General features: G+C 72.4%; 204 protein-coding genes and 1 pseudogene (2 of these 205 running past the window's edge). 87 read left to right on the plus strand and 118 right to left on the minus strand.

The genetic code is table 11. The features are described from left to right. The 3 genes in view from ACIA3K_RS01405 to ACIA3K_RS01415 are tightly spaced (at most 45 nt apart) and all read left to right on the plus strand, a layout consistent with a single transcriptional unit that may run on beyond the window. Positions 1–281, plus strand: partial view of a hypothetical protein gene (locus ACIA3K_RS01405; protein WP_396798329.1) — the 3' end only. Its footprint begins 652 nt before the window's first position; 281 of the gene's 933 nt are visible here — the last part of the coding sequence; the start codon falls outside the window, past its left edge; the stop codon is at positions 279–281. Next, positions 278–736 carry a hypothetical protein gene (locus tag ACIA3K_RS01410; RefSeq protein ID WP_396798331.1) on the plus strand — a complete coding sequence of 153 codons (459 nt, stop codon included), beginning with the start codon at positions 278–280 and terminating at the stop codon, positions 734–736. Before ACIA3K_RS01405 ends, ACIA3K_RS01410 begins: the two co-directional genes overlap by 4 nt. A gap of 45 nt (positions 737–781) precedes the next feature. Further along, positions 782–1,552: a hypothetical protein gene (locus ACIA3K_RS01415; protein WP_396798333.1), complete on the plus strand. Its 771-nt coding sequence runs from the start codon at positions 782–784 to the stop codon at positions 1,550–1,552. A 39-nt stretch (positions 1,553–1,591) separates the two neighbouring features. On the opposite strand, the gene ACIA3K_RS01420 is transcribed toward ACIA3K_RS01415, so the two are convergent. From ACIA3K_RS01420 to ACIA3K_RS01445, 6 genes are read right to left on the minus strand one after another with little or no spacing between them, the layout of a single operon-like run. After that, on the minus strand, positions 1,592–2,446 hold the full coding sequence (locus tag ACIA3K_RS01420) for a PmoA family protein (protein ID WP_396798335.1): 855 nt from the start codon (positions 2,444–2,446) through the stop codon (positions 1,592–1,594). Further along, complete coding sequence (locus ACIA3K_RS01425; protein ID WP_396798337.1) at positions 2,443–3,072, minus strand: hypothetical protein; 630 nt, start codon at positions 3,070–3,072, stop codon at positions 2,443–2,445. The genes ACIA3K_RS01420 and ACIA3K_RS01425 overlap by 4 nt, the downstream gene beginning before the upstream one ends. Next, entirely contained in the window at positions 3,056–3,937 is an 882-nt protein-coding gene (locus ACIA3K_RS01430) for a carbohydrate ABC transporter permease (RefSeq protein ID WP_355051221.1), read from the minus strand. The genes ACIA3K_RS01425 and ACIA3K_RS01430 overlap by 17 nt, the downstream gene beginning before the upstream one ends. Then, positions 3,937–4,920, minus strand: a complete 984-nt coding sequence (locus ACIA3K_RS01435; protein WP_396798339.1) for a carbohydrate ABC transporter permease — start codon at positions 4,918–4,920, stop codon at positions 3,937–3,939. The genes ACIA3K_RS01430 and ACIA3K_RS01435 overlap by 1 nt, the downstream gene beginning before the upstream one ends. Positions 4,921–4,952: 32 nt before the next feature. Further along, positions 4,953–6,296 (minus strand): ABC transporter substrate-binding protein, encoded by a 1,344-nt coding sequence (locus tag ACIA3K_RS01440; protein WP_396798341.1) that lies wholly within the window; start codon positions 6,294–6,296, stop codon positions 4,953–4,955. 19 nt (positions 6,297–6,315) lie between these two features. Then, positions 6,316–7,446: a LacI family DNA-binding transcriptional regulator gene (locus tag ACIA3K_RS01445; protein WP_396798343.1), complete on the minus strand. Its 1,131-nt coding sequence runs from the start codon at positions 7,444–7,446 to the stop codon at positions 6,316–6,318. 240 nt (positions 7,447–7,686) lie between these two features. On the opposite strand from ACIA3K_RS01445, the gene ACIA3K_RS01450 reads away from it, so the two are divergent. The 7 genes from ACIA3K_RS01450 (at position 7,687) to ACIA3K_RS01480 (ending at position 16,612) form a co-directional block, all read left to right on the plus strand. Beyond that, on the plus strand, positions 7,687–9,015 hold the full coding sequence (locus ACIA3K_RS01450) for a Gfo/Idh/MocA family protein (protein ID WP_396798344.1): 1,329 nt from the start codon (positions 7,687–7,689) through the stop codon (positions 9,013–9,015). A 20-nt stretch (positions 9,016–9,035) separates the two neighbouring features. After that, on the plus strand, positions 9,036–10,469 hold the full coding sequence (gene uxaC, locus ACIA3K_RS01455; protein WP_396798346.1) for a glucuronate isomerase: 1,434 nt from the start codon (positions 9,036–9,038) through the stop codon (positions 10,467–10,469). Further along, positions 10,466–11,770, plus strand: coding sequence for an enolase C-terminal domain-like protein (locus ACIA3K_RS01460; RefSeq protein WP_396798347.1), 1,305 nt, complete (start codon positions 10,466–10,468; stop codon positions 11,768–11,770). Before uxaC ends, ACIA3K_RS01460 begins: the two co-directional genes overlap by 4 nt. Further along, on the plus strand, positions 11,761–13,254 hold the full coding sequence (locus ACIA3K_RS01465; protein WP_396798348.1) for a mannitol dehydrogenase family protein: 1,494 nt from the start codon (positions 11,761–11,763) through the stop codon (positions 13,252–13,254). The genes ACIA3K_RS01460 and ACIA3K_RS01465 overlap by 10 nt, the downstream gene beginning before the upstream one ends. After that, the gene (locus ACIA3K_RS01470; protein ID WP_396798349.1) at positions 13,251–14,450 is read left to right on the plus strand and encodes a Gfo/Idh/MocA family protein; all 1,200 of its coding nucleotides are present in this window, start codon (positions 13,251–13,253) and stop codon (positions 14,448–14,450) included. Before ACIA3K_RS01465 ends, ACIA3K_RS01470 begins: the two co-directional genes overlap by 4 nt. Before the next feature lie 13 nt (positions 14,451–14,463). Further along, entirely contained in the window at positions 14,464–15,804 is a 1,341-nt protein-coding gene (locus ACIA3K_RS01475; protein WP_396798351.1) for a polysaccharide lyase family 1 protein, read from the plus strand. An 82-nt stretch (positions 15,805–15,886) separates the two neighbouring features. Further along, entirely contained in the window at positions 15,887–16,612 is a 726-nt protein-coding gene (locus tag ACIA3K_RS01480; RefSeq protein WP_396798352.1) for an HD domain-containing protein, read from the plus strand. 260 nt (positions 16,613–16,872) lie between these two features. Here the strand turns inward: ACIA3K_RS01480 and ACIA3K_RS01485 are convergent, their stop codons facing one another. The 17 genes from ACIA3K_RS01485 to ACIA3K_RS01565 form a co-directional block, all read right to left on the minus strand. Continuing rightward, positions 16,873–17,652 (minus strand): BTAD domain-containing putative transcriptional regulator, encoded by a 780-nt coding sequence (locus ACIA3K_RS01485; RefSeq protein ID WP_396798353.1) that lies wholly within the window; start codon positions 17,650–17,652, stop codon positions 16,873–16,875. A 137-nt stretch (positions 17,653–17,789) separates the two neighbouring features. Then, positions 17,790–18,917: a hypothetical protein gene (locus tag ACIA3K_RS01490; RefSeq protein WP_396798355.1), complete on the minus strand. Its 1,128-nt coding sequence runs from the start codon at positions 18,915–18,917 to the stop codon at positions 17,790–17,792. A gap of 13 nt (positions 18,918–18,930) precedes the next feature. Then, the gene (locus ACIA3K_RS01495; RefSeq protein WP_396798356.1) at positions 18,931–21,276 is read right to left on the minus strand and encodes a hypothetical protein; all 2,346 of its coding nucleotides are present in this window, start codon (positions 21,274–21,276) and stop codon (positions 18,931–18,933) included. An 11-nt stretch (positions 21,277–21,287) separates the two neighbouring features. Then, complete coding sequence (locus tag ACIA3K_RS01500; RefSeq protein ID WP_396798358.1) at positions 21,288–22,724, minus strand: baseplate J/gp47 family protein; 1,437 nt, start codon at positions 22,722–22,724, stop codon at positions 21,288–21,290. Then, complete coding sequence (locus ACIA3K_RS01505) at positions 22,717–23,220, minus strand: hypothetical protein (RefSeq protein ID WP_396798359.1); 504 nt, start codon at positions 23,218–23,220, stop codon at positions 22,717–22,719. Before ACIA3K_RS01505 ends, ACIA3K_RS01500 begins: the two co-directional genes overlap by 8 nt. Position 23,221: 1 nt before the next feature. Further along, on the minus strand, positions 23,222–23,545 hold the full coding sequence (locus ACIA3K_RS01510; RefSeq protein WP_396798361.1) for a hypothetical protein: 324 nt from the start codon (positions 23,543–23,545) through the stop codon (positions 23,222–23,224). Positions 23,546–23,555: 10 nt separating this feature from the next. Further along, positions 23,556–25,583: a hypothetical protein gene (locus ACIA3K_RS01515; RefSeq protein WP_396798363.1), complete on the minus strand. Its 2,028-nt coding sequence runs from the start codon at positions 25,581–25,583 to the stop codon at positions 23,556–23,558. Further along, positions 25,580–26,227, minus strand: coding sequence for a hypothetical protein (locus ACIA3K_RS01520; protein WP_396798364.1), 648 nt, complete (start codon positions 26,225–26,227; stop codon positions 25,580–25,582). Before ACIA3K_RS01520 ends, ACIA3K_RS01515 begins: the two co-directional genes overlap by 4 nt. Then, complete coding sequence (locus ACIA3K_RS01525; protein WP_053659787.1) at positions 26,227–26,727, minus strand: hypothetical protein; 501 nt, start codon at positions 26,725–26,727, stop codon at positions 26,227–26,229. Before ACIA3K_RS01525 ends, ACIA3K_RS01520 begins: the two co-directional genes overlap by 1 nt. A gap of 2 nt (positions 26,728–26,729) precedes the next feature. Beyond that, complete coding sequence (locus tag ACIA3K_RS01530) at positions 26,730–28,205, minus strand: hypothetical protein (RefSeq protein ID WP_396798365.1); 1,476 nt, start codon at positions 28,203–28,205, stop codon at positions 26,730–26,732. Next, a complete protein-coding gene (locus ACIA3K_RS01535) occupies positions 28,202–31,426 on the minus strand; it encodes a hypothetical protein (RefSeq protein WP_396798366.1) in 3,225 nt (1,074 codons plus the stop codon). Before ACIA3K_RS01535 ends, ACIA3K_RS01530 begins: the two co-directional genes overlap by 4 nt. A 2-nt stretch (positions 31,427–31,428) precedes the next feature. Beyond that, positions 31,429–31,683 (minus strand): hypothetical protein, encoded by a 255-nt coding sequence (locus ACIA3K_RS01540; RefSeq protein ID WP_355051243.1) that lies wholly within the window; start codon positions 31,681–31,683, stop codon positions 31,429–31,431. 28 nt (positions 31,684–31,711) lie between these two features. Beyond that, positions 31,712–32,140 carry a hypothetical protein gene (locus tag ACIA3K_RS01545; protein ID WP_355051244.1) on the minus strand — a complete coding sequence of 143 codons (429 nt, stop codon included), beginning with the start codon at positions 32,138–32,140 and terminating at the stop codon, positions 31,712–31,714. Between the two features lie 16 nt (positions 32,141–32,156). Further along, positions 32,157–33,326: a hypothetical protein gene (locus ACIA3K_RS01550; protein ID WP_396798369.1), complete on the minus strand. Its 1,170-nt coding sequence runs from the start codon at positions 33,324–33,326 to the stop codon at positions 32,157–32,159. 35 nt (positions 33,327–33,361) lie between these two features. Next, entirely contained in the window at positions 33,362–34,303 is a 942-nt protein-coding gene (locus ACIA3K_RS01555) for a hypothetical protein (protein WP_396798370.1), read from the minus strand. A 151-nt stretch (positions 34,304–34,454) separates the two neighbouring features. Beyond that, complete coding sequence (locus ACIA3K_RS01560) at positions 34,455–34,757, minus strand: barstar family protein (RefSeq protein WP_396798372.1); 303 nt, start codon at positions 34,755–34,757, stop codon at positions 34,455–34,457. Positions 34,758–34,793: 36 nt separating this feature from the next. Then, positions 34,794–35,231 carry a ribonuclease domain-containing protein gene (locus ACIA3K_RS01565; RefSeq protein WP_355051269.1) on the minus strand — a complete coding sequence of 146 codons (438 nt, stop codon included), beginning with the start codon at positions 35,229–35,231 and terminating at the stop codon, positions 34,794–34,796. Between the two features lie 242 nt (positions 35,232–35,473). On the opposite strand from ACIA3K_RS01565, the gene ACIA3K_RS01570 reads away from it, so the two are divergent. The 3 genes from ACIA3K_RS01570 (at position 35,474) to ACIA3K_RS01580 (ending at position 37,296) form a co-directional block, all read left to right on the plus strand. After that, complete coding sequence (locus ACIA3K_RS01570) at positions 35,474–36,247, plus strand: hypothetical protein (protein ID WP_396798373.1); 774 nt, start codon at positions 35,474–35,476, stop codon at positions 36,245–36,247. A gap of 62 nt (positions 36,248–36,309) precedes the next feature. Further along, complete coding sequence (locus tag ACIA3K_RS01575) at positions 36,310–36,813, plus strand: hypothetical protein (protein ID WP_396798376.1); 504 nt, start codon at positions 36,310–36,312, stop codon at positions 36,811–36,813. Between the two features lie 129 nt (positions 36,814–36,942). Beyond that, on the plus strand, positions 36,943–37,296 hold the full coding sequence (locus tag ACIA3K_RS01580) for a hypothetical protein (RefSeq protein WP_396798378.1): 354 nt from the start codon (positions 36,943–36,945) through the stop codon (positions 37,294–37,296). Between the two features lie 104 nt (positions 37,297–37,400). Here ACIA3K_RS01580 and ACIA3K_RS01585 read toward each other — a convergent pair whose 3' ends face one another. Further along, the gene (locus ACIA3K_RS01585) at positions 37,401–38,345 is read right to left on the minus strand and encodes a DUF559 domain-containing protein (RefSeq protein WP_396798380.1); all 945 of its coding nucleotides are present in this window, start codon (positions 38,343–38,345) and stop codon (positions 37,401–37,403) included. A 241-nt stretch (positions 38,346–38,586) separates the two neighbouring features. Between ACIA3K_RS01585 and ACIA3K_RS01590 the strand changes: the two genes are divergently transcribed. The 3 genes from ACIA3K_RS01590 to ACIA3K_RS01600 all read left to right on the plus strand — a co-directional run bounded on the left by ACIA3K_RS01590 (position 38,587) and on the right by ACIA3K_RS01600 (position 41,678). Then, entirely contained in the window at positions 38,587–39,750 is a 1,164-nt protein-coding gene (locus ACIA3K_RS01590) for a M20/M25/M40 family metallo-hydrolase (protein WP_396798382.1), read from the plus strand. Positions 39,751–39,797: 47 nt separating this feature from the next. Then, positions 39,798–40,949, plus strand: a complete 1,152-nt coding sequence (locus ACIA3K_RS01595; protein WP_396798384.1) for a glutamate--cysteine ligase — start codon at positions 39,798–39,800, stop codon at positions 40,947–40,949. A gap of 129 nt (positions 40,950–41,078) precedes the next feature. Further along, positions 41,079–41,678: a nitroreductase family protein gene (locus ACIA3K_RS01600; RefSeq protein ID WP_396798793.1), complete on the plus strand. Its 600-nt coding sequence runs from the start codon at positions 41,079–41,081 to the stop codon at positions 41,676–41,678. On the opposite strand, the gene ACIA3K_RS01605 is transcribed toward ACIA3K_RS01600, so the two are convergent. Then, entirely contained in the window at positions 41,662–43,206 is a 1,545-nt protein-coding gene (locus ACIA3K_RS01605; protein WP_396798385.1) for an NAD(P)-binding domain-containing protein, read from the minus strand. The two genes, ACIA3K_RS01600 and ACIA3K_RS01605, sit on opposite strands and share 17 nt — an antisense overlap. 207 nt (positions 43,207–43,413) lie before the next feature. Then, entirely contained in the window at positions 43,414–44,604 is a 1,191-nt protein-coding gene (locus tag ACIA3K_RS01610) for a Fic family protein (protein WP_396798387.1), read from the minus strand. A 421-nt stretch (positions 44,605–45,025) separates the two neighbouring features. Between ACIA3K_RS01610 and ACIA3K_RS01615 the strand changes: the two genes are divergently transcribed. Next, positions 45,026–47,737: a COR domain-containing protein gene (locus ACIA3K_RS01615; protein ID WP_396798388.1), complete on the plus strand. Its 2,712-nt coding sequence runs from the start codon at positions 45,026–45,028 to the stop codon at positions 47,735–47,737. A gap of 8 nt (positions 47,738–47,745) precedes the next feature. On the opposite strand, the gene ACIA3K_RS01620 is transcribed toward ACIA3K_RS01615, so the two are convergent. Next, the gene (locus ACIA3K_RS01620; protein ID WP_396798389.1) at positions 47,746–48,690 is read right to left on the minus strand and encodes an endonuclease domain-containing protein; all 945 of its coding nucleotides are present in this window, start codon (positions 48,688–48,690) and stop codon (positions 47,746–47,748) included. 189 nt (positions 48,691–48,879) lie between these two features. Further along, positions 48,880–50,658 (minus strand): ABC transporter ATP-binding protein, encoded by a 1,779-nt coding sequence (locus ACIA3K_RS01625; RefSeq protein WP_396798795.1) that lies wholly within the window; start codon positions 50,656–50,658, stop codon positions 48,880–48,882. Positions 50,659–50,751: 93 nt separating this feature from the next. Between ACIA3K_RS01625 and ACIA3K_RS01630 the strand changes: the two genes are divergently transcribed. After that, complete coding sequence (locus tag ACIA3K_RS01630) at positions 50,752–51,180, plus strand: MarR family winged helix-turn-helix transcriptional regulator (RefSeq protein WP_396798391.1); 429 nt, start codon at positions 50,752–50,754, stop codon at positions 51,178–51,180. 145 nt (positions 51,181–51,325) lie between these two features. Beyond that, positions 51,326–53,110: an N-acetylglutaminylglutamine amidotransferase gene (locus tag ACIA3K_RS01635; RefSeq protein WP_396798393.1), complete on the plus strand. Its 1,785-nt coding sequence runs from the start codon at positions 51,326–51,328 to the stop codon at positions 53,108–53,110. 15 nt (positions 53,111–53,125) lie between these two features. Here ACIA3K_RS01635 and ACIA3K_RS01640 read toward each other — a convergent pair whose 3' ends face one another. The 3 genes from ACIA3K_RS01640 to ACIA3K_RS01650 all read right to left on the minus strand — a co-directional run bounded on the left by ACIA3K_RS01640 (position 53,126) and on the right by ACIA3K_RS01650 (position 55,914). Continuing rightward, the gene (locus tag ACIA3K_RS01640; protein ID WP_396798395.1) at positions 53,126–54,259 is read right to left on the minus strand and encodes a glutamate--cysteine ligase; all 1,134 of its coding nucleotides are present in this window, start codon (positions 54,257–54,259) and stop codon (positions 53,126–53,128) included. A 90-nt stretch (positions 54,260–54,349) separates the two neighbouring features. Further along, entirely contained in the window at positions 54,350–55,558 is a 1,209-nt protein-coding gene (locus ACIA3K_RS01645) for an RNA polymerase sigma factor (protein ID WP_396798397.1), read from the minus strand. A gap of 2 nt (positions 55,559–55,560) precedes the next feature. Then, positions 55,561–55,914 (minus strand): YciI family protein, encoded by a 354-nt coding sequence (locus tag ACIA3K_RS01650; protein WP_396798399.1) that lies wholly within the window; start codon positions 55,912–55,914, stop codon positions 55,561–55,563. A 266-nt stretch (positions 55,915–56,180) separates the two neighbouring features. Between ACIA3K_RS01650 and fxsA the strand changes: the two genes are divergently transcribed. Genes fxsA through ACIA3K_RS01665 form a run of 3 tightly spaced genes read left to right on the plus strand, consistent with a single transcriptional unit; the run spans position 56,181 to position 59,280 of the window. Beyond that, entirely contained in the window at positions 56,181–56,372 is a 192-nt protein-coding gene (fxsA, locus tag ACIA3K_RS01655) for an FxSxx-COOH cyclophane-containing RiPP peptide (protein WP_396798400.1), read from the plus strand. 2 nt (positions 56,373–56,374) lie between these two features. After that, on the plus strand, positions 56,375–57,586 hold the full coding sequence (locus ACIA3K_RS01660) for an FxsB family cyclophane-forming radical SAM/SPASM peptide maturase (RefSeq protein WP_396798402.1): 1,212 nt from the start codon (positions 56,375–56,377) through the stop codon (positions 57,584–57,586). Next, positions 57,583–59,280 carry an aKG-HExxH-type peptide beta-hydroxylase gene (locus ACIA3K_RS01665; protein ID WP_396798404.1) on the plus strand — a complete coding sequence of 566 codons (1,698 nt, stop codon included), beginning with the start codon at positions 57,583–57,585 and terminating at the stop codon, positions 59,278–59,280. Before ACIA3K_RS01660 ends, ACIA3K_RS01665 begins: the two co-directional genes overlap by 4 nt. Before the next feature lie 295 nt (positions 59,281–59,575). Here the strand turns inward: ACIA3K_RS01665 and fxsT are convergent, their stop codons facing one another. From fxsT to ACIA3K_RS01685, 4 genes are all read right to left on the minus strand, one after another. Continuing rightward, positions 59,576–63,487, minus strand: coding sequence for an FxSxx-COOH system tetratricopeptide repeat protein (fxsT, locus tag ACIA3K_RS01670; RefSeq protein WP_396798406.1), 3,912 nt, complete (start codon positions 63,485–63,487; stop codon positions 59,576–59,578). 12 nt (positions 63,488–63,499) lie between these two features. Continuing rightward, positions 63,500–64,741 carry a TIR-like protein FxsC gene (locus tag ACIA3K_RS01675; protein WP_396798408.1) on the minus strand — a complete coding sequence of 414 codons (1,242 nt, stop codon included), beginning with the start codon at positions 64,739–64,741 and terminating at the stop codon, positions 63,500–63,502. A 257-nt stretch (positions 64,742–64,998) separates the two neighbouring features. Further along, a complete protein-coding gene (locus tag ACIA3K_RS01680; RefSeq protein WP_396798410.1) occupies positions 64,999–67,638 on the minus strand; it encodes a discoidin domain-containing protein in 2,640 nt (879 codons plus the stop codon). A gap of 220 nt (positions 67,639–67,858) precedes the next feature. Beyond that, a complete protein-coding gene (locus ACIA3K_RS01685; RefSeq protein WP_396798412.1) occupies positions 67,859–69,061 on the minus strand; it encodes an ROK family protein in 1,203 nt (400 codons plus the stop codon). 237 nt (positions 69,062–69,298) lie between these two features. Here ACIA3K_RS01685 and ACIA3K_RS01690 point away from each other — a divergent pair, with 237 nt between their 5' ends. The 10 genes from ACIA3K_RS01690 to ACIA3K_RS01735 all read left to right on the plus strand — a co-directional run bounded on the left by ACIA3K_RS01690 (position 69,299) and on the right by ACIA3K_RS01735 (position 79,229). Continuing rightward, positions 69,299–70,597 carry a sugar ABC transporter substrate-binding protein gene (locus ACIA3K_RS01690; protein WP_355049669.1) on the plus strand — a complete coding sequence of 433 codons (1,299 nt, stop codon included), beginning with the start codon at positions 69,299–69,301 and terminating at the stop codon, positions 70,595–70,597. Between the two features lie 70 nt (positions 70,598–70,667). Continuing rightward, positions 70,668–71,660, plus strand: a complete 993-nt coding sequence (locus tag ACIA3K_RS01695) for a sugar ABC transporter permease (protein ID WP_357118090.1) — start codon at positions 70,668–70,670, stop codon at positions 71,658–71,660. Further along, the gene (locus ACIA3K_RS01700) at positions 71,653–72,492 is read left to right on the plus strand and encodes a carbohydrate ABC transporter permease (protein WP_396798413.1); all 840 of its coding nucleotides are present in this window, start codon (positions 71,653–71,655) and stop codon (positions 72,490–72,492) included. The genes ACIA3K_RS01695 and ACIA3K_RS01700 overlap by 8 nt, the downstream gene beginning before the upstream one ends. 29 nt (positions 72,493–72,521) lie before the next feature. Further along, complete coding sequence (locus ACIA3K_RS01705; protein WP_396798414.1) at positions 72,522–73,886, plus strand: GH1 family beta-glucosidase; 1,365 nt, start codon at positions 72,522–72,524, stop codon at positions 73,884–73,886. Positions 73,887–74,088: 202 nt separating this feature from the next. Then, positions 74,089–74,586, plus strand: a complete 498-nt coding sequence (locus ACIA3K_RS01710; RefSeq protein ID WP_396798797.1) for a 2Fe-2S iron-sulfur cluster-binding protein — start codon at positions 74,089–74,091, stop codon at positions 74,584–74,586. Beyond that, positions 74,583–75,566 carry an FAD binding domain-containing protein gene (locus tag ACIA3K_RS01715; RefSeq protein WP_396798415.1) on the plus strand — a complete coding sequence of 328 codons (984 nt, stop codon included), beginning with the start codon at positions 74,583–74,585 and terminating at the stop codon, positions 75,564–75,566. The genes ACIA3K_RS01710 and ACIA3K_RS01715 overlap by 4 nt, the downstream gene beginning before the upstream one ends. Next, the gene (locus ACIA3K_RS01720; protein WP_396798416.1) at positions 75,563–77,653 is read left to right on the plus strand and encodes a xanthine dehydrogenase family protein molybdopterin-binding subunit; all 2,091 of its coding nucleotides are present in this window, start codon (positions 75,563–75,565) and stop codon (positions 77,651–77,653) included. The genes ACIA3K_RS01715 and ACIA3K_RS01720 overlap by 4 nt, the downstream gene beginning before the upstream one ends. 28 nt (positions 77,654–77,681) lie before the next feature. Beyond that, entirely contained in the window at positions 77,682–78,047 is a 366-nt protein-coding gene (locus ACIA3K_RS01725) for an ArsR/SmtB family transcription factor (protein WP_396798418.1), read from the plus strand. Then, positions 78,047–78,685 carry an SRPBCC family protein gene (locus ACIA3K_RS01730; protein WP_396798420.1) on the plus strand — a complete coding sequence of 213 codons (639 nt, stop codon included), beginning with the start codon at positions 78,047–78,049 and terminating at the stop codon, positions 78,683–78,685. The genes ACIA3K_RS01725 and ACIA3K_RS01730 overlap by 1 nt, the downstream gene beginning before the upstream one ends. 28 nt (positions 78,686–78,713) lie before the next feature. Further along, complete coding sequence (locus ACIA3K_RS01735; protein ID WP_396798422.1) at positions 78,714–79,229, plus strand: NUDIX domain-containing protein; 516 nt, start codon at positions 78,714–78,716, stop codon at positions 79,227–79,229. Positions 79,230–79,560: 331 nt separating this feature from the next. On the opposite strand, the gene ACIA3K_RS01740 is transcribed toward ACIA3K_RS01735, so the two are convergent. The 3 genes from ACIA3K_RS01740 to ACIA3K_RS01750 all read right to left on the minus strand — a co-directional run bounded on the left by ACIA3K_RS01740 (position 79,561) and on the right by ACIA3K_RS01750 (position 84,692). Beyond that, positions 79,561–81,504 (minus strand): ABC transporter ATP-binding protein, encoded by a 1,944-nt coding sequence (locus ACIA3K_RS01740; RefSeq protein WP_396798798.1) that lies wholly within the window; start codon positions 81,502–81,504, stop codon positions 79,561–79,563. Positions 81,505–81,597: 93 nt separating this feature from the next. Further along, positions 81,598–83,037, minus strand: coding sequence for an ATP-binding protein (locus ACIA3K_RS01745; protein ID WP_396798424.1), 1,440 nt, complete (start codon positions 83,035–83,037; stop codon positions 81,598–81,600). After that, positions 83,034–84,692 carry an FAD-dependent oxidoreductase gene (locus ACIA3K_RS01750; RefSeq protein ID WP_396798426.1) on the minus strand — a complete coding sequence of 553 codons (1,659 nt, stop codon included), beginning with the start codon at positions 84,690–84,692 and terminating at the stop codon, positions 83,034–83,036. The genes ACIA3K_RS01745 and ACIA3K_RS01750 overlap by 4 nt, the downstream gene beginning before the upstream one ends. A 146-nt stretch (positions 84,693–84,838) precedes the next feature. Between ACIA3K_RS01750 and ACIA3K_RS01755 the strand changes: the two genes are divergently transcribed. Beyond that, positions 84,839–87,091, plus strand: coding sequence for a hypothetical protein (locus tag ACIA3K_RS01755; RefSeq protein WP_396798427.1), 2,253 nt, complete (start codon positions 84,839–84,841; stop codon positions 87,089–87,091). A gap of 25 nt (positions 87,092–87,116) precedes the next feature. Beyond that, the gene (smpB, locus tag ACIA3K_RS01760; protein ID WP_396798429.1) at positions 87,117–87,611 is read left to right on the plus strand and encodes an SsrA-binding protein SmpB; all 495 of its coding nucleotides are present in this window, start codon (positions 87,117–87,119) and stop codon (positions 87,609–87,611) included. 1 nt (position 87,612) lies between these two features. Here smpB and ACIA3K_RS01765 read toward each other — a convergent pair whose 3' ends face one another. Then, positions 87,613–88,479, minus strand: coding sequence for an aldo/keto reductase family oxidoreductase (locus ACIA3K_RS01765; protein ID WP_396798430.1), 867 nt, complete (start codon positions 88,477–88,479; stop codon positions 87,613–87,615). A 141-nt stretch (positions 88,480–88,620) separates the two neighbouring features. On the opposite strand from ACIA3K_RS01765, the gene ACIA3K_RS01770 reads away from it, so the two are divergent. The 5 genes from ACIA3K_RS01770 to ACIA3K_RS01790 all read left to right on the plus strand — a co-directional run bounded on the left by ACIA3K_RS01770 (position 88,621) and on the right by ACIA3K_RS01790 (position 92,312). Beyond that, positions 88,621–89,061 (plus strand): winged helix-turn-helix transcriptional regulator, encoded by a 441-nt coding sequence (locus ACIA3K_RS01770; protein WP_396798432.1) that lies wholly within the window; start codon positions 88,621–88,623, stop codon positions 89,059–89,061. Positions 89,062–89,159: 98 nt separating this feature from the next. Further along, positions 89,160–89,585, plus strand: a complete 426-nt coding sequence (locus tag ACIA3K_RS01775) for a TOBE domain-containing protein (protein ID WP_355049684.1) — start codon at positions 89,160–89,162, stop codon at positions 89,583–89,585. After that, positions 89,582–90,376: a molybdate ABC transporter substrate-binding protein gene (modA, locus tag ACIA3K_RS01780; protein WP_396798435.1), complete on the plus strand. Its 795-nt coding sequence runs from the start codon at positions 89,582–89,584 to the stop codon at positions 90,374–90,376. The genes ACIA3K_RS01775 and modA overlap by 4 nt, the downstream gene beginning before the upstream one ends. Continuing rightward, a complete protein-coding gene (gene modB, locus ACIA3K_RS01785; RefSeq protein WP_396798437.1) occupies positions 90,373–91,188 on the plus strand; it encodes a molybdate ABC transporter permease subunit in 816 nt (271 codons plus the stop codon). The genes modA and modB overlap by 4 nt, the downstream gene beginning before the upstream one ends. A 26-nt stretch (positions 91,189–91,214) precedes the next feature. Further along, a complete protein-coding gene (locus ACIA3K_RS01790) occupies positions 91,215–92,312 on the plus strand; it encodes an ABC transporter ATP-binding protein (RefSeq protein ID WP_396798800.1) in 1,098 nt (365 codons plus the stop codon). A 176-nt stretch (positions 92,313–92,488) separates the two neighbouring features. Here ACIA3K_RS01790 and ACIA3K_RS01795 read toward each other — a convergent pair whose 3' ends face one another. From ACIA3K_RS01795 to ACIA3K_RS01810, 4 genes are all read right to left on the minus strand, one after another. After that, a complete protein-coding gene (locus ACIA3K_RS01795; protein WP_355049688.1) occupies positions 92,489–92,902 on the minus strand; it encodes a type II toxin-antitoxin system prevent-host-death family antitoxin in 414 nt (137 codons plus the stop codon). A 42-nt stretch (positions 92,903–92,944) separates the two neighbouring features. Next, the gene (locus ACIA3K_RS01800) at positions 92,945–93,514 is read right to left on the minus strand and encodes a GNAT family N-acetyltransferase (RefSeq protein WP_396798439.1); all 570 of its coding nucleotides are present in this window, start codon (positions 93,512–93,514) and stop codon (positions 92,945–92,947) included. 65 nt (positions 93,515–93,579) lie between these two features. Next, entirely contained in the window at positions 93,580–94,020 is a 441-nt protein-coding gene (locus ACIA3K_RS01805; protein WP_396798441.1) for a hypothetical protein, read from the minus strand. Between the two features lie 33 nt (positions 94,021–94,053). After that, positions 94,054–95,271, minus strand: a complete 1,218-nt coding sequence (locus ACIA3K_RS01810) for a hypothetical protein (protein ID WP_396798443.1) — start codon at positions 95,269–95,271, stop codon at positions 94,054–94,056. A gap of 156 nt (positions 95,272–95,427) precedes the next feature. On the opposite strand from ACIA3K_RS01810, the gene ACIA3K_RS01815 reads away from it, so the two are divergent. Then, positions 95,428–96,987, plus strand: coding sequence for an NAD(P)/FAD-dependent oxidoreductase (locus ACIA3K_RS01815; protein WP_396798444.1), 1,560 nt, complete (start codon positions 95,428–95,430; stop codon positions 96,985–96,987). A gap of 31 nt (positions 96,988–97,018) precedes the next feature. Here the strand turns inward: ACIA3K_RS01815 and ACIA3K_RS01820 are convergent, their stop codons facing one another. Both ACIA3K_RS01820 and ACIA3K_RS01825 read right to left on the minus strand, forming a co-directional pair. Further along, positions 97,019–97,144 carry a hypothetical protein gene (locus ACIA3K_RS01820; protein ID WP_396798446.1) on the minus strand — a complete coding sequence of 42 codons (126 nt, stop codon included), beginning with the start codon at positions 97,142–97,144 and terminating at the stop codon, positions 97,019–97,021. Between the two features lie 71 nt (positions 97,145–97,215). Continuing rightward, positions 97,216–98,136, minus strand: coding sequence for an RNA polymerase subunit sigma-70 (locus tag ACIA3K_RS01825; protein ID WP_396798448.1), 921 nt, complete (start codon positions 98,134–98,136; stop codon positions 97,216–97,218). A 135-nt stretch (positions 98,137–98,271) separates the two neighbouring features. Between ACIA3K_RS01825 and ACIA3K_RS01830 the strand changes: the two genes are divergently transcribed. After that, entirely contained in the window at positions 98,272–98,979 is a 708-nt protein-coding gene (locus ACIA3K_RS01830; protein WP_396798450.1) for a DUF899 family protein, read from the plus strand. Positions 98,980–99,039: 60 nt separating this feature from the next. On the opposite strand, the gene ACIA3K_RS01835 is transcribed toward ACIA3K_RS01830, so the two are convergent. From ACIA3K_RS01835 to ACIA3K_RS01850, 4 genes are all read right to left on the minus strand, one after another. Continuing rightward, a complete protein-coding gene (locus ACIA3K_RS01835) occupies positions 99,040–100,296 on the minus strand; it encodes a cellulose binding domain-containing protein (protein ID WP_396798452.1) in 1,257 nt (418 codons plus the stop codon). A gap of 35 nt (positions 100,297–100,331) precedes the next feature. Then, positions 100,332–101,768, minus strand: a complete 1,437-nt coding sequence (locus ACIA3K_RS01840; RefSeq protein ID WP_396798454.1) for a cellulose binding domain-containing protein — start codon at positions 101,766–101,768, stop codon at positions 100,332–100,334. Then, complete coding sequence (locus tag ACIA3K_RS01845) at positions 101,765–102,793, minus strand: pectinesterase family protein (RefSeq protein WP_396798455.1); 1,029 nt, start codon at positions 102,791–102,793, stop codon at positions 101,765–101,767. Before ACIA3K_RS01845 ends, ACIA3K_RS01840 begins: the two co-directional genes overlap by 4 nt. Before the next feature lie 140 nt (positions 102,794–102,933). Beyond that, positions 102,934–104,181 (minus strand): MFS transporter, encoded by a 1,248-nt coding sequence (locus tag ACIA3K_RS01850; RefSeq protein WP_396798457.1) that lies wholly within the window; start codon positions 104,179–104,181, stop codon positions 102,934–102,936. 118 nt (positions 104,182–104,299) lie between these two features. Here ACIA3K_RS01850 and ACIA3K_RS01855 point away from each other — a divergent pair, with 118 nt between their 5' ends. From ACIA3K_RS01855 to ACIA3K_RS01890, 8 genes are all read left to right on the plus strand, one after another. Then, positions 104,300–105,238, plus strand: coding sequence for a LysR family transcriptional regulator (locus ACIA3K_RS01855; protein WP_396798459.1), 939 nt, complete (start codon positions 104,300–104,302; stop codon positions 105,236–105,238). A gap of 177 nt (positions 105,239–105,415) precedes the next feature. After that, on the plus strand, positions 105,416–105,802 hold the full coding sequence (locus tag ACIA3K_RS01860) for a YciI family protein (protein WP_396798462.1): 387 nt from the start codon (positions 105,416–105,418) through the stop codon (positions 105,800–105,802). Beyond that, positions 105,802–107,139, plus strand: coding sequence for an RNA polymerase sigma factor (locus ACIA3K_RS01865; protein ID WP_396798464.1), 1,338 nt, complete (start codon positions 105,802–105,804; stop codon positions 107,137–107,139). The genes ACIA3K_RS01860 and ACIA3K_RS01865 overlap by 1 nt, the downstream gene beginning before the upstream one ends. A 64-nt stretch (positions 107,140–107,203) precedes the next feature. Continuing rightward, on the plus strand, positions 107,204–108,100 hold the full coding sequence (locus tag ACIA3K_RS01870; protein ID WP_396798466.1) for a maleylpyruvate isomerase N-terminal domain-containing protein: 897 nt from the start codon (positions 107,204–107,206) through the stop codon (positions 108,098–108,100). A gap of 133 nt (positions 108,101–108,233) precedes the next feature. Next, entirely contained in the window at positions 108,234–109,190 is a 957-nt protein-coding gene (locus ACIA3K_RS01875) for a PaaX family transcriptional regulator C-terminal domain-containing protein (protein WP_396798468.1), read from the plus strand. A gap of 198 nt (positions 109,191–109,388) precedes the next feature. After that, the gene (locus tag ACIA3K_RS01880; protein ID WP_396798470.1) at positions 109,389–110,636 is read left to right on the plus strand and encodes a cellulose binding domain-containing protein; all 1,248 of its coding nucleotides are present in this window, start codon (positions 109,389–109,391) and stop codon (positions 110,634–110,636) included. A 74-nt stretch (positions 110,637–110,710) separates the two neighbouring features. Then, complete coding sequence (locus ACIA3K_RS01885; protein ID WP_396798802.1) at positions 110,711–111,364, plus strand: GNAT family N-acetyltransferase; 654 nt, start codon at positions 110,711–110,713, stop codon at positions 111,362–111,364. Positions 111,365–111,741: 377 nt separating this feature from the next. Beyond that, the gene (locus tag ACIA3K_RS01890; RefSeq protein ID WP_396798472.1) at positions 111,742–112,116 is read left to right on the plus strand and encodes a VOC family protein; all 375 of its coding nucleotides are present in this window, start codon (positions 111,742–111,744) and stop codon (positions 112,114–112,116) included. A gap of 61 nt (positions 112,117–112,177) precedes the next feature. Here ACIA3K_RS01890 and ACIA3K_RS01895 read toward each other — a convergent pair whose 3' ends face one another. The 6 genes from ACIA3K_RS01895 to ACIA3K_RS01920 are packed head-to-tail and all read right to left on the minus strand — an operon-like array spanning position 112,178 to position 117,236. Beyond that, on the minus strand, positions 112,178–112,408 hold the full coding sequence (locus tag ACIA3K_RS01895) for a DUF1905 domain-containing protein (protein ID WP_396798473.1): 231 nt from the start codon (positions 112,406–112,408) through the stop codon (positions 112,178–112,180). Next, the gene (locus ACIA3K_RS01900) at positions 112,405–113,283 is read right to left on the minus strand and encodes a hypothetical protein (RefSeq protein ID WP_396798474.1); all 879 of its coding nucleotides are present in this window, start codon (positions 113,281–113,283) and stop codon (positions 112,405–112,407) included. Before ACIA3K_RS01900 ends, ACIA3K_RS01895 begins: the two co-directional genes overlap by 4 nt. A 23-nt stretch (positions 113,284–113,306) precedes the next feature. After that, positions 113,307–113,957 carry a response regulator gene (locus ACIA3K_RS01905; protein WP_396798475.1) on the minus strand — a complete coding sequence of 217 codons (651 nt, stop codon included), beginning with the start codon at positions 113,955–113,957 and terminating at the stop codon, positions 113,307–113,309. Next, entirely contained in the window at positions 113,948–115,165 is a 1,218-nt protein-coding gene (locus ACIA3K_RS01910) for a sensor histidine kinase (RefSeq protein WP_396798476.1), read from the minus strand. Before ACIA3K_RS01910 ends, ACIA3K_RS01905 begins: the two co-directional genes overlap by 10 nt. Continuing rightward, the gene (locus tag ACIA3K_RS01915; protein WP_396798478.1) at positions 115,162–116,502 is read right to left on the minus strand and encodes an FtsX-like permease family protein; all 1,341 of its coding nucleotides are present in this window, start codon (positions 116,500–116,502) and stop codon (positions 115,162–115,164) included. The genes ACIA3K_RS01910 and ACIA3K_RS01915 overlap by 4 nt, the downstream gene beginning before the upstream one ends. Then, entirely contained in the window at positions 116,499–117,236 is a 738-nt protein-coding gene (locus tag ACIA3K_RS01920; RefSeq protein ID WP_396798480.1) for an ABC transporter ATP-binding protein, read from the minus strand. Before ACIA3K_RS01920 ends, ACIA3K_RS01915 begins: the two co-directional genes overlap by 4 nt. Before the next feature lie 209 nt (positions 117,237–117,445). Between ACIA3K_RS01920 and ACIA3K_RS01925 the strand changes: the two genes are divergently transcribed. Together ACIA3K_RS01925 and ACIA3K_RS01930 are read left to right on the plus strand one after the other, a co-directional pair. Beyond that, entirely contained in the window at positions 117,446–120,910 is a 3,465-nt protein-coding gene (locus ACIA3K_RS01925; protein ID WP_396798482.1) for a ThuA domain-containing protein, read from the plus strand. An 83-nt stretch (positions 120,911–120,993) separates the two neighbouring features. Next, on the plus strand, positions 120,994–121,116 hold the full coding sequence (locus ACIA3K_RS01930) for a hypothetical protein (RefSeq protein WP_396798484.1): 123 nt from the start codon (positions 120,994–120,996) through the stop codon (positions 121,114–121,116). A 58-nt stretch (positions 121,117–121,174) separates the two neighbouring features. Here ACIA3K_RS01930 and ACIA3K_RS01935 read toward each other — a convergent pair whose 3' ends face one another. Then, positions 121,175–121,702 carry a hypothetical protein gene (locus tag ACIA3K_RS01935; RefSeq protein ID WP_396798486.1) on the minus strand — a complete coding sequence of 176 codons (528 nt, stop codon included), beginning with the start codon at positions 121,700–121,702 and terminating at the stop codon, positions 121,175–121,177. Positions 121,703–121,813: 111 nt separating this feature from the next. Between ACIA3K_RS01935 and ACIA3K_RS01940 the strand changes: the two genes are divergently transcribed. Together ACIA3K_RS01940 and ACIA3K_RS01945 are read left to right on the plus strand one after the other, a co-directional pair. Beyond that, a complete protein-coding gene (locus ACIA3K_RS01940) occupies positions 121,814–123,373 on the plus strand; it encodes an acetolactate synthase large subunit (RefSeq protein ID WP_396798487.1) in 1,560 nt (519 codons plus the stop codon). 109 nt (positions 123,374–123,482) lie between these two features. Next, the gene (locus tag ACIA3K_RS01945) at positions 123,483–124,244 is read left to right on the plus strand and encodes a hypothetical protein (protein ID WP_396798489.1); all 762 of its coding nucleotides are present in this window, start codon (positions 123,483–123,485) and stop codon (positions 124,242–124,244) included. A gap of 49 nt (positions 124,245–124,293) precedes the next feature. Here the strand turns inward: ACIA3K_RS01945 and ACIA3K_RS01950 are convergent, their stop codons facing one another. The 10 genes from ACIA3K_RS01950 to ACIA3K_RS01995 all read right to left on the minus strand — a co-directional run bounded on the left by ACIA3K_RS01950 (position 124,294) and on the right by ACIA3K_RS01995 (position 136,276). Continuing rightward, the gene (locus tag ACIA3K_RS01950; protein WP_396798490.1) at positions 124,294–127,368 is read right to left on the minus strand and encodes a S8 family serine peptidase; all 3,075 of its coding nucleotides are present in this window, start codon (positions 127,366–127,368) and stop codon (positions 124,294–124,296) included. Positions 127,369–127,560: 192 nt separating this feature from the next. Then, positions 127,561–128,205 carry a hypothetical protein gene (locus ACIA3K_RS01955; RefSeq protein ID WP_396798491.1) on the minus strand — a complete coding sequence of 215 codons (645 nt, stop codon included), beginning with the start codon at positions 128,203–128,205 and terminating at the stop codon, positions 127,561–127,563. Between the two features lie 4 nt (positions 128,206–128,209). Next, positions 128,210–129,181, minus strand: coding sequence for an acyltransferase domain-containing protein (locus tag ACIA3K_RS01960; protein WP_396798493.1), 972 nt, complete (start codon positions 129,179–129,181; stop codon positions 128,210–128,212). 47 nt (positions 129,182–129,228) lie between these two features. Continuing rightward, the gene (locus tag ACIA3K_RS01965) at positions 129,229–130,032 is read right to left on the minus strand and encodes a sugar phosphate isomerase/epimerase family protein (protein WP_396798494.1); all 804 of its coding nucleotides are present in this window, start codon (positions 130,030–130,032) and stop codon (positions 129,229–129,231) included. 116 nt (positions 130,033–130,148) lie between these two features. Then, positions 130,149–131,303 (minus strand): dihydrodipicolinate synthase family protein, encoded by a 1,155-nt coding sequence (locus ACIA3K_RS01970; protein ID WP_396798496.1) that lies wholly within the window; start codon positions 131,301–131,303, stop codon positions 130,149–130,151. Then, on the minus strand, positions 131,300–132,451 hold the full coding sequence (locus ACIA3K_RS01975) for a Gfo/Idh/MocA family protein (RefSeq protein ID WP_396798498.1): 1,152 nt from the start codon (positions 132,449–132,451) through the stop codon (positions 131,300–131,302). Before ACIA3K_RS01975 ends, ACIA3K_RS01970 begins: the two co-directional genes overlap by 4 nt. A gap of 27 nt (positions 132,452–132,478) precedes the next feature. Continuing rightward, positions 132,479–133,234: an ABC transporter ATP-binding protein gene (locus ACIA3K_RS01980; RefSeq protein ID WP_396798803.1), complete on the minus strand. Its 756-nt coding sequence runs from the start codon at positions 133,232–133,234 to the stop codon at positions 132,479–132,481. A 43-nt stretch (positions 133,235–133,277) separates the two neighbouring features. Further along, entirely contained in the window at positions 133,278–134,282 is a 1,005-nt protein-coding gene (locus ACIA3K_RS01985) for an ABC transporter substrate-binding protein (protein WP_396798500.1), read from the minus strand. Between the two features lie 23 nt (positions 134,283–134,305). Then, positions 134,306–135,295 (minus strand): ABC transporter permease, encoded by a 990-nt coding sequence (locus ACIA3K_RS01990; RefSeq protein ID WP_396798502.1) that lies wholly within the window; start codon positions 135,293–135,295, stop codon positions 134,306–134,308. A 264-nt stretch (positions 135,296–135,559) separates the two neighbouring features. Then, entirely contained in the window at positions 135,560–136,276 is a 717-nt protein-coding gene (locus ACIA3K_RS01995; protein WP_396798503.1) for a cupin domain-containing protein, read from the minus strand. Between the two features lie 93 nt (positions 136,277–136,369). Here ACIA3K_RS01995 and ACIA3K_RS02000 point away from each other — a divergent pair, with 93 nt between their 5' ends. Then, positions 136,370–137,437, plus strand: a complete 1,068-nt coding sequence (locus ACIA3K_RS02000) for a LacI family DNA-binding transcriptional regulator (RefSeq protein WP_396798504.1) — start codon at positions 136,370–136,372, stop codon at positions 137,435–137,437. A 53-nt stretch (positions 137,438–137,490) separates the two neighbouring features. Continuing rightward, positions 137,491–137,976, plus strand: a complete 486-nt coding sequence (locus ACIA3K_RS02005) for a GNAT family N-acetyltransferase (RefSeq protein WP_396798505.1) — start codon at positions 137,491–137,493, stop codon at positions 137,974–137,976. A gap of 19 nt (positions 137,977–137,995) precedes the next feature. On the opposite strand, the gene ACIA3K_RS02010 is transcribed toward ACIA3K_RS02005, so the two are convergent. Next, positions 137,996–139,285, minus strand: a complete 1,290-nt coding sequence (locus tag ACIA3K_RS02010; RefSeq protein ID WP_396798506.1) for an MFS transporter — start codon at positions 139,283–139,285, stop codon at positions 137,996–137,998. A gap of 93 nt (positions 139,286–139,378) precedes the next feature. Beyond that, positions 139,379–139,939, minus strand: coding sequence for an NADPH-dependent FMN reductase (locus ACIA3K_RS02015; RefSeq protein ID WP_396798508.1), 561 nt, complete (start codon positions 139,937–139,939; stop codon positions 139,379–139,381). 136 nt (positions 139,940–140,075) lie between these two features. Here ACIA3K_RS02015 and ACIA3K_RS02020 point away from each other — a divergent pair, with 136 nt between their 5' ends. Then, complete coding sequence (locus ACIA3K_RS02020) at positions 140,076–140,540, plus strand: MarR family winged helix-turn-helix transcriptional regulator (RefSeq protein ID WP_396798509.1); 465 nt, start codon at positions 140,076–140,078, stop codon at positions 140,538–140,540. 3 nt (positions 140,541–140,543) lie between these two features. Here the strand turns inward: ACIA3K_RS02020 and ACIA3K_RS02025 are convergent, their stop codons facing one another. The 3 genes from ACIA3K_RS02025 to ACIA3K_RS02035 form a co-directional block, all read right to left on the minus strand. Continuing rightward, positions 140,544–140,873, minus strand: coding sequence for a winged helix-turn-helix domain-containing protein (locus tag ACIA3K_RS02025; RefSeq protein WP_396798510.1), 330 nt, complete (start codon positions 140,871–140,873; stop codon positions 140,544–140,546). Further along, the gene (locus ACIA3K_RS02030) at positions 140,870–141,604 is read right to left on the minus strand and encodes a hypothetical protein (RefSeq protein WP_396798512.1); all 735 of its coding nucleotides are present in this window, start codon (positions 141,602–141,604) and stop codon (positions 140,870–140,872) included. Before ACIA3K_RS02030 ends, ACIA3K_RS02025 begins: the two co-directional genes overlap by 4 nt. 141 nt (positions 141,605–141,745) lie before the next feature. Beyond that, on the minus strand, positions 141,746–144,079 hold the full coding sequence (locus ACIA3K_RS02035) for a beta-L-arabinofuranosidase domain-containing protein (RefSeq protein WP_396798513.1): 2,334 nt from the start codon (positions 144,077–144,079) through the stop codon (positions 141,746–141,748). A 321-nt stretch (positions 144,080–144,400) separates the two neighbouring features. Between ACIA3K_RS02035 and ACIA3K_RS02040 the strand changes: the two genes are divergently transcribed. Then, positions 144,401–145,450 carry a S66 peptidase family protein gene (locus ACIA3K_RS02040; protein WP_396798515.1) on the plus strand — a complete coding sequence of 350 codons (1,050 nt, stop codon included), beginning with the start codon at positions 144,401–144,403 and terminating at the stop codon, positions 145,448–145,450. A 50-nt stretch (positions 145,451–145,500) separates the two neighbouring features. Here the strand turns inward: ACIA3K_RS02040 and ACIA3K_RS02045 are convergent, their stop codons facing one another. From ACIA3K_RS02045 to ACIA3K_RS02070, 6 genes are all read right to left on the minus strand, one after another. Then, the gene (locus ACIA3K_RS02045; RefSeq protein WP_396798805.1) at positions 145,501–147,240 is read right to left on the minus strand and encodes an IucA/IucC family protein; all 1,740 of its coding nucleotides are present in this window, start codon (positions 147,238–147,240) and stop codon (positions 145,501–145,503) included. A 101-nt stretch (positions 147,241–147,341) separates the two neighbouring features. After that, the gene (locus tag ACIA3K_RS02050; RefSeq protein WP_396798516.1) at positions 147,342–147,935 is read right to left on the minus strand and encodes a GNAT family N-acetyltransferase; all 594 of its coding nucleotides are present in this window, start codon (positions 147,933–147,935) and stop codon (positions 147,342–147,344) included. After that, a complete protein-coding gene (locus ACIA3K_RS02055; protein ID WP_396798517.1) occupies positions 147,932–149,209 on the minus strand; it encodes a lysine N(6)-hydroxylase/L-ornithine N(5)-oxygenase family protein in 1,278 nt (425 codons plus the stop codon). Before ACIA3K_RS02055 ends, ACIA3K_RS02050 begins: the two co-directional genes overlap by 4 nt. Before the next feature lie 26 nt (positions 149,210–149,235). After that, positions 149,236–150,807 carry a pyridoxal phosphate-dependent decarboxylase family protein gene (locus ACIA3K_RS02060; protein ID WP_396798518.1) on the minus strand — a complete coding sequence of 524 codons (1,572 nt, stop codon included), beginning with the start codon at positions 150,805–150,807 and terminating at the stop codon, positions 149,236–149,238. A gap of 95 nt (positions 150,808–150,902) precedes the next feature. Then, the gene (locus ACIA3K_RS02065) at positions 150,903–151,760 is read right to left on the minus strand and encodes a siderophore-interacting protein (protein ID WP_396798519.1); all 858 of its coding nucleotides are present in this window, start codon (positions 151,758–151,760) and stop codon (positions 150,903–150,905) included. Positions 151,761–151,764: 4 nt separating this feature from the next. Continuing rightward, entirely contained in the window at positions 151,765–152,799 is a 1,035-nt protein-coding gene (locus ACIA3K_RS02070) for an ABC transporter substrate-binding protein (RefSeq protein WP_396798520.1), read from the minus strand. Between the two features lie 228 nt (positions 152,800–153,027). On the opposite strand from ACIA3K_RS02070, the gene ACIA3K_RS02075 reads away from it, so the two are divergent. The 5 genes from ACIA3K_RS02075 to ACIA3K_RS02095 are packed head-to-tail and all read left to right on the plus strand — an operon-like array spanning position 153,028 to position 158,487. After that, a complete protein-coding gene (locus ACIA3K_RS02075; protein ID WP_396798807.1) occupies positions 153,028–153,978 on the plus strand; it encodes a FecCD family ABC transporter permease in 951 nt (316 codons plus the stop codon). 43 nt (positions 153,979–154,021) lie between these two features. After that, positions 154,022–155,050, plus strand: a complete 1,029-nt coding sequence (locus ACIA3K_RS02080; RefSeq protein WP_396798521.1) for a FecCD family ABC transporter permease — start codon at positions 154,022–154,024, stop codon at positions 155,048–155,050. A gap of 23 nt (positions 155,051–155,073) precedes the next feature. Beyond that, complete coding sequence (locus ACIA3K_RS02085; protein WP_396798522.1) at positions 155,074–155,877, plus strand: ABC transporter ATP-binding protein; 804 nt, start codon at positions 155,074–155,076, stop codon at positions 155,875–155,877. Then, on the plus strand, positions 155,874–157,928 hold the full coding sequence (locus tag ACIA3K_RS02090; protein WP_396798524.1) for a penicillin acylase family protein: 2,055 nt from the start codon (positions 155,874–155,876) through the stop codon (positions 157,926–157,928). The genes ACIA3K_RS02085 and ACIA3K_RS02090 overlap by 4 nt, the downstream gene beginning before the upstream one ends. Further along, entirely contained in the window at positions 157,918–158,487 is a 570-nt protein-coding gene (locus tag ACIA3K_RS02095; protein WP_396798525.1) for a GNAT family N-acetyltransferase, read from the plus strand. The genes ACIA3K_RS02090 and ACIA3K_RS02095 overlap by 11 nt, the downstream gene beginning before the upstream one ends. Before the next feature lie 64 nt (positions 158,488–158,551). On the opposite strand, the gene ACIA3K_RS02100 is transcribed toward ACIA3K_RS02095, so the two are convergent. The 5 genes from ACIA3K_RS02100 to ACIA3K_RS02120 form a co-directional block, all read right to left on the minus strand. Next, positions 158,552–162,268: a S8 family serine peptidase gene (locus tag ACIA3K_RS02100; RefSeq protein ID WP_396798527.1), complete on the minus strand. Its 3,717-nt coding sequence runs from the start codon at positions 162,266–162,268 to the stop codon at positions 158,552–158,554. Positions 162,269–162,483: 215 nt separating this feature from the next. Then, the gene (locus tag ACIA3K_RS02105) at positions 162,484–163,092 is read right to left on the minus strand and encodes a bifunctional 4-hydroxy-2-oxoglutarate aldolase/2-dehydro-3-deoxy-phosphogluconate aldolase (RefSeq protein ID WP_396798530.1); all 609 of its coding nucleotides are present in this window, start codon (positions 163,090–163,092) and stop codon (positions 162,484–162,486) included. Beyond that, positions 163,089–163,832 carry an IclR family transcriptional regulator gene (locus ACIA3K_RS02110; protein ID WP_396798532.1) on the minus strand — a complete coding sequence of 248 codons (744 nt, stop codon included), beginning with the start codon at positions 163,830–163,832 and terminating at the stop codon, positions 163,089–163,091. The genes ACIA3K_RS02105 and ACIA3K_RS02110 overlap by 4 nt, the downstream gene beginning before the upstream one ends. Positions 163,833–163,835: 3 nt before the next feature. Beyond that, positions 163,836–164,852: a sugar kinase gene (locus tag ACIA3K_RS02115; RefSeq protein ID WP_396798534.1), complete on the minus strand. Its 1,017-nt coding sequence runs from the start codon at positions 164,850–164,852 to the stop codon at positions 163,836–163,838. 94 nt (positions 164,853–164,946) lie between these two features. Then, complete coding sequence (locus tag ACIA3K_RS02120) at positions 164,947–165,798, minus strand: S1 family peptidase (protein ID WP_396798536.1); 852 nt, start codon at positions 165,796–165,798, stop codon at positions 164,947–164,949. 170 nt (positions 165,799–165,968) lie between these two features. On the opposite strand from ACIA3K_RS02120, the gene ACIA3K_RS02125 reads away from it, so the two are divergent. Continuing rightward, positions 165,969–167,156, plus strand: a complete 1,188-nt coding sequence (locus ACIA3K_RS02125) for a low temperature requirement protein A (RefSeq protein ID WP_396798538.1) — start codon at positions 165,969–165,971, stop codon at positions 167,154–167,156. A 12-nt stretch (positions 167,157–167,168) separates the two neighbouring features. Here the strand turns inward: ACIA3K_RS02125 and ACIA3K_RS02130 are convergent, their stop codons facing one another. The 3 genes from ACIA3K_RS02130 to ACIA3K_RS02140 all read right to left on the minus strand — a co-directional run bounded on the left by ACIA3K_RS02130 (position 167,169) and on the right by ACIA3K_RS02140 (position 171,112). Next, positions 167,169–167,741: a nucleosidase gene (locus ACIA3K_RS02130; RefSeq protein WP_396798539.1), complete on the minus strand. Its 573-nt coding sequence runs from the start codon at positions 167,739–167,741 to the stop codon at positions 167,169–167,171. 68 nt (positions 167,742–167,809) lie between these two features. Beyond that, positions 167,810–170,533: an Hsp70 family protein gene (locus ACIA3K_RS02135; protein ID WP_396798541.1), complete on the minus strand. Its 2,724-nt coding sequence runs from the start codon at positions 170,531–170,533 to the stop codon at positions 167,810–167,812. A 102-nt stretch (positions 170,534–170,635) separates the two neighbouring features. Further along, the gene (locus ACIA3K_RS02140) at positions 170,636–171,112 is read right to left on the minus strand and encodes a hypothetical protein (RefSeq protein WP_396798543.1); all 477 of its coding nucleotides are present in this window, start codon (positions 171,110–171,112) and stop codon (positions 170,636–170,638) included. Positions 171,113–171,251: 139 nt separating this feature from the next. On the opposite strand from ACIA3K_RS02140, the gene ACIA3K_RS02145 reads away from it, so the two are divergent. From ACIA3K_RS02145 to ACIA3K_RS02155, 3 genes are all read left to right on the plus strand, one after another. Then, positions 171,252–172,208: an ArsR/SmtB family transcription factor gene (locus tag ACIA3K_RS02145; protein ID WP_396798544.1), complete on the plus strand. Its 957-nt coding sequence runs from the start codon at positions 171,252–171,254 to the stop codon at positions 172,206–172,208. Between the two features lie 107 nt (positions 172,209–172,315). Next, the gene (locus ACIA3K_RS02150; protein ID WP_396798545.1) at positions 172,316–173,008 is read left to right on the plus strand and encodes a response regulator transcription factor; all 693 of its coding nucleotides are present in this window, start codon (positions 172,316–172,318) and stop codon (positions 173,006–173,008) included. Further along, a complete protein-coding gene (locus tag ACIA3K_RS02155) occupies positions 173,001–174,014 on the plus strand; it encodes a sensor histidine kinase (RefSeq protein WP_396798547.1) in 1,014 nt (337 codons plus the stop codon). The genes ACIA3K_RS02150 and ACIA3K_RS02155 overlap by 8 nt, the downstream gene beginning before the upstream one ends. 11 nt (positions 174,015–174,025) lie before the next feature. Here the strand turns inward: ACIA3K_RS02155 and ACIA3K_RS02160 are convergent, their stop codons facing one another. From ACIA3K_RS02160 to ACIA3K_RS02170, 3 genes are all read right to left on the minus strand, one after another. Beyond that, positions 174,026–174,634 carry a class I SAM-dependent methyltransferase gene (locus tag ACIA3K_RS02160; protein WP_396798808.1) on the minus strand — a complete coding sequence of 203 codons (609 nt, stop codon included), beginning with the start codon at positions 174,632–174,634 and terminating at the stop codon, positions 174,026–174,028. A gap of 122 nt (positions 174,635–174,756) precedes the next feature. Further along, entirely contained in the window at positions 174,757–175,437 is a 681-nt protein-coding gene (locus tag ACIA3K_RS02165) for a DUF2064 domain-containing protein (protein WP_396798549.1), read from the minus strand. After that, positions 175,434–176,108, minus strand: a complete 675-nt coding sequence (locus ACIA3K_RS02170; RefSeq protein ID WP_396798550.1) for a glycosyltransferase family 2 protein — start codon at positions 176,106–176,108, stop codon at positions 175,434–175,436. The genes ACIA3K_RS02165 and ACIA3K_RS02170 overlap by 4 nt, the downstream gene beginning before the upstream one ends. A gap of 145 nt (positions 176,109–176,253) precedes the next feature. On the opposite strand from ACIA3K_RS02170, the gene ACIA3K_RS02175 reads away from it, so the two are divergent. Further along, a complete protein-coding gene (locus ACIA3K_RS02175) occupies positions 176,254–177,642 on the plus strand; it encodes a hypothetical protein (RefSeq protein WP_396798551.1) in 1,389 nt (462 codons plus the stop codon). Between the two features lie 132 nt (positions 177,643–177,774). Here the strand turns inward: ACIA3K_RS02175 and ACIA3K_RS02180 are convergent, their stop codons facing one another. After that, complete coding sequence (locus ACIA3K_RS02180) at positions 177,775–178,839, minus strand: NAD-dependent epimerase/dehydratase family protein (protein ID WP_396798552.1); 1,065 nt, start codon at positions 178,837–178,839, stop codon at positions 177,775–177,777. Between the two features lie 225 nt (positions 178,840–179,064). On the opposite strand from ACIA3K_RS02180, the gene ACIA3K_RS02185 reads away from it, so the two are divergent. Both ACIA3K_RS02185 and ACIA3K_RS02190 read left to right on the plus strand, forming a co-directional pair. Then, positions 179,065–180,432: a molybdopterin-dependent oxidoreductase gene (locus ACIA3K_RS02185; RefSeq protein WP_396798553.1), complete on the plus strand. Its 1,368-nt coding sequence runs from the start codon at positions 179,065–179,067 to the stop codon at positions 180,430–180,432. Next, positions 180,425–180,928: a hypothetical protein gene (locus tag ACIA3K_RS02190; protein ID WP_396798554.1), complete on the plus strand. Its 504-nt coding sequence runs from the start codon at positions 180,425–180,427 to the stop codon at positions 180,926–180,928. The genes ACIA3K_RS02185 and ACIA3K_RS02190 overlap by 8 nt, the downstream gene beginning before the upstream one ends. Here ACIA3K_RS02190 and ACIA3K_RS02195 read toward each other — a convergent pair. From ACIA3K_RS02195 to ACIA3K_RS02225, 7 genes are all read right to left on the minus strand, one after another. Beyond that, positions 180,895–181,602 (minus strand): RibD family protein, encoded by a 708-nt coding sequence (locus ACIA3K_RS02195; RefSeq protein ID WP_396798555.1) that lies wholly within the window; start codon positions 181,600–181,602, stop codon positions 180,895–180,897. The two genes, ACIA3K_RS02190 and ACIA3K_RS02195, sit on opposite strands and share 34 nt — an antisense overlap. Beyond that, positions 181,599–182,330, minus strand: a complete 732-nt coding sequence (ribA, locus tag ACIA3K_RS02200) for a GTP cyclohydrolase II (protein WP_396798556.1) — start codon at positions 182,328–182,330, stop codon at positions 181,599–181,601. The genes ACIA3K_RS02195 and ribA overlap by 4 nt, the downstream gene beginning before the upstream one ends. Before the next feature lie 58 nt (positions 182,331–182,388). Continuing rightward, positions 182,389–183,327 carry a lysylphosphatidylglycerol synthase transmembrane domain-containing protein gene (locus ACIA3K_RS02205; RefSeq protein ID WP_396798810.1) on the minus strand — a complete coding sequence of 313 codons (939 nt, stop codon included), beginning with the start codon at positions 183,325–183,327 and terminating at the stop codon, positions 182,389–182,391. Between the two features lie 63 nt (positions 183,328–183,390). Further along, on the minus strand, positions 183,391–184,215 hold the full coding sequence (locus tag ACIA3K_RS02210) for a class I SAM-dependent methyltransferase (protein ID WP_396798557.1): 825 nt from the start codon (positions 184,213–184,215) through the stop codon (positions 183,391–183,393). Continuing rightward, positions 184,212–185,300, minus strand: coding sequence for a glycosyltransferase family 4 protein (locus ACIA3K_RS02215; RefSeq protein ID WP_396798558.1), 1,089 nt, complete (start codon positions 185,298–185,300; stop codon positions 184,212–184,214). Before ACIA3K_RS02215 ends, ACIA3K_RS02210 begins: the two co-directional genes overlap by 4 nt. Then, the gene (locus ACIA3K_RS02220) at positions 185,297–185,695 is read right to left on the minus strand and encodes a 6-carboxytetrahydropterin synthase (protein WP_357169592.1); all 399 of its coding nucleotides are present in this window, start codon (positions 185,693–185,695) and stop codon (positions 185,297–185,299) included. Before ACIA3K_RS02220 ends, ACIA3K_RS02215 begins: the two co-directional genes overlap by 4 nt. A 2-nt stretch (positions 185,696–185,697) precedes the next feature. Continuing rightward, entirely contained in the window at positions 185,698–186,681 is a 984-nt protein-coding gene (locus ACIA3K_RS02225) for a zinc-binding alcohol dehydrogenase (RefSeq protein ID WP_396798560.1), read from the minus strand. Between the two features lie 92 nt (positions 186,682–186,773). Here ACIA3K_RS02225 and ACIA3K_RS02230 point away from each other — a divergent pair, with 92 nt between their 5' ends. From ACIA3K_RS02230 to ACIA3K_RS02245, 4 genes and pseudogenes are all read left to right on the plus strand, one after another. Then, positions 186,774–187,577: a CDP-alcohol phosphatidyltransferase family protein gene (locus ACIA3K_RS02230; RefSeq protein WP_396798562.1), complete on the plus strand. Its 804-nt coding sequence runs from the start codon at positions 186,774–186,776 to the stop codon at positions 187,575–187,577. Continuing rightward, complete coding sequence (locus tag ACIA3K_RS02235) at positions 187,574–189,316, plus strand: sulfatase-like hydrolase/transferase (RefSeq protein WP_396798563.1); 1,743 nt, start codon at positions 187,574–187,576, stop codon at positions 189,314–189,316. The genes ACIA3K_RS02230 and ACIA3K_RS02235 overlap by 4 nt, the downstream gene beginning before the upstream one ends. 139 nt (positions 189,317–189,455) lie before the next feature. Next, positions 189,456–190,491: pseudogene (locus tag ACIA3K_RS02240) on the plus strand (choice-of-anchor A family protein); the annotation flags it as partial. Positions 190,492–192,683: 2,192 nt separating this feature from the next. After that, the gene (locus tag ACIA3K_RS02245; RefSeq protein WP_396798811.1) at positions 192,684–194,234 is read left to right on the plus strand and encodes a hypothetical protein; all 1,551 of its coding nucleotides are present in this window, start codon (positions 192,684–192,686) and stop codon (positions 194,232–194,234) included. A gap of 122 nt (positions 194,235–194,356) precedes the next feature. Here the strand turns inward: ACIA3K_RS02245 and ACIA3K_RS02250 are convergent, their stop codons facing one another. Continuing rightward, complete coding sequence (locus ACIA3K_RS02250; RefSeq protein WP_396798564.1) at positions 194,357–194,944, minus strand: helix-turn-helix domain-containing protein; 588 nt, start codon at positions 194,942–194,944, stop codon at positions 194,357–194,359. Between the two features lie 73 nt (positions 194,945–195,017). Here ACIA3K_RS02250 and ACIA3K_RS02255 point away from each other — a divergent pair, with 73 nt between their 5' ends. The 4 genes from ACIA3K_RS02255 (at position 195,018) to ACIA3K_RS02270 (ending at position 200,906) form a co-directional block, all read left to right on the plus strand. Continuing rightward, positions 195,018–196,580, plus strand: a complete 1,563-nt coding sequence (locus ACIA3K_RS02255; RefSeq protein ID WP_396798566.1) for an FAD-dependent oxidoreductase — start codon at positions 195,018–195,020, stop codon at positions 196,578–196,580. Between the two features lie 195 nt (positions 196,581–196,775). Further along, positions 196,776–198,467 (plus strand): hypothetical protein, encoded by a 1,692-nt coding sequence (locus ACIA3K_RS02260; RefSeq protein WP_396798568.1) that lies wholly within the window; start codon positions 196,776–196,778, stop codon positions 198,465–198,467. 120 nt (positions 198,468–198,587) lie between these two features. Continuing rightward, a complete protein-coding gene (locus tag ACIA3K_RS02265; RefSeq protein ID WP_396798569.1) occupies positions 198,588–199,349 on the plus strand; it encodes a methyltransferase domain-containing protein in 762 nt (253 codons plus the stop codon). A gap of 162 nt (positions 199,350–199,511) precedes the next feature. Beyond that, a complete protein-coding gene (locus tag ACIA3K_RS02270) occupies positions 199,512–200,906 on the plus strand; it encodes a dihydrolipoyl dehydrogenase family protein (RefSeq protein WP_396798570.1) in 1,395 nt (464 codons plus the stop codon). A gap of 7 nt (positions 200,907–200,913) precedes the next feature. Here the strand turns inward: ACIA3K_RS02270 and ACIA3K_RS02275 are convergent, their stop codons facing one another. Genes ACIA3K_RS02275 through ACIA3K_RS02285 form a run of 3 tightly spaced genes read right to left on the minus strand, consistent with a single transcriptional unit; the run spans position 200,914 to position 203,540 of the window. After that, positions 200,914–201,681, minus strand: a complete 768-nt coding sequence (locus ACIA3K_RS02275) for a nucleotidyltransferase domain-containing protein (protein WP_396798572.1) — start codon at positions 201,679–201,681, stop codon at positions 200,914–200,916. A 20-nt stretch (positions 201,682–201,701) separates the two neighbouring features. Further along, positions 201,702–203,057: a hypothetical protein gene (locus tag ACIA3K_RS02280; RefSeq protein WP_396798573.1), complete on the minus strand. Its 1,356-nt coding sequence runs from the start codon at positions 203,055–203,057 to the stop codon at positions 201,702–201,704. A 6-nt stretch (positions 203,058–203,063) separates the two neighbouring features. Then, positions 203,064–203,540, minus strand: coding sequence for a hypothetical protein (locus tag ACIA3K_RS02285; protein ID WP_396798575.1), 477 nt, complete (start codon positions 203,538–203,540; stop codon positions 203,064–203,066). A gap of 124 nt (positions 203,541–203,664) precedes the next feature. Between ACIA3K_RS02285 and ACIA3K_RS02290 the strand changes: the two genes are divergently transcribed. Further along, positions 203,665–204,480 carry a copper resistance protein CopC gene (locus ACIA3K_RS02290; RefSeq protein ID WP_396798576.1) on the plus strand — a complete coding sequence of 272 codons (816 nt, stop codon included), beginning with the start codon at positions 203,665–203,667 and terminating at the stop codon, positions 204,478–204,480. A 262-nt stretch (positions 204,481–204,742) separates the two neighbouring features. Then, on the plus strand, positions 204,743–207,148 hold the full coding sequence (locus ACIA3K_RS02295) for an RICIN domain-containing protein (RefSeq protein ID WP_396798578.1): 2,406 nt from the start codon (positions 204,743–204,745) through the stop codon (positions 207,146–207,148). 75 nt (positions 207,149–207,223) lie between these two features. Here ACIA3K_RS02295 and ACIA3K_RS02300 read toward each other — a convergent pair whose 3' ends face one another. Both ACIA3K_RS02300 and ACIA3K_RS02305 read right to left on the minus strand, forming a co-directional pair. Next, a complete protein-coding gene (locus ACIA3K_RS02300; RefSeq protein WP_396798813.1) occupies positions 207,224–208,186 on the minus strand; it encodes a hypothetical protein in 963 nt (320 codons plus the stop codon). Positions 208,187–208,347: 161 nt separating this feature from the next. Next, a complete protein-coding gene (locus tag ACIA3K_RS02305) occupies positions 208,348–208,734 on the minus strand; it encodes a DUF2267 domain-containing protein (protein WP_396798579.1) in 387 nt (128 codons plus the stop codon). Between the two features lie 186 nt (positions 208,735–208,920). Between ACIA3K_RS02305 and ACIA3K_RS02310 the strand changes: the two genes are divergently transcribed. From ACIA3K_RS02310 to ACIA3K_RS02325, 4 genes are all read left to right on the plus strand, one after another. After that, the gene (locus tag ACIA3K_RS02310; RefSeq protein ID WP_396798581.1) at positions 208,921–209,253 is read left to right on the plus strand and encodes a nuclear transport factor 2 family protein; all 333 of its coding nucleotides are present in this window, start codon (positions 208,921–208,923) and stop codon (positions 209,251–209,253) included. Between the two features lie 32 nt (positions 209,254–209,285). Then, on the plus strand, positions 209,286–210,122 hold the full coding sequence (locus ACIA3K_RS02315) for an SDR family NAD(P)-dependent oxidoreductase (protein WP_396798582.1): 837 nt from the start codon (positions 209,286–209,288) through the stop codon (positions 210,120–210,122). 129 nt (positions 210,123–210,251) lie between these two features. Beyond that, complete coding sequence (locus ACIA3K_RS02320; RefSeq protein WP_396798583.1) at positions 210,252–210,584, plus strand: STAS domain-containing protein; 333 nt, start codon at positions 210,252–210,254, stop codon at positions 210,582–210,584. After that, a complete protein-coding gene (locus ACIA3K_RS02325) occupies positions 210,584–210,997 on the plus strand; it encodes an ATP-binding protein (RefSeq protein ID WP_396798584.1) in 414 nt (137 codons plus the stop codon). Before ACIA3K_RS02320 ends, ACIA3K_RS02325 begins: the two co-directional genes overlap by 1 nt. 12 nt (positions 210,998–211,009) lie before the next feature. On the opposite strand, the gene ACIA3K_RS02330 is transcribed toward ACIA3K_RS02325, so the two are convergent. Together ACIA3K_RS02330 and ACIA3K_RS02335 are read right to left on the minus strand one after the other, a co-directional pair. Continuing rightward, entirely contained in the window at positions 211,010–212,551 is a 1,542-nt protein-coding gene (locus tag ACIA3K_RS02330) for a PP2C family protein-serine/threonine phosphatase (protein ID WP_396798586.1), read from the minus strand. Between the two features lie 32 nt (positions 212,552–212,583). Continuing rightward, positions 212,584–213,330 (minus strand): alpha/beta hydrolase, encoded by a 747-nt coding sequence (locus ACIA3K_RS02335; protein ID WP_396798589.1) that lies wholly within the window; start codon positions 213,328–213,330, stop codon positions 212,584–212,586. A gap of 182 nt (positions 213,331–213,512) precedes the next feature. Here ACIA3K_RS02335 and ACIA3K_RS02340 point away from each other — a divergent pair, with 182 nt between their 5' ends. After that, a complete protein-coding gene (locus tag ACIA3K_RS02340; RefSeq protein ID WP_396798591.1) occupies positions 213,513–213,890 on the plus strand; it encodes a nuclear transport factor 2 family protein in 378 nt (125 codons plus the stop codon). 7 nt (positions 213,891–213,897) lie between these two features. Here the strand turns inward: ACIA3K_RS02340 and ACIA3K_RS02345 are convergent, their stop codons facing one another. From ACIA3K_RS02345 to ACIA3K_RS02375, 7 genes are all read right to left on the minus strand, one after another. Next, positions 213,898–214,368, minus strand: coding sequence for a molybdenum cofactor biosysynthesis protein (locus tag ACIA3K_RS02345; protein WP_396798593.1), 471 nt, complete (start codon positions 214,366–214,368; stop codon positions 213,898–213,900). A gap of 52 nt (positions 214,369–214,420) precedes the next feature. Beyond that, a complete protein-coding gene (urtE, locus tag ACIA3K_RS02350; RefSeq protein WP_396798595.1) occupies positions 214,421–215,116 on the minus strand; it encodes an urea ABC transporter ATP-binding subunit UrtE in 696 nt (231 codons plus the stop codon). Continuing rightward, positions 215,113–215,889, minus strand: a complete 777-nt coding sequence (gene urtD, locus ACIA3K_RS02355) for an urea ABC transporter ATP-binding protein UrtD (protein WP_396798597.1) — start codon at positions 215,887–215,889, stop codon at positions 215,113–215,115. The genes urtE and urtD overlap by 4 nt, the downstream gene beginning before the upstream one ends. Further along, on the minus strand, positions 215,886–217,073 hold the full coding sequence (gene urtC, locus ACIA3K_RS02360) for an urea ABC transporter permease subunit UrtC (protein WP_396798599.1): 1,188 nt from the start codon (positions 217,071–217,073) through the stop codon (positions 215,886–215,888). Before urtC ends, urtD begins: the two co-directional genes overlap by 4 nt. Beyond that, the gene (gene urtB / locus ACIA3K_RS02365) at positions 217,070–217,957 is read right to left on the minus strand and encodes an urea ABC transporter permease subunit UrtB (RefSeq protein ID WP_396798602.1); all 888 of its coding nucleotides are present in this window, start codon (positions 217,955–217,957) and stop codon (positions 217,070–217,072) included. Before urtB ends, urtC begins: the two co-directional genes overlap by 4 nt. 76 nt (positions 217,958–218,033) lie before the next feature. Then, positions 218,034–219,278, minus strand: coding sequence for an urea ABC transporter substrate-binding protein (urtA, locus tag ACIA3K_RS02370; RefSeq protein ID WP_357117706.1), 1,245 nt, complete (start codon positions 219,276–219,278; stop codon positions 218,034–218,036). A gap of 406 nt (positions 219,279–219,684) precedes the next feature. Continuing rightward, the gene (locus ACIA3K_RS02375) at positions 219,685–220,767 is read right to left on the minus strand and encodes a substrate-binding domain-containing protein (RefSeq protein WP_355049787.1); all 1,083 of its coding nucleotides are present in this window, start codon (positions 220,765–220,767) and stop codon (positions 219,685–219,687) included. A 96-nt stretch (positions 220,768–220,863) separates the two neighbouring features. Between ACIA3K_RS02375 and ACIA3K_RS02380 the strand changes: the two genes are divergently transcribed. After that, positions 220,864–221,328 (plus strand): MarR family winged helix-turn-helix transcriptional regulator, encoded by a 465-nt coding sequence (locus tag ACIA3K_RS02380; protein ID WP_396798606.1) that lies wholly within the window; start codon positions 220,864–220,866, stop codon positions 221,326–221,328. 8 nt (positions 221,329–221,336) lie between these two features. Here the strand turns inward: ACIA3K_RS02380 and ACIA3K_RS02385 are convergent, their stop codons facing one another. From ACIA3K_RS02385 to ACIA3K_RS02415, 7 genes are all read right to left on the minus strand, one after another. Continuing rightward, positions 221,337–221,711, minus strand: coding sequence for a cupin domain-containing protein (locus ACIA3K_RS02385; RefSeq protein ID WP_355049789.1), 375 nt, complete (start codon positions 221,709–221,711; stop codon positions 221,337–221,339). A 105-nt stretch (positions 221,712–221,816) separates the two neighbouring features. Then, complete coding sequence (locus ACIA3K_RS02390; RefSeq protein WP_396798608.1) at positions 221,817–222,557, minus strand: urease accessory protein UreD; 741 nt, start codon at positions 222,555–222,557, stop codon at positions 221,817–221,819. Next, complete coding sequence (gene ureG, locus ACIA3K_RS02395; protein ID WP_396798610.1) at positions 222,557–223,315, minus strand: urease accessory protein UreG; 759 nt, start codon at positions 223,313–223,315, stop codon at positions 222,557–222,559. The genes ACIA3K_RS02390 and ureG overlap by 1 nt, the downstream gene beginning before the upstream one ends. Continuing rightward, entirely contained in the window at positions 223,305–224,123 is an 819-nt protein-coding gene (locus ACIA3K_RS02400) for an urease accessory protein UreF (protein WP_396798612.1), read from the minus strand. Before ACIA3K_RS02400 ends, ureG begins: the two co-directional genes overlap by 11 nt. Then, on the minus strand, positions 224,123–225,826 hold the full coding sequence (locus tag ACIA3K_RS02405) for an urease subunit alpha (protein ID WP_396798614.1): 1,704 nt from the start codon (positions 225,824–225,826) through the stop codon (positions 224,123–224,125). The genes ACIA3K_RS02400 and ACIA3K_RS02405 overlap by 1 nt, the downstream gene beginning before the upstream one ends. Next, a complete protein-coding gene (locus ACIA3K_RS02410; protein WP_396798616.1) occupies positions 225,823–226,203 on the minus strand; it encodes an urease subunit beta in 381 nt (126 codons plus the stop codon). The genes ACIA3K_RS02405 and ACIA3K_RS02410 overlap by 4 nt, the downstream gene beginning before the upstream one ends. After that, entirely contained in the window at positions 226,200–226,502 is a 303-nt protein-coding gene (locus ACIA3K_RS02415) for an urease subunit gamma (RefSeq protein ID WP_222957358.1), read from the minus strand. The genes ACIA3K_RS02410 and ACIA3K_RS02415 overlap by 4 nt, the downstream gene beginning before the upstream one ends. Before the next feature lie 391 nt (positions 226,503–226,893). Between ACIA3K_RS02415 and ACIA3K_RS02420 the strand changes: the two genes are divergently transcribed. Continuing rightward, a complete protein-coding gene (locus ACIA3K_RS02420) occupies positions 226,894–227,697 on the plus strand; it encodes a hypothetical protein (protein ID WP_396798618.1) in 804 nt (267 codons plus the stop codon). A gap of 98 nt (positions 227,698–227,795) precedes the next feature. After that, a protein-coding gene (locus ACIA3K_RS02425; protein ID WP_396798619.1) for a hypothetical protein crosses the window boundary here: on the plus strand, positions 227,796–228,167 show its 5' portion. 282 nt of this gene lie beyond the right edge of the window; the window shows 372 of its 654 coding nt (coding positions 1–372); its start codon is at positions 227,796–227,798; the stop codon falls past the right edge of the window.

Below are 228,167 nucleotides of genomic sequence, written 5' to 3' on the forward strand. Positions count from 1 at the left end.
CCGACGCCCTCTGGCGTTTCTCCACCACGCGCACCACGAGCTTCGACTACGCCAACACCATCTGGCAGATCGACGGCGTGCAGCTCGGCAGCACCTTCTTCGGCTTCAGCCCGACGGTGATCCTCCAGGACTTCACCGACGTGGGCACCGTCCGGTTGGCGGCGGGCCGGCACACGCTCACCCTGGTCGCCGTCGGCAAGACGCAGGGCTTCGACAGGTACTTCGCGGGCGTGGACCAGATCCGCTTCACCGAGGTGACCGGGGCGGTCGCGCGGCGATGAGCGGTAGGCAGAAGGTCGTCCTGGTGACGCTGGCGGTGCTGCTGGTGGCGTTCTTCGCGCTCGCCGTCGGCGTCGGCGGTGGCGAGCAGGGCCGCGCGAGCGATCGGCCGGGGATCGTGCAGCGGTTGGGCAGCCTGGCCGGCGGAAGCAGCACGATCGACCCGGCGACCGTGGAGGCCGACTGCGACCGTACCGGCGACGTGCTCACCTTCGTCGGCGGCTGCGCGGTACGGGTCGCCGACCCGGGCGAACTGCGGACGTTGGTGCTGCGCAGTGGCCGCACGTTCGTGGTGAGCGTCCCGGCGCCCGGGGACGCCGACCTCACCGTGCGCTCGGAGGTCGAACCGGACGACGGCGGCGAGGCGGTCGCCCGGATCGCCGTCGACAGCGCGACGACGGTGCTGCTGGGCTGCCCGGGAGGTGTGGGATGCACGGTCAACGTCGCCACCGAGTGACAGGTCCGCCCGCTGGCGCGCTCCCCGACCGTACGGAGGCCCGCCATGGGTGACCTGCGCAAGCCGTTCCTGCTGCTCGCACTGGTCGCGATCACGCTGGTGGTCCTCGTCGAGGTGGGATCGTCGCTGCTCACCGGCGGCGGCGACGCCACCGGCGCGTTGCTGGTCGGCGCGGCGGACCTCGGCGTTGAGGTGGACGCGTCCGGGGTCAGCGAACCCTCCGGACGGGGCACCAGCTATCTGGCGTTGATCGACGCGGTGGCGCTCTGGACCACCGGCCTGTTCTGCCTGAGCCTGGTGGTGCCCGAGCGGGTGCAGGGCCGCATCCAGGGCGTCGCGACGCTGATCTTCTCGATCCTGCTCATCCTGGGCTCGCTGATCCTGCTGATCATCGCGTTCGTCGAGCTGATGATCATGGTGTCGCTGTTCCTGGCCGTGCCGTTCGGCACCCTGGCGTACCTGGCGCTGTGGGGCTTCTTCCCGGTCGGCGACGCGGCGGTGCTGCTCGGCCTGGCGCTGCTGCTCAAGCTGGTCTGGGCGGGGCTGTTGGTGCTGGCCCAGCCCCGGTTTCTGCAGAACAAGGGCCTCGTCCTGATAATCATCACCACCCTGCTGTGCACCGTCGTGCTGGAGTTCCTGCACAATCTGGTGCCGGTGATCCTGGTGAGCATCGTCGACGACGTGGCGGCGCTCGTCTTCGCGATCATCGCCATCATCTGGGGCCTGGTCCTCCTGATCGGCTCGATCCCGGCGATCGTCAAGGCCATCCGGGTCACCGCCGCCGCCGTCCCCGCCGCCCTACCCGGTCGATCATGAAGTTGTCGTCACCGCGCTCGGCGTGTCGGGACAACAACTTCATGATCGACGCGCGCTGGCGAGGGTCGCGCATTGGTCGGGAGGCAGGACGCCGTCGGCGATCCACACCTGGTAGTTGCCGTGGCGGGTGGTTCCGGCGGGGACCTCCGCCGGGGCGTCGAAGGCGAAGGCCACGCACACGCCGGGATACATCGCGGTCCGCACGAACCACCGGTCGCCGGGGCCGAGGCCCGCGAAGACCAGGGTGTACGCGCCACCGCCCGGGCCGGTGCCGGCCAGCGCCAGCCACGGGACGGCGCTGCCGTTGACCGCCTCCTCCCCCGCCGCCTCGGCGGTGAACACCGTCGCCTCGGCCCCGGCGGCGACCGCCCGCCAGAAGAACCCGCCGTAGCCGGCCCCGCCGGGACGACCGTTGGTGGCCGGGCTGCCCAGGCGCACGGACCTGTCGGGCGGCGCGGTGAGAGCGGAGCCCACGTCGAGCCGCCAGACGTCCGGCGTCACCGCCGAAGCGGCGAGCTGACGCCGCTCGGTGAGCAGCACCCGTCCGCCCGGATCGCGCCACTGGAGCTGATGGGCCAACCGGTCGGCCGAGCGCCCCGTCCAGCCGGTGTGGACGATCCGCCCGTGGTCCTCGCGCCACGTGTAGCCGACGTCGCGCACGTAGGTGCGCCCGCCCCACAGGTTGACGCCGTCGACGTCCTGCACCGCGAGGGAGGCTCCGAGGTGCCAGACGTGGTCGGCGGGGAGCGCGTCGGTGACCACCGTGCCGCCGAGGGTACGGACGGGATGCAGGTACGGCCGGGGGCCGTGCCGCGCGTCCAACGCGGGGTCGACGACGTACCGGGCCACCTCGGTCCCGCCGACCAGCAGCCGAGCCGGCTCCTCGGCGCTCACCCCGCCTCCACCCGCTCCGGGACAAGCATCCGGTTGGCGACGGCGTGCAGGGCGGCCAGGGTGTAGCCGGCGAGGATGGGCACGGCCACCGGTGTGACCAGGACGGCGAGCAGCCCCGCCAACGCCGTCACGCCCGTGAGGGCGGCCCACCGGGTGGGCGCGTCGAGGCAGGCGCGGGCGCTGGACCGGGCCGCGACCCGCCACCGTCCGCCCCCGTTGCGGCCCGCCTCGACGACGACCAGTCCGGCGTACCCGGCCAGAACGGCCGCGACCAGCCCGGTCACCGCCAGCACCGGTGGGCCGCCGGGCACCCGCCCGGCGGTCAGCGCCATCAGGTCGGCGGCGAGCAGCCCGAGCACGCAGAGCCCGAGCAGGCTGACCGGCACGCCGGGCAGCACCGAGCGGCCGAACCGGCGCAGGGTCGTCCGCGCCGATGGCCAACCACCGGTACGCGTCCAGTCGTGCACCGCCGCGCTGGCCGTACCGGCCGCCCCGGCGGCGGTGAGCAGCGGCGCCGCCGCGAGGGTCGTCAGGATGCCGAGCAGCGCCAGGTCGGCGGCGTCGCGGGCGACGTCCCGCCAGTCCCGCCGCTCGGCGACGTCGACGGGTTCAGCCCTTGATGCCACTGGTGTTGATCCCCTCGACGAGCATCCGTTGGAACGCGACGAAGAACAGGAAGACCGGCAGCAGCGACAGCACCGACATGGCGAACATCGGCCCGACCGCGCTCTGACTCGTCGAGTCGATGAAGAGGGTGAGCGCCACCGGCACCGTGTAGTCCTCCAATTGGGACAGGAAGACCAACTGGCGGAAGAAGTCGTTCCAGGTCCAGATGAACGAGAAGATCGCGGTGGTGACCAGCGCGGGTCGGCTCAGCGGCAGGATGATGTGCCGGAAGATCCCGTACGGGCCGGCGCCGTCGATCCGCGCCGCCTCGTCCAGCTCGCGCGGCACGCCCCGCATGAACTGCACCATGAGGAAGACGAAGAACGCCTCGGTGGCCAGGAACTGCGGGATGAGCAGCGGCAGGTAGGGCCACTCGCCACCGACCAGACCGAGGGTGCGGAACAGGATGTACTGCGGCACGATCAGCACGTGCTGGGGCAGCAGCAGCGTACCGATCATGACGGCGAACCAGAGGCCACGCAGCCGGAACCTCAGGCGGGCGAAGGCGTACGCGGCCAGCAGGCAGGAGAGCCCGTTGCCGACGACGGTGAGCAGGCTGACCAGCGCGCTGTTGAGAAAGAACCGGCCGAATCCGACGTCGAAGTTGGACCAGCCGGCGGTGTAGTTGCCCGGGGTGAACCGCTCGGGCAGCAGCCCGACGTTGTTGACGATCTCCTCCTGCGACTTCACCGAGGTGCCGACCATCCAGATCAGCGGGTAGAGCACCACGGCCACGATCACCACCAGGATCAGCAGCCGCAGCACGGGCCGACCGCCGGGGCGTCGTCCCGCTCCGGGCAGCGCCGCCGCCGTCGGAGTCGCCATCACCGGTCCTCTCCGTCGGAGTAGTGCACCCAGAACCGCCCGGTGCTGAAGAAGATCGCGGTGATCACCGCGATGGCGAGCAGGAACACCCAGGCCATCGCCGAGGCGTAGCCCATCTCCAGGTCGGTGAAGCCGGTGATGTAGAGGTTCAGCGTGTACATGAGGGTCGAGTCGACCGGACCGCCGGTGCCGTTGCTGAGCACGAACGCGGCGGTGAATCCCTGGAAGCCGTTGATCGTCTCCAGCACCAGGTTGAAGAAGATGACCGGGGAGAGCATCGGCAGGGTGACGTCGCGGAACTGCCGGAACCGACCGGCGCCGTCGACGGACGCGGCCTCGTACAGCTCGGTGGGCACCTGCTTGAGCCCGGCCAGGAAGATCACCATCGGGGCGCCGAACTGCCAGATGGCCAGCACCATGAGCGTCTGCAGCGCCCAGTCCGGGTCGTTGACCCAGGGCCTGCCCTCGATGCCGACGAGGCTCAGCAGCGAGTTGAACGCACCGTCCCGGTTGAACATGTTGACCCAGACGATGGCCAGCGCCACGCTGCCGCCGAGCAGCGACGGCAGGTAGAACAGACCGCGGAACAGCCCGACTCCGCGCCACGCGCGGTTGAGCAGCAGCGCCACGCCGAGGGCGGCGGCCAGTTTCAGGGGTACGGCGACCAGCGCGAAGGTCAGGGTGACCCGCACCGCGTGCCAGTACGACGGGTCGGCCGTGAACATCCGCTCGTAGTTGGCCAGCCCCACCCACCGGGCCTCGGAGAACGGGGTGAGGATGTCGTAGTTGGTGAAGCTCAGATAGAGCGACAGCAGCATGGGAAGGGCCGTGACACCCATCAGGCCGATGAGCCACGGCGACAGGAAGACGTACCCCGCCAGACCCTCGCGGTGCCGGATGCCGCCGGACCCACGCCGTGCGGGGTGGGTCCGGGCGGATCCGGGGCCGGGTCGGGTCGGGTCGGGCGCCGTGGTCAACGCCACGATCGGCTCCTCTCCTCGCCTCGTGGGGCGGGTCAGGCGATGGCGCCCTTGCACGCCTCGAGGAACTGGGTGGCGGCCTGCGCGGGGGTGGCCCGGCCGTACTGGGCGCTCTCGGCGGCCTTGACCAGCTCGGACTTGACCGTGCTGTGCCCCTTGATCGGCACCTGTGGCGACTCGCCGAACTTCTGGGTCAGCTCCGCCTCGACGGCGATCGACTGCTTCATCGCGGGATCGGTGGCGCCGTCGCTGACCACCTGACGCAGCTCCAGGTTGGACGGCAGGCCCCGGTCGGTGCCGAGCAGGGTGACGGCCTCCCGGTCGTTGACCAGGAAGTTGATCACGTCGACCGCGACGTCCCTGTTCTTGCTGCCCTTGAACACCGACCAGTACATCGAGGCCCGGGCCCACTGGGCGCTCGGATCGCCGGGGTAGGCGATCACCCCCAGCTCGTCCTTGGTGTTCTTCTTCAGGTCCGGCATCTGGTTGGCCCAGACCCAGGACGTCGCCGACTTGCCGGTGACCACCAACTGTTTGGTGACGTCGCTGGAGTTGCCCTCGTGGATGACGTCGGCGGTCGGGGTGGCCTTACGGTCCCGCGCGCCCTTCCACAGGTCGAACCAGGCGGTCACGTCCTCGGCGGTGAAGCCCAGATCCTTGCCCTTGTAGAGGTCCTTGCCCTGCTGGCGCAGCCAGACCCAGAACGCCTTGTAGTCGGCGCTCGGGTCCTGGGTGCCGGGAACCCCGGTCTTGGCGGACACCTCCTGGGCCCAGGCGATGTGCTGCTCCCAGCTCATCCCGGTGGTCGGCTCGGGCAGGTTGTGCTTCGCCAGCAGCGTCTTGTTGTAGACCAGACCCTGCGTGTTCTCCCCGGCGGCCAGGCCGGCGAGCTTGCCGTCGACGACGCCGTACTGCCACAGGCTCTTGGGGAACGTGGAGGTGTCCAGCTTGCCGGACTTCTGGTACGAGGTGAGGTCGAGCGTGGTGTTGCGGGCCGCGTACTCGGAGAGGTAGTTGTCGTCGATCTGGAACAGGTCGGGCGGGTTACCGCCGGCGGTCAGCGTGGCGAGCTTGTCGAAGTAGCCCTGGTTGGCCTGCCAGGTCTTCTCGAAGGTCACGTTCGGGTGCTTCTTGGTGTAGAGGGCGAGGGCGTCCTCGGTCAGCTTGGCCCGGGCGTCGCCGCCCCACCAGAAGATCGAGAGCTTGACGGGGGCGTTGGGGTCGGCGGCGTCGTCGTCGCCGCACGCGGCGGCGCCGAACAGCAGCGGCGCGGCGACCGTCGCGGCGAGCAGGCCGCGCAGCAGCCGCCGCCGGGGCAGCGGGATACCGTGCGGACGCCCGACGGGCGTGCCGGTGGTGGGGGACGTTGCGGGGTGCATGTGCGCTCACTCCTCGGCTTTAGGAGCCGACGGCATCACCCGAGGCCGCGGTCGGGATGCCCGGGCCCGCAGGGCAGTGCGGGTCCGGGCGATGGGAAGCGGCCCGGGGACGTGCCGGCCGGGCATGCGGACCCGGCCCGGTCGACTCGCGGATGACCAGGTCGGTCTGGAGCATTACCTGTGCGGTGGTACGCCGGACGCCGACCGCCGTGCCGGAACCGGGCCCTCGCGCGCCGCGCGGTGACTCGATGTCCTGTTGCAGCAGCATGTCGACGGCCGTCCGGCCGGCGGCCCCGGTGGGTGTGGCCACCGTCGTCAGTTTGGGTCGGGTGAGCCGGCTCAGGGCGATGTCGTCGACCCCGACGACGCTCACCTGCTGCGGCACCCGGACCCCGAGCGCGTCCAGCCCCTCGATCAGGCCGATCGCCATCAGGTCGTTGTAGGCGAGCACGGCGGTGACGCCGCTGCGCCGCACCTGCTCGGCCACGGCGGCGCCGCCGGTCTCGGTGGGAGCGTTGGGGCCGAGGACGGTCAACACTCCGCCACCGGCCCGGACGGCCGTGGTGGCGGCTCGCCGCATCTCCCGGTTGGTCCACGAGCTGCGCGGCCCGCCGAGCAGGGCGATGGCGCGGTGACCGAGACCGATCAGGTGCTCGACGGCTGCGCGGGCTCCCTGTCCGACGTCCATCAGCACGCACGGCAGGCCGGTCACCTGACGGTTCACCACGACCAGCGGCACCTCGCGGCTGAGCTGTTCGATCAGGCTGTTGCTCATCCGGGGACTGCACAGCAGCACGCCGTCGACCTGCTTCGCGAGGGCGTGGACCAACTCCTCCTCGGCGGTCGGGTCCTCGTTGGTGTCGGCCACGAAGACGTGGTAGTCGCGATGGCGTGCCTGGCCCTCCGCCGCCTTGATCAGCGGTGGGAAGAACGGGTTCGCGATGTCGGCGATGATCAGCCCGATGTTGTGCGTACGCCCGGTGATGAGGGCGCGGGCGGCGCGGTTCGGCCGGTAGCCCAGGTCTTCCGCGCAGGCCAGCACCCGGACCCGGGTCTCGGGGTTGACGAGGTGCGGGGCGGAGAAGGTGCGGGACACGGTGGAGATGTGCACCCCGGAGGCGCGGGCGACGTCCCGGATGGTGACTGGCACGGCGGCCCCTTCGTCCGAGTGCGGCGGTGGTCACGCGGGTGCCGCCAATTAATGCAAACGGTTGCTCCACTGTCAACGGTCTATGTTTGCAGCTTTGTTGCAGCGAGACGCCCAACAGTGGCCTTCAAACCCGCAAAAACCCACAATTGCCGCCGATTGTGCCGCTGTCGTTGACGTCATCACATCGATCGTGGTTACTTCATTGCAAACCTTTGCAGGGGTCATCCGGAGGGCGATCGCATGTCACCGAGATCCGGCGGGCGGGTCCGCTACGCCGTCGTGGGCACCGGCGCGCGAGCGGAGATGTTCGTCCGGGCCCTGGTGCTCGACCACGCCGACTCCACCGAGCTGGTCGCCTTCGCCGACGTCAACCAGACCCGGATGGACGCGCACAACCGCTGGCTGGGCGAGCTGGGACACCGGCCGGTGCCCACGTACCCCGCCGCCGAGTTCACCTCCATGCTGGACGCCGAACGCGTCGACGTCGTCCTGGTGACAAGCGTGGACGTCACCCACGACGAGTACGTGGTGGCCGCGCTGCGCGCCGGCCGGGACGTCGTCACCGAGAAGCCGATGACCGTCGACGCCGCCCGCTGCCGGCGCATCCTGGACGCCGTGACCGAGACCGGCGGGCGCGTCACGGTCGCCTTCAACTACCGCTACAACCCGCTGCACGAGCAGGTCCGCCGGCTGCTCGCCGAGGGCGCGGTCGGCGAGATCGGCTCGGTGCACTTCGAGTGGCTGCTCGACGTGCGCCACGGCGCCGACTACTTCCGCCGCTGGCACCGCGACAAGGCCACCTCCGGCGGCCTGCTGGTGCACAAGGCCAGCCACCACTTCGACCTGGTCAACTGGTGGCTGGCCGCCACCCCGGTCGAGGTGTACGCGGCCGGTCGGCTCTTCTTCTACGGCGAGGACGGCCGCCGGCACGGCTACGCCCGCGACTACGACCGGGCGTACGGCGCCCCGGCCGCCGCCGACGACCCGTTCGCGCTGCGGCTCGACGCGCACCCCCGGCTGCGCGAGCTGTACCTCGACGCCGAGACCGAGGACGGCTACCAACGCGACCGCAACGTCTTCGCCCCCGGGGTGAGCATCGAGGACGACATGGCGGTGCTCGCCCGCTACTCCACCGGCGCGACAATGACCTACCACCTCACCGCGTACGCCCCCTGGGAGGGCTACCGGGTGATGGTGAACGGCAGCCGGGGACGCCTCGAACTGGAGGTGACCGAGAACGACCACGTCGACCGGGGCACCGCCGGCGCCGTCAAGGGCGCGGCCCTGCACGGCGTCGAAGCGCCGGCCGAGGGGGGCGACGCGACGCTCACCGTGCGCCCGTTCTGGGAACCTCCCCGACGGATTCGCATCGAGGGTCGTACCCGCCAGGGGCACGGCGGCGCGGACGCCCGGATGACCGCGGTGCTCCTGGGCGGCCAGCCCGATCCGTTGGGCCGCGCCGCGACGGCCGACGACGGCGCGTTGGCCCTGCTCACCGGCCTGGCCGCCAACCGGTCCCTGGAGACCGGGCGAGCCGTACGCGTCGCCGACCTGCTCACCACCCGCTGAGAAGCAGAACGAGGAGCCCCGTGCCGACGTCCGACCACACCGACCTGCTCCTGCCGGCCGAGCCGGGCCAGCGCGCGCTGGCCCGGGAGCTGTACGCCCTCGCGGCGCGGCAGCCGATCATCTCGCCGCACGGGCACGTCGACCCGGCCCTGCTCGCCGAGGACCGGCCCTTCCCCGACCCGGCGCGGCTGCTCATCGTGCCCGACCACTACCTGACGAGGATGCTGCTCAGTCAGGGCGTACCCCCGGGCGACCTGGGGGTGCCCACCCGGGACGGCAGCCCGGTCGAGGCCGACGGGCGGGTGATCTGGCGGCGCTTCGCCGCGCACTGGCACCTGTTCCGGGGCACCCCGTCGCGGCTGTGGCTGGAGCAGACCCTCCGCACCGTCTTCGGGGCGCACACCCCGCTGCGTCCCGACACCGCCGACGCGCTCTACGACGAGATCGCCGCGCGGCTCGCCGAGCCGGAGTTCCGGCCCCGGGCGCTGTTCGAGCGCTTCGGCATCGAGGTCCTCGCCACCACCGAGTCGCCGCTGGACGACCTCGCGGCGCACGCCAAGCTCGCCGCCGACGGCTGGGGTGGGCCGGGCGGTCGGGTGGTCACCACGTTCCGCCCGGACGACGTGGTGGACATGGAGTTCGACGGCTGGTCGGCAAACGTGGCGCGGCTCGGCGCGCTGACCGGGGAGGACACCGGCACGTACCCCGGTTATCTGGCCGCCCTGCGGGCCCGCCGGGCCGCGTTCGTCGCGGCCGGGGCGACCTCGTCGGACCACGGGCATCCCACCGCGCGCACCCTGGACCTGACGCCGACCGAGGCCGCCCGCCTCTACGAGCGTGGGCTGCGCGGCGCGGCGGACGCCGCCGACGCGGAGGCGTTCCGGGCGCACATGCTCATGGAGTTCGCCCGCATGTCCCTCGACGACGGCCTGGTGATGCAGCTGCACCCCGGCGCGGTGCGCAACCACAACCGCTGGCTGTACGAGCGGCACGGCCGGGACGTCGGCGGCGACGTGCCGCAGGCCACCGAGTACGTGCACGCGCTCGCCCCGCTGCTGTCCCGCTACGGCAACGACCCCCGGCTGACGGTGGTGCTCTACACCCTCGACGAGGACACCTTCACCCGTGAGCTGGCGCCCCTGGCCGGCGGGTACGCCGCGCTGCTGCTCGGTGCGCCCTGGTGGTTCCTGGACTCCCCCGAGGCGCTGCGGCGGTTCCGGGAGACGGTCACCGAGAGCGCCGGCTTCTACAACACCACCGGGTTCGTCGACGACACCCGGGCGTTCTGCTCCATCCCGGTACGCCACGACGTGGCCCGCCGGGTCGACGCCGGCTTCCTGGCCCGGCTGGTCGCCGAGCACCGGCTCGCGATGGACGAGGCCGCCGAGACGATCGTCGACCTGGCGTACCGGCTGCCCAAGCGGGTCTTCCACTTCGGAGGCGTTGACCAGTGACCACCACCATCACCTCCGTCGAGGTACACGACGTACGCTTCCCCACCGCCGCCCGGGGCGACGGGTCCGACGCCATCAACCGGGGCGACTACTCGGCGACGTACGTCGAGCTGGGCACCGACTCCGGGCCGGCGGGCGCGGGGTTCACCTTCACCAACGGCCGCGGCAACGAGATCACCTGCGCGGCGGTGCGGGCGCTGGCCCACCACGTCGAGGGTCGTACGGTCGAGGAGATCGCCGCCGAGCCGGTGGCGTTCTGGCGCTCGCTCAGCGCGGATGTGCAGTTGCGCTGGCTGGGCCCCGAGAAGGGCGTCATCCACATGGCCACCGGCGCGCTCGTCAACGCGGTGTGGGATCTGCGGGCCACCCTCGCCGGCAAGCCGATGTGGCGGTTCCTGGCCGAGCTGCCCACCGACGACCTCGTCGCCAGCGTCGACTTCCACCACATCAGCGACGCGCTCACACCCGACGAGGCGGCCGCGATCCTCGACAAGGGACGCGACGGCCTGACCGACCGGCTGGCGACGCTGGAACGGGACGGCTTTCCTTCGTACACCACGTCGGTGGGCTGGCTCGGCTACCCCGACGACAAGGTACGGGCGCTGACCCGGCAGGCGTACGACGACGGTTGGCGGGCCATGAAGATGAAGGTCGGCGGCCCGCTCGCCGACGACCTGCGCCGGGCCCGGATCATCCGCGCCGAGATCGGCCCGGACGCGCTGCTGATGATGGACGCCAACCAGGTCTGGGACGTCGACGAGGCGATCACCGCGATGACCGCGCTGGCGGAGGTGGACCCGTACTGGATCGAGGAGCCGACGCACGCCGACGACATCCTCGGGCACGCCCGGATCAACCGCGCCGTCGCCGAGCTGACCGGCGGCCGGTGCCGGGTGGCCACCGGTGAGGTCGCCGCCAACCGGGTCATCTTCAAGCAACTGCTCCAGGCGGAGGCGATCGGCGTCATGCAGGTCGACGCGTGCCGGGTCGGCGGCGTCGACGAGGTCCTGGCCGAGCTGCTGATGGCGGCGAAGTTCGGGGTGCCGGTCTGCCCGCACGCGGGTGGCGTCGGCCTCTGCGAGTACGTCCAGCACCTGGCGATCTTCGACTACCTGCGCGTGGGCGCGAGCCTCGACGGCCGGATGATCGAGTACGTCGACCACCTGCACGAACACTTCGTCGACCCGGTACGCACCCGCGGCGGCCGCTACCTGCTGCCGGACCGCCCCGGTTACAGCGCCACCATGAGACCGGCGTCGATCGCCGAGTTCCGGTTCCCGGACGGTCCGGCATGGCGGTGACCGTCGGCGCGTCCCGCCTCGGCCTGGGTGTGCTGCGCCACCTGCCCGTCGACTCCCGACCCCTCGTGCGACCGGGCACCGTGCCGACGGGCGTCGTACACCTGGGGTTGGGGGCCTTCCACCGCGCGCACCAGGCGGTCTACACCGAGGCGGCGGTCGGCGCGGCCGGCGGCGACTGGGGCATCGTGGCCGTCGCCCCGCGCAGCGCCGCCGTGGTCGACGCGCTCGCCGCCCAGGACAACCTGTTCAGCGTGAGCGCCCTGTCCGCCGCCGACGCCACCACCCGGGTGGTGGGCGCGCTGAGCGGGGTACGGCACGCGCCCAGCGACCCGGACGCCGTGGTGGCGTTGCTCGCCGACCCGGCGGTCCGGGTCGTGACGCTCACCGTCACCGAGAAGGCGTACCAGCTCGACCCGGTGACCGGCCGGTTGTCGCCGGACTCCGCGCTCGCCGCGGACCTCGCCGGTCATCGGCCCCCGGCCACCGTGCCGGGTCTGCTGCTGCGCGGGCTGGCCGCCCGCGCCGCCGCCGACGCCGGACCGGTCGCCCTGGTGAGCTGCGACAACCTGCCGGCCAACGGCCGACGGCTGCGCGGCCTGATCGACCAGGCGATCGAGCGGGCCGCCGGGACGCCGGCCGGATTCGTCGACTGGGTGGCCGCCAACGTGACGTGCCCGGGGACCATGGTGGACCGCATCGTGCCGGCCAGCACCCCGGCGACCATCGAAACGGCCCGCCGGGCGCTCGGCGTCACCGACCTGGCCGCGGTGGCCGCCGAGCCCTACGCGCAGTGGGTCATCGAGGACGACTTCCCGGGCGGGCGGCCGGGCTGGGAGCACGCCGGGGCGGTGCTGACCGACGACGCCGGGCCGTGGGAGCGGTTGAAGCTGCGCGCCCTCAACGGTGTGCACTCGGCCGTGGCGTACCTCGGCGCGCTGGCCGGGCGGGAGACCATCGCGGACGCCCTGGAGATCCCGCACCTGGCCGACGTGCTGCGCCGGCTGATCGCCGAGGACGTCGCGGCCAGCTTCACGCCGCCGGACGGGGTGCGGGTCGTCGACTACGGCGAGCAGGTCCTGGCCCGGTTCGGCAACCCGGCGATCCGGCACCGCACCCTCCAGGTCGCGATCGACGGCTCGCAGAAGCTGCCGCAACGCATCCTGCACACCATCGCCGACCTGCGCGCGTCCGGACGGTCCGCGCGCTGGGGCGCGCTGGTCGTGGCGTCCTGGTTGCGCTTCGCGCTGGGGTACGCCGACGACGGCCGCCCGTTGCCGTTGCAGGATCCCCTCGCCGGGCCCATCCGGGCCGCCCTGGACGCCGGCGCGCAGAGCCCGGCCGGCGCGGTCGACGCCGTCTTCGCGCTCCGCGAGGTCATCCCGGCCGAGGTCGCCGCGGACGACGAGGTGCGCGCCCAGGTGACCGCCTGGCTCACCGCGCTCGGGCGACACGGCGTCGAGGCGACCCTGGCCGGCGTCCGGTGAACGGGTGGGTGCCGCCCGCGACGGTGGCGGTGATCGGGGCGAACGGGCACGGTCACTGGCACCGGCGGCTGATCGCCCCGCTGCACGCCGAGGGCCGGCTGCGGCTCGTCGCCCTGGTCGACGTCGCACCGGTGCGCGACGAGCGGGAGGCGCCGGTCCCGCCCGGCGTGGACGTGTTCACCGACCACCGGGCGATGCTCGCCGCCACCCGCCCGGAGGTGGTGGTGATCTGCACCCCGCCGCACACCCACCTGCCGATCGCCCGCGACGCCGTGGCGGCCGGCGCGGACCTGCTGCTGGAGAAGCCGCCGGTGCTGTCGCTGGCCGAGCACCACGAGCTGAGCGACGCGCTCGCGGCGGCCGGCCGGGTGGCCCAGGTCGGTTTCCAGGCGCTCGGCTCGGCGGCGCTCACCGCGCTGACCGATGCCCTGGCCACCGGCCGCCTCGGCACGGTCACCGGGATCGCCACGGTCGCCGCGTGGCAGCGGCCGGACGCCTACTACGCCCGGTCCGCCTGGGCCGGCCGTCGGACGTTGGACGGCCGACCGGTGCTGGACGGCGCGCTGGCCAACCCGTTCGCGCACGCGGTGATGCAGTGCCTGGCCGTCGCCGAGGCGCTGGGTGGGGCGCCACCGTGGCCGGTCGCGATCGAGGTGGAGCGCTACCGGGTACGACCGATCGAGGTGGAGGACACGGCGGTGCTGCGCGTCCGGTTCCGCGCCGGCCCGGCCGTGCTGGCAGCGGTCACCATGGCCTCGGCGCAGTTCGTGCCGGGCGAGGTGACGGTGACCGGTACGACCGGGCAGGCCGTGCTGGAATACCCGACCGACCGGCTGCGGCTGCCCGGCGACGCGGCACCCCGGGACGTGTCCGGTCGACAGGGCCTGCTGGAGAACCTGCTCGCCCACCGGATCGACCCGGCCGGGGTGCCGCTGATCGCGCCGCTGTCCCGTACCGCGCCGTTCACCGCGCTGCTGGACGCGCTGCGGTCCGCGCCCGAGCCCCGACTGCTCGACGGTGACCTGGTCGACGTGGTGGGCGACGGCGACGAACGGGTCCGCCACCTGCGCGGCGTCGTCGAGGTGCTGCGCCGCTGCGCCGAACGGGGGTCGCTGCCGAGCGAGCTGGGCGTGTCGTGGGCGGTGCCGGCGTACCGCGCCGACCTGACGGACCAGCCGCCCGACCACCACCACTGACCGGGAGATCCCCATGCGCAGAACCCTCGCGGGCGCCACGGTGACCGCTCTGCTCCTCGTCGCCGCGCCGGCCTCGGCCGCCACGCGACCCGACCCGCTCCCGTGGTCGGCGCACCAGCTCGGCCGGCAGACGCTGCCCGACCGGGACGGTTGGGCCGCTGCGGGGCCCGGCACCACCGGCGGCGCGGCGGCGACGGCCGAGCGGACCCGGGTGGTGCGCAGCCGCGCCGAACTGGTGGCCGCGTTGGGCGGTGACAACGCCGGGAACGCCGCCGACGCCACCCCGAAACTGATCTACGTAGACGGCACGGTCGACGGCTTCGAGTCGGCCGACGGCACGCCACTGGGCTGCGCCGAGCTGGCCGACCCGGCGTACCGGCTCCAGGACTACCTGGCCACGTACGACCCGGCGGTGTGGGGGCGCGTCGCGCCGACCGGCCCGCTGGAGGAGGCCCGGGTGCGGTCGGTGGCGAACCAGACCCGCCAGACCCAGATCAACGTCGGCTCCAACACCACGATCATCGGGCTGCGGGGCGCGCGACTGACCGGTCTCACCCTCATGATCGACCGGGCGTCGAACGTCATCGTGCGCAACCTGACCTTCGCCGACGCCCGGGACTGCTTCCCCGCCTGGTCGCCGACGGACGGCGATGCCGGCAACTGGAACAGCCAGTACGACCAGATCTCCGTCCGCCGCAGCGAGAACGTGTGGGTCGACCACAACACCTTCACCGACGGCGACAACCCGGACAGCGCCCAGCCCAGCTACTTCGGGCGGCCATACCAGGTGCACGACGGGTCGCTGGACGTCACGCACACCGCCAGCCTGGTCACCGCGTCGTGGAACCGCTTCACGGGACGGGACAAGCTGATGCTCATCGGCTCGTCCAACACCGTCGGCCCGGACGTGGGCCGGTTGAAGGTCACCGTGCACCACAACCTCTTCGACGGCGTCCTGCAACGGCTTCCCCGCGTGCGGTTCGGTCAGGTCGACGTCTACAACAACCACTACCGGCTCGGCGGGGACGGCTTCCAGTACGCCCTCGGTGTCGGGGTCCAGTCGGCGATCTACGCGGAGAGCAACTTGTTCACCCTGGACCCGACGGTCGACCCGGGCGACCTGCTGTACGACTGGGGCGGGACCGCGTTGACCGAGCGAGGGTCCTGGGTGCGCCAGGGCGGCGGACCGGCCCGACCGGTCGACCTGCTGGCCGCGTACAACGCGGGGCACGACCCCGACCTGGCGGTCGACGCGGGCTGGACGCCCACCCTGCGGCGCGATCCGGTCCTCCCCGCGCCGCTGCTCCCTCTCCTGGTGGACCCGCTGGCCGGCGCCGACCGGCTGCCGATCTGACCACGCGGTGAGCAGACGACTCGCGGTCGGGTCGGCGACGTACCGGCTCATCGATGTGGAGAAGATCGGCTATAAGTGACGCATGGACTTCCCGCCGCACCTGGGCAGCATGCCGATGCACGCGATCACCGAGATCCACGGCGAACCGGGCCTGCTGGAGCGCTTCCGCCTGGAGGTCCAGCAGTTCGACGACACCGACCGGGCGCGGTTGACCGCCGCGCTCGATCTGGCGGCCGAGCTGCACCGCGACGACCGGCGCGTTCGGGAGCCGTACCTGAACCACCTGTTGCGGGTCGCGATCCGGCTGATGCACCACTACCAGGTGCGAGACGTGGACGTGGTCGTGGCCGGTCTGCTGCACGACGCGGTCGAGGACCACCCGTCCGAGCTGGCCGGCGGCGACTCCGGGGCCGATCCGACCCCGGCCGCGTTGCGGGCGCTGTCCGCGCGGTTCGGGCCGCGTGTCGCCACGCTCGTCGCGGCCGTCACCAACCCGGTGTACGACCCGCACCGGGACCGCAACGAGCAGTACCGCGAGCACCTCGCGGTGAGCCTGGAACGGGAACCGTGGGCGCGGGTGATCAAGGTGTCGGACTTCACCGACAACGGCGTGGGGGTCATCCACACGGTCGGGCCGAAGGTCGTCTCGTCGGCCCGTAAGTACCGCCCGCTGGTGCCGCTCTTCCGCGACCTGATCGGCCGGCCGGACACACCGCTGTCGCCGGCGGTGAAGCGGCACATCTTCGGTCAGCTCGACCTCGCCGAGGAGCGCTTCAGCGCCATCCTGGACCAACCGGCCCCGAACTGACGGCCGGCCAGCCGGCCAGCCGGCCTGGTGCCGTGACGGGGCCCTCCCTCACCACCACCCACCCTCACCCCAGCACCCCGCCCACCCCACTCCGCATCCTTTGCTCTGCTTCAGCGGAGGCAACAGTCAGGGCCGTTCACTGTCCCCTCCGCCGAAGCAGAGCAAAGGACGAAGGACAGGTGGTCGGGGGTCCTCCTTGCGCCGCGCTGCGGCGAGTGTCAGACCCAGGCCGCCCTACTCGGGCGAGGCGCCACGGTCGGCTACGGAGACCGGACGGTCGCGCCGGTCAGGCTGGCCCGGACGAGTTGCTCCAGCCAGGGTGTCGGGGCGATGCCCAACTCCCGGCCCAGATCGGCGCGGAACAGCTCGAACCGCCGTACCGCCTCGTTGAGGTTGCGCTCGGCCAGGTGCACACCGATCAGCACGCGGGTCGCGCTCTCCCGCAGCGGCTCCAGGTGCACGGCGGTCAGCGCCACCTGCACCGCCTCGCTGAGGCGTCCCTGGGCGGTGAGCCGTTCGGCGAGGGCCTCCAGCGCGTGCAGTTGGGTCTGGCGCAGCCGCTCCCGCTCGGTCAGCACCCAGTCGTCGTACCAGCCGGGCAGCAGCTCGCCGGTCGCCAGCGCGGGCATTCCGACGCTGACGCCGGCCGGCACGCCGCCGGTCAGCAGCGCCGCGGCGGCCGCACCGAGGGTGGCCACGTCGCTGGTCACGCCGGCGGCCAGGGCCAGCCGGTCGTCCTCCTCGACGAGCGGCTCAGGGGTGGCCCGGTGCAGTCGCCAGAGCATGGTGCGCAGGTTCGCGCGAGCCCGCTCCTCGTGCGAGCCGGGCCAGAGGGTGCCGGCAGCCTCCCAGCGGGCACACCGCTGGCGTACGCCGAGAAAGGCGAGCAGCCGACGGGCGCCCTGCGGCACCGCGACGGACCGGCCGTCGCGTTCCAGCGCGAACCCGCCGAGCAGCCGCAACGCGTAGCGCGCTGGTCGCGCCGCTTCGATCTCCTGCGCCCCGGAGCGGAGGTCCTGCGACACCTCGTGAACTGCCATCCGTGCGCCCTTCGTACCCGATCGCCCCGTGGGATTCTCACGGTCGGGTGTGGAGGGTCGGTACGCCAGCGCAGTGTCGTCACACCGACCCGGCGAACGGCGCGGATCAACCGTTCGCCGGAGTCGGCGCCGGCCGTTCAGCGCAGCTTGCTCAGCGTCTGGGCGTACCCGGTCCACTCGGCGGCATCGCCGGCCTCGGCGCGTACCCCGGCCTCCTTCATGATGCCGAGCACCCGCTCGGCCGGCGCCTCGGCGAGCTTGCCGAGCGTGCTGATCCCGGCGCGGGCCAGCGCGGCGCGGGCCTTGGTCGGCACCCCGGCGAGCATCGCGATGTCGGCGTCCGCGACGTTCTCCAGCCCCGCGTCGACGCCGAGGGCCGCGGAGACCGCCGACTGGGCCCCGACGGTGGTCCGGACGATGACGGCCTCGCGCTCGCTGACCTCGGCGATCATCGCGTCCAGGCTCGGGTAGCTGCTGTCGGCCGGCAGCACCTTGAGCACGTCGCGGATGGTCCGGCCGTCGGCCACCTCGTCCTCGCCGAAGGAGCGGATGAACTCGACCACCTTCACCTCGCGCGGGAAGCGCTGCCGCACGTCACCGTGCTCGACGGCGTAGCGGGCGACCTGGGCGGCGCCGCGCACCTTCGGACCGACCACCACGTCCACGCCGAGGGTCTCCACGGCGGGCAGCACGATCGTGCCGGCCTTGGTCTGCCAGATGCTGACCTTCTTGTCCATGAACATCGTGGTGCCCATGTACTTGCCGAAGTCCAACGCGCCGATGTAGTTGGGGATCTGCTCGAAGGTGTACGGGCCGGGCACGATCTTGTTCTCGTGCACCGTCGAGTGCAGCCGGTTGATCTCGGCGCGGATCTCGTCGAGCAGCCGGCGCAGGCTCACCCGCATCGCCGCCATGCAGCTGAACGCCTTCGCCAGGTCGGTGCCGAGGTGGTCCAGGTCGTGCTCGATGCGGTGGAACCGCTCGTTGAAGCCCTGCTCCCCCGGTGTCTGACCGGCCTGTACGACGTCCTCGCCGTCCACCCAGTCGGTGTGCGCGAACGTGCGGGCGAACGGTGGTGGTGCGCAGCCCGGCTCCACCGCCGGGAACGACTCGGCGTAGCTGAACACCCGCTTCGCGGTGCCGACGTTCTCGTAGATCCAGGAGGAGACCAGCACGCTGGCGTCCGAGGCCGGGATGCCGTTGCGGGTGAACGCCTCGTACAGCTCGGTGACGGTCACCCCGTCGTAGTTGATCTCGTTCGCCATCGTGGTGTCCCTCTCAGAGCTGGTCGTACACGCCGCGGTGCCGGCGCTGCTGGAAGGTGCGGAAGGTCCGGGCGACGGCCGGGCGCAGCGGCTCGGCGGTCCCGTCGTCGTCGAGGTCGACGTGGTCACGCCGAATGCCGAAGGTGTTGATCTCCACCCCGAGCGGGCAGACTCTCGTCAGGGTGTTCATCAGCCGCTCGTACTGCTCCAGGGTCAACGTCACCCCGTCGGGCAGCTCGACCCGGAACTCGTACGGATCGGTCCGGCCGGTCCGCACGTAGGAGAGCGCCACCACGGCGACCAGGCCGGCGTGGGTGGGACGCAGCGCGGTCCGCGCGCCGACCGCCTTGATCTCCGCCGTGCCGCCGCCGAGCCCCACCGTGTACCAGCGGAACCCGGTGGCCCGCCGCTCGCTCAGGTTCAGCCCGGCCTGCGGCAGGCCGATGACGCCGCACACCAGCAGCACCCGGTTGCCCGTCTCGACGAGCGGAAGGACGGCGGCGAGGTGCTGGTCGCGCAGCAGCCCCACCAGCCGGGCCAGCCGGTCGGCGGCGGCCGGCTGGCCGGCGATCAGCGCGGACGCCAACGCGGACGGCAGTTCGATGGTCTCCACCAGCTCGTCGGGGAGGCGGTTCAGCGCAGCCACCACGGGCGCCGGGTCGCGTACCGCGGGCAGGCCGGCGGCGGCGAGGACCGCGTCGACCGGCTGCCCGGCCGGTCGGGTCGGCACGGCGGCCCACCGGGTCCGGGCCACCGCGTCGGTCATCGGGTTCCACGTCGGCTCACCGGCGGCCACCCAGGCCGTCCTGGCCGCGGCCAGACCGGCCAGCAGCAGGGCGTTGCCACCCGGGTCGCCCGGCGCGTGGAACTGCGCCTCGACCGGCGCGTCGACGCCGACCGAAGCGGTGAGCGGCGCGCTCACCGCGAGCCCCCGGGTGGGCAGGTGCGACAGGTACATCACGGTGGTGGTGAGCCGGTGCGTGGTCGGCAGGCCGCACACCCGCCACAGCCAGGCAAGCTCGCTGTCGGCCGAGACGGTGGGCACGCCGGCGGCGCGGGCGGCGACGATGAGCGCCTCGGCGGTCCGGTCGGCGGTCACCGTCCGGCCGGTGTCCAGCACCCGGTTGCGCAGATCGGTGGCCTGCGCCGGGGTCGGCCAGCTCACGTCGACGCCGAGACCCAACTCGTAACGGCTCCCGCCGGCGTCGTCCTGGGCCCGGCTGACCTGCCACACGATTGTCGAGCCGAGCGCCCGGCACACCCGTCCCGCGCGGTCCAGGGCCGTGGCCAGCGGCGGCGCGATGCCGTGCGCGCTGCCGAAGGTGTACGACTGGCGCAGGCTCGCCCGCAGGGCCGTGACCTCGGCGAGCCGGCTGGCCGGCAGCGCCCGGGAAGCATGGACGGTGTTGTTCGGCGGGGTGTTGGCGGGCAGCACGAGGCGGTCGCGGCGCAGTTGGGCGAGGAAATTGGCGCGGTGCTGCGGATCGCCGACGGCCACCAGCCGGACCGCCACCGCGAACTGGTCGTCGTCCTCGCGCAGCGTGAAGCGCGCCCCGCCGGGCAGGTCGGCGAAGAGGCCCGTGTTCGGGTCGGTGTCCGCGCCGGGGCCGTTGAGCAGTCGGCGTACCCCACCCGGAGTGGGCAGCAGGAACCGCCGGTACAGCCCGAGCCGGTGGGCGTACGCGTCGTCCGGCTCACGGGCCGGTGCGGCCAACCGGCGGGCGTACACCTCGCCGTTGGTCGGCTCGTGCACCAGCTCGTCGACGAAGCGGGCCACCCCGACGTCCGCGCCGATCCGGTCCAGCGCGTCGCGCCGGGCGTGGGCCAGGGTCCGGTACGCGTGCACCTCCCGGGCCGCCCGACGCAGCCGGTGCTTCTCGTACGACACCAGGTAGAGCAGGCGACCCAGGTTGCCCTCGACGACGGCCAGCTCGACGAGGGCGGGGAGCGCCGTACCGGTGACCGCCGTGGCGGCCGCGCCCTCGACGGCCCGCTCCGCCGACACGGCGACCGCGAACGGCGCGACCAGCGGTTCGTCGGCGGTGTCCGGCACGTACGCCGGCACCGACGCGCCCTCGGCGGACCAGGGCGCGAACACCACCGGCGGCAGCACCCGCTGCCCCACGCCGCCCGGGTCGACGGTGACCGTCACCCGGACGGTCTCCTCGGCCAGGTCGCGGCGCAGCACGACGGTGAGCAGCGGGTGTCGACTGGTCCAGTCCACGGCGGCCGTACCGGAAGCGGCGACTGGCACCACGACCCGCCGGACCGTCCCCGGGTACGGGCCCTCCAACTGGTCGACGAGGTTGCGTTCGACGGACGGGTCGACGCCGTCCACGGGTACCCGGATGTCGGTCATCGCGCCCCCGCTCAGACGATCCGGAACGGCCGGGGGTCGTCCCGGTCGACGTAGACGGGCACCTGGTTGGCGGCGAGCACCGCGTTGTCGCCGACCGGCAGCCGCTGCACCCCGTCGCCGGTGGGCGCGCTGCCGGTCACCACCACCGCCGAGTCGGCCGGGAAGCGCACCAGCCGCAGGTTGCGCACGTCGGCGACGCCCGGCTCGTTCATGAGCGTCCAGATCACCTCGGCGGCGCGGACCGGCTCACCGAAGGGCAGCTCGTCGACGTACCGGCGCAGCCGGGCGTGCAGCCGGGCGCGCAGCTCGGTGGCGGCCGTGGAGGCGTTGATCGTCTCCTTCGACCCGGTGGGCAGCGGCAGGCCCCGGATCACCAGGTCGGCCTCGACGCCGATCCCGACCTCGTCGGCGCGGTCCACCGAGGCGAAGATGCCCACCGGGCGCAGGTCCTCGATGACCGACTCGACGGCGGCGTGCAGCCCGTCCGGACCGTCCCAGATGGCGGCGGCGGTCGGGGCGACGAGCACCGTGACGTAGTACGGGTTGCCCAGGTCGCGTTCGGTGCTGAAGACCCGCTCGATGAAGTTGAAGTTGCCGAAGATGGACTGGTTGAGATCCAGTCCGCCCCGGCCGTCGAAGACCTGCACCTGGCGTACGCCGGGCACGGTGGCCACGGCGAGGCCGATCGCCTCGGCCGTCCAGATGGAGCGGGGCGCGGCGAGCAGCAGTTGCCGGTAGCGGGCGTCGGAGACCTGCTGCTCGCCGCCGGTGAGCGCGACGGTGTGGGTGATCTCGACCAGCTCCTTGCCGGCGGCCTGCTCGGCGTCGTCCAGGTCGGCCAGGAGGGTGTCGGCGCGGTTCCAGCGGTCGATCTTCTGCTGCGGCTGGGTGGGGTCGAGGTTGTGCGCCGGGCCGGGATAGAAGGCGGCGACGGCCGGTTCGCGCTCACCGACGGCGGCGGAGAGCACCACCGTCTCGTCCAGGGCCACGTGGTGCCCGCCGGGGGTGGACAGTCGGGCGCCCCGGGGCAGTGTGAGCTGTGGGTGGCCGGTCGGCAGCGCGGCCTTGAGCTTGAGCTTCACCGTCCCCCGGGCCGGCAGGTACGGCCGGGGTATGCCGAGTTCCTCGCCGAGGCGGGTCAGCGCGTCGGCGGTCGCGGACACCACGAAGGAGTTGTCGTAGACCGCGCCGAGCGCGGCCCACATCCGGGCGTCCTCCAGGGCGGCGAGTTCGAGGACCTTGCGCAGCACCGCGCCGCTGGTCAGGTCGACGTCCTCGCCGAAGAGCAGCCGGGCGGTGGCCAGCTTCTCGGCGAGCAGCCGGGCGAAGGACTTGGGCACGAAGCCGGTCTCGACGATGCCGAAGCCCGTCGAGCCGGTGGCCCGCAGCGCGGCGGCGTCGACGGCGAGGACGTCGGCCAGCTCGGCCGGGAGGGTCGGGTCAGACACTGGGCAGCTCCCCGAGGCGCACCGAGAGCCGGTCGTCGGTGATGGTTTCGAACTGGACCTGGACCTGGAGGGTGCGCGAGGCGCGCAGCGCGGCGGCCGAGGCGTCGTCGGCGCGGCCCGCGCCGAGCCGACCGTCGTCGAGGTTCACGTCGACGATCTTGCGGACCCGCGGATCGCGGTCGAGCAGGGTGATGATGCCGATGCGGACCTGCTCCCGGATGAGGTTCGGCTCGATCTGCTCGGCGAGGGCGTTGAGCCCGTCGAAGCCGAACGTCGCGTCGAAGACGTTCGAGCCGCGCAGCGTGGTCAGCGCCACCGCGAGGCTCTGCGCCACGTTGCCGGTGCCCTCGACCAGGGCCAGCACCCGGCCGTTCGGGCCGTCGTCGAAGACGATGTCGCGGGCCAGGTCGACGCCGGGCATGGTGGGTTCGAAGGCGAGGCCCCAGCCGAGGTAGCGGCGCTGGGCGGCCTGCCGTTCGCGCTCGGTGCGGTCCACGTCAGGCCGCCTTCAGCTTGCTCTGCCCGGCGCTGGCGGACAGTCCGGGGCTGGAGCCGTCGGTGGCGCCGCTGAGCGAATCCAGTGCCACGGCGACGTTGCCGACCGTGAGCTTGCCGGCGGCCCCGCTCGCGGACGTCACCGTGCTGCACTGCTTGGTGGAGTTGCTGGTGGTGATGGTGCAGCCGGACACCGACTTGCCGTTGATGCCGTCGAGGCGGACCACCGGCTTGTGGTCGACGGTCAGCTTGCCCTGCCCGGTCGGAGAGACCTTCCCCTGGTTGGGGCAGTGCACGTCGCTCGACGTGGTGAGCACGAATGCCATGTCGCTCTCCTCAGTGGACGTTCATCGCGTTGCTGACCTGGACGTCGACGTCGTCGGCGGCGATGCTGACCGTGCCGCCGCTGATGTTCACCGCGCCGTTGCCGGCGTCCAGGTCGATCCGGGTCGCGGTGATGGTGATCGAGCCGTCCTGCTTCATGACGATCGAGGACCCGCCGCCGGCGTGCTCGATGGTGATGCTGTCGGCCTCGTCGGCGCGCTCCGGGCGCTGGCCGCGACCCTTGAGCTGGTCCCGGCCCACCCGCACGGTCAGCTCACCCAGCTCGATCACCCGGTTGCCGTCGCCGTCGGTGAGGTCGTGCGCCACCTTGCCGTCGTGGTCGGCGGGGGTCACCGTGTCGGCGATGGACGAGCGGCTGCTGCTGGCCACCCCGACCGGCAGGGACAGCCACCAGTCCCCCGGCTCGGAGACCGGGGCGTGCCCGGTGGGCCAGAGCGCGCCCACCTCGACCGGGTCGTCCGGCGCGCCGTTGCGGTACGCCAGCGCTACCCGGGTGCCCGGGTAGCGGGGCAGGATCAGCCCGCACCCGCCCCAGGCGAACGGGGTCAGGTAGGTCACCCCGGGCAGCGGCGCGGGCTGCTGCCGGCGTACCGGCAGGCGGCGGGCGCCGTTGGGGCGGCCGTCCGGGCGGACGAGGCCCTCCCACACCGTCTCGGTCTGGGCGGGCGGCTCGACCGCGCCGCTGGCGTTGGTGGCGGCGGCCCGTACCTCGCCGATCTCCAGGCCGCGCGTCTCACCCCGGGCCGCGCGGGCGGCCCGGCGCACCGCCTCGGCGGCCGCCACCCCGGGTGACGACGCCGGGCCGGCCGGCTCGGCGGTCCCCACCCCGGACGCGTCGCTCCAGGTGTCCCACGCACTCGCGCTCGACGCGACCTCCACGCCCTGCACGACAGTGACGAACCCGGCGGTACGCGACAGGGTGTGCCGCGCGGCGCTGAGGTAGAGCAGCTTCGACCCCGCGCCCAGCTCGCCGGTCGACGGGGCGAACGGCGCGGCGAACGAGCCGAGCAGCGCCGCGCCGACGCTGCCCAGCGTGGTGGCCTCGTCGGTGGCGGGCGGGTCGAAGCGCACCAGGTCGCCGGGCTTCAGGTCGGGGCGGCCCTTGAGGGTCAGCGTCCACGCCCGGCGGCGCGGCGACGCGGTGCCGCCGGTCTCGGTGGCCGCGTACGGGTCGGTGTCCTGGGTGCCGTTCTCGGTGCAGGCCAGCAGGCCGGTGGCGAGGGTCAGCGGCTTCGGCTCGCCCTCCGGGTACGGGATGGGGCGCTTGCCGACGTGCACGGTGCCGTCGCGGATCAGCAGCATTCCCCGCCCGTACGCGTTGAGGGACTGCTGCAACGCGCCGCCGAGGCGTTCCAGGGCGGCGCGGTAGAGCAGCCCCGCCCCGAAGGCGACCCGTTCGTCGCCGGCCGCCTCGGTCGCGCCCCGGGTCATCGTGCCGTCCGGGTTGGCGCCCCATCCGGTCACGTCCACCCTGGTCCGCTCGCCGATGGCGCGGATCGCGGCGGTGAACGTGGCCGCCTCGAACCGTTCGGCGACCCGCTGCCCGAGCCGGGCGTACGCCTGCTCGACGAGGGTCAGCTCGGTGTCGTACGTCCGCTCGCCGGTGAGCCGGCGCACCTTCGTGACCCGCAGGACGGCGACCAGCGCCTGGGTCAGCTCGGCCGGGGTCGGGCCGGCGTTCACGCCGACCAGGTTGGTGAAGAACGCGCCGACCGAGGTGTTGGCGTCGCGCCAGTACAGGTGCAGCTTCGCCACCAGCGGCGGTTGCCCCTCGGCGGTGCGCAGCGCGGCGAAGTGCTCGTCGATCAGCCCCTGCACGGTGACCGTGTACGCGCCGGGGCCCAGCCCGTCGGGCAGCGCGGCGTCGATGGCCGCGTAGTAGTCGGCGCTGGACAGGGTGAGCGCGGCGTCCGGGCTGATGCCGGTCGGGGTCTCCCGGTGGAAGGTGATGGTCCAGCCGGCGTCGTTGCCGACGGCGCCCTGGCGTACCTGGCCGGTCTGGAACGGCGTGAGCGTCATCGCAGCACTCTCCGCATCTTCTTGTCGAGCAGGTAGCGGTAGCGCAGCCGGGCGGGACCGAGGTCGGACTCGACGCGCTGCGCGGGCGGCCGGCGACGCCAGACGAACTCGTTGATCGGTGGTGGACCGAACTGGTCCACCGCCCGGTCGGCGGGCCGCCAGGCCACGGTCAGGTAGGAGCCGTAGTCGCCGGAGCCGCGGACCGTCCCGGCGTGCAGCAGCCAGGCCAGCACCAGCACCTCGACGGCGACCGGGGTGCCGCCGGCGGCGGCCGGCGTGCCCGCGTCGGGGCAGACCCGGCGCAGGCCGGTGGCGAGCGGCACGGAGCCGAGGATGCGGGTGCCCTGGCGGACGACGAGACGCAGCGGCACCCGACCGACAAGCGCCGGTGGCCGGGACGTGGCCGTCGGCGCGGGTCGGGGCGCGAGGTCGTCGGCGGAGCTGCTGACCACGGCGAGTGGGTCGGTGGACAGCCACTGTCGGGCCAGGCCGGTGGGCAGGATCAGCACCGCGTGCACGCCCGCGCCCAGCTCGAGACGGTGCGGGAGGCCGGCGGTGAGGCCCTGCCGCACCTCGGTGAACCCGTCGGGCACCTCGATCGGTGTCTCCGGCAGCAGGTAGCGGTCGATCGGGAACGGTGGCATCAGTTGCCCAACCCGTCGGCGAGCGCGCCGACTCCGATGCTGGCCACGTCGAGCAGCTTGCCGAGCAGGCTGGGACGGGGCACGTGGACGAGGGTGATGGTGGTGTCCAGGACGTCGCGGCGGGCGGCCGAGGCGTTGAAGGTCAGCGACTGCACCTGCATGTCGGTGCGGATGGTCATGGAGGTGACCAGGATCAGCCCGCCGAACTTCCCGCCGGAGTACGCCGCCAGGGCGGTGCCGCGCTTGCTCGCCTCGGCCATCGTCTCCAGGGCGAACTTCCAGGCGTAGCGTTCCGCGCCGACGAGCACCCCGGTGAGCGTGATGGTGTCGTCGTGGGTGGCCACGATCGCCTTGTGGGCGGTGGAGCCGATCGGCGGCAGGTGGTACGTCTGCGCCAGGGAGATGGCGGTGACCGCCCACAGTGGGATCGGCAGCACCCCGTCGCTGATGATTGCCGACGGCACCGTGCCGTACCGCATGAAGCTGCTGGTGATCGCCATGCTCAGCGTCCTTTTGTGGGTGGCTGCGGCACCGGCGTACCGGTGGGTTCGACGGCCAGGCCGAGGTCGCGCAGCGCCTGGGTGATCTCGCGGACCTCGCCCGCGGCGCTGGTGACCCGCAGCCGCAGCCGGCGCTCGGCCAGGGCCGCGCTGATCCGGGCGGGCCGGGTGGACGCGGACCCGCGCCGGTTGATCCGGTCGATCTCGGCGGCGGCGTCCTCCATCCGGGAGATCGCGTCGAGGATGCGCGGATCGGGGGTGAACCCGGGGTCGTCGCGCTGGAGACGGGCGATGGCCTCGCGGAAGTCGGCGGCGTCGCGCCGCAGGTTGACCACGAGGTTGTCGGTGAGCGCGCCGACCCCGGAGACGCTGGCGGCCCGGTGCGACTTGTCGTCGACGAGCCACACCCAGCCGTCGTGGCCGATCCCGACGAGGTCGGTGCCGGCGAGCTTGACGTTGGCGTCCGGTCCCTTGAGGAACAGCTCGATGCTGCTGAGCGAGAACGCCGCGCTGTACTCGCCGAGGACGCCCCGGCCGTAGGTGACCATGTCGTGCCGCAGATAGCGGCGGAAGCCGGGGCCGTCGTCGGCGCGTCCGCGCTGGCGGAAGCGCCGCCACAGGGTGGCCAGGGCCTCCGGGTTGTGCACGGCGAGCTGCTGGGTGAGCCAGACGTCGCCGCTGGCCACCACGGCCCGCAGGTCCGGATCATCGATCCGGGCGAGGGCGTCGGCGAGCCGGGCGTCGCTCATCTGCAGGCCACGCGAGCGCGCCCGGCCGAGGTCGTCGACTGCGGTGCGCAGCCGGGCCAGCTCGTCGGGGGTGAGCCGACCGCCGAGGCGGGTCTGGAGGTCCGCGACGGCGGCCCGTTTGCCGGCCTCGCTCTCGGCGGCGACCGCGCGCCACAGCGCGGCCGGTTCCAGCTCGGCGGCCCGGCGCAGCGCCGCCTGCCGGTCCGCCGGCATGGCCCGGAACGCGTCACCGACGATCGCGGCCGGCTCGACGTGCCGACCGGCCGCGCCGCCGCCGCCGTCGAACTCCCGCAGCAGCGAGTCGGCGTACGCGCCCGCGTCGTCGGCCAGCCGCAGCGGCGCGTCGCCGACGATGCCCTCGCGGGGTCGGCTCAGCTCGCGCATCTCGGTGCTGAGCTGCTCGAAGTACTCGCCGAGGGTCGCCACCCGCACCCCCTCGGGCAGGGTGCCGCCCTCCAACACGTGGTCGAGGATCGCGGCGATGTTGTCCCGCAGCACGGCGATGCGTTCCAGCCGGTTGAGCGCGTTGCCCAGGTGCAGGTCGCCGACGTCGTCGACGATGCGGCGGATGAGGTGTTCCAGCAGCCGCCGGGAGCGCACCTCGCCGGCCTCGCTGTGCTCGGCGATGGTCCGCATGAAGCGCCGCAGCCGCGGGTTCGCGTCGGCGGCGGCGTGCACGGCGGCGGCGTCGAGGAACCGGCCGGCGCGGAACCGGCGGGGCCCGGTCACGGCCGCACCACCGGCACGCGCGGGCCGGCGGCGGCACCGCCGGGCTGCGAGTCGAGCACCATGAGGATGAACCGGGCCCCCTCCGGGCCGCCGACCGCGCCGCTGAGCATCGCCTCGCGCTCCACGTACGCGAGGATCGGCTCCATGAGCTTCTGCACGACGCGTTCCAGCACCTCGTTGAGCAGGATCTCGGTGAGGAACCCCTGGAGCAGGTCGCGGGACGCGGCCTCGACGATCTGCCGGGTGACCCGGCGTACCACGTACCCCCGGGCGGCACGCAGCCCCGCGCGGACGCCGAAGCGCAGCGCGACCCGGCCGCCGCGCACGGCCGCGCCGCCGATGGTGCCGGCCTCCGGGATCAGCGACATCGCCAACCCGAGGTACGCGGCGAACAGCTCGACCTCGACCTCGGTGCGGGTGAGCACCAGCTCCGGGTCCAGCATCGAGGAGTAGAGGCGCTCGCGTTGGTGGGCGTGCGCCACGTCGACGGCGGCGACGGCGACCCCGACCACGAAGCCCAGCGGCGGGCAGAGCAGCGACAGCGCGATGATCCCCACCATGACGGCGAACGCGCTCAGCGCCTCCCGGCCCAGCTCGGTGCTGAACAGGCTGTCGACGCCGCTGGCGTAGTAGGGGTTGCCGCCGAAGAATTCGCCGAGCTGCTGGTGGGTGACGAGGTGGATGCCCTGCAACGCGTAGCGTCCGCCGGGAATGGTGGCCGACGGGATGTGTTCGCTGATCCGGCTGGACCGGAAGGCGAAGTGCGCGTCGGTGCGGGCGCGGCCGAGCATCTCGGTGTTGTGGCGTCGCATGTCCTGCAACACCCGCCACAGCTCGTCGCGGATCGCCGACCGGTTGCCGGCGAAGCGGGCCAGCACGTCGGGCAGGTCGCTGATCTGCTTGACCAGCGGGTCGACGCCCTCGGCCTCGCCGCGCTGGATGACCAGCGCCTGTTCGATCTCGGCGAGGGTCCAGAGCACCGCGTGCGAGTCGCGGATGCGGGTGACGCCGTCGCGTTCGACGATCTCGCCGGCCGCGCCGGGGCTGGTCAGGGCCGCCTCGGTGGCGAGGAACGCGCTGGAGATGGCGCGGGCGGCCCCGTACCAGGCGGTGGAGGGGTTCAGCATGCTCAGCGTGGCGACGGTGCCGCCGCCGGCGTCGGTGTGCTCCTGCGTCCACCGGGCGGCCTCGTGGCGGCGCAGCCGCTCGCGCAGCCCCTGCAACTCGGCGTAGTCGGTGAGCTGGGAGACGATCAACCGCTCGAAGATCGGCGCGTACGCCTCGAAGTTGGTGATCCGCGCCTCGATACCGGTCCGCGAGCTGAGCAGGAGCTGCACCAGCATGGCCTGGCTGCCGACGACGAACAGCTGCCCGACCGCCGCGTTCACGGCCGGGCTGAGCGCCTGCACGAAGTGCAGGTTCCAGGAGGCGGACGTGTCGATCCAGCCGCCCTGGATCCGCGCGAAGTGCTCGGGCTGGCGGTAACGGCGCATGACGAGCTGGGCGAGGTGGTCCAGGCGGGGTACGACACCGGCCAGGTGGCGCAGGAACTGCACGGCCGGCGAGGCGACCGGCCGGAAGTCCAGCGGGCCGAGTCGTCCGCTGCCCTCGGGCACCGGCCGGGTGAACGCCTCCCGCTCAGCCGAGCCGACGAGCAGGCTGATCGCGGCGGCCCGGCCGCGCAGCACGGCGGCGGCCTGGAGGCAGAAGTTCGCCGGGTAACGGCACGGCTCGCCCATCTGCAACCGGAACGCGATGTCGTCCATCAGCCGGCGCAGCTCGTCGCCGTCCGGGCCGAGCGCGGACAGCTCCGGCTCCCCGTTGAACGACGCGCAGGCGGGCATCGTGGAGTGCCCCGCCCCGACGGCGGGGAACCGGCGTCCCTCCGTGCCGGGCGGCGCGCTGGGGCTGCTCGGGTCGAAGACGAAACCGCCCCGTCGGGCGGCGGTGCCACCCTCGCCGGTGCCACCGGCCCCGCCACCGGGACCGCTACCCGTGCCGAGGCCGCCCGCCCCGGTGCCGCCCGGGCCGCCGCCACCCGGCCCGGTGCCGCCCGGACCGCTGCCGGCTCCGGTGCCCGCGCCGGCTCCGGCGCCCGTGCCGACTCCGCCGCCGGGCGGCGCTTTCGGATCGGGCGGGGCGGCCGGACGCTGCCCGACGCTGATCGGCAAGAGGTTGGCCGTACCGGTGAAGTGCAGCGTCGCGTCGGTCTCCTCGGTGCCGACCAGCAACAGGGAGACGCCGCCGATGTCGACCACCACCAGGCTGGTCGGCGTGGCCCCGCCCACCGACGCGAGGATCGCGTCGACCCGCCGCGTCACCTCGGCGTCGACGGCCCGCTCGATCTGCGCCTGGTACTCCTCGACGCTCGTGGTCTCGCCGCGCGGCGAGGCGATCCGCAGCCGTCGCCGGATGTCGCCGCTCAACTCCTCGTCCACCATGGCGACCAGGGCGCTGCGGTCGGCGACCGGTCGCCGCTGCACCGTCCCGGGCTGCGGGCTCGGCACCCGCGCCTCGACCTCGAAGTGGGGTTGTGGGGTGGCCCGGAACACCGTCTCGCCGAACTGCTCGAAGGTCAGGATCGACAGTGGAGTGGTGGTCACCATGATCGCCCAGACCGGGCGGCCGTCCACGCCGATGACCCGGGCGATGATCCCCTGCGGGGTGCCCGACGGGAGGCCGCCGTGCTGGCGTACCGCCTCGCGGGCCAGCTCGGCGAAGTGACCGGCCAGGTAGGCGGCCGGGCGCAGCAGCCACTGGTAGGTCACCGGCGGCGGCTCGGGGCCGTCCACCGGCACCTCGGCGGCGTCCCCGCCGGCGTCGTAGGACGGCACCCGGTACACGGCGAGCAGGTGGCGCATCCGGTGCGCGTCGAACAGCTCGGTGGCCGGTTCGCTCAGCGGCAGGGGCACCCCGGGCGGCAGGCCCGGGTCGAGCCGCGCGGCGGCGACGACCTCGTCGACGCGCCGGCGCAGCCGGGCCTCGAAGGCCCGCCGCTCGTCGGGCGTCACGTGCTCCCGCGCCGCGCCGGTCCAGCGGAACTCCGGCGCGTCGGTGCGTACCTCCAGGTAGCCGCCGTGCGGCGCGACCGCCTCCTGACGGGAGCGTTCCAGGGCGCGGGCCAGGGCGGCGGCGAGCGCGTCGGTCACGGCCGCCGGCCGCTCGGTCACCGACCGGGCGTCCAGCCGGATCCGCACCGGCACGTGCACCGAGATGGCCACCGTCAGAACCGCCCGTCCAGGTGCTCGGCGAGGCGGGCCAGCGCGAGGTCCGCGAGCGCGTCGGCGTCGAACGCGCCGCCGGCCGCGACCACCTCGATCTCCACCGGGAAGTGGTACGCGATGACGGCGCGATCGTCCTCGGCCACCTGCTCGGCCTCGGCCTCGCTGCCGGCCGCCGGCAACACCAGCTCACCCGCGTGCACCAGGGCCAGCCCGGTACGGGTGACCCGGGCGGCGCGGCCAGCTCCGGTCGCCATCTGTTACCTCCGGTTGATCCTGGTGGGGTTACGGCAGGACGGACGGGTCGCCGGTCTTCGGGTCGACCGAGGCCGCCAGGCTGAAGCCGCTGAACGTCGCCGCCGGTGCGCCGGAGATGGTGGCGGTGGTCGGCGTGGCGCTGGTGATCAGGCAGTCCTGCAGCACGAAGGACGAGAACGCCCAGTCGTCGCCGGTGTGCTCCAGCAGCGCGATGTCGAACAGCTCGCCGTCGAGGGCCAGCTTGGTGAGCCGGCCGGCGACGTCCCCGATCGCCTTGACGGTCATCGTGAAGTTCATCGACACGGGCGCGTGGATGGCGCCCATGTGGGTCACCTCGCACGAGTGCAGCGCCTCGACGTTGAGCGAGAAGGACGGGCTGAACGAGTCGATCGGGCTGATCAACACCGTCTCGGTGCCCTTGGTGTACTGCACCGCGAGGCGGGTCTTCCACTCCATGGTCTGGTTCCTCCGGTCAGAACTTGGCCACGAGCGTGACCAGCAGGCGGCTCACGGCCGGGCCGTAGGTGACGGTGACGACGAGGTCGACGGTGCGGTCGGCCCGGGCGGTGGTGACGATCGACGTGTCGGTGGCGGTACGGGCGGCCTCGGGGATGGTGAGGATGTCCAGCACCGGGATCTCGATGCGGTAGTCGTCGATCACGGCCTGCCGCTTGAGCGGGCCGAGGATGCCGTCCACCTGGGTCTTGAGCAGGGTCATGCCCGGCTTGGTGATGCGGGCGTCGCCGACCAGGCCGATGAGTCCGGCGCGGAGCATGAACTCGATCTGATCGAGGGTGCGGACCAGGTCGACGTGCAGCAGGCTCGCGTCGCTGGTGAACAGCCGTCCGTCGGCGAAGTGCAGACTCTCGCCGGTGATCAGCGTGGGGTCGATGATCGGCGTGAGGTTGGCCTCGGAGAGTCCCTTGATCTCGGCCGGGCTGTACTGCTTGGCCACCGGGATGGCCACCCCGCGGATCTTCTTCAGCACGATGCTGTGGTGCACCGGCAGCCCGGCCACGGCGGCCATGGCGGCGGTGGCCGCGTCGCCGTCCGCGCCCCGGGCGGCGATCATCAGCATCCGGCTGGTGCTGCTCTTGAGCGGGTTCGCGGCGGTGGTGATGTCGCTGACGTAGGTGGGGCTCTTCTCCGTCGCCGGGTTGACCATGGCGAAGCCGATGCGGCGTTGGCCGGCGGCGGACATCGTCTCCACGTGCGCCTTGAGCGCGTGCAGCCCGGTGGGCGCGCCCGCTCCGGCGGGGTTGCCGACGGTCGACTCGTTGGCCAGCGACACCATGGTCACGTCGTCGGCGGCCTCCAGACCGCTGAGCGCGGCGGCGTAGTCGTCGCCGGCGACCTTGACGCCGTACACCTTGGCCGGGCGCGGGTCCTGGAGGAAGGCCAGTTCGAGGGAGTTGTAGAGGGCGTTACGGACGACGTTGCCGGCTTGTCGACGGGCGAAGTTGGTGACCGCGTCGTCCAGGGTCTCGATCCGGACCGGTGTGTTGGCCGGGGCGGAACCTCCGTCGGCCGTGGACGGCGTCTTGCCCACCACGGCGATGACGCCCGGCGAACGCTGGGCCAGCGGCGCCGGTGGCGGCACGATCCGGACCTCGATGAACGGGAATGCTGCTGTCGGTGCCACGGGTCCTCCCGGACGAAGTTGCTGCTGGTCTGATCTCAGGTCGGGACGGCGGCGAGCCCGATGCCGCTGCGGGCGAGCCACTGGCCGGCACGGGCGAACCGGGCGGCCCGCTTCTGCGCGGCGGTGCCGGTGTCACCGCCGGGCCATCCGTCGTCGTCGAAGGTCTCGACGGGCACCACCCACACGGCGACCACCCGGTGCCGCCGCCGGACGTCCTCCGGCGCGGGCACGTCCAGTCCCAGCTCCTCGGCGCGGGCGCGGACCAGCCGCGTCTCGACGAGCAGGTCGGCCAGGGAGAAGCCCCGGTCGCGGACCAGCACGGCGGCGGCGAACGGCAACGGACGGGGTGTGGGTGGGGTGGCCGGCGGCGCCGCGTAGCGCAGCCGCACGGTCGCACCGGCGGCCTGCCCGCGCATCCGGTCCACCAGGTCACCGGCGTTCGCCGCGCCGACACCGGCGAGCAACCGGTCCAGGTGCGCGTCGGTGAAGGCGGCCGGCTGGTGCAGGCCCGCCCGCAGCCGGGCCACCAGCCGGGTACGGCGCTCGGTCTCCAGCAGCGTCGGATCGGCCGGCAACGCGCCCAGGTCGGCGATGATCTGCGGGTCGACGTCGAAGGCCGGCATCGCCACGTCGAGGTCCTCGACCCGGTCCCGGGCGGCGCTCGTGCGCACCACGAGGCTCCCCCGCCAGAGCGCGTCGATGCGCAGCGCCGACCCGCCGAGGCCGTGCAGACGCACACGCAGCTCGGTACGGGCCGTGCCGCCCTCGCTCAGCCACTCCCCCTCGGCGAGGGTCACCGGCGCGGTCGCGAAGCCGAGGGTCAGCTCGTCGAAGACCGCCGCGTACGGGGGCGCGACGGGCATCGCCTCGGTGTCGTACGCGGCCTCGACCAGGTGGGCCAGCGAGGCGTCGTCGAAGAGCGCGGCGCGGGTGCCCGGGTCGGCCAACCGCACCAGCACACCGTCGACGAAGTCCACGCCGCCGCCTCCCCCGCTGCCCACGCCGGGGTACACCGCCCGGTCCGGCACGAGGATCGCGAAAGGGGTGTCACCCGAGCGTCACCGCCACCGTCACCGCACCGGTCACCGGCCGAACTGTCGGCAGCCCGACCGGTGACCGATTCCGGCCTCAGGGGCGCAGGATGACGCGCAGGGGGTGCGGGGCGGTGGTGGCGAGGTCGTCGAGCACGGCCCTCAGCAGCGCGTGCTGGCCGGACGGCTCGTCGGCGAGGAGCTGACCGACGTCGGTGACCAGCAGGGTGAGCGATCCGGCGTCCAGCCGGTCCCGGAGCACGTCGGCGAGGGCGTCCCAGGTGTCGCCCAGGTACGCCGGCAGGGCCAGCGCGTCGGCCAGCGCGGCGAAGAGCGCGGGCCGGGTGCGGACCGCCGCTCCGGCCAGCACCACCGCGTCAACCCGCTCAGCGTCGTCCATGCGCGTGCCTCCTGGGCCGGCTGGCCACCGGGTCGGTCAGAGCCGGTAGAAGTCGGTGTAGTGGTTGGGCGAGAACCAGGTGACGCCCGTGCTGCGGTTCACCACGATCCGGTACGCGTCGCGGGCGGCGCCCTGGGTGCGGGGGTACACGTCGTACTCGTAGTAGGTGGCGTTCGTGGGCAGTTGACCCTCGTAGTTGTAGAACCGGCCACCGGCGAAGTTGGACAGCCCGCCACTCCAGGAGTACCAGCCGCGGCTGGTCGGAAAGCCCTTGGCGGACCAGCCGGAACGTGCGGTGCGCGCGTCCGCGCAGCGGCTGATGGTGCAGGAGCTGTAGACCGCCGCCGACGCGGAGTCCGTCAACCGTGGGGTGACCACGGACGGTCCGACCAGCGCGGCGGCGACCAGGGCGAGGAGCAGGGCGAGGGTGGTGGTACGCCGGCGGATCGCGCCGAGCGTGGCCAGCGGGGACACGAGGGTGGACACAGGCTGCCTCCAGACCATCCGATCCATCGACCCACGTGAGTGGCGGGTCGCGCTCAGTCTGGCCGTTGCCCGCGGTCGGCGACAGTCCCGTCAGCCCAACTGCTCCACAATGCCCGGTGAACCGCAGCCAACCGACATTGTGTCGCACATCGGCGCGGCGGCGGGCATTTCGGTCATCCGTTGTTAGCGTGAGCTGCGGGCGCGCGGACCCGTGACCGTGAAGGGGTGCCATGACGGACGCTCCCGAGCAGAGACCGAAGCCCGCGGATCTGTGGCGGCAGCGAAGCGTCCGCGCGCTGCGGATCACCCGGGACGGCAGCGTGCGCGGCTGGCGGTGGTGGGCGCGCACCTGGGACCGGCTGGTGGCCGCGCTCCAGGACGAGGCCCCCGCCGGCGCCGGCGCCGGTCCGTCCCCGCCCGGCCCGCTGGTCGAGCAGCGCGACGCGCCCCGGCTGATCGCGGTGCCCGCGCAGGGGTACGTCTACTCGTTCTACGTCCGCGCCACCTTCGCCTGGTCGTCACCGGCGAGCCTGCGGGCCGAGGTGCTGAACTGGTACGTGGGGTACTTCCAGCCGAACGCCATCCAGCGACTGACCCGGCTCGCCGCCGATGCCGCCCGGGACCTGCCCCCGCACCGGGCCGCCGACCTGGAGGTGGCGTTGCAGCGGACGCTCGCCGAGGACCCGGAGTGGTCCTACCGGCGCGGGGACGTCCTCGTGACCTGCCGACCCGACGCCGCCGTACGCCTCGACGAGCGGATGATGCCGGCGCTACGACCGCACGTCGACGCGATGGTGCGCATGGAGTACCAGTTCGACGAGCAGATGCGCCGGGCGACGTACGCCGAGGAGTTGAGCCGGCGGTGGGCGACGATCCTCGGCGACCGCCTCGACGAGGACGCGGACCAGGAGATGGCGGACGCCCGCGAGCACCTGCTAGCCGCGCAGCGGGAGGCCGCGCGCTGGATCGGCGACCTTCTTCACCACCGGGTCACCAAATCTTGATCGCGACTCGTTAGCATCCTCCCCGGCCTTCCGCCACGGAAGGCACGGGGAAGGAACACACAATGGAACTCGAACGCAACTGGAAGCCGTACGCGAAGGGCCCGGCGCTGCTGGTACTCGCCGTCGTCCTGCTGTTCTCGCCGGAACTGCTGGCGATGATGAACCAGGAGTTCACCTTCGGCAACTGGGTCGGCTACGCGGGGGCGGTGTTGGCCCTCATCGGCGGCCTGGGCGCGGTGCGGGAGAGCCGCGAGGCGTTCGCCGTCGGCATCGGTGAGCAGGGCATCACCTGGACCAAGGGAGCGGCCACCACCGAGTTCGGGTGGTCGGAGGTGACCCGGGTGGCGATCGAGAAGAAGCCGAACGCCGGCAAGCTGGAGAAGCCGAGCATGCTCACCGTGTGGGTGGCCGACCAGACGCAACGCGCGGTGCCGCCCGACGTCGAGCTGACCGGCCTGCGCGGCTACCGTGTGGCCGACCTGCGGAACACCCGGCAGTCCCGCGACGAGGTCGCGGCCGCGCTGCGCCAGTACGGCGGAGACCGCTACCCCACGCCGGCCGCCTGAGTCTCGGAGCCATCAATGTCGACAATGCCCACTCCCGCGCCCGTGCCACCCCCTGCCCTGCGGCCACCCGCCGACGGGGAGTGCCAGTTCTGCGGCAGTCACCCCGCCGCGCGGGTCTCGTTCCAGTCGATGACGAGCATCGTGATCCTGTACGTCGTCTCCTCCCAGCGCGGCTGGATGTGTCGCGCCTGCGGCCTCTCGCTGTACCGCCACCACACCAACAAGACCCTGCTGGCCGGCTGGTGGGGCATCGGAATCATCGGCATTCCGATCTTCCTCGGCGTGGACCGCTTCCGGTTGCGGCGCATCCTGCGGCTCGCACCGCCCCAGCCGACGCCGGGCGTCGCGGCGCACCTACCCGCGCCACTCGACCCCGGCAAGCCGGTCATCCAACGCCCCGGCGCGATCGTGAGCCTCATCCTGCTGACCCTGTTCATCCTGGTCGCCGGCTGCGGCGCCCTGGCCTTCGCCACAACCCCCTGACGCCTCTGCCGCCCTTGCCACCTCTGCCGCCCTTGCCGCCACTCGTGATCACTTGATACTGACCAGTTGCCAGAGGTCCCGGAGAACTGGTCACCATCAAGTGATCATGGGCGGCGGCTGGCCAGGATGGCCAGGGTCTGCCGGCGGACCTCGTCGGGGTCGGCCCGGAGGCGACGGTGGGTGAAGCGGACCACGAGGATTCCCGTGGTGGCCAGCAGGGCGTCGCGGCGGAGGTCGATCTCACGATCGGCCGGGTCACCGTGGCTCGTGGCACCGTCCAGCTCGACATTGACCCGCTCTGCCTCGGCGAACATGTCAAGATAGATGGTCCGACCGCCGACTCGCACCGGTGCCTGCCGGACGAACGCCGGCATTTCCGGGCCCGTGAACACACGGTCGTGGCCCCAGATCTCCAGCGGGCTACGGCAGCCGGCGGCGAGCCGGTCCACCAGAGCACGCAGCGTCGCACGGTCGATCAGCCGGGGCACTTCAGCGAGGGCCCCGACGAGCCGTTGCGGCGTGGTGAGCCGGTCGTTCACCGCACGGATGAGCGGCCCGGGACGGTCGACCGGCGGCAGCAACGGCCAACAGTCCACCAGGGTCCGGTCGAGTCGCGTCACTGGGAAGCCGCCGCGCACCACCACCTGAAGCGGCTCGAGCCCGAACCCGGCGCGGTGTCGGAGAACGACGTGTGGACGGTCCCGCAGACCCGAGCCGGCGGGTACGTCGACGTACACCGGCTCGCCGGGTGGCTGGTGGCGTAGGCCCCACACGTCGAGCGCGGTCAGCCGGCAGAGCGCAGCCCGACCGTCGGCGTACGCGAGAGCCGCCCGCCGCGCCAGTTCAGGTTCGACGCGGGCCAGGACCGGCGCCTCGGTAACCGTGCAGGAGAGCAGGGTGGCGTCCAGATAGACCCCGGGCAGCGCCCGGACCAGCCGACCAGCCCGGCACGCGGCCTGAACCGTCCATTCGGGTGCCGCCCGCACCATCTCCCGCCAGGTGCACAACCCACCACCGGAGGCCAGCAAGGCGCACAGCCGCGGATCCATGGCACGAACCTGCCGTACCGCGCCGCCGCGCACCGTCCGCTCGGGTGCCGCTGTGGACAACGCCCGGTGCTGTGGACGGCGCCCCGGGCCGCGCCTCGACGTGATATGCGGCCCGATAGAGCATGAACGAAGAAGGGCCACCGCCGGACGGGCACGGACACGGGTGACCGCGCCCCGATCCCCCTGCGATGGTCGATGGGCACGCTGATGAGGCCCGTCGGCGGTGCGGTTGGAGGGCTCGATGGACCACCCACGTTCTCTGCTCGACGGTGCGAGGCAGCTCCACGCTGACCTGGTCGACCGGTTGGGCACGCTCGTCTCCCACGAGTCGCCGCCAGGCTCGCTGCCCCACCTCGAGTCCTGCGCCGACCTGCTCGCCGGCTGGGGCGCGGACGTCCTCGGCCGGCCCGCCCAGCGCGTGGTGATCGACGGCCTGCCGCACCTGCTGTGGCCGGTCGTCGATCAGCGTGTGCTGCTCCTCGGCCACTTCGACACGGTCTTTCCGGTCGGCACGATCCGGGACCGGCCGTTCACCGTCCACGGGGACGTCGCGACGGGACCCGGCGTCTGCGACATGAAGGCCGGCATCGTGCAGATGTTCACGGCCCTGCGCCTGGTGGCGGACACCTCCTCGGTCGGGGTGCTGTTGACCTGCGACGAGGAGAGCGGGTCCGGCACCTCGCGGGCCCTCATCGAGCGCGAGGCGCGGCGCTCGGGCGCGGTGCTCGTCTGCGAGGCGGCCACCCCGGACGGGGACCTGAAGGTGGCCCGCAAGGGTGGCTCGGTCTACCGTCTCACCGTCTCCGGGCGGGCGGCCCACGCCGGCGTGGAGCCGCAGCGGGGGGTCAACGCCACGGTCGAGGTCGCCCACCAGGTTCTCTCGCTGGGGACGATCGGCGCGGCGGACAGCGGGGGCACCTCCGTCACGCCGACCCTGCTCTCGGCCGGCACCACGACGAACACGGTGCCCGAGCGCGCCAGCCTGGCCGTCGACGTCCGGGCGTGGACCCGGGACGAGCTGGAACGCGTCGACCACGCCATCCGAGGGCTCGTCCCGTACCTGCCCGAGGCGACGCTGGCCGTGCAGGGCGGCATCAACCGCTACCCGATGCCGGCGGAGATGGCCCGCCCCCTGCTGGCCCTGGCCCAGTCGATCGCCCGCCAGTTGCGAATACCGCACCTGGCCGGCGCGTACGCCGCGGGCGCGTCGGACGGCAACTTCACCGCCGGGCTGGGCGTGCCGACGTTGGACGGCCTGGGCGCGGTCGGCGGCGGGGCGCACGCCGCCGACGAGTACGTCTGCCTCGACCGGATGCCCGAACGCACGGCCCTGCTGGCCGGGCTCGTCGATGCGTTGTCCATGATGGACGGTTTCGGACTGCACCCGGTCGGCGACATCCCGTAACGTTCTCATCGCCGGCGAGTGACCGGCAGTGAGAGGTCGGCATGCGGATGACGACGCGACAGCACTCGGGATCAGCTCTCGCCCCGGTCGGCGTCGAGGAGGAGTTCCTCGTCGTGGACGCCGACCGGGGTGAGGTCGTACCCGAGGCGGCCACCGTCGTGGACGGGGCACGCCCGGCGCTCGGCGCGCGGGTCGGCGGCGAGATCACCAAGTTGCAGATCGAGACACGGACCGACCCGTGCCGGCACGTCGACGATCTCGCCGCGCAGCTCGTCGAGGGCCGCGCCGCCGTGCAGAGCGCGGCCCTCTCGGCGGGTCTGCGGGTGATCGCCAGCGGCTCGCCGGTGCTGGGCCACGCCGTCCCACCGCCGATGACCGAGGGACCCCGGCAGGACCGCGGCAACGCCACCTTCCGGGGGCTGCACGACGAGCTGGCCATCTGTGCCGTGCACGTGCACGTGGAGCAGCCCGACCGGGACCGGGCCGTCCTGATCGGCAACCACCTGCGCGAACACCTTCCGGTGTTCATCGCCCTGACCGCCAACTCGCCCTACTGGGCGCAGCGCGACACCGGCTACGCGAGTTGGCGCAGCGTCACGTGGGGCCGCTGGCCGGTGGCCGGCCCACCGCCGTACCTGACGTCGGCGCGACAGTACGACGACCACGTGGACACGCTGCGGGAGGCGGGCGCGATCGTCGACTCCGGCACGATCTTCTGGGATGTGCGCCTGTCCGCGAACCACCCGACGATCGAGGTGCGGGTGGCCGACGTACCCCTCGCCGCCGCCGAGTCCGCGGCCCTCGCGGCCCTGGTGCGGGCCCTGGTGGTGGTGGCCGGGGAGGCCGTCGACCGGGGCGACGAGGGGCCGGAGCTGGCACCCGAGTTGATGCGGCTCGCGTACTGGCGGGCCGCCCGCGACGGCATGGGCGGCCACGGCGTGGACGTCGCCACGGGCCGGCTGCTGCCGGCGGCGGCCCTCGCCGAGCGCCTGGTCGATCGCGCCGGACCGGCGCTCGACGAGGCGGGTGACCGCGAGCGGGTGCGGGCCTGGTTGGCGTGGCTCGCCACCGACGGCGACGGCGCGACCCGCCAGCGGGCAGCCCAGGCGGTACGGGGTCGACTCTCCGACGTGGTCGACGAGATCGCCAACCGGACCGCGCCCGAGGTGTCCACGGGCGAAGAGGGCACAGCCGCGTAACGACAGGCCGTCCCGCCTCCGCGATGCTGAAGGAACCGCAGTCCGTCGCAGCGTGGGAGGCCACAGGTGAACGACACCGACCTGGTACCCAGGGTCCCCGTCCCGCACCACCGTCGGCCACCGGCGGAGATGGTGCGGGACGCGGAGGCGTTCGCGCAGCGGATGGCGCAGCGGCGATCCGTGCGGGACTTCGCCAGCGATCCGCTGCCCGACGGGGTGATCGAGGCCGCGATCCGGGCGGCGTCGACCGCGCCCAGCGGCGCGAACGTACAGCCGTGGCGGTTCGTCGTGCTGACCGATCCGGCCCGCAAACGCCGGCTACGGGAGGCGGCCGAGGCCGAGGAGCGGGCCTTCTACGACCGCCGCGCCTCGGCCGAGTGGCTGGGCGCGATCGCCGGCCTCGGCACCGACTGGCACAAGCCGTTCCTGGAGACCGCGCCCGCCGTCATCGTCGTGTTCGAGGTGCACCAGGGGCCACACAGCCCGAAGCCGTACTACGTCAAGGAATCCGTCGGCATCGCGGTCGGCCTGCTGATCACCGCGCTGCACCACGCCGGCCTGGTCACCCTGACCCACACGCCCAGCCCGATGCGGTTCCTCAACGAGGTGTGCGAGCGTCCACCGGAGGAACGCCCGTACGTGGTGATGCCCGTCGGCTACCCCAGCCCCGACGCCCACGTCCCCGACCTGGCCCGCAAACCCCTCGACGAGGTCATGGTGCGCTGGTGAGGTCCCCGGTCAGGAACTCGACGAGCGGCTCGACGTGCCGGTCCGGGCGTCGCCAGTCGGCCAGCAGGTCCTCCAACAGGTGCTGCTCGTGGACGAGCTCCGCGCCACGGTAACGCCGGATCACCGGGTGGATGAAGGCGCTCTCCCGGGCCCGGTCGGGGCTCGGGTGTCGGTCGATGGCGAAGACGTCGCCGTAGTCGTCCCGCCCCCAGCGCAGGGCGAGCGTGTACCACTGCGAGGAGCCGGCGAAGCGCTCCACCGCGTAGTCCTCCGGCAGGTCCTCGTAGTGGCGCAGGTCGCCGGTGGCGTCGTCGCGGACGAAGGCGTCGCACAGGTACTCGAACTGCGTCCACAGCGCCGACGACCAGTTGACCCGGTCGAGCATCAGCTTGGTCAGCGACACCGGGTCGGCCGGCGTCGTCGTGTACGACAGCGGCACGCCGTCGTAGCGCTCGCGCAGGAGCCGGGTGAACGTGCGCAGGTTGTACCGGAACCCGTCGATGAACGGCGACGACGCGTGCTTGACGTCCCGGGCCTGGGCGATGGTGCCGGCGAAGTAGAGATCGTCGACATTGCTGGACTGCCAGTCCGGGCGCAACCCGGGCATCCGACCGTCGCGCACCAGGTCGGGTCGGGCCGACTCGTCGAACACGCTGGTGTCCATCCGGAAGCCGGTGCAGCGCAGCACCGTGTGGTAATCCAGCTCGGCGGTCTCCCCCTCGGCGTGCGTGTACGTGATCGACACCCGGAACCGCCCGTCGACCGGCCGGATCTCGTCGATCGTGCAGTCCAGCACCGAGTGCAGGGTCTTGAACTGGTAGCTGTCGAGGATCGCGCCGTACTGGCCGCGCACGTCCCCGGGATGCTTGGTGTTCCAGGCCAGCCGCAACGGCTGCCGACTGGCGAGGTGCACCATCGACGCCTGGCCGAGGATCGCCGACGCGGTCTCGAACGCGGAGTTGCCCTTGCCGATGATCAGGACGCGCTGACCGGCGTACTCCGTGGGGTCGACGACCATGTCCTCGTACCCGATGGCATGCTCGATGCCCTTGATGGGCGGCACGAAGGGCCGGCCCCAGCCGGTCGCGACGACCAGGCAGCGCGCGCGGACCTCGCCCTGGTCGGTGGCCACGACGAAACCGTCGCCGGTACGCGTGATCCGCTCGACCGTCGTGCCGAAGCGGATGTTTAGCGCATGGACGCGCTGGAACTCGGCGAGGTAGCGCACCAGGTCGTCGGCCGGCGGCAGATACTCCTGGCTGAAGCGCGGAAACAGCAGGTCCGGCGAGTCGTTGAGCAGCGAGTTCCAGTCCCACCGCAGGCGGATCTCCGGGTCGGTGCTGTCGGTGTGCACCTTGTTCAGTGAGATGAGCCGGCGGTGGCGCGGAAACCGCCGGAAGAAGCCGCCGGGCTCGTCGCCCCTCTCCAGGGTCAGGTAGTCGGCGCCCTGCTGCGCGAGGTAGTAGCTCAGTTGCAGGCCGGCCGGCCCCGCCCCCACGATGACGTACCGGTGTTCGCTGCTGAGCATCCTGTGGCCCTTCGACGGAGGACAGTTCCATCGACCATGGGTTGCTCAGCGACGCCTGTCAATGCTGGGTTCGCGCCTTGGGGCCATGATCGTTGGCTGCTCAGCAGCAAACCGCTCGGCGTGTCGTACCGCTCAACCGCCAACGATCACGGGGACGGCTCGCGCATCCAGGTCTTCGGGTCGCTCACTGTGAAGGGGACCTGATGGTCAGCGCATCCGGTTCCGCGTATCTCGGATCAGCAGTTCCACGAGCTTCGCGAGCCCGGCGGCGCCGTACCTGTCGTGCGCCTGCCGGACGGTCCTCAGCAGTGGCGCGGCGCGGTCGAGAACCACCCCGTCCCGAGCGAGCACGAAGTAGAGCGCCAGCATGGCCGAGCGCGCGTTGCCGTCCTCGAACGGGTGAAAGAAGGCCACGTCGAGGTAGACCCGCGCGGATCGGGAGGGCAGCGGAAGGTCGTCCTCGGTCGCCGCGAGGAGGCACGCCTCGAACCGGTCGGGAAGGTCGGCGTGCCAGTAGTAGCGTTCACGCCCGCCCTTGGCCCGCGCCGGGCCGTCGCGGAACGCGGGCGTCGGCACACCGAGCAGCGTGCCCTGCCAATTCGCGAGCAGGCCGAACGTGAGCGGCCCGCCCTCTGCCGCGGCCCGCCGTGCCTGAGCGACAGCGGCGGCCAACGGCGAGCCGTCCGCCGCGCGACGGGCCGCGTGCTCGGCGATCGCGTCGTCGCCGGTGGCGACGTGACCGGACACCGGCTCGGATGCGCTGGCCCAGTCGACCCGGGCGCGAACGGCCTGCCACGTCTCCAGGTCGTCCGGGCGTCTGCCCCCGGGCCGGCGCTGCTGCCGCGCCCGAGTCCCCCGGGTGGTGGTTCGCGACGATGGCCAATCCTGCGGCCAGGTGTCGGGCCACTCGTCGTCGCGGTGCACGACCGACGGACGCGAATCGACAAGGGATTCACCGACGAGCCGCCGGGCGAGACGCTCCGCGACATCGTTGACGTCGGCCGCGGACGGCTGCACCCAGCTCCGGAACCGTCCGCCGATGGCATGCTCGATCAGAGGCGAATGGCGGTCCTCGGGCACACCGGCAGCGACGAGAAACCACGAGAGGACTTGCTTGCAGTGGCCGTACCAGCCGCTATCGCTGCTCGTGCGACCCACCGTCAGATTGACGAGCTGGGCGACCGCCACCTCCCACGCCATGACGAGAACCTCGGGCGCCTCATCCGGACCGGGCAATGGCAGGAAGTCGTCGAATCGGGCAGCCACGGTCTCCAGCCAGGCTCGCCATTCACCCAGCGAAGCGGCGACCGAGGTCAGGGTCTCCTCCGGCGATGCGATGGAGTGGGAGATGCAGCACCACGAATAGACCGGACCACCGTCGTAGTCGCCCTCGCCCACGGCCCAGCACCAGCCGCTGGCCCAGCGGCCGTAATGGTCGACGAGGGCGTGACTCACCGACTCCCGCCACCGCTCGGCGTCGGCTCGGCCGACGAGCGTGAACCCCTCCCAGAGCGGCGGTGGTGGCACCGGGGATGCGACGCTCCGCACAAGCTCCACCACGGCGTCCGGGTCGAAGGGGTGCCGCGTGGGGTCTACCTCCGGCCAGGTGAGCAGGTGCGGGTTGATTCGCCTACGTGATTCGTCAGCCGTCATCGGTGATCATTTTGCCATCGGACATTGCGACTGTCCGCCCGGATAACGCAGGCCGTGGCACGCCGGGACGAGGGGGCGGAAAACCCGACCTGATGGATGGAGGCTGACGTCGCACCCGCCGTCCATAGTGGTGGACGGTCGCGATGTCACACAGGACGGACAACCGATGATCAAAACGGTAGCCAACCTGGGCCGGTCGGGCATCTCCTCGGTCCCGCTCGACCTGCTGGAGCAGACCGAGCTTGAGGTGCTGTCGCTGTACGGCAACGACATCCACAGACTGCCGCCCGAGATCGGCGCCCTCAGTCAGCTCAGAAAGCTGGACCTCGCCGGCAACAGGCTGAGCGGTCTCCCGCGCGAGATCGGTGAGCTGAAGCACCTCCGCGAGCTGGACCTCGGCGGAAATCGGCTCACCGCCCTGCCCGAGGAGCTTGGCGCGCTGCCCGATCTACAACTGCTGGACCTGCGGGGCAACCTGCTCAAGACCCTCCCGACGAGTCTCGCGCCGCTGCTGATCCGGGGTCAGCTGACCATCCGACTCGACAACAACCCACTGGACCAGACTCTGGTCGAGACGCTGCGCCGTGGCGACGCCGCGCTGGGGACGTACCTGCAGAGCCTGGCTGACGGTGTTCCGCAGTACGAGGCCAAGATCCTGCTGGTCGGCGAGGGGAACGTCGGCAAGACGTCGCTGGTGGGGGCGCTCAACGGCGAGCAGTTCGTGCCGGGTCGTCCGACGACGCACGGCATCCAGATCCGGGAGTTGGCCCTGAGGCACCCGTTCCTGAACGAGATGTTGACACTGCGTACCTGGGACTTCGGTGGCCAGGAGATCTACCGCGTGACCCATCAGTTCTTCTTCAGCCGACGCGCCATCTACCTGCTCGTCTGGCACCCCCGGGAGGGGCAGGAGCAGGGCGAGGTCGAGGGTTGGCTGCGCCGCATCCGGCTGCGGGTGGGAACGGCCGCCAGGGTGATGATCGTGGCGACCCACGCGGACGAGCGGCGGCCGGAGTTGGACTTCCCACGCCTGCGCGAAACGTTCCCGGGGATGATCGCGGGGCAGTACGCCGTGGACAGCGAAACGAACAAGGGCGTGGGCGCGCTGCGTGCGGCAATCGGCGGCGAGGCGGCACGGCTGCCACAGATGGGCCAGTTGTTCAGCCGACGATGGGCCAGCGCGCGGGACGAGATCCTGGCACAGGCCGACGCTCAGCCGCAGATGCCCTTCGAGGACTTCGCCGCGATCTGCCGTCGGCATCAGGTCCGCGACGACGAGGTCGTCCACCTGGCGGAGTTGCTCCACGACCTGGGCCAGGTCATCTACTACGGTGACGATGACGGCCTGCGCGACATCGTGATCCTCAACCCCGAGTGGTTGACCAAGGCGATCAGCCACGTGCTGGAGGACCACGGCGTCCGGGCCAGCGGCGGGATCCTCGACCACCACGAGCTGCGGCGCATCTGGCGTCAGCGGGACGACGGGCTGTCGTACAACCCCGTCCACCACCCGTTCTTCCTGCGACTGATGGAGAAGTTCGACGTCTCCTACCGGCTGAGCGACCGGGATCGGAGCCTCATCGCCCAGTTGGTCCCGTACGAGCGCGCGCAGCCGCCGTGGGAGGCGACACGGCCGCTGCCGGACGGCATCCGGGTGCTGAGGCTCACCTGTGAACTCGGTGAGAGCGCGCCGCCGGGCCTGATCTCGTGGATCACCGTCCGCCATCACGACGCGTCGACGGGCCAGCATTGGCGGCGAGGAGTGTTCCTGCGCCATCCGATCGCGGCGTACCGGTCCGAGGCGCTGGTGGAGTTGCAGGCTGACCACCGCTTGACGATCGAGGTCCGCGCGCCGTCACCCGACCTCTTCTTCAACGTGCTGCGGGACAGCCTGGAGCGTCTTCTCACGACGCGCTGGCCGGGCCTGCCCTTCGCGCTGTTCGTACCGTGCCCGACCCGTGACAACGACGGCGTCGCCTGCACCGGGCGCTTCCCGCTCGACGGGCTGATCAAGTTCCGGGAGCGGTCGACCCGTCCTGGTTCGGTCCAGCCCGTCGGCCTGTTCGAGGCCACCCTGGGGGCCGGGGCGGGCCGGCCGCAGGTCGTACTTCCCTGCTTGACGTGTCACCAGGACCACGACGTCGCCGGCCTGCTGACCGGCTTCGTGGCGCCGCAGCCCTTCGACGCGGAGCTGCAGCAGTTGGAGCGGCGCCTCGGCGCCCTCAGCAAGGAGGTCGGCGTCATCGGGGACCACGTGGCGGAGACCGCGTCGTTCGCCGCAGACACGGCACACCAGCTCCGTCGGTTGGTACGGGCCGTCGGCACGGAGGTGAACGACTGCCCACGGTTGTTCACCGTCACCATGATCCCGTCCGTCGGCTGGCGCCGTCTCTCGTTCGGGCAGCGGCCGATCCGGATCACCCTCTGGTGCGAGCAGCCCGGCGAGTGGCACACCTGGGACGAGGCCAGCTACGAGGTGACCGAGCCGCGCGACTGGCTGCGGAAGGTCGGACCGTACCTGAACCTGGTGTTCAAGACCCTGCGCCTGGTGTATCCGGTGGCGGCCTCAGTGGCCGGATACGTCGCGCCGAACCTGGACCAGGCGCAGCGGGAGCTGGACCTGATGAAGAGCCTCATCGACGCGTTGCCCACGGCGCTCGTCGAAGACGCGCTGCCCGCGCCGACCGAATCACGACACACCCTGTCCGTGGCCGAGGGCGCCGCCCTGCGCTCGTTCAAGGTGCTGCTCATGCAGTTGGACGCCGTCCGCGCCTTCGGTGGGCTGAGCCGGGTGCTCACATCCACCGGGGAGTTCCTGTGGGTGTGCCCGACCCACCGACGCATGCACGATCCGGGACTGCCGGTGCTGCCCGCCTGAGACTCCGCTCAGCCCGTCGTGCGGGTCGCGAGGATCGCCAGGATCTCCCGGCGTACGTCGTCGGCCTCGTGGACCAGGCGGCGATGGGCGAAGCGGACCACCAGGATGCCGACGGTCGCCAGCAGGGCGTCCCGCCGCAGGTCGATCTCCCGCTGTCGGAGGTCGCCATGGGTGGTGGCGCCGTCGAGTTCGATGTTGACCCGCTCCCGCTCGGCGAACATGTCGAGGTAGACGGTGCGCCGCCCCAGACGCATCGGCACCTGCCGGCGGAACACCGGCATGGTCGGGCCGGTGAAGACGTGGTCGTGGCCCCAGATCTCCAAGGGGCTACGGCAGCCCTCGGCGAGGCGGGTCAGCAGCGTCCGCAGCGCTGCCCGGTCGGTCAGCTTCGGCACGGTCTCCACGGCGAGGGTCAGCCGCTCGGGGGTGGTCAGCCAGTCGTTGACCGCCCGGATCACCGGTGCCCGCCGCTCGGCGGACGGCAGGATCGGCCACGAGTCGACGATGGTCCGCTCCAGGCGAGTGACCGTCAGTCCTCGGCGGACGAGCACGTGCGGCGGCGCGATGGCGAGATCCCTACGGCGATGGACCACCACTCCGGGGTGGGCCCGGAGGCCCGTGTTGATCGGGGCGGTGACGTGCAGAGGCTCTCCTGCCGTCTGCGGGCGCAGGCCCCACGCGGCTAGCGCACTGAGATGGCTGAGTGTGGCGCGTCCGCGCGCCCAGGCGAGAGCCGCGAGGGCGGCCACGCCCGGGTCGAGCCGGCTCAGCACCGGAGCGCCCGGTCGGTCGTCCAGCAGGTGCGCCGTCACGAAGACCTCGGGCAGCACCCGTGACAGGTCGCCGGTGCGGCAGGCGTGCTCCAGCACCCACTCCGGCACCACCTGCGTCACCGCCGTACGGGTGACCAGCCCTTCCGAGCGCTCCACCAGGTCCCGCAGCACCGAGTTCACGCCACGAACCGTGCGGTCCGGTGCCGAGGCCCCGCAAGCAGCCACCCCAACCACTGTGGACAGCGCACCCACTGTGGAAAACCCCCACGCGCGCCCGAGTTCTGCTAGCCCTCGATCGTTGGCTGTTCAGCGGTACCCCGCTCGGCGTGTCGTGTCGCCCGGCAACCAACGATCAAGGGGCCCGCCAGCTCACGCCGCGAGGGTCGCGTAGCGGCCCTGGCGATTGAGCAGGGTGTCGTGGTTGCCGGTTTCCACGATGCGGCCGTGGTCGAGGACGGCGATCTGGTCGGCGTCGCGGACCGTGGAGAGGCGGTGGGCGATGGTGATGGTGGTACGGCCCTGGGCGAGCACGTCGAACGCCCTCTGCACGGCGCGCTCGGTCTCGGTGTCCAGGGCGCTGGTGGCCTCGTCGAGGACCAGGATGCGCGGGTCGCGTAGCAGCGTACGGGCGATGGCGAGCCGTTGCTTCTCGCCGCCGGAGAACCGGTGCCCACGGGAGCCGACCTCGGTGTCGTACCCGTCGGGGAGCGCGACGATGAGGTCGTGGATCTGGGCGGCGCGGGCGGCGGCCTCGATCTCGGCGTCGGTGGCGTCCGGCCGGGCGTAGCGCAGGTTCTCCCGGACGGTGGTGTGCAGCAGGTACGTCTCCTGGCTGACCACGCCGACGATCGCGGCCAGGTCGGCCAGGCGCAGGTCGCGCAGGTCGACGCCGTCGATGGTGACGCGGCCGGCGGTCGGGTCGTGCAGGCGGCTGACCAGGCCGGCGAGGGTGCTCTTGCCGGATCCGGTCTCGCCGACGAGGGCGAGGCTGGTGCCGGCGGGCACGTCGAGGGTGATGCCTGCGAGGGCGGCGGTGTCGCTGCCCGGGTAGCCGAAGGTGACGTCTTCCAGGCGCAGGTGACCCTGGACCCGGGCCGGGTCGAGGCGGACCGGTTCGGCGGGGTCGTCCACGTCGACGGGAAGGTCGAGGTATTCGAAGATGCGGGCGAACAGGGCCAGCGACGCGGTCAGCGACACGCCCACGTTGAGCAGGCCCATCAGCGGCCGGAACAGGCCGCCCTGCAGGGCGGTGAAGGCGACCAGGGTGCCGATGCTCAGTGTCCCGGCGGCGCCGGGCAGGCCGGCGGCGAGGTAGATGACGGCCGGCACGGCGGCGAAGATGATGCTCATCGAGGCCATCCGCCAGCGTCCGGCCAGCTCGCTGCGCAGCTCCAGGTCGACGAGGCGGGCCGAGGAGGCGGTGAACCGCTCGATGAGGGCGGGCCCGGTGCCCAGGGTCTTGGCGAGCTGGACGCCGCTGACCGACAGCCCCTCCTCGACGGTGACGTTGAGGTCGGCGAGTTCGCGTTGGCGCTGCGCGGTGATCTCGCGGCGCATCCGGGCGACCCGGCGGGTCAGCCAGATGGCCGGTGGCAGCACCACGAGCGAGACCAGGGAGAGCTGCCAGGAGAGCGCGACCATCGCGACGGCGGTGGCGACCACGGTGGTGAGGTTGGCCGCGACGGCGGTGGCGGTGGACGTGACCACCGACTGCATGCCGCCGATGTCGTTGGTGATCCGCGACTGCACCTCGCCGGTGCGGGTGCGGGTGAAGAAGCCCAGTGACTGACGCTGGAGGTGGCGGAAGACGTCGGTGCGCAGCCGGTGCATGACCCGCTGGCCGACCTGGGTGGAGATCCAGGTCTGCACGACGCCGAGCGCGGCGGTCACGGCGGCGACGGCGACCATGCCGAGGACCAGCCAGACCAGCAGGGTCACGTCACCCTGCGGCAGAGCCCGGTCGATGACGGTACGCAGCAGGAACGGGCTCGCCATCGAGACGATCGAGGACAGCACGATGATCGCGGTGACGATGACCAGGGCGGGTCGGTGGGGGGTGAAGAGGCGGCCGATGCGGCGCAGAGACACCTGGCGGGCCTGCTCCTTCTCCTCGGCGCTGACGGTGCGGTGGCCGCGGTCGCGGCCCATCGGGGTGGGTTCCAAGGGGAACTCCTTCCGGAAGGATATGCTGAGGTTACCTCAACATGAGGGAACAACAGCATCGGCTGCTACCGTATTCCGGTGACCGAGGACACCACCGACAGCGGCGACGAGAGCCTGGCCGAGACGTTCTGGGCGGTCGCGTCCCGTCTGCGCCGGCAGACCCGCGAGTCACTGGCCCCGTGGGACGTCACCCCCAGCCAGGCCCGGGCGCTGGGCGTGCTCGGCCGTCACGGCGAGGTACGCCCCGGCACCCTCGCCGAGCACCTGCGCATCGCGCCCCGCTCGGCCACCGAGGTCGTCGACGACCTCCAGGCCCGGGGGCTCGTCGAGCGGCGACCCGACCCGGCCGACCGGCGGGCCACCCTGGTCGCGCCGACCGCCGAGGGCACCCGGGTCAGCGCCGCGATCCGGGCCGCCCGCCGCGCCGAGGCAGACCGCTTCTTCGGCCACCTCCCGGACACCGACCGGGCCGAGCTGGCCCGCATCCTGCGCACCCTGCGGGGCTGAGCCGGACGCGAATTCACCTGCGGGTTTGTCCGCCCGCTGCGCGGGTAGCCAGCGCCCCCGTTTTCACCGAGGGCCCCGCCACCACCAGTCGGGGAGACCTGACAGGAGGGGTCATGTCCGCCCTGAACCAGCACCGTCCCGCCTGATGTGCGGGATCAGCGGAGAGGCACGCTTCGACGGCCGACCGCCCGACGCGGCGGCGGTCACCCGGATGACCGAGGCGATGCGCTCCCGGGGCCCGGACGCCGAGGGCCTGCTGACCGACGACTGGGTGACCCTCGGGCACCGCCGGTTGACCATCATCGACCTGTCCGACGCCGGCGCCCAGCCCATGGCGCGCGACGACCTGGGCCTGGCGCTGGTCTTCAACGGTTGTGTCTACAACTATCCGGAGCTGCGCGAGGAGCTACAGAACGCCGGGTACGCCTTCCGATCCACCAGCGACACCGAGGTGATCCTGGTGGCGTACGCGCACTGGGGCGAACGCTTCGTCGACCACCTGGTCGGCATGTTCGCGATCGGCCTGGTCGACCGGGTGCGGCGACGGCTCGTCCTGGCCCGTGACCGGCTCGGCATCAAACCGCTCTACCTCGCCGAGACTGCGGGGCGGCTCCGGTTCGCCTCCACCCTGCCCGCGCTGCTGGCGGCCGGGGACGTCGACACCGGCATCGATCCGGTGGCGCTGCACCACTACCTGTCCTGGCACTCCATCGTGCCCGCGCCGCGGACCGTGCTGCGCGGCGTCCGCAAGCTGCCACCGGCCACCCTGCGAATCGTCGAGGCCGACGGGCGCAGCCGGGAGCAGGTGTACTGGCAGCCCGACTACGTGCGGGAACCCGCCGACGCCGGGATGGACGCCGCCGACTGGCGGGCCGCCGTCGGGGACGCGCTGCGCACGGCCGTACGCCGCCGGCTCGTGGCCGACGTCCCGGTCGGTGTGCTGCTCTCCGGCGGTCTGGACTCCAGCCTCATCGTGGCGCTGCTCGCCGAGGCCGGTCAGGAGCACCTGCGTACCTTCAGCATCGGCTTCGACAGTCGGGGCGACGAGTCCGGCGACGAGTTCCACTACTCCGACCTGGTGGCCCGCGCGTACGACACCGACCACCAGCGGATCCGCCTCGCCGACGACGACCTGGCGCCCGCCGTCCGCAACGCCGTACGGGCCATGACCGAGCCGATGGGCAGCCACGACGTGGTCGCCTTCCACCTGCTGTCGGAACAGGTGGCGAAGCACGTGAAAGTGGCCCAGTCCGGGCAGGGCGCGGACGAGGTGTTCGCCGGCTACGGCTACCACCAGCCGCTGATCGACGCGCCCCGGCACGGCGCCGCCGAGACGTTCGCGGCGGCGTTCTTCGACCGTGACCACGACGGGCTGCGTGCCGTCGTCGGCCCGGCGTACGCGCTGGACCACGACGCCAGCCGGGACCTGCTCGCCGGGCACCTCGACGCGCCCGGGGCGCAGACCGCGCTGGACGCGGTGCTGCGCCTGGACACCCACCTCATGCTGCCCGACGACCCGGTCAAGCGGGTGGACAGCATGAGCATGGCGTGGGGATTGGAGGTGCGTACGCCGTTCCTCGACCAGGACCTGGTGGCCCTCGCCGCACACTGCCCACCGGAGCACAAGGTGGCCCAGGGCGGCAAGGGCGTGCTCAAGGAGGTGGCCCGGGAGGTGCTGCCGGGCGAGGTGATCGACCGACCGAAGGGCTACTTCCCGGTGCCGGCGCTGCGCAACGTGGACGGACCGGTGCGCGAGCTGGTCGCCGAGGCGTTGCAGGCCCCGGCGGCCCGCGAGCGCGGGCTGTTCCGCCCCGAGTACGTCTCGCGTCTGCTCGCCGAGCCGGACCGGGCCGAGGCCGCCGCCGGCAGCAACAAGCTGTGGCAGCTCGGCCTGCTGGAGCTGTGGCTACAAACTCACGGCATCACCTGAGAGCGGCCCGGCTCGTCAGGCGGCGGCGGTCTGGGCGGCGAGGTCGTCGATGACGGCACGCAGGTCGCCGGTGTCGTCGAGCACCCGGCGCTGTCGGGTCGCGCCGGTGCCGTCGCGGCGCAGCCGGGCCAGTTGGGCCAGGACGTAGCCGAGGTCGCCGTGCCGCAGCAGCGCCGGGGCGATCGTCGCCATCAGGTCGTCGACCAGGTCCCAGGCCGGGCGGGCGCCGCCGGCCCGCAGGTCGATCAGCTCGCCGTCGAGGCCGTCGTGGGCGGCCCGCCAGTGCGCCGCGGCGACCAGGCAGTCGCGCACCCCCGGGGCGGGCACACCGGCGCGTACGTCGTCGGCGAGCGTCGCGACCAGGCTGCGGACCAGGGCGGCGACCAGCACGGCGTCGTCCACCGTCGGGCAGACGTCGCCGACGCGCACCTCGACCGTCGGGTACGCCGACGACGGCCGGGCGTACCAGTACACCATCGCGGCGTCCAGCATGACGCCGGCGGCGATCAGCTCGTCGACCGTGCGGTCGTAGTCGGTGACCGAGTCGAAGTACGGGGTGGGCCCGATGCTGGGCCAGCGTTCCAACTGCATCGACCGCCAACTGGCGTGGCCGGTGTCGTACCCGTCGTGCAGCGGCGAGTTGGTGGTGAGGGCCTGCACCACCGGCAGCCACACCCGCAGGTGGTTGCAGACCTGCACGGCCAGTTCCCGGTCCGGCAGCCCGACGTGCACGTGACAGCCGCAGACGGCCGGATCGTGTGCCACCGGCCCGTACCGGCGCGACATGGCGTGGTACCGCGGCTCGTCGGGCACCGTCCGGTGCGGTTCGGCCACCGGCGTCGCGCCGACGGCGACGAGCCGGGCCCCCGCTCGGGCGGCGGCCTCGACGGCCGATCGCCGCAGCGCCACCAGGTGGGTACGCAGTTCGTCGAGGTCGGCGCAGACCGGGGTGACCATCTCGACCATGCTGTGCCGGAACTCCTGGCGGCTCTGGTCGCGGGCCGGGCCGCGCAGCGCGGCCCGCACCTCGTCGGCGACCGGCAGGTTGCCTCCGCTGGCCGGGTCGAGCAGCAGGAACTCCTCCTCGACGCCGAGGGTGAGCGTGTCGAGGTCGGCAACGGCGTCGACGGTCGCCGGATGGTACGCCATCTCCGCCTCCATCCGCTGCTGCGGCCACGGGCGGGCAGCCGGGCCGACGGGCGGCTCGGTTTCCCGGTCGGGCCACCGGCAAACGCGCGGTCAGCCCGTGGCCAGCGCCGCCGCCCGTGCGGTGAGGAAGGCCCGCTCGGCCGCGTTGTCCGTCAACGCCACGGCCGTCCGGTACGCCTCGACTGCCTCGGCCTCGCGGCCGAGCCGGGCCAGCAGGTCGGCGCGGACCACGTGTCGCACGTGGTATCCGGGCAGGTCGAGCCGGTCCACCTCGTCCAGCGCCACGGCCGCGCCGGCGACCTCGGCGAGCGCGACGGCCCGGTTCAGCGCCACCACCGGGCCCGGGGCGACGATCGTGAGCTGGTCGTACAGCGTGAGGATCTGTCCCCAGTCGGTGTCGGCGGCGCGGGGCGCGACGCTGTGAACGGCGGCGATCGCGGCCTGGATCTGGTACGGCCCCGGCCGGTCGCGGCGCAGGCAGCGGCGCACCAGCGCCTGCCCCTCGGCGACGAACGCGGCGTCCCACCTGCTCCGGTCCTGCTCGGGCAGCGGCACGAGGTCACCGCCGGGGGTGGTGCGGGCGGTTCGGCGGGATTCGGTGAGCAACATCAGCGCGAGCAGTCCGAGCGCCTCCGGCTCGTCCGGCATCAGCTCGACGAGCAGCCGGGCCAGCCGGATCGCCTCGGCGCACAGGTCGGCGCGGAACAGGTGCGGGCCGGTGCTGGCCGTGTAACCCTCGTTGAAGATCAGGTACAGCACCGCGAGGACGGCGTGCAGCCGGTCGGGCAGGTCGGCGTCGCTCGGCACCCGGTACGGGATGCGCGCGTGGCGGATCTTCGACTTGGCCCGGACCAGCCGCTGCGCCATCGTCGCCTCCGGCACCAGGAACGCGCGGGCGATCTCGGCGGTCCGCAGGCCACCGAGCAGACGCAGGGTGAGCGCGACCCGGGTGGCCGGCGCGAGCGCCGGATGACAGCAGGTGAAGATCAGACGGAGTCGGTCGTCGCGCACGGGCCCCTCCTCGGCGGGTGGGTCGGGGGCGTACAGCAGGGCCGCCTGGGCGTGCCGGTCGGCACGGGTCGCCTCCCGACGCAGCCGGTCGATGGCCTGGTTGCGGGCGGTGGTGATGATCCAACCGGCCGGGCTGGGTGGTGGGCCGGTGGTCGGCCACCGCCGCAGCGCGATCGTGAAGGCGTCCTGCACGGCCTCCTCGGCGAGGTCGATGTCGCCGAGGAGGCGCACCAGGACGGCGACCGCGCGGCCGTACTCGGCGCGGAACACCGCCTCCACGTCGGGCACGGTCAGCCTCCGGCGGCGGACCGGAAGGGACGGACCTCGATCGGCAGGGTGGTGGCCAGCGCGTAACGGCGACCCCAGCGCAGGGCGGCGTCCAGGTCCGGCACGTCGATGATGGTGACCCCGCCCAGGTGTTCCTTGCCCTCTACGAACGGCCCGTCGGTGACCAGGACGTCGCCGTCGCGGGAACGCAGCACGGTGGCGGTCTCCGGCCCGTGCAGGCCCTGACCGAACACCCACGACCCGTCCGCGACGAGCTCGTCCCGCAGTTCACCGACCTCGCGCATGACCTGGGCCAGGAACTCCGGCTCCGGTGTCCCGCCGTCGGGCTGGTGCATGCTGAGCAGATAGAGCGTCATCATTCCTCCTCGCGGGCGGCGGGTCGACCGGACGTCGACCCCTCATCCTCCACACGAACGGCGACCGCCCACATCGACAGGCCGACCGCAACGGTGTCGGCCCGCGGACGCCGAAGGGCCGTGGCGGTACGCCAGGTAACGGCACGGTGGCCAGCGCGTACGGGGTACGGTGTCGCGCCCTCGCCGGTCGGGTGTGATGGTGTAGAAAGGCGGAGTGAGCGCAGCGGTGACTCAGGTGCCGGCCTTCGAGCGAAGGACGGTCCACGGTGGCTGACCACGACCAGCCGCCCGTCCCGCGTGCTGTCGGCACCGCTCTGGTGCAGCTCGGTGACGTACCCCTGGCGGACCTGTTGGCCGGCGCCGGTGACGGGGTCCTGGCGCACGTGCTGCGCACGCTGACCGCCGAGGGTGAGCCGGGTCGGCCCGGCGACGTGTCGGCCTTCGAGTCGAGCTTCTGACCGTGCCGGCCGACGCCCCGCCGTCGGCCACCCGGGGCCGCCCTGCCGTGGCCGCGCCGCACATCCGGCAGGTGGTGCTGAAGGTCCACTCGCGGTGCAACCTGGCCTGCGACTACTGCTACGTCTACCGCCACGCCGACCAGGACTGGCGGTCCCGGCCCCGGATCATGGCCCCGGGCACCGTACGCCGGGTCGCCGACCGGCTCGCCGCCCACCTGGCCCGGCACGGCGCCGACCGTGTCCGGGTGGTGCTGCACGGCGGTGAGCCGCTGCTCGCCGGCCTCGCCGTGCTCGACCGGACGGTCCGCACGCTGCGCGCCGCGCTGCCCACCGGGGTCACGCTCGATGTCGCGATGCAGACCAACGGGCTGCTGCTCGACGAGGCGGCCCTCGACCTGTGCCACACGCACGGCATCGACGTCGGCGTGAGCGTGGACGGTGACCGCACGGCCAACGACCGCCACCGCCGGCACGCCGACGGGCGCGGCAGCTACGCCGAGGTGGCCCGGGCGCTGCGCCTGCTGGCACGACCCGAACACCGAGCCCGCTACGCCGGTCTGCTGTGCACCGTGGACCTGGCCAACGATCCGGTCGCCGTCTACCAGGGCCTGCGGCAGTTCGACCCGCCCCGGCTGGACCTGCTGCTGCCGCACGGCAACTGGAGCGCTCCCCCGCCCGGGCGACACCCCGACGACCCCGCCACCCCGTACGCGGACTGGCTGATCGCCGTCTTCGACCACTGGTACGCGGAGCGGCCCCGGCGGACCGGCATCCGACTCTTCGAGTCGCTGATCGCGCTGCTGCTGGGCGGTCGCAGCGGCACGCAGTCGCTGGGCGTCACCGATCCGGACGTCATGACGATCGAGACCGACGGCACCATCGAGGGCACCGACACGCTCAAGACCACCAGCGCGGCGGCGATGCGGACCGGCTTCGACGTCTTCCGGCACAGCTTCGACGACGCGCTGCGGCATCCGTCCCTCGCCGGGCGTCCCACCGGGATCGCGGCGCTCGCCCCGGCCTGCCGGGCCTGCCCGGTCGTCGGCGTCTGCGGCGGCGGCCTGTACGCGCACCGATTCCGCGACGGCGACGGCTTCGCCCACCCCTCGGTCTACTGTGCCGACCTGTTCCGGCTGATCCGGCACGTGCAGGAGAGGGTGACCGCCGACCTGGCGGCGCTGCGCGATCGGAGCGTGCCGGCGGTACGCCCGTGACGGGCCCGTTGACGGCGAGACAACTCGCCGGGCTGGCCGCCGGCCACGGTGACGCCGACACCATCGCCGTGTTGCGCGGCGGGCAGCTCGGTCGTCGCCGGCTGCTGACCGTGGCCGCGGCCCGCGCCTGCCGCGACGGGCCGCTGGTACGGCAGAGTCTGGAGCTGCTCACCCGGGCCGAGCACGCCGAATCGGCGACGGTCGCCGCGGTGCTGGCCCATCCACCGGTGACCAGTTGGGCCCGCGCCGCGCTCGGTGGCGCGGCCGACCCCACCTATCTGGCGACGCTCGCCACGGTGGCGGCGGTCCGCGCCGGCCTGACGTTCACGCTGACGCTGCCCCGCCCGGCCGACGGTGTGTTGCCGGTGCCGACGATCGGGGCGGCGACGGTCCTGCGCGCCGACGGCGCGATCCGGCTGCGCGGCGCGACCGGCACGCTGCGGATCGACGGCGGCGCGGACGACGACGGGGTACGCGTCGACGCCCGCGCCGGTCGCCTGCTGGACGCGGGCGACGGCGGGATCGAGTGGCAGCCGGCACGCCGGACCGTGCCGTTCGACCCGGCCGGGGTGCTCGTCGACGACCAGGACCCGTGGCGCGACTGCTACCACCGGCCGTCCGCGCCCCGGCTGGACGACGCGGGGGCGGCCCGACTGGACCGTCTCGCCGCCGGGGCCGGGCAGTGGCTGCGCGAGCACCTTCCGGCGCACGTCGACGCGCTGGCCGGCCTGTTGCGCTCGCTCGTGCCGCTGCGTCCGCCGCCCTCGGGCAACCCGGTGAGCGCCACCAGCAGGGACGCGCTGGGAGCCATCGCGCTCTCCGTGCCGGCCGACGCGCAGACCCTCGCGTTGCTGCTCGTGCACGAGGCGCAGCACACCAAACTCGGCGCGCTGCTCGATCTCGTCCCGCTGCACTGCGAGGGTGGGCCGGCGCGCTACCGGGCGCCGTGGCGGCTGGACCCGCGCCCGGTCGGCGCGCTGCTGCAGGGCGCGTACGCCCACCTGGGGGTGGCCGAGGTGTGGCGGCAGCGGCGCCACGAGGGCACCGCGGCCGCGTTCGAGTACGCGTACTGGCGGGAGCAGACCATCCGCGCGGTCCGGCAGCTCGCCGGGGCGACCGAGCTGACCGAGGTCGGCCGGTCGTTCGTGACCGACATGGCCCGTACGTTGCACGGCTGGCGTGACCAGCTCGACGGCCCGGTCGAGGCCGCCGCGCGGGACGTCGCGGACGCCGGCGCGGTGCGCTGGGGCCTGGCCAACCTGCGGCCCGACCCGGACGGGGTGGCCCGCCTGGCGCACGCGTGGCGCCACGGCGTGCCACCGGCCCTCGACGGCGCACCGTCGACGGTCGTCCCGGCCCCCGCCCGGCCCGCTCTCACCGTGGCCGGTGGCCCCGAGGCCGCCGTCCGCCACCGGCTCCTGGGCGGCGGCGGGCCGCACCAGTCGAGCCCGAGCGACCAGGCGTACGCGGCGGGCAACTCCGAGGACGCGTTGGCCGGGTACCGGCGACGTCTCGCGGCCGACTCCGGCGAGGTCGACGCCTGGGTGGGACTCGCCCTGGCCGCCCACCGCACCGGGCAACCGGCGGCGGCGCGGGTGCTGACCCACCGGCCCGAGGTGGTGCGGGCGCTCAGCCAGACCCTCGTGGACGCCGACCCGCTCGCCCTCGCGGCCTGGCTGGCACAGGGTTCCTGACCGGTCGGCTGCAAACAGCAATTCCGCCGGGGCCGGTACGAGGCCAGGGGCCGGCCCAGTCCCGAATATGCGACACCCGGGGTCGGCCCCTCCCGAATGCGACGCCCGGGCCAGCGCCCTTCGGAGGCGACGCCAGGGGTCGGTTGCTCCCTTTGCGTTGCTTCAACGGAGGCAACACTCGCGGCCGTAAAGTGTTTCCTGGAGTGAAGCAGAGCAAAGGACGCAGGAGGGGCGGTCGGGGTCGGATCGCGGCACCGGCGGGGTTTGGCTTCGCCGGCGGCGGGATGGTGCGGGTCTACAGGAGCGCCGGTTCGATGTAGGCGTTGGAGCGTTCCCGCTGGCGGGCCTGCACCACCCGGGGATTGTCGCCGCCGAAGAGCTGCACGAGCTGCCCGAACGCCTCGTCGTAGAGCGCCCGGCCGGCGTCCGCCTCGCTCTCGGTGCCCTGGCGGCTCAACGCGAGGTTGACCGACGCCGAGAGGGTGTCCGGGTGCTCGGCGCCGAACGCCCGGGTCAGCTCCACGTACGCGGTGGTGTCCAGCAGCAACGCGCTCTCCCGGTCACCGAGGGCGAACAGGTCGTTGGCCAGATTGAGGGTGGCCAGCAGCGTGTGCGGGTGCCGCTCGCCGAGGTTGGCCAGCAACTGGTCGCGGACCCGCTGGGACAGCTCCCGGGCCTGGGCGTGGTCGCCCTGCTTGCGCAGCAGCACCCCGAGGTTGTTGAGGCAGGCCAGGGTGATGGCGTGCGATTCGCCGAGCACCTCGTTGTAGCTGACGCTCAGGCGTCGTGCCATCCGTAGGGCGGTGAGGTTGTCACCCACCGCCGACCAGGTCGTGGCGAGGGCCATCTCGGCCGAGAGGGTGTCGGCGTGCTCGGCGCCGAGGGTGCGCTGGTAGCGGACCACCGTCCGCTCGATCAGCCGGTGCGCGTCGGCGAAGCGGCCGAGCTGACGCAGCGTGAGCGCCAGCTCCTTGGCCGTCCGCAGGGTCTCCGGATGGTCCGGGCCGTTCACCTTCTGCTGGCTGGTGTAGGTGCGTTGCAGGACGCTGTGCGACCGCCACAGCTCGCCGGTGTCGCGCAGGCCACGACCGTAGTTGCTGGCCGAGGCCAGGGTGGACGGATCCTCCTCGCCGAAGCGGTCCCGCCGCCGCTCGTGGATGTGCTGGTCGAGCACGGCCGCGCCACGGAAGTCACCGACCAGGCGCAGCGAGACGGCGAGGTTGTTCTCGGCGATCAGCGTACGGCCGCTGTCGTCGCCGAAGCTGCGCACGCTCAGCTCCAGCGTGCGCCGGTCCTGCGCCTCGGCGTCGTGGTAGAGCCCCTGGGCGCGCAGGTCCGCGCCGAGACTACGGGCCGTCATCAGGGTGTAGAGGTGCTCCTCGCCGAAGATCCGTCGCTGCCGGTCGTAGACGTCCCGGTCGATCTCGTACGCCCCGTCGAAGTTGCTCTGCGCGCGCAGCACGTTCGCCAGGTGGAAGCGCATGCGCAGCCGGGTGGGGTCGTCCTCGTCGGTGTCGCGCCACCCGGTCAGCGCATCCTCGGCGAGGGTGCGGCTGCTGTCGTAGTCGCCCCGCCGGTAGAGGTAGCGCACGATGTCCACGACGAGCTGACGCGCCTCGTCCAGAGTGGACAGGTGCAGGCCACTGGGGCGTACGTGCGGCCACAGCTCGGCGTACTCGGGCCAGTTGACCGGCTTGTCGGGATCGCGGGGGTTGGCGGCGGCGAGTAGCAGTTGGGCCTGCCGGCGGGCCTCGTCGGGATCGCTGAGCTGGTCCTGGATGACCAACTGGACCAGCCGGTGGATCCGTACCGTGTTGTTCTCGGCGTCGACCTGGGCCAGGCCGTAGCGGCCCAGCTCGGCGGTGACCAGGCCCTGCAGGATCGGGTCGGTGAGCGTCGGGTCGATCGGCGCCATGAAGCTGGCGAAGCGGTCACCGGTGAGCATGGCGACCGGGATCGGCTCCGGCGCGTAGAACGAGCACAGCTCCAGCAGCCGGGCGGCGGCCGGCTTCTCCTCGCGCAACTGGCCGAGGGTGAACAGCCAGGTGGCGGCGAGCGCCTTGGAGTAGCCGGCGGACTGCCGGCCGTCGAGGATGCGCAGCAGGCCCGGCGTGTCCAGCGAGTTCAGGTACTTCTCGACCTGCATGGCGCTGGCCCGCAGGTACGCGGCGCCCTGCTCGACCGCGAGCGGCAGGTCGCCGAGCTTCTCGGCCACCTGGGTGGCCTCGGCCTCGCTCAGCCCGCGAACCCGGTCACGCAGCAGTTGGACGCTCTCGGCGCGGTCGAAGACGGTCAGCTCGGTCGCGGTGGCGTACTCGCTCCAGCTCTGGTCGCGGGTCGTGAGCAGGACGTGGCCGGGGCCCTGCGGCAGCAGCGCGCGGGTGGCGTGGGTGGGCTTGTCGACGTTGTCCAGGATGATCAGCCAGCGCTGGTCGGGCCCGGCGCGGCGCAGCGCGTCGAGCACCCGGCGGGCCGCCTCGGCCCCACCGCCGGTGCCCAGCCCCATCGCCTGCCCGAGGTCGCCGAGGCCGCCGCGGATGCGGTCCTCGCTGTCGGCCGGGATCCACCAGACCAGGTCGTACCCGCGGCCGAAGCGCAGCGCGTACTCGGCGGCGAGCTGGGTCTTGCCCACGCCGCCGAGGCCGTGCACCACCTGGATGGCCGAGTCCGGCGAGGTGGTGAGCCGGTCGCGCAGGGCTTCGAGTTGGGCGGCGCGCCCGACGAACGGGGTGCCGTGCTGACGGACGTTGGAGATCGCCGGGAACGGACCGGGGAAGCGGCCGACCACGCGACCGCCGGCCATGGCGGTCGTCCCTCCGGCCGCATCCAGCAGGCGGGTTCGCGCGGTGGACGGGTCGACGTCGGTGAGGTCGACCGGGCTGTGGTCGCTGTACGGCATCGTCAGCCGCGACTCGTCGACGCGCAGCGGCACCAGCACACCCGCGTCGCCGAGCTGGTCCCGGCCGGTGGCGTTCTTCCACACCTCGCCGGCGAGGGGCGTGCTGGCGTAGTGCCGGGTGAGGACGGCCAGCACCCGGCTCGCGCCGCTGACGGCCCGGTCGAACTCGGCCCGCCCGGCGGAGAGCACCGGCACGTCCAGCGCGCGGCGATCCACCCGCAGCCCGGCGTCCTCCAACTGGTCGGTGATCCACTCGGCCCAGAGCCGGTCGGCCGAGGCGTAGCTGAGCAGCACGGCCTGCTCGGCGGTGAGCCGGCTGCGCTCGAACTCGGCCAGCGAGCGGCGTCGGTCCGCCTCGCCGATCGGGTGCAACTGGGTGATGCGCCCGTCGGTGATCACCGAGGCGAGTTGCTCGTACGCGGCCAGCAGGGTGCCGACCTGCTCGGGCCGGTCGCCGAACGCGGCGAGGATCTCCTCGTAGGCGTAGAAGGTGCGGTAGGGCACCTCGATGGTGTTCCAGTAGCGGGCGGCCGCCGCCTCCGAGAGGTGGTCGAGGAACGGGGCGAACTCGGCCCGTACCAGGTCACGCCCGGTCTCCAGCTTGCGCAGCTCGGCGTCCTCCACGCGCATCGGCACCGGCAGCAGCAGCGGCGGGTCGTCCGGGCGCTGGCTGCGGATCGAGCGGGCCACCGCCGCCGCGCCCCGGATGCTCTGGGTGGACATGGTGAAGCAGTTGACCACCAGGTCGGGCAGTTGCACGGTGCAGATGCCGGCCACGTCACTGAGGCCGGTGCGGCTGTCGATCAGCACCACGTCGTACTCGGCGCGCATCTGCGCCCGGACCGCGTCGATGAACGACGCGCCGCCCTGACGCTCGTAGAAGTTGGCCCAGTCGAAGGTGCTCACCAACCGGGAGTACGCCGAGTCCTGCTGGCCGGCGGCCACGAAGTCGATCACACCGCCGTGGCTGAAGTCCCAGTTCAGCGAGACCGCACGACGTTGGATCTTGGCGTGGCCGCTGGGGAGTTCCTGGGAGTCCTCGTCCCGGTTGCGCTGCATCGTGGCGATCGAGTAATCCCAGATCATCTCGATGACGCCCGGGGTGGCCCGCAGCTCCTTGTCCCGCAGGAACGGGTGAAAGTAGCGGTGCAGACCCGGAGACTCCAGGTCCCAGTCGACGACCAGCACCTGCAGGCCCTGACTCGCGAGGATCCAGGCCACGTTGGCCAGCGCCATCGTGCGGCCGGTGCCACCCTTGTACGAGTAGAAGGTCACGATCTGGCCGCGTGCCGTCTCGTTCAGCGCCATGACGTGCCTCCCCTAGGGACCTTCGAGGATCGGGCGGGTACCGGGGCCGTCGGTGGGCGGCTCCTGGTAGACGGTGCCCGTACGGTAGATCCGGCCCTGTTCGACGACGAGCACGTCCTCCAGCTCCTCCTGGAAGCGTGCGCAGGTCGCGATCTCGGTGCGCCACACGTCGCGGGTGTTGTGCACCACGTGGTACGGGAGCACCCGGGCCAGGGTGTCCCACATCTTGCGGTTGCCACCGGCGGCCGCGTTGTCGGCGGCCGTCCACGGCACCAGCACCGGCGCACGGGGCGCGGTCACCTCGCGGTCGTGACGCATCAGGCTCTGCCGGTAGCGCGGCAGGTCGGCGGACCAGACGTCGACCACCAGCACGACGATCTGGTTGTGCGCCCGCGCCCACTCCCGTACCGCCGCCAACTCCTCGGCGTCCTCCACCGTCCAGCCGTAACTCTTGGTGGTGGCGATGGCCCCGGCCCAACTGCCGATGGGCACCTCCAGCTCGGGCTGGTACGGACGCCAGTCCCGGGAGACCGCGCCGTAACGGTCCTCGGCCCCGGGGCGACTGCCGGCGAGCTCGGCGGAGCTGCCGGCGACCAGGACGATGTGCACGTGCCGCGCGTTGGTGGCCCGCTGCACCGCCGTCGTCGCGGCGGCGCCGTCGTACGCCTGCGGCCGTGGCGGCAGCTCGAAGGCGCTCGTCACCTTGGACAGCACCGGGCGCTGCGCGGGCCGGTGCAGCTTGTGGTCCCGGGCGGTCTGCACGATGTGCTTGGCGAGCGCGTCGACGAAGTCCTCGTAGTCGTCCTCGTGCCGTTTGCGCTGCTTGAGGGTGAGCAGACCGTCCTGCGCGTACGCGGTGCCGGTCGGGAAGTTGCGGTACTGGTAGCCGGCGACCGCCGCGGGCAGCTTGTCGCACGGGATCCACTGGACCGGCACGATCGCGGGTGGACGGACGTTGAACAGCCGCTCGTGCTCGTCGATCCGGTCGGCGAAGACCCGGAACTCCCGACCGCAGTAGTCGCTGACGACGTACCGGGGTGAGGTCAGCGCGATCAGACAGGCGCTGGTGGACAGTGCGTCGGACAGCGTGTCGGTCCACGTGCTGCCGAGCAGGATCTGCCCGTCGATGAAACCCGCCTCGTCCCAACGGACGGCGGCCAGCCCGGCCACCGCGTCGCTGAGATCGCCGAAGAACTTCTGGATCTGACCGTTGCGGTTGTCCTCTTGGGCGTAGCTCAGGAAGAAAAGTGGCACGCCCGCCTCCGCTCACGGGTTCCACGACCGGTAGGCACAGTATAGGACCGTCGATGCCAGCCCACCCGAGCCGCGATCATCAGCGCGGGCGCGCGGAGAGTCGTATGCCCGACGCTTACGGGTGGCCGACGACGCGGCGTACGCGGACACGACCGTGGCCGGCCCGGTCTTCGGCGGGACCGGGCCGGCCTCGGCCCTGGGTACGACCCGCGCCGGCCCGGTCAGATGAGTCGACCGGATCGGCGCGGGCGTCCCGGTCAGGGGTAGTTCGTCAGGTACACCGTCTGGTTGGCCGCGTTCGCGGTGCCACCGGCGTTGTTGATCACCCGGTTGATGGTGCCGACGCCACCGAGCGAGACGGTGACCATGTTGGTGAAGCGCACGTTCGAGTTGACCGGCACCTCGAAGGAGTGCTCCTCGACCACGGCGGGGTTGACGTTGAAGTAGCTGTAGCTGCCCAGCCCGAACGCCTGGTGGCTGGTCACCGAGTCGGCCACCTTGTAGGCGGCGTAGCCCCGGGTGGACCCGTTCATCCAGGCCGCCTGGTTCGGCACGTCGTACGGCAGTTCGTTCTGGTAGAAGTACGTCCGCCCACCGTTGCCGTTCCAGATGGTCTGGTACTTCTGGTAGTGCTCGACGAACAGGCCGTACATGGTGACGTCGTCGCCGTTGACGGTGAGCCCGGTGTCGGCGGTGTTCAGCGTCCACCCGGTGGGCACGCCCTGGGCGGCGTGGTCGGCCCGCCACAGCCACATGTGGTCACCGAACACGTTGTCGCTGTTGACGGTCAGCGTGTTGGTGGCCTTGCCGACGATCGGACCGCCGATGCGGAAGAACACGTCGTGCAGCGAGGTCGGGTTGCTGGCGTGGCTCGCGGACGAGCCGGACGGGCCGACCTCCATGAGCACCGGCGAGTTGGTGGTGCCGGCCTCGAACATGATGCCGGCGACCTTCACGCCGTCCACGTCGGCGACCCGCATCCCGACGCTGCCGTTGTCGGCCTGGATGGTGGCCAGGCCGAGGCCGAGGATGACCGTGTCGGCCCGGTTGACCTGGATCGGCTCGGTGACGTGGTGCACGCCCGGGGTGAAGAGCAGGTGCTTGCCCTGGGCGAGGGCGGCGTTGATGGTGGCCGCGCTGGTGCCGGGCTGGACGACGAAGAACTGCGACAGCGAGATCGACGAGCCGGCCGGGGTCTTGTTGTACCAGCTCGTGCCGGTGGAGTTGGTGCGCAGCGCGGGCACGAAGACCCGGTACTCGCCGCTGCCCGTCACGTAGAGGAACGGCTTCTCGCGGACCTGCGGGGTCTGCGCGATGACGGTGTGCGACGGGTTGGGGAAGCTCGGCGGCGGAGCGCCGTTGACGCCCTGGAAGACCATGTTCCACACCGAGCCGGTCCAGCCGTTGCCGAACTCGCTGTTGCGCGAGTACCACTGCTGCTGCGAGCCGGAGACCACCAGGCCGTCGATGCGGGTGTCGGCCAGCAGGCCGCCGCTGGACCAGCCGTCGCCGCCGTTCCAGAGCTGGATCTGGTTCTGCGCGCCGCGCAGGTGCATCCGCCGGTACGGCGCGGCCTGCGACACCGCCCACCGCTCCACGCTGACGCCGGACGGCAGGGTCACCGAGAGGTTCTCCGCGGCTCGCCAGAAGTTCTGGGTGGCGTTGCCGCCGAACCAGGTCGCCTCGGCCCGGACGTGGCCGTTGAGGTTGACGTCGTCGGGGCTCATGCCGAGGCCGGCGACCTGGGTGAAGAAGCCGAGGTTGACGTCGGCGGTGTAGGTGCCCGGCTTGAACAGCACGGCGTAGCGCTGCGCGCCGAACTGGTTGGTCTCCTGCTGGGTGAAGATGGTGTTCAGTCGACTCTGGATCGTCGCGGTCGGCGTGCTCGGGTCGAAGACGTACGTGTTCGCGCCGAGGTTGGGGTTGTACGGGTCGGTCGTGCCGACCGGCGGTTCGGTGGTGCCGCCGCCGGTCGTGTTGACCGCCACCTCCCACAGCGAGTAGCCGTAGGCGGTGCCCCGGGCGGTGCCGTACACGCGCAGGTAGCGTCCGGTGCCGGTGACGGTGAGGTTCTGCGTGCCACCGGTGGCCGTGGTGGTGGAGTAGATCGTGGTCCAGGTGGAACCGTCGGCCGAGGTCTGGAGCTGGAAGGCCCGGGCGTACGCGGCCTCCCAGGTCAACGTGACCCGGCAGATCGTGCGGCTGCTGCCCAGGTCGACACGCAGCCACTGCGGGTCGCTGGCGGCGCTGGCCCAGCGGGTGCCGGTGTTGCCGTCGACGGCGGCTGAGGCGGGGGTGCCGGCGTTCTCGGTGGACGAGGCGGTCACCGGGCTGCCCTGCGCCACGTTGGCGCTGCCGCAGGTGGACGTGTCGCCGCCGGTCTCACCGTAGACCTGGAACTCCCACAGGGAGTAGCCGTAGGCGGTGCCCCGGGCGGTGCCGTACATCCGCACGTACCGGCCGGCGCCGGTCACGGTGAGGTTCTGCGTGCCGCCCGCGCCGGTGGTGGTCGAGTAGATCGTCGTCCAGGTGGCAGCGTCGTCGGAGGTCTGGATCTGGAAGGCGCGGCCGTAGGCGCCCTCCCAGAGCAGGTTGACCTGGCTGATGGTGGCCCGCGCGCCGAGGTCGACCTGGAGCCACTGCGGGTCGCTGAAGGCGCTGGCCCAGCGGGTTCCGGTGTTGCCGTCGACCGCGGCCGAGGCGGGGGTGCCGGCGTTCTCGGTGGACGAGGCGGTGGCCGGGCGGCCCTGCGAGAGCAGGGTGGGGGCGGCCTGCGCGGGCGCCGTGGCCACCGCCGGGGTCAGGGCAGCCACCAGGGCCACCGCGACTCCGGTGAGGAGGTGCCGAACGGTCCGCCGCCGGGGACGCGGGCGTACGGATGTAGCACGAGATGTCATGACATCGCCTGTCGATAGGGCGTTACGGACGCCGTGGGGGTGGGGTCGGTCTTCGCCCGTGGTGCCGTGGGTCGTGCCGCCGATGCGACGCCGCGGGGAGAGGAGAGCGCTCTCGTAGGAGTGTTGCGGCGAGATTGCGGTGGCGTCAAGACATCGATCTATAACTTCGTTATTTATCCCGAGAATCAGATTTTGTGTAATTCCACCCCCTCCCCGACAGTCAGGAGGGGCGGACTCCGCCGGCGGTGAGGAAGCGGGCTATCGGGAGGGTGGCCGCGCCGAGGGCCACCGCGTCGACGCCCAGGCGGCACAGCTCGATCGACGCCTGCTCGTACGGCTGGCGCAGCGCCTGCCGGCCGGCGGCCTCGCGGACGGCCGGCAGCAGGTCGCCCAGCGCCATCGCCGCCCACCCGCCGAGCACCACCCGCTCCGGGTTGAACAGGTTGATCAGGTTGGCCACTCCGGCACCCAGGTAGCCGGCCGTGTCGTCCAGCACCCGCCGGGCGGTGGCCGAGCTGTCGGCGGCGGCGACCAGCGCGGCGAGCTGGGACTCCTCGTCCTCGCCGGGAACCACGCGTCCCCGACGGGCCTCCCGGTAACGGTCGATGATCGCCTCCGCGCCCACGTACGCCTCGAGGCAGCCGCGTGCGCCGCACCGGCACGTGCGGCCGCCGTACACCAGGGTGGTGTGGCCCCACTCCCCCGCGCTGCTGGACGCGCCCCGATAGGTCGCGCCGTTGGTCACCACGGCGGCGCCCACGCCCGACCCGACCAGCGCGAAGACGGCGTGCCGGGCCCCGCGCCCGGCGCCGAACCACATCTCGGCCTGCCCGAGGGTCTTCGCGCCGTTGTCGATGTGCAGCGGCAGGTCGGTGCCGGCGCCGATGAGGCGTTCCAGCGGCACCCGGTCCCAGCCGAGGGCCTGGGCGTGCACGACCGCCTCGTCGCCCTGCTCGACCACGCCGGAGACGCCGATGCCGACGCCGAGCACGTCGGCGGTGGCCACGCCGGCCTGGCCGGTCACCATCTCGATGCCGGCCAGCACGTGCCCGGCCACCAGGTCCGGCTCGGTACGCGCCGGGTCGAGCGGGTACTCGACGCTGGCGAGCAGCGTCATCGCGAAGTCGAAGAGCTCGACCCGGACCCGGGTCTCGCCGACGTCCACGCCGATCACGAAGGCGTACCGGGAGGCGACCCGCAGCAGCATGCTGGGGCGGCCGCCGTCGGACTCGGCGGCCCCGGCCTCGACGACGATGCCCTCGTCGATCAGGTCGGTCACCACGTTGCTCACCGCCGGCTGACTCAGCCCGGTGCTGCGCACCAGGTCCTGCCGGGTGAGCGGGGCATCGAGAAAGAGCTTCGTCAGCAGGGCGGACCGGTTGCGCAGCCGGACGCTCCGGTTGGTGGCACGCGCCAGCTCCACTCGTCACCTCGTTCCCGTCGGCCGTAGGTGGCGACTGTAACCGCACCGTGCTTGACGACCCACCGGCCAACCACTTTAATGACGACATTCATTAAGCCGTGATGTAACTCCCGGGAAACGCCGAAGGACCTCCGACGGCGCGTCCGGAGAAACCCCGTCCGCAGCCGACCGCCGTCGCCTCACCCCTATCGACGACGACGGCCGGCGGACCCCCACCACGTACCGGAAGGGCTGACCGTGTCGAGACGACACCTCGGGATATTCGCTGCCGCCGTACTGGCTGCCGCATCGCTGACCGCCTGCGGCGGCTCCGGCGACGACTCCGCCTCCTCGCCCAAGACCCTCACCTACTGGGCCAGCAACCAGGGCGCCAGCCTGGAGGCCGACAAGACCACCCTCCAGCCCGAGCTGGACAAGTTCGAGAAGCAGACCGGCATCAAGGTCAACGTCGAGGTGGTCCCCTGGTCGGACCTGCTCAACCGGCTGCTCGCCGCCGCCACCTCGGGCAAGGGCCCGGACGTGGTGAACATCGGCAACACCTGGTCGGCGTCGCTGCAGGCCACCGGCGCGCTCGTCGAGTTCGACGACGCCACCCTGCAGGCCGTGGGCGGCAAGGACCGGATCGTGCCCGCCGCGCTCGCCGCCGCCGGCGCGCCCGGCAAGCCCCCGGCCGCCGTGCCGCTCTACTCCATGGCGTACAGCCTGTACTACAACAAGAAGATGTTCGCCGACGCGGGCATCACCGCCCCGCCGACGACCTGGGAGCAGGTCGTCGAGTACGGCAAGAAGCTCAGCACCGGTGGCAAGTGGGGCCTCGCGATCGAGGGTGCCAACCCGTCGGAGAACGCCCACCACGCGTTCACCTTCAGCCAGCAGTACGGCGGCGAGTGGTTCGACTCGGCCGGCAAGCCGACCTTCGACACCCCGCAGAACGTCTCGGCCATCAAGCGCTACATCGACTTCATGGCCGCTGACAAGATCACCAACCCGAGCAACGCCGAGTACGCGCAGAACCAGTCGGTCTCGGACTTCGCCAACGGCAAGGCCGCCATGCTGCTGTGGCAGTCCGCCGGCTCGAACCTGAAGACGCAGAACATGGCCGCCGACGCGTACGGCGTGGCCCCGGTGCCGTTCCTGGCCAACCCGCCGGCCGGCGGCAAGAAGGTCAACAGCATGGTGGCGGGCATCAACATGGCCGTCTTCAAGCACACCAAGAACAAGGACGGCGCGTTGAGCTTCGTCAAGTTCATGACCAGCGACGAGGAGCAGACGATCCTCAACAAGACGTACGGCTCGCTGCCGGCCGTCAAGACCGCCGGCGCCGACCCGGCGTTCAGCGCCCCGGAGCAGAAGAGCATCCAGGAGACCCTGGTCACCACCGCGGCCCCGCTGCCGCAGGTGCCCGAGGAGAGCACCTTCGAGACCCTGGTCGGCACCGCGATGAAGGAGTTGTTCGCCGACGCGGCGAGCGGCAAGCCGGTCACCGAGGCATCGGTGAAGGCGAAGCTGACCGACGCGCAGCAGAAGATGCGCTGACCCACGCAGCGCCGGTGGCCGTGGTCGGGCTCGTCGCCTGACCACGGCCACCGCCTCCGAGAGGACCCCGATGGCAACCAGCACCACCGCGCCGGACGCCGACCGGCGCGCACCCCGGGCCGGGTCACCCGCCCGGGGGGCCGCCCGCCGGCCGCGCGGCCCCCGCCGTTCCCCCCTGCCGTACCTGCTGCTCGCGCCGGCCATCGTGCTGGAACTCGCCATCCACGTGATCCCGATGGTGGTCGGGGTCTGGATGAGCATGCTGGAGCTGACCCAGTTCCACATCCGCGACTGGTCCACCGCACCCTTCGTCGGCCTGGAGAACTACCGGGCCACCCTCGACTTCAACAGCGCCGCCGGCAAGGAACTGCTGCACTCGTTCTGGGTGACGCTGGCCTACAGCGTGCTCTCGGTCGGGTTCGCCTGGCTGCTGGGCATCGCGGCGGCCGTGGTGCTGCAGAAGCCGTTCCGTGGGCGGGCCATCCTGCGGGCGCTGTTCCTCACCCCGTACGCGCTGCCGGTCTACGCCGCCGTGATCACCTGGAGCTTCCTGCTCCAGCGCGACACCGGCCTGGTCAACCACGTGCTCGTCGACCAACTCGGCCTGCTGAACGAACGGCCGTTCTGGCTGATCGGCGACAACAGCTTCTGGTCGCTGCTGGTGGTGTCGGTGTGGCGCAACTGGCCGTTCGCGTTCCTCTGCCTGATGGCCGGTCTGCAGAACGTGCCCGGCGAGCTGTACGAGGCCGCCGCGATCGACGGCGCCGGGTTCTGGCGTCGGCTGCGCTCGGTCACCCTGCCCATGCTGCGGCCGGTGAACCTGGTGCTGCTGCTGGTGCTCTTCCTCTGGACGTTCAACGACTTCAACACGCCGTTCGTGCTCTTCGGCGGCTCCGCGCCCGCGCAGGCCGACCTGATCTCCATCCACATCTACCGCAGCTCCTTCAAGACCTGGGACTTCGGGTCGGGCTCGGCGATGTCGGTGGCGCTGCTGCTGTTCCTGCTGGTCGTCTCGGCCGCGTACCTGCTGATCACCAACCGCCGGAGGGACGACCATGCGTGAGACCGCCGGTGAGCGCTGGGGCCGACGCATCGTGCTGACCCTGCTCACCCTCTTCGTCGTCATCCCGCTCTACGTGATGGTGACCTCCGCGGCGAAGCCGCTGCGGGACGTGCAGAACGGGTTCACCTGGTGGCCCAGCCGGCCCACCCTGCAACCGTTCGTCGACATGTGGAGCACCGTGCCGCTGGCGCGCTACCTGGTGAACAGCCTCGTGGTGTCGAGCCTCGCGGCGGTCTGCTCGGTCGCGATCGCCATCTTCGCCGCCTTCGCGGTCAGCCGGTACCGGTTCCGTGGCCGGGGCGTCTTCACGGTGACGGTGCTGTCCACGCAGATGTTCCCCGGCATCCTGTTCCTGCTGCCGCTGTTCCTCATCTACGTCAACCTGGGCAATGCCACCGGCATCGAGCTGTACGCCAGCCGGACCGGCCTGGTCATCACGTACCTGACCTTCTCGCTGCCGTTCTCGATCTGGATGCTGGTCGGTTACTTCGACTCGATCCCGCGCGGGCTGGACGAGGCGGCGCAGGTCGACGGCGCCGGGGCGCTCCGCACGCTGTTCCAGGTCATCCTGCCGGCCGCGGTGCCCGGCGTGGTCGCGGTGACCGTGTACGCGTTCATGACCGCCTGGGGTGAGGTGCTGTTCGCCTCGGTGATGACCGACGAGGGCAGCCGCACCCTGGCCGTCGGCCTGCAGGGCTACTCGACCCAGTTCAACGTCTACTGGAACCAGATCATGGCCGCGTCGCTGGTGGTGAGCATCCCGGTCGTCGCCGGGTTCCTGGCCCTGCAGCGGTACTTCGTCGCCGGCCTCACCGCCGGCGCCGTCAAGTGAGTCACCCCAACCCAGAGGAGAGCCTTCCCGTGCCGGACCTGTCCAAGCTGCCACCCGACTTCCTCTGGGGCGTCGCCACGGCGGCGTACCAGATCGAGGGGGCCGTCGACGTCGACGGCCGGGCGCCGTCCATCTGGGACACCTTCTCGGCCGCTCCCGGCAACGTCGACAACGGCGACACCGGGGCGGTGGCCTGCGACCACTACCACCGGTGGTCGGAGGACCTGGCGCTGCTGCCCCGACTCGGCGTGGACGCGTACCGGTTCTCGGTGGCCTGGCCCCGGGTGATGCCCCAGGGCGTGGGCACGGTCAACACCGCCGGGCTGGACTTCTACGACCGGCTCGTCGACACGCTGCTCGCCGACGGGATCCGGCCGTTCGTCACGCTCTACCACTGGGATCTGCCGCAGACCCTGCAGGACGCCGGCGGCTGGCCGGAGCGCGCCACGGCCGAGGCGTTCGCCGACTACGCGGCGGTCGTGGCCGGCCGCCTGGGCGACCGGGTGGCCGACTGGTGCACGGTCAACGAGCCGCTCTGCGTGTGCTGGATCGGGCACCTGGAGGGGAACATGGCCCCCGGCGAGCGGGACCTGACCCGCGCGGTGCGTGCCTCGCACCACGTGCTGCTCGGGCACGGTCTCGCCACGCAGGCGATCCGGGCGAACGCGGCCCGGCCCGCCTCGGTGGGCCTGGTCGTCAACCTCAGCCCGATCGAGCCGGCGACCGACCGGCCGGAGGACGTGGCGGCGGCGCGGCGGGCCGACGGGCACGTCAACCGCTGGTGGCTGGACCCGATCCACGGGCGGGGCTACCCCGCCGACATGGTCGAGACGTACGGGGTCGAGCCGCCGGTCCGCGGTGACGACCTCGCGGTGATCGCGACGCCCACCGACTTCCTCGGGGTGAACTACTACTTCCGGCAGTTGGTGGTCGACGACCCGACCGGCCCGGCGCCGTACGCGAAGCAGGTGCCGGTCCCCGGCTCGGTGGAGACCGCGATGGGCTGGGAGATGTACCCGGCGGGCCTGGAGCGGCTGCTCGTCGACGTGCACGAGCGGTACGGACCGGCCCGGATCATCGTCACCGAGAGCGGCTCGGCGTGGCACGACGAGATCACCCCCGAGGGCACGGTGGAGGACAAGGAGCGCACCGACCACCTGGAGCAGCACCTGGCGGCGTGCGCGTCGGCGGTGGCCCGGGGCGTGCCGCTGGACGGCTACTTCGTGTGGTCGCTGCTGGACAACTTCGAGTGGGCGTACGGCTACGACAAGCGCTTCGGGCTGGTGCACGTCGACTACACCACCCAGCGGCGGACGATGAAGGCGAGCGGTCTGCGTTACGCGGAGCTGATCCGCGCGCACCGGAACCTCGCCCGGGCCGCCCCGGTGGCCTGAGACGGGGGCGGGCGGACGGACGGCCGCCCGGGTTGCGCTGCGGCGCGTACCGGGGCGCCCGTCGCCGTTTGCGGGGCGGACGCGCCACGGCGAAGCGCTCTTCGCGTTATTCGCCCGTATTTGTCCCCAGCATGGCTAATCTGGGGCGGTGTCCGCAGCAGCAGAGAGACAGACGGTCGTCGACGCGCAGCACGCGTCACGGGTGGCGTTCGACGTCAACGACGCCCCACGCGAGGTGACGCTTGACAACCGCACCACCCTGCTCGACACGTTGCGCGAGCATCTCGGCCTCACCGGGGCCAAGAAGGGCTGCGACCACGGCCAGTGCGGCTCCTGCACGGTGCTGCTCGACGGTCGCCGGGTGAAGAGTTGCCTGCTCCTCGCGGTCACCCTGGACGGCCACTCGGTGGTCACCGTGGAGGGGCTGGCCGACGGGGAGGAACTGTCGCCGTTGCAGGCCGCCTTCATCGCGCACGACGCCTTCCAGTGCGGCTACTGCACCCCCGGGCAGCTCTGCTCGGCGCGCGGAATGCTCGACGAGGTCGAACGGGGCTGGCCCAGCGCGGTCACCGAGGACATCACCGCCGCGCCCGACCTCACCGACGCCGAGATCCGCGAGCGGATGGCCGGCAACCTATGCCGCTGCGCCGCGTACCCGCACATCGTGGCGGCCGTGCGCGAGACGGCGGCGGCGCGATGAGGCCGTTCCGCTACCACCGGCCCACCGACGTGGCCGACGCCGTCGCCGTGCTGGCCGCCGAGCCGCAGGCGGCGTATCTCGCCGGCGGCACCAACCTGGTGGACCTCATGAAACTCGGCGTGCAGCGCCCCGACGTGCTGGTGGACGTGAACCGGCTGCCCCTGGACACCGTCGAGGAGCTGCCCGACGGCGGACTGCGGATCGGCGCGACGGTGCGCAACAGCGACCTGGCCGCGCACCCGGCGGTCCGCCGCGACTACCCGGTGCTGACCCGCGCCCTGCTCGCCGCCGCCTCCGGGCAACTGCGCAACATGGCCACCACGGGCGGCAACCTGTTGCAGCGCACCCGCTGCCCGTACTTCCAGGACACCGGCAAGGCCTGCAACAAGCGCGACCCGGGCAGCGGATGCGCCGCCCTGCACGGCGAGAACCGCGACCTCGCGGTGCTGGACTGGTCCGAGCAGTGCGTGGCCACCCACCCGTCGGACCTGGCCGTCGCCCTCGCCGCGCTGGACGCTGTGGTGGAGGTGCACGACACCGACGGTGTCCGGGACGTCCCCATGGTCGACCTGCACCGCTCGCCCGGCGCCCATCCGGAACGGGAGACCACCCTGGCCCGAGGCGCGCTGATCACCGCCGTACGGCTGCCGGCGCTGCCGGCCGCGCGCCGCTCGACGTACCTCAAGGCGCGCGACCGGGCGTCGTTCGCCTTCGCGGCCGGCTCGGTGGCCGCGGTGCTGGACCTCGACGGCGACGTCGTCCGCGACGTGCGGCTGGCCTACGGGGCGTTGGCCCACCGGCCGTGGCGCGCGTACCGGGCCGAGCAGGAGCTGCGCGGCCACCCGTTCAGCCTCGAGCTGGCGGCGCGGGCCGCCGACGCGGAGCTGGCCGAGGCGCGCCCGCTGAGCGACAACGGCTTCAAGCTGCCGCTGACCCGCTCCATCACCGTGCGGGTGCTCAGCGAACTGGCGGAGTCGTGAGCACCGGGGCGATCGGTCAGGCGCACCCCCGGCTGGAGGGCCGGGAGAAGGTCACCGGCGCGGCACGGTACGCGGTGGAGTACCCGGTCGACGGCGTCACCTACGGCTGGGTGGTGCCCGCGACCGTGGTGCGCGGTCGGATCACCCGGGTCGACACCACCGAGGCGCTGGCCTCGCCCGGCGTGCTGGCCGTCGTGCACCACGGCAACGCGCCCCGACTGGCGACCTGCGTGGAGCCGGACCTGTGGCTGCTTCAGGACCCGGTGGTGCACTACCGGGGGCAGTACGTCGCGGTGGTGGTGGCGACGAGCCTGGAGGCGGCCCGCGAGGGCGCCCGGCTGGTGCGCGTCGAGTACGACACGGGTCCACACAGCACCGTGCTCACCGACGACCACCCCGGTCTGTACAAGCCGGACGAGGTCAATCCCCACTACCCGACGGACACCGCCGAGGGCGACTTCGACGCGGGGTACGCGGCCGCGCCGGTCCGGATGGACGCCACCTACCGGACCCCGGCCTACCACAACAACCCCATGGAGCCGCACGCCACCACGGCGCAGTGGACCGACGGGCGGCTGCTCGTGCACGACTCCAACCAGGGCGCGTCATCGGTGCGGGCCACCCTCAGCGAGCTGTTCGACCTGCCCCGCGAGTCGGTCCGGGTGATCGCCGAGCACGTCGGCGGGGGCTTCGGCAGCAAGGGGTACGCCAAGGCCGCCGTGGTGTTGACCTCCCTCGCCGCCCGACACGTGGACCGGCCGGTGAAACTGGCGCTGACCCGCCAGCAGATCTTCGGGCCGATCGGCTACCGCACGCCCACCATCCAGCGGGTCCGCCTCGCCGCCGACACGGATGGGCGACTCACCGCGATCAGCCACGATGCGATCAGCCAGAGCTCGATGATCCGCGAGTTCGCCGAGCAGACCGCCGTCTACACCCGCAGCATGTACGCCGCGCCGCACCGCCGTACGACACATCGACTGGCCCGCCTCGACGTGCCCACCCCGTTCTGGATGCGGGCGCCGGGCGAGTGCCCCGGCGCGTACGCGCTGGAGTCGGCGATGGACGAGCTGGCCGTGGCCGTCGGCATCGACCCGGTGGAGCTGCGTATCCGCAACGACCCCGAGGTCGACCCCGACCAGGGAAAACCGTTCACCAGTCGGAATCTGGTGGCCTGCCTGCGCGAGGGCGCGCGGCGGTTCGGCTGGGCCGACCGGAATCCGACGCCCCGGTCCCGGCGCGAGGGACGCTTCCTGGTCGGCTCCGGCGTGGCCGGCTCGGCCTACCCGACCCGCTCCCGCCCGTCCTCGGCGCGGGTCACCGCCCGTCCCGACGGCGGCTTCCTGGTCCAGATCAACGCCACCGACATCGGCACCGGGGCGCGTACGGCGCTCTGGCTGGTCGCCGCCGACGCCCTGGGGGTGCCGCCCCAACGGATCGAGATCAGGATCGGTGACAGCGACCTGCCCACGGCCCCGTTGGCCGGTGGCTCGATGGGCACCTCCAGTTGGAGCTGGGCGGTGATCCGGGCGTGTGCGGCGCTGCGCGCCAAGCTGCCCGACGGCAGGCCGCCGGACGCCGAGGTGAGCGCCGAGGCGGACACCACCGACGAGATCGGCGAGCAGGCCGCACTCCCCCGGTACGCGTACGGGGCGCAGTTCGTCGAGGTCCGGGTGGACACCACCACCGGCGAGATCCGGCTCAACCGGATGCTCGGCGTGTTCGCGGCCGGCCGGATCGTCAACCCCACGACGGCCCGCAGCCAACTCATCGGGGGCATGACGATGGGCCTGTCGATGGCGCTGCACGAGGGGGGCCTGCTCGACGAGCGGTACGGCGACTGGGTCAACCACGACCTGGCCACCTACCACATCACCGCCTGCCCGGACGTGGAGTCGATCGAGGCGTACTGGGTGGACGAGCACGACGACGAGCTGAATCTCGCCGGGGTGAAGGGCATCGGGGAGATCGGGATCGTGGGCGCGGCGGCGGCGGTCGCCAACGCGGTGTACCACGCCACCGGCGTGCGCATTCGTGACCTGCCGATCCAGCTCGACAAGCTCGTCGGAGTATCGGAGCTGGCTTAAATAAGCCAGGAGTGATAAAACTGTCGCCGTGCACGCCTTCGACGTGCTGGGCGATCCGGTCCGGCGCCGCATCCTGGAACTGCTCGCCGACGGCGAGCAGAGCGCCGGCGCCGTGAGCGCGGTCATCCGCGACGAGTTCGGCATCTCCCAGCCCGCCGTGTCCCAGCACCTCAAGGTGTTGCGGGACAACGGCTTCGCCACCGTACGTCCGGACGGCACCCGGCGGCTCTACGCGGTCGACCCGCGCCCGTTGCGCGAGGTGGACGGCTGGCTGGAGCACTTCCGCCGATTCTGGGCGCCACCCCTGGCGGCGCTCGCCACCGAGCTGGCCCGGGGCCGACGCGAGCGGCGCCTACGCGGTCCCGCCGACCCACCCGACGAGAGGAACACCTGATGTTCGACGCCACCGAGCAGATCAACGCCGTCCAGCGACAGGTCGGCAGCCGCACCCTGGCCGCCGGCGAGGCCCGCGTGACCACGATCAGCCAGACCTACCAGGCGACGGCCGAGGACCTGTGGGACGCCTGCACCAACGCCGAGCGCATCCCCCGCTGGTTCCTGCCGATCAGCGGCGACCTGCGGCTGCACGGCACGTACCAGCTCGAGGGCAACGCGGGCGGCACCGTCGAGACCTGCGAACCCCCGCACCGCTTCACCGCCACCTGGGAGATGGGCGGCGAGGTGAGCTGGATCGACGTGCGGGTCACGCCGGTGGGCGACGATCAGGCCCGCCTCGACCTGGACCACATCGCGCACGTCGACCAGGACCGGTGGGCCCAGTTCGGGCCGGGGGCCGTCGGTGTCGGCTGGGACCTGGGCCTGCTCGGCCTCGCCACGTACCTCTCCGGCGGCGTCGGCGTGCGACCGGAGGACGGCGCCGAGTGGGTCGCCTCCGCCGAGGGGCGGCGGGCCATGGAGCTGAGCAGCCACCTGTGGGGCGAGGCGAGCATCGCCGCCGGCACCGACCCCGACGAGGCCAAGGCCGCCGCCGAGCGCACCACCGCCTTCTACACCGGCACGCCAATCGAATGAACGCGGCCGGCGGGTAACGTGCTGCGGCATGACCGGTACGCCGTACTCGCACTGCTCCTACTGCGGCGCCGCCTACCCCGCGACGGCCGGCTGGCCGCGGGTCTGCGCGGCCTGCGGCGAGACCGTCTGGCGCAACCCACTGCCCGTCGCGGTGGCGGTGCTCCCGGTCCGCACGGCCGCGGGCCTCGGCGTGGTGGTGGTCCGCCGGGCCATCGAGCCGGCCCGCGGGCTGCTCGCGCTGCCCGGCGGTTTCATCGAGTACGGCGAGGAGTGGTCCGACGCGCTGGTGCGTGAGCTGTGGGAGGAGACCGGGCTGGTCGCGGACGCCGCCGACGCCCGGCTCCTCGCCGTACGGGGCGCACCACAGGGCGGCACCATGATGATCTTCGGGATGCTGCCGGAGCGGCCCGCCGAGGATCTGCCGCCGTCGCGGCCCACCGAGGAGGCGACCGAGTGGTTGGTCCTCACCGACCCGGTCCAGTTGGCGTTCTCCACCCACACCCGCGTCCTGGCCGACGTCCTCACCGCACCCCACCAACCCTGACCACGGCCCCCCGAGGGCCGGCCCCCGCCACCTGATCGACTCCAGATCGCCGAGGTGGGGGATCCCACCGCCGCGATGCCCCCGCATCGCCGACCCGAGTGGATCACCGCACCCAAGCGCGATGATCCACTCGAGTTCGGTGATGTCGGGCCGTCCTCGGCGGCGAGACACCCCGGATTCCCTGAACCCGAGTGGATCAAGCCCGACGCCAGGCTCATTGGCCGGCGATCTTGCACTTACTGCGGCGACATAGGGCGCATACCCACCGAATTCGACAACCGAAAGTGCAAGATCGCGAGGGCGGGGCGGGGGGCGAGGGCGGGGGCGGGGATCAGGGGCGGTGGGCTTCGCTGGTGTGGGCGCGGTAGCCGCTGGCCTGTAGCTCGAACAGCTCGCGGTAGAGGCCCCCGGTTGCCATCAACTCGTCGTGGCTGCCCTGCTGTACGAGACGACCCTGGTCCATGACGAAGATCCGGTCGGCGTGCCGGACGTTGGCCAGCCGGTGGGTGATCAGGACGACCGCCCGGTCGGGCCGGCGACGCAGGTGCTGGAACAGGGCGTGTTCGGCGCGGGCGTCCAGGGCCGCCGACGGCTCGTCGCAGATCAGCAGGGCGGCGTCCCGGTAGAGGCCGCGCGCGGCGACCAGTCGCTGCCACTGTCCGCCGGACAGCTCGTGGCCGTTCTTGAACTCCCGGTCGAGCAGGGTGTCGTAGCCGTGCGGCAGGCCCACGATCATGTCGTGGGCGGCGGCCGCGCCGGCGGCCTCCTGCACGCTGGGGCCGGGCCGGTCGGGCGTACGGTCGTGCCGGCCCACCCTGATGTTCTGACCGGCTGTGAACGGGAACTTCCAGTACTCCTGCGTCATCACCGCGACCTGTGCGCCGAGCGCGCGCGGATCCAGCTCGACGGCGTCGACGCCGTCCCAGCGGATCGTGCCGCCGGTCGGCTGGTAGAGACCGGCGATCAGCTTGGCGAGGGTGGTCTTGCCGGAGCCGTTCTCACCGACCAGCGCCACCACCTCGCCGCGCCGGATCGTCAGACTGACCCGGTCCACGGCGGGCGCGTCGGTGTCGGGGTAGCGCAGGCTCACCTTGTGCAGGTCGATCGCCTCGACACCGTCGGCCGTCCGGCTGCCGCCGACCGGCACCCGTCCCTGCGCCCGGGTGAGGAAGTCCCGGTAGTCCTGGTAGTAGAGGGCGTCCTCGTACAGCGAGTTGGTGGCGACGACCGCGACGCCCAGGCTGGTCCGGGCGGACTGGAGGGCGAGCAGGGCGGTGGCCGCGGCGGCGAGGGCGACCATGCCGGCGAGCAGCAGGCCGCCGAGCACCGCGTACACGCCGAAGGTGGCCAGGCCCGCCACGGTGGCGCCGGCCACGCGGGTGCCGGTCTGTGAGCGGACCAGTCGCAGTTGGGCGCGGGTCTCGACGGCCATCACACCCCGGTACTCGGCGAGCAGGAACTCGCGCATCTGATAGGCGCGCACCTCGGCGGCGGTGTGCCGGTTGGCCATCAGGTGGGCGAGCATCCACATTCGCCGCCGGCGGGTGATCCGGGCCAGCATCGCCAGGTACTCCCGGCGGGCCATCCGCACGGCCGTGACGGCCTGGGGCACCGCCGCGAGCAGCAGGCACGGCAGCAGCAGCGGCTGGATGACGGTCACCGCGACGGCGGTGGCGAGCATCCCGACCACCCCGGTGACCAGGTTGACGGTGTGGTCGACGATCCAGGCCGCCTCGCCCATCCCCCGGTCGCGAACGCGGTCCATCTCCTCGGCGAACCCGGCGTCGTCGAACGCGGCCAGGTCGACCGCCGTGGTGGCCTCGAACAGCCGCAGCTCGACCTGGTAGTTGATCTGTGGGGTGAGCCGGGCCTGGGCCCACCCGGCGGCGATCGTCAGGCCGCCGCGCGCCGAGATCGCCGTCGCGGCCACGATCAGCGCCGGCAGGGCGGCGCGCACCCGGTCCGGGGTGGGACCGGCGGCGAAGAGCTCCCGCAGTACGCCGGTCGTGGCGAGCAGGCCGAAGGTGGTCATCACCCCGGCGGCGACGTTCAGGCCGATGGAGGCGGCCGTGTCCGTGCGGTTGGTGGCCCAGGCCAGGGCCACCGCCTCACGGACCAGTCTCGGCAGCCGGCGGGCCACCGCCCAGAAGCTGGTGTGCGCGAAGGTGTGCGCGTGGTGCATCCAGACGGCGTCCTCCAGCTCGGGCAGCACGGAGCTGTCGTCGGGGGGATCGTTCGGCTGGTCGTCGTGGGTCGCGGTACGCGGGCGGGCCATCGAGTCCACGGAAGCTCCTCGGGGGGCGGGAAGCACGGACGCCGCCCGAGACTACTGCCCGCAACCGCTCGATGTCTCTAGGTAGTCGGCGTGTCAGGGCAGCGCGGCCGCGTCCTCGGTGATCGGCAGCAGGACCCGGAAGGTGGTGTGCCCCGGCTCGGTCTCCACCCGGATGTCGCCGTGGTGCTTGTTGACCACGATCCGGTACGAGATGTCCAGTCCCAACCCGGTGCCCGAGCCGACCGGCTTGGTGGTGAAGAACGGCTCGAAGATGCGCGGCCGCACCTCCGGCGGGATGCCGGGACCGGTGTCGGTGATCTCCACGGCCAAGAGGTCGCCGGTCCGTCCGGTGCGGACGGTCAGCACGCCCTTCTCCCCCATCGCGCCCAGCGCGTTGTCGACGAGGTTGGTCCAGACCTGGTTCAGCTCCGCCGCGTACGCCGGGATCGGCGGCAGGGTCCGGTCGTACTCGCGGACGAGTTTGACCTCGGCCGGGATCTTGCCCTTGAACATGACGAGCGTCGCGTCCAGCAGGTCGTGCACGTCCACGACCCGGTGCGGCGCGCGATCGAGCTGGGAGTACTGCTTGGCCGCGCCCACCAGACCCGAGATCCGGGTCACCGCGTCGCCGATCTCGCGCATCAGAAGTTCGGTGTCGACCGTGTACGACAGCCACCGCACCGCGGCCTCCAGGTCCGCCGGCCCGACGGCCGCCTTCACCTGGGCGAGCCACGCCGCGTCCAGCCCCCCGGCGACCAGGATGGGCGCCAGGTCCCACGCGCCACCCACACCGTGGTCCTCCAACCAGTCGGTGAGGACGTCCTCGGCGTCGGCGGTGGCGACCGGGGTCAGCTTCGGCGCGGTCGCCACCCGGGCCACCGCCTCCTCCTGCAACGCGACCAGCCCGTGCAGCGCCCGCCCGTCGAGCCGCCCGTCGGCGATCATCGCGAGCTTGTGTCGCATCCCCGCGACCCGGTCCCGCAACACCGACGTGGCCCGCACCGCCGCGGCGGCCGGATTGTTCAGCTCGTGGGTCAACCCCGCCGAGAGCGAGCCGAGCGCCAGCAGCCGCTCCCGCTCGCCCACGATGGTCTGGCTGTCCCGCATGCCGAAGAACAGCCCCTCCAACAGGTGCATCGGCATCGGGAACCAGGACCGCAGGGCGTGCGCGAAGTCCTCCGCCGGCAGCACGAAGAAGTCGGCGTCGACGAGCGCGCGCAGGCTGTTGCGGTACGTCTGCTCGACCTGGTCGCCCAGGTACGCCTGGGTGGCCCCGCCGTACACGCCGCGCTGGTCGGTGCGGCTGACCTCGACGTCGTCGCCACGGACCTGGCGGCTCAGCGCCACCGCGCCGCGCAGCAGCACGAAGAAGCAGGTGGCGGCCTCGCCCTCGCCGTACACGAGGGTGCCGCCGGCGCGCTGCTCCACGCGGCCGTGCTCGCTCAGCCAGTCGAGCTGCGCGTCGTCGAGGGCCTCGAACAGGAACAGCTCACGTAGCTCTGCCGGGGTCAGCCGATCGGACGCGGTCGTCATTGGGCCTCCAGGTAGCGGTGCACGAGCGACACGGCCATCGCGCCCTCGCCGACTGCCGAGGCGACGCGTTTGACCGACTCGGCGCGGACGTCACCGGCGGCGAAGACCCCCGGCAGGCTGGTCTCCAGGTGGTACGGGTCGCGGGACAACGACCAACCGGCCGGGCGTCGCCCACCGGCCAGCAGATCGGGGCCGGTGACGATGAAGCCACGACCGTCCCGCACGAGCACACCGTCCAGCCAGTCGGTGCGGGGTTCGGCGCCGATGAAGATGAACAGCCAGGAGGTGTCGACCGTGCGACTCTCCCCGGTACGGGTGTCGCAGAGGGTGAGCCGTTCCAGGTGGTCGTCGCCGCCCGCGCCGACCACGGCGGTGTGCGGGTGCACGGTGATCCGGTCGATGCGCGCCAACTGGTCGATGAGGTAGCTCGACATCGACGCCGTCAGGTCCGCGCCGCGGATGAGCAGGTGGACGCGCGCGGCGTACCGCGAGAAGTGCACGGCCGCCTGGCCGGCCGAGTTGGCCCCGCCCACGATGTACACGTCCTGGTCGACACAGCTCGGCGCCTCGGTGGCGGCCGCGCCGTAGAACACCCCCCGACCGGTGAAGTCGGCCAGCCCGGGGGCGTCGAGCACCCGGTACGACACGCCGGTCGCCAGCACCACCGTGTGCGCGGCGATCTCGCTGCCGTCGCCGAAGCGCAGCAGCCGGGCGCCGCCGGCCTCGCTCAGGCCGACCACCTCGCGGGCGCTGAGCAGCTCCGCGCCGAACTTCACCGCCTGCCGGCGGGCCCGGTCGGTCAACTGCGCGCCGGAGACACCGTCCGGGAAGCCCAGGTAGTTCTCGATCCGGCTGCTCTGCCCGGCCTGCCCGCCGGTCGCCCGCCGCTCGACGAGTACGGTCCGCAGCCCCTCGGACGCGCCGTACACGGCCGAGCCCAGGCCCGCCGGGCCGCCGCCGATGACCACGAGGTCGTAGAAGTCGGACGCGGGCACCACCGTCAGCCCGGCCAACGCGGCCAGCTCGGCCTCGCTGGGGGCCACCAGCGCCTTGCCCTCGGCGGTCACCACCAGGGGTACGTCCGCCTCGGTGGCCCCGGCCGCGTCGAGCAGCCGGGCGCCCTCCGGGTCGTCCGAGAGCAACCAGCGGTACGGCACGAGGTTGCGGGCCAGAAAGTCACGGATCTTGAACGACGGCGCCGACCAGCGGTGCCCGACCACGCGGATCTCGGCGCTCGTGGCGTCCGGGGTCACCGACCAGGCCTCCAGGAGCCCGTCGACGACCGGGTACAGCTTCTCCTCCGGCGGGTGCCACGGCTTGAGCAGGTAGTGGTCCAGGTCCACCACGTTGATCGCCTCGATGGCCGCGTCGGTGTCCGCGTACGCGGTGAGCAGCACCCGGCGGGCCGCCGGGAAGATGTCCATGGCGGCCTCGAGGAACTCGACGCCGGTCATCTCCGGCATCCGGTGGTCGGCCAGCAGCAGCGCCACCTGCTCACCCCGTAACTTGACCTCCCGCAGCGCGTCCAGCGCCTCCGGCCCGGAGGCGGCGCGCAGCACCCGGTAGCGGTCGCCGTAGCGGCGCCGGATGTCCCGGGCCACCGCCCGGGACACCGCGGGATCGTCGTCGACGGTCAGGATCACCGGGTTTGCCATGGCGCCAATAGAACCACCTCGCCGGGCCGCGCCGCACCACCGGCGGGCAGCGACGCGAGGCGTGACCCGGCTCGGGGCGGGTAAGCCGCACCGCCGCGGGCGGCCGGCGCCGCGACCAGCCGGCTGTCACACACCTCGGGGGGCTCATGGCGGACGCGTCGCCGACCGGACCGGAGACAGGTCGGATCGTGGAGCTGCGGGTGCACGGCGTCTCGGGCGCGGCTGCCGACCAGGTGCTCGACCGGCCGCACGTCCACCAGGTCGCCGGCGACCGCAGCGGGGGGTTCTACCGCCCTCGACCGGGCTACCCGGACTCGACCGGCACGGACGGCGTGACGCTCGAGGCGTACCGCTGGAGTGACCTGCCCTCCGGCACGGCCGTACGGACGCTGTCGCTGGTGTTCCTGCTGCCCTTCATGCTCTGCAACGTGGCGCTCTGGATGCGCCCGGCCAACGATTCGGCGAAGCACGCCGTCGTCGCGTTGGGTCGGGTGCTCGCACTCACCCTCACGATGCTCTACGTGCTCACCATCGTCGGGGTGGCGGTGGACCTCGTCGCCTGGCGGTGCATGGGCACGCCGAGCTGCCTGGACGGACGCAACTGGCTGTCCTGGCTCGGCGGGCGTTCGCCCGGCGTACGCCTGGGCGTGCTGGCCCTGGTGCCGGTCGCCGCCATCGGGATCGTGTGGCGGCTGTCCGCTCGGCCGAGCCACTCGTTCGACGCCTTCCGCACCGGGGCGGTCCAGGAGACGTCCGTGTCGCAGTTGAGCGCGGTCGGCCAGTGGGACGGCGCTCCGGTGGTGGGGCGGCTGCGTTCCGTGCACGTCGCGGCCGCGTTCGCCACGCTGGACGGCAGCCTGCTGGCCGCCTGGGACAGCGAGAACTCCTCGTGGGTGCGGGTGGCCCTCGCGGTGGCTACGGGCATCGTGCTGCTCGCCTGCCTGGTCCTGCTGACCCAGGTGAGCGGCATGGACCGGACCAGTTTCGTGCCCGGGCTGGAGGGCGTCACGCGCGGGCTCCGTACGATCGCCTGCGGCCTGACGATCCTGGTGATCGCGTACACCCTGGCCAGTGGCGAGCCCTGGCCGCACAGCCAGATGCTGCCCGGGTACAGCGCCACCGTGGCCTGGTTGTTCGTCAGCCAGACCTTCCTGCTGGTCATCCTCGCGGCGACGGTGCTCTGGGCGCGCGGCGGCGCACGGCGTGCCGACGGACAACGGCTCCCGCGGCTGCGCGCGCTGGGCGCGCCGGTCTTCGTCACGGTCGCCGCCGGACTCGCGGTCGCGTTCTCCGCCGAGTTGGTCTACCGCGTGGCGGACGTGTTGGACCGCGATGGGCGGCACACAGACCGGTTCGCGTTCGGCCCGCCGCTGGCGTACAAATGGGCGATCTTCGGGTTCTTCCTGGCGGTGGCCGCGGCGGTGCTGGTGGGCGTGCTGGTCACAGTCGCGACCCGTGCCAGCCGGTGGCGGGCCGCGCGGGCGATCGTGGCCGCCGACTACCCGGACGCGCCGCCGGAGGCGGCGACCCGGCTGCGACGGGTCGAGCAGGCGGTCGCCCGGGCCCGGTTCACCGAACGCGTGGAACCCCTCGCCGTGGTCTACGCCGCATTCGCCGCGATCGGGCTGGCCACCAGCCTGCTCGGCCTGTTGCAGCTCTATCCCGGCGACCTGTTCCAGGCGTACCTCGGTGTGCCCGACAGCTTCGTCAACTTCCTCATCGGGGCGGGCAACTACGCGATCGCCGCGATCCTGATCGGGCTCGTGATCGGCGGCATCTTCGCCTACCGGACGGCCGGGTTCCGCCGGTACGTGGGCGTCCTGTGGGACCTGGGCACCTTCTGGCCCCGAGGCGCGCATCCCTTCGCGCCGCCGTGCTACGCCGAACGGGCGGTGCCCGAGTTGACCAAGCGGATCACCTACCTGGTGGACCAGGGCGAGGCGGTGCTGCTGGCGGGACACAGTCACGGCTCGGTGCTGCTCGCGGCCACACTGCTCCAACTGCCGCAGCGGGTCACCGACCGGGTGGCCCTGCTCACCTACGGGTCACCGCTGAGCCGGCTGTACTCGCGGCTGTTCCCCACCTACGTCGACACGTCGACGCTGGAGGACATCGGCGAGCGTGTCGGCTGGCGCTGGGTGAACCTGTGGCGCGACACCGACCCGATCGGTGGCTGGATCTTCGCACCGCACCGGCCCGGGGACACGGCGACGCCGGCCGGGCCGGAGGCCGCGGTGGACCGCCGGTCGACCGACCCGCAGGGCGTCGTCCCGCCGCCCAGCGACAGTGTGCCGCCACCCATCCTCGCTCACCTGCCGTGCGAGTCGCAGGAGGAGTTCACGCAGGCGGTGCGCGACCTGGCGGCGCGGCTGCGTGCCGAGCGCCGGACGGGAGGCTGAGGCGGCGGCCGGATATCGTCGCCGGGTGAGCCCGTCCCGCAAGCCCGAACGCCGACTCATCGCCTCGAACAAGAAGGCGCGACACGAGTACACCGTGCTGCGCACGTACGAGGCGGGCATCGTGCTGGTCGGCACCGAGGTGAAGTCGCTGCGCGACGGGCGGGCATCGCTCGTGGACGCGTTCGCGCACGAGCGCGACGGCGAGATCATGCTGTACGGGCTGCACATCGCCGAGTACCGCTACGGCACGTGGACCAACCACGCGCCCCGCCGTAACCGCAAGCTGCTGCTGCACCGCTCCGAGATCGGCAAGATCCTCCAGGAGGTCCGCGAGGGCGGGGTGACCCTGGTGCCGCTGTCGATGTACTTCGACAACGGGTGGGCCAAGGTCGAACTGGCCCTGGCCAAGGGCAAGCGCACGTACGACAAGCGGCAGTCCCTCGCCGAACGGGACGCCAACCGCGAGATCGCCCGGGAGCTGGGCAGACACCTCAAGGGCCATCCCCGCCGCAACTCCTGAGTCAGCGACCGATCGTGTCCAGCTCGACGAGGTCGTCGTCGGACAGCACGAGTGCGGCGCCCGTGATGTTCTCGCGCAGGTGTGCCACGGACGACGTGCCGGGGATCAGCAGGATGTTCGGCGACCGCCGCAGCAGCCAGGCGAGGGCGACGGACATCGGTGTCGCCTTCAGCCGCGTGGCGACGGCCGAGAGGACGGCGGACTGCAACGGGCTGAAGCCGCCCAACGGAAAGAACGGCACGTAGGCGACGCCCTGGTCGGCGAGCGCGTCGATCATCTTGTCGTCCTGGCGGTACGCGAGGTTGTACATGTTCTGCACACACACGATCGGCGCGACCGACTGCGCCTCGGCGACCTGCTCCGGCGTCGCGTTGCTCACCCCGAGGTGCCGGACCAGGCCCTGCCGCTGGAGGTCCACGAGCGCGTCGAGCGCCTCCGCCACCGGCCCGGGTTGGGGCCCCTCGGCGTTGCCGAGCCGCAGGTTCACCACGTCGAGCACGTCGAGGCCGAGCGTCTGCAGGTTCGCGTGGACAGCCCGGCGCAGGCTCTGCGGGTCGCGGGCAGGAGGCCATCCGCCCTGTTCGTCGCGGGTCGCGCCAACCTTGGTCACGATGTGCAGCGAATCGGGGTACGGGTGCAGCGCCTCCCGGATCAGCTCGTTGGTGAAATGCGGCCCGTACGCCTCGGAGGTGTCGATGTGGGTGACACCGCTGTCGACGGCCTCGCGGAGGACGGCAAGGGCGCCGTCCCGGTCGGCCGGCGGTCCCATGACCCAGGGGCCGGCGAGCTGCATGGCGCCGTAGCCGAACCGGGTGACGTCCAGGTCGCCCAGCTTCCAGGTGCCGCCGGGAAGAGAGGGGGAAGCCATCTTCGTACCTCTGACTTTCACATCGCACCGGGCGTGGTGCCGGTGCCTCACTGTTACCGGAACCAACTATCAGCGGGTAACTTCCTAACGGAAAGTAGGCACCCCAAAGTGCGTAGCTCACCCTCATGAAGGAGCAGGGCGATGGCGACGGCGACAGCGGCCCAGAAGAGGGCGCAGGCCAAGTCGGAGTACGACGCGTTCCTGGCGCAGTGTCCGAGCCGCAAGCTGCTCGACCGGATCGCGGACAAGTGGGTCACTCTGGTGCTGGCCGCGCTGCGCGGCGCAGGCTCGCCGCAGTCCGGTGCCGACTGCGCCGGCGAACCCCGGCCGATGCGCTACTCGGAACTGTCGCGCCAGCTCGCCGGTGTCAGCCAGAAGATGCTCACGCAGACACTGCGCTCGCTGGAGCGGGACGGCTTGATCACCCGGACCGTGGAGCCGACCGTGCCCGTCACGGTCACGTACGAGCTCACCGATCTGGGCCTCTCCCTGCATGAGGTGGTGCGGGGTCTGAAGGGCTGGGCCGAGACGCACATGGACGACGTGTTCGCCAACCGCGCGACGTACGACGGTCGGGCCTGACACTGGCTCGCAGCTGCGACCGATATCGCTTCCCCAACACGCAGATCTCGCCCTGATCCGCTCTTTCCCCTCGCAGATGCGGCAGCTATGGTGATCCGGTGACGACCTTCCGGATCGGCGCGGCGGCCGACCTGCTCGGCGTCAGCGCCGACACGATCCGCCGCTGGGTGGACGCCGGGCGGCTGCCCGCCGGGCGTGACGAGCACGGCCACCGGATCATCGACGGCGTCGACCTCGCGGCGTTCGCCCGGGCGCAGGCCGCCGACCCGGACGCGGGCGCCGAGTTCTCCTCGGCGCGCAACCGGCTTCGCGGCATCGTCGTCGACGTCCGCAAGGACACGGTGATGGCCCAGGTCGACATTCAGGCCGGCCCGTTCCGGGTGGTGTCGCTGATGAGCCGGGAGGCGGTCGACGACCTCGACCTGCGGGTCGGCTCGGTCGCCGTCGCCGTGATCAAGTCGACCACCGTGGTGGTGGAGCGCGCCGCGCCCACCGCCCCGGCCGGGGCCAGGGGGAACGGGTGAGGCCTCGAACCCGATTCGTCGCGGTGGCGCTGGCGGTGGCCGTGCTGGCAACGGCCGGCTGCGACCGCGCCGGCGATCCGGCGACCGGGGGTGACACCCGGGACGGTCGGGTCAGGGGCACGGTGACCGTGTTCGCCGCCGCCTCGCTGACCGAGTCGTTCACCCGCATCGGGAAGGACTTCGAGGCCGCCAACCCGGGCGTCACCGTCACCCTCAACCTCGCCGGCAGCTCGGCCCTGGCCAACCAGATCACCCAGGGCGCTCCGGCGGACGTCTTCGCCTCGGCGGCGCCGAAGAACATGGAGACCGTGACGCGGGCCGGCGACACCGACGGCACGCCGTTCGTCTTCGCCCGCAACCAACTGGTGGTCGCGGTGCCCAGCGGCAACCCGAAGGGCGTGACCGGTCTCGCCGACCTGGCCCGTCCGGGGGTGAAGGTCGCGCTCTGCGCCGAGCAGGTGCCCTGCGGTGCGGCGGCGCGTACCGCCCTGACCGCAGCCGGCGTCGCGCTGACGCCGGTCACCCTCGAACAGGACGTCAAGGGTGCGCTGGCCAAGGTCAAGCTCGGCGAGGTCGACGCGGCCCTCGTCTACCGCACGGACGCCCGTGCCGCGAGCGCCGACGTGACGGGTGTCGAGTTCCCCGAATCGGCCCGGGCGATCAACGACTACCCGATCGTCGCCCTGAAGGACGCGCCGAATCGGGCGGGCGCGCGCGCCTTCGTCGCGTACGTCCGCTCGACGCCGGCACAGGCGGTCCTCGCCGAGGCGGGGTTCCAGGCCGCGTCGTGAGCCTGGTCCGCGAGCCCACCACTTCACGACGTCGCCCAAGGGTGCCGGCGGCGTTGCTGATCCCGGCCGGGCTGGGCCTGCTCTTCCTGGTCCTGCCGCTGGCCGGGCTGGTGGTCCGGGCGCCGTGGGCGACGCTGCCGCAGCGGCTCACCGCGCCGGGGGCGCTGACGGCGCTGCGCCTGTCGGTGCAGACCGCGACCCTGGCCACGCTGCTCTGCCTGCTGCTCGGGGTGCCCCTGGCGTGGTTGCTGGCCCGGGTCGACTTCCCCGGCCGCCGGCTGGCGCGCGCCCTGGTCACCGTGCCGCTGGTGCTGCCGCCGGTGGTCGGCGGCGTGGCGCTGCTGCTGGTCTTCGGCCGACGCGGGCTGCTCGGCGGCTGGCTCGACGCCACGTTCGGCGTCACCCTGCCGTTCACGACCGCGGGCGTGGTGCTGGCCGAGGCGTTCGTCGCCATGCCGTTCCTCGTCATCGCCGTCGAGGGCGCGCTCCGCGCGGCCGACCACCGCTACGAGGAGGCCGCCGCGACACTGGGGGCCAACCGGTGGACGACCTTCACGCACGTCACGTTGCCGCTGGTGGCACCCGGGATCGCCGCCGGAGCGGTGCTGTGCTGGGCGCGGGCGCTCGGCGAGTTCGGCGCCACCATCACCTTCGCCGGCAACTATCCCGGGCGTACGCAGACGATGCCGTTGGCCGTCTACCTGGCGCTGGAGACCGACCTGGAGTCCGCCATCGTGCTCAGCCTGGTGCTGCTGATCGTCTCGGTGGGCATCCTGGCCGCGCTGCGCGACCGCTGGATGGCGGCCCCGTGACCGCGCCACCGCCCAGCGACCAGCCCGTGACCGCGCGACCGCCCACCGAGAAGCCCGTCACCGCGCCGCTGTTGGATGCCCGGCTGGTCGTCGACCGGGGCGCCTTCCGGTTGGACGTACCGCTGCGGGTCGCGCCGGGTGAGGTCGTCGCGCTGCTCGGGCCCAACGGGGCCGGCAAGACCACCGCGCTGCGCGCCCTGGCCGGGCTGCACCCGCTCACCGCCGGGCACGTCACCCTCGACGGCGTCGACCTGGACCGCCCGACGAGCCGGAGCTGGGTGCCCACCGAGCGCCGGCCGATCGGCGTGGTCTTCCAGGACTACCTGCTGTTTCCGCACCTCGACGCGTTGGACAACGTGGCGTTCGGGCCGCGCCGGCACGGCGTCGACCGGCGGGCGGCACGGGCCACCGCGCGGAGCTGGCTCGACCGGGTGGGCCTCGCCGGCCAGGCACACCGCAAGCCCCGCCAGCTCTCCGGCGGGCAGGCGCAGCGGGTGGCGCTGGCCCGTGCGCTGGCCGTCGGGCCGTCGCTGCTGCTGCTCGACGAGCCGCTGGCCGCCCTGGACGCCCGTACGCGCCTGGAGACCCGCGCGCAGCTGCACCGCCACCTGGCCGCGCACCCTGGGGCGACGGTGCTGGTCACCCACGATCCGCTGGACGCGTTGGCGTTGGCCGACCGTCTGGTCATCGTCGAGGGCGGGCGCGTCGTCCAGGAGGGCGACGGCCCGAGCGTCACGGCACGGCCGCGCACCGACTACGTGGCACGTCTGGTCGGGCTGAACCTCTACCGGGGTCGGGCCGAGGGCCACGGCGTACGTGTCGCGCCGGAGTTGACGCTGAGCGTCGCCGACCGGCTCGACGGCGACGCGTTCGTGGCGTTCCGCCCGGCGGCGGTGGCGCTGCACCCGTCGCGACCTGACGGCAGCCCCCGCAACACGTGGGCGGGCACGGTGAGCGGCGTCCAGCGCCACGGCGACAACGTGCGGGTGCAGGTGGATGGACCGGTCGGCGTGGCCGCCGACGTCACACCGGCCGCGGCGGCCCAGCTCCGGCTGATCCCGGGCCAACGGATCTGGGTGGCGGTCAAGGCGACCGAGACCCACGCCTACCCGGCGACGAGCTGACGCCGCCGGACGGCGAGCGGATCATGCCCGCCGCTGCCGGCCCCCGGTGCGCAGGGCGGGGCCGGACCGCGCAGCCCACCGCTTCGCGGCGCCCAGGCCGACGCCCGGACCGCACGGGCCACCGCCGCACGGTGGGCAGGCCGACGCCGGACGCGCACGACCCCGGCAAGCGGAGGTCAGTCGGCCAGCAGGTCGGCGTGCGCGGCGCGCAGCCGGGCCAGCGTCGGGTCGCTGCCCGGGACCACCCGCCGGTCCAGCTCGGCCCACACCTCGGCCAGCGCCGCGCGGACCGCGCCCAGCTCGGCGGCGTGCCGCTGGCTGCTGCGGCGGTGCTGCTCGTCGAGGCGGCGGGCCCACCCGGCGGTGACCGCGGCGAGCCGGTCGGCGTCGGCGCGGGCCTGGGCGGCGCTGCGGGCCGCGGCGGCGGGAACGATCGCGGCGACCGGGCGGGGATCGCCGTCGCGGGTGACGACGGTGACCGCGTCGGTCAGCTCGGCCAACGCGACGAGCTGGCTGAACCGGGTGCGCGCCTCGCGCAGCGGCACGGAGCGCGGCGGGTCGGTATGCGGGGTGAGCGCGGGGATGGCCATGGATGCATGCTGCCGCCCGGGTACGACAGAAATCCGTCGTCGTCAGTGGACGGTGGGTGGCGGCGCGGACGCGGCCCGCCACTCGTCGGCCAGCACCGACCAGATCTCCAGGTCGATGCGACCGTGCCGGCCCGGGTAGACCTGGCGCAGGGTGCCGTCGTGGCGCAGGCCCAGCCGGCGGGCGAGGGCGATGCTGCGGACGTTGGCGGCGTTCGTCCGCCACTCGACGCGCTGGATGCCGCGCTCCCGCACCGCCCAGTCGACGATCCGCCGTACCGCGGGGGCGACGAATCCCTGGCCCTGCGCCGCCGGCTCCACCCAGCAGCCGACCTCGCACAGGCCAAGCGTGACGTCGAACGACACGAACATCACCCCGCCGACCAGCGTGCCGCGCCACCACAGGCCCCAGATACCGCCGGCGTCGGCTGCCCAGCGGTCGGCGTAGCGCTGCAGCACGGCCCGGGCCGACGGCAGGTCGGTGGCGACGAAGGATGGTGCCACCCAGGGACTTATGTGCTCTCGCGCCCGGTCCAGGTGGGCGAGGAACTCCTCGGCCCGCCAGGGGTCCAACGCGCGCAGCTCGACATCCTCGTTCAGCGCCAGGGCGAACACCGGGCCTCCATTCCCCCGCACGCGACGGTACGACGGGTACCAGGCTCGCACAGGGCCGCCGGGACTCAGACCGGCAGGTGGGTCCGCAGGGCGGCGAACTGGGCCACCGTCAGGTACGAGGGGTTGGCCGCCTGCGGCTGTCGGAGCACCTCCAGAGCGGCGAGCCGGTCGTCGGCACGCAACACGCCTCGGGACACGCGGTCCGGCTCGGCGAGGATGGGCAGCTCCACGGGCACCGACCAGGGTCGCCCCGGCGGCCCCGGCTCGGCCGGCGCGGTGACCCGGCCGACGCCCCACACCCCGTACGGCAGGCGGGCGCGGCTGCCGCTGGCCCAGAACACCACGGGCTGCCCGGCGCGCATCAGCCGGGCCCGGTAGCCGGGGCGTACGCACCAGCTCGTCACCAGGGGTTCGCGGGCGAAGCGGGCGGCCAGGTCGACGCTGTCCGCGTTGCCCTTGATCAGCCAGGCGCCCAGGTCGTCGAGGCGTACCCGTGGGTCGGTCATCGCCTCATCCTGCCCCGACCGACATGCGTCCAATCAGATGATCATGTGGGTCCAGTAGCTGAGCCAGAGCACGAACAGCGCGCCCTGCACGAGGGCGAGCGCCGCCGTGAGCCACACGTCGGCGCTCGCCCGGCTGGCCCAGCGGGCCAGCACCAGGGCCACCGGGAACGCCGCCAGCAGGTAGCGCAGCAGGCTCTTGTAGACCGCCGGACCCAACGACAGCGGCACCACCACCATGAGCACGCCGTAGACGAGATAGGGCAGCTCCCGACGGCGGAACCCGGCGGCCAGGACGGCCAGCACGACCAGGGCGAACAGGACCCGGGCGGCGTCGCGCGGCTCGCCGGTGAGCCCGCCCAGGACCACCGGAAGGGGGTTCTGCGCCTCGATCCCCCAGCCGGCCTTCTGGGCGTGCTGGTAGGCGAACCAGTCCCCGCCCCGCCACTTGCAGAACGCCATGAAGGTGAACCATCCGGCGGGCAGCAGCAGCAACGGCCAGCCGGTCCGCAGGTATCCGAGCAGGGCACGCGGACCGAGCCGCCAGTCGTGCTGGCGCAGCAGCACGAGCGCCAACGGCAGGACGACGAGCAGTCCGAGAGACCGGCTCATCGCCAGGAAGTAGCCGACCACGCCGACAAGTAGCCACCGGCGGCGCTCGGCGTAGTAGAAGGCGGCCAGCGCGAGGCAGACGAATAGCGACTCGGTCAGCGCGGCCTGGAACAGGAAGGCCGTCGGCAGGAGAACCAGGTAGCGGGTGAATCGACGAGCCGCGTCGGCGTCACCGAACAGCAGTTCGGCCAGCCGGTAGCCGTACCCGAGGGCGCCCAGGAACGCGACATTGCTGATCAACAGTAGGGCCAGCGCGTTGTCACCGCCCAGTAGCGCGCCGACCGGACGGGCGAGGAAGGGGTAGAGCAGCGGAAAGCCGAAGTCCCCCCACGGCCGCCCGGTCAGTGGCAGCTCGCTCAGCCGCACGTAGAGCAGCGCGTCCCAGGCGAACCACAGGGAGATCCACCGGTGCCCGGAGATCTCCCGCTGCTGCGCCCACATCAGCGCCTCGTCTGGCGGTGGCGCACCTGGAATGCCGTCCCAGGCGTGCAGGACCAGGAGGCCGAGCAGGGTCAGCAACAGCTTCGCGCCGAAAAAGAGCCCGATCAGGTACGGCCAGGGCTGGGGAACCCGGCGGACCAGTCGCGCGCCCGTCTGGACCAGCGCCCTCGCGCGCCGCCGGCCGCCCCGCCACCGGTGCATCCGCCCCGCTCCCCCGGTCCGCCGAACCGCCCGCCGCCCTCCCCGTTGTACGCCCCGGCGGACCTCGCCGGAGGAGAAACCCACCAGGACCCGAGGTGACAACCCGGTCATAACGGGTACGCGGGCCGCCTCGACCAGCAACAGGGAGTCGGCGGCATGAGCGAGCAACACGGCACGGTGGTCATCGGCGCGGGGCCGGCAGGGCTCACGGCGGCGTACGAGTTGCTCCGCCACGGGCGGCCGGTCCGGGTCTTCGAGGCCGACGAGGTGGTCGGCGGGATCAGCCGGACCGTGGAACGCGACGGGTGGCGCTTCGACATCGGCGGACACCGGTTCTTCACCAAGGTCCACCGGGTGGAGGCGTTCTGGCACGAGATCCTGCCCGACGAGGACTTCCTGACCCGGCCCCGGATGAGTCGGATCTTCTACCGGGGCGCCCTGTTCAACTACCCGCTGAGCGCGACGAACGCGCTGCGCAACCTGGGTCTGCCGGAGGCGGTGCGGTGCCTCGCCTCGTACGCCCGGGCGCGGGTTCGCCCACCGCGCGACCAGTCGCACTTCGAAGGCTGGGTGTCGGCCCGGTTCGGCTGGCGGCTGTACTCGATCTTCTTCAAGACGTACACCGAGAAGGTCTGGGGTATGCCCGCGGACCGGCTGCGGGCCGACTGGGCCGCGCAGCGGATCAAGAACCTGTCGCTGGCCACGGCGATCCGCAACGCGGTGCTGCCTGGACGCCGCCGCACCGACGTGACCAGCCTGATCGAGGAGTTCCAGTACCCGAAGTACGGGCCGGGGATGATGTGGGAACGCTGCGCCGACCAGGTACGCCAGCGCGGCGGGGAGGTGTCGACCGGCACCTGGGTGACCGCCGTGCACCGTGACCCGAAACGACGCCGGGCGATCGGCGTGACGGTCAACGGCGCGGGCGGGCAGCGTACCGAGCCGGCCGACGATGTGATCTCGTCGATGCCGATCTCGGAGTTGGTCGCCGCGCTCCGCCCGCCGGCTCCCCCGCACGTGCTGGCCTGCGCCGCCGACCTGCGCTACCGCGACTTCCTGACCGTCGCCCTGGTGGTGCCGGCCGAGTTCTCGTTCCCCGACAATTGGATCTACGTGCACGATCCCGCGGTGCGGGTGGGCCGGATCCAGAACTTCGGCTCCTGGTCGCCGTACCTCGTCAAGGACGGGCGCACCTGCCTGGGCCTGGAGTACTTCGTCTTCGAGGACGACGAGATGTGGCGTACCGCCGACGCCGACCTGGTGGCCCTCGCGACCGCGGAGCTGGAGCGGTTGGGCCTGGTCCGGCCGGGGGTCGTCGAGGCCGGCTACGTCGTGCGCATGCCGAAGGCCTATCCGGTGTACGACGAGCGCTACCAGCACAACGTGGACGTGATCCGGGCGTGGCTGGCCGAGGCCGTGCCGAACGTGCACCCGGTGGGACGCAACGGCATGCACCGCTACAACAACCAGGACCATTCGATGCTCACGGCGATGTTGACCGTGGAGAACATCGTCACCGGCAGCGCCCACGACATCTGGTCGGTCAACGTGGAGCAGGACTACCACGAGCAGTCGACCGACGGCGGGGCGCGGCGAGGCACGGGCCGGGACGCGCCGGTGCTGCCGAGCCGGATCATCACCGCGCCGATCGCCGCTCCCGAGGGCGTCCGCGCAGCCGGCGACGGCGACCGGTCGGCGCAGGCGCCGCTCGTCTGACGGACCGGAGCTCGTTACGCGAACGCCGGCGTCAGATCGGGCCGCTGGTGTAAATCTTCGTGCTGCTCTCGTTGCCGATAAACGGGTTGTTGACGGCCCACAGCAGGCCAGGATCGTCATTCGGGTGCTGGACGATAGCAGCCGGGCCGTCGCTCAAGCCGATTTGGACGGTGGCACATCATCTGCCACTGAACGCAGACTCGGACACCTGGCTTGAGACCTACTCGTCTAGGGCTCGAGTGTGGCGGGCATGCTGAACACGGCGACGTGACGGGCACCGATGAAGGCGTTGCTCTCTACGATCTTCCCGTTCTCGATCCGAAGTACGTCGACGACCAACGCCTCGTAGTGCGGGCTGCCGGGCCGGCGGAGATAGTTGATCAGCGCCGGGCGCCCGTTGGCTGAGGTGGGGAACGTACGCCAGTCGAGCGGGCGGGCAAGGAACTCCGCGACCGCGTCGATCCCGACGACCGGCGGCTCGGGCGGCATCGTGATCCGTACGTCCTCGGCGAGCAGTGCCCGGATCGTCTCCGGGTCCTTCGCGTTGGCGTAGCGGCGCAGGATCTCTTCGTCCTCCCTGGTGAGCTGCGGGCGGCGCCAGTCCTTCGGGTCCGACGGAGTGCGCCCGCGGAGGGTGTGGCGGGCCCGCTGGAGGAGGCTGTTGACGGCCGCCACGGCGGTGTCGAGCGCGGCGGCGATCTCCTGCGGCGTCCAGCCGTGGACGTCGCGCAGTACGGAGGCTGCCCGCTGCCGTGGCGGCAGGTGCATGAGCGCTGCTATCACGGCCAGCTCGACGGTCTCCCGGGCGGCGATACCGGTCTGCGGATCGTCGGCCAGCAGGGCGTCCGGATAGGGACCGAGCTCGGTGGACCACTCCAGCGGATCCCCGGACGGTACCGTCCGGTGACCGGCCGCCTTGCGGCTGTCGAGGAAGACGTTCGTGGCGATCCGATAGAACCAGGTACGCGCCGACGCCCGACCCTCGAAGCGGTCGCGAGCCCGCCAGGCACGCAGGAATGTCTCCTGCACCAGGTCGTCCGCGTCGGTGACGTTCCCGGCAAGGCGGTAGCAGTGCACGTGTAACTCGCGCCGGTGCTCGCCGAAGGCGCGCTGCAGCCAGACCGCCTGCTCATCGGTCGAGTCGGACACCTGATTTCCCCGGGGCTGAATGATCCTCACCACCGTACTGACGACCGCGGACCCATCCGTCATCGGTCACCGATGACGATCGCCGACTCGGTCGTCTGTACCTGTGACCGATCCTCACCTACCAAGGAGAACGCCATGACGGCAACCCCCGCCTTCAGCGCCGCCGCGCCCCCGGTCGTCGACCGGGAGACCTGGCTGCGCGAGCGCGACGAACTGCTGGTCCGGGAGAAGGCCCATACCCGCGAAGGAGACGCGATCGCAGCCGCTCGCCGTCAGCTGCCGATGACCTTGATGCCGACGGTGACGGTGCGGGGCCCTGGCGGGGACACCCCGCTGGTGGAGGTGTTCGAGGGCCGCCGGATGCTCATCGCCTACTTCCACATGTGGCACGACGACAAGCCGTACGAGCATCAGTGTGAGGGATGCACCTTCTCGACCTGCCACATGCAGACGCTGGACTACCTGCACGCTCGGGACGTCACCTACGCCGTGTTCTGCCAGGGCCCCTACGACGAGAGCGCCCCGTTCGCGGAGTTCATGGGCTACAGGTTCCCCTGGTATTCGGCGAAAGACTCCGACCCGGCTCTGGCCGACGGTCGCGGCTTCGGGTTCATCGCGTGCTACCTACGCGACGGCGACAACGTCTACGAGACCTACTGGACCACCGGGCGGGGCGTCGAAGCGTTGATGACCACTTACCACGCCCTGGACCTCACCGTGTACGGCCGGCAGGAGAACTGGGAGAACTCGCCGGAAGGCTGGCCGCGGGTCACCGGGCACCCGTGGCGTCTCAACGGCCGCCCCACCGCGCAATGGTCACGCCCCGGCGTCGCACCGCGATGACGTCCTGATGATCGGGCGTGATCCGGCCACCGCGCGGGCCCGATCAGCGAAAAGTGGCGGTCACCTCAGGTAGGCGGCGAGCGGGATGTTCTGCGCCCGCAGGGCGGTGGCGACCAGGCCGGCGATCTGTCTGGCCCCGGCGGTCTCGAAGTGGGTGTGGTCGTTGCAGAAGAACGCGCCCACCGCGCCCGTCGAGTAGTCACCGTTGTTCGGGCACAACCGGAGCGTGTTGTAGAGCGCCACGCTCCTCGCGTGCAGGTCGATGACCGGTACGCCGTTGGCGGCGGCCGCGGCCGTCGTCTCGGCGACGAACCCACGATTGCCGACGGCGGTGTTGCCGCTACAGGTGATCGCCGCGACCGGGGTGACGAAGATCGGCTTCACACCTCTGGCCTTGGCGGCCGTCGCCATCACGCCGAGCAGTTCCTTGAAGCGGTTGGCGCCGACGTGTCGCGGGCAGGCCGAGTCACCGTCGTTGATACCGAACTGGATGATCAGAAAGTCGCCGGCCCGGAAGCCACTGCCGGTGTCCAGCATCGCCGACCACCGCGCGCTGTAGGCGGTCGAGCTGAGCGCGCACTCGCCCGCCGAGTTCTTGGAGGAGGTCACACTGCCCTCGTACAACCAGGTCTGGATGCTGCGACCGCCGACGGCGCTGTTCTGCACGGTGACCTTCGAGGTGAGGTAGGACGCGAACTGGCTGCCCCAGCCGATCGGACAGGAACTGGCGTTCATCATCGTGGAGTCGCCCGCCATCCACACCTTGGTCGGCGCGGGCGTCGGTGACGTGGACGGGCTGGCCGGCGGCGTGCTCGGGCCGGTGCAGGGTGTCGGCGCCGGCGATGGCGTCGATGTCGGCGACGGCGCGGTGGGCGACGGCGTCGGCGCGGTGGGCGTCGCTGCCGGTGGACCGGCACAGGTGGTGCCGTTGAACGAGAACGACGACGGCACCGGGTTGCTGCCGCTCCACGAGCCGGTGAAGCCGAAGGTGACCGACGCGCCGGTGCCGACGGCGCCGTTGTAGCTCACGTTGGTGGCGGTGGCCGCCGAGCCGGTGACCGTGACGGTGGCGTTCCACGCCTGCGTCACGCCCTGCCCGGGAGCGAAGCTCCACGCCAGGCTCCAACTGGTCACCGCGTCACCGAGGTTGGTGACGACGACATCGGCGCCGAACCCGCCGGCCCACTGGCTGGTGACCCGGTAGTCGACAGCACACGCCGGGGTGGCGGCCTGGGCGGTGGCGATGCCGAGCCCGCCGGCCACGACGGTCAGGACCGTTGCTGCCAGAACCACGAGACGCGATCGGCGAACCGTCATCGGGTTACTCCTGCCTTGATCGGAGGCGCTCGCCGTCACCCGACGGCGGCGCACGGGGAGCCGTTGAGGGCGAAACCGGTCGCTCCGGCGAGCGGGCTGTCGGTGATGAATCCGAAGCTGGTCGAGCCGGCGGCCGGAATCACCGCGTTCCAGGCGGCGTTCACCGCCGTGGCCGCAGCGCCGGACTGGGTGACGGTGGCGTTCCAGGACTGGTTGATCCGCTGGCCGCCCGGCAGGGACCAGGTCAGCGTCCACCCGTTGACTCCGACGGTGGAGGTGTTGGTGAGCGTCACGTCGAACTGGGCGCCCGTACCCCAGTCACCGGTCTTGCGGTAGGTGACCGCGCAGGCCGCGCCCGCAGACGGCGTCGGCGCGGGCGTCGTCGGCGGCGGAGTGGTCGGCGCGGGCGTCGTCGGCGCGGGCGTCGTCGGGGCCGGGGTCGCGTTCAGTCGCGCGCTGAGAATCGGGGCCAGCCGGTCGGTGATGGCCTGGTGGCCGGCGTCGTTCGGGTGCACCGAGTCGCTCAGGCCGCCGGACGGCAGCCAGCCGGTGGTGTCGACGTAGAACACGTTGGTGTCGCCCACCGCGTTGCGTGCCCGTACCGCCGCCTCCGTCTCCGTCGCGTAGCGACCGATGAACGTCCGCATGGCGAAGAGCGTGGCATTCGGAAACCTGGCCCGGATCCTGGTGAGGAAGGTGGTGTACGCCGCCTGGAAGGCCGCGCCGCTCACGCCGTGGCTCTTGTCGTTGGTCCCCAGGTTGATCACCACGCCGTCGGCGGTGTAGCGGGAGAAGTCCCACGGCTCGGTGCCGGCCTGACCACCGGAGGACATCCAGTAGCGTGTCTCCTGCGCCCAGCACCCGTCGGTCGTCTCGGCCAGACACATGCCACCGATCGCGATCTGGGTGTGGTCGTAGCCGAGCCGCTCACCGACCTTGAACGCGTAGTCCGTCACGGCGAGTTGACTGCTCGTGGCCCCTGCGGTGATCGAGTCACCGACGAACTCGACCAGCTTGGGGCGGGTCGGTGGCGCGAAGGTGCCCGCGCCGAAGTCGAGGATCAACCCCTGGAAGACCGCGTCACCGGTGTAGGAGCCGGCCACCTGCCGGTAGCTGACGATCAGCGTGTGGCTGCCGGCCGCCAGCGCGGTCGGCGTCAGGTTGATCGTGCCGGAGCCGGTGAAGGACGTGAACGCCCCACCGTCGATGCTCGCCCACAGCTGGATGGTGTTGCGCTGCCGGAGCTTCACCGTTCTCCCGGTGAACCCGACGCGCAGGTACGCGCCGGCCCAGTACGGCACGTACGCCGAGGCGTTCGTCCTGTTCCACCGGCCGACGAAGCTGATGTTCGAGTCGGCCGGCGTGCCGTCGCCGGCCGCTGCCTCGGCGCTGAGCACCGGCAGACCGGCGGCGAGCACCCCGGCGGCGACCGCGAGGAGGGCCGCGGTACGCAGGGAACGGATCGTCGTCATCGGATGGGGTTCCAGCCGTCGGTACCCGCCAGGTAGGCGGTGGGTGTGTACTGGGTGGCGGTGGAGGCGCTCATCTGCGGCCGGTTGGCGTTGATGACGGCGCCCGGCCCGGTGCTGCCGTACTCGGCGAAGCGGGCGTTCCGCCACGAGAAGCCGGACATGTCGGTCCAGGGGTCGGTGCGGATGTGCGCGCCCATCGTGACGCCCCGGTAGAGCACCTGACCGCGGGCGTTCACGTCACCGCTGGGGTGCCAGGGCCGGCCCAGGTAGACGGTCCTGGCGGGAGCGTTGCTGGTCAGCGTGGTTCCCCAGAACAGGAAGCCGAACCTGTTGTTGATGTCGGTGGCCGCGGCGGTGAGGTAGCCGTTGTTCGACGACGAGCCCCGGGTGAGCGAGTGCACGGTGCCGTTCTGGAAGACCATGGTGCCCCGCCCGAAGATGAAGTCGACGTCGCCCTCCACGTAGGAGTTGCGGACGTAGAGACGCCGGACCGAGCTGACACTTGGCGCGTTGACCAGCAGGGTGTCCTGGTTGCCGAGGACGCGGACGTTGTCGAACTGCACCCGGTCGCCGGAGGTGTTGACAGCGACGGCCTGCTCGGCGTCGAGGGTGTTGGCGGCCTCGTCGAAGTCGTTCGACATGGTCAGGTTCCTGATCGTGGTGTCGTTGGCGTTGACGAAGACCGAGGCGCTGCCGGACGTGCCGTACGTACCGCCACCGGGCTTGGTCTGGCCGGAGGCATGCCCTTCGACGATCACCACCTGGGCGGCGGAACTGCCGGCGCCGACCAGGGTGAGGTAGGGCTTGTTGGCGGGAATGGTGACCACGCCCCGGTAGGTGCCGGGTTTGATGGTGATGGTGACCGGAACGCCGTTGTTCGCCGCGACACTGTCGATGGCGGCCTGCACGGTCGTGTAGGCGCCGCTGCCGTCGGCAGCCACGGTGATGGTCGTCGCGGACGCGGACGCGGCCACCGGGACCGCGGTGGCGAGGGCGCACACCGTCAGCACCGCCACCGTGCGCACCCGAAGAACCATGCCGGACGTGGTCATAAGCGTTCTCCGATCCCGGGCCGCTGCCGACGACGATGTCGACCGGCAGACGACGACGTTAAGTGAACGTTAACATCGACGACTGGGAATATGAAGCGAATGGTCACGGAAGGTCACCCGACCCGGACGTCACGCCCGGACGTGTTGGCCGCGACGGCCACCGACGGTGTCCGCCGGGGCAGCAACAGCGGAGTGGCCAGCAACAGGACTCCGGACAGCGTGATCGCGGCGAGCGGGCTGGTGAGTGTGGCGAGAAGACCCCAGCCCACCATCAGGGCAGCCTGCAGGAGCTTGCCGACGGCACTCCACGTGCTGAGCACCCGCGCGGCGTGACCCGCGGGGACCCGGCGCAGGCGTTCGGTCGCGTAGATCGGATTGAAGACTCCCATGCACGTGATCAGCAGTCCCTCGACGACGATCACGGTGACGAGTCCGGGCACACCCGGCTGGACGAGGGCGAGACCGAGTGGGAAGACCGAACGCAGCCAGCCGAAAACGATCATGACCCGGTGCCGGCCGTGGCGGCTCACGAGGCGCGCGGAGAGGCGGGCGCCCAGCAGCCCACCGAGAGCCGGGATGCCGAAGGCGAGGCCGTACTGCCATGCCGGAAGGTGGTACTGGCCCAGCAGGAGCACGGCCAGCAACGGCGCGGTGGCCATGATGAGGCCGCCGACCAGGATCGAGTTGAGGAACAGCCCGCGCAGGACGCCGTCGCCGAGGATGAGCCTCCCCCCGTGCAGCAGGTCGGCGGGCCGCAGCCCCGTCGCGCGGCCACGAGGTGTGGCGACGTCGCCGGCCCGAACACGCAGGATCGCGAACGCGGACAGCAGGTAGCTGACGGCGTCGGCCAGGACGGTCACGACCGGACCGAGCAGCCCGGCGAGCGCGCCGCCCAGGGGCGGCCCGGCCGCTGTCGCCACCCAGGCCGTGCCCTCGAACCGCCCGTTGGCCGCCAGCAGGTCCGCGCCACGCACCAGATGTTTCAGGTACGCCCCGGACGCGGCGGAGAAGGCGATGCCCGCAGTCCCCGAAATGATCGACACAACCAGCAGTTGACCGTACGACAGAATTCCGAGGCCGTACGCGACCGGGACGCTGACCATCGCGGTGCAGCGGACGAGGTCCATCGCGATCATCACCGGTCGCTTCGCACGGTGCTCGACCCAGGGCCCGAGCGCGAAGGCCACGACCGCCGCGACCGCGAGGCCGGCCGCCTCCAGCAGCGCCACGGCGACCGCCGAGGAGTCCAGCACGCGGACGGCGATCAGCGCAAAGGCACCGAAGGCGAGCCAGGTGCCGTACGTGCTGGCGGCGTACGCCGACCACAGCCAACCGAAGTCGCTCCCCAACCGCCCCCGCATGCGACCCTCCCGAATCCACCGACGCCCCGGGGCAGCACACCTCTCGCGCCCGCGCGGAAGCAAACAACCGGGATCCCGAGAGCCACAACCAACAGTTGTGGATCGGCATAATGAGCCGGTGGATACCGAGGCGGTGCGATCGTTCGTGCGGGCCGCCGAGTTCGGGCAGTTGCAGCACGCGGCCGACGAGCTGGGGGTGACGCAGCAGGCGATCTCCAAGCGGATCGCGGCGCTCGAACGGGCGCTCGACGTCCGGTTGTTCAGGCGTACCCCCCGAGGGGTCGAGCTGACACTCGACGGCCAGGCGTTCCTCCCGCACGCCCGGGGCATCGTCGCCGGGGCGGACCGCGCGGTCGCCGCGATCAGACCGGGCTCGCGGGCCCTGCGGATCGACGTTCTCGGCCTGCGCTCCGCGCAGGCCGTCGTCCTGCACGACTACTGGCGCTCGCATCCGCAGATCGCGCTCGACGTCGTGATACTGCGGGTCAACGACCCGCGCGAGGCGGTCGCCGCCGTCCAGGCGGGCGACGTCGACGCCTCGTTCCGATCCGTCACCGACCCGACGACGCTGCCGCGCGAGGTGCGGATGGTCCACGCCTTCGACTCGGCGCTGGAACTGCTCGTCGGCCCACGGCACCCGCTCGCCTCCGCGCGCACGCTGACGCCGGCGCAGCTTCGGGGGCACCGGATCTGGGTGCCGGGCATCGCGCCGCACAGCGAGTGGGCGGCCTTCTACGACCAGCTCACCGCCGCCTTCGACCTACGGATCGACGCCGCCGGCCCACACTTCGGCGATGAGGTGCTCCTCGACATCCTCGCCGAATCCACCGACGTGGCGACCCTCGTCGGCTCGCGCGACCGCTACCTCTGGCCGACGAGCCACGACCTGCGCCGCATCCCGATCGCGCGCCCCACGCTCGCGTACCCGATCGCGCTTCTGCTGCGCCGCGAGAACCCGCACCCGGGCCTGCGTGCGGTACTGGACCACTGCGCGGGCCTGACGCCGCTACCCCCGACGACCTGGCGTCCCTCCTGGGCGTCAGGGCCTGGTTCATAAGAGGGCGGTGAAACTGGGCCGCGTCGACCACCCGGTGGCGGCCCGCTTCGTGGCACCGGCGCGAGCCCACGCCGCACCCGTCGGAGAATTCTCCGCGACGGTGTCGATGTGCGGGCCGCTCGTTCGACATAGGGGCGCGAGGGGCGAGTGGCGACCCCGCCGGAGGAGGAGAAGGCGATGGCGAAGTACATGCTGATCATGCGGGGCACCGATGAGTCGAACGCGGCGATGATGGCGTCGATCGACGAGGCGATGGCCGCGACCGGCCGGTTCATCGAGGAGATGCTGAAGGCCGGCGTCCTCCTCGCGGCCGAAGGACTGGACGATCCGGGACAGGGCGTCGTGGTGGAGTTCGGCGGCGAGGCGCCCGTGGTCACGGACGGGCCGTACGGCGAAACCAGGGAGCTGTTCGGGGGCTACTTCCTGCTCGACGTCGCCTCGAAGCAGGAGGCCGTCGAGTGGGCCAGGCGGGTCCCGGCGGTCCGTGGGTCCAAGATCGAGGTCCGGCGCGTGGCCGAGGCCGACGAGCTCCCGCCGGGCAGCGACACCAACGGTCGGCCCTGATGGGCACGGCCGACGTCGAGGCCGTCTGGCGAGCCGAGTCGGCGCGGATCGTCGCCGCGCTGACCCGGTTCACCGGTGACGTCGGGCTGGCCGAGGATGCCGCCCAGGAGGCGGTGGCCGAGGCGCTGCTGTCGTGGCCGCGCGCTTCCCCGGCCAATCCGGCCGGCTGGCTCATGGCCACCGCGCGACGGCGCGCCATCGACACGATCCGCCGCCGGAGCGCCCTGCGGGAGCGGTACGCGCTGCTGGCGGTCGACGCGGCGACCGGCGAGGGCCTGGACGAGGCCGTCGACCCCGATCGCATCGACGACGACACCCTCGCCCTGATGTTCGTCAGCTGCCACCCGGTGCTCTCCCCCGAGGCGCGGGTGGCGCTGACCCTGCGGGTGGTCGGCGGGCTGTCCAGCGAGGAGATCGCCCGCGCGTTCCTCGTGCCCGTGCCGACCGTGCAGGCCCGCATCACCCGCGCCAAGAAGACGATCGCGGCGGCTGGCGTGCCGTTCGAGCTGCCCCCGGCCAGCGAACGTCGGGCACGGCTGAACGGCGTGCTCCACGTCCTGTACCTGATCTTCACCGAGGGGTCGACGGCCACCTCTGGCGACCGCCTGCTGCGCCCCGACGTCGCGTACGAGGCGATCCGACTGACCCGTACGCTGGCCACCCTCCAACCCGACGAGCCGGAGGTGCACGGCCTGCTCGCGCTGTGCGAGCTGACCGCCGCGCGGTTCCCCGCCCGGACCGCCCCGGACGGGACTCCGGTCCTGCTCGAGGAGCAGGACCGACGGCGGTGGGACGCCTCGGCGATCCGCCGGGGACTGGCCGCGCTGGCCCAGGCGTCGAGCGGTGGTCTCGGCCGCTACGGCCTGCAGGCCGCGATCGCCGCCGCACACGCCTCGGCGCCCTCCGTGCAGGCGACCGACTGGGACAGCATCGTTCTGCTCTACGACGCGCTCGGCCGGGTCGCGCCATCGCCGGTGGTCGATCTCAACCGGGCCGTCGCCGTGGCCATGGCCTCCGGGCCGGCCCCGGCTCTGGCCATCGTGGACGAGCTGGTCGCCGCAGGGCGGCTCCCCGGGTCACATCTGCTCCCCACCGTACGCGGTGAGCTGCTGACGCGACTCGGCCGGCACCCGGAGGCGCGCGCCGAATTGGAGGCCGCGGCTCGGCTCTGCGCCAACCAACGCGAGCGCGCGGTGCTGCTGCGCAAGGCCGCGCTCACGGCGATGTTGACCGTGGAGAACATCGTCACCGGCAGCGCCCACGACAGCATCGCCGCTCCCGAGGGCGTCCGCGCGGCCGGTGACGGCGACCGACCGGCGCAGGCGCCGCTGGTCTGAACCGCATCCAAGGAGCGCAATCTCAGAGAAGTCCCGCCGGCCCGGATGCCCGAAGCTGTGGGACGTGACTGACACGGCCGGCCCGGACCGCTGGGACCTGGCGCACACGGCGCTCCGAACGGCTACCGACCGGCTCAGTTACCTGGTGACCGCCTCGTCGTCGCCAACGGTCATGGCGACCGCCGACTGGACCATCGCCGACACCGTCGCACACGTCCTCTCTATCGCCGAGCTGTACGTGGCCAGGCTGGAGGGCACCGAGGTCGCCATCGCGGTGCCAGGTCTGGAGGACATGCTCGCCGTGACGAACGTCGACACGGTGGCCGAGGTCAACAGGCACGTGCTCGCCCACTTCGCCGAGCGGGACCCCGGGGTCCTGCTGTCACGGCTGAACGAAGCGGTCGACCGCCTCCTGGCCACGACCTCGCACCCGCGCTCGACGGTGAGCTGGCTGGGCAACGCGCGGGTGACGGTCGGAGGTCTGTTCGCCCACCTGACCAACGAACTGCTCGTGCACGGCTGGGACATCGCACGGGCGCTGCGCCGCCCGTGGCCGATGCCGGACGAGCATGCCGCGCTCTACTGGGACCTGTTCATGTTCGACATGCTGCGTGACTCGTACGGGGTGCTGCTGAACACCGAACTGCGGATGCCTCGCCACCACGTGTCGGTGCAGTTCCGGTCACGGTTCACGTCGACCACGACACTGACGTTGGGCGACCGTCGGGTGTGGATCCCGCCGCCCGGCGCCCCGTACGACGCGTTCGTGGCGTTCCATCCCGCCCGCTTCAACCTGATGATGTTCGGCCGGATCGGTGTCGCCCAGGCGGTGCTGCGGCGCGACATCGTCATCGGTGGCCCGCGACCGTGGCGGCTGCCCGCGTTCCTACGCGTCGTCCACATGCCCAATGGTCGGCTCGCGCCAGCGGCGCGAGGGGGGCGGGGCCGCGAGCGAGCATGAGGGGGCATGATCGGCGGCCGCGCGTGGTATCCGCAAAGGCAGCATCGCGGCCAGCAGGCTGGTGAGTGTGGCGAAAATGCCCCAGATCACCACGTCCGGCTGCCGACGCCGCCGCGTGCGGCAGTGTGGTGGCGTGAACGCCGACGACGTGCGAGTTCCCCGAGCCCAGATCGGGCCCAGCCCGCAGCACCTGCTGGCGACCGTGCTCGGCGAGTACCTCGACTCCACCGACGCCGACCTGCCCTCGGCGGCGGTCATCGCGATCCTGGGCGAGTTCGGGATCAGCGAGTCCAGCGCCCGTGCCGCGCTGTCCCGACTGGTCAAGCGCGGCCTCATCGCGATGAGGGCGAGTCGGCGGCCTCCGGTCTACCACCTGACGCCCGGAGCGATCGCCCGGCATCGCGCGCGGATGCGGCACTTCCTGACCTTCGGCGCCCACCCGCCGCGGTGGACCGGCGACTGGGTGCTGGCCACCTTCTCGGTCCCGACCTCGGGACAGGCGTCGCGGCACGCCGTGCGCCGGGCGCTGAGCGCACTGCGCTTCGCCAGCCTCTACGACAGCGCGTGGATCCGGCCGGGATCGGACGCCGCGCCGGCGAAGGGGGCGCTGAGCGAATTGCTGGACCACGTCGAGGGCGCCCGGTGGTCGGTGATGCGCGTCCGGTTCGACGAGGAGTCCGGACCACATGGGCCGGCCGGCGCGTACGACCTGGCCGCGCTCGCGTCCGAGTACTCGACCTTCATCCGGCGGTACGCCCCGCTGCGGGCGGCCGTACGCGACAACGAGGTGGACGCGGCACGGGCGCTGGTGGCCCGAACCTCGGCCATGGACTCCTGGCGGAGGTTCGCCGACCTCGACCCGGACCTGCCCGACCACCTGCTGCCGACGCCGTGGCCCCGCCAGGAGGCCAGGGACACCTTCCTGGAGATCCACTCCGCGCTCGGCGCGCTCGCGCAGGCGCGGCTGGTCGAGGTGGCGACACCGCACTGGCCGGACGCCGCCGCGTGGATCACCCACTTCGAGGCGTCGGAGGACCTCCCGACGGCCGGGTCGAGTGGCAGCGGGACGGCACGCCGACGCCGGCGTTGAACGCCCACAGACATTGACACTTTTCGTTGCGGCAGTGATAGTAACTGCACACCGCTCCCATCGGATCGCCTGTGGGGACCCCGCCGGGTGGTCGACGCGTACCTATCGACCTGGCCCGTGGCCTGCGCTCGCCGCGCGAACGTACAGCCGCCACCGCCGCCGCGGGGAGCCCCACCGTGACATCCGTTGGAGGCGCGCATGAGAAGAAGATCGAAGATCTACGCGGGGTTGGTGGCCGCCGTCGTCCCGATCGCCTCGATGATCATTACGCTCGGCGCGACGCCGGCCGATGCCGCCGTCGGCGGTTCCGGTCCCTACCCCGCCGACTACGAGACCTCGGCCAGCCTGGCCAACCACACCATCTTCCGGCCGCAGACGCTTCCGTCCGAGCGCCTGCCCATCTTCGTCTGGGGCAACGGCGGCTGCTCGGCCAACGGCCTCTCCCAAGGCAACTTCCTGCGCGAGATCGCCTCGCACGGCTTCCTCGCGATCGCCAACGGCGCCCCGAACGGCTCCGGCTCGACCAACTCCCAGATGCTCACCCAGTCGATCGACTGGGCCATCGCGGAGAACTCCCGGCAGGGCAGCAAGTACTTCAACAAGATCGACACGACGAAGGTCGCGGTCGCGGGCTTCTCCTGCGGCGGGCTGGAGGCGTACGCGGTCTCCAACGACCCGCGCGTCACCACCACCGGCATCTTCAGCAGCGGCCTGCTCAACGACGCCGACGACTACCAGCTCAGAAGGCTGACCAAGCCGATCGCCTACATCATCGGCGGGCCCAGCGACATCGCCTACCCGAACGCCATCGACGACTGGGGCAAGCTGCCGTCCACGCTGCCCGCCTTCATGGGCAACCTCAACGTCGGGCACGGCGGCACGTACGACCAGACCAACGGTGGCGAGTTCGGCCGCGTCGCGGTGCTCTACCTCAAGTGGCGGCTCAAGGGCGACACCACCGCCGGGGCCAACTTCGTCGGGCCCAACTGCGGCCTGTGCGGTACCCAGTGGACGGTCCAGCAGAAGAACCTGACGCTGGACCCCGGCACGCCGCCGACCACGCCTCCACCGACCACGCCTCCGCCCACGACTCCCCCGCCGACCACGCCTCCGCCCACCACGCCTCCGCCGACCACGCCGCCGCCCACGGGTGCCGGCTGCACCGCGACCTACGCCGTGCAGGACCAGTGGAATGGCGGCTTCGTCGCCAACGTCACCGTCACCGCCGGAAGCACCGCCCTCAGCGGTTGGCGGGTCACCCTCAACCTGCCCAGTGGCGCCTCAATCACCTCGCTGTGGAACGGCGTCGCGACCGGTAGCAGCGGGACCGTCACCGTCGCCAACCAGAGCTACAATGGACGGCTGGCTGCGGGCCAGACCACCAACTTCGGATTCCAGGGCACCGGAAACGGCGGCGGCACCACCGCCACCTGCACCGGAAGCTGAACCCGAACCAGCTCGGCGGTCGGCGCGCCACGCGCCGGCCGCCGAGCGCGTTCCGACGACCCGAGGAGACGACGATCGCCGAGAGTACGCTGGCCGACATCCTGCGCGCCGCGGCGAACGGGCACTTCCCGCCGGCCGACGGCGGGACCACCGTCGTACCGCAGCCGTGCCACCGCGACGCCGGCGTCATCGCGTTCACCGCGCACTCCGTGGTGTTCACCGACGAGGACCCCGAATGGGTACGCCGCACGCTGGCCACTCTCGACTGCGACGGCCTGGCGGCCACGATGAATCCGCGCTTTCTCGTCGCGCTGCTGGACCGCACCGGGCGCCGCACCGACACCATCGACCTCCTGACCGTCGCGGGTCCGCTGCCCGGCCCGCCCCCGCTGCGGCTGACCGAGGTCCCGGACGCCGGTCACGCCCGAGCGGGCCGGGCACGTCGCCGTCGCGACGACGTTCGGGTCTGGGCCGCCGACGGCGGGGTGGTCGTGCTCGGCCGAGGCGTGGCGGGCCGCTGGGAGACGGCGATCGAGGTCGACGAGGACTGCCGCCACCGCGGCCTGGGGCGGGCGCTGGCCACTGCCGCCCGGCACCTCGTACCCGACGGGCAACCACTCTGGGCACAGCAGGCCGCCGGCAACGCCCGCAGCGTACGCGCCTTCCAGGCGGCCGGGTTCCGCCCGGTCGGCGCGGAGGCGCTGCTGTTGGCGACGGACCGGCCGTAGGACGCCGGACGTCATCGGCGGAGCGGTAGGCCGGTTCCCGGCGAGCACGTCGGCGGGGAGGCCGGGCCTCGTTGCGCCAGCGGAACCCGTCGGCCCCTGCCGAAGAGTCGGGAAACCGCCCGCTCAGGTGCGGGTTCGCGTGGCCGCGCCCTCTGGTCACGCACGCGAGAGGACGTCGTGTTAGCCTGCTCATGCGCCCCAGATGGGCCTACCCCCGGAGGTTCTGGCTACTTCAGCCGCCGTGCCGAGATCGACGCGTACGCGTCTCCTGCATGGGTCCGGGGCGTTGCCGCCTTCGGGGTTCTGTCAATCAGTGCGGCTGCTGGACGCCGTGTGCTTCCGGTCGGGTCTTCGGATCGACCGAGAGACAGGTACGCGTGACAGTCACGTTCAACCACACGATCATCGCCGCGAAGGACAAGCACGCCTCGGCGGCGTTCTACCGGGAACTGTTCGGGCTCCCGGAGGCGCCCTCGTGGGGGCTGTTCGTCAACGTTCTGCTCGACGAGGGCGTACTGCTCCAGTTCGCCGAGCCACCGGTGGACATCCAGATGCAGCACTACGCGTTCCTCGTCGATGACGAGTTGTTCCCGCGATGCCTCGCGTACATCGAGGAACGAGGCATCACGTACTGGGCGGACCCGCAGATGAAGCGGCCCGGAGAGACCAACAGCGAGCACGGTGGTCGCGGGGTGTACTTCAAGGACCCCGCAGGACACGCGATCGAACTGATCACGCGCCCGTACCTCTAGCAGCCGCCCCTGGTCGGACGCTGTGGCTCAACGTCCGACCAGGGCGGGTGGGCGATCCGCGTTACCGCCCCCGGACGGCGAGGCGGATGTGTACGACGTCGCCGAGGGCGATGCCCTCCTTGGTGCGCACCGAGTCCCGCAGCGGGAGGAGATAGCCCCCGTCCTTCGGGAACAGCGAGGTGCGCCACCGGCTTCGCCCGAGCTGGACCTCCACCGGGATCATGCCCCAGCCGTAGGTGACGGCCGAGGCCACCTGACGCACCATGTCGACGCAGTCGGGTGGGATCGTCACGAAGTGGTACGGCGACGGCCCTCGCCACTCCCATACGGCACCTTCGAACTCGTACTCCAGCACGGCACCAGACGGTAGTGGGCCACGGTGGCATCGTCCGGAACCAGGGCGTCAGAGCCGCCGCGCACCTGGTCTTCGAACTCACGGACCCGGCGGAGGACACCGGACGGACCGTCGGAGGCGAGCAGATCCCGCACACCCCGCCAGTCGGTCAGGCCGTACGGACCGACGATCCGGCTGGCGCCGTTGCTGAGCAGAGCGATGCCGTGCAACTCGTCGAGGGAGTGACTGCCGGTAACCGCCTCCCACGCCGCGCGCGGATCGTCCTTGGCTATCCAGTAACCGCCCGGCTGGTTCCGACGAGCGCGCAGCGCCAGGGCGCAGGAGGCGCGGATGTGGTCGTATTCCGGGGTTCCGGGTGTGCTGCCGGCCAGGGGCGCCGCGCACTCCCGACGGGCGGCCACCTCGCGCTCGTCGGTGACCACCCGCACGCCGCCGCCGACCTCCTCGAGCATGAGGTACGAGTCCGCGAGCAGAAGGTGCTCCAGCCGTCCCCGGTGGGCGCGGGCAATCAGGACGGTCGCCTGCGGGCTGCTGGGATCGGCGATGTCGCAGGTGGCGCGATGGGCGGCGGCCGTCTCCGCGATGGCGTCGGCGAGGATGGCCGCGAGGTCCCGCCCGTCGGCCCGCGAAAGTCCGCCGAGCAGCGTGCCGCCCAGGCGGTGGGTGTACCAGGCGACCCCGTGCGCGCAGAGCGCCTCGGACCCTGGAATGCCGGCGCCGTCCAGCAGGACGACAGCGCCGGGGACCGCCCCGATGAAGTCCTCGTTCGGCCGGCTCGCCCGACCGGCGCTCGTCGCGAGACTGACGTGCACGGGCCGCTCCTTGCCACGAGTGATCACCGTGCCGCGTTCAGATAGCGCAGCACGGCGAGAACTCGCCGGTGGTCGGTCCGCGCCTGGGGTAGGTCGAGTTTGGTGAAGATGGCCGTCACGTGTTTCTCCACGCTGCGCGGGGCGAGGTGGAGCGACTCGCAGATGGCGAGGTTGGACCGGCCCTCGGCCAGCATCCCCAGGACCTCGCGCTCCCGCTCGCTCAGCCGGGCGACGCCCGCGTCCACCGACGGCGCCGCCAACAACTGGCGCACCACCTCGGGATCCAGAGCGGTCCCGCCGGCGGCCACCCTCCGCAGCGCGTCGATGAAGTCCTCGGTGCTGACGATCCGGTCCTTCAGCAGGTAACCGATCCGACCCGGGTGTTCGGCGATCAGCTGCCGCGCGTACCGGGTCTCCACCCACTGGGAGAAGACCAGCACGCCGGTGTCCGGGTGGGCCACCCGGATCGCCAGCGCCGCTCGCAGGCCTTCGTCGGTGAAGGTCGGTGGCATCCGCACGTCGACGACCGCCGCGTCCGGTCGGTGTTCGTCGACCGCCGCGCGCAGACCGTCACCGTTGTCCACGGTCGACACGACGGTGATCCCGTGATCGTTCAGCAGCAACGTGATCCCGTCGCGCAGCAACGGGTTGTCCTCGGCGATCACTACTCGCACGGCAGCTCCACGGTGATGGTCGTCGGTCCACCGGGCGGGCTGTCCAGCCAGAGCGCGCCGTCCAGCGATTCGGCTCGCCGGATCAGCCCCACCAGACCCGTACCCCTGCTCCCGGATCGTGCCCCGCCGTGCCCGTCGTCGGTGACAGTCAGGCGCAGGACGCCATCCTGCGCGCGAAGGTCGAGCCGGATCCGGCTGGCCCCGGCGTGTTTCGTCACGTTGGTGAGGAGTTCGGCGGCGCTGAAGTACAGCGCCGACTCCAGGTCGGGCGTCGGGCGCTGAGGCAGGTCCACGTGTACGTCGACGGGTACCGCGCTACGCGCGGCCAGGGTCTCGATCGCGGTGCTCAGGCCGGCGTCGAGCACGGGCGGGTGGATGCCCCGCACGATGTCCCGCAGCTCATCCAGCGCCTCCACCACCGCGCCCCGGGCCTGCGTCACCATCGCCTTCAGCTCCGGGTCGCCGGCGCGCCGCTCGATGCGCGACAGACCCACGCCGAGCGCGACCAGCCGGGCCTGCGTACCGTCGTGCAGATCCCGCTCCACCCGCCGCAGCAGCGCGGCCGCGTCCGCCCGCAGCGCGGCCCGGCTGGCCTCCAGAGCCGCTATCCGGACCCGCTCGGGGACCGGCTCGAGCAGGGCCCGCACCAACCACCGGTCCAGCGACACGATGAGCCGGAAGTACCACGGAAACACCAGCAGCGCGGCCAACCCCTGCGCGGCCAGTCCCCAGTTACCGCCCCACGGCGGGTCTTGCGGAAAGCGGTGCACCCACACGGGGTAGGTCACGCCCACCAGCCCTCCGACGACGAGGGCCCCGCCGAGGTACGCCCCCGCGGCCATCAGCGGCAGCCGGGCGAAGCAGTAGGCGAGGGCCTTCCAGGCGCTGGCGTCCGTCAACACCGCGCGCGCCCAGCGCACCGGGCCCGTCCCCCGGCGGCCCACGGGCGGCGGGTTCGGCCAGCTCCAGCCGAGGAACAGCCGGGCCGGTCCACGGAAGTACCGCACGGTCAGCCGCCCGAGCACCAGCACACCGGTCAGCGGTGGCAGGCCGATCGTCAGCAGCGACAGCACGGAGAACACCACCCCCAGCAGTGCTATCGCGAACGTCGGCACGGCCAGCACGGTGCCGGTCACCGTGTAGCCGACCGCACGCCAGGTACGGGCGGCCGTCGGAGCACGCAGGACCGCGCTGACGACCGGCCTCACGTGTCCGCCGCCAGCGATTCCACCGCCGGGCGGCGCATCGCGACCAGCGCCGGCACGACGGTGCCGAGCAGCACCAGGCCGATCACCGCGGTCAGGCCACCGGCAAGCTGCCCGGTTGGCAGGTACGGCGTCCACGTGCCCAGCATGCCGTGCAGCATCGGAACCGTGGTGACCATCGCGACAACGGTACCCATCGCCAGGGCGGTCACCGTCACCAGCAGGGCTTCGCAGACGACCATGGCCAGCGCCCGCATCCTGCTCGCGCCGACCAGCCGGGTCACCGCAAGCTCGCGGCGTCGGGCCAGCAGTACGGTCGCCAGCGTGTTCACCGCGGCGACGGCGGCGAAGGCGACGTAGACGGCTGTCCCGGAGTACTCCGTCCACACCCGCGCCGCCGGCTCGGGGACGCCCCGCACGTGCACGGACGTGGTGTGCGTGACCACCTTCACCATGGCGAACGCGATCGCCAGGACCAGTGGTACGAGAGCGCCGGACAGCGCCTTGGCACGCACCGCGAGGTTGTCCGCGGCCAGCGCCCCGGTACCCCCGAACAGTCGCGTGAGCGGAGCGGCCAGCCGCAGCAGGACCGGACCGAGGAAGCCGACCCCCACGCACATCGCCAGCATCGTGAAGAAGCTCGACTCGCCGGCCTTCGCCGGGTCGCCACCCGTGATCTGGATCGACAGCGCCACGCCGCCGGCCACGAGCACCACCCCGATCGCGGTACGTACCAGGCTGATCCGGCGCGGCGGAGCGGCCGTCTCGGTCAGCGCGGCGGCGGGGCGTACCCGTGCCGGGCGCGTCCCGGCGATCAGCGCACCGACCATCGACGCCCCGACGGCGATGCCCAGCGCCACGGGCAGTGCCGCAGACGACGGGTGGAACGTCACACCGGGTGGGATCGCCTGGTGTCCGGTGAGCCCCGCCAGCCAGGCGTGGGCGAGCAGGGCACCGAGCGGTACGCCGAGCACGGTCGCCGGCACCGCCACCGCGGCGGCCTGGGTCGCCACCGCGCGGCGCACCCGGCCGGGAGTGGCGCCGAGCGCCCGTACCAGCGCGATGTCCCGGGCCTGCCGGGCGATCGACGACGTCATGGTCAACCCGACGACCAACGCGGTCAGGTACACCGACACCACCACGAACAGCATGGCCATCTCGGGGATCGAGCTCTCGGTCAGCACCTGCCGGGCGCTCGGGTCCAGCCTCGCACCGGACAGCGATGAACTGGCGCCCAACGCGCCGGACACCAGCGCGGCGGCCAGGCACTGCGTGACGAACGGACCGGCGAAGGACCACGGCTGCTTGCGCAGCGCCTGCCTGGTCAGCCCCGCGCTCATTGGGCCGCCACCGGGTCCCCCGTGGTGGCCCGCAACCGCTGGGCGATGCTCGCCGGATCGGGCGTCGGGACGTCCGCCACCACCTCGCCGTCGCGCAGCAGGACGAGCCGGTCGCTCCAAACCGCGGCCAGCGGATCGTGGGTGACCATCACCACCGTCGCCCCGGACCGGTCCACCCCGTCACGCAGCAGGCGCAGCACCTGCTCACCGGTCGCCGGATCCAACGCCCCAGTCGGCTCGTCAGCGAAGACGACGGCGGGACGGCCAGCCAACGCGCGGGCGATGGCGACCCGTTGGCGCTGGCCTCCGGACAGCTCACCGACCGACCGGCCCGCCAGCCCGGACAGGCCCACCTCGGCCAGCACCTCGTCGAGCGGGCGCGGGCGCGGTCCACCCAGCCGCCGGGGCAGCAGCACGTTCTGCCGCACCGTCAACTCCGACAGCAGGTTGTACGACTGGAAGACGAAACCCACCCGGTCGCGACGCAGCCGGGTCAGCGCGCCTTCGCGCATTCGGGTGACGTCCCGGCCGACCAGCCGAACCCGCCCCGACGTGGGCCGGTCCAACCCCGCCGCGCACTGCAGCAGGGTGCTCTTGCCCGAGCCGGTAGCTCCCATCACCGCCACGAACGTCCCCTCCGGCACCACGAGCGAGATGCCGCGAAGAGCGGCGATGGGCCGTTTGCGCGAGCCGTAGGTGCGTGTCACCCCGTCGAGTTCCACCACGTTGTCCATGCGTTCCACCCTCGACGCTGGCGGCGATCCGGACATCCGGGCGACCCGAACGATCGTGGTGCGGTTATCCGTACCCGCGCCGCGCTGCGGCAGCCCGCCAGGAAACCGCTTACCTCTGCTCTATTGACGTTCGTAACTGCGCGTCAGTACGTTGATGCGGCAGCGAGAAAGCGCTTTCCGACCCTCACCGTCCGACAGGGAGCGCCCCCATGCCCAAACACCTGCGCGCGATCTGCCTCGCCCTGCTCACCGTCGCCACCGTCCTGAGCACCACCACCGCCCTGCCCGCCGAGGCCGCCCCGCGCTTCCGGGTGCTGGTCTTCTCGAAGATCACCAACTTCTACCACGACTCGATCCCGGCCGGCGTCGCCGCGATCCAGCAGCTCGGCGCCACCGGAAACTTCGAGGTCGTCGCCACCACCGACGCGGCCGCCTTCACCGACGCCAACCTCGCCACCTTCGACGCCCTGGTCTTCAACAACACCAACTCCACCCCGGCCTCGGGCGACCTGCTCAACGCCAGCCAGCGCGCGGCGTTGCAGACGTTCATCCGCAACGGCGGCGGCTGGGCCGGCCTGCACGCCGCCTCGGCCAGCGAACGTGACTGGTCCTGGTACGAGGGCCTGGTCGGCACCATCTTCGACTACCACCCGGACTTCTCGGCCACCGGCGGCACGTACCCCGGGCGGGTGAAGGTCCTCGACCGCGCCCACCCCTCCACCCGCAACCTGCCGGAGCTGTGGGAGCAGAGCGAGGAGTGGTACAACTGGCGGACCAACCCGACCGGCAACGTGCACACCCTCGCGCAGATCAAGGTGCGTGACGGGATCAGCGGCCTGGACGAGGGCGTCGACCACGCGTACTCCTGGTGTCAGCGCTACGACGGCGGCCGATCCTGGTTCACCGCCGGTGGGCACGCCAGCTCCCAGTTCAGCAGCGCCCCGTTCCTGGAGCACCTGCGCTACGGCATCGAGTGGGCCGCGGGCGCGGTCGCCGGGGACTGCTCGGCCAGCAAGACCGGCACGTTCGAACGCGTCGGGCTGGTCACCGAGAACCTGGCCGACCCGTTCGAGCTGGCCGTCGCGCCGGACCGCAGGGTCTACTACATCCAGCGCACCGGTGCGCTCAAGGTGGTCGACTCGGAAACGCTCCAGGTCACCACGCTGCTCGACTTCGCGTACACCTCGGCGATGACCGACCAGTCCGACGGGCTGCTCGGGATGACCCTGGACCGCGACTTCGCCAGCAACGGCTGGGTCTACCTGCTCTGGTCCGACAAGACCCTCAAACAGCTCAACCTGTCCCGGTTCACCGTGGCGAACAACAGCGTGGCGCTCTCCTCGGAGAAGCGGCTGCTGACCGTCCCGACGTACCGGGGCGTGGGTCGGGCCAACTCACACATGGGCGGATCGCTGGCCATGGACACGGCCGGTCGCCTGTACGCCGCGATCGGCGACAACACCGACCCCTTCGCGTCCAGCGGTTACACCCCGATCGACGAGCAGTCCGGGCGGGCCGCCTGGGACGCCCAGGGCACCGCCGGCAACACCAACGACCTGCGCGGCAAGATCCTGCGGATCATCCCGCAGGCCGACGGCACGTACACCGTGCCCAGCGGCAACCTCTTCGCGGCCGGCACCGCGCGGACCCGACCGGAGATCTACGCGATGGGCATGCGCAACCCGTTCCGGATCACCATCGAGCCGGGAACGAACGCGGTGCTGGTCGGTGACTACGGCCCGGACGCCCGCGCGGCCGATGCGAGCCGTGGACCGGAGGGGACCGTCGAGTTCAACCGCATCACCGCAGCCGGCAACTACGGCTGGCCGTACTGCGTGGGCAACAACATCCCGTTCAACGACTACAACTTCGCGACCAGCACCTCCGGGGCGAAGTTCAACTGCGCGGCGCCGGTGAACAACTCCCCCAACAACACCGGCCTGACCACCCTGCCGGCGGCGAAACCGGCGCTGGTCTGGTACGCGTACTCCGCCTCCACCCAGTTCCCCGAAGTGGGCACCGGCGGCGGCGGCCCGATGAGCGGGCCGGTCTACGACTTCGACCCGGCGAACACCCGCACCACGAAGTTCCCCGAGTACTTCGAGGGCAAGTGGATCACGTACGAGTTCACCCGCAGGTGGTTCAAGACGCTCTCGATCCACAAGACGGCGCAGACCTTCAGCAACTCGCGTTTCGCCCCCACCGCCGTCGGTGACCTCCAGTCGATCAACGGGATCTTCGAGAACATGAGCTGGATCCAGCCCTTCGAGGCGGAGTTCGGCCCGGACGGCTCGCTCTACGTCATCGACTTCGGCGAGGGCACCGGCAGCGGTCGCGGCGGCAGCAACGCCGGCGCCGGCATCTACCGGATCGACTACGTGGCGAACGGCCGCCCACCGACCGCGAAGATCACCGCCAGTCCGGACACCGGGCGTACGCCGCTGACGGTCGGCTTCTCCTCGGCCGGCACGACGGCCGGCGACGGCACCGCCCTCAGCTACGCCTGGGACTTCACCAACGACGGCACCACCGACTCCACCGCCGCCAACCCGAGCTTCACCTACTCGGCCGCCGGGAAGTTCACCGCCCGGCTGACCGTCCGCAACAGCGGCAACGCTCTGACCGCCACCGCCGTCACCGACGTGGTGGTCGGCAACACCCGGCCGACGGTCACCGTCACCGTGCCCGACGGCGGCTTCTTCGACTTCGGCGACAAGATCCCGTACACGGTGACGGTCACCGATCCGGAGGACACCACCATCGACTGCGCGAAGGTGACCGTACAGACGCAGCTCGGCCACGACACCCACGCCCACCCGCTGGACGTCTACACCGGCTGCTCGGGGCTGCTGGCCACCGAAGCCGACGCCGGTGACGGACACGGACCGGGACAGAACCTCTACACCCTGATCACCGCGCAGTACACCGACGGTGGCGCGGCCGGCGGAGTACCGGCGCTGACCGGCTCGACCCGGATCCAGTTGCAGTCCAAGAGCAAGGAGGCCGAGCACTTCAGCGCCCAGTCCGGCCTGATCGTCAACGACCGGACCACCGCCCGCGCCGGCAAGCGGCTCGGCGACGTCGACCACAACGACTGGGCGGCGTACGGACCGGTGGACCTGCGCAACATCGGCTCGGTCACGCTCGGGGTCACCAACGGCGGCCTCGGCGGCACCATCGAGCTGCGAACCGGTTCATCCACCGGGACGCTGATCGGTACGGCCACCGTCGGCTCCACCGGCGGATGGGACAACCTGGTGTCGCCCACGGTCACGCTGACCAACAAGCCGACCGGCACCACCACCCTGTACGCGAAGTTCGTCAACGCCGCGCAGGTCGGCGGCACGCCGGACCTGATGTCGTTGGACTGGATGCGGTTCAACGGCGCCGGCGTCAAGCAGGAGCCGGGCGGAAGCCTGGCGATCGCGGCCAACCCGACCAGCGGCGCCGCACCGCTGACCACCACGTTGACCGCCACCGCGACCGCGCCGTCCGGGCAGAGCATCACCGATTACGAGTGGGACTTCGGCGACAACACCACCGGTGCGCACGGCGCGACGCTGCGGTCGACAAGTCACAGCTACGCGCGCAAGGGCACCTTCACCGCCCGCGTGACGATCACCTACACCGGGGGTGAGACCCGCTCGCTCAACCTGACCGTCACGGTCACCTGATGTGAATCGGTTTCGGGCGGGTCAACCCGCCCGCCACCGCGGAGCCTGTGACAGTCGAGATCTTGGACAGTTTCCGTCAGCTCATGACGAAACTGTCCAAGATCTGCGGCCTCGGGCCGGTGGCGTCGTGCGCGGACGACGACCTGGAGGTGTTGCCGGATCTCAACCTCGCAAGGCTCGGCACGCCCGCCGATTCGACCTTCTGACCGGGCCGGTAGAGGCATCTTCGTCACGGAGACGCACGCCTGAGTGGCCCGGCGAGCGCTAACTCGACAGGCCCTCTGGTACGGGTAGCTCGAGATGTGCCAGGAGGGCGGCGACCTCGCGGTCGAGCTGCAGGCCCACCTCGTGGATCGCGTCCAGGCCGAACGAGCCGAACGTGCAGCTGGGCTGCTCGATCACGAACCGCACCCCGCCGTCGGGCACATCGCCGATCACCGTGCGCAACGGCGCGTACAGTATGGCTCTCGGGTCGTGCCGGTACATCTTCTCGGCGATGGTGTGGTTGCCCATCAGGTACTCGACCGCGTTGCCGGCGTCACCCGCGAGGCTCATCATCGGCCGCAGCTCGCCACTGCTCCAGTAGATGAGGAAGTCGTGGGGCGCACGCTCGCGCATCAGGGCGAGCACGTCGTCCCAGGGGGCGTCGCGGGCCACCAGGGCGTCGAACGCCGCGGCGTCGTAGCGCGGGACGGCCTGCTCGTACTGCCGCCGGAACTCCTCGAACGGTCGATCGACGCCGATGTCCAGGCGTCGGGCCTGGTAGTCGCGTTCGGTGTACCCCTGCTTCATCCCGCGTTCCCCGATCCCCATCGAGCTATTTCACGAGCGTCACCACTTTAGTCCGAAATGCGCCCTTAGGATCGGGGCATTGTTAGTTCAGCCGTCGGTGAGGTGATGTGTGTGAACGGCGCGGAAGCACTGCTGCGGACGCTGGCCGACGGCGGGGTGGAGGTGCTCTTCACGAACCCCGGAACCACCGAGCTGCACCTGGTCGGGGCGCTGGAGTCGGTTCCCGAACTGCGCGGAGTGCTCGCCCTCTTCGAGGGCGTCGTCACCGGCGCGGCCGACGGCTACGCCCGTATCGCGGGCAAGCCGGCGGCGACCCTGCTGCATCTCGGGCCCGGGCTCGCGTACGGGCTCACGAATCTGCACAACAGCCGACGCGCCAACTCGCCGGTGGTCAACATCGTCGGGGACCACGCGACGTTCCACACCGCCTTTGATCCCCCGTTGAACTCGGACATCGCCGCCCTGGGCGGATGGCTGCGTGGCCCGGTCCGTCGACCGGAGGACGCGGCCGGGGCCGGGACCGACGGCGCGGCCACGCTCGCCGCCGTACTGGAGCCGCCCGGTCAGATCGCCACCGTCATCATGCCGGCGGACGTGTCGTGGTCGGACGGCGGCACGGCCGTACCGCCGATCGGGCCTCGCTCGGCGCCAACCGTCAGCGAGGAGGTGCCCGCGCAGATCGCGGAGGTCCTTCGTGCCGGGGAGGCCACCGCCCTGATCATCGGCGGGACCGCGCTACGCGAGGCGGGTCTGTTGGCCGCTGGTCGTATCGCGGCGTCGACGGGCGCGCGGGTGCTCCAGGAGCTGTACTCCAACCGGGTCGAGCGCGGGGCCGGCCTGCCCATGTTTCCCCGGCTCGGCTTCTATCCGAATCAGGTGCTCGACCAACTGCACGGGATACGGCACGTCATCGTCGCGGGCACCAAGGCGCCCGTCTCCTTCTTCGCCTACTCCGATCAACCGAGCCTGCTCGTACCCGAGGGAGCGCAGACGCACGTCCTGGCCGAGGTGGGCCAGGACGCCGTCGCCGCGCTCGACCGACTTGCCGACCTGGTGGCACCGGGAACGACCGCCCCGGTGACCGAACCGCGTCGACCGGCGCTGCCGAAGGGGAACCTCACCCTCCAGAACTGGACGGACGTCGTCGCGGCGTTGCTGCCGGAACGCGCCATCGTCATCGACGAGACTGTCAGCTCCGGCACCGCCCTGGCTGCCGCCACCGCCGGCGCACCGCGCCACGACGTGCTCATGCAGACGGGCGGAGCGATGGGTGACGGCCTGCCCCTCGCCGTCGGTGCCGCCGTCGCGGCACCCGACCGGCCGGTACTGGCGCTGGTGGCCGACGGCTGCGTCATGTACACCGTCACCGCGCTGTGGACCCAGGTCCGCGAACAGTTGAACATCACCAACGTGGTCCTCAACAACCACGCGTACGCGATTCTGCGCCAGGAGTGGGAGTACTTCAGTAATCGTCCGGGTCGCACCGACCCGGACGGAAACCCGCTGTTCGACCTGGCCAACCCTCAGATCGACTTCGTGGGTCTGGCGAACGCCTTCGGCATGCCGGCCAGTCGTGCCACCACCGCCGAGCAACTCGCGGAACAGCTCTCCCGAGCGCTGGCCCATGACGGCCCGCACCTCATCGAGGCCGTCATCCCCGCCGCCGCGTAGACGCATCCGGTCCCGCGAGGCGACCGCCCGAACCGTGTCGGCACGGCGACATTGATCGTTTCCGGTCGCCGCTGGCGGGGAACTTCCCAGGTCGAGGTGAGGGGGAACCATGAGCCGATACGCACTACCGTCGATCGTCCGAGCGCCTCGGATGTTCGGACTGATCCTGCCGTTGGTGGGCACCGTCGCGCTGAGCACCGCCTGCACGGCTGCCGAGGACGGGTCCGACGCGACGCCGTCGAGCGCGGCGACGACGTCGGCCCCGGCCAGTCCGACCGACCAGCCGTCCGGCAGCGCCAGCGCCCCGACGACCATCCCGACGTCGGCCTTCGTGGAGCTACCGTCCGAGCTGCGCAAATCTGCCCGCCGTACGACGGATGTCAGCGCGGCCCTGCCGAAGCTGTGCGCAAACGAGTTCGGCACCGGGGGTCGACAGGTCACCGCGAGCGCGGCCATGACGGTGACGTACAAGAAGGCCGGCGAGCCCGACAGCAACACGCCGCAGGGCATGATCCACCAGACCATCTTCACCTTCGACGGCGACGGCGCGGCGGACTACCTGCGCCGCCTCGGCGACGCGGTCCGGGCGTGCCCGTCCTTCGACCAGGACGGCAACAAGGTCACGGTCCAGAGCAAGGCGGTGACCGGTGTCGGGGACGAGGCGTTGCTCGTGACTCATACGCGGCCCGCCACCAGCTTGGGCGGCGAGCGTACCGGCGGCGAGACCTCCAGCCAGATCGCCGTGGCTCGGGTCGACACCGTGGTGACGGTGTTCAACGACCAGGGCTGGGAGGGCAGCAGCGGCAATCCCGCCATCCTGGACCGGACCATGCGCGACGGTGTGCGCGTCATCGACGCCTGGCAGAGCTAGAAAGGCCAGTGGGGCGGCGCACGACAGCGCCGCCCCACTGCTTGTACGGCTACTCCTCCCAGGAACTCTGCTGGGTGTTCACGAGGTTGCCGGGAACGACCGTGCCGTTGGTGCGGTACTCGGTGTACGCCCAGAAGTCGCCCTCGGGCAGCGGCCGGTTGGGCTTCAACGTGAAGTTGAGGCTCATCCCGCGCTCGGTCGTCGACGGCAACGTCAGCGTCGCCGGCGCGTAGGTGGCGTTGCGGCCGATGATGGCGTGGCTCAACTGGAAGTCCACGACCGGGCCGCCGGGCACCTGCGCGAACACGTAGGCCGTGTAGCGCCCCGGCTCGGGCAGGAACTTGTACGCCTGCTCCGCGCTGGTCCAGTACCTGTCACTGCTGTAGACGAGCTTGTCGCCCTTGTACAGGTACAGGTCGAGGTTCGTGTTCGGATCCTCGGTGTTGGCCTCGACGATGATGCCGGCGGTGTTCGCCGGCACCGTGAAGTCGACCTTCTTCACGCCGGACGCGCTCGGGTCGAACACACCGCCGTACACGCCGGCCGGCATCGAGTACGACTCCCGGAGCATCGGCGTGTAGCCGGTGCTGCGACCGGTGAGCGGGCCGGTGAAGCCCGGCTGGGCATAGCCGAACGAGCCGCTGGTCATCCGGCCGAACTCCTCGCCGTCGTCAGCGTACGGCCGGGGGGTGATGCCCCACGGGCGGGCGGCGACGGGGATCCGGGCACTGTGGACCTTGCCCCGCCAGGTGATCGACCCGGTGACGTACCGGTCCCAGGGGGCGCTGCCCCGGCGCAGCGTGATGGACACCGTCGCGGACTTGCCGGGCGCGAGCGTCACCGACGCGGGCGACACCGTGACCGTCATGCCGGGCAGGCCGGACACCGACGACCGGTAGGTCTCCCGCGTCGTACCCACGTTGGTCAGGGTGCGCTTGATGGTCACCGCGTGGGTGCCGTCGTACTCGCGCAGCGAGATGGCCGGCAGGTTGAGTTCCTTGCCGTCGGGCTGGGCCGTCTCGCTGAACTCGACCAGATCGGCCGCGGTCGGCTCGATGACCAGGCCCGGGTCCTTGGCTCCGGTCAGGTTGATGAAGCCGCTGCCCTGGTCCAGCGGGTTGGTGGTGCCCCGGGTGTCGGTGGCGGTGGTCCGCAGGGCCGAGGCGACCGTCCCCGGCGACCACGTGGGGTGCGTGGCGCGCAGGATCGCCGCCGCGCCGGCCACGTACGGCGAGGCCATCGAGGTACCGGAGTACGCGTCGTAGCTCCGCCCGAAGTTACCCGACGGTGAGACCGCGGCGATGATGTCCGTCCCCGGTGCTACCAGGTCCGGCTTGAAGACGCCCAGGGTCACCTTGTCCGGGCCGGTGGAGGAGAAGTCCGCCACGCTCGGGATCCCCGGGACGCTGGAGCCGTCGCCACCGGTGCGCAGCGACACCTTGGCATCGGTGGGGTGACGCATCAGGTAGTTGAACAGCGTGCCGGCCTGCTTCTCGGTGTTCAGGTAGACCACCGGGAAGTTGTAGATGGAGTTGACGCGGTAGTTGCCGCTCGGGTCGAACACCACCATCGCCGCACCGCCCTTCTCCTTCACCTCCAGCGCGGAGTTGAAGGGGGTCGACAGCGCGCAGGCGACCACCTTGCCCTTGATCTTGGCCGCGTCCAGGCTGCCGGGTTCGCAGTACGCCGACCCCTGCTCCAGCGAGCCGGCCTGGTCGCCGAAGACCATCGGCCGCGAGGCGTCGCCGGGCAGCGCGTCCAGTGAGCCGCCGACCAGCTTCGTGCCGTCGCCCAGCTTGACCGTCGCCTCGTTGGCGTTGGTCACCGCCGCGCCCACCGTGGTGACCCAGGGCGCCGCGTTGCTGATGGCACCGCTCACGATGCCGGTGTTGCCCGCCGACGCCGCCACGAAGACGCCGGACAGCGTGGCGTTGAGGAAGGCGACGCCGATGGGCGTGTTGGCCTCCCAGTCGCCGAGGTCGCTGCCGATGGAGAAGTTCAGGACCTGCACACCGTCGGAGACGGCCGCGTCGATGCCGGCGATGATGTCGGCGTCGTAGCCCATCCCGCCCCAGAGCACCTTGTAGACGGCGATCTGGGCGTCCGGCGCGACACCGGAGACGGCACCGTAGGAGCGGCCGTCGATGGTGACGTCCCGCACCGGCAGACCGGCTGCCGTGGAGGCGGTGTGGGTGCCGTGCCCGGCCGCGTCGCGGGGCGACAGGAACTCACCCTCGGGTACGGACCCACCTCCGGCGAGCCAGGTGTCGGCGAAGTACCGGGCACCGACGATCTTGCCGTTGCAGTGCTCGGCCACGAAGGCCACGCCGGTCTGGCAGGTGCCGTGCCACGTCTTGGGCGCCGGCATCTTCTTGGCGAACGACGCGCTCTCCGGCCAGATGCCGGTGTCCAGGACGCCGACGACCATGCCCGCGCCGGTGGCCGGGCCGGGCTTGACCGGCTTGGCCGGCTTCGCGGCCGCGTCCGTCGTGGACGCGGCGGCCGCCGAGGAGGTCGGCGTACCGGCGGCGGGGGCGCTCGGGGCGGCCGCGAGCGGCATCGCCGATCGGGTGCCCAGCGCCCGTGCGGCGGTGACGGCGCGGACGCGCTTGTCGGCCCGCAGCGCGGTCGCCTGCTTGGCGGTCAGCGTCGCCGAGAACCCGTTGAAGGCGGCGGTGTACGCGGCCTTCACCTGGACGCCGGCCGCGCCGGCGACGGCGGATCGCTGCGCGTCGAGGTGCCGGCGGTACGCCTGCGACGGCGCCGACGTCACGTCCAGGCGGGCGCCCGGCGCGGGGCGGGTCCGCGCGAGCCCGGACGTCCCGCCGACGTACGTGGTCAGTGGCGCCTCGGCCAGCTCGACGACGTAGACGCCCGAGCCGTTGGCGTCCACGGCGGTCTTCGGGCTGGTCCCGTCGGCGTCGGCGCGACGATCGGCGCCGTCGGTCAGCGTGGTGCGCCGGTCAGATCCCTTGGTGAAGTAGCCGACCCCGCCGCTGGCCGACCGGTCGCCCGGCGCTGCCGACGCTGATCCCGCGACACCGGTCGTGCCGGCGAGCATCGCTGCGACCAGCGTCGGTATCGCCAGTCTTCGCAGATTTCTTCCGCTCGTGCGTGTGGACACGAGACTCCTTCCATCGCCCCTGTGTGGAGCTCCTCGTCAACCGCGACCCGCATGGGAGCGCTCCCCCACCTAAGCCCTCGACGGTTAATCGAGGATTCGATCGGTGTTACGGATCATGACGCAGATAAGATCATGATGTTTCACCCGTGCCTAGATCATGTTTTTTCGCCGCAGGTGAGGGACAATCACCGGCTACGGCCAGAGCCGCACCACGGCGAAGACAGCGGCGATGACGATCGCGGGAAGCACCACGTAGATCACCAGGAGCACCCAGGGCAACAGCCGGAACGCCCTGCCCAGAGTGCTCTCCGGCGGGGTGTAGCGGACCGGCGACCCCAGACCCGTCCGCTCCCACACCAGCCCGGCCGCGTCGGTGAAGCGGATCCTCGCCTGCCCCATGTACGCGGCAGTGCCGGTCAAATCGAAGCGCACCGCCTCGGACCTCTCCACCACGGCGAAGCGTCTGCCCCCGTTCGCGATCACGGTGCCCCGCATCTCTCGACGACGTCCGGGCCAGCGGAACGATTCCTGCCAGGCCACGTCGACATGGACGTCGAAGATGGGCGCGGCGCTGTGGTTGACGAGGGTCACCGTCGCCTCGGTCGGGTCGCGCCGGACCACGACGCCGTCGCTCTCGTCGTCATCGCGGGTCAGTACCGGGATGACCAGGCGGGCCTGCGCCGCCTCGCGGCTCTCCTGCTCCTCCCGACGGACCCGGGTCTCGTGACGGAACAGCAGACCGGTGAAGACGACGGCAAAGGTCGACATGACCAACCCGGCCAGGCTCCCCCACGCCTGCATCCAGTCCGTGATCTTCGGGGCTTCGGTGGCCAGCATCGGATCAGGGTAGGTACGGCCGGTGGGTCGCGTCGATCGGGAAGCGGCCCTGACGCCACTGCCAGTGCCGGCCGGCCGACAGGTGGTCGACGATCGCGCGTTGCAGGGCGGTACGGCGCGGCAGCTCGTCGAGCGGCGTGCTCAGGGTACGGAACACGAACCGCAGCACCTCGACGTCGGCGTCCAGCCCCTCCGGCTCCTCGTAGGGCTCCAGCTCGAACCGTCGCTGGAACCGGATGATGTTCGAGTCCTCGGGCAGGTATTCCCCCAGCTGGGGATCGAGCAGCCACGAGCCGCAGGAGAACGCCGTGTAGCTCTCGTCCGGGAAGTGCCGCGGGAAGAAGGCGCGACCCTCGTCGAGCGACGCCGAGACCGCCTCCGGCGTCAGCGGCCCCGCGTCGGGGATGTGCAGGCCGATGGCGCCGTCGCCGCGATGGTGCTGCAACCGGCCCAACTCGTAGACCGCGCCGCGCACGTGCAGCGTCAACCAGCTCTGCATGACCGGCCAACCCTCGCCGCGCATCCGCCGGTCGACGGCGAGGTTACGGCCCAGGTCGGCGAGCGTCGACCAGGAGACGGCGTCGGGAACGCCGTGGTCACGGTGGTAGCCCCGGACGACCTCGACCAGCGCGAGGTACGCGTACACGTAGAGATGCCGCCAGGCCAGACCACGGTCGCGCGGCAGCTCCGGGCCGGGCGGCAGCCAGACGTACCCGCCGAGATCCGCGCGGACCAGCGCGATCGAACGGTCGAGCAGCCAGCGCAGCTCCGGCGTCCACAGTGGCGAGGAGTCGTCCGGCCAGCCCGCCATGATCTCGGTGGCGTCGTCGGACGGCACCGCGAGCCGGTCGAGGATCGCCGGCGCGTCGGCCTTGGCGGGCAGGGGGGCCGAGGGCCGGTCGCCGGCCAGCCAGTGCACCCGCTCGACAGCCTCGACGGGCACCCCGAGCAGGGCCGCGGTCTCCTCCAGATCCACGCCGACGACCCTACCGCCGCTCGGCGTTCCGCTGCGCCCCGCGCCGGTCAGACGACATGGCGCAGATAGCCGGCGATCGCCGCGTCCAGCACCTGCGCGCCCGGCCGCGCCCAGACCTCGGCGGAGAAGACCTCCACCTCGATCGGACCGCGGTAGCCAGCCGCGTCCACCGCCTCGCGCAGCCGCCGCAGCTCGATGCACCCGTCGCCGGGCAGCGCCCGGCCGAGCAGCACGCCCTCCGGCAGCGGTGTAACCCAGTCGCAGACCTGGAACGCCGCGATCCGCGTGCCGGCCCGGGCGATCTGCGCGTACACGGTGTCGTCCCACCACACGTGGTACGCGTCGACGACCACCCCGACCACCGCCGGATCGAATCGCTCGGCGATGTCGAGCGCCTGACCGAGGGTGGCGATCACACAGCGGTCGGCGGCGAACATCGGGTGCAGCGGTTCGATCGCCAGCCGGACGCCGGCCGCCGCCGCGTCCGGCGCCAGCTCGCCGATCGCGTCGGCGACCCGACGGCGGGCATCGTCGACGTCGCGACTGCCCGCCGGCAGTCCGCCGGAGACGAGCACCAGCTCGGGTGCGCCCAGCGCGGCGGCCTCCTCGATGGCCCGCAGGTTCTCCGCACGCCAGTCGTCGGCGGTAAAGAACCCGCCCCGGCACAGCGACGTGACGGTGAGGCCCGCGTCGCGGACCAGCTTCGCCGAGCGGGCCAACCCGTACTCGGCCACCGGCTCCCGCCACAGTCCGATGCCCGGCACGCCGGCCGTCACACAGCCGGCGACCACGTCGGGCAGCGGCCAGCGCTGCGCGGTGGCCTGGTTGAACGAGAACCGCGCGAGACTCACTGGACTGCTCTCCGTTCGCGACTGCGGGGCTCGCAAAACCGGCTCACTCCTCGCGCTCACTGGGCTGCTCTCCGTTCGCGACTGCGGGGCTCGCAAAACCGGCTCACTCCTCGCGCTCACTGGACCACCCCCGCGACGGTGAAGAACGCCCGTGCGCGGGCGGCGGCCAGCTCCGCGTCGGGCAGCAGCCCGGCGGCGTCGGCGAGGGTGAGCAGGGTCGCCAGGTGCGCCGGGGACCGGCCGGACTGCGCGCCGCCGACCATCGTGAAGTGGTCCTGGTGCCCGGCCAGCCACGCCAGGAACACGATGCCCGTCTTGTAGTGCCAGGTCGGCGCCGCGAACAGGTGCCGGGCCAGCGGCACGGTCGGCGCGAAGATCTCGTCGTACGACGTCAGGTCACCCCGGTCGAGAGCATCCAGCGCGGCGGCGGCGGCCGGCGCGATGGCCGCGAACACGCCGAGCAGCGCGTCGGAGTGGCCCACCTCGTCGCCCCGGATCAGCTCCGGGTAGTGGAAGTCGTCGCCGGTGTAGAGGCGTACCCCGGCCGGCAGTCGACGCCGTAACGCCACCTCCCGGTCGGCGTCGAGCAGCGACACCTTGATGCCGTCCACCGTCGACTGGTGGGCCTTGACCAGCTCGACCACCGTATCGGCGGCCAGGTCCAGGTCGACCGACCCCCAGTAGCCGGTCAGCGCCGGGTCGAACATCGGGCCCAGCCAGTGCAGCACGACCGGCTCGCCGGCGGCGGTCAGCAGCTCGTCGTACACCCGTAGGTAGTCCTCGGCGTCGCGGGCGGTGGCGGCCAGGTGCCGGCTGCACATCAGCACCGGCCGCGCGCCGGCGGCGCGGACGTCGTCGAGCTGCTCGCGGTACGCGGCGGTGACCTCGGCCAGGCTGGCCGGGCCGGCCGGGAGCTGGTCGGTGCCGACACCGGCGACGATCCGCCCGCCCACGGCCCGGGCCTCGGCGGCGCTGCGCCGGACCAGCTCCCGGGTCGCCGGATAGTCCAGCCCCATCCCCCGCTGGGCGGTGTCCATCGCCTCGGCGACACCCAGCCCGTACGACCACAGGTGCCGCCGGAACGCGAGGGTGGCGTCCCAGTCCACCGTCGCCGGGGCGCCCGGTACGTTCTCCGCGCCCGGATCGGCGACCACGTGCGCGGCGGCGTACGCGATCCGGCTGGTCGCCGGCGCGGCCGGGCGGGCGAATCCGCCGGCCCCGGTGAGCCGGTGACGCCGGCCGCCCGGCAGCGCCACGTCGACGGCGTTCACGGGTGCAGCTCCGGAACCTCGACGCGGACGCCCTCGCGGGCCGCGCGCAGCCCCAGCTCGGCGAGCTGCACGCCGCGCGCGCCGGCCAGGAAGTCCCATTGGAACGGCTCGCCGGCCACGACGTGCCGCAGGAACGCCTCCCACTGCACCTTGAAGCCGTTGTCGAACTCCTCGTTGTCGGGCACCTCGGTCCACTGGGCGCGGAAGTCCTCGGTGACCGGCAGGTCCGGGTTCCACACCGGTTTCGGGGTGACCGCCCGGTGCTGCACCCGGCAGTGCCGCAGCCCGGCGACGGCGCTGCCCTCGGTGCCGTCGACCTGGAACTCCACCAGCTCGTCGCGGTACACCCGCACACCCCACGACGAGTTGATCTGCGCGATCACGCCGCCGTCGAGTTCGAAGATGGCGTACGCGGCGTCGTCGGCGGTGGCGGCGTACGCGCGGCCGTCCTCGTCGAACCGCTCGGGCACGTGGGTGGCGGTCACACAGGTGACCGCGGTGACCCGGCCGAACAGCTCCTGAAGCACGTAGTGCCAGTGCGGGAACATGTCGGAGGTGATGCCGCCGCCGGCCTCGGCTCGGTAGTTCCACGAGGGACGCTGGGCCGGCTGCCAGTCACCCTCGAAGACCCAGTAGCCGAACTCGCCGCGCACCGAGAGGATCCGACCGAAGAAACCGCCGTCGACGAGCCGCTTGAGTTTGCGCAGCCCGGGCAGGAACAGCTTGTCCTGCACGACGCCGGTGCGGACACCGGCCGCGTCGGCGGCGCGGGCCAGGTCGAGCGCGGCGGCGGTGTCCTCGGCGAGCGGCTTCTCCGTGTAGATGTGCTTGCCGGCCTCGATCGCCTGGCGGATCGCCTTCTCCCGCTGCTGGGTGACCAGTGCGTCGAAGTAGATCTCGACGTCGTCGCGGGCCAGCGCGGCGGTCAGGTCGGTGGTCCAGTCGGTGAGGCCGTGCCGCCCGGCGAGTTCGCGGAGCTTGGTCTCGTTGCGCCCCACCAGGACCGGTTCCGGCCAGATGGTCGTGCCGTCGGCCAACGCCACGCCGCCGGACTCGCGGATGGCCAGCAGGGACCGGACGAGGTGCTGGCGGTAGCCCATCCGTCCGGTCACGCCGTTGACGATGATGCCGATCGACCTGCGGGTCATGGTGGTCCCCTTCGTCGTGCTGGTCGTTCAGTGGTTGGCGGCCGCGCTGCCGAGCAGTCCGCGCAGTTCGGTGGCGAGCCGGTCGAAGCGGGCGTCCGACATCACCTGCGCGTAGTCGCGGTGCGCCGGCAGCTCGACGTCGAAGGCGCGGATGATCCGGCCGGGCCGGGCGCTCATCACCACGACCCGGGTGCCGAGAAAGACCGCCTCGGCGATGGAGTGGGTGACCAGCACCACCGTGGTGCCGGTCTCCCGCCAGATGCGGTGCAGCTCGGCGTTCATCTGCTCGCGGGTCAGCGCGTCCAGGGCGCCGAACGGTTCGTCCATGAGCAGCACCGGTGGGGCGTGCAGCAGCGCGCGGCAGAGCGCCACCCGCTGCTGCATACCGCCGGACAGCTCGTGCGGCAGCGCCTTCTCGAAGCCGGTCAGCCCGGTCATCTCGATCAGCTCGTCCGCCCGACGGGCTGCCCGCGCCCGGTCCATGCCGCGCATCTCGGCCTGGAGCAGGATGTTGGCCCGCGCGCCACGCCACTGGAGCAGCGCGGCCTTCTGGAAGACGAAGCCGATCTCCTTCTGCGGGCCGCGCACCGGCTGTCGCAGCAGTGAGACCTCGCCGCTGGTGGGCTTCACCAGTCCGGCGACGATCTTCAGCAGGGTGGACTTGCCGCAGCCGGACGGACCGACGATGGTGACGAACTCGCCCGGCTCGATGTGCAGGGACACGTCGTCGAGGGCGGTGGTCCGCGAACGTCGGGTGGTGAACCGGACGGTCACCCCGGACATCCCGATGGCGGTGCCGGTGGTCGCCGGCGCGGCGCTCACCTCGTCACCCCTTGGCCGCGTACGACGAGTCCCAGTACGCGTTCGGCGCGCCCGGATCCTTCAGCTCCGCGTAGCGGGCCATCAGGTCGATGGTCTCCGACCACTGGGCTTCGGTGTTCACCCCGGCCGGACCGTCGCCGCCGAGCAGCGGCAGGTTGAGGGTGAGCTGCTTGGTGAGCACCTCGGGGGCGGGCTCGTTCTCGGCGAGCGCGACCATGGCGCTCACCGCGCCGGCCGGGTCGCGCGCCGCGTCGGCCCAGGACTTCTGGGTGGCCCGGACGAACTTGCGGGCCAGCTCCGGGTCCTTCTGCAGGGTCTGGGTGTTGGCGATCAGGCCGGTGCCGAGCAGGTTCATCCCGTAGTCGGCGAAGAGCAGCACGTCGACTTTCTTGCCGGTCTTGCTCTCGATGGTGGGCGCCTGGTCGTGGAAGAAGCCCATGATGGCGTCGACCTTGCCCTCGGCCAGCGCGGCGATCTTGCCGGCGGCGTCCACGTTGACCACCTTGACGTCGTCCTTCTTGAGGCCGTTCTTCTCCAGCCAGGCCGGGAAGGTCGCGTAGAGGGCGTCGCCGGGTGTGCCGCCGACGGTCTTGCCCTTGAGGTCGGCCGGTGTCCTGATGTTCTTCTCGGTGAAGAACTCCACCGAGGACGGGCCCTTCTCCAGGTACGCGCCGAGGCTGCGCACCGGCATCCCGCTGGCCACCGACTTCAGCAGGACGGGACTGTCGGCCCAGCCGAAGTCGGTCTGTTTCTGGGCGACCTGCTTGACGGTGTTGCCGGACCCGTTGCCGGGCAGGATCTTCAGGTCGATGCCCTCGGCGGAGTAGTAGCCCTTCTGCAGGCCGTAGTAGAAGGGCGCGTGCTCGCCGTACGGCACCCAGTTGAGGGTGAGGGTGACCTGCTTTTTTCCGTCGGCGCCGGTCTTGCCGGCGGAGTCCGAGCCGCCGCAGCCGGCGGCGGCGAGCAACAGGGCGGCGGTGGCCAGGATGGTGGTGGCGGTGCGCTTCATCGGTGCCTCCGTGATGGGGTCGGTCAGGAGGTGGTGAGGGACACGCCGGCGCGACGGCTGGCGTGCCACGGGATGAGCAGCGCCTCGGCGATCTCGACCAGGACGAACAGGACGATGCCGATGGCGGACATCAGGATCAGGTCGGCGAACAGCAGCGGGGCGTCGAGGTTGCCGTTGGCCAGCAACAGGACGTAGCCGAGCCCTTCGCTGGCGCCGACGAACTCGCCGACCACGGCGCCGACCACCGCGAGGGTGACCGCCACCTTCAGGCCGGCCATGAGGTGCGGCAACGCGTTCGGGAAGCGGATCTTGCGGAAGGTCCGCCAGGGCCCAGCGCCCATCGTGGCGGAGAGGTCGAGCAGTTCCGGGTCGGTCGAACGCAGGCCGGCGACGCCGGAGATGACCACCGGGAAGAACGCGATGAGCACCGCCAGGATGATCTTCGGAGTGAGGCCGAGACCGAACCAGACAACCAGTAGCGGCGCGATGGCGATCTTCGGGATGACCTGTGCGAACAGGACGATCGGGTAGAGCGCCTTGTCCAGGGTGCGCGAGTAGGCGATGGCGACGGCGGTGGCCAGCCCCAGCGCGGCGGCCAGGACGAAGCCGAGCACGGTCTCGTAGAGGGTGACCAGGGTGTGTCGGGCCAACTCGGACCACTGGTCGGTCATCGTGGTCCAGACCTGACCGGGGGTGGGCACGAGGTAGTTCGGCACGTACTCCCGGGCGGCGACGAACCACCAGGCGAGGACGAAGGCGGCCAGCACGAGCGCCGGCCGCCAGAGCGAGTCGGCGACCGCCGCCGCACGGCGGCCGAGCGTGCGTCGGGGTGACCGGTCACCGTCGTCCGGCGTCGGACCCGCCTCTCCGGATCCAAGCCCACTTTCGACGCGGACCGGAGCGTCGGCCGATCCGGGCGAGGAGTCGGCGGTGGCGGCGGACTCCGCTCTCCGCTCACCGCTCGCCTGGTCGGCGGCGTGCCGGCCTGCCGTGTCCAAAGAGTTCTCAGTCACGTGAACCTCCTCGGGGCCCGGCGCGGCACCCGGGAGCAGGGCCGGTCGGCGGGTCAGGCAAACGCTTTCCTGGGAGCGTAGGCGGCCTCCAGACAGCAGGCAAGGCCTTTCCTCGATCTATTCGACGCCAGCGGGACCGCCAGCTGGTGGCGTCACGCACGGTCGGCTTACCGCAAACCGGGCCCTACCTGAGCCCCGTACAGCACGGCTTCCCCGCACCCGGGGTGGATCATCACCCTGACGGTCCGAGCTGGACTCGTCGCGTCAGCCGGCAGCCGGATAGGTGTCGAGCAGGCCGCACATCCCCAACCGGCCGCGCTCGACGGGAGCGTCCACCGCGTACACGCCGGCCTCACCCAGATATCCGGAGTCGTCCCGCTCCAGGGCGTCCAACTGGGCGCCGGTGTCGGCCGCCGCCCGACCCGCACCGTCCGCCCACCGCCGCCGCCAGGCCGTCAGCAGCGGCCGGCGCAGCGCCACCGCCGCCGCGTGGAAGGCCGCCAGCGCCGCCGGACCGCCGGCCCGCAGCGCCTGGAAGCCGGTAACGGCGAGGTCCCGTCGACGGTACGCGCTCCGCACGTCCACCCCCGGCGCTCCCCCGTCCGGCAGCGCCGCGGCTTCCGCGTACGCCTCGGGGTCGGCCAGCACCTCGGGCGGGAAGGTCAGGACCGCGTCGCCGGCCTCGGGCAGGCCGCTGTTCTGCATGAGCACCACGATGGACAGACCGCCGCCGTTCACCAGGCGGTGCACGGTGCCCGGCTCGAACCAGACCACTGTGCCCGCCCGCAGCGGGGTCTCCCGGAAGCCCTCGCTGCCGAGGGTCTGCACCGCGCCCTCGCCGCCGGTCACCACGTACCCCTCGGTGCAGCACAGGTGCACGTGCGGGGTGCCGCCGACCACGCCGTCCGGCGCCGCCGTGTCGTAGACGCGCAGCCGGGACACTCCGATACCGCCGGGCAGCGCCGCGAAGCGTTCCGACATGGCCGGGCCTCCCTGCGGGAAAGGGCTTTCTCTGCGGTACGGTGACGCTAGCCGGCGCGGCGAAACGCCGTCAACAGACCGAGGGGGCGGGCCATGGCGACCCTGTCCGACGTGGCGCGGCGCGCGGGCGTCTCACCCGCCACGGCCTCGCGCGTCATCAACGGCAGCAGCAAGCCGGTCACCGACGAGCTGCGCGAGCGGGTGCTCGCGGCCGTCGCCGAGTTGCAGTACGTGCCGAACGCGCACGCCCAACTGCTGGCCCGCTCGCACCGCAGCGCGGTCGGCGTGATCGTGCACGACGTCTCCGACCCGTACTTCGCCGAGATCACCCGCGGCCTGCAACGCGTCGCCACCGACCAGGGCCGGCTGCTGATGATCTGCAACAGCTACCGCGACCCGGACCGCGAGCTGGAGTACGTGGAGCTGCTGCGCGGCCACCAGGTGGCGGCGCTGATCCTGGCCGGGTCCGGCTATCACGACGACGCCTTCACCCGGCAGCTCAACGAGAAGCTCGCCGCGTACGAGGCGACCGGGGGGCGGGTCGCGGTCATCGGCCGCCACGAGCACTCCGGCGACGCGGTCATGCCGGACAACCGGGCCGGCGGTCACCTCGCCGGCCGTGAACTCTGCGCGCTGGGCCACCGGGCGATCGGCGTGGTCGCCGGCCCGCGCATCCTCACCACCACCACCGACCGGCTGGCGGGGCTCCGACAGGCCCTGGCCGAGCACGACCTCGACCTGCCCGAGCGGCGCATCCGGTACGCCGAGTTCGACCGGGACGGCGGCGCGGAGGCCACCGCCCGGCTGCTCGACTCGGATCCGGAGCTGACCGCCATCGTGGCGCTCAACGACTCGATGGCCATCGGCGCCCTCGCCACCCTGCGGGCCCGCTCGCTCGCCGTACCGGCACGGATCTCCGTCATGGGCTTCGACGACATGCCGATCGCCCGCGACGTCACACCCGCGTTGACCACGGTGCGGCTCCCCCTCGTCGACATGGGGGTCCGGGCCATGTCGCTGGTGCTCGGCGCGGCGGCGCCGGCCCCCCGGGTCGAGGTGCTGCCGGCCGAGCTGATCCGGCGCGACACCGCCGGGCCGGCGCCGGGTCCACCACGCGCCAGGACGACACCCCGCGCCCGGCGGGCCAACGCCGCCTCGTGACAGGCCCGCAAATCCCGTTGTCCCCGCCAGCGTGTCCTGCGTAGCCTGCGCCGGTGTTGATTCGTGCGTTCGCCGACCAGGACTGGCCGCAGGTGTGGCCGATCATCGAGGACGTGGTCCGGGCGCAGGAGACCTTCGCCTACGACCCGGGGATGACCGCGCAGCAGGCGTACGCCCTCTGGGTGGAGGCCCCACCCGGACGGACCGTCGTCGCGACCGACGGTGATCGGGTGCTGGGCAGCGCGAAGATGGGGGCCAACCGTCCCGGGCCGGGCGCGCACGTCAGCACCGCCAGCTTCCTGGTGGCCGCCGACGCCCGCGGCCGGGGCGTGGGCACCGCGCTGTGCCGCGACGCTCTGACCTGGGCCCGCCTCGCGGGGTACGCCGGGATGCAGTTCAACGCCGTGGTGGAGACGAACCGGACGGCCGTCGAGCTGTACCGGCGGGAGGGCTTCGAGGTGGTCGGCACCGTGCCCGGCGCGTTCCACCACCGGACCCTCGGGCGGGTCGGCCTGCACGTCATGTACCGGGAGTTCTGACTCCCCGCCCTGCGGTGCCTCAGCCGCCGGTCGCGCCCACGGCCGGGGCCGGCCCGAGTCCCGGTGCGGTGGACGCCGGTTCGGCGCCCGCGCGGCGGATCGGGGTGAACAGCCCGCCGACCGCGACCAGCAGGCAGCCGACGCCGGCCACGAGCGCCACCGTCGGTACGCCGTACCGGCCGGCGGCCCAGGTCAGGATGGCCGCGCCGGCCGGGCCGAGGGCGTAGTGCGTGCTCCAGAACGCCGAGGTGACTCGGCCGAGCAGGTAGTCGGGGGTGATCTCCTGGCGCAGTGACATCGAGCAGATCCCGCCGACACTGACGCAGCACAGGTAGACGGCGGTCAGGGCGGTGACCGTCGGCACGGTCGTCGCGACGCCGACGCCCGCCACCGCGAACCCGCAGATCGCGTGCGCGCCGATCCAGGTGGCGCCGAATCCGCGTCGCCGACGCAGCGGCGCTACCAGCAGCGCCCCGGCGACCGTGCCCAGGGCCGCCAGGCCGAGGACGGTGCCGACCGTCCCCTCGGTGCCGCCGAGGTCGTGTGTCACGTGGTAGATCAGCACGTCGGTGAAGCCGTAGGTCAGGAAGATGAACACCGACAGCAGGACGGTCAGCGCGCGGAGCACGGGCTGCCGCCACAGGAACCGCGCGCCGGCCAGGAACTCGACCAGCGGGCGTTCCCGGGCCATCGGCGCGGTGTCGGCGGGCTGGGCGGTGCGCAAGCGGATCAGCCGCAGGCCAACGGCCGAGAGGGCGAAGCTGGCGGCGTTGACGGCGATGGCGACCGCCGGGCCGAAGCGGGCCGACACCACACCGGCGAGCAGCGGCCCGAGGACGGCGGTCACCGCGAACGTCGCCTGGAGCCGGCCGTTGGCCTCGGTGATCCGGTCGGCGTCGACGAGGTTGCGGACGGCGGTCACCGCGGCGACCTGGAACAGCATGCCGGCCGCCGCGCAGATCGGCAGCACGACGAAGAGCAGCCAGACCTGTGGGCTGATGAGCCAGACGAGCGGCACGAGACCGAAGAGGACCAACCGGACCAGGTCCGCGACGATCATCAGCCGACGCCGGTCGTACCTGTCGACCAGCACCCCGCCGAAGACACCGGCGATCACCGACGCGGCGCCCCCGACGGCGGTGAGCAGGCCCATCTGCGCGACCGATCCGGTCGCTTCGAGGACCAGCAGCGGCACCGCCAGGTAGGCGAACGCGTTGCCGGCCGCGGAGAGCGTCTGGGCGATCCAGTACGTGCCGAAGGCACGGTCGCGCCACAGTGGGGCCCGGCCGCCACGAGGCTCTGCGCTCATCCCGCCGAGGTTATCGTGCTCGACCACGGCGGTGGGTACGCGGACGGCCGCAGGAGCGAGTCCCGCGGCCGTCTCGAGGCGTACCCGAAAGGGTCAGCCCTGGCGCAGCGGCGCGAGCGCGGTGCTCCAGGCCACGACCTGGTCGAGGGTGGTGGTCAGCGCCGACAGGTGCTGGTCGCCGGGCTTGAAGGTGCTGAAGTTCTCGAAGTCGGTGTAGAGCGAGAGCGCGACCTGCGAGCGCACGTCGGCCATCTGCAGCTCACCGGCGATCAGGCGCAGGTGCTCGACGGCGCGGGCGCCACCGAGGGAGCCGTAGCTGACGAACCCGACGGCCTTGTTGTTCCACTCGTTGTAGAGGAAGTCGATGGCGTTCTTCAGCGCGCCGGAGGTCGAGTGGTTGTACTCGGGCGTCACCATCACGAAGCCGTCGAACGACGCGATGGTCTCGGCCCAGCGCACCGTGTGGGGCTGGCTGTACTGGCCCATCGCCGGCGGCATCGCCTCGTCGAGGTGCGGCAGCTTGTAGTCGAGCAGGTCGATCAGCTCGAACTGCGCGTCGGTGCGCTGCTGGGCGATCTCGTGGACCCAGCGGGCGACGGCTCCGCCGTTGCGCCCCGGGCGGGTGCTTCCGAGGATGATCCCGATCCTGGTCATGGCTGCGCCTTTCAGTAGTCCGAATCTGACCGCCGGAACGCTAGCCGCTGCTTGCTTCGTCAAGCAACTAACCGTCGTATGAGCACCCTCACACCCACCGTAAGCAATTGATCAATCAAGCAACTATGCTGGAGAGATGGCCGATTCCCGCCCGGAGGCGCAGCGACCCCTCGATCCCGACGAGGAGGCGCTGGTCCGCGCCCTGGGCCAGGTGATGTACGTGCTGCCACGCACGATCGATGCCGACATGGTCGGTGACCGGCAGTTGCCGCTGACCGAGTACACCGCGCTGATGAACCTCTCCGAGGCGCCCGAGCGGCGGATGCGGATGCACGAACTCGCCGCGGCCTGCCACCTGTCGCTGAGCGGCATGACCCGGACGATCATCCGGCTGGAGGGCCAGGGGCTGGTCAAGCGGGAACGGTGCGAGGAGGATGCCCGGGGCTGGAACGCGGTGCTCACCGACGCCGGTTTCGCCCGGCTCGAGGAGTCCTGGCCCAGCCACCTGGCAGCCGTACGCCGGCGGTTCCTGCGCCACTTCGAGGGTCTGGACCTGGCCGAGCTGGCGCGCGCGTTCCGTCGCGCGGGAACGGCCGACTGAGCGTCAGTCGACGGCCGGGGCCGGCTCCGCCTGTTCGACCTGCTGGATGAGTTGCTTGAGGTGGGCGATCTCGTCGCGAAGGGCCGCCTGACCGGCAGCGGTGAGAGTCACCCAGGTGCGTGGGCGCTTGCCCTCGTAGCCCTTCTCGATCCGGATCAGCTCGGCCTTCTCCAGGACGGTCAGGTGCTGCCCCAGGTTGCCCGCGGTCAACTGCAGGGTGGTGCGCAGGAAGCCGAACTCGACCTGGCGGGCCTGGTGCGCGATGGCCAGGATGCCCAGTCGGACGCGCTGGTGGACCACGTCGTCCAGGCCGCTGGTGGGGTGGTCGGTCATCGCCGCGGAACCTCGATGCGCGGCCGGAACAGGGCGAAGGCGGCACTGCCGAGCAGCAGCAGAGCCGCCGAGACGAGCAGGTGCGGCAGGAAGAACCACGGCGAGGTCGAGTGGATGACCTGGCTGCCCTGCACCATCACGATCACCAGGTAGACGAGGCTGTACGCCAGCAGCGCCCAGTTGCGTTCGACCCACGCGAGCACCAGCAGCGCCAGTGCGATGACCGCGACGGGACTGGCCAGTCCGTTGACGAGCCACGCCGCCGGCCCGACCTCGATCTCGACCGGGTCGGTGGAGAAGGGGTCGGCGGGGACGGGCAGGAGCGGGTGGAACGTCAGCCAGATCGACACGGCGGCCATCAGCACGGCCAACGCGACGCCGACCAGGACGTAGGGGCGGATCGGGGTGCCCACGCCACGGAGTCGGGACTGCCGCACGTAGAAGCCGGCGATCGCCACGTACGCGAGCACCAGCGCGACGGTCCAGTACCCGAGCTCCGCCGGATTGGGCTGCATGCAGACCGTCTGCTGCTCGCGGGATCGGCAGGTGTCGAACAGGTCGAGGTAGGGGGCGTACCGGTAGACGGGTATCGCGGCCAGGGTGACCACCGCGAGGACCAGCAGCGCGAACCAGGTGCCGCGCTGGGCGACCTGGACCTGTCGGGTCAGGTCGCGCACGGAGGCCAACAGCTCCCGAGGGCCGTCCGCCTGCGGAGCGGATTCGTGTGTCATGAAGTTAGCTTTGCATTACAGACCTATCCGCGCAAGAGAGTTCGCGGACCGCGTCCAGAGAGCACCGGGGGCGTGTGTCGACATCCTCGGCTCAGGATGTCGACACACGCCCCGGTCGGGACGAGCCCGTGCGGTGACTGCCTAGGCGTTGGCCACCAGCCGCCAGCGGTTGTCGTTGGTGCCGTTGTCCGAATCCTGCACCGCCTGCGCGCCCCGGGCGGTGGAGTTGTTCAGGATGCCGAGCAGCTTGCCGCTGTTCACGTTGCGGATCTTGTAGGTGCCGTCGCCGTTGTTGACCAGGGTCCACCGGTGGTCGGCGGTGCCGTTGTCCGACCACTGCAGGACGCGGGCGCCGTCGGCGGTGGACATGTTCTCCACACCGAGGACCTTGCCGCTGTTGACGTTGCGGAACCGGACGGCGTCGCCATCGGTGATCATGACCCAGTTGTGGTCGGCGGTGCCGCTGTCGTCCCACTGCAGGGCCAGCCCGCCGTCCGCGGTGGACATGTTCTGGATGCCGAGGACCATCCCGCTGCCCACGTTGACCAGCCGGTAACTGCCTCCGCCGCTGCTGGTGCTGGTGTTCCAGTACACCGTGTAGTTGTAGCCGTGGGCGTCCTGGAACGGCGCGAGGTTGACGGTGGAGCCGTTCGCGGTGGCGGTGAACGCGAGCGAACTGGTGCTGGTCCGCGCGATCGACGAAACCACCAGTGACGGCAGCGAGTTGAGCGTGGTGTTGCCGTAGTTGCCGCAGAGCACGCTCGGGCCGTACGTGACGGCGGCGACGCTGGGATTGTCGTTGGCCGCCCGCATGACGACCCGCATGGGCAGTCGTACGGTGATGGTGTCGCCGGCGGCCCAGGTGCGGGTGACGGTGGCGTAGCTGCCCGGCGTCGTGGTGACCGACTCGGCCACACCGTTGACGCTGATGGTCGCGCCGCTCGTCCACGCCGGGATGCGCACCCGGATGCTCCACGACCCGCTCATCGTGCCGGAGAGCGTGAGCGTGCTGGTGTCGCTCACCGGGTACGTGGTGTTCTGGGTGACCGTGATCCCCCGCTGCGACCAGTTCAGCTCGGACGACACGAAGAGGTTCACCGTGAGCGTCGTGCCGCTGTAGAAGTAGACGGAGTCCATCAACTTCGTGTTGATCTCCAGACCGGTGCCCTGGCAGCACCAGAACGAGTTGTAGTCGGTGCTCCAGGTGCCACCGCCCCACGCCGGGCCCACACCCCGTCGACCCCCGGGCTTGAGCGGGGTGAAGTAGGTGATGTGACCGCGGCTGTCGGCCGGGTTCTGCGCGCCGATCAGGTGGTTGATCATCGCGCGCTCGTAGAAGTCGAAGTAGTCGGTCCGGTTCGGGTCGAGCAGCCACAGCTCACGCGTCAGCTTGAGCATGTTGTAGGTGTTGCACTGCTCGCAGGTGTCGTTGCTCAGGTAACCGGCGATGGCGTTCGGCGCGCGGAAGTGCTCGGCCTGGCTGTTGCCGCCGATGACGTAGGAGTGCGCGCCCACCGTGATGTTCCACGCGTTGCTGGCGATGTCCCGGTAGCGGGTGGTCCCGGTGGCCTTGAACTCGCGGGCGGCGCCGATCCACTTGGGCACCTGCGTGTTGGCGTGCAGGCCGTTGAGCTGGTCCTGGTTGTTGGCCAGGGGGTTGAACACCGCGGCGTGGTCGAACCGCTGGGCGGTCGTGAGCCACCGGCTGTCACCGGTCATCTGGTAGATGTCCGTCAGCACGTCGTTCATGCCGCCGAATTCGGTGCCGAGCATCGACTGCATCTGGCTGGAGCTGAGCCGGGACGTGCGGGTGTCGACCCAGCCGGCGAGGGCCAGCAGCACCGTACGGGCCTGGGTGTTGCCGGTGTAGCGCCAGACGTCGAGCAGGCCGGCGAGCGTCTTGTGGATGCAGTAGTACGGCACGTTGCCGTTGGACAGGGTCCGCGCCTCGAGCGCGGAGAAGTCCGACTCCGGGAAGCCGGAGAGGTAGCCCGCGCCGAACCCGGCCGCGCCGTTGTTCGCCTGGCACTTGGCCATCTCGGCGACCATGTAGTTCGCCTTGTCCCGGCAGGTGGTGTCGCCCAGCACCGCGTAGGCATGGGACCACGCGGTCAGGAAGTGCCCCTGCATGTGCGTACGGAACGGAAAGTTCGGCGCGTCCCACCCACCGTTGGTAGCGGCGCCGTTGGTGGACAGCCGGTGGTTGGCGCGGAAGTTGTAGAGCATCCGGTCGACGTCGACGAAGCGCAGGTAGTTCAGGGTGCGGTTCTGGTTGTCCAGCCAACGGCCGCTGGTCAGTCGTACCTGACCGGGGTCGAAGGCGTAGGCCGCGACGCCGATGTCCGCGCGCGCTGGCGGGACCACCGCGGCGGCGGCGGGGCCGGCGCCCAGCGTCGCGGCGCCGGTCGCGGAGACCACGGCGGTGGCGCCGGCGGCCTGCAGAACGCGGCGTCGGCTGAGGGGCAGGGACGACATGGGACCTCCAAATGAGCGCAACCGGCGATGGGGCGGCAACCGGGCGGGACGGGCTCGGCAGGATGCAGGGGTCCGAACGTTAGCGTTCACATCCGTGTTCGGCATGTTACGGCTGGACTACGCACAAATTCAAGGTTCTAACTATTACGGCTCCCTGTGCACCACGGCTGAGCTGCCAGATCAGGCGGGGCGACGCGGGTGCGGTAGAGGGCTTCACCTCGTGTTATCGATAACACCGGTGGATCTCTGCACAGTGCGGTCGCCGTCGGAGCGCATCGAAACGGGGTGCGCGCCGACCGGTGTCGCTGGTGGAATCTCGGGATGGAGCACGGTCTTGTACGTCCCCCGAAGGCGCGCCCCGGCGACCGCATCGCGGTCCTGTCGCCGTCCTTCGCCGCCGCCGGCGCCTTTCCCGAAGTCCACGAGCAGGCCATGCGCCGGCTCGCCGACCTGACCGGCCTCGTCCCGGTCGAGTACCCCACCACCCGCACGGTCGGCGCGAGCGCGCGGGCCCGCGCGGCGGACGTCAACGCCGCCTTCGCCGATCCTCGGGTACGCGCGATCCTGGCCGTCGTCGGCGGCGACGACCAGATCACCGTCGTCCCCCACCTGGACGCCGACCTGGCCCGCGCCGACCCGAAGCCGTTCCTGGGCACCAGCGACAACACCAACCTGCACCAGTGGCTCTGGGGACTCGGCATCGCGAGCTTCTACGGCGGGTCGTCCCAGGTGCACCTCGGCCCCGGTCCCGCCGTGGACGACATCCACGCCCGCTCGCTGCGCGCCGCGCTGCTCACCGGCGAGCGGTTGGAGATCACCGATCCCGGCGAGTCCGAGGATGTCGGGATTCCCTGGGACGATCCGCGGGCGTTGCAGTCGTTCGGGGAGCGCGAGCCGACCGAGCCGTGGAGCTGGCACGGTCCACGCCGTACGGTCACCGGCCCCACCTGGGGTGGCTGCCTGGAGGTCCTCCAGTGGCTCCTCACGGCCGGGCGCTTCCCGTTCGGACCGGAGGTGCTGCGGGGCGGCGTGCTGATCATTGAGACGTCGGAGGAGCTGTTGCCCGCGCGCGAGGTCGGTTGGATCGTCCGCTCGCTGGGTGAGCGCGGTCTCCTGGCCGCCGTCGACGCGGTCCTGGTCGCCCGTCCCCCGGTCTCCGACTTCGACCGCCGGCCCGACGCCGGGAAGCGGGCACGGCTACGCGAGCAGCAGCGCGACACGGTCGTCGACGTGGTGCGCCGCTACAACCCGGAGGCGGTGGTCTGCGTCGGCGTGCCGTTCGGTCACACCAGACCGCAGTGGATCCTCCCGCACGGCGGCCCGGTCACCGTCGACGGTGTGCAACGGCGGATCTTCGCCGACTACCGGTAGCCGGCGGTTGCTCCGCGTCCCGGCCGGCGGCCGGGACGCGGAGTGGGGCGTCAGCCGGCCGGGGCGTGGGCGGCCAGCGGATTGGTGAGGGTGCCGACGAACTGCAGGGCGGCCGACGGATCGGCCAGGTCGATCATCTGCTGGTTGTCGCGCAGCTGAAGGCGGTTGAGGCAGGACAGCGCGAACTCGGGAGCGAACAGGTCGTAGTGGCGTACGCGCTCGGCCAGGTGGGGCACCCGCGCGAAGTAGTCGGCGGCACAGTCCGCGACCGTGCCCCAGAACGCGTCCTCGGTGAGCACCCCGGCCTCGACGAGGACGGCGTTGAGATGGCGCAGGAAGCAGTCAACCACGTCGGTGAAGATGGTCAGCAGCTTGGTGTCGTCGGGCACCTCGACCCGGACGCGCTCCACCTCGGCCGGCAGCTCGACGTCGGCGCTCAACACCGCGATCTCCTCGGCGATGTCCTTGAAGATCACCCGCTGGACGGTGTCGTGCTCGTCGAGGACCAGGATCACGTTCTCGCCGTGCGGCATGAAGGCCAGGTCGTGGGCGTAGAAGCTGTGCAGCAGCGGGGTCAGGTAGGCGTCCAGGTAGCGGCGCAGCCACACCTCGGGCGCGAGGCCGGACCGGTCGATCAGCGCCGCCGCCAGCGAGCCGCCATCGTCGTCGACGTGCAGCAGCGCGGCCATCGTGGACAGTCGCTCCCCCGGGGCCAGACCCGGCACCGGGCTCTCCCGCCACAGGGCGGCGAGCATCTTGCGGTACGGGGAGGTCCGCTCGGTGGCCGCCTCGTACTGCCGGTGTCGGTAGCCGACCGCGGCCCGTTCCCGGATGACCGTCAGGCCCGTGCCGGCCAACACCTCGTCGTTGGCGATCAGATCGGCCAGCCAGTCGTTGATGGCCGGCGTGGCGGCCATGTACGCGGCCGACAGCCCGCGCATGAAGCCCATGTTCAGCACCGACAGCGCGGTCTTGACGTAGTGCCGGCCGGGCTCGCTGACGTTGAAGAAGGTACGGATGGACTGCTGCGCCAGGTACGAGTCGGGGCCGGGGCCGAGGTGCACGAGCCGCCGTTCGGCCAACTCACCCGCGAACGTCACCGCCAGCTTGTTCCACCACTGCCAGGGGTGCGCCGGGATGAGGTGGTAGTCGGCGAGATCGAGCCCGAGGTCGGCCATCGTGGCCGCGAACCCGGCCCGCGTGTCCGCGTCCAACTCGCCCTCGACGAGCGTGTCGTAGTCGAGGTCGGTGGCGCTGCTGAACGTCGAGTGGTCCCGGTGCGCGGCCAGCCACTCCAGGCGTACCGGCGTGGCGGTTTCCGGGGCGTAGCGGTGGTACTCGTCGACCCCGAAGCCGAGGCGGCCGTTGTTGGCCACGAAGCAGGGGTGGCCCTCGGTCATGGACGTCTCGATGGTCTGGAAGTCCGCGCCGGCCAGCTCGGCGGCGCCCGGCGCACCCTGGGCCAGCTTGTACGCCGTACCGGCCAGGGTGGAGGTGATCTCTTCCAGGTAGACGGGCAGCACCCGAGCGGAGAGCCCGAGAGTGCCGCGCAGCTCGACGATCAGGTCCACCGCGTCGGGTGGCAGCGCGGTGCCGTCGCGGTGCCGGGTGATGCTGTCCGCGTCGATCTGCCAGTGCGCCAGGGCGAGCACCCGGGCGGCGAACCGGTAGGTGACGGATTCGTCGTCGCTGCGGACCTCGTACCACTGCCGGTCGTCGGGGCCCGGCACGGGCGCCGGGGTGAGCAGCCGCTCGTGGGTGAACTCGGCGAGCGCCTTGCGGACCAGCATCCGGTTGGCCCGCGCCCAGCGCTGCGGGGTGAGGTGCGCGACCGGGTCGCCCGGGACGGCCGGGCCGGCGACGGTCGGCGAGGTGGGGACGGCGGTGGTGGTCACGCCGGGGCTCCTTCTGCTGCGGTGGCGGCGGCCGGCTCGGTGGCGGCCTGGAACTGGGCGCGGGTGCAGGCGCTGAGCAGCGCCTCCTTCTCCGGCTTGGTGATCGGGCCGACGACCTCGAACCCGACGGCGGCGTTCAGCGCGTGCACGGCCGTGTTGCGCACGTCCGGCTCGACCACCACGCGCACGGTCGCCGGGTCGGCGAAGAGCCAGGCCATGACGGTACGGATCACCGCGCGGGTGAAGCCGTGCACCGGCGTACCGGCGGGCGCGCACAGGAAGTGCATGCCCACGTCGCCGGGTTGGTGGTCGTAGAGGCCGACCAGCTCCACGTGGGCCGGGTCGTAGCGCTCGGCCAGGAACGCCGGACTCCCCCGCCACAGGCCCAGGTACGCGTCGTGGTGCGGGTGCGCGGCGATGCGCCGGTACTCCTCGACGACCTGGGCCTCGTCGGTGTCCTGCATCAACCAGAACGCCGACTTCGGGTGGGTCACCCAGCCGTGCAGCACCCCGGCGTCGCCCTCGGGATCGAGGGTACGCAGGGCGAAGTCCCCGAGCCGGTCGTCGGCGCGGGTGAAGACCACGCTCACGACACCACCCCGAACTCCTGGAAGGTGATGCTCTTCTCGATCGGGTAGTGCTCGCGGCCGAGCAGCTCGCGGATGATCCAGGAGTTGCGGTACGCGCCCATGCCCAGGTCGGGTGAGGTGATGCTGTGCGTGTGGGTGCCCGCGTTCTGCAGGAAGATGCCCCGCCCGTCGTGGTCGATGCTGTAGTTGCGGGCCACGTCGAAGCGGCCGTGCGCGTCCCAGCGGATGCGCTCACGCACCGGTTCGAGGAACGTCGGCACCCGGTAGTGGTAGCCGGTGGCCAGGACCAGACCCTCGGTCCGCAGGGTGAAGTCCCGCTCCTGCTCCACCTGCCGCAGCCCGAGCGTGTACTCCCCGTCGTGGTGGGTGGCGTCGACCAGCTCCGTGTTGGTGATCAGCCGGGTGTTCACCGGACCGTCGACGCTGTGCGCGTAGAGCAGGTCGAAGATGTCGTTGATCAGGTCGGCGTTGATCCCCTTGAACAGGCCCTTCTGCTCGGATTCCAGCCGGTAGCGGGTCTCCTCGGGCAGCGCGTGGAAGTAGTCCACGTAGTCCGGTGAGGTCATCTCCAACGTCAGCTTGGTGTATTCGAGGGGGAAGAACCGGGGCGAGCGGGTGACCCAGTTGAGCTGGTACCCGTACCGACCGATGTCGCCGAGCAGGTCGTGGTAGATCTCGGCGGCGCTCTGCCCGCTGCCCACCACGGTGATGCTGCGCCTGGTCCGCAGCGCGTCCCGGTGCTCCAGGTAGCGCGAGTTGTGCACGGCGTCCCCGGCGAGCCCGGCGACGGCGGCCGGCAGGTGCGGCGGCGTGCCGGTGCCGAGCACCAGGTGTCGCGCCCGGTACTCGACGCTCTCGGACCCGCCGGTGGTGGCCCGCACCACGTACCGCCCGTCGGCGCTGTCGTACTCCACGGTGGTCACCGTCTGGCCGAAGCGCAGGTTCGGCAGCTTCGCCGCCGCCCACCGGCAGTACGCGTCGTACTCGCTGCGCAGCGGGTAGAAGCTCTCCCGGATGTAGAACGGGTAGAGGCGGCCGATCTCCTTGAGGTAGTTGAGGAACGAGTACGGGGAGGTCGGATCGGCGAGGCTGACCAGGTCGGCGATGAACGGGGTCTGCAACCGGGCCGACTCCAGCAGCATGCCGGGGTGCCAGGCGAGGCTGGGTCGAGCCTCCAGGAACACCCCGTCCAGCTCGTCGATCGGCGCGGTGAGACAGGCCAGGCCCAGGTTGTACGGGCCGAGCCCGATAGCGACGAAGTCGTGGGTGGACATCTTCTTCTCCAGGCGGGGGTTCGGGGTCAGCCGACGGGGCAGGTCAAGTCGGCGGCGACGGTGTCGCGCACGTACCGCCCGGCGTGGCCGGCGATCAGTTCGAGGACGTGGCCGACGTCGGCGACGGTCGTGGCCGGGTTCAGCAGCGTGAACTTGAGGAAGTGCCGGCCGTCCACCCGGGTGGCGGCGACCACGGCGAGGCCGGAGGCGGCCAGCGCCTCCCGGGCGAACAGGTTCGCGGCGTCGGCCAGCTCACGGCCCGGACCGGTGGGCAGATAGCGGAAGACCACGGTGCTCAACTGCGAGCGGGTCACCACCTCGAAGCGGGGGTCCTCGCTGACGAGTTGCCAGGCGTCGGCCGCGGCGTCGACCACCTCGTCGAAGAGTTCGCCGAGCGCGTCCGGGCCCATCACCCGCAGGGTCAGCCACAGCTTCAGCGCGTCGAAGCGGCGGGTGGTCTGCAGGCTCTTGTCGACCTGGTTGGGAATCCGCTGCTCCACCATCCGTGCCGGGTTGAGGTAGTCGGCGTGGTAGGTGGCGTGCCCCAGCGTCCGCCGGTCCCGGACCAGCAGCGCGCTGGAGCTGACCGGCTGGAAGAACGACTTGTGGTAGTCGACGGTCACCGAGTCGGCGCGTTCGACGCCGTCGAGCAGGTGCCGGCGCGTCGGCGAGACGAGCAGACCGCAGCCGTACGCGGCGTCGACGTGCAGCCAGACACCGGTCTCCGCGCAGACCTCGGCCAGGTCCGCGAGCGGGTCGATGGAGCCGAAGTCGGTGGTGCCGGCGGTCCCGACGACGGCCATCGGGACCAGTCCGGCCGCCCGGCACCGGGCGATCTCCTCGCGGACGGCGGCGGGCCGGATGCGTCGCCGCGCGTCGGTGGGCACCGCGATCACCGCGTCCGGAGCGAGGCCGAGGAGCTTGGCGGACTTCTGGACGCTGAAGTGCCCGGCGACGGAGGTGAGCACCCGCAGGCGGGGCAGCAGGTCCAGGCGTGCCGCCGGGGTGGTCGCGGCGAGGCACGCCTCCTCCCGGGCCAGCAGCAGCGCCTGGAGGTTGGACTGGCTGCCGCCGCTGGTGAACACTCCGTCGGCGTCCGGGCCGAGACCGATCCGGGCGGCGGTCCAGTCGATCAACCGTCGCTCGATGAGCGTCGCGCCGGCACTCTGGTCCCAGGTGTCCAGGGAGGAGTTGACCGCGCTGAGCACCGCCTCGCCGAGCAGCGCCGGAATGACCACGGGACAGTTCAGGTGGGCCAGGTAGCGGGGGTGGTGGAACCAGACCGCGTCCCGCAGGTAGACGCCCTCCAGCTCGTCCAACGCCGCGCCGGCGTCGCCCAGGGGCCGGTCCAGGTCGACGCTGTCGACGAGGGGCGCCAGCTCGCCCGGAGCGATTCCGGTGGTGGGCCGGTCCACCGTGGCGACCCGCCGGGCGACCCGGTCGACGCCGTCGGCGATCACGCGCCGGTACTGCTCGACCGATCCGTCGTGCAGCAGGTGGGCACGCGCCGCGGCCGACGCCCGGGTCGGTGGTGGGGCGGCCAGCGCGCTGCTCGGCACGGGCGGGTCGGTCTCGCCGGGGTACGTCGGCACGGTCACGGGATGTCCTTCCACGTTCTGACGATGGGCAGCCGGAACCCTCCCCCGGCGCGTGCGCGCACCGGGGGCCGTGCTGCGTTGGGTGGTGTCGCCGGTCAGGCGGTGGCGCCGGCCAGCGCCTCGGCGCGCAGGTCCTCCTCGGAGAGCCCGCACCGCCAGTAGCCGGCGAAGGTCACCCGTCGACGGTCGAAGCCGCGCTCGCCGACCAGGTGCCGGCGCAGCGCCCGCACCACGCCGGACTCGCCGGCGATCCAGGCGTACGGCGTGACGGCCGGAAGTCGAGCGGCGCGCAGCGCGCTGACCAGCAGGTCGCTCCCGGGCGCGGTGCTGCCGCGCACGATCCAGCGGATCTCGGCGTCGGCGGCGGTGGGCAGCTCGGTGATGTCCGCCGCGTCCGGGACCTCGATCCAGGCGCGGACCCGGGTGCCGGCGGGCAGCCAGGCCAGGATCCCGGCGGTGGCCGGCAGCGCGGTCTCGTCGGCGGCCAGCACCACGAGGTCGGTGTCGTCCGGTGGCCGGAAGCAGACGCTGCGGTTGTCGTGGACCGCCGGACCGAGCAGCAGCACCCGGTCACCGGACACCGCCAGGCTGGCCCACCGCGAGGCGGGACCGGTGCCGCCGTGGCCGACGAAGTCGATGTCCACCTCGCCGACCGCCGGACGGTGCTCCCGGATGGTGTACGAGCGCATGACCGCGCGGACGTCCGGCGGGAGGGCCCGCCAGGCGCCGAACCAGTCCTCGCCGCGCTCGACCGGGACGACCGGGGCGTCCTGACCCGGGTGCGGCAGGAACAGCGAGACGCTCTGGTCCCGGCCGCCGCCGGCGAAGTCGGCCAGTTCCGCGCCGTCGAAGGTGACCCGGATCAGCGAGGCGCCGACCCGACGGGCCCGCACCACGTGCGCGGCGAAGAAGCGGTACTGCAGGGTGACGGGTTCGACGGTGCTCGTACTCATGGCGTCAGCCGACCTTCTTCGCGTTCCGGATGGCGGTGGCGAGGTTCTCCAGCAGCGGCGCGGAGCCGGCGTACGAGAAGCGGGGCACCGCGTCCCACGGCGTCACCTGGTTGGCCCGCACGGCGGGCAGCTGCGCCCAGGTCGGCTTGGCGGCGAGGTCCTTGGGCTGCAACGCGGTGCTGCGGTTGTCCAGCAGGATCAGGTCGGCGGGGAACTTGCCGGCGTTCTCCCAGCTCAGCGCCTCGAAGTAGTCGCCGGCTTCGAGCTTGGTCGGCACCACGATCTCGACGCCCAGCTCGGCGAAGTACATGAGGTCGGTGCTGACCTTGGGGTTCGACACGTAGAACAGGTCGGGGCTGCCCGAGCAGGCCATCACCCGGATGCCCGGGTTGGCCTTGACCGCCTGGCGGACGGCGTCGGCGGCGGCGTCGAAGCGGGCCTTCGCGTCGGTGACCTTCTTGGCCGACAGGTCGGCCCCGAGCGACTCTGCCAACGCGGCGTACCGCTCGATGGGCTTGGTCATCGGCACCCGCGCGGTGGTGATCGCCACGCTGGGCGCGAGCGGGAGGATCTTGTCCTTGCTCTCGTCCGGCACGTACCAGAGGGCGTCCGGGTCGTACATGTGCGTGACCAGCAGCTCGGGGCGCAGGGCCGCGTACTTCTCCAGGCTGAACTCGCCCCACACGTTGCCGAGGATCTCGACGGACTCCACGTTCAGGTCACCGGCCTGCGGGTCCTTCGTGCCGTCGGCGCGCTTGGTCTCGCCGAACACACCCACGAGCTGCTTATCGAGACCGAAATCGACCAGGGCCGCCGCCACGCCGGTGAAGGCCACCACGCGCGCCGGACGGGCCGCCGCCTCGACCTTCCTGTTGCGGTCGTCGGTGAACGACCAGGGGCCGGCGGCGTTGTCGCTGCCCGAAGGTTTGGCGTTGTCGTCCTTGCCGCAGCCGGCGAGCAGCGCGGCCAGTGTGGCAGCGCCGCCAGCGGCCAGCAGGCCACGACGGGAGAAGCGACGGGCGGACAGTGCATCGGGCATGGTGTCGTCTTTCGATCAAAGGAAGGCCGGGGTCGACCGGGACAGCGGGGTTAGGTTAGCCTAACCTCGCTCGTTGTCAACAGCGGTTCGCCGTTTCGCCACACCCCGGAGCCCACACTGGACGCCACACCCACCGTCACCAGCCCGACACCATCCGTGTCGGACGTGTCGACGGCACCCGCACCGAAGCGACGCCGGGCGACCCGCGCCGCCGGCCTGCTCGCCGCCGTGGCGCTGCTCGGCGTGATCCTGGTGCTCAGCATCGCGGTCGGCGCGAAGTCGCTGCCGCTCGCCGACGTCTGGTCCGGGCTGCTGCACCGCGACGCCACCGAGTACGCCGTGGTGCACCGGATGCGCCTGCCCCGCACCCTGCTCGGGCTGCTCGCCGGCACGGCGCTCGGCGTGGCCGGCGCCGTGATGCAGGCGCTCACCCGCAATCCCCTCGCCGACCCCGGGCTGCTCGGCATCAACGCCGGCGCGTCCGCCGCCGTGGCCACCGCCGCCGCCTTCCTGGGCGTCACGGCCATCGGCGGGTACGTCTGGTTCGCGCTGCTCGGCGCGGCCCTGGTCACCGCGCTGGTCTATGCCGTCGGCGGTGGGCGCGGCGCCACCCCGGCCCGGCTCGCGTTGGCCGGTGCGGCGCTCAACGCCACCCTCTACTCGTTCGTGAGCGCGGTCATGCTGCTGGACACCGCCTCGCTGGACCGGCTGCGGTTCTGGACGGTCGGTTCGCTGGCCAGCGCGGACGCAGCGACGGTGGCCCGGGTGACGCCGTTCATCCTGGTCGGCCTGCTGGTCGCCCTCGGCGCGGCCCGTCCGCTGAACGCCCTCGCGCTCGGTGACGACGCGGCCCGGGCGCTGGGCGCCCGACCGGCGGTGATCCGGGCCGCCGTGATCGTCGCGGTGACCCTGCTCTGCGGCGCGGCGACGGCGGCCTGCGGTCCCATCGTCTTCGTCGGCCTGCTCGTGCCGCACCTGGTACGCGTGCTCACCGGGCCCGACCTGCGCTGGCTGCTGCCGTACTGCGCGGTGCTCGCGCCGGTCCTGCTGCTCGGCGCCGACGTGCTGGGCCGGGTGCTCGGACGCCCGGGCGAACTCCAGGTCGGCATGGTCACCGCCGTGCTGGGCGGCCCGCTGTTCCTCTGGCTGGTCAGCCGCTCACGGGTGGCCCACCCGTGAGCGCGCGTACCCGCGGTGGCGCGCCGCGAAGCGGGGCGGCGACATGACGGTCATCCGTACCCCCGGTGGGTTGTCGGTGCGGTTCCGCCCCCGGGCCCTGGCCGTCGGTCTCGGCGCGACGCTGCTCGCCGCCGGGCTCTCGCTGGTCGCGATGGGCAGCGGCGACTACCCGATGGGCCCGACCGACGTGCTGCGCGTCCTGACCGGCGGCGGCAGCGTGGCGGAGCAGTTCATCGTGACCGAGCTGCGCCTGCCCCGACTGGTCACGGCCCTGCTGGTCGGCGCCGCGCTGGCGTTGGGCGGCACGCTGTTCCAGTCGCTGGTCCGTAACCCGCTGGGCAGCCCGGACATCCTGGGCTTCACCCAGGGCGCGTCGACCGGCGCGCTGGTGGTGGTCGTCGTGGGCGGCGGGAGCCTGGCCCTGGCCGGCGCGGCGGTCGTCGGTGGGCTCGCCACCGGCCTGCTGATCTACGCGCTCGCGTGGCGGCGGGGCGTGCACGGCTACCGCCTCGTCCTGGTCGGCATCGGCGTCGCCGCGATCCTCACCGGCGTCAACGGCTACCTGCTGACCCGCGCCCCGCTGATGGACGCCGCCCGCGCGGTGCTGTGGCTCACCGGCAGCCTGGACGGACGGGGTTGGGCCAACGCCGGGCCGCTGTTGGCCGTCACCGCCGTGCTCACGCCGCTGGTGCTCGTCGGTTGCGCGCCGGCGCTGCGGATGATGGAGCTGGGCGACGACACGGCCAGCGCGCTCGGCGTGCCGGTACGCCGGACGCGCCTGGTGCTGCTCGCCGCGGCGGTGCTGCTCGTGTCGTTCGCGGCGGCGGCGGCCGGTCCCGTGTCGTTCGTGGCGCTCGTCGCGCCGCACGTCGCGAAGCGGCTGACCCGCGCGCCCGGGCCGAACCTGCTGCCCTCGATGGCGGTCGGCGCGGCCCTGCTGGTCGGCGCCGACCTGGTGGCCCAGCGCGCGTTCGCCGGGCATCAGCTTCCGGTCGGCGTGGTGACCGGCGTGCTCGGCGGCGGCTACCTGGTCTGGCTGCTGGCCGTCGAACGCCGGGCGGGCCGGCTGTGACCAACTGTGAACAAGGAGCACCCATGACCTCCCGCCTTGGCGGCAGAGCGCTGACCCTCGCCTACGACCGGCGCACCATCTCCGAGAACCTCACCGTGGCGGTGCCCGACGGGTCCTTCACGGTGATCATCGGACCGAACGCGTGCGGCAAGTCGACGCTGCTGCGCGCGCTGTCGCGGATGCTGCGCCCGAGCGCGGGCGCGGTGCTGCTGGACGGCCGGGACATCCACGACCAGCCCGCCCGCAAGGTGGCCCGGACCCTCGGCCTGCTGCCCCAGACGTCGATCGCGCCGGACGGGATCGGCGTCGCCGAGCTGGTCGCCCGGGGTCGCTACCCGCACCAGGGGCTGCTGCGCCAGTGGTCGCGCGAGGACGAGCGGATCGTCGACGAGTCGATGGCCGCGACCGGGGTCGCCGACCTCGCCGACCGGCCGGTGGACGAGCTGTCCGGCGGCCAACGGCAGCGCGTGTGGATCGCGATGGCGCTGGCGCAGCAGACGCCGCTGCTCCTGCTCGACGAGCCGACGACCTACCTCGACATCGCCCACCAGATCGACATCCTGGACCTGTGCGCCCGGCTGCACGAGGAGCAGGGCCGTACGCTCGTCGCGGTGCTGCACGACCTCAACCACGCCGCCCGGTACGCCACCCATCTCATCGCCATGCGCGACGGTCGGGTGGTGGCCGCCGGCGACCCGCGCGAGGTGGTGACCGCCGACCTGGTGGCCGAGGTGTTCGGGCTGCCCTGCCGGGTGATCGACGACCCGGAGACCGGCACCCCGCTGGTCGTACCGGCCGCCCGCCGACGCGCGACCGAAACGGCATGACGGCGCGACTGTTCCGCGACCCGTGGGGCGTGCCGCACGTCCGCGCCGACGACCCGCTCGCCCTGGCCACGGCGCAGGGTCGGGTGACCGCGTACGACCGGGCGTGGCAGATCGAGGTCGAGCGGCACCGGTCGCAGGGCACCAGCGCCGCCTTCCTCGGCGTCGACGCGCTCGGCTGGGACCGCTTCGCCCGGCAGGTGCGGCTGGACGACACCGCCCGCCGCGCTCACGCCAACCTGGACGCGGCGACCGCCGAGTGGGTGGGCGCGTACGTGGCCGGGGTGAACGCCGGCCTCGCCGCCGGGGCGGCCCGCGCGCCGGAGTTCGCCGCCGTCGGCCTCGCACCGGGCCGGTGGGAGCCGTGGACGCCGCTCGCGGTGTGGCTGGGGCATCACATCCTGTTCGCGGGGTTCCCCGGCAAGCTCTGGCGCGAGCACGTCGCGCGCTGTCTCGGCCCGGCGGCGGTCGAGGCGTTCGCCACCGACGGGCCGGCGATCGCGGGCAGCAACGGGTGGTTGCTCGCCGGTTCCCGCACGGCCAGCGGCGCGGCGCTGCTGGCCGGCGACCCGCACCGGATCCTGGAGGACCCGGGCGTCTACCAGCAGATCCGGCTGGCCTGCCCGGAGTACGACGTGGTCGGCCTGGCCGTGCCCGGCGTGCCGGGCATCGCACACTTCGGGCACGCCGGCCCGGTGGCGTGGGCGATCACCAACGCGATGGCCGACTACCAGGACGTCTACGTCGAGCGGCTGCGCCGGCACGACACGGGTGTACGGGCGCTCGGCCCGGACGGCTGGCGGGAGGCGTCCGTCCACGTCGAGACGATCGAGGTGGCCGGCGCGGACCCGGTCGAGGTGGAGGTGGTGGAGACCGACCGGGGCCCGGTGATCGCCGGCGGGCCGGACGACGAGACGGCCCTGAGCCTGCGCTATCCGCCCCGGGTCACCGGCGAGCTGGGCTTCGCGGCGATACCGGAGCTGCTGCGGGCCCGTAGTGTGTCCGACGTGGACTCTGCTCTGCGGCACTGGGTGGAGCCCGTCAACGTGGTGCAGGCGGCCGACACCGCCGGTGGTCTGCTGCACCGGGTCGCGGGGGTGGTGCCCGTGCGGCACCCGGACAACGGCCGCCGGCCGGTCCCGGCATGGGAGGCCGCGTACGCCTGGCAGGGCTGGTACGCGCCGGTGCCTCGGGCCGAGGTGGCCGACCGGGCGGTGATGGCCAACGAACGCGGGCTGTCCGCGCCGCTCGGCGTCGAGTTCGCCCCACCGCACCGCGCGCACCGGATCGCCGCTCTGCTCGACGCCGGCCGTGACTTCACCGCCGCGGACATGACGGCGATCCACACCGACACGTACCTCGGTTCCGCCGGGGCGCTGCTGGGGGTGCTCGACGCGGTGACCGGGCTCGGTCCGGCCGCCGCCGCGCTGCGCGACCGGCTGCTGCGCTGGGACCGGCGGATGGACGCCGACAGCGTGGACGCCGCCGAGTTCGCCCTTCTGCGCGCCGCCGTCGTACGCCGGATCGCCGACCACCCGGCCCTGGCCGCGCTGGCCGAGCCGCCCGCGTACCCCGAGGTGTTCGCGCCCTGGTTGGCGCTGCGGGCGCGGGTCGGTTACGCGCTGGAGCACCTGCTGGGCGCGGCCCCGCTGCCCGGCCTCGACGTCGCGGCGGTGGTGCGCGCGGCGGCCGAGGAGGTCGCGGCCGCGACGGACGGCACCGTGCGCTGGGGCGACCTGCACCGGCTGACGACCTGGCGGGCGCTGCCCGACCCGGACGCCGCGCCCGGCCCCCGCCTCGACGGCGACCACGACTGCGTGCTGGCCACGTCGAGCGTGCCCGGGATCACCCACGGATGCTTCCGGGGGCCGGCCGCGCGGTACGTCTGGGACCTGGCCCGGCGGGAGGACAGCCGGTGGGTGGTCCCGTCGGGCGCCGACGGGGTGCCGGGCGACGAGCACCACCACGACCAGCGGTCCGCGTGGCTGGCCGGTGAGCTGCTGCCGGTGACGACCGACTGGGACCGCCTCACCGAGGAGCCGGATGAGCACTGACCGACAGCACTACCGACGCGACGTCCCGGGATTCGGTGTGGTCACCATCCGGCCGGTACGCCCCGACGACGACGCCGACCTGCTGCACGGTTGGGTCGCCGCCGACCGGGCCCGGTTCTGGGGGATGCGCGACGCCAGCCGCGAGCGGGTGCGCGAGATCTACGCGTACCTGGATTCGCTGGACACCCACCACGCGTACCTGGTGCACCGCGACGGCGTGCCGGCGGCGCTGGCGCAGACGTACGAGCCCGGGGCCGACCCGGTCGGCGACTGCTACGAGGTACGTCCCGGCGACGTCGGCGTCCACCTGCTGATCGGCCCCGCGGCGACCGTCGAGCGGGGCTTCACGGGCGCGCTGTTCGGCGCGATCCTGGCGTTCGTCCTCGCCGACCCGGGCCGGCTGCGGGTCGTCATGGAGCCGGACGTACGCAACGACCGGATGCACCGGCGACTGCTGCGCAGCGGCTTTCGTCCCGGCCCGGAGATCGAGCTGCCGGAGAAGAGCGCGCGGCTGTACTTCCTCGACCGGCCGGAAGGCACCGACCTCGCGACCGGCTGAGCCCACGACGGCGACGGCCGCCGGCCGGGATGCGGGCGCACCCCGACCGGCGGCCGGTCCGGCACTACCGCAGGCCGAACGCCCGGGTGATGCGCTGGCTCACGGTGTTGCCGGCCGCGTCGCGCGCGGTCGTCCGCAGGCTCACGAAACGGGCCTTCGCCGGCGCGTCCAGCGTCGTACGCCAGCCGTCACCGTGCCGGCTGAGCCGCGACTTCTGCCACGTCCCGCCGTCGTCGTAGGACACCTCGACGGTGACCGAACCCACCGTGACCGAGACACCGGGCAGCTGGGAGGCCACCACGGTGAGCGGCGCCCGCCGGGACGCCGTACCGTCGCGGTCGATGGCCACCTCGTAGTCGAGCTGGATCATCGGCAGCGCCTCGGCCGACTCCGCGCCGGTGGCCGCCGAGCTGAAGCCCCACTCGGTGCGGGTCTGCCGGGAGTACGGGTTGGTCCAGGCCGCCCGGTCGTTCTCCACCACCAGGCGGTACGGCAGCCGCTGCGCGGACAGGCCGCCCACCTGGAGGTACTCGGCGTTACCCCAGTTCAGCTCCTTGTCCCCCTGGTAGAGGGTGGTCCGGTTGACCATGTCGAAGTTGGCGTACGCCTCACCGATGTGCCCACCGCCGTCGCCCCACCCGGGCGCGGGCAGGTAGACGGTGTCCAGGTAGCGCACGGGAACGTAGCTCCCACCCATGCGGGGGCGTTGGATGGGCCCGAACCAGGTGACCGCGCTCGGCTTGTTCGCCGCGTAGGTGGTCACCGCCATCGGGTGCTGCCCGGTCTCCCCGGGGATGAACGCGTCGTCGAGCCAGCGCTGGTCGGCGCTCACCCAGTCGGTGCGCCGGCCCTGCGCCGGTGCGATCTCCTGGTTGCCGGACGCGAAGCCCTTCCAGATGTCGGTGCGGAACTCGAGCGCCCGGCCCTGCCGGTAGTTGCGGAACTCCACGTCCACCCGGGCCAGTTGCCGCTTCGTGAACCGGTAGGTCGGGTCGACCGGAACCGCGCCCGTCCAGTGGTGCGCCACGTCGTACAGGTAGCTCGTCTCCGGGTGCGACTCGACGGTCAGCCGCACCGGGCCGCGCTCCAACGCCGCGACGAGCTGGTCACCCTCGTCGGCGCTGAGGCTCGCCACGGTCAGCGGAGGGGCAGGGCTCTCCGGGCCCCACATCGCCTCGTCCCACGGCTGAAGCCGGCCGACGCCGTCGTTGACCACCAGCAGCAGCTTCGCCCCGGCCGCCGCGGCGGCCTGCGCCTGGGTGGCGACGTCCACGGTGTCGCTGCGCCGGACCACCACCGCCCGGTCCCGGACCGGCCGCTTCGCCAGCTCCTTCGCGGACGCGTCGGCGACGTAGACCGCGTCGAGCTGGCGACGACCCTCCGGCAACGCCGGGTTCGAGCGCTTCACCCGCAGATCGTCGTACGACCGGCCGCCAGCCGCCACGGTCAGCGCCGGCTGCTCCAGCCGCCACCGCGCGCCGAACTCGAACTCGCCGTCGGTGACCGCACGGCCCGTCGGCAACGCCCACATGCTGTCGTACGAGTCGTCGGGCAGCACCTGACTCTCGGTGAGACTGTTGCCGGTGGAGCGGTGGATGTCCATCCGCAGCGAGGTGGCGGTGGCCTCCTGCGGCACCTCCGCCCGCACCTGCCGGGCCTTGCGCGCGTCCAGGATGACGGTGCGGTCGGCGCTCAGGTCGACGTCGACGAAGCTGAGCATGGCCATGCCCTTGGAGCGCGGCCCGTGCGCACCGCGCACGTCGGCGGTGATCCAACCGGACCAGCTCGCCACCGGCAGCCGCAGCGTGGCGGTGCCGCTCTCGGGCAGGTCGACGGCGGTGAACAGGCCGTCGGTGGTGAGCAGGACCTTGCCGGCGAGCGGCTTGCCGTCCCGGTCCTTCGCGACCAGCGTCAGGTTCTGCCGCTGCCCCTCCCGGCTCGCCCCGATCAGGGTGCGACCACGGACCGTACCGGCGGCGTCGGTGGCGACGATCATGCCGCTGACCTGCTTCTCGACCGGAAGCTTGTCGTACGCGGCGGTGAGGGTGACGGTGGCCGTGCCGTTCGCGGGCACGGTCACCGTGTCGGCGGAGAGCGCGAAGAGGCCGGCCGGGGCGCTCGGCGCGTCGAGGGCGAGCTTCAGGGTGACCGGCGCGCTGCCGACGTTGGTGTAGGTGACCGTCCGGTCGACCGTCGTACCCGGCTGCTGGGGCCATCCCTGGAAGCCGGAGTAGGCGCTCGGGGTGGCGAAGACGGTGGCGTGCACGGCGGCGACCGCGTCCACCCGCCCGGCGCCGGCCTGGTACGGGGTGTAGTCCGGGGTGGCCTTGACCGTGCTGACCAGCGCCTCCTTGATGCGCTGCCCGGTCCAGTCGGGGTGCGCGGCGGCGACCAGCGCGGCCGTGCCGGCCACGTGCGGAGTCGCCATCGAGGTGCCGCTCATCAGCGTGTAGTCCCCGGAGCCGCCGCGCACCAGGTGCGAGCGCGCGGCCAGGATGTCCACGCCGGGCGCGGTGATCTCGGGCTTGAGGCCACCGTCGCCCGCGCGCGGCCCCTGGCTGGAGAAGTCGGCGAGGTGGTCGGTCGAGTCGACGGCGCCCACGGTGAGCGCGGAGTTCGCCGCGCCGGGGCTGCCGATGGTCGCTGGGCCGCTGTTGCCGGCGGCGACCACGAAGAGCGCGCCGGTCTCGGCGCTGAGCCGGTCGACGGCCTGGCTCAGCGGGTCGCTGCCGTCGGTGGACTCACCACCCAGGCTCATGCTGATGATCCGGGCCTTCTGCTCCCGGGCCGCCCACTCCATGCCGGCGATGATCCACGAGTCCTGCCCGCCGCCCTCGCTGTTGAGCACCTTGCCGACGTGCAGCCGCGCGCCGGGGGCGACACCCCGCTCGACACCCCCGGACGCGGCGCCGGTGCCGGCGATCGTCGAGGCGGTGTGCGTGCCGTGCCCCTGGTAGTCGAGGATGTCGGGCTCGTCCGGCACGAAGCTGCTGGACGCGGCGATCTGGCCGGCGAGGTCCGGGTGCTCGGCGTCCGCCCCCGTGTCGAGGACGGCAACGTCCACACCGGCGGCGGTGTTGCCCTCGGCCCACACCTTCGGCGCGCCGATCTGCGCGGTCGACTCGGCGAGGTCTCCCCGGACCCGGCCGTCCAGCCAGACCTTGGCGATACCGCTCGCGAGCGTCGGGGTTCCGCCGGTCCGGCGGGCCGTGCCGGCGGTCAGCGCGCCCCAGAACTTCTCGGCGCTCTCACGCGGGCGGTTCAGTGCCGCGCCCCGCACGCTGTCCAGAGGCCGCACCAGCTCGGAGCCGTCCACAGTGGGGCGGGTACGCGCCCGGGCCGCGGCGTCGGTCAGGGTGACGATCAGCGGCAGCGCGTTCGTGTGCGCGTCGTCGTACCCGTCGGCGATCAGGTCGGTGACGTTGAACAGCCTCTTGTCGACCAGGCCGCTCGTGACGTACGGCAGCGCGGCGTCCGGGTAGACGTAGGTGTCGCCGTCGAGCACGGTGCGGTGGAAGGTCGGCGTGCTGCCGTCGGGCCGGCGAACGGCCGTGACGGTGCTGCCGTCGGCCGCCGTGGTGACCGTGACGAGGTCCCCGGTGAGCAGGGTGACGGTGGACGCCCGACCCGGGGCCGCGGGCGGTTGGCCGGTCGGGCGGGTGGGGTTGCCGGGCGGGGCGGCGGACGCCCCCGTGCCGGGTGGGGTGAACCCGGCGGTCAGAGCGAGGGCGGTACCGAGGGCGATCAGCCCGGATCGGCGACGCCTGGGAGACAGAGCCACGATGACCTCTTTGTGTCGAGGAGCGGTACGCAGCACAGCATCAAGGCAACGCCCCGCTGTCCCACCCCGCCGACCCCCGGCGCGTTCATGCCATGGCACAAACCCGCCACCCCCTTCCCCTCGCCGATCTTGCACTTACTGTCGCCGATGCGTCCCGATTCACGACTTTCGTCGGCGCAGAAAGTGCAAGATCGGCGAGGGGAAGGGGGTGGGGGTCAGGGGTGGGGGGTTGTCAGTTTGGCTAGGTGGTCCAGCTGTTCGGGATCGGTTAGGGCGGAGCCGACGGCTACCACGCGGACGCCGGCGTCCAGGAACGCGGCGGCGTTCGTGGCGTCCAGGCCGCCCGTCGCGACGAAGCGGAGCTGCGGGAAGGGGCCGGCGATGGCCTTGAACCAGGCCGGGCCGAGAGAGATCGCGGGGAACGCCTTGAGCCAGGTGAGGCCGTGCCGCAGCGCCGCCTGCGCCTCGGTGGGGGTGGCAACGCCGGGAAGGTGCGGCAGACCGCGCGCCGCGGCGGCGTCGGCCACCGCGAGGTCCAGGCCGGGCGCGACGGTGAACGCGGCGCCCGCGTCGGCGGCCGCCGCGACCGTCTCGTCGTCGAGCACCGTGCCGGCGCCGACGATCCGGCCCCGTGCGGCGCCCGCCTCGACGGCGGCGCGCAGGGCGGGCACCGCGTCGGCGGTGGCGACCGGCACCTCCACCACCTCGATGCCGAGGTCCCAGGCGCGTTCGGCGAGCCGGACCGTCTCGGCGACCGGCAGGCCGCGCAGGATCGCCATCACCCGGGCGCCGCCGAAGAGGTGCGCGAAGTCCGCTGTGGTCATGGTCCACTCCATCCGAGGTCGCGGGAGATCTGCTGGGTGGTGGCCAGCAGTCGGGGTAGTAGGGCGCGCAGGTCGACGAGGGTGGCCACCACCGTCGGCGCGGTCACCGACACCGCGGCCGTGACCGCGCCGTCGACCTGCCGGACCGGCGCGGCCACACAGTTGATCAGCGGCTCGAACTCGCCGTCGTCGGCGGCCCAACCCCGCGCGGCGACGGCCGCCAGCTCCGCGCGCAGCGCCGCCGGGTCGCAGATGGTGGCCGGGGTGTACGCCGGCAGTGTGCCGCCGTCGACCAGCTGGGACACCCGGGACTCCGGACCGTACGCCAGCACCACCTTGCCCACCCCGCTGGCGTGCAGCGGCGCGGTGCGGCCGATCCGGGAGTACATGCGGACCTGGCCCCGGGCCTCGATCTTGTCGACGTAGACGAGGTCGTCGTCGACCACCTGCGCGAGGTGGATGGTGTGCCCACAGTCGCGGCCCAGCGCCGCCAGGTGGGGGCGGGCCACCGCGCGGACGTCCAGGGAGTCCAGGGCCTGCTGGGCGAGGTCGATCAGCCGCAGACCCACCGTCCAGCCGCCGTCGGCGCGGCGCGCGAAGCCACCCGCCTCGAGCGTCTGCAGCAGCCGCAGCGCGGTGGACTTGTGCACGCCCAGGTGGGTGGCCACGCCGCCGAGCTGCGCCGGCTCGCGGGCCAGGAGTTCGAGCACCCGCATCGCCCGGTCGACGCCCTCGGACACCGCTCAGCCCTCTGCTCGGGCGACGGTCAGGTCGGGTGGCGACCAGGGACCGTCGAGCAGCCGCTCGAACCACGACCACGGCGGCAACGGCGCGTCGTCACCGGTGCTGCCCAGCGCCTGCGCGGCGACGAGGTGACCGAGGCGCAGCCGTCGCGTCGGGTCGAGGTCGCGCAGCAGTCCGGCCAGGTAGCCGGCGGCGAAGGCGTCACCCGCGCCCACCGGTTCCACCACCGACACGCGGGGGGCCGGTACGACGACCGGCCCGGCGTCGCGGAACAGGACGGTGGCACACACCGCGCCGTCCTTGACGACCACCGCCTGGGGGCCGGGCAGCAGTCGGCGTACGGCGGCCGCATCGCTCGTGCCCCAGAGGGCGTACGCCTCGTCCTGCCCGACGAAGACCAGGTCGCTGCGGTCGGCGAGGTCGCGTAGCACGGGCGCGGCCCGTTCGGCGGGCCAGAGCCGGGCCCGGTGGTTGACGTCGAAGCTGACCAGCGCACCCGGTAGCGGCCGGTCGGTCACCGCGCGCTCGACCAGCGCCCGGCAGGAGGCCGAGAGCGCCGGGGTGATCCCGGACAGGTGCAGCACCCGTGCGCCGGCCAGTCGTGGGTCGGCCAGGGTGTCGCCGTCCATCCGGGACGCGGCCGAGCCGGCCCGGTAGTAGTGCACGGCGGTGGCCGTGGGGCCGGGGTCCTTGGCATAGAGGCCGGTGGGCGCGGCCGGGTCCACCGCCACCAGGTCGACGTCGACGCCGGTGTCGGCGACGTGCCGCACGACCAGCCGGCCGAAGGGGTCGTCGCCGACCCGGCCCACCCAGGTCGCCCGGTGGCCGAGCCGGGCCAGGTAGCCGGCCACATTGGACTCCGCGCCGCCGACCGAGACCGTCACGCGTTCGGCGTGCTCCAGCGGCTCACCCGCGGGCGGGCACAGCATCACCATGGTCTCGCCCACCGTGACCACCTCGGCCGGCGGGGGGCCGGCCGAGGTGGTCGTGCGGTCGGGTCGGGGCTCGCTCGGCATCGCGGCGCACGTCCTCGGGGAGGGGTCCGGGGTCCCGCCGAGCCTAGGCGCGTTGTGCCACGTGAGCAACCCGTTGCGCAGAGCGCAACAACGATCAGGGCAGGGTCAGTCCGTACGCCGCCAGCACCTCCGCGATGGGCTGGTAGTAGGTCGTTCCACCGGACGTGCAGTTGCCGCTGCCCCCGGAGAGGATGCCGATGATGGTGCCGGTGGACGCCACGTACAGCGGCCCGCCGCTGTCCCCCGCCTCGGCGCAGATGTTGGTGCGGATCAGGCCGTAGACCACGCCGGTGGCGTAGTTGACGGTCTGGTTGAGCCCGGTGACCGTGCCGCAGCGCACGCCGGTGGTGACGCCGCTGCGGCACACCGCCTGACCCACGTACGCGGTGCCCGGTCCGTTGATGGTCAGCAGCCCGGGATAGGTGTAGACGGCGCTGGGATGCGCGATCCGGCCCGTGTAGCGGATCAGCCCGTAGTCGTTGCCCGGATAGCTGGTGGCGGTACGGGTGCCCAGGACGGTGGTCTGCGCGCTGTCGGCGTACCAGGTGCTGACGGTCCCGGTGCAGTGCCCGGCCGTGACCACGTAGTAGGTGCTGCCGCTGCGCACGTTCGCGCCCAGCGAGCAGCGACTGCCACCGCCGTAGATGCCCTGGCCGGCGGCGATCAGGGTGCGCAGCGTGCCGGACTCCCGGCGCAGCAGCGCGCCGACGCGGTCGGCCACCGCCCGCAGCCTCGCCAGCTCGGCGGACGCCACGGTCTCGTCGACGGTGACGGTCATCCGGCCGCTGGCCGGGTCGAGCCCCCAGGCGGTGCCCGGTGTGCGTACCCCGGACAGGACGCCGGCCGCGTCGGACGCGGCACGGTCGGGCGGAGCGGCCTGCGCCGCGCCCGGCGCGGCGAGGAGCAGGGCGGTCAGGACGAGGGCGACGAACGGGGAACGGCGCATCCGAACCTCCGACGGAGATCGAGATCGATGGATGTCGACAAGCGTCGCCCCGACCCGGCGCCATGGCAACCTCCGGTCGCCCTCTTCCCCGCTCAGCGGGAATCGCCGATCCGGGGACGCGCCGCGCCCCCGCCGCCGATAATCCTCGAAGACACGGCGGGAGGCCGGGCATGACCACCGGAGGCACCGCGGCGCTGGTACGCCGTCCGGACGGGTCGACCCGGGCGACGCTGCTCGAACTGCTCTTCGATGTGGTCTTCGTGGCCGCGCTCGCGCAGACCTCGACGCTGCTCGCCGACCAGCGGTCCTGGGCCGAGAGCGCGTCGGTCGCGCTGATGCTGACCGCGATCTGGTGGACGTGGTCGGTCACCACCACCACGACCGAGTTCTACGACCCGCAGCAACGCCCGATCCAGGCCATCCTGATGATCGCCATGGTCGGGTCGGTCGGGATGGCGGCATCGCTGCCGATGATCACCACAGCGCAGTCGCTGGCCTTCGCACTCGTCTACGTCGGCACCCACGTGACGCGCGGGATCATCCTGGTCAGCACGTTGCACCGGCAGCAGCATCGCGCGGCGATGGCCCGCGCCACCCGGTTCCTCTTCTGGTTCCTGGTGTCCGGCGTCCTCTGGATCGTGGGGACGCTCGTCGACGACGACCGATGGTGGATCTGGACCACCGCGATCGCCATCGACCTGCTCTCCGCGGCGGCACGCTACCCGACACCGTGGCTCGGCCGGGTGCCCCTCGACCAGTACAACCGGACCACCGCGCACCTCGGCGAGCGGTACCAGCAGTTCGTCATCCTGGCCCTCGGCGACATCATCCTGGTGCCCACCCTGGAAATCAGCCGCAGCGAGTTCGACCGCTCCAGGATCATCGCGCTGCTCTGCGCGTTCGCCATCATGCTGCTGCTCTGGCAGGTGTACGTCTTCCGGGCCGGCGAGTTGCTCGAGACGGCGGAGTCCCTGGTGCCCGGCCGGTCCACCCGGGTCGCTCCGTACACCCATCTCGTGCTGCTGGCCGGCGTGGCCGTCACGGCGGCCTCCTTCGACCTGGTCGTCAACCGCCCGACCGGAACGACCCCGACGCGGTGGCTGATGCTGATCATCGGCGGGCCGCTGGTGTTCGTGCTCGGTCGGGCACTCTTCGCCTACCTGCTGTTCGCCCGCGTGCCGTGGCGACGGGTGGCGTCACAACTTCTGCCCCTACTGGTACTGCCCTGGGCCGGTGGCTGGCCACCGGTGGTGGTCACCGCGATCGTGGCCCTCACGCTCGCCGCGCACGTCCTGGCACCCAGGGCCGGCGGCCGGGAGACCACCCGAGGGCTCCGCCCGCGAGGGCTGACCGGCTGACCCCTCTACCAGTCAGGCGAAATGTCGACCGACCCAGTCGGCGAGATCCCGGGCGCAGTCGTCGACCGACTCCTGCCAGGTCCGGGCCGCGCCCTCCCCCGCCTCGTCACTGACCTGCTTGACCAGCCGACACGGCACCCCCGCCTGCGCGGCGGCCCAGGCCACCGCGTACCCCTCCATGTCCACCAGGTCGGCGTGCTGCGCCAGCCGGTCCCGCGCGTCGTCGTCAGCCACGAAGGTGTCGCCGGTGGCCAGCACCGCGCCCTCGGCGGCCAGCGCGAGCGGCGCGCCGCAGGTCTGACCCGTGAGGGTACGCAGGAAAGCGGTGTCCAGGTCGTGCTGGAGCACGGTGGCGACCTCGTGGATACCCGTCCACCCGGGGCGCAGCGCGCCGGCCGTACCCAGGTTGAGCAGCAGGCTGGGACGCGGGCCGGCCGCCAGCACCGCCGCGACCGCGCTGGCGGCGTTGACCTTGCCCATGCCGGTGAGCAGCACCGGCAGCTCCGCCGGTAGGTAGCGGGCCTCCTCCCCCACGGCGAGTACCACCAGCGGACGATCGGCACGCACGACACCCCGGAGAATCACCGGAGCATCGTACGGGCCGCCGTCCACGGATCCGCTCCGCACCCGACCGGCATCTGTCCGGCCGGCGGTCAGTCGTCGGCGAACCGGTACAGCACGAAGTCCTTGTCCGCGCCGCACGCGATCACCCGCGTGTTCCACGAACAGGACGCGCTGCGCACGTCGACGAGTTGGCCCAACTCGTCGACCTCGCCCGACTCGGCCCAGACGCCGGCCACGCTCCGATTGTCCGCCACCGTGCTGGTCGGCTCGGCGAAGACGAGCAGGTTGCCGGCGTCCAGTCGGGCCGCCACGCCGGGGCGGTCGGTCAGTACCGCCTTGCCGGCCGTGTCGAAGAGGGTGACCGTCGCCTTCGGGTATTCCCGTTGGGTGAGCACCTGCTCGCCGACCGGCACCAGAGTGGTCGCGCCCGGCGCCGACCAGGAGATCGCCGGCTTCCCCTCGGTCGCCGCCACCACCTCGGTGTGCTCGGCGTCGCTGTTGCGTACCTGCACCAGACAGGCCCGCCGCTCGCCGCAGGCCACCAGCGCCTTCGGCCGGTACTCCGCGTTCTCGGACCGGTAGACAACCACCGGCGCCGCGTCGGAACCCAGGTCGTACGCCAGCACCTGGTATCCGCCGTCGGTGGGGGCCACGAAGAGGCGGTTCTCGTGCGCCACCACCAGGTCGTCGAGGTCGGCCACGTTGCCCCACTCGCGCAGCACCGAGCCGGAGGACATGTCGAGCAGTCGCGCCGAGCGGTCCGCGCCGATCTGCACGAGTCGTCGCCCCTTGCCCGTCCACGGGTCGCGGGCAGCGCCGTCGAGGTACGCCGGCCCACCCGCCGCCTCGTCGGTGCCCACCGGCCGCACGACGGTCCGTGCGCCGCCGTACTGGTCGCGCGGGTTGGGCTTGCTCCACTTGTCGGTGCCGTCGCCCAGCTTCAGGCCGACCAACCGCCCGGCGGCCCGGTCCACCAGCACTGCGGTGTCGTCGGAGAAGTAGACGTCGTCGTCGCCGCGGACCGCCCGGTGCCAGCGCTGGGCGCCAGAGCGGCCGTCCAGCACAGCCAGTTCACGCGGTGTGCTGTCGCCCGGCGCGTCCGCGAGAACAACAACCGCTCCCGGTACGGCGACCAGGCCGGCCCAGTCGTCGGCGGTGACGCCGGTCTGTCGGCGCCACAGCTCGTCGCCGGTGCCGGTATCCACGGCGATGACTTCCAGCCGGTCGTCCGGCAGCGGGTACCCGAGATAGGCCCGGTCGCCGAGCACCGCGGTCCACGTGTCAGTGGGCCGCGCGGTGCCGGCCGACGGCCTCGACAGCTCGCGCAACGGCCCGAACTCCAGGTCCGGATAGCGGTCCCGCAGCAGGTAGAGCGTCGCCGCGGTGGCCACCCCGGCCAGGGCGAGCACCGCCCCGAGCACCACCCACCGGGCCCGCCGCCAGGTCGTACCGCCGCTCGGAATGGGCGGGCTGGGCGTCGGGGTGGCGCCCGGTCCGCTCGGCCTGGCCGATGCCGGCCCGGGTTGCGACGGCACGGTCGGCGCGTTCTCCGCCGCAGCCGGCACCGCCGGCGGACCGGCCGGGGCCGGCACGGGCGACACCTCAGCCGGCGCGGACGGGCCAGCCGGCGAGGCCTGCGGGGCGGCCTGCGGGCCCGCGTACGCCGGCAGCGCTCGACGCAGCGGGAGGTCCGTCAGCGCGCCCTCGGCCACCGGCAGTTCCGGCTGGTCCAGCACCGTCGGCGCCACTCCCAGCTCGGCGTGCAGCATTCGTCCCACCAGCGGAATCCGCGAGGAGCCGCCCACCAGGAACAGCCCGGCGAGCTGGTCGGGGCGCAGGCCGGCCGCGGCGATCACCTCCCGGGCCCGCTCCATGGCACGACGCAACAGCGGCGCCGCCACCCGCTCGACGTCGTCGCGCGTCAACCGCACCGGCTCGGCCACCCCGGGAACCGCGACCGGCGCCACAGTGGCTCGGGACAGCGTCTCCTTCGCGCCGCGTACCTCGTCCCACAGTCGGACCTGGTCGCGGCGCTGCGCCGGGTCCGACGGGCGGACCAGGCGCGCCCACCGCCGGGCGTGCCGCTCGCCCAGCAGCTCGCCGACCCGCTGCACCAGCGCCGCGTCCAGGTCGAGGCCGCCCAGGTCGGGCAGACCGCCGTCGGCGACCACCCGGAACCCCGAGTCACCCCACGGGTCGGCGCCCTCGTTGCGCAACACCGCGACGTCGAGCGTCCCGCCGCCGAAGTCGAACACCGCGATCGCCCCACCGACCGGCACCGGCCGGTGTAGGACCTGGGTGTAGTAGCGGGCAGCCGCCACCGGCTCACGCAGCAGACGCGTGCCCGGTGGCGTCGGCCCCGCAAGCGTGTGCTCGGCCGCCTGCGGCCACCCGGCCCGCAACAGCGCGTCGGCGAGCACCTGCCGCCGTGACTCGTCCCAGGCCGCCGGGCAGGTGAGCACGGCCGGAGGCAGGAAGCCGACCGCACCCACCGCGGCCCGGGCGACCGCCGCCAGCACCGCGGCGAGCAGTTCCGCCGGCGGGTACGACCGGTCACCGAGCAGCACGGTCGGCTCGTCCACCCGACGCTTCGGGTTCGCCTCGAACCGGGCCGGATCGGCCTGCGCCAGCCGCCGGGCGTCCCAGCCGACGTGCAGCGTGCCGTCCGGGTCGGCGTACACGGCCGACGGGCTGACCGGCTGACCGTCCATCAGCACCGGACGGGTCCGACCGTCCGGCCAGCGCAGCACGGCCACCGTGTTGGACGTGCCGAGGTCGACGCCGAGGGCGAAACCCTCGTGCTGGCCTGCCATCTGCCCGATACCTCCGCCGCGACGAGGGAACTCAGCCCCGCATCGTACGCAGCCCGCGCCGCGGCGCTGATCACTCGGCCCGTCAGGAGGCCGACGAGCAGCTCACTGTCTGTTGGACTCCCTCACCGGCGCCGAGCAGCCCAGAGCGGAGCACACCTGGAAGATGAGTTCGGAACCCTTGTATCCGAACGCGTTGACGGAGCTGTTCTCGTAGTAGTCCTTGTTGCACACACCCCAGCTGCCGGCGCCGAGATCGTTGAAACAGGTCCCCTCGCGGTAGAGGACCCAACTCGCGCCGTTCCAGAGCGTGTTCTTCCAGACGAGGTACATGTCCTCACCGCGGACGTTCACCGACCACCACTGATCGCCGTACAACCTCAGACAGCCCTTCGCGTTCACGTTGCCCTGCTTGTGGGTCGCGCAGATCAGGTCCGAGGGTGGGCTGCCGGGCGTCGCGTAGTTCCACTCGTCCGCTGGATCGGGTGGCGCGGACCGCGCCGCCTGAGCCGGTGCCGCGGCGATCGCGGAGACGAGGCCGAGCGTGAGAGTGGCGCCAGCCAGAATCTGTCGTATTCGCATGTCGTCCTCCTTCGACCAGGCCAAACGTAGTCAGCAGGGGTGGGGCGGCAAGCTATTCGGCCCTCGTTGAAAGCTCTTGACCTGGGAAGAGCGGCGGGAGAATATCGACCTCTGACGCTGCGCGGGCTGGTGGATGCTGGTGATCCGGATACGGTTTGGAGTCGAGGATCTTTCCCGACTGACCTTCGCCCTCCCGGGCCCGTACTGCGAACTGGCCGTCAGCGCGCAGGCACTGCAACAGCCGTCCAGCGGGTTCCGTCAGCTCTGGCAAGCCGAGCGCACCGGGCCCGTCCCGCCCTCGGCCCGCCAACTGCTGGACCTCGTACCGGCGCACGGCGGCATCCCGGACTTCCTCACCCCGGACGGCGCCGGTTCCCTCGACGAAGCGCTCGACACCGTCCAGTCAACGCCGCCCGCTCGCCTGCGCGCCGAACTAGCCGCGCTGCCGTGTGCCACCCAGGGGGCATCGTCCTGGGTCCAGGACCTCGGCCGAGGCCGGGTCGCCGCGGTGGAGCACCTCGGCCAGGTCATCCGCACCTACCACGAGCACGTCCTGGCGCCGCTGTGGCCGGGAATCCGCGCCGCCGCCGTACACGAGCTGGAACGCCGGGCCCGGCAGCTCACCGCCGAGGGAGCGGCCGCGACGCTGAACTCGCTGCATCCGATGATCCGATGGCGCACGCCGGTCCTGGAGGTCGACGGGCCGTTCGACGCGGACGTCGATCTCGGCGGTCAGGGACTGCGGCTGATGCCGTCGGTCTGGACCCGCCCCGGTCTGGCCCTGCCCTGGAGACACACCACGCTTGTCTATCCCATGGCGGCCGGGGGCCGGAGCCACGCCGATCAGCCGGACCGGCGCCAGGAGGCGCTCGACCGCCTCCTCGGGCCGACCCGGGCCAACGTCCTGCGTGCGTTGACCACCGAGCGCACCACGAGCGGCCTCGCGGAGACACTCGGCATCAGCGTGGCCTCGGCCTCCGGGCACGCCACCGCACTGAGATCCACCGGCCTCGCCGTCACCAGGCGGACCGGCCAGTCGGTGCGTCACCGTGTCACTCCGCTCGGTCGGGCCATGTTGCGGGGCCGCGAGTGGTGATAGGCCGCAGGTCCAGGCGCTCGGGGTACGGACGTAAGGAGACCACAAGATCTGCGGAATCGCCGGCCGCATCGGCCCTGGCTAGGCTGGCCGCGGGGAGGTGACCGGTGGCGCAGCGGGTGCTCGTGGTCGACGACGACCGGACGGTCAGCGACGTGGTCTGCCGCTACCTGGAACACGCCGGGTACGAGGTGAGCCACGTCGCGGACGGGCTGGCCGCCCTGGAGGCCGTCCAGGACCGGCCGCCGCACCTGGTCGTGCTGGACCTGATGCTCCCCGGACTGGACGGGTTGCAGGTGTGCCGGCGACTGCGGGAGCGGCCGGACGGCGTACCCATCATCATGCTGACGGCGCGCGGCGACGAGGCGGACCGGGTGCTCGGGCTGCAACTCGGCGCCGACGACTACCTGGGTAAGCCGTTCTCGCCGCGGGAGCTGGTACTGCGGGTCGGTTCGGTGCTGCGCCGGGCCGGTGAGCCGACCGCGCCGGCGGCCGAACTGCTGGCCGACGCGGGGCTGGAGGTGGCCACCGGGCCCCGGATCGCTCGCCTGCACGGCCGCGAACTGGCCCTGACGTTGCGCGAGTTCGACCTCCTGGCGCACCTGATGCGGCACCCGACACGGGCGTTCAAGCGCACCGAGCTGCTGGAGCGCGTGTGGGGGTGGAACTTCGGCGACCAGTCCACGGTGACGGTGCACGTCCGCCGGTTACGGGAGAAGATCGAGGACGACCCGGCCGAGCCACGACGCATCGTCACGGTCTGGGGCGTCGGCTACCGGTACGAGCCGGCCGATGCGTGACCTGGCGCTGATCTTCGGGGCGGCGCTCGCGGCCGCGCTCGGCGTGGGCCTGCTCGGCGCGCTGACCCTGCGACTGCTGCGGTACCGGTCGATCACCGTGCACGTGTGCGTCCTGCTCACCATCACCGTGGTCGCCGTGGTGGCCGGGGTGGTGGTGGTCGCGCAGGCGATGTTCCTGTCCCCGCACGACCTCCAGGTCGTCCTGCTCACGGTCGCCGCGGCGGCGGTGGTGAGCCTCGGCGTGGGCTGGTACTTCGGGCGTCGACTGGCCGTGGCGGCGGTCTGGGCGGCCCAGGCCCGGGAACGGGAACGGCGGGTCGAGAAGGGCCGCCGGGACCTGGTCGCCTGGGTGTCGCACGACCTGCGGACGCCGCTGGCCGGCCTGCGGGCGATGGCCGAGGCGCTGGAGGACCGGGTGGTCGACGACCCGGCGACGGTCGCCGAGTACCACCGGCGCATCCGTGTGCAGACCGATCGGATGACCCGACTCGTCGACGACCTGTTCGAGCTGTCCCGGATCAACGCCGGCGCGCTGCGCCTGACCCTGTCGGCGGTACCGCTGGGTGAGGTCGTCTCCGACGCCCTCGCCGGCACCGCACCCCTGGCCAAGGCCCGGCGCATCCGGTTGGAGGCCGCCGAGTCGGGCTGGCCCACCGTGCTGGCCAGCGAACCCGAGCTGGCCCGGGTGGTGGGCAACCTGCTGCTCAACGCGGTGCACTACACGCCGAGCGACGGCACGGTGCGGGTGGACGCCGGCTCTGAACGCGACGCCGTCTGGCTGGCGATCGCCGACACCTGCGGCGGTATCCCCGAGGACGACCTGCCCCGACTGTTCGACGTCGCGTTCCGGGGCGAGCCGGCCCGTACACCCCGCCCCGGTGGCGAGGGTTCCGGCGGGCTGGGGTTGGCGATCGTACGCGGACTGGTCGAGGCGCACGGCGGTCGGGTGGACGTGCAGAACGTCGGCGGTGGGTGCCGGTTCGTGGTGCGCCTGCCGGCGGCCTGACGCCCGCCCTCTCAGCGGTTCGCCCGCAGCTCGGCGAACCAGCGCCGCCCCTGCCGGAACACGTCCCGGACCGCCAGGCCGGCGGCGTCGGCGACCGCGGGCACCGCACGCGCGTCGACCCGGGCCCAGCGGAACACCGGGCCGAGCAGCACCCGGCCGGCCCGCTGCTCGGCGGCCACCCGGGCCTGGCCCTGCCACGACCCCGCGCCGGGCGGCTCCAGCTCGACCAGGACCGTGCCACCCGGTGCGAGCAGGTCCCGGCAGCGGCGCAGCAGCGCCACCGGCTCGCCGCCGATGCCGATGTTCCCGTCGATCAGCACCGCGTGCGCCCACCGACCCTCGGCGGGCAGCGGCCCGAACAGGTCACCGCGCACCGCGACCGCGCCACGGGCGCGGGTGAGCCGCACCGCCGTCGGCGAGACGTCCACGCCGACCGCGGTCAGGCCGGCCCGGGTCAGCGCCACGGTGAGCCGACCCGGCCCGCACCCGAGGTCGAGCGTCGGGCCGCCGCAGCGGGCGACGAGGCCGGTGACCGCCGCCTCGGCCGTGCCGTGCCAGCGGTCCACCGGGAGCCGGCTACGGACACCGTCGCCGTGCACCAGCCACCGCCGCAGGGCCACCCGGTCGGCGGCGAGCGCGGCGGCGAAGGGGTCGCCGGATCCGTCGTACCCCCGGCGCGGCGTCGGCCCGGACGGTGACCGTACCGGCGGCGCGGCCTCGACCGGGGCGGTGTCGACGGGGTTCACCGCCGGCCCTTTGGCAGCAGGGTGAGGCGGACCGCCGCGACCTGGCGGGCGAAGCGTCCACCGGGAACCTCCACGGCCACCGCGAGGGCGTCGGACCACTTGTCGACGTCCCGCAGGACCGGCAGTGGCGCGGTCCGCAGGCCACGCCCGGTCAGGGCCGCCCAGGTGTCGCGACCGGTGTCGGGCGTCGACATGGGAACGTCCCGCAACACCCGGGCGTGCCGTGGGTCGCGCAGCCCCAACGACCACCAACCGCCGTCGTGCGCCCGACCGAGCACCGCGTCGGAGGCGCGCAGCCCCGCCACCGCCGCGGCCAGCCGGCCCGGCGTCACCTGCGGGGTGTCCATCCCGATCTGTACCACCGGCCGCCCGGGGTACGCGGCAGCGACCTCGGCGTACGCGTTGGCGAGCCGCTCGCCGAGCCCGGTGCCGCGCTGCTCCAGCACCGACCAGCCGTCCAGCGCGGCGGTCAACGCGTCGGCGTCCTCCGCCTCGGCCAACCGACCCGACCAGGCCAGCGCGGGAGTGACACCGGGGGTGGCGCGGACGGCGTCGAGGGTGTCGCGCAGTGCGGCGGCGGCGATCCGGGCCGCCTGGGCCGGTGTGACCGGCGGGCAGAGCCGCGTCTTCACCGCCCCGGCGACCGGCGCCTTGGCGACCACCAGCAGGACGGTCACCGGGAGCCGTCCACGGTCCGCAGCACACCGGCGAAGTCGCGGGTGGCACGCAGGGTGCCCCGCACCGAACCGGAGACCTTGGACCGGGTGCCGGCGGCGCGGGGCGCGTAGGTGACGTCCGTCTCGTGGATGCGCCAGCCGGCCGCGGCGGCCCGGATCAGCAGTTCGAGGGGGTAGCCGAAGGCCCGGTCGGTGACACCGAGGTCGAGCAGCGCCTGGCGGCGGGCCACCCGGATCGGGCTGAGGTCCCGCAACGGTACGCCCCGACGGCGCAGCAACGCGGCCACCAGCGCCGTGCCGGCACGGGCGTGCCACGGCCACACTCCCGCCCCGACCGGCCGACGCCGACCCACGCTGAGGTCGGCCGTACCGGCGGACACGGGTGCCACCAGGGCCGGCAGCTCGGCGGGGTCGAACGACCCGTCGGCGTCGAGGACGCACACCAGTTCGGCGTCGGCGGCCTCCAGGCCGGCGTGCACCGCCGCGCCGTAGCCGCGTCGGGGTTCGTGCACCACCCGGGCGCCGTACCGGACGGCCACCTCGGGCGAGCCGTCCCGGGAACCGTTGTCCACCACGATGGCCCGGTAGCCGGGCGGCAGCGCGGTGAGCACACCCGGCAGGGCGGCTGCCTCGTCCAGGCAGGGCAGCACCACGTCGATCTCAGTCGCCATACCGCCGACGCTAGGACGGCACCCGCGCGGCGGAGGCCGGAATGTGCTTACCGAACCCTTACCACCAGGGCATTTCTTACCGTCCGGTGACGGGCCGCCGATTGGCGAGCGCGAGGGTGGGCTGCCGCCGTACCGTCCGGTGGTCATGGCCTCGACCACCGCTCACGCCGCCGCCCCCGGGCGGACCGCGCCTCGCCGCCGCACCGGGGACCTTCTCGTGCTGGGCCTGGAAGCGGCGCTGCTCGGCGTCGCCGTGCTGGTGGGTGCCCTGCTCAACGCGAGCGGTGTCGGCCTGCACGCGGACGCCGCTCCGCTGTACGCGACGTGGCGGCCCCACGTCGGCTGGGGCAGCCCGGCCGCGCTGGTGGTGGCGGTCGCGGTGGTGGGCTGGGGCGCCCGGTGGGCCCGCACCGCCCGGTGGGGCCGCCTGCTGGCTGCCGCGTGGCTGACGGCGGTGGCCTGGACCATGTCGTTGGCCCTGGTCGACGGCGCGTCGGCGGGGCTGACCCGACGGCTCACCCCGCAGGCCGAGTACCTGCACGAGGTTCCCGGCGTGACCGACATCCCGACGATGCTGGCCGGATTCACCAACCGGATCGTGGACTTCCAACCCGACTCCTGGTCCACCCACACCGCCGGCCATCCGCCGGGCGCGCTGCTCATCTTCGTCTGGCTGGACCGCGTCGGCCTCGGCGGAGGCACGGCCGCCGCGCTGGCCTGCGTCCTGCTCGGCGCCACGATCGCGGTGTCGGTGCCGGTGACGCTGCGCGCGCTCGGCGCGCCCGACGCGGCCCGCGCGGTGGTGCCCTTCCTGGTGCTGCTGCCGGGGGCCGTCTGGGTGGGCGCCTCGGCCGACGGCATCTTCGCCGCCGTGGTCGCGGCCGGTCTGGCGCTGCTGGTGGTCCGGGGACGCGTGGCCGCCCTGGCCGGTGGGGCGTTGCTCGGCTTCGCGCTGCACCTGTCGTACGGATTCCTCCTCGTGGGTGTGCTCGCGCTGGCCGTGGTCGCGCTGCGCCATACCCGCCGACTGGGCGCGCTGCTCGCCGCCGCCGCCGGCGTCGCGGCCGTGACGGCGGTGTTCATCGCCGCGGGTTTCCACTGGTGGGACGGGTACCACCTCGTCGTCCAGCGGTACTACCAGGGCTGGGCCGCCGACCGGCCGTACGCCTACTGGGTGTGGGCCAACCTGGCCGCGCTGCTGCTCAGCGCCGGTCCGGTCCTGGGGCCGGCCCTGCGCCGCGCGCTGGCGGCCGCGCCCGGCTGGCGGGCCGCCGGGCGGTTGGCCCTGCCTACGGCAGCAGGAGTACGAGCAGCCGGCCCCACGGTGCTGCTACCGCTGGCGGCCCTGGTGGCGGTCCTCGGCGCGGACCTGTCCGGGCTGAGCAAGGCCGAGGTGGAGCGCATCTGGCTACCGTTCGTCGGCTGGCTGCTGGTTGCCACGGCCCACCTGCCGGCGACCTCACGACGCTGGTGGCTAACCGCACAGGCGCTAACCGCCCTGGCCGTCAACCACCTGCTCTGGACGGTCTCCTGACCACCCCTGCCGCGCCCCGCCCCCCTTGACGCGTCGATCTTGCGGTTTCGGTTGTCGATATGGACTTCGTGCCCACATTTGTCGCAGCAGAAAGTGCAAGATCGGCGCGCGACAGGGCGGGGTGCCGGGGGGTCAGCCTGCTACGGCGGCTGGTTCGCGGAGGGGGTCGGTGGCGAAGCCGGCCACGCCGTCGGCGAAGCCGACCCGGGCGGTGTAGCCGAGCAGTTCCGCGGCACGGCGTGGATCGGCGACCACGTGCCGCACGTCGGCCGCGCGAGCCCCGCCCACGACCTGTGGGGCCGGGCCGCCCATCGCCTCGGCCAGGGCGACCGCCAGCTCCCCGACGGTGTGCGGCTCGCCCGAGCACACGTTCACCGGCACCAGGGTGGCCGGTGGCAGGTCGCTGGCGAGCGCCAGCAGGTTGGCCCGCGCCACGTCGGTGACGTGCACGAAGTCCCGCCGTTGCCGGCCGTCCTCCAGCACGCGCGGGGCCATCCCGGCCGCCAGCGCCGACCGGAAGATGGACGCTACTCCGGCGTACGGGGTGTCGCGGGGCATCCGAGGGCCGTAGACGTTGTGGTAGCGCAGCGCCCACACCGTCCCACCGGTCTGTCGGGCCCAGGCGGCGGCCAGGTGTTCCTGCGCGAGCTTGCTGGCGGCGTACGTGCTGCGCGGCTCCAGCGGCGCGTCCTCGGGCACGAGCACCGGGTCGAGTCCCCGACCACAGTGGGGGCACGTCGGGTCGTACCGGCCGGCCGCCACGTCCTCGTTGCGCCGGGGCGCGGGACGCACCGTGGCGTGCTCGGGGCAGGCGTAGCGCCCCTCGCCGTACACCACCATCGAGCTGGCCAGCACCAAACGACCGAGTCCCGCCCGGTGCAGGGCGGCCAGCAGCACGGCCGTGCCGTAGTCGTTGTGCGTGACGTAGTCGGGGCCGTCCGACGGGTCCAGGCCGTGGCCGACCATCGCCGCCTGGTGACAGACCGCGTCCACACCGGGCAGCAGGCGATCCAGCAGGGCGCCGTCACGGACGTCGCCGCGCACCACCTGGTGCTCACGTGACCAGGCAGGCAGCTCGCCGCCGTGCGCCTGCGGCAGCAGCGCGTCCAGCGCCACCACCTCGTGGCCCTGCTCGACGAGCAGGTCGACGACCTGCGACCCGATGAACCCGGCCGCGCCGGTGACCAGTACGCGCATGTCGGACACGGTAGGGCCGATCGGGCGTCCGACGGGCCGGTTCGGCGCAGCCGTAAGGAGTTCGCAACAGCTCGGCGGCCGCGGTGGCCCGGTAAGCGTTTGGTAATGCGGTAAACCGCGTTGCGTCGTACCCCTGCGGTCTAACCTGCCGGCAGTGCCCGCCGCCGGCGCTCGCGCCCGGCGGGCCGACGACGGCGGAGCGTGACGACGAGGAGGGAACAGCGAGTGCCAGTAGTCAGGCCCGGCGCGGGCGACAGCGGTTCCCCGGCGTCGGATGCGGACGGCTACGGCGCGCCGCGCGGGCTCTGGCGGGGGCTGGCCCGGCATCGTCCGCCGGGTGTGGACGCGGCCGGACGCGCCTGGCGCAGTCCGTTGCGCGGTCCCTGGCTGACCGCCGTCTACGGGTCGGCGCTGCTGGTGGCGCTGCCGTTGGTGATCATCACGGGGCTGCTCGACTACGCCGCCTACGGCCCCCGTTTCGACCAGGCGTTCCCGCAGGACGTCGGCTGGCTGCGGCTGCCCGTCTTCGACTGGCCCACGCGGCCGTCCTGGCTGTTCCGGGTCACCCAGGGCCTGCACGTGACGCTCGGGATCGTGCTCGTCCCGGTGGTGCTGGGCAAGCTGTGGTCGGTGCTGCCGAAGCTGTTCGCCTGGCCGCCGGCCCGCTCGGTGGCGCAGGTGCTGGAACGGCTCACCCTGCTGCTGCTGGTCGGCGGGATCCTGTTCCAGATCGCCACCGGCCTGCTCAACATCCAGTACTCGTACGTGTTCGGCTTCGACTTCTACACCGCCCACTACTTCGGCGCGTGGATCTTCACGGTGGCCTTCGTGGCCCACGTGATCATCAAGTTTCCCCGGTTGGTGACCGCGCTGCGGTCCCGCCCGCCGGGTGTGGAGCTGCGGACGACGCGCGCCGACACGCGACCAGAGCCGCCCGACCCGGACGGCCTGGTCGCGACCGAACCGGGCCCGGCCACGGTCAGCCGACGTGGGGCGGTCGCGCTGGTGGGCGGCGGCGCGCTGCTGCTGGCCGTACTGACCATCGGGGAGAGCCTGGACGGCCCGCTGCGGCGGACCGCGCTGCTGCTGCCCCGGGGGCGACAGCCCGGCACCGGGCCGAACGGCTTCCCGGTCAACCGCACCGTGGCCGCCGCCGGCGTACGCCCCGAGCAGACCGACGCGAGCTGGCGACTGACGCTGCGCGGCGGTGGACGCACGGTCACCCTGGACCGACCCGGCCTGCTGGCCCTGACCCAGCACACGGCCGCGCTGCCCATCGCCTGCGTGGAGGGCTGGTCGACCCGGCAGAGGTGGACCGGTGTCCGTCTCCGTGACCTGGCCGCGCTCGCCGGCGTCCCCGACCCGACCTCGGCGCGGGTGTCGTCGCTGGAGCAGGCCGGTCTGTTCCGCACAGCGGTGCTCGCGGGCAACCAGATCCTCGATCCCGACTCGCTGCTGGCGTTGCGGGTCAACGACGTCGACCTCTCCCCCGACCACGGCTATCCGGCCCGGGTCATCGTGCCCGCCCTGCCCGGGGTGCACTGCACCAAGTGGGTCGCCGAGATCGACTTCCGGGAGCGGACCGATGACTGAGCGGACCGGGCCGACGCAGGGATCGGCCGGGCGCACGGCCCGGCTGCGGGCGGCCTACGGCGCGGCGCCCTGGCATCTCGCCCTGGTGACGGCGGTGATCGTCCTCGCCGGTTGGGTGGCGCTACGCCTCGCCGACGAGGCGACGTTCGGCCGGATGCTGCTCTGGTTCGTGGGCGCGGTCGTCGCACACGACCTGGTGCTGTTCCCGGTGTACGCGAGCGCCGACCGCGTGCTGCGGGCGGCGGCACGTGGTCGCGTCGTGCTGCTCAACCACCTGCGGGTACCGGCGCTCGGCACGGCGCTGCTGTTCCTGGTCTACTCCCCCGGCATCCTGCGCTGGGGCGAGACGACCCACGAGGCGGCCACCGGCCAGACGCAGCGGCCGTACCTGCTGCGCTGGCTGGCGCTCAGCGGGGCGCTCTTCCTGCTCAGCGCGCTCGCCTACGCGCTGCGGCGTCGCCGTCAGTCGTCGGGGCAGCGGTCGGAGAGCGCGTAGCGCAGCAACACCACGTCGCCGATCTGGCGCGTCTCGGCCAGTCGGGCCCGGCGGCCCGGATTCCAGGGAAAGCGGCCCTCGTCGACGAAGCGCGGCGCCCGACGGTCGCCGACGAAGAACGGGGCGACGACCAGGTGCAGCTCGTCGGCGAGGCCGGCGGTGAGGAACTGGGCGTGGACCGTGCCGCCACCCTCGACCATGAGACGGCGCACCCCCCGCGCCGCCAGGTCGGCCAGGACCCCTCCGAGGTCGACCGGCTCTCCCCCGTCGATGACGGTGGCCAGCCCGCCGACCCGCTCCCGGGTCTTGTCCAGGGCGCCGCTGGCGCAGTAGACCAGCCGGGTGGAGTCGCCCGCGGTGAAGAACCGGGCGGTCGGGTCGAGGTCCCCGCCCGCGGTCAACGTCACCTTGACCGGCGAGGCGGGCTGGCCGCACGCCAGGCGCTCGGTCCGCCGCGCCGCCGATCGCACCAGCAGGCGGGGGTCGTCACGGCGGACGGTGGCGGCACCGACCAGGATCGCGTCACAGCCGGCCCGGACCGCGTCGACGCGGTCGAGGTCGTCCTCGTTGGACAGCAACAGACGCTGGTCGGAGGCGTCGTCGATGTACCCGTCGATGGAGGTGGCGCAGCTCAGCAGCACGTAGGGCCGTGGCGACGCCGGCCGGCAGCTCACCGGGAGACGGGCCGGTCAGGGGTGCGGCCCGCCCGCTCCTCGGCCGTCGCTGCCTCCGCCACCTCGGCCGCCTCCGTCTCGGCCACCTCGGCCGCCTCCGTCTCGGCCGCCTTGGCCGCCTTCGCCGCCAGGTAGTCGGCGTTGGCCGGGGAGAGGAAGACGCTGGTGGGGACGCGCTCCACGACGTCGACGCCCAGCCGGGTCAACTGTTCGGCCTTGTCGGGGTTGCTGCTGAGCAGGCGTACGCGCGGCACGTCGAGCGTGGCCAGCATCTGCGCGGCGGCGGTGTAGTCGCGCTCGTCCTCGCCTCGGCCCAGCGCCACGTTGGCCTGGTAGGTGTCCAGGCCGGCGTCCTGGAGGGCGTACGCGTCGAGCTTCGCGTACAGGCCGATGCCCCGGCCCTCCTGACGCAGGTAGAGCAGGAAGCCGCCGGCCTCGGCGATGCGCTGCACCGCCTCGCGCAGTTGCGGCCCGCAGTCGCAGCGCTGGCTGCCGAACACGTCCCCGGTCAGGCACTCGCTGTGCGGGCGGACCAGCGGCGGCTCCCCACCGGCGGCAAGCCGGTCCAGCGCGCCGGCCCAGTCGCCCAGGCCGAGGGCGAGGTGTTCGCGACCGTCCACCAGGCCCTTGAAGGTGAACACCCGGACGGTGGTGGTGTAGCCGTCGGGGAACGCCAACGGCACCGTGACCTGCGTACGGACCGTGGCGACCGGCAGTGCTTCGGGCATGGGACTCCTTTGTCCGGCGCCGCGGGACGGCGGCGACGCGTACCGTTTCACCACTGGATCAACAGCCGCCGGGCAAGGCGGCTTCCCGATCGGTGGTGGGTTCGCGGGCCCGCCGGGCCAGCAGCACGGCCGCGCCGGGCAGGCTGGCCACCAGCACGAGCGCGCCGTAGACGGTGGCGGTGGCGACACCCTCGGAGGCGCTGAGACCGGCCGCGCCGAACACCCAGGCCGCCACCCCCTCGCGGGGGCCGAAGCCCGCGACGTTCAACGGCAGGCCCATGGCCAGCAGGGCGAGAAGGGTCAGCGGCAGCAACCTCGTCAGCGGCGCGTCGGATCCGGCGGTCCGGGCCGCCACCAGGAAGGTGGCCAGGTGACCGGCGACCATCACGGCCGAGGCGACCAGCACGCCGAGCCAGGTCCGCCGGCCCAGCAGTCCGGCCCGCACGTCGGCGACGGCGGTGCGCACGCCACGCGCCCACCGGGACCGGCCGGTCCCGGGCAACAGCCGAGCCAGGAGTACGACGGTCAGCCCGACCGCCACGAGCAGCGCGGCGGCGGCCGGCAGGTACGGACGCACCGGGGACGGGAACGCCGCGAGCACGACCAGGGCGACGCCCACCAGAACCACCTGACCGGCGGTACGTTCCCAGACCACCGCGCGGATGCCCCGGCTGACGTCGCCGGCGTCGCGGCCGTGGCGCACCGCCCGGTGCACGTCGCCGAGCACCCCGCCGGGCAGGGTGGCGTTGAGGAAGACGGCCCGGTAGCAGTGCGCCACCGCGGTCGCCAGCGGCAGCCGCACGCCCAGGCCACCGGCGACGAGACTCCACCGCCACGCGGCGCAGACCGTGGTGAGCGCGCCGATGAGCAGGGCCGCGGCCAGCGCCGGGGCGTCGATCAGCCGTACGCCGGCGAGGAACGCGCCGCCGCCCACCTGCCACAGCAGGACGGCGAGCAGGCCCACCCCGCCGACCACTCGTGCCCAGGCCCACACCATCGACGCCGGTCCTCCCTGAAGATCGTCCACTCTCTTAGTGCACGTACCCAGGGTGTGGATGGTTCATCCACCGGCCAGCAGGTCCTGGTGCTCGACCACCACGCCCAGCCGGCCGGCCGCCGCCTCGGCCAGCCGACGCCGGGCGTACGCCTCGGCCGGGCCGGCCAGGTCGGGCCGCTGCTCGCAGGCTGCGCCCAGCCAGCCCCGGAACCACTCGGCGGCCAGGTCGGCCTGCTGCGGGCCGAGTCGCCACGGGCTGGGCCGCTCCCGCACGGGCACGCCCCGCCGGGCGAACGCGGCGGCGGTGACGGCGGCGGCGTCCGGGCCGAGCAACCGGCGGCCGTCGACGGTACGCCGCTGGTGCGCGTTGAACGCCTCCTCGACCGCGTCGTCGAGCGGGTCCTCGGGGGTGAGCCGGACCCGTCCGGTGACCGAGACCGCGAACAGGGCGGGACGGCCGGCCTCCACACAGGCCGTGACCACCCGCTCGACCTCCTCGGCGGTCAACATGTCCAGCAGCGCGGACGCGGTGACCAGCGCGCCGTCGGAGAGGTCGGCGGCGCTGAGCCGGGTCAGGTCATCGCAGCGGGTGTGGACGGTGACCGGCGCTCCGTCGGCGGCGGTCACCCCGACCATGCTGTCGGCGGCCCGGGCCAGCAGGTCGGCGTCCCGGTCGTGCAGCACCCACCGCTGCGGTCCGCTCAGCCGGGCGGCGAGCCAGCGGCTCATCGAACCGGTGCCGCTGCCCAGGTCGTGGATCACTATCGGGTCGTGGCCGGCCAGCCGGGGTCGGACGGCGTCCACCAGGTCGTCGGCGCGGGCCGCCGCGTCGGCCGGCTCCCGCAGACGCAGCCAGTCGGCGAACGGCAGGGTCTCCTCGACGGTCACCCCGTCACCTCCTCCAGCACGGTGGCCAGGCGCGCGGTCGTCACCGGCCAGTCGGTCAGGTTGTCGCGGCGGGCGAGCGCGGCGCGCCGCAGCCGGGACCGCAGCTCCTCGTCGCCCAGCCACCGGCTCAGCGCGCCGGCCAGGGCGGCCGGATCGTCCGGCGGGACCAGCAGACCGGGCACGACGCCGTCGGGGGCGCGACCCAGCGCCTCGGGAAGGCCCCCCACGTCGGTGCCCAGCACCGGCACGCCACGCGCGAGGGCCTCGGTGACGACCATCCCGTACGTCTCGCCCCGCGAGGGCAGGACCAGCAGGTCGGCGGCGGCGTACGCGGCGTCGAGCGCCGGGCCGGTCAGCGGGCCGGCCAGTCGGACCCGGTGCGCCAGGCCGGCACCGGCGAGCCGGTCGCGCAGCCGGCCCACCAGCTCGGGTTCTCGGGTCAGCGTGCCGGCGCAGACCAGCGTCCAGGGCGTCTCGGCCAGCACGCACAGCGCGTCGACCAGCACGTCGTGACCCTTGTGACGGGTGACCGCGGCGACGCAGAGCAACCGGTCACCGGCGGCGTTGCCACCAGGCGTCACCGGCGCGGGCGTCACCCCGGGAGGCGCGACGTGGACCCGCTCGGCGGGCAACGCGTGGCGGGCCAGCAGCCGGCGGCGGGTCCACTCGCTGGTGCTGACGACGGCTCGCGCGGTGGCCAGCGCACGGCCCTCGGCCTCGTCGTCGAGCGGCATGTGTACCAGCGCGACGAGGCGCAGCCGTGTCGCGTGCGGGGCGAGCAGGTCTGGCACCGTCGAGGCGATCAGGCCGTCGACGAGCACCACGGCGTCGTCCGGGGTGGTGGCGAGCAGCCGGGCCAGCGCTGCCCGGTCGGCCGGGTCGGGGTACGGCCACGCGCCGGGTACCGGGTGCTCGTGCACCGCCCAGCCACGCTCGGCGAGCCCGGCGCAGACCCGCCGGTCGTACGTGTTGCCGCCGCTGGGCGTGCCCGGGTCGTCGATGTCCCCCGGCAGGACGACGTGCACCGTACGTCGGCGCGGAGCGTCGGTAGCGTGGGCCGGCGGCGGCCGGCCCGCGTCGGTCACAGTGACCGCTCGTAGCTGGCCCAGGCGACGTGTGACTCATGCAGGGTGACGGTGATGCCGGCCAGCTCCCGGGCACCGGCCCCCAGGTCGCCGGCGTGCACCCGCTCGGCCAGTCGGTCGGCGACGGTACGGGCGAGCACCTCGGTCGTGGTGTTCATCCCGGCGAACGCGGGCTCGTCGTCGAGGTTGCGGTAGGACAGCTCCCCCACCACGGCCCGGAGCTGCTCGGTGGCGAGGCCGATGTCCACGACGATGCCGTCGGCGTCCAGGTCGGGCCGGCGGAACGTCGCGTCCACCACGAACGTCGCCCCGTGCAGGCGCTGCGCCGGGCCGAACACCTCGCCCCGGAAACTGTGGGCGATCATCATGTGATCCCGAACGGTCACGCTGAACACGGTCACTCCCCGTCGTCGTAGGTGATGAGGTGGCAGAGCGCGGGCAGGTCGCCCGAACTCAGTCGGGCAAGTACGTCGGGTAGCTCCGTGAACCGGGACGCGCCGGTGATCAGCGCGTCGAACGCCGGGTCGTCGAGCAGGTCCAGGGCCAGCGCCAACCGGTCGGTGTAGCTGCGGCGGCCGCGCCGCGCGGGCGCGACCATGCCGACCTGGCTGCTGCGCACGGTGAGCCGTCCGGAGTGGAAGGCCCCACCGAGGGACACCTGCACCTGGCGGTCGCCGTACCAGCTCAGCTCGACCACCGTGCCCTCGGGCGCGAGCAGGTCCAGCGCCTGTTGCAGGCCGGCGGACGTGGCGCTGGCGTGCACGACCAGGTCCCGGTCGCCGGTCGCGTCGGCGGGTCGGGCGAACCGGACGCCGAGCGCCCCGGCCACCCCGGCCCGGCGGGTGTCGGTGTCGACCAGCTCGACGTCCACACCGGGGAACCGGGCCACCAGCGCCGCGACGCAGCAGCCCACCATGCCCGCGCCGATCACGCTGACCCGGTCGCCGAGCAGGGGCGCGGCGTCCCACAGGGCGTTCACGGCGGTCTCCACCGTGCCGGCGAGCACGGCGCGGGCGGGCGGCACGTCGTCCGGCACCGGCACCACGGCGGTCGCCGGCACGACGTACGCGCTCTGGTGCGGGTGCAGGCAGAACACCGTACGCCCGAGCAGTTCCGGCGGGCCCTCTTCGACCACGCCGACGCTGAGGTAGCCGTACTTGACCGGGCCGGGGAAGTCGCCCTCCTGGAACGGGGCGCGCATCGCCGCGTACTGGTCGACGGGCACCCGACCGGCGAACACCAGCGTCTCGGTGCCCCGGCTGACCCCGGAGTAGCGGGCGCGGACCAGCACGTCGTCGGGACCCGGCGTGGGCAGCGACACCGGTCGGATCTCCGCCGCGCCGGGCTCGCGCACCCAGCAGGCGTACGCTTCGCGGTTCACCTCGTACACCTCACCTTTTGTCCCGGTCGAACCGAACAGCCCTGATTTCCGTGTTGTCTGTCGGGGTCGTCGATCATAAACACGGAGGTACGGTGCCCACAGTTCGAAGCGGTCCGGTGATCGGTCTCACCGCGCAACTGGTCGTGCTGGCGACGCTGGCCGCCACCGTGGGTCTGGACACGGCGGGTTGGCTGGCCGGCGTCGGCTACGCGGCGGTCACCTGCCTCGCGTTGAGCCGGGGCCTGCACCTGTCCGGCGCGTCCCGCCTGGGCCCCGCCGACCGGGTGACGTTGGCCCGGGGCGTCCTGGTCGGCGCGGTCACCGCGCTGGTCGTGGACTCGTTCGACCGCCCGACTCCGGTGGGGCTGCTGGTCGCGTTGAGCACGGTGGCCCTGCTGCTGGACGCCGTGGACGGCCAGGTCGCCCGGCGCACCGGCACCGCCAGCGCCCTGGGGGCCCGCTTCGACATGGAGGTCGACGCGTTCCTCATCCTGGTCCTCAGCGTCTACGTCGCCCCGACGGCCGGGAGTTGGGTGCTGGCCATCGGCGCGATGCGGTACGCCTTCGTCGCGGCGAGCGCGGTCCTGCCCTGGCTGCGGGGCACGTTGCCGCCGCGCTTCTGGCGCAAGCTGGTGGCCGCCGCCCAGGGGGTGCTGTTGACGGTGGCCGCCGCCCGGGCGCTCCCGGAGCCGTGGACCACGCTGGTCCTGGTGGTGGCGTTGGCGCTGCTGGTCGAGTCGTTCGGCCGGGACGTGGCCTGGCTGTGGCGTCGCCGCCCGGCGTCCCGACCGGCTCGCTCACTGCTGCCGGTGCCCGCGCCCACACTGCCGCTGCCCAGGCCCGCGCTGGCGGCGCGCTCGGGCGGTAGGGTCCACTCCGACTGGAGGCCCCGATGACCCTCGCACCTCGGCGACGCCGGCTCGCCGACCGGCTGCGCGGGCGCTCCGCGTCGACCGGCGACGCCGCTGGTCGTACCCCCGTGGTGTCGCCCGCATCGGGCGGCCCGGCGCGGCGGGCGCTGCGGTGGGTCGGCACGGTGCTGGCGGTCCTGCTGGTGTACGCGGTCCTGGTCGGACCGGACCGCCTCGGTGAGCTGACCCCCGGCGCGTTCGTGCGGATCCCGCTGGAGGGCCTGCTGGTGGCCGCGCTGCTGCTGGCGCTGCCGTCGCGACCACGACGGATGGTGGTGGCCGTGCTCGGGCCGCTGCTCGGCCTGCTGGCCATCGTGAAACTCGCCGACCTGGGGTTCCGCACGGCCCTCGACCGGCCGTTCGACCTGGTGCTGGACTGGCTGTTGCTGGACGACGCGTTCGGCTTCGTCCGGGACTCGGCGGGGCGGGCCGGCGCGCTCGGCGCGGTGGTCGGCGTCGTGCTGCTGATCGGAGCGCTGCTGGTCGTGGTGACCGTGGCCCTGCGACGGCTGGCGTCGCTGCTGGTGGACCACGAGCGGACGGCGACGCGGGCGGTGGCCGCGCTGACGGTCGTCTGGGTGGTCTGCGCCGTCGCCGGGGCGCGGATCGTCCCGGGTGTGCCGGTGGCCGACGCCGGGACCACCGCGCTGGTGGGCGCGCACGCCGAGCAGGTGGACGCGCGGCTGCACGACCGGAGCCGGTTCACCGCCCAGATCGACGCCGACCCGTTCCAGGACGCCCCGGGCGAGCAGTTGCTGACCGGGCTGCGCGGCAAGGACGTCGTCCTCGCCTTCGTGGAGAGCTACGGGCGCGACGCCGTCGAGGACCCGGAGTTGGCGCCGCAGGTCAACGGGGTGCTGGACGCCGGGAGCGCGAGCCTGCGCGCTGCCGGATACGGCTCCCGCAGCGGCTTTCTCACCTCCCCCACGTCCGGCGGGGGTAGTTGGTTGGCGCACGACACCCTGCTGTCGGGTCTGTGGACGGACAACGAGCAGCGGCACCGCAGTCTGCTGGCCAGCGACCGGCTCACCCTCAACGGCGCGTTCCGCCGAGCCGGCTGGCAGACCGTCGGGGTGCTGCCGGCGGCGACCCAGCCCTGGCCGGAGAAGGACTTCTTCTCGTACGACCGCTACTACGACACCGAGGCGCTCGGCTACCGGGGCCCGAAGTTCGCCTACGCGCCGATGCCCGACCAGTACACCCTGTCCTTCTTCCAGCGGCACGTGCGCGCCGACGCGGACCGTCCGATCATGGCGGAGATCCCGCTGATCTCCAGCCACTCGCCGTGGACGGCGGTGCCCCGCATGATCGGCTGGGACGCGGTGGGCGACGGCTCGGTCTACCACGGCGACGCCGGGGCGAAGGAGAGCGGTAAGGACGACCGGGACACCGGCCGGGTCCGGGCCGGCTACCGGCAGGCGATCGCCTACTCGCTCCAGTCGCTGATCTCCTACGTGCAGACCTACGGCGACGACGATCTGGTTCTGGTCTTTCTCGGCGACCACCAGCCCGCACCTGTCGTGACCGGCGAGGGCGCGAGCCGGGACGTGCCGATCACGATCGTCGCCCGGGACCCGAAGGTCCTCGAACAGATCGCCGGGTGGGGCTGGCAGGACGGCCTGCGGCCGGGTCCACAGGCGCCGGTGTGGCCGATGGACTCCTTCCGCGACCGGTTCCTGACCGCCTTCGGGCCGACGACGCCACCGTTGGCCGCACCCCGCTGAGCTATTCGGACAAAAGCTACCAATAGCCACAATTGCCTCGTTACGCTTCGCTCGCACATCGAGCAACGGGGGCGTGATGAGGATGTTTGCGTGGGGCAGCCGCGGGTCGCGGACGACGGCACTGCTCGCCGTCGGCGGAATGCTGGCGGTCACCGGTCTGCTGCCGGCGTCCGTCGCGCCCACCCGGATCAACCGGGTGCTCGCCGCGGTCGACGAGGCGATCGGACCGGTGGACCCGGTCGCCGAGGCGCTGAGCTTCGGAGTGATGACCGAGGGCAACGCCAGTGTGATCAACGACGAGAACGAGGGCACCCTCGCCGTCGGCGGTGACCTCACCTTCGGCAACTACCAGCTCGCCGGGCAGACCGCCGGCTCGTTCGTCGTACCGGGCGACGCCCGCCCGAGCGCTCTCGTCGTCGGCGGACGCGTCAACTTCGCCGGCAGCGCCGGTGGCACCCGCCTTCAGGTGCTCTCCAACGGGTACGCGAAGGTCGGCAACCTGACCGGCACCGTCGTACGCGACACCGACAACAACGGTGCCCAGGTCAACACGCGGATCCTGCCGACGGACAACTACGACGCGTTCCCCCGGGTCGAGCTGGTCACCCGGCAGCCCGTCGCCAGCGTCGGGCCCACCTCGCCGATCAACTTCGGCGCGGCGTTCGCCGCCTTCCGCGACACCACCGCCGGTCTGGCCACCTGCGACAACACGGTGGTGCTCCGGACGCCCAACGGCGACGTGCTGCCCCGACCGATCCCACCGGGCAGCAACGCCGTGGTCACCCTCACCCCGGGTGTGACGAACGTGCTCAACCTGACCGCCACCGACCTGGCCAACATCCAGATCCTGACCTTCGCCAGCCAGCCCACCGCGACCACCCCGCTGCTGGTCAACGTGGACACCACCGGCGTCGGCAACACGTTCAACTGGACCGCCCCGAACTTCGCCGGCATCGGCGGCGAACAGGCTCGCTACATCCTGTTCAACTTCCCGACCGCGACCGCGCTGACCCTCACCCCGCAGGCCGCCACGGTGGAGGGGACCATCTACGCCCCCAACGCCAGCCTCACCGACCTCTCCTCCAGCAACACCGAGGGCAGCGTCATCACCCGCACGCTCGACCATCGCGGCGGCGAGATCCACTACTTCCCGTTCGCCACCACGCTCTCCTGCGAGGGCGCCACCCCGGCCGACATCGCGCTGATCAAGTCGTCGACGACGACGTTGATCACCACCGTGGGGCAGCAGGTCCCGTACTCGTTCCACGTGGTCAACACCGGTGGCGTGCCGCTGACCGGCATCTCGGTGGCCGACACCCAGACACCGCCGTCATCGAACGACAACCTCGGCCCGATCACCTGCGCCACCACCACGCTCGCACCCGGTGCGCGCACGGCGTGCACCGCCACCTACACCGTCACGCAGGCCGACCTCGACAACGGCGGGGTGACCAACACGGCAACCGCGCGGGGCACCCCACCCAGCGGCCAGCCCGTCGTCTCCGAGCCGAACACCCTGACCATCCCGGCACAGGCGCTCACCGCCGCCGTCGCCGTCATCAAGTCGTCCACCACCGCTTCGATCACCACGGTCGGGCAGCAGGTGCCGTACCGGTACCTGGTCACCAACACCGGCGGCCTGACGCTCACCGCCATCGCCGTCACCGACGTGCAGACACCGCCGTCGTCGAACGCCAACCTCGGCCCGATCACCTGCCCACAGACCACCCTCGCGCCCGGACAGTCCACCACCTGCACCGCCACCTACACGGTCACCCAGGCCGACCTGGACAACGACGGGGTGCGCGACACCGCCACCGCGCGGGGCACGCCACCGACCGGCCCGCCGGTGACCTCGCCGCCGTCCACGCTGACCATCCCGGCGGCCGGGCTGACCCCGTCGATCGCGGTCACGAAGACCTCCACCACCGCCTCGATCACGACCGTCGGGCAGCAGGTGCCGTACTCGTTCCACGTGGTCAACACCGGTGGACTCACCCTGACCAACGTCACCGTCACGGACGTCCAGGCGCCGCCGTCGTCGAACGACAACCTCGGCCCGATCACCTGCGCCGCCACGACCCTCGCTCCCGGGGCGCGGACCACGTGCACCGCCACCTACACCGTCACCCAGGCCGACCTGGACAACGACGGGGTCACCGACACCGCCACCGCACACGGCACCCCACCCGGGGGTACGCCGATCGACTCGCCACCCTCGACCCTGACCATCCCGGAGACCGGCCTGGTCGCCGCGATCGCGGTCGTGAAGACGTCCACCACCGTCTCGATCGAGACGGTCGGGCAGCAGGTGCCGTACGTGTTCCACGTGGTCAACACCGGCGGGCTCACCCTGACCAACGTCGCCGTCACCGACGTACAGACGCCGCCGTCGTCGAACGACAACCTCGGCCCGATCACCTGCCCACAGACCACCCTCGCCCCCGGCGCGCAGACCGACTGCACCGCCACCTACACGGTCACCCAGGCCGACCTGGACTTCGGCTCCGTCCGCGACACCGCGACCGCGCGGGGCACCCCGCCCGGCGGCAGGCCGCCGGTACAGTCCCCTCCGTCGACGTTGACGATCCCCGGCGACGCGCCCGCCCCGGCCATCTCGCTGGTGAAGTCGTCCACCAGCGCGACCATCAGCGCCGTCGGCCAGCAGGTGCCCTACCACTTCCTGGTCGCCAACACCGGCGGCGTCACGCTCACCAACGTCAACGTCACCGACGTGCAGACACCGCCGTCGTCGAACGCGGACCTCGGCCCGATCACCTGCCCACAGACGACCCTCGCACCCGGCGAGACCACCACCTGCACCGCCACCTACACGGTCACCCAGGCTGACCTGGACAACGACGAGGTCACCAACGTCGCGACCGCGCACGGAACCCCGACCGGCACCGAGCAGCCCGTCGACTCGGACCAGTCCGTGCTGACCATTCCGGCGGCCGACGTCACGCCGTCGATCGCGGTCATCAAGTCGTCGACCACGGTGGCGATCACCACGGTCGGCCAGCAGGTGCCCTACCAGTTCCTGGTGACCAACACCGGTGGCGTCACGCTCACCAACGTCAACGTGACCGACGTGCAGACACCGCCGTCGTCGAACGCGAACCTCGGGCCGATCACCTGCCCACAGACCACCCTCGCACCCGGCGAGGCGACGGCCTGCACGGCCACCTACACGGTCACCCAGGCCGACCTCGACAACGACGCCGTCGCCGACACCGCCACCGCGCACGGCACGCCACCCAACAGCGAGACGCCGGTGGACTCGCCGCCGTCCACACTGACGATCCCCGAATCCGGGTTGGTGGCCGCGATCTCGGTGGTCAAGACCTCCGAGGTCACCACGATCGGCATGGTCGGTCAGCAGGTGCCGTACCGGTTCCACGTGGTCAACACCGGCGGACTCACCCTGACCAACGTGAACGTCACCGACGTCCAGGCACCGCCGTCGTCGAACGCGAACCTCGGCCCGATCACCTGCGCGGTGACCACGCTCGTGCCGGGTGAGACGACCACCTGCACGGCCACCTACACGGTCACCCAGGCCGACCTGGACAACGACGGGGTCACCGACACCGCCACCGCACACGGCACCCCACCCGGGGGCACGCCGGTGGACTCGCCGCCCTCGACGCTGACCATTCCCCAGGCGGGGGTCGTCCCCGGCATCGAGGTGATCAAGTCGTCGACCACGGTGGCGATCACCGCGCCGGGCCAGCAGGTGCCGTACACCTTCCTGGTGGTCAACACCGGCGGCCTGACCCTCACCGGCGTGACCGTCAACGACACCGTGCTGCCGCCGTCCCCCCGGGCCGAACTGGGCGAGATCACCTGCGGTCCGCAGAACATCCCGAACGGCGAGGTGACCCTGGAGCCGGGCGCGTCGATCCAGTGCCGCACGACCTACACGGTGACCGAGGAGGACTTCACCGGTTCGTCGCTGCGCAACGTCGCCACCGCCACTGGCACGCCACCGTTCGGGCCGCCCCCGGTCTCGCCGCCGTCCCCGTTGGACATCCCGATCCCGCACCCGGCGATCGCCATCACCAAGTCGGCCACACCCACCGTGGTGTCGGCGGCCGGTGACGTGGTCACCTACCGGTTCGTGGTGAGCAACACCGGCAACACTCCGCTCACCTCGGTGACCGTCGACGAGACGGAGTTCTCCGGAACCGGCACGCCCGGGACGATCACCTGCGGGACCCCGCCCGTCCCGAACGGCAGCGTCACCCTGCTCGCCGGGGCGAGCACCGCCTGCACCTCGACGTACACCGTCACGGCGGCGGACATCGAGGCCGGCCGGATCACCAACACGGCCGTGGCGGCCGGCACGCCGCCGACGATCCCGGGCCAGGAGCCACCCGCACCGGTACGCTCCGGACCCGTCACCGCCGAGGTCACCGCCACCCGGGGCGCGGCGATCACCGTGGTGAAGTCCAGCAGCACCGAAAAGATCAGCCGGCCCGGTCAGCAGGTGCCGTTCCAGTTCCTCGTCACCAACACCGGGCAGGTGACGCTGACCGGCGTCACGATCACCGACACCCTCACGGCGCCGGCGTCACCGGCCAACCTCGGCCCGATCACCTGCGGGCCGGACCGGACACCCAACGGCGCGGTCACCCTGGCCGCGGGTGCGGCGGTGACCTGCACGGCGACGTACACGGTCAGCAAGGCCGACATCCACCACGGTTCGGTGCGCAACAGCGCGACGGCGACGGGCACCCCGCCGGACGGCCCCGCGCCGGTCGCGCCGGAGTCCACCATCACCATCCCGGTGAAGGGCAAGCTCCCGGTGACCGGTACGTCGTTCCCGATCGGCGGATGGATGACCGCCGGGGTGCTGGCGGTACTGCTCGGTGCCGCATTGCTGCTGGCCGTCCGGCAACGCAGACTCCGCGCCTAGCGGGGACGTCGCGGGGGTCGGACCGGAGGGGAACCGGTCCGGCCCCCGCGCATGTCCGCCCATGACACAACGTCGGCGATGTCGGGGTATCCCGACATTGCCAACGTCGTGATGATCATCGTTCATTCGGACGTGGTGGGTCGGGCGCGTACGTGCAGCCGTTCGCCCTGCGGCCCGAAGAGGCTGAGCGCCTCGGCGGTGCCCGGACCGGGGTTCATGATCAGGTGCGGGATGCGGGTGTCGAACTCGGCCACCTCTCCGTGCGTCAGGATCAGGTCGCGGTCACCGAGCACCAGGCGCAGTCGACCCGAGAGGACGTACAGCCACTCGTACCCCTCGTGGACCTGCGGGGTTCGTCCCCCGGCGGTCGGATCCGGCGGGAAGATCTGCTTGAACGCCTGCAGGCCACCCGGACGGCGGGTCAGCGGCAGGTGCGTCACGCCGTGGATCACGATCGGCTTGGGGCGTACGCGGGGGTCGCCGGTGGCCGGGGCGTCCACCAGCTCATCCAGGGCCACCTGGTAGGCGCGGGCCAATGGAAGCAGCAGCTCCAGGGTGGGTTTGCGGCTGCCGGACTCGAGCCGGGACAGGGTGCTCACCGAGATGCCGGTCAGGTCGGCGAGCTGGGTCAACGTGGTGCCGCGCTGGTGGCGCAGGGCGCGCAACCGGGGGCCGACGGCGGCCAGCGCGGCGTTGTCGTCGTTTGCCATAACGGCAACGATACTTGCCATCTCGGTGGCGGCGACGGATGGTGGGCTCAGCCGACAAGAGGGAGACATTCCGGTGGACGAGACGTACGACGTGGTGGTGGTGGGCGGTGGCGCGGCCGGGCTCAGTGGCGCTCTGGCGCTGAGCCGTGCACGGCGGTCGGTGCTGGTGATCGACTCGGGCGAGCCGCGTAACGCGCCCGCCGACCACGTGCACAACTACCTGGGCCGGGAGGGGACGCCGCCGGCCGAGCTGATCGCCGCCGGACGCGGCGAGGTGGCCGGGTACGGCGGGCAGTTCCGCGACGGCCGGGTCCGTGAGGTGACAAGGGCGGACGACGGCTTCCGGATCGCCCTCGACGACGGCGACGCGGTGCGGGCCCGCCGGCTCCTGGTGGCGACCGGGCTCACCGACGAGCTGCCCGACGTGCCCGGGGTGGCCGAGCGGTGGGGTCGCGACGTGCTGCACTGCCCGTACTGCCACGGCTGGGAGGTCCGGGACCGGCGGATCGGCATCCTGGCGACCGGGCCGATGGCCGCGCACCAGGCCGAGATGTGGCGGCAGTGGTCCTCCGACGTGCTGCTCCTGCTGCACGACGCACCGACCCCGGACGAGGAGACGGCCGAACGGCTCGCCGCCCGGAGCATCCCGGTGGTACCCGGCCCGATCGCCGCGCTCGAGGTGACCGGGGACGCGCTCAGCGGTGTCCGGCTCGCCGACGGCCGCGTCGTGGCGCTCGACGCCGTCGTGGTCGCCACCCGCACGTCGCCCCGCGCCGACCTGCTCGTGGGGCTGGGTCTCGCCCCGGAGGAGGTGACGATGGGCGGGCACGTGGTGGGCACCCAGATCCCCGCCGACGCCACCGGCGCGACGACCGTGCCGGGCGTGTGGGTGGCCGGCAACGTGGCCGACCTGCGTGGTCAGGTCATCACCTCCGCCGCTGCCGGGCTGATGGCCGGGGCGGCGATCAACGCCGACCTCATCGCCGAGGAGACCCGGGACGCGGTGACCGCGTACCGGCAGTTGGTCGCCACGACCTTCGAGGAGCCGGCGTGGGAGGAGCGGTACCTGTCGAAGCCGGCGGTGTGGAGTGGCCGCCCGAACCCGCAGCTGGTCGCCGAGACGGCCGATCTCAGCCCCGGGCGGGCGCTGGACGTGGGCAGCGGTGAGGGCGCCGACGCGGTGTGGCTGGCCCAGCGGGGCTGGCAGGTGACCGCAGTGGACATCTCGACCACCGCCCTGGGTCGGGCCGCCGAGCACGCCGACGCGGCCGGGGTCGGTCACCGGATCGAGTTCACCCACGCCGACCTGCGCGACAAGCCGCCCGCCGAGGGGGCCTACGACCTGGTGACGGCGCACTACATGCACCTGCCCCCGACGCAGCGGCGGGAGTTGTTCGCCCACCTGGCCGCCGCGGTGGCCCCGGGCGGCGTGCTGCTGATCGTGGGCCACCACCCGATGGACCTGTGGACGTCGAGCCACCGGATGCACATGCCGGACATGATGTACACCGCCGAGGACGTCGCCGCCGAGCTGGACCCGACCCACTGGGACGTCCAGACCACCGCGACCCGCCCCCGCCCCGGCCCCCACGACGCGGTCCACCACGACGCGGTCCTACGAGCCCGCCGCCGCTGACCCGCCAACCGTCGATCATGGAGTCGTGCTGGATGACAAGAGCCGCCAATCAGGGCCTTCCGGGCACCACGACTCCGTGATCGGCGAATGAGGGGTGCGTGCCTTCGCACGGGGGTGGGCGCGGCGGTAGCGTTGCGCCACACTCACGGCCCGCAGGGCGGTTGACCTTGCGCCCGACCGTACGGAGGATGGTGCATGTCCATCGGCGCTGAGCCGCTCGCAACACGCGACGATGCGGCCTCGCGGCCGAGCTTCGAGCTCGCCCTGCGCGGCTACGACAAACGCCAGGTGGACCGGCACCTGGAGCAGCTCGACGGGCAGATCGCCATGCTCAGCGGCGAGCACGGGCGGTCGGCGGTACGGGTGCGCGAGCTGACCGCCGAGGTGCAGCGGCTGCGGGCCGAGCTGGCCGAGATGCACGAGCAGCCGGTTCAGGTGGACCGCGCCTCGTTCCAGGATCTGGGCCCGATGGTGGGCGAGATACTGACCCTCGCCGAGAAGCAGGCCGCCCTCATCACCGAATCGGCCGCCGACCGCGCCAACGAGCTGCGCACCGAGGCGGAGCGGATCCTCGCCGACACCCGTGAGCGGGCCGCGCAGGCACGACAGGACCTGTCCGAGGAGGTGGCCGCGCGACGCAGCGAGCAGGAGCAGGCGTACGAGGAGCGCCGCGCCGTCGCCGAGGCCGAGTTGACGGCGATCCGGGAACGCGCCGAGCAGTTGCGCGCCGACGGTGAGGCCGCGCACGAACGCGCCCAGCACGAGGCGAAGCGCATCACCGAGCAGAGCGCGCAGCAGCTCAACCAGACGCGGGTGGCTGCCGACGCGCTGATGAAGTCGGCGCGTACGCAGATCCAGCAGGAGGTGCAGGCGGCCCGCGCCAAGAACCAGCAGGAGATGGCGCAGTGGCAGGCCGGCGTGGAGCGCGAGGTCGCCGAGTGGCGCAGCGCCGCCGAGCAGGAGATCGCCGAGTTGCAGGCGGCCTCGCAGGAGGAGCTGGCCGAGCAGCGCAGCTCCACCGAGCAGCAGATCGCCGCGCTGCTCGCCGAGGCGCAGCAGCACGTGACCGAGCTGCGGAACCGGGCCGACGAGCAGGCCGCCAGCCACCAGGAGCAGTTGACCGCGCTCCAGCAGGAGATCGAGGAGCGTCGGGAGGAGTCGGCCCAGCTGCACGCCGAGTTGGAGACCGCCCAGCAGCAGCTCGCCGAGGTCCGCCAGGAGGGCGAGACCCTGGAGAACGAGCTGTCCCGGATGCAGCAACGGCTGAGCGAGGTGCGCCGGGACCTGACCGCCGAGGCGACCCGGCTCGACGAGGCCCGGCGGGCCGGCGACTCCGCCGAGCGGCACGCCAAGGAGGTCCGCGCCCGGGTGCAGCGGGAGGCGAAGCGGGTGGCCGACCTGGCCGCCGCCGCCGTGATGGCCGCCGCTGCCGGTGGCACGGAGACGGCCGAGTATCCGATGGTCGGTCCACGGTCGGCACCGTCCCGTGCCAGTGTGGAACTGCTCTCCGTCGACCCGCCGGCGAGTGACCGCGCCGATGTTGCCGAGCGTGCCGGCGGCGACGACGCCGAGCAGTCCCGTGCCGACCGGGTCGACGCGGACCGGCTCGGTGACGACGAGGTCGGCCCCGACGAGGCGGCCGCTCACGATGGGACCCGAGCCGACGAGACCCCCGCCGACGCGGAGCACACCGATGGTGACCGGACCGATGACGAGCGCCCGGAGGGGACGCCCGTGCGGTACCCGGCAGCGCTTCCCGACCGGTCGGCCACCTCGGGGACGCCCGGTCCGCACCCCGAGCCGATCTTCGCTCGCCCCGACCCGACGCCCGTGCCGTTCCTGGCCTTCGGGCAGCCGGTCAACGACAACGGAAACGCCCGGCACTGACCGGTGGACCGGGCCCGGGCGCGTACGCCCCGGGCCCGGCACGATCCGCGGTCGGCGATCTTCACCGAACCCACGCACCGGCTGCACCGCACACCCACGAGTCGATGGTGGGATGGGCCGATGAGCCAGCTCACGAGTGCGGACCGGATCGCGTACCTGGACACGGCCGCGGCCACCCCGGTCGGGCAGGGCTACAAGAGGCGTGCCGTCGACGCTCTCGACCTGCGGCCGGGGCACACCGTGGTGGACGTCGGCTGTGGGCCGGGCACCGACCTGGGGCGGTTGGCCGATGCGGTCCGGGCCGACGGCCTGGTGGTCGGCGTCGACCGTGACCCGGGGATGCTCGCGGAGGCGGGTCGGCGACTGGCCGACCGGCCGCGGATCGACCTGCGCGTGGGCGACGCCCACGCGCTTCCGTTGGACGACGTCAGCATGGACCGGGCCCGGATCGATCGCGTCCTGATGCACGTGGAGGATCCCGCGGCGGCGTTGGCGGAGGTCCGCCGGGTGCTGCGTCCCACCGGTGTGCTCGTGGTGACCGAGCCGGACTGGGACACGCTCGCCGTCGCCGACGAGGACGTGGCCACGAGCCGCCGCTTCGCCCGGTTCGTGGCGGGGCAGGTGCGGAATCCGACCATCGGTCGGGAGTTGGTCCGGTTGTCGGCGCGGGTTGGCCTGCGGGTGCGATCGGTCGAGGCGATCCCCGTCGTCTTCGAGGACTTCGGCACGGCCGATCGGATCCTGGGGCTGCGGCGCAACTCCGCCCGCGCGGTGGCGGCTGGCGAGATGGTCGACCGGGAGGTCCGGCCGTGGCTTCGCCGTCTCACCGCGGGTCCGCTGCTGGCGAGCTTCACCCTCTACCTGGTCACCGCCGTGGCCTGACGACCGACGGCCACCCCTCGCCGCCCTGGTACGCCACCGGCTTTCACCGGGAACGGCCCCGGACGTCCCGTCTGAGCTGGCAGGCTTGGCTGGCCGACACGCATCGACGACCGCCGGCCCGGGTGGCGACGACGAGCACCTCGTGGCCGCGAAGGAGCGCCCGTGACCGACCAACCGGAGGACTTCGACCTGCTCGTCGTGGGCGGCGGCAAGGCCGGGAAGACGCTGAGCATGGACGTGGCCCGCTCCGGACGCCGGGTGGCGATGGTGGAGCGCGGCATGATCGGCGGAAGCTGCATCAACGTCGCGTGTATCCCCACCAAGGCGCTTGTGACGAGCGCACGGGCGGCCCACCGGCTACGGCACGCCGCCGCGCTCGGCCTCGCCGTCGAGGGTGGCCGGGTCGACGTCGACCTGCTGCGAACGCACAAGCAGGACGTCGTCGACGGGATGGTCGCCGCCAACCGGCAGCAGTTCCTCGACTCGGGTCTGCACCTGGTGATCGGTACGGCCCGGTTCGTCGCCGCGCGGACCGTTCGGGTGCAACTGGCCGACGGGGGTGAACGACTGCTGCGGGGCGCCGACGTGGTCGTCAACACGGGCACCCGCCCGCATCTGCCGTCCGTACCCGGGATGGCCGAGGCCGGAGTGCTGACCAGCAACGACCTTCTCCGGCTGGATCGGCTGCCGGCACGGCTCGTGGTGCTCGGCGGCGGGACCGTCGGGGTCGAGTTCGCGCAGATGTTCGCCTCGTTCGGCAGCGCGGTGACGGTGATCGAGGGCGGCCCGCAACTACTCAGCCGCGAGGACCCCGATGTCGCCGACGCGCTGATGCGGGTCTTCCTCGCGGACGGCATCGACGTCCGCGTCGGCGTGGCCGTCGCCCGGGTCGACCGTGACCCCGACGGGACGCTCCGGGTCGCCCTCGACGACGGCAGTGTGGTGACCGGTGACGAGGTCCTGGTGGCGGCCGGCCGGGCACCGGTCACCGACGGGCTCGGGCTGGACGCGGCCGGTGTCCGGCTCGACGAGCGTGGCTTCGTGCTGGTCGACGAGTATCTGCGCACCAGCGCCGAGCGGACGTGGGCGGCCGGGGACGTCGCGGGCAGCCCGCAGTTCACGCACGTGTCGCTCGACGACTACCGGATCATCCGGGCGAACCTGGCCGGTGAGCGGCGCAGTACGGCCGGGCGGCTCGTTCCGTACACCGTCTTCACCACCCCGGAGCTGGCGCGGGCCGGTCTCAGCGAAAGCGACGCGCGCCGCGCCGGATACGACATCGAGGTGGCCCACCTGCCGGTCGCCGCGATCCCCCGCGCCCGCACTCTGCGCGAGACCCGGGGCACGTGGAAGGCGGTGATCGACACCCGCACCGACCTGATCCTGGGCGCGGCGCTGCTGGGCCCGGAGTCGGGTGAGGTGATCACCTCGGTGCAGTTGGCCATGCTCGCGCGGATGCCGTGGACCGCGCTGCGGGACGCGATCATCACGCATCCGACCATGGCCGAGGGCCTCAACCTGCTCTTCGCCTCGTTGCAGAGCCGACCGGTGCGCTGAGCCCAGGTCAGCCGGCGATCTCGGCGCGTGCCCATTGCTGGAAGGCGCGGGCCTCGCCGCCGGTGGGCGGTGGACCACCGTGCCGGGCGGCGATCGCCCGATGGATCAGCTCGGCGGGCCCGCCGGTGTCGACGAGCCGCCGGCCGGCGTCCATCTTGGACAGCCACACGCCGTCGCGGTGCCGCACCAGCGCGCGGCAGGCGCCGAGCACGGCGTCCTCGGTGCCGCGCGCGGGCCGGCCGTCCGACGGCGTCGGCCGGGCCAGCCACCAGGTCAGCGCCTCGACCAACAGGCGACGCAGGTCGGCCGGGGCGAGGTCGGCGAAGACCTCGGCCGCCGGCGGACCGAGCAACGCCAGTCCGCTCTGGCGCAGGATGCTGCGGTCCAGCCCGTACCAGAACCGGCCGTCGGCGCTCGGGCGCTCAGCCGGGTCGAGGGTGCGGCGGAACGGCATGGCGCGTCCGGTGTTCAGCTCGACCTCGAAGCCGGGTTCGGGGCTGCCGGCCGCCGCCACGGCCCGCTGATAGACGATCAGTTCCAGCCCGCGCGCCGGACAGGGCAGGGCCTCGTGTCGCAGGCGCGCCACCAGCGTCCGCTTGACGGTGCCGGTGAGCGGGCCGGCACAGACCAGCGCCACGTCCACGTCGCTGCGGCCCGCCTGGTACGCGCCGAGCCCCACCGAACCGGCCCCGTACGCGCCGACGAGGTCGTCGCCGAGCACCTCCCGCGAGGTGCGCACGAGGTCGTCGAGGTAGTGCGCGAGAGCGGAATCCACGTCTTCATCCTTTCCCAGAGCTAACCCGCGTAGAGCAGCAGCAGGCCGGCGACGGTGTAGGCGACCATCAGCGCGAGCAGCGGAAGCTGACCGGCGACCGCCCGCGCCCGGGGGAACAGGTACAGGGCGCGGTCGTGGGCGAGCAGCGTGCCGAGCAGGTGCCCGACGACGATGACGGTGATCTGGAGGTTGGCCACCCCGGAAGGGGTCACCAACGCGGTGTGCGGTTCCCAGCCGGCGGTGCCGAAGACGTCCGCGCCGGTGTGGCGGGGGTCGGACAGCAGGGCGAGGGTGCGTTGACCCTCCAGGATCAGCAGCGAGTAATAGTGCGCCACCACGTAGCCCACCGCGATGGGCACGATCGAGTGCGCGATCTCGCCCGGCACGCGCCGCACCCCGACGGCGCCGGCGTCCGATTGCTCGGTCCGGCCGACGCGGGCCGCGACGCCCGTGGCGGCGAGGTACGCCACGGCGACCGCACCGATCACCAGGACCAGTCCCGCGCTGCCGGTGACCACCGGGGGCAGCCCGTTCTCCTGGGCGAAGCGCAGCCAGACCGGCGCGTTGGAGAGACTGTCGAACATCGTCGAGCCGAGCAGCACGACGACCACGGCGACCAGCCCGGGGCGGGGCCGCAGCCCGGCGATCCCGTCGAGCGGGTTGCGCCACACCAGCACACCGTCGGCGGCCCGGCCGATCGGGGCGAGTTGGCCGACGAGCGCGCTGTAGACCTCGAACGGGTCGGCCCGGTCGAACCAGGCCGCGCCGAACACCACGGCGCCGGCCAGCATCACCACGGCGTAGGCGGCCAGCCACGCGGTGATGACCGGCAGCGTGGCCCGGTCCGGCGCGACCAGTTCGAGCCAGACGAACCCGAAGAGGGTGAGCGCGGCGGGCCAGAGGCCCAGACCGGCCGGCAGTTCACGGACGCCGCGTGTCGGGTCGCGCCGGGCCGCCAGCGCGCCGAGCAGATGCACGGTACGCAGGGGGTTGACCGCCCGCCACACCGGGCCGAACAGCAGCGAGACGGGCACCAGGCCGACCCAGAGGAGCACGTAGAGCACTCCGGCCGTCGGGTTCTCCGGGGTGTCCGGCCCGGCGAGCAGGCCCACGCAGAACCAGGCGGCGGCGAGCAGGCCCAGTGCGCGCAGCGTCCACCGGAACGCGGGGGCGTCGACGAGGCGGGCCAGCCGGTCCGGCACCGGCCGACCACCTGTGGCGTCCCGGTCCAGGCGTGGCTCGCGCCAGAGCACGCCCAGCGCGACGAACGTGACGACCAGGGTCAGGGCGGCGGCCACGACGAGCTCGGGCAGCGTGATCGGGAGGTCCTGACGGCCGCCGACGCCGTGCGCCAGCAGCGTGGGTGCGGCGGACATCGGGGATCAGCGGACGACGAGCTGGAACAGCACCAGCTCGGTCTCGTGCGTCTCGACCTCGAACAACCCGGTCTTGTCGGCCCGGAACTCCACCGAGCCCGGCTTGCCGGCGGGGAGGCGGGCGCCCAGGTCGTAGCCGTGCACGTGCAGCTCGTCGGCGACGTCCGAGGTGACCGTGATCCGGACCGACTGGCCCTTGGTCACGGTCACCCGGCCGGTCGGCGGGGTGATCCGCTTCTTGGCGATGGTCACGGTGATCTCCCGGTCGACGGCGGCGGGGGTGCTGGCCGCGGGAGTGGGGCTGCCCGCCGTGGCCGACGCGGCGGAGGGGGTCGGCACGGGGGCGGAGGTCGGGGCCGTGGAGGGGGCGGCCACGGACGGATCGTCGTCCTGCCCGCAGCCCGTGGCGAGCACGGCGGTGAGCAGACCGGTGACCAGCAGGGCGGCGGAGCGGGTGGTGGGGCGCGAACCGGGGACGGGCACGGGTGGACTCCGAACGACGCGAGGGGGACGGGATGTCGAGGTGATCGTCGGAGGGTGAACTCTACGTCTTGTTCGGCGGCGGGGAAATGACCATGATGAACGAATGCGATCGAGGCTGGTCACTGTGGGTAATGTCGTACGTCGCGCCCTGGCGGTGCTGGCCGTGTTCGTGGTCGCGTCGCTGGCGCTGCCCGCCGCCCCGGCGTCCGCGCACGGCCAGTTGGCGACCTCCACTCCGCTGACCGGGACGGTGGTGCGCCAGCCCCTCGAGAGGGTCGGGCTGTACTTCACGGAGAAGCCGGCCGCCAACGCGCACTTCACCCTCACGGGCCCGAACGGGTCGCGGGTGGACAGCGGCTGGTCGTACGGCGAGCCGAAGCGGTTGGACAAGCCGGTCCAGGAGTACTTCATGGTCAACGGCACCTTCGAGCCGCGGCTCTACCACACCGGCTTTCCCGCGATGGTGGCCGTCGCGCACTGGCCGGCGAAGGGCCGCTACACCGCCAGTTACCTCACGGTCGCGTCCGACGGTGAGGCCGTGAAGGGCACCGTCACCTTCGACTACCAGGGGCCGAGCACGGCGGCCCCGGCCGGTTGGACGGCGCCGACGAACGGCCCCGATCCCGCCCTGCTGGCCCAGGCCGAGGGCACCGCGTCGGCGTCCGCCGTGCCGGCCGCGACCCTCGACCCGGCCGTCACCCCCGCTGCCGCGCCGCCGTCGTCCTCGAAGGAGCGCGGGCTCCCGTCCTGGGTGATCCCCGTCGTCATCGTCGCCGTGGTGGGCGCGCTCATCGTGGTGGCGGCCCGTCGTCGTCCGGCGGCACGGCCGGCCGGCGGAGCGGCCCGCCCGCGCGGCGGCACCCCACGTCCACAGGGCGGCGGCGCCCCGCGTCAGCGCGGCGGCACGAACCGCCGGCCGGCTCGTCGCGGTCGCCGCTGAGGGCACCGGTAGCCGGTCACATACCCGGACATTCAGGGATCAGCGCCGCGAGCTTTCGCACAGACATCGGGAACTTTTGATGTATCGATGCAAAGGCATGGACACCTCAATCGAAACCCCTTAATGTCTCGACCCATCAACCCGGTGTTTCCGGATCGTCACTCGTCGGCGTCGAGGACGTTACGGACCGGGGCCGGCGGCCACCGCCTCACCATCGCTGCACGCCGGCCGTCGGTCACTCCTCATCCTCGTTGGAGGAACGATGGGTACACGGCTGCCTCGCCGATTCCGCAGTCCCGTCCTGGGCGCGCTCGCGCTCGTCCTCACCGTCGGCTTCTGGGCCGACCCGGCCGACGCCGCCGCCGAGCAGGAACCGGGCGTCACCCTGCGCGTCTACGACGTCCAGGTGCCACTCTCGGAGATCTGTACGCTCAAGCCGGCGCAGACCCCCAACGTGGACAAGCTCATGTCCACGATCAACTGGACGTCGGCGGCCGACTTCGGCTTCGACGACAACTTCGTCTCGCAGGTGCTCGGCAACATCACCGTCACCCAGGCCGGCAGCTACGCCTTCCGGCTCAGCAGCGACGACGGGTCCAGGCTCGCCATCGACAACACGGTCGTCGTCAACCACGACGGCCTGCACGGCGCCACCCCGCCCAAGGAGGGCACGGTCACCCTCGCCGCCGGGCTGCACCCGCTGCGCATCGACCACTTCGAGCGCGGTGGCGACCAGCAGATCACACTCGAATGGCGGACGCCCGGCTCGTCGTCCTTCGTGCTCGTACCGAACTCGGCGTTGAGCACCGACGCCGGGGTCGTCCGGGTCACCGCGCCGGGACGTAAGGAGTGCGAGGGGGTCAGCGACACCCCCGGCGACGGCCTGCCGCTGACCGGCGTGCACCCCGGTTACACGCTCACGAACCTGCGGCCCACCGGCTTCCAGCCGAAGGTCACCGGGATGGACTGGCTGCCCGACGGGCGGCTCGTCATCAGCACCTGGGGTGGCAGCGACCAGTCCGGCACCTCCCAGGACGGCGAGGTGTACATCATGAGCGGCACCGGCGGCGCGACGACTCCCGGGGCGGTGACCACCAAGAAGATCGCGGGCGGGCTCAAGGAGCCGATGGGGCTCAAGGTCGTCGACGGGGTGGTGTACGTGTCGGAGAAGCAGCGGTTGACCCGGCTCGTGGACACCACCGGCGACGAGGTGGCCGACCGTCTCGACACCGTCGCGACCTGGCCGTACGGCGGCAAGTTCCACGAGTTCGCCTTCGGTCTGCTCTACCAGGACGGGTTCTTCTACGTGAACCTGTCGGTGTCGATCGACTACGGCGGCGCGACCACCGTCCCGCAGCCCGCCGCCAACCGGGGCACCACCATCAAGGTCAGCAAGGACACCGGCGCGGTCAGCTACGTCGCGGGCGGCCTGCGCACCCCGCACGGCATCGGGTGGGGCCCGGAGGGCGGCATCTTCGTCACCGACAACCAGGGCGGCTGGCTGCCGTCGTCGAAGCTGGTGCACATCAAGCAGGGCCGCTTCTTCAACCACTACACGACCCCGGTCGGCCCGTTCGACGCCAAGCTGGTCACCCCGCCGGTGCTGTGGATGCCGCAGAACGAGATCGCCAACTCGCCCAGCACGCCGCTCTACCTCACCAGCGGGCGGTACGCGGGCCAGTTCGTCATCGGCGACGTCACCTACGGCGGTCTCCAGCGCGCGAACGTGGAGAAGGTCAACGGCGAGTACCAGGGTGCGCTGTTCCGGCTCACCCAGGGCCTGGAGGCGGGCGTCTCCGAGGTCAACCTCGGCCCGGACGGCGCGATCTACGTCGGGGGGCTCGGCGCGGGCGGCAACTGGGGGCAGACCGGCAAGCTGACGTACGGGTTGCAGAAGCTCACCCCGAACAGCGCCAGCACCTTCGAGATGCTGGCCATGCGCGCCACCACCAGCGGTTTCGAGGTGGAGTACACGCAGCCGATCTCGGCGGAGACCGCTGCCAACCTCGCGTCCCGCTACAAGGTCAAGCAGTGGCGGTACGTGGCGACGTCGGCGTACGGCGGGCCGAAGGTCGACGAGGAGACGTTGACCGTCACCTCGGCCACCCTGTCGGCGGACGGGAAGAAGGTCAGCCTGGTGGTGGCGGGTCGTAAGGCCGGTCGGGTGGTGCACCTGCGCTCGCCGCGACCGTTCACCTCCACCAGCGGCCAGTCACTGTGGAGCACCGAGGCGTGGTACACGCTCAACTCCATCCCGGGCAGCCCGCCGCCGCCGATCGGGGGCACCATCACCGGCGTCGGCGGCAAGTGCCTGGACGTCGACAACTCCGGTTTCGCCGACGGTACGAAGATCCAGCTCTGGACCTGCAACGGCACCGCTGCCCAGTCGTGGACCCGGGTCGGCGACACGTACCGGGTGCTGGGCAAGTGCCTCGACGTGGACAACGCGGGCACCGCGAACGGCACGAAGATCCAGCTCTGGACCTGCAACGGCACCGGCGCGCAGGTCTGGCAGCCACAGAGCGACGGGTCCATCCGCAACCCGCAGTCCGGAAAGATCATGGAGGCCGCCGGCGGTAACACCGGCGACGGCACCCAGATCCAGCTCGGCACGTACGCGGGCGGCGCCCACCAGAAGTGGGTGGTCAGTAGCGGGGTAACCGGCTGACCTCGGACGAGGGGGCGTGGTCTGACCGGCGGGTCAGGCCACGCCCCGTCTCGTGAGCCGGGTGGGAACCGACGCTCAGCGGAACAGCACCGGTCGGTTCCCTCGGGCGCCGACGAGGTGGCCCCGGATGTTGATGTCCTCGATCGAGTCGGTCTCCCACACGCCCCGGGTGGTCAGGTCGGTCATCACACCTCGGCGCCACAGGAACGGGTGCCACGCGGCGGTGGTGGTGGCGCTCTGGCCCACCACCTCACCCCGGTCGTTGATCGCGGTGGCGTGGCTCCATTCACCGCCGAGCGTGCCGAGGTCGGTCAGTGTCCCGTTCTGCCAGCGGAACGCTCGGCCGTTCGCCGCCCCCACCACCTGGCCCCGGTTGTTGACCCCGAGGGCCTCGCTGCCGATCTGGGTCAGGACGCCGTCGCGCAACCGGCCACCGACGCAGGTGCACGGGTAGTCCTGCGGCGGCACGTTGAACCCACCCACCACGTCGCCCGCGTTGTTGAAGTCGGCGGTGAACTCGTAGAAGTACTCCCGACCCAGGTCGGTGAAGACCCCGTCGCGCCACAGGAAGCGGTGCGGCATGTCGCCGGCCGGAGGGCTGCTGCCGAGCACCTGCCGCCGGTCGTTGACGCCGATCGCCACACTGTTCTCCCCGCCCAGGGTGCCCAGGTCACGGAGGTGGCCGTCGCGCCAGAGCACCGCGCGGGTCAGGTAGTCCGAGCCGAACGAGGTGATCGCCACGTCACCGAACTCGTTGACGTCCACGGCGCTGGAATCGGTGTCACCCGGTAGCACGCCCAGGTCGGTGATGACGCCGTGTCGCCACAGCACGGCGTGCCGGGCGCCGCCGGCGACCGTGCTCCAGCCGACGATGTCGCCGCGATCGTTCATCGCCGTCGCAGCGCCGTCACCCCCGCTCAGGGTGCCGAGGTCGACGACCCGATAGCTGTGCGGGGACGCGACGGCGGGAGCGGGAGCGAGGGTGACCATCGCGACGACGGTCGTCGCTGCGGTCAACAGGGGACGCGGGGACACCATGGACGCCAAGGCGACGCTCCTCGGATCGGAGCGGCGACGACCCGGCGGACGGGGCGCGGGACAACCGCCACTGCGCGTTCGATCGGTTACGCACAGTAGAGCCGGTGTCGTGGCGGCACGCCAGGGACCGAACGGTCACCGACGCATCGGACGCGCGTCGGTCAGGGGCCCTGCGGCAGCGGCTGCGCCAGTGCCCGCAGATCCGCCGGGAGTTGGGCCAGGGCATCGGAGAACTCGCGGTGCCCGACCACCCGGTGCATCGTCTCCAGGACCGCCCGTACGCCCCGCTCGGCCCCGGCCCGGTCCGTGCCGGCGCGATCGGCGACGCGGCGCAGGAACTCGTCGTACCCGAATGTCTCGGGCGGTTCGGCGGCCTTGACCAGCAGCGGACTCAGCTCGTCGGCCACGTGCGGAGCGAGGGCGGTGGCCTCTCCCCCGCTGAGACGTTCGGTGAGCGTCCGCAGCACGGCCTCGGCCAGCGGACGTGCCGCGGCCGGCGGAATACCCGCCCGTGCCGCCACCTTGTCGACGAACGCCAGTTCGGCCATGGACCCGCCCCTTCCGTCGCCGGGACGCGTGGCTACCCGGGCCGGACGGCGACAAACCCCGGGAGGCGCCGGCCCGGCGGTTCTGCCGGTTGCGCCGCGCCCCACCCGCCGCGTCTCGTACCGTGAGGTCGGACCGGGACCACGGTGGCCGCCCCGACGGGCGGCCCAGGGCCGCAGGAGGAGCAGATGGCGGTCGACCTGCCCGACGTGATCGACCGGTACTTCCGGGCCGTCGGCGAACGGGACGTGGACGCCTTCGTCGCCTGCTTCGCGGACACGGCGAGCGTGGCCGACGAGGACCGGCTGTACGACGGCCGTCCGTCCATCCGCTCCTGGCGGGAGCGCACGATGGCGGAGTACTCGTACACCGCCGAACCGGTGCGGGTCACTCCCCAGGCCGGCGACTCCTACCTGGTTCTCACGCGGCTGTCGGGCGACTTCCCGGGCAGCCCGGTCGAGCTGCGCTACCGGTTCACCCTGCGCGACGGCCTGATCGGCGCTCTGGACATCCGCCCGTAGCGACCGCGCGCCACCTGTCAGAAGGAGATGCCGTGCCCCGAGTCTGGCTCGTCACCGGCTGCTCGCGGGGGCTCGGCCGGGCGCTCGCCGAAGCGGTGCTGGCCGACGGGGACCAACTCGTCGCCACCGCCCGCAACCCCGCGCAGCTCGCCGACCTCACCGCCCGGTACGGCGACCAGGTCCGGGCGATCGCGCTCGACGTCACCGATCCGGCCGCCGCCCGGGCGGCCGTACGCGCGGCGGTGGACGCGTTCGGCGCGCTGGACGTCCTGGTCAACAACGCCGGGTATGCCGACGTCGGCGCGATCGAGGACATGTCCGAGGACGCCTTCCGGGCGCAGATCGAGGCCAACTTCTACGGGGTGGTCCACCTGACCCGCGCCGCCCTGCCGGTGCTGCGGGAGCAGGGGCGCGGGCACATCGTCCAGATCTCGAGCGTCGGCGACCGGGTCGCCAGCACCGGCCTGGGCGCGTACCAGTCCGCCAAGTGGGCGGTAGCCGGCTTCTCGGCGGTGCTCGCCACCGAGGTCGCCTCGTTCGGCATCCGGATCACCACGGTCGAGCCCGGCGCGCTGCGCACCGACTGGGCGGGCGCGTCGATGAGCATGTTGCCCACCACCGAGCCGTACCGGCCGGTGATCGAGCCGGTCGTCGAGCGGATGCGCCACACCAGCGGAAACCAGCAGGGCGATCCCGCGCGGGCGGCGCGGGCGATCATCGAGATCACCCTCGTCGAGGACCCACCCGCACGGCTGCTCCTCGGCGCCGACGCCGTGGCGGCCGCCGCGACGGTCGGTCAGGCGCTCGCCGCGTCGGACGCGCGGTGGCGCGAGCTGAGCGAGTCCGTCGCGTTCGACTCGGGGTCCTGACCCGTCCGCCGTCGCACAGTGGCCGCACCTTCTTGATCAACCGCCGAACGGAGGACACGGCCGACCGGCCATCGGATGACATGATGTCCCGACAACGGCCGACGCGACGAGAAAGGGTGCTGCTGTCCGATGGCGCACTTCGAGGCCCGTACGTCTACGGCACCCGGGCGGATCGTGGTCACGCTTACCGGTGAGTGCGACCTGGCGGCCCAGCCCGAGCTGACGACCGTGCTGTCCGCGGCGGTACGCGCCGCCGCGGTGGTGGTGGTCGACGTCGGCGGGCTGCGGTTCCTCGACTCCACGGGCCTGCACGGCCTGGTGACCGCCCATCAGGCGGCGCGCGCCGACGGCCGGCACCTGTACGCGGTCAACGCCTCCGGCCCGGTCGCGACGGTCCTCGACATCACCGGCGTGGGCAACCTGCTGCGTCCGCCCGCCGACGACCCGCGGCTGGCGGGCTGATGGCGGCCGACCGACCCCACGCGCACGCCGTGGCCGAGGAGCCGCGCATCGACGCGATGGCGTACGAGGTGGCGGCCGATCTGCGGGAGCTGCGCACGTTCGTCTGCCAGGGCGCCACGGCGCGGGGCCTGTCGGACGAGCGGGTGGAGTTGCTGGCGCTCGCGGTCAGCGAGCTGGCGACCAACACGTTGCAGCACACCACCGGCGGCGGCCGGGTCCGGCTCTGGGCCGAGGGTGACCAGGTGTTCTGCGACGTCGTCGACCAGGGCCCGGCGCGGACGCTCGGCCGGGAGATGCCCGCCGCAAACGCGGTACGCGGTCGCGGGTTGGCCATCGTCGAGCAGATCTGCGACGAGGTACGGGTGTTCACCGCGGGTGAGAGCACGGTGGTCCGGATCCGGCTGTCGCGGTGAGCCGGGCGCCGATCAGGGCAGCACGCGGACGGCCAGGGTGCACGTGTCGTCGTCCGGGCTGGGGTGGTGCAGCAGATTCCGCAGCCGGGCGAGGGTCTGCTCCCCCGGCGTCGCGCTGAGCGCGGACAGGGTGGCGGTCACCTGCCGCAACCGGTCCTGCTCGGGCTCCCGGCGCTCGACCAGGCCGTCGGTGTAGAACAGCACGAGGTCGTCGGGGCGCAGTCGCGCGGTGAGCACCGGGTACGTCGAGTCGGCCACGGCGCCCAACAGCAGGCCCGGCGGGCTTTCGAGCGGGTCGGTCCGACCGGCCCGGGACAGCAGCGGCGCCATGTGCCCGGCCCGGCCCCACCGGAGCGCCTGGGTGGCCGGGTCGTACACGGCGACCACCGCGGTGCCGGTGATCGAGAGCTGACCGCAGAGTCGGTTGAGGTGCCCGAGCAGCACCGCCGGGTCACCGATGCCGATCGACAGCCAGGACACCAGGGCGAAGCGCAGGTGCGCCATTCCGCTCGCCGCGTCCAGGCCGTGACCGGCGACGTCGCCGACGGCGAGCACGACCGTGCCGTCCGGCAGGGCCTGCGCGTGGTACCAGTCGCCGCCGACCTGCGCCGTGCTCTCGGCCGGCAGGTAGTTGACCACCGCCTCGATGCCGGGCAGGGCGAACGTCTCGCGGGGCACGGGCTGGATGAGGTTCTGCAACTGCCCGGCGAGCCGGTGCTCGGCCAGCGCGGTCAGCTCCCGCGTCCGCAACTGGTCGTTGAGCCGTTCGATGGCGGTACGCGAGTCCACCCGGGCGGTCACGTCCTGCACCACGGCGTGGATCTTCAGCGGTACGCCGTCGGCGTCCCGCGACACGTCGGAGAGGATCCGCAGATGCCGCACCCCGGCGGTCGTCTGGAACCGGACCGTCACGTCGGAGGACTCCCCGCCGTCCAACGTCTGCCACGCCGCCTCGCGCAGCAGGTAGTCGTCGGGTAGCAGGGCGGCGGACTGTTCGGCGCGCGACAGCGGCCCGAGCGCGGGATCCCGCTCGAAGACGCGGTACATGCCGGGTGACCACTGACTGATCCCGCTGGCCAGGTCGTACTCGGCCCAGCCGAGGCTGCCCAGCAGCTCGGTGCGGTCCAGGCGGCGACGGTCCTCGTCGAGCCGCTGCCAGGACACCAGCAGGCCACCGAGGACGCGGTGCACCTCGACGTCGAACAGCGAGTCGGCGACGACGCCGGTACGCCTCTCCACGTACCGGAAATCGGCCAGGCGGCCGGACGACCCGGAGGTGAACACCCGTTCGTAGAGCTGCCAGAGCGGCCCGTCGACCATGCTGGGGTACAGCTCGCTGAGGCACGCGCCGACGCGGTCGACGCCCCGACCGTAGATGTCCGGGCTCTGCCCGCTGGTGGCCGCGATCCGCCAGTCGGCGACGGCGCGGTGGTCGTCGGGCACCGGCACCAGCCAGGTGCACCCGGCCGGGACCACCGCGAGGATCTCCCGGACGACCGCCTCGACCGGTCGCGTCGCTCCGGCGTGCGCGCCCGGACCGTCCTGGTCCGCCATGGCACGAAGCCTAGTACGCACCGCTGTCCGAGCTACCCCATGGTGGCGCGGGCAGCGCTGTCGATGAAGTCGGCGACCGGGTCCGGTTGCGAGACCGCCACGGCGTGCGACCCGTCGACCTCGACCACGGTGGACCCGGCCCGCTGGGCCAGGAAGCGTTGCAGGTCCGGCGGGATGCCCTGGTCCTGCGTGCTGATCAGGGTCCACGACGGGATCGTCTTCCAGGCCGCCCTGGTCACGGACCCGGTCTGCGCCTTCGCGGAGGCCGGCCGCTGGGTGGCCGCCATCAGCTCGGCGACCTCGGGGTCGACGTCGGCGGCGAACACGGCCGGGAACACGTCCTGCTTGATGTACTGGTCCATGGACGTCCCACCGTCGGGCAGCGGGTAGGGAACCATCTCGATGGATGTGACGAGCTGACTGCCGGGGTACTTCATGACCAGGTCGACCACGCTCTCGCCGACGTCCGGGCTGACGCTGGCGACGTACACCAGGGCCTTCACGTTGGCCGCGCCGTCCGCGGCCTCGGTCATCACCACGCCGCCGTACGAGTGCGCGACCATCACGACCGGACCGTCGACGCTGTCCACGACGGAGCGGGCGTACGCCGCGTCCCCCTGCACATCGCGCAGCGGGTTGGCGACGGCGATGGCCGGATAACCCCGGCGCTTGAGGTTCGCGATCACCCCGTTCCAGCTCGACGAGTCGGCGAAGGCCCCGTGCACGAGCACGATGGTGGGCAGCCCTGCCTGCTGGCCGGACGTGTCAGAAGCGCTCATGCGGCATCACCTTCCGTGGCATAGAGCCAGTATTCGGGATGAATCAGACTCCTGCCGGCGGTTTTTCGAGACGCACGGGCGCGCCGCCACGCCGATGCGCCCACGTCCGGACCGGGTGGCCTGCCACAATTCGGTCAGTCCGGACGGTGACGCCGGGAGCGGGAGACCGGGAGGACGGCGCCATGCCGGACAGCGCACGCGAGGCGGAGCTGCTCGACGCCGAACGCACCCTGCAGGCCGTGCAGCGGGCCGGTGACGCCGACGCCCTCGACCAGTTGCTGGTCGACCAACTGATCGCGATCGGCCCCGACGGCCGAAAGCACACCAAGGCGGAGGATCTCGCCGCGCACCGGGACCGGACCTCGGTCGTCGAGGAGCTGACCGAGGAGGAGTTGGACCTGCTCGTCGTCGGGTCGACCGGGGTGACGTTCTGCCTGGCCCGGGTCGCGGGGACGTTCGACGGCGAGCCGTTCAGCGCGCGCCTGCGCTACACCCGCACCTGGGTGCACGACGACCCGCACGGGTGGCGGGTGCTCGCCGCGCACATCAGCCAGGTGTGAGAGCTGGTCAGCTCACGGTGGCGGTGAGCGGGCCGACGCGCAGAACGCCGTCGTGCAGGGGCGTGCAGCGGACGCCGCCGGTGGTGCGCAGCGCCTTCCAGGCGCCCGGGCCGACCGTGACGTCCATCCAGGCGCAGGGGCGCGCGGCCCGGTTCACCCGGAGGCCGACCGGGCCGTCGCCGCAGTCGAGGACCAGCACCCGGCCGATCAGCTCGTCCACGGCGAGGCCGGTGGTGAGGATGTTGCGGCGGACCTGCGCCAGCCCGATGCCGGCCGGCAGCGACTCCTGGGCGATCACCGTGACGCTGGCGTCGCGGTGAGCCGGTTTGCCGAAGTAGCGGTCGCCGACGATGCCGAGGCCGGCCCGGATCTCAACGGCGGCGACCAGCTCACCGGGGGGCGCGGGCGCCGGACCGTCGCTCGGCCGGCCCAGGAAGCGGTGCACGGGCGAGGCCAGCAACTCGACGATCTGCGCCATGGCAGGGATTCTACGAACCGGAGGGTGCCGCCGGGGCGCGCTCCGACCCGTCTCAGACCGCCAGGGCCGCGCGTACCTCCCGCTCCGCCGTGACTCCCCCGTCGCCGTGCGAGGTGACCCGGCCGGATTCGAGGACGTGGTAACGGTTCGCCACCCGCAGCGCGAAGCCGAGGTGCTGCTCGACGAGCAGCACGCTGAATCCGGACTGCCGGGTCAGCTCGACGATCCGCTCCTGGATCTCGGCGACCACCGACGGCTGGATGCCCTCGGTCGGCTCGTCGAGCATGAGCAGCCGCGGCCGGGTGATCAACGCACGGGCGATGGCGAGCTGCTGACGTTGACCGCCGGACAGCAACCCGGCCCGCCGCCGCAGCAGCGGGCGCAGCGCCGGGAACAGGTCCAGCACCTCCGCCGTGGCCACCGCGCCGTCGCGCCGGCCGTCCGCGACCAGGCGCAGGTTCTCCGCCGCCGTGAGGTGCGGGAAGCACTGCTGGCCCTGCGGCACGTACGCCATCCCGCGCGCCACCCGCTCGTGCGGCGCGAGCCGGGTGACGTCCGCACCGTCCAGCTCGACCGTGCCGGCGGTCGGGCGCAGCAGGCCCGCCGCGACCCGCAGCAGGGTGCTCTTGCCGGCGCCGTTGTGCCCGAGCACCGCGGCCACCCCGTCCGGCGGAACGGCGAGATCCACCCCGTGCAGCACCCGGGAACGTCCGTAACCGGCGTGCACCCCACGCAGGGTCAGCATCATGCCTCCAGAGGACTGGGGACCGACCCGGCGTCGACCGAGTGGCCAAGGTAGACCTCCTGCACGCGCGGGTCCGCCTGGACCTGCGCCACCGTGCCCTCACTGAGCACCTTGCCCGCGTGCAGCACGGTCACGCTGCGCGCGAAGCGCCGCAGGAAGTCCATGTCGTGCTCGATCACCACGACCGTGCGGTCGCGGCTCACCGCCTCCAACAGGGCGCCGGTGGCGTCGCGCTCCTCGTGGCTCATCCCGGCGACCGGCTCGTCGAGCAGCAGCAGCCGGGCGTCCTGCACCAGCAGCATGCCGATCTCCAACCACTGCTTCTGACCGTGCGCGAGCGTGCCGGCGAGCTGATCGGCCCGGCCGGTCAGCCCGATGGTGTCCAGCGCGGCGGCCACCTCGTCGGGGATGCCCCGCCGACGCCGGGCCAGGGTGGCCCAGCTCCGGCGCGCGCCGGCCGCGATGTCGAGGTTCTGCACGACCGACAGCTCCTCGAAGATCGTCGACGTCTGGAACGTCCGTCCGATGCCGAGGCGGCTGATCCGGTGCACCGGGCGGCCCAGCAGCTCCGCATCGCCGAAGCACACCGAGCCGGTGGCCCGCACCAGGCCGGTGATCGCGTCCACGAGGGTGGTCTTGCCCGCGCCGTTCGGCCCGATCAGGAACCGGATGTCCCCGGCGGGCACCTCCAGCGAGACCCCGTCGACCGCGGTGAAACCGTCGAAGCTGACCCGCACGTCACGGACGGACAACCCGTCCAGTCGGTCCTCGCTCATGGGGCCGCCACCTCCGCTCGGTCGGCGCGTCGCTTGGTAAGCGCCGACCACCCGCGCCGGCTCGACGCGGGGTCGGGGTCGCGGCGGCGGGCCAGCGCCCACAGCGACGCCAGGCCGCCGGGGAGGAACGCCACCACCACCACGAAGAGCAGGCCCTGGAGGTACGTCCAGGTGCCCGGGAACCGTTCCGAGAGGGCGGTACGCGCCCAGGCCACCGCGACCGCGCCGAGCACCGGCCCGAGCAGCGTCGCCCGACCGCCCACCGCGACCCCGATGACGAACTCGATCGACGGGACGATGCCGATCAGGGCTGGCGAGATGATGCCCACCGCCGGCACGAACAGCGCGCCGGCGAGGCCCGCCATCCCCGCCGCCACCACGTAGGCGACGAGCTTGACCGACGCCGGGTCGTAGCCGAGGAAGCGGACCCGCTCCTCACCGTCACGCACCGCCACCAGCAGCTCGCCGTAGCGGCTGTGCATGAGCTGGCGGGCCAGGGCGAGCAGCGCCAACAGGATGCCGGCGATGATGAAGTAGACCATCCGCTGGTTGACCGGGTCGTCCAGGTCGTAACCGAAGAAGCCCTGGATGTCGGTGAGCCCGTTGGTGCCGCCCGTGGTCCCCTGCTGACCGATCAGCAGGATCACCATGGCGGCGGCGAGGGCCTGGCTGAGGATGGCGAAGTACGCGCCCCGCACGCGACGGCGGAACACCAGCGAGCCGAGCCCGAACGCGACGGCCATCGGCAGCAGCACCGTGGCGGGCAACGCGAACCACGGGCTGGCGAACGGCCGCCACCAGACGGGCAGTTCGTCGAGCTGCCCGTACAGCTGCATGAAGTCGGGCATCCCACCGGGACCCGCGTCGGCGAGCTTGAGGTGCATGGCCATCGCGTAGCCGCCGAGGCCGAAGAAGACGCCCTGGCCGAGGGTGAGCATGCCGCCCCGACCCCAGGCGATGCCGATGCCGACGGCCACCATGGCGACGCACAGGTATTTGGCGAGCAGGGCCAGCCGGAAGTCCGACAGCGCCAGCGGCGCGACGGCGAACAGCAGCGCCGCGCCGAACGCGAACCCGGCCAGCGTACGCAGCCGCGACCGGCCACCGGGCCGTCTCGGTGGCACGGCGTCGGCCGGAGCCGGTGTGCTGGCGGTGCTCGGCGGCGCGGGTGTCACGGCGGTCATGCGAGGCTCCTGGTCCGCAGGGTGAACAGGCCCTGTGGCCGCCACTGGAGGAACGCGACGATCGCCACGAAGACGATCACCTTGGCGACGCTGAGGGTGGTGAGGTACTCCCCGGTGGCCTGGAGCACGCCGAGGGCGAAGGCGACGATCACGCTGCCCTTGAGCTGGCCGATCCCGCCGACCACGACGACCAGGAAGGCGTCGATGATCAGGTTGGTGCCCATCGTCGGGCCGATCGGGCCGAGGAGGGTGAGCGCCACCCCGGCCAGCCCGGCCAGGCCGGAGCCGATGAAGAACGTCGTCCGGTCGACCCGGGCGGTGGGGATGCCGGACACTGCGGCGAGGTCGCGGTTCTGCACCACCGCGCGGATCCGACGCCCCAACGGGGTGAGCCGCAGCGCCAGGGTGAGCGCGGCGACGGCGGCCAGCGCCAGGGCCAGGATGAACAGCCGGTTGTTGGCGACGGTCAGGCCGCCGGGCAACGCCACGTTGCCGGTGAGCAGGTCCGGCGCGCGGGTCTGCACGTTCGGGCTGCCGAAGACGTCCCGCGCGAGCTGTTGCAGCATCAGGGACACGCCCCAGGTGACCAGCAGGGTGTCCAGCGGGCGGGCGTAGAGCCGACGGATCAGCAGGATCTCCAGCAGCACACCCATCGTGCCGGCGACCACGAACGCCACCGGCAACGCCACCAGCAGGGACACACCGGCCCCGCTGATGCTCTGTTGCAGCACGTACGTCGTGTAGGCGCCGGCCATGATGAACTCGCCGTGGGCCATGTTGATGACGTTCATCTGGCCGAAGGTCAGCGCGAGCCCGAGCGCGATGAGCAGCAGCACCGCGCCGATGCTGATGCCGGTGAAGAGTTGACCGAAGAGGACTGTCACGGTGGGTACTCCGTACTGCTGGTCGGGGGGCCCGGGCGGGGGCGCGTCGTCGCGTCACCCGCCCGGGCCGGCGTCGTCAGCTCAGGCCGCTCGCCCACGGGTAGGTCTTGAGGTACGGGTCCGGCGCGACCGGCTTGCCGGAGTTCCACACCTCGGTGATGAGACCGTCCGCGCCGATCTTGCCGATGCGGGCGGTCTTGGCGATGTGCTGGGTCTTGCCGTCGACGGTGACCAGGCCCTCCGGCGCGTCGAAGGTGATCCCGTCGGACGCGCCGCGGACCTTCTCGACGTCGAACGCGCCGGCCTTCTCGACCATCGCCTTCCACAGGTAGACGCTGACGTAGGCGGCTTCCATCGGGTCGCTCGTCGGCTTGTCCGCGCCGTACTTCGCCTTGTACGCGGCCACGAACTTGCTGTTCGCCGCGCCGGGCGTGGTCTGGTAGTAGTTCCAGGCGGTCAGCTGACCCTCCAGGTACTGGGTGCCGATGCCCTTGACCTCCTCCTCGGCGATGGACACCGACACCACCGGCATGGCGGCGGCGGTCAGCCCGGCCGACTTGTACTCCTTGAAGAAGGCCACGTTGCTGTCACCGTTGAGGGTGTTGAAGACCGCCTTCGCGCCGGACGACTTGACCTTGTTGACGATCGTGCCGAATTCGGTGGACCCGAGCGGCGCGTAATCCTCGCCGACCACGGTCATCCCGTTCGCCGCCGCGTACGCCTTGATGATTTTGTTGGCCGTTCGCGGGAACACGTAGTCGCTGCCGACCAGGTAGACCGACTTCGTTCCCTGGGACTTGAGGTAGTCGAGCCCGGGGACGATCTGCTGGTTGGTCGTCGCGCCCGTGTAGAAGATGTAGGGCGACTGTTCCAGGCCCTCGTACTGCACCGGATAGAACAGCAGCGCCTTGTTCTTCTCGAACACCGGCTTGACCGCCTTGCGGCTCGCCGACGTCCAGCAGCCGAAGACGGCGGCGACCCGGTCCTCGGAGATGAGCTTCTCGGCCTTCTCGGCGAAGGTGGGCCAGTCCGACGCGCCGTCCTCGCCGACCGGCTGGATCTTCTTGCCGAGGACCCCACCGGCCGCGTTGATCTCCTCGACGGCGAGCATGATCGAGTCGCGGACGGTGACCTCGCTGATCGCCATGGTGCCGGAGAGCGAGTTGAGCAGTCCCACCTTGACGGTGTCGCCGGACACGTCGGCGGTGACGCCGGCCGTGCCGCCCTCGTCGTTGGTCTTGCTGCCGCACGCGGTCATGGCTGCCGCGGCGACGAGGGTCATGGCACCCGCCAGGATGCGGCGGCCCCAAAGAAGTGACATCTAATCTCCCTACGGTGCACTCAAGTAGCGAAAGGACGGTCGGTGCGGTCCGGTGGAGCTGACGTTGGCGATGCCGAGGTCGACGGGTGGACGTCGCCGGTGGTCATCGCATCGGGTACGGGCACGCAAAGCGTCGACCGGCATGATTGCGTGAGTGTTTCCCAGTCCTTAATTGACTGTTTCCCCGACACCTGGAGAGGGCGCACGCCACAATGGCCGGCATCGCGTTCGCACACGATGCCGGCAGTGATTAATTCGGGTACGGAAAGGGCCACCACAATGGTCGGCGGACAGATTTCGGCCGACGGTGGACACATTCGCGGTATCCGGCCCCGAGCCAGATACTTCACGCAGGAAGTATCTTAGGGCCGAGCCGGGTGGACCTGTCAAGCGTCCGGACGGGCGGTCAGAGCTGGGCGAGCACGGTGAAGTCGAGACCGTCGGCCTCGGCGAGGTAGATCCGCTGGCGCACGTGCCGCCGACGCAGCCGCAGCCGACCGCGCGGCCCGTGGTAGGCCACCGAGTCGGCAGCCGTCTCGATCGCCCGTACGTCGAGGGTGCGGGCCTGCGCGATCAGGGCGGCGAGCAGCATCACGCCCTCGTAGCAGGACTCCCCCAGACTGCCCAGCGGCGGCGCCTCCACCCCGAACCGGCGGGCGAACTCGCCGTGGAAGTCCAGGTTCTCCTGTGTCACGAGACCGGCGAAGAAGCCCGCCGTGCTGTAGAGCCGCCGCGTCGCGCCCACGCCACTGGCCAGCAGCATGTTCTCGTCCATCAGGGTGCTCAGCCGCAGGCAACGCTGGTCCATCCCGGCACGCCCGAACGCCCGGTTGAACCGCACCGCGTCCGCGCCGACGAGCAGCATCACCACCGCGTCGGCCTCGCTGCGCTCGATCTGGCGCAGCACCTCGTCGAAGTCGTGCGTCTCCAACGGCAGGAACGCCTGCCCCACCACCCGACCGCCGCCGCGCAGCGCGTACCGCTGGGCCGCCCGCGCGGTGCGCCGGGGCCACACATAGTCGTTGCCGACCACGAACCAACGGCGCACGCCCTGCTCGCCCGCGAGCAACCGCATTGCGGGCCACAACTGGGCGTCCGGCGTCTCGCTGGTCAGATAGACCCCCTCGGTACGCTCCCCGCCCTCGTACAGGGCGGTGTAGACGTACGGCACGCGGTGGGCGACCCGGGGCGCGAGCGCCTGCCGCACCGAGGAGATGTGCCAACCGGTCACGCCCTGCACGGCCCCCACCGACACCAGGGCCTCGACCTCGGCGGCCACCTCGGCGGGCGGGGCGCCACCGTCGACCGGCACCAGGCGTACCTCCCGGCCCAGCACCCCGCCGCAGGCGTTGATCTCCTCGACCGCGAGCTGGGCGCAGAGTTCGCAGGTCGGGCCGAACATTCCCGCCGGCCCGCGCATCGGGTACACCAGCGCGATGCTGACCACGGCCCGATCGACGGTGAGCCACGGCGGTGCCGGCGCGGACATGAGCACATGATTGCCGGGACAACGACGCAAAACCAGACCTCACCACGGACCGGGACGACTCGGTACGATGACAGGGCCACCGGCCCAGGGAGTTCCATGTCAGACGTGCCCGGGGCGCCAGCCGACCTGCTGCGCTCGCTCACCCGCGCCGAACGGCTGCTCTCCCGCCGATTGGCCGCCGTCCTGGCCGACGACGAGCTGACCACCGAGGCGTGGCGGGTGCTCTGCCTGCTCGCCGACGGTCAGGGCCACCCGATGAGCGAGGTTTCCGCCGAGGCCTCGCTGCCGCCGGGCACCCTCACCAAGCTGGTCGACCAGCTCGTCGACCGTAATCTCGTGTTCCGGCGGATCGACCCGCTGGACCGCCGACGGATCCGGGCCTACCTGACGACGCGGGGCCGCCGCGAGCACGCCCGCCTCGACGAGCGGGTCCGGGCCAGCCTCGCCGAGGTGGGCGTACCGGCCGACACCGCCCTGCTCGACGACCTCGCCGAGCTGATCGCCCGCCTCGACCCGGCCGGTCGCCGCGACCACGCCGAGGCGGCCGGGCCGCGCCCCTGACGTCGGGCTCACTCCACCTTGGTGAGCAGCGGCTTGCCCTTCTCGACGACGTACGTGGCCAACTCGACGGCCACCCCGTCGCCGACGTTGCGGGCCTGGTGGTGGACCCCGTACGGCACGGTCAGGGCGTCACCGACGTTGCACACCACCGGCGGCTGACCGTCGAGGGTGTACTCCAGTGACCCCTGGAGCACACAGATGATCTCCTCGCCGGGGTGGAAGTGCTTGAACGGTGGCGAGTCCGGCGTGAACTCGACCCGACTCTGCACCACCTCCCGGCCCTCGATGCTGAGATCGTGCCGCTGAAGGTCGACGCGCCACAGGCCGGGAGCGCCCTCCACGGCTGTCGGACTGATGCCCTCGGGTCGAGCCTTGCCACCCATCACGGCCTCCTGTGAGCCCTCCGGCGACCGACGATCGCATGCTTTTTCGAGGATAGGAGCGAAGCGAGCGCCGGGGGCCGAGATGCCGCACAACGGCGTACCGGATCAGGCGGTGACCTCGGTGAGGGCCGCGTCGCCGAGGTGGGCGCGCAGCGTGTGCGCGTCGGGCGCGGTGGCGCTCCAGAGCGTCGCCGGACCACCGGCCAGAGGCAGCCGCGCGAGCGTGCCCGAGACCATCGCGGGCTCGGCGGGGCGCGACGGGTCCACCACCAGCAGCGACCCGGTGGCCGACGCGCCGCCGAGCACCGCCGGACCGGCCCAGCCGGGCGCACCCGGCCCCACCGCCAGCGACTGGCGCAGCAGCGGCCGGCCGTCGTAGTCGACCCGGGTGTGCACGACGGCGGCGCCCGGCGTCTCGCCGTACCGGCCGCAGATCACCTCGTCCCGCCAGGTCAGCCGTGCGCCGGCGGCCAGCTCGAGGTGGGACTCGGCGAGGTGCGCGCAGCCGGCCGCCGCGACGAGTTGCTCGGGCAGCCAGTGCAGTGCGCCACCGTCGTGCACCACGGCGCGGACCGCCATCCGCGACACGGCGCCGGGCCGGCCGGGCAGGGCGACCGAGGCGGCGACGCTGTGCACCCGCACCGCCGCCCCCGGCCCCACCTCGATCTCCAGCCGCAGGTCGTCGCCGGCGAGCGGGCCGGCCGCCCCGCCCACCACGTACACGGTCACGACGTGACCCTCCCCGGGCGTCTGCCGCAGCAGCAGCGGCGTCTCGCCGCGCAGCTCGGTCAGGGTCGTGCCGCCCCGGCCGTCGGCGCGGGCCACCACCCGGGCGAACGCGCGCATCAGGCCGAGCCGGCCTGCGCGGCGATCGGGTGCAGGGCCGCGTGGTGGGCCAGCTCGTGGCGGATCCAGTCGGCGACCCGGCCCGCCGTCGGGTCCCCGACGATCGACAGGAACACGGTCGGCAGGTCGCCGCGCCGGGCCCGCGCGTCCCGGTCCATGACGGCCAGGTCCGCGCCGACCATGGGCGCCAGGTCGGTCTTGTTGATCACGAGCAGGTCGGCGGACGTGACCCCGGGGCCGCCCTTGCGCGGCACCTTGTCCCCGCCGGCCACGTCGACCACGAAGATCTGCCGGTCCACCAGGCCCCGGCTGAACGTGGCGGTCAGGTTGTCCCCGCCGCTCTCGACCAGCACCAGGTCCAGCGGGCCGACCGCCTCGGCCAGCTCGTCCACGGCGTCGAGGTTGGCCCCGATGTCGTCGCGGATGGCGGTGTGCGGGCAGCACCCGGTCTCCACCGCGCGGATCCTGCTCGGGTCCAGCACACCGGCCCGCTTGAGGAAGTCGGCGTCCTCGGTCGTGTAGATGTCGTTGGTGACCACGCCGAGTCGCAGTTCCTCGGCGAACGCCCGGCACAGCGCCGCCACCAGGGCGGTCTTGCCGGACCCGACCGGCCCGCCGATGCCGACGCGCAGCGCCCGGCCGGCCCGCGCGAGCGGCGGATGCGGGTCCACCCCCGGCTCCGGGTGGGTGTGCGGAACGGTCTCGTCGTGCGGGTCGGCAGTGGGCGCAGCGGTCGGCGAAACGGTGTCAGGACGCAAAGAGACGCACCTCCCAGGTGGCATGAGCTTCGGCGTGGATGTCGGCAAGGGGCGCGGCGGCCGCGGGCAGCCGCTCGGGTGGATCGTCGGCGGCCCGCGCCGCGTCGGCGGCGGTGCCGTCGCAGAGGTCGGTGAGACCGACCAGCAGGGCCTGCACCTGGTACGGGTCGAGGCCGAGCAGGCGTACGCCCGCGCTGGCCGCGCCGGTCACCGTCCCGTAGGCGGCGACCGTGGCGGTCTCGGCGCGACTCAGGCCGGCGACGGCGCAGAGCAGCCCGAGCACCAACGGCTGGTGCGCTCCCTGCGATGTCGCGGGCAGATCGTCGAACGGGCCATCCGGCCAGATAGCCCGGCCGGCGCGCAGCAGGGCCCGGCCCTGGCGGCGGGACACCCCCCGCAGCGCCGGTGACGCGGTCCGGGCGTCCAACTCCGCGTCGAGCCGCGCCAGCGCGTTCCGGCACGGGCTGTCGTCGGCCGGTGCCTCCCTTCGTACGGCGGAATCAGCCGCCGCCGCCGGGCGTACGCCGGGATCGGTCGGCGCGCTCGCCCGCCGCGCGGGATGCCCGAGGCCGACCGAGCGCGCGCCGGGGCCGACGCTGGCCGGCGTCACCGTCCGGTGCGCCGCCGCCGCGAACGCCGCGCCGACCAACCCGGCGGTGGCCAGCCGGCCGACGAGGAACGCCTCCAACGAGGCCAGGTCGGTGACCCGGCCGGCGGCGACGGCGGCCTCCAGACCGCCGGAGTGCGCGTGCGCGCCGGCCGGGAAGCGACCGTCGGCCAGCAGCAGGAGCAGGCTCGACGTCGGCATCAGAACAGGAAGTACCGCTGGGTCATCGGTAGGCGGGGCACCGGGTCCGGTTCCACCACCTCCCCGTCGATCCGCACGGTGAAGGTGTCCGGGTCCACCTCGATCCGGGGCATCGCGTTGTTCTCCGGCAGGTCGGCCTTGCCCCGCGAGCGCACGTCGGCGACCGGCACCACCCGTCGCCGCACGTCCAGGCGCAGCCCGGCGTCGAGGGCGGCCGGCGCGACGAACGCCAGGCTGGTGGCCGCCGCCGCGACGCCGTACGCCCCGAACATCGGTCGCGGCAGCATCGGCTGCGGGGTGGGGATGGACGCGTTGGCGTCACCCATCTGGGCGTACGCGATCATGCCGCCCTTGATCACCAGGTGTGGTCGTACGCCGAAGAACGCCGGGTCCCACAGCACGAGGTCGGCGAGTTTGCCCGGCTCGACCGAGCCGATCTCGCCGTCCAGCCCGTTCGCCATCGCCGCGCAGATGGTGTACTTCGCCACGTACCGCCGGGCTCGGCGGTTGTCGGCGGCGCCGTCGCCGGGCAGCGCGCCCACCCGCTCCTTCATGACGTGCGCGCTCTGCCAGGTCCGCAGGATCACCTCGCCCACCCGACCCATCGCCTGCGCATCGGAGCCGATGATGGAGATCGCGCCGAGGTCGTGCAGCAGGTCCTCGGCGGCCATCGTGGACGGTCGGATGCGGCTCTCGGCGAAGGCCAGGTCCTCCGGCACGGACGGGTTGAGATGGTGGCAGACCATCAGCATGTCCAGGTGCTCGGCGAGGGTGTTGGCGGTGTACGGCCGGGTCGGGTTGGTCGACGACGGCAGCACGTTGGGCTCGCTGGCCACCGTGATGATGTCCGGCGCGTGCCCGCCGCCCGCGCCCTCGGTGTGGTACGAGTGGATGGCCCGACCGCCGATCGCCCGCAGCGTGTCGGCCACGAACCCGGCCTCGTTGAGGGTGTCGGTGTGGATCGACACCTGCACGCCGGAGGCGTCCGCCACCCGCAGGCAGGCGTCGATCGCCGCCGGGGTGGTGCCCCAGTCCTCGTGCAGCTTGAAACCGCCCGCGCCGGCACGCAACTGCTCCCACAGCGCCTCTTGCGAGACGGTGTTGCCCTTACCGAGCAGCAGCACGTTGACCGGCAGCGTGTCCAACGCCTCGTGCATGCGGGCCAGGTGCCAGGCGTTCGGCGTGACGGTGGTGGCCCGGGTGCCCTCGGCGGGGCCGGTGCCACCGCCGACGAGCGTGGTGACGCCGCTGGCGAGCGCCTCGGTGACGATCTCCGGGCAGATGAAGTGCACGTGGGTGTCGACGGCGCCGGCCGTGAGGATCCGGCCGTTGCCGGCGATCACCTCGGTGGCCGGGCCGATGACCAGGTCGGGGTGGACGCCGGGCATGGTGTCCGGGTTGCCGGCCCGGCCGAGGGCGACGATCCGCCCGTCCCGCAGGCCCACATCGGCCTTGACGATCCCCCAGTGGTCGAGCACCACCGCGCCGGTGATGACGGTGTCGAGGGCGCCCTCGGCGCGGGTGGCCCGCGACTGGCCCATCGACTCGCGGATCACCTTCCCGCCGCCGAAGACCGCCTCGTCGCCGCCCACGCAGTGGTCGGTCTCGACCTCGATCAGCAGGCTCGTGTCGGCCAGCCGGATGCGGTCGCCGGTGGTGGGCCCGTACAAATCGATGTAGCGGTCCCGCCGCACGGCGCTCACCGCGCCGGCCCGTCGGTCACCGGCGCGTCGGTCGCCGGTCCGTCGGTCGTCTTCGCGGCCGGTGACGCGGTGTCCAGCGGGCCGGCGCACTCGCCGCGCAGGCCCGGCACGACGCGCGCGCCGCCGAGCGGCACCAGGTCGACGCTGCGGCTCACGCCCGGCTCGAACCGAACCGAGGTACCCGCCGGAACGGCGAGCCGCTGCCCCCAGGCGACGTCCCGGTCGAAGGCCAGGGCCGGGTTGGCCTCGGCGAAGTGGTAGTGCGAGCCCACCTGCACCGGGCGGTCGGCGGTGTTGACCACGACCAGCGTGGTGAGCGGTCGACCCACGTTGATCTCCACCGGGCTGTCCGCCGGCAGGATCTCACCGGGGATCACGGGATCGGGTGGTGCACCGTCACGAGCTTGGTGCCGTCCGGGAACGTGGCCTCCACCTGCACCTCCCTCAGCAGCTCGGGGATGCCGTCCTGGACGTCGTCGCGGCCGAGCACGGTCCGGCCGGCCGACATGAGGTCGACCACCGAACGCCCGTCCCGGGCCCCTTCGAGCAGGAAGGCGGTGATGATCGCGACGGCTTCGGGATAGTTGAGTCGCAGGCCGCGCTCGCGGCGGCGGCGGGCGACATCGGCCGCGACGTGAACGAGCAGGCGGTCCTGCTCGTGCGGGCTGAGGAACACAGGAATCTCCGGTGGGGATCGGCGTGGTCGGCTCGCGGTCGGCTCCGCGCGGAACCGCTCCGGGCAGCACCACCCGGAAGACGAGCTGGGATCACACGACCGCCGTGACGACCGTCGACGGAATGGCCCGGGACTCCACCATCCCGGCCCGCACGACGGACACCCGGCGGTGTCGGTCGGATGCGGACCGCACCGCCCACCGCTTCAGCAGACCGTAGAGGATCGTTCCCGGCGGGGGCAACAGGGTGCCCGCGATGAGAGATCACGCTGAAACGTCGGACAGTTGACCCGACCCGCGCCGCACGGCGGTCCGCCGACGAGCGCGCCGATGGGATCATGACGGGGGCGGTACCGTCCGTTTCCGCTCAGCAATCCACAGTGGAGGCAACCGTTGGGTGAGTCCCCGCCCCCCGCACCGACCGGCGGCAACAGCGACGACCGCCGGATCAGGACCCTCGCCGTGATCGGCGTGGCGGCGAACGTCCTCGGCGTGGTGACCGCGGTGGAGAGCTGGCTCAACCGGGACGTGCTGTTGTTCGCGCTCACCCTGACGGCGGTCCTGGTGCTCGGCGCGTTCTGGCTCTGGCGTCGGCGGACCCGCGTCGCGATCGCCCTGCTGGCACTCGGCTGCCTGCTGCTCGGCGGTGTCCTGGCGACCCAGCTCCGCGACCCGTCGACGCCGCCACCCACCGCCGGCGCACCGTCCACGTCACCGCCCGCCGCCGGAGGGCCGACGGGGGCCGCGACGCCGACCGCCAGCCCGGCCGCGCCGCCGACCCCCAGGGGTACGACGGACCCCGACGCGCCCCGCACCCTCGTCGTCCGGGACGTGGTGCTGCCCCGGGAGGCCGCCGTCGACGTCGACAAACCGGATCGGCCGGTCGTGCCGCACCACTCCGACGGGGCCACGGACGGGCTCGACCTCTACCACGACTGGGGCGATCTGCGTTCGGACAACATCCAGGTCGCCAACACGCCGAGCGTGTACCAGTACTCCGGCGGCAACCCCGACCAGGCGTACGCGGGATGCGTCGCGTCCGCCACCGGCTCGGCGCGGGCCTTGTTCACGCCCGGCGCCGACTGGTGCTTCCGTACCTCGGAGGGACGCCTCGGGTTCGCCACCATCACCAACGACAGCCGCGCGGACAAGGCGTTCGTGGTACGCGTCGTGGTGTGGGACGCCACGGGCGGTTGACGCTGCGCCGAGTCGTTTCCGCGAGCCCGCTTCTACCGATGAGCGGACGCTCGGTTCCCGGACTGGTGGGCGACGGTGACCCTGGCATCATCGGTGCGATGAGCGACTGGGAGCACTTCGTCCACGAGGTCCCGTGGTTCCTCGGTCCCGGCGAGAGTGCCGTCGTGGGTGAGGCGCAGCTGTGGAACCGCGGATCGATCGGCGGCTTGCCTGAACTCTCTGCGCTGCTCGCCTCGACGACCCTCACCCCCGTCTCCGTCGGAGGTGACGCCTACGAGTTGCTGGCATGGGGATCATCGGACGATCGACGGGGATGGCTCTGCCGCCCGCCCCACGACGTGGACAGCGACTCCGTCCATCGGACTCACAAGAACTTCTGGAAGCTCTGCGGCGGGATCGTCGAACGGTTCCACGAGCCCGACACCTGGTGGAACAACCAGAACGAGGTGCTTACGGTTAGCGCGAGGCAC

It is taken from the genome of Micromonospora sp. NPDC051543, assembly GCF_044454415.1.
Taxonomy (GTDB): Bacteria; Actinomycetota; Actinomycetes; order Mycobacteriales; family Micromonosporaceae; genus Micromonospora.

Coding starts and splice junctions, on each gene's coding strand:
- ACIA3K_RS01410 (WP_396798331.1), top strand. CDS start 278: ATGAGCGGTAGGCAGAAGGTCGTCCTGGTGACGCTGGCGGTGCTGCTG.
- ACIA3K_RS01415 (WP_396798333.1), top strand. CDS start 782: ATGGGTGACCTGCGCAAGCCGTTCCTGCTGCTCGCACTGGTCGCGATC.
- ACIA3K_RS01430 (WP_355051221.1), bottom strand. CDS start 3,937: ATGGCGACTCCGACGGCGGCGGCGCTGCCCGGAGCGGGACGACGCCCC.
- ACIA3K_RS01440 (WP_396798341.1), bottom strand. CDS start 6,296: ATGCACCCCGCAACGTCCCCCACCACCGGCACGCCCGTCGGGCGTCCG.
- ACIA3K_RS01450 (WP_396798344.1), top strand. CDS start 7,687: ATGTCACCGAGATCCGGCGGGCGGGTCCGCTACGCCGTCGTGGGCACC.
- ACIA3K_RS01465 (WP_396798348.1), top strand. CDS start 11,761: ATGGCGGTGACCGTCGGCGCGTCCCGCCTCGGCCTGGGTGTGCTGCGC.
- ACIA3K_RS01475 (WP_396798351.1), top strand. CDS start 14,464: ATGCGCAGAACCCTCGCGGGCGCCACGGTGACCGCTCTGCTCCTCGTC.
- ACIA3K_RS01480 (WP_396798352.1), top strand. CDS start 15,887: ATGGACTTCCCGCCGCACCTGGGCAGCATGCCGATGCACGCGATCACC.
- ACIA3K_RS01485 (WP_396798353.1), bottom strand. CDS start 17,652: ATGGCAGTTCACGAGGTGTCGCAGGACCTCCGCTCCGGGGCGCAGGAG.
- ACIA3K_RS01490 (WP_396798355.1), bottom strand. CDS start 18,917: ATGGCGAACGAGATCAACTACGACGGGGTGACCGTCACCGAGCTGTAC.
- ACIA3K_RS01495 (WP_396798356.1), bottom strand. CDS start 21,276: ATGACCGACATCCGGGTACCCGTGGACGGCGTCGACCCGTCCGTCGAA.
- ACIA3K_RS01510 (WP_396798361.1), bottom strand. CDS start 23,545: ATGGCATTCGTGCTCACCACGTCGAGCGACGTGCACTGCCCCAACCAG.
- ACIA3K_RS01515 (WP_396798363.1), bottom strand. CDS start 25,583: ATGACGCTCACGCCGTTCCAGACCGGCCAGGTACGCCAGGGCGCCGTC.
- ACIA3K_RS01520 (WP_396798364.1), bottom strand. CDS start 26,227: ATGCCACCGTTCCCGATCGACCGCTACCTGCTGCCGGAGACACCGATC.
- ACIA3K_RS01525 (WP_053659787.1), bottom strand. CDS start 26,727: ATGGCGATCACCAGCAGCTTCATGCGGTACGGCACGGTGCCGTCGGCA.
- ACIA3K_RS01540 (WP_355051243.1), bottom strand. CDS start 31,683: ATGGCGACCGGAGCTGGCCGCGCCGCCCGGGTCACCCGTACCGGGCTG.
- ACIA3K_RS01545 (WP_355051244.1), bottom strand. CDS start 32,140: ATGGAGTGGAAGACCCGCCTCGCGGTGCAGTACACCAAGGGCACCGAG.
- ACIA3K_RS01560 (WP_396798372.1), bottom strand. CDS start 34,757: ATGGACGACGCTGAGCGGGTTGACGCGGTGGTGCTGGCCGGAGCGGCG.
- ACIA3K_RS01570 (WP_396798373.1), top strand. CDS start 35,474: ATGACGGACGCTCCCGAGCAGAGACCGAAGCCCGCGGATCTGTGGCGG.
- ACIA3K_RS01575 (WP_396798376.1), top strand. CDS start 36,310: ATGGAACTCGAACGCAACTGGAAGCCGTACGCGAAGGGCCCGGCGCTG.
- ACIA3K_RS01580 (WP_396798378.1), top strand. CDS start 36,943: ATGACGAGCATCGTGATCCTGTACGTCGTCTCCTCCCAGCGCGGCTGG.
- ACIA3K_RS01585 (WP_396798380.1), bottom strand. CDS start 38,345: ATGGATCCGCGGCTGTGCGCCTTGCTGGCCTCCGGTGGTGGGTTGTGC.
- ACIA3K_RS01590 (WP_396798382.1), top strand. CDS start 38,587: ATGGACCACCCACGTTCTCTGCTCGACGGTGCGAGGCAGCTCCACGCT.
- ACIA3K_RS01595 (WP_396798384.1), top strand. CDS start 39,798: ATGACGACGCGACAGCACTCGGGATCAGCTCTCGCCCCGGTCGGCGTC.
- ACIA3K_RS01600 (WP_396798793.1), top strand. CDS start 41,079: ATGGTGCGGGACGCGGAGGCGTTCGCGCAGCGGATGGCGCAGCGGCGA.
- ACIA3K_RS01605 (WP_396798385.1), bottom strand. CDS start 43,206: ATGCTCAGCAGCGAACACCGGTACGTCATCGTGGGGGCGGGGCCGGCC.
- ACIA3K_RS01615 (WP_396798388.1), top strand. CDS start 45,026: ATGATCAAAACGGTAGCCAACCTGGGCCGGTCGGGCATCTCCTCGGTC.
- ACIA3K_RS01625 (WP_396798795.1), bottom strand. CDS start 50,658: ATGGGCCGCGACCGCGGCCACCGCACCGTCAGCGCCGAGGAGAAGGAG.
- ACIA3K_RS01635 (WP_396798393.1), top strand. CDS start 51,326: ATGTGCGGGATCAGCGGAGAGGCACGCTTCGACGGCCGACCGCCCGAC.
- ACIA3K_RS01640 (WP_396798395.1), bottom strand. CDS start 54,259: ATGGCGTACCATCCGGCGACCGTCGACGCCGTTGCCGACCTCGACACG.
- ACIA3K_RS01650 (WP_396798399.1), bottom strand. CDS start 55,914: ATGACGCTCTATCTGCTCAGCATGCACCAGCCCGACGGCGGGACACCG.
- fxsT (WP_396798406.1), bottom strand. CDS start 63,487: ATGGCGCTGAACGAGACGGCACGCGGCCAGATCGTGACCTTCTACTCG.
- ACIA3K_RS01680 (WP_396798410.1), bottom strand. CDS start 67,638: ATGACATCTCGTGCTACATCCGTACGCCCGCGTCCCCGGCGGCGGACC.
- ACIA3K_RS01695 (WP_357118090.1), top strand. CDS start 70,668: ATGGCAACCAGCACCACCGCGCCGGACGCCGACCGGCGCGCACCCCGG.
- ACIA3K_RS01700 (WP_396798413.1), top strand. CDS start 71,653: ATGCGTGAGACCGCCGGTGAGCGCTGGGGCCGACGCATCGTGCTGACC.
- ACIA3K_RS01715 (WP_396798415.1), top strand. CDS start 74,583: ATGAGGCCGTTCCGCTACCACCGGCCCACCGACGTGGCCGACGCCGTC.
- ACIA3K_RS01730 (WP_396798420.1), top strand. CDS start 78,047: ATGTTCGACGCCACCGAGCAGATCAACGCCGTCCAGCGACAGGTCGGC.
- ACIA3K_RS01735 (WP_396798422.1), top strand. CDS start 78,714: ATGACCGGTACGCCGTACTCGCACTGCTCCTACTGCGGCGCCGCCTAC.
- ACIA3K_RS01740 (WP_396798798.1), bottom strand. CDS start 81,504: ATGGCCCGCCCGCGTACCGCGACCCACGACGACCAGCCGAACGATCCC.
- ACIA3K_RS01745 (WP_396798424.1), bottom strand. CDS start 83,037: ATGACGACCGCGTCCGATCGGCTGACCCCGGCAGAGCTACGTGAGCTG.
- ACIA3K_RS01750 (WP_396798426.1), bottom strand. CDS start 84,692: ATGGCAAACCCGGTGATCCTGACCGTCGACGACGATCCCGCGGTGTCC.
- ACIA3K_RS01755 (WP_396798427.1), top strand. CDS start 84,839: ATGGCGGACGCGTCGCCGACCGGACCGGAGACAGGTCGGATCGTGGAG.
- ACIA3K_RS01765 (WP_396798430.1), bottom strand. CDS start 88,479: ATGGCTTCCCCCTCTCTTCCCGGCGGCACCTGGAAGCTGGGCGACCTG.
- ACIA3K_RS01770 (WP_396798432.1), top strand. CDS start 88,621: ATGGCGACGGCGACAGCGGCCCAGAAGAGGGCGCAGGCCAAGTCGGAG.
- ACIA3K_RS01795 (WP_355049688.1), bottom strand. CDS start 92,902: ATGGCCATCCCCGCGCTCACCCCGCATACCGACCCGCCGCGCTCCGTG.
- ACIA3K_RS01805 (WP_396798441.1), bottom strand. CDS start 94,020: ATGACCGACCCACGGGTACGCCTCGACGACCTGGGCGCCTGGCTGATC.
- ACIA3K_RS01810 (WP_396798443.1), bottom strand. CDS start 95,271: ATGCACCGGTGGCGGGGCGGCCGGCGGCGCGCGAGGGCGCTGGTCCAG.
- ACIA3K_RS01815 (WP_396798444.1), top strand. CDS start 95,428: ATGAGCGAGCAACACGGCACGGTGGTCATCGGCGCGGGGCCGGCAGGG.
- ACIA3K_RS01830 (WP_396798450.1), top strand. CDS start 98,272: ATGACGGCAACCCCCGCCTTCAGCGCCGCCGCGCCCCCGGTCGTCGAC.
- ACIA3K_RS01835 (WP_396798452.1), bottom strand. CDS start 100,296: ATGACGGTTCGCCGATCGCGTCTCGTGGTTCTGGCAGCAACGGTCCTG.
- ACIA3K_RS01840 (WP_396798454.1), bottom strand. CDS start 101,768: ATGACGACGATCCGTTCCCTGCGTACCGCGGCCCTCCTCGCGGTCGCC.
- ACIA3K_RS01850 (WP_396798457.1), bottom strand. CDS start 104,181: ATGCGGGGGCGGTTGGGGAGCGACTTCGGTTGGCTGTGGTCGGCGTAC.
- ACIA3K_RS01860 (WP_396798462.1), top strand. CDS start 105,416: ATGGCGAAGTACATGCTGATCATGCGGGGCACCGATGAGTCGAACGCG.
- ACIA3K_RS01865 (WP_396798464.1), top strand. CDS start 105,802: ATGGGCACGGCCGACGTCGAGGCCGTCTGGCGAGCCGAGTCGGCGCGG.
- ACIA3K_RS01880 (WP_396798470.1), top strand. CDS start 109,389: ATGAGAAGAAGATCGAAGATCTACGCGGGGTTGGTGGCCGCCGTCGTC.
- ACIA3K_RS01915 (WP_396798478.1), bottom strand. CDS start 116,502: ATGAGCGCGGGGCTGACCAGGCAGGCGCTGCGCAAGCAGCCGTGGTCC.
- ACIA3K_RS01920 (WP_396798480.1), bottom strand. CDS start 117,236: ATGGACAACGTGGTGGAACTCGACGGGGTGACACGCACCTACGGCTCG.
- ACIA3K_RS01925 (WP_396798482.1), top strand. CDS start 117,446: ATGCCCAAACACCTGCGCGCGATCTGCCTCGCCCTGCTCACCGTCGCC.
- ACIA3K_RS01930 (WP_396798484.1), top strand. CDS start 120,994: ATGACGAAACTGTCCAAGATCTGCGGCCTCGGGCCGGTGGCGTCGTGC.
- ACIA3K_RS01935 (WP_396798486.1), bottom strand. CDS start 121,702: ATGAAGCAGGGGTACACCGAACGCGACTACCAGGCCCGACGCCTGGAC.
- ACIA3K_RS01945 (WP_396798489.1), top strand. CDS start 123,483: ATGAGCCGATACGCACTACCGTCGATCGTCCGAGCGCCTCGGATGTTC.
- ACIA3K_RS01955 (WP_396798491.1), bottom strand. CDS start 128,205: ATGCTGGCCACCGAAGCCCCGAAGATCACGGACTGGATGCAGGCGTGG.
- ACIA3K_RS01975 (WP_396798498.1), bottom strand. CDS start 132,451: ATGACCCGCAGGTCGATCGGCATCATCGTCAACGGCGTGACCGGACGG.
- ACIA3K_RS01980 (WP_396798803.1), bottom strand. CDS start 133,234: ATGTCCGGGGTGACCGTCCGGTTCACCACCCGACGTTCGCGGACCACC.
- ACIA3K_RS01985 (WP_396798500.1), bottom strand. CDS start 134,282: ATGAAGCGCACCGCCACCACCATCCTGGCCACCGCCGCCCTGTTGCTC.
- ACIA3K_RS01995 (WP_396798503.1), bottom strand. CDS start 136,276: ATGTCGGAACGCTTCGCGGCGCTGCCCGGCGGTATCGGAGTGTCCCGG.
- ACIA3K_RS02000 (WP_396798504.1), top strand. CDS start 136,370: ATGGCGACCCTGTCCGACGTGGCGCGGCGCGCGGGCGTCTCACCCGCC.
- ACIA3K_RS02010 (WP_396798506.1), bottom strand. CDS start 139,285: ATGAGCGCAGAGCCTCGTGGCGGCCGGGCCCCACTGTGGCGCGACCGT.
- ACIA3K_RS02015 (WP_396798508.1), bottom strand. CDS start 139,939: ATGACCAGGATCGGGATCATCCTCGGAAGCACCCGCCCGGGGCGCAAC.
- ACIA3K_RS02020 (WP_396798509.1), top strand. CDS start 140,076: ATGGCCGATTCCCGCCCGGAGGCGCAGCGACCCCTCGATCCCGACGAG.
- ACIA3K_RS02025 (WP_396798510.1), bottom strand. CDS start 140,873: ATGACCGACCACCCCACCAGCGGCCTGGACGACGTGGTCCACCAGCGC.
- ACIA3K_RS02030 (WP_396798512.1), bottom strand. CDS start 141,604: ATGACACACGAATCCGCTCCGCAGGCGGACGGCCCTCGGGAGCTGTTG.
- ACIA3K_RS02035 (WP_396798513.1), bottom strand. CDS start 144,079: ATGTCGTCCCTGCCCCTCAGCCGACGCCGCGTTCTGCAGGCCGCCGGC.
- ACIA3K_RS02040 (WP_396798515.1), top strand. CDS start 144,401: ATGGAGCACGGTCTTGTACGTCCCCCGAAGGCGCGCCCCGGCGACCGC.
- ACIA3K_RS02045 (WP_396798805.1), bottom strand. CDS start 147,240: ATGCTGGTCCGCAAGGCGCTCGCCGAGTTCACCCACGAGCGGCTGCTC.
- ACIA3K_RS02055 (WP_396798517.1), bottom strand. CDS start 149,209: ATGTCCACCCACGACTTCGTCGCTATCGGGCTCGGCCCGTACAACCTG.
- ACIA3K_RS02065 (WP_396798519.1), bottom strand. CDS start 151,760: ATGAGTACGAGCACCGTCGAACCCGTCACCCTGCAGTACCGCTTCTTC.
- ACIA3K_RS02070 (WP_396798520.1), bottom strand. CDS start 152,799: ATGCCCGATGCACTGTCCGCCCGTCGCTTCTCCCGTCGTGGCCTGCTG.
- ACIA3K_RS02080 (WP_396798521.1), top strand. CDS start 154,022: ATGACGGTCATCCGTACCCCCGGTGGGTTGTCGGTGCGGTTCCGCCCC.
- ACIA3K_RS02085 (WP_396798522.1), top strand. CDS start 155,074: ATGACCTCCCGCCTTGGCGGCAGAGCGCTGACCCTCGCCTACGACCGG.
- ACIA3K_RS02090 (WP_396798524.1), top strand. CDS start 155,874: ATGACGGCGCGACTGTTCCGCGACCCGTGGGGCGTGCCGCACGTCCGC.
- ACIA3K_RS02095 (WP_396798525.1), top strand. CDS start 157,918: ATGAGCACTGACCGACAGCACTACCGACGCGACGTCCCGGGATTCGGT.
- ACIA3K_RS02105 (WP_396798530.1), bottom strand. CDS start 163,092: ATGACCACAGCGGACTTCGCGCACCTCTTCGGCGGCGCCCGGGTGATG.
- ACIA3K_RS02115 (WP_396798534.1), bottom strand. CDS start 164,852: ATGCCGAGCGAGCCCCGACCCGACCGCACGACCACCTCGGCCGGCCCC.
- ACIA3K_RS02120 (WP_396798536.1), bottom strand. CDS start 165,798: ATGCGCCGTTCCCCGTTCGTCGCCCTCGTCCTGACCGCCCTGCTCCTC.
- ACIA3K_RS02125 (WP_396798538.1), top strand. CDS start 165,969: ATGACCACCGGAGGCACCGCGGCGCTGGTACGCCGTCCGGACGGGTCG.
- ACIA3K_RS02135 (WP_396798541.1), bottom strand. CDS start 170,533: ATGGCAGGCCAGCACGAGGGTTTCGCCCTCGGCGTCGACCTCGGCACG.
- ACIA3K_RS02140 (WP_396798543.1), bottom strand. CDS start 171,112: ATGCGAATACGACAGATTCTGGCTGGCGCCACTCTCACGCTCGGCCTC.
- ACIA3K_RS02155 (WP_396798547.1), top strand. CDS start 173,001: ATGCGTGACCTGGCGCTGATCTTCGGGGCGGCGCTCGCGGCCGCGCTC.
- ACIA3K_RS02170 (WP_396798550.1), bottom strand. CDS start 176,108: ATGGCGACTGAGATCGACGTGGTGCTGCCCTGCCTGGACGAGGCAGCC.
- ACIA3K_RS02175 (WP_396798551.1), top strand. CDS start 176,254: ATGGCCTCGACCACCGCTCACGCCGCCGCCCCCGGGCGGACCGCGCCT.
- ACIA3K_RS02180 (WP_396798552.1), bottom strand. CDS start 178,839: ATGCGCGTACTGGTCACCGGCGCGGCCGGGTTCATCGGGTCGCAGGTC.
- ACIA3K_RS02190 (WP_396798554.1), top strand. CDS start 180,425: ATGACTGAGCGGACCGGGCCGACGCAGGGATCGGCCGGGCGCACGGCC.
- ribA (WP_396798556.1), bottom strand. CDS start 182,330: ATGCCCGAAGCACTGCCGGTCGCCACGGTCCGTACGCAGGTCACGGTG.
- ACIA3K_RS02205 (WP_396798810.1), bottom strand. CDS start 183,327: ATGGTGTGGGCCTGGGCACGAGTGGTCGGCGGGGTGGGCCTGCTCGCC.
- ACIA3K_RS02235 (WP_396798563.1), top strand. CDS start 187,574: ATGACCCTCGCACCTCGGCGACGCCGGCTCGCCGACCGGCTGCGCGGG.
- ACIA3K_RS02245 (WP_396798811.1), top strand. CDS start 192,684: ATGGTCGGTCAGCAGGTGCCGTACCGGTTCCACGTGGTCAACACCGGC.
- ACIA3K_RS02250 (WP_396798564.1), bottom strand. CDS start 194,944: ATGGCAAACGACGACAACGCCGCGCTGGCCGCCGTCGGCCCCCGGTTG.
- ACIA3K_RS02260 (WP_396798568.1), top strand. CDS start 196,776: ATGTCCATCGGCGCTGAGCCGCTCGCAACACGCGACGATGCGGCCTCG.
- ACIA3K_RS02265 (WP_396798569.1), top strand. CDS start 198,588: ATGAGCCAGCTCACGAGTGCGGACCGGATCGCGTACCTGGACACGGCC.
- ACIA3K_RS02280 (WP_396798573.1), bottom strand. CDS start 203,057: ATGTCCGCCGCACCCACGCTGCTGGCGCACGGCGTCGGCGGCCGTCAG.
- ACIA3K_RS02295 (WP_396798578.1), top strand. CDS start 204,743: ATGGGTACACGGCTGCCTCGCCGATTCCGCAGTCCCGTCCTGGGCGCG.
- ACIA3K_RS02300 (WP_396798813.1), bottom strand. CDS start 208,186: ATGGTGTCCCCGCGTCCCCTGTTGACCGCAGCGACGACCGTCGTCGCG.
- ACIA3K_RS02305 (WP_396798579.1), bottom strand. CDS start 208,734: ATGGCCGAACTGGCGTTCGTCGACAAGGTGGCGGCACGGGCGGGTATT.
- ACIA3K_RS02310 (WP_396798581.1), top strand. CDS start 208,921: ATGGCGGTCGACCTGCCCGACGTGATCGACCGGTACTTCCGGGCCGTC.
- ACIA3K_RS02320 (WP_396798583.1), top strand. CDS start 210,252: ATGGCGCACTTCGAGGCCCGTACGTCTACGGCACCCGGGCGGATCGTG.
- ACIA3K_RS02325 (WP_396798584.1), top strand. CDS start 210,584: ATGGCGGCCGACCGACCCCACGCGCACGCCGTGGCCGAGGAGCCGCGC.
- ACIA3K_RS02330 (WP_396798586.1), bottom strand. CDS start 212,551: ATGGCGGACCAGGACGGTCCGGGCGCGCACGCCGGAGCGACGCGACCG.
- ACIA3K_RS02335 (WP_396798589.1), bottom strand. CDS start 213,330: ATGAGCGCTTCTGACACGTCCGGCCAGCAGGCAGGGCTGCCCACCATC.
- ACIA3K_RS02340 (WP_396798591.1), top strand. CDS start 213,513: ATGCCGGACAGCGCACGCGAGGCGGAGCTGCTCGACGCCGAACGCACC.
- ACIA3K_RS02345 (WP_396798593.1), bottom strand. CDS start 214,368: ATGGCGCAGATCGTCGAGTTGCTGGCCTCGCCCGTGCACCGCTTCCTG.
- urtE (WP_396798595.1), bottom strand. CDS start 215,116: ATGATGCTGACCCTGCGTGGGGTGCACGCCGGTTACGGACGTTCCCGG.
- urtD (WP_396798597.1), bottom strand. CDS start 215,889: ATGAGCGAGGACCGACTGGACGGGTTGTCCGTCCGTGACGTGCGGGTC.
- urtC (WP_396798599.1), bottom strand. CDS start 217,073: ATGACCGCCGTGACACCCGCGCCGCCGAGCACCGCCAGCACACCGGCT.
- urtA (WP_357117706.1), bottom strand. CDS start 219,278: ATGTCACTTCTTTGGGGCCGCCGCATCCTGGCGGGTGCCATGACCCTC.
- ACIA3K_RS02375 (WP_355049787.1), bottom strand. CDS start 220,767: ATGTCCGCGCCGGCACCGCCGTGGCTCACCGTCGATCGGGCCGTGGTC.
- ACIA3K_RS02380 (WP_396798606.1), top strand. CDS start 220,864: ATGTCAGACGTGCCCGGGGCGCCAGCCGACCTGCTGCGCTCGCTCACC.
- ACIA3K_RS02385 (WP_355049789.1), bottom strand. CDS start 221,711: ATGGGTGGCAAGGCTCGACCCGAGGGCATCAGTCCGACAGCCGTGGAG.
- ACIA3K_RS02390 (WP_396798608.1), bottom strand. CDS start 222,557: ATGCGCGCGTTCGCCCGGGTGGTGGCCCGCGCCGACGGCCGGGGCGGC.
- ACIA3K_RS02400 (WP_396798612.1), bottom strand. CDS start 224,123: ATGCCGACGTCGAGCCTGCTCCTGCTGCTGGCCGACGGTCGCTTCCCG.